Source organism: Rhodococcus sp. OK519 (assembly GCF_003051005.1).
Classification (GTDB): domain Bacteria; phylum Actinomycetota; class Actinomycetes; order Mycobacteriales; family Mycobacteriaceae; genus Prescottella.
Genome location: NZ_QAOW01000003.1, coordinates 168,719 through 399,404 on the forward strand (window position 1 = coordinate 168,719; position 230,686 = coordinate 399,404).

Sequence of the window (230,686 nt, forward strand, 5' to 3'; positions counted from 1 at the left end):
GCATCCATCAGTATCATTGCGACGTCGTCGAGCGACGGTATCTTTTTGGAGGCGGAGAGGTCAGGGCGAATAGGTGGGTGACGAGCACAATCCCGGTCACGCCGCGCCGGAAGGCCGTGCCCCCTGGGAACGCCCCATCGCCGACCGCGGCTACCGCGAATCGCACAGCCGACGCCGCAGGCTCCACGAATCCACTCCCGACGCCGACGGCGATGCAGGCCGCCGGGACCGCGAAGACGACCCCAGCGAGCAGCTGTCCGTCGCAGAACTGATGCAGAAGATGGGCCGGCCGGCCCCCGTGACATCGGGAGGCCGCCGCGCCCGCGCGGACGACGCCGGGGACACCGGGGACACCGGGGACGAATCGGGCCCGGACGAATACGCCGAACTCGACGTCGAGTCGACGGAAGTCATTCCCGTCGTACCCGCCTTCACGAACGAGCCCCCGCCCGAGCCCGAGCACGAACCGGCCGAAGCCAACTGGGTCGAGGACGCGGTCACCACCGCCTCTCCCCAGGCTGTCGGCGCACCGAACCGGACCCGCCTCGCCGCGAGCAAGAACCGCAAACGCCGCAAGCTGCTGGTGGTGGGACGGTCGTTGGTCGCCTTCATCGCGGTCATGGCAGTGCTGGCCACCGGAACCGTGTGGGGCTACCTACGCTCGGCCGAGGGGCGCTTCTCGCAGATCGCCGCGCTGGACACCAACTCGACGGACATCGTCGATCCCGGCGGGCAGACCGGTGACGAGAACTACCTGATCGTCGGCACCGACACGCGTGCCGGAGCGTCGGGATCGATCGGCGCAGGCACCGTCGACGACGCCGAGGGCGCCCGATCCGACACGGTGATGCTGGTCCACGTTCCCGCCGACCGCAGCCGCGTCGTCGCGGTCTCGTTCCCGCGCGACCTCGACGTCGAGCGGCCGGTGTGCCAGGGCTGGGACAATAACTCCGGCACCTACAGCACCGAGACGTACCCGGCCGCAGACGGCGACAAGCTCAACGCAACCTACGCCCTCGGCGGGCCGAAGTGCCTGGTCAAAGTCATCCAGAAGATGTCAGGACTGCAGATCAAGCACTTCGTCGGCATGGACTTCGCCGGATTCGAGAGCATGGTCGACAACGTGGGCGGCGTGAACGTGTGTGTCCCGCAGCCCCTCATCGACGGCGAACTCGGCACCATCCTGCCCGCCACCGGCAATCAGACCCTCGACGGCCGCAAGGCTCTCGACTACGTCCGCGCCCGCCACGTCGAGGCCGAGGGCAACGGCGACTACGGACGAATCAAGCGCCAGCAGCTGTTCCTGTCGGCGCTGCTGCGCGAGGCGATGTCGAGCAAGGTGCTGTTCGATCCGGGCAAGCTCAACGGCTTCATCAACGCGTTCACCCGCTCCACCTTCGTCGAGGGTGTCGACACCCGATCGCTGCTGACGCTGGGGCAGTCCCTGCGCAACGTCGATGCGGGCGCGGTCACGTTCATCACGGTCCCCACTGCGGGCACCAACGACTGGGGCAACGAGATCCCGCGCCTCGACGACATCAAGGCCATCTTCCAGGCGATCATCGACGACGAGCCACTTCCCGGCGAGGAACGCTCGGGCGAGAAGAAGGACACGACCCCGGCGCCGGCACCGGACGTGACCCAGCTCGCGACGACGCCCGAGGAACTGTCGGTGCAGGTCTCCAACGGCTCGGGCGTCTCCGGGCTGGCTGCGAGCACGGCAGACCGCCTCGCCACGTACGGGTTCGGCATCTACAGCGTCGGCAACTACAGCTCGACCAGCAACCAGACGATCGTGCGCTTCGCGCCCGGACGCGAAGCCGAGGCGGCCACCCTCGCATCGGCCATCCCCGGCGCCGTGCTCGAGTCCACATCTGGCCTCGGCAACATCGTCGAGGTGGTGCTCGGCACCGAGTTCGACGGCACCATCACCGCGCCCGCCGCGCCCGGCACACCCGTCGACTCCGGCCCCACGCGGATCTACACGGAGGACGGCGCGGAACTGCCCGCGGACCTGGCCGTCACGAACGCCACCGACAACCCCTGCGCCTGACCCCGGAACTGCCCCGGTCATTCACCCGCCGTTCACCCGACCGTGGTGACTTGGTTTCCGGCACGCCGTAGGCTGTGACCTCATGCGCGTGGCTTACAACGAACAGATGACCGAGCTCGCCGACACCCTCGGCGAGATGGCGGGCTTGGCCGGAGCGGCCATGGAGAAGGCAACCCAGGCACTCCTGCACGCAGACCTCGGCCTCGCCGAGCAGGTCATCGGCGAGCACGAGAAGATCACCGAACTGAGCGTCGTCGCCGAGGAACGGGCCTTCGCCCTCCTCGCCCTGCAGGCACCGGTGGCCGGCGATCTGCGGTCGGTGGTCAGCGGCATCCAGATCGTCTCCGACATCGACCGCATGGGCGCGCTCGCGCTGCACGTCGCCAAGATCACCCGCCGCCGGCACCCCAACCACGTCCTCCCCGAGGAGGTCAACGGGTACTTCGCCGAGATGGGGCGCATCGCCGTCGCCCTCGGCGCGGGTGCCGAGGAGGTCCTCGAGACTCGCGACCCCGAGCGGGCCGCGCGGATGAACGAGGAAGACGACGCGATGGACGACCTCCATCGCCACCTGTTCAGCGTGCTCATGGACCGCGAGTGGAGCCACGGCGTCGCCGCCGCCGTCGACGTGACGCTGCTGGGCCGCTTCTACGAGCGCTTCGCCGACCACACCGTCGAGGTCGCGCGCCGAGTGATCTTCCTCGTCACCGGCAAGATGCCGGTCGAGCCGCGCACCGAGGCCGACGACCTCAGCACCTATCCGGAGCTGTAGCGAGTCTTCTCCAGCAGGCGCCCGCCGGGATTCCCGGCGGGCGCTTCGTGTTTCCTCGATCGCGACGCGCGGTCCGCCCCGTCCGTGCGGTCCACCGCCAGGGCATGATCGAAGCGTGCGCCTCCCTCGACACGTCGAACGATCGACCGGCATCGTCGGGCTGCTCTGCGCCCTCTACGGGGCGGTGGGCCTGTTCGCATCGACCGTGCCGGTGGAGAATCGGTTCGTCGTCCTCCTCGCGGGCCGGACGCCTTCGTTGCTTCTGCTGACGCTGTTCGGTGCCGTCGTCGCCACGCTCGGCCGCCGCTGGATCGCGGCCGGCGCGTGCCTCGCGGTCTGCGCTCTGGGTACGGCGTTGCTCGCACCGCTCTACCTGCCGGGCGCGGACGGCGTCTCCCCCAGCGCCGCCACCGGACCCACGATCCGCGTCATGCAGGCCAATACGAAGATCGGACAGGCGGATCCGGCGGAACTCGTCCGCACCGTCCGCAACCGGGACATCGACATCCTGACCGTCCAGGAACTGACCGACGAATCGATCGAGGCGATGCACCTGGCCGGCCTCGACGAGGCACTCCCCCACCGATTCGTGGTCTCACGCGGCCCCGGCGGCGAGGGCGGCGGCATCTACAGCCGCTTCCCACTGTCGAACACCCGTGATCTCGACGGCTACCTGTCCGCCAACCTCACCGCCGACGTCGACGTGGGGCTGAGAGAACCGCTGGCGCTGTTGGCAGTCCACCCCGCGCCCGCCTACCTGTTCCCGGCCCAGCTGTGGGCGGCGGAGCTCCGGGGAATCCACGACGAGATGCGCGCGGATGCCCTGCGCGACAACGTGATCGTCAGCGGAGACTTCAACGCCAGCTACACCCAGCCGCAGTACCGGGCACTACTCACCGACGGTTACGCCGACGCGGCGGATCAGGCTGGTGCCGGGTTGGTTCCGACGATGCCGGCGGCCCGGTGGTACCCCGCGATCACCGGTATCGATCGCATCATCACGAAGGGCGCGGCGGTGACGAGTCTCGAACGCATCGACATCGCCGGATCCGACCATCACGGCGTGGTGGCCGACATCAGGCTGCGCACCGACGGCGCGTGACGGGCGCCGCGCTACGCGCCACCGTCGACGGAGATGAGTGCGCCGGTCACATACGACGAGGCGGGGGTCGCCAGCCACACCGCGGTCCCGACGATCTCGTCGGGGTCGCCGATGCGGCGCAGCGGCATGCGCGCGGTGAGCATCGACTCGTCGGTGGTCGATCCGAGGGCGCGCTCGAAGCTGTCGGTACGGAAGGGGCCGCACACGATCGTGTTGACCCGAATTCCCCTCGGGCCCAGCTCCTGTGCCGCGGCCACGGTGAGGGTGTTGAGCCCCGCCTTGGCCGCGGCGTACACGCTCGTCCACGGCGACGGACGCGTCGATGCTCGGGAACTGATGTTGACGATCGAGCTTCCGTCCGGCATCACCTCCGACGCCAGCGCCATCAGCCGCAGCGGGCCCTTGAGGTCGACCGCGAACGTCTTGTCGAACAGTTCCTCGGTCACGTCGACCAGTCGCGGAACCGACGGCGCGATGCCTGCGTTGTTGACCAGCACGTCGATCCGCCCGAAACGCTGAACGACGTTGTCCGTCAACGCCGCGCAGTCGTTCCAGTCACCCACGTGACATCGGACGGCGACGGCCTGTCCGCCGCTCGCCCTGATCTCGTCGACGACGGTCTCACACGCCTGCTCCTTCCGGCTCGACACGACGACTGTGGCGCCGGCGGCCGCATAGCCGAGGGCGATGGCCCGGCCGAGGCCTTTACTGGCACCGGTCACCACCGCGATTCTGCCCGCCATCGACAACGGCTCCACCGACCCGCTCAAGGCCGCGCTCCCGCGCGGTCAGCCACCAGATCACGCCGACTCGGCAGATGCTCGCTGGGCCAGTCGGTCGGTGACGGCAGGTACCCTGCCAGCACGTCGCGGGCGAGCGTGGCCTCGTGCACCTCGGTGGGGCCGTCCGCCACGCCCAGTGCGACCGACGACAACAGCATCTTCGCGAGCGGCATCTCGTTGGAGATCCCCAACGCCCCGTGTAGGTGCATGGTGCGCAGGACCGCACGGTGGTACACATGCGGTGTCGCGATCTTGACACCCGCGATCTCCCTGCGGGCTGCGCGGGCGCCCTGCGTGTCGACCACCCAGGCGGCGTGCAACACCTGCAGGCGAAACTGGGTCAACTCCACCCAGGCCTCGGCGATCTTCTGCTGCGTCACAGGGTTTCTCGCCAGCGAGGCACCCCGAGTGGTGCGGCTGAGCGCGCGTTCGCAGACCATGTCGAGGCAGCGCTGAACGGCGCCAACCGTCCGCATCGCGTGGTGCAGGCGCCCTCCACCCAGTCGTGCCTGGGAGATCTCGAACGCGCCGCCCACCTCACCCATGAGGCCGTCCACCGGGGCCCGGACATCGCGATACCGCACGTACGGATGGTTGCCCGCACCGTCCGGCTCGAGCCCCAGCCCGGTGTGCCGAACGATCTCGATCCCGTCGGTGTCGGCCGGCACCAGGAACATCGAGGCACGACGGTGGGGCGCGGCGTCGGGGTCGGTCACGGCCATGACGATGAAGAAGGCCGCATACGCCGCGCTCGACGAGAACCACTTCTCCCCGTCGATCACCCATTCGTCGCCGTCCAGCACCGCCCTCGTGGTGAAGGCGGTAGGGTCGGCACCGCCGTGCGGTTCGGTCATCGAGAAGCACGACGAGATCTCACCTCGCAGCAATGGTTCCAGGTATCTCGCACGCTGCGCGTCGCTGCCGTAGTGCGCGAGGATCTCCGCGTTGCCCGAGTCTGGCGCCTGACAGCCGAACACCGAGGGCGCGAACGCCGACCTCCCCAGGATCTCGTTCATGTGGGCGAGCGCCACCTGGCCGTAGCCCTGGCCGCCGAGGTCGGGAGTCAGGTGACACGACCACAGACCACGCTCTCGAACGCGCTCCTGCAACGGTCGAATGCGGCGGTCGTGCACGGGGTGCGACTTGTCGTAGATCACGCTCTCGTGACCGTACTCGAGATCGAGCGGCTCGATCTCCTTGCGCACCAGCTCACGGATCCAGTCGAGCTGCTCGGACAGCTTCGGGTCGATGGCGAAGTCGGTCATGTCAGCTCTTCCGATCGTCGAGGCGGCGTCGCGTAGTGGGCGTCATTTGAGGAGGAGCGTGTTGGCGGTCGTGCCCACACCGCCCGGGATATCGAGTGGTGCACTCGCGAGGAACATCTCCCACACCCCGTCGCTGCGGCAGTCACGGGTGACCGGCCCGAGATTCCACAGCTCGCCCACCGCCATCCCGAACGATCCGATGAGCGTCGGATGCAACCACCGCATCATTCCGTTGCCGCGCTCGAACTCCGGCCGCCAGGCCTCGAGCCCCGGATTGTCGGCGGCGATGCCCACGACGCCGTGGTCCCACAGCCAGCGCGCGACGTCCTCGCTGTCCTCGAGGCCGGCCGATTCCACGCGCTGTGGATCCGCGGCCCAATCACGTTTGAGCTGATCGGATTGCGCTACATACCAATCCAGGAACCCCGTGTACAGCAGAACGATGTCGCCGGCCACCAACCGCACTCGCGTAGCGGCGAGTGCCCGATCGAGATCCGCGACGCCGATCGGGGTCCGCGAGCCCGCACAGTAGTTCGGGTCGATCGCGCGCATCGCCGACTCCGCGTCCAGCAGCACAGCCCGCCCGGCGATGCCCCGTCGCGCCCAGACCTCGATTCCGAGCGCCCCTCCCAGGACACCGTCCAGCGTGTGGCCGTTGTAGAACGCATCGGCGCCGAAGGCGACGTGAGACAACGAGTCCCATTGAGCGCCGGCCTGTGGATAGAACCTGTCGATCCGGTCGTCCAGCGTGGTTCCGTCAGTTCCGGCCGATACCTCGTGGATCAACGACTCTCGCATGAACAGAGGCGGATCGATGACGTCCGGCGCCGTGTTGACAGGGAAGACGGCGCCCTTACGGACCAGCCCGGCGGCGGCCACGATCCGGGCGGGCGTCTGCAGATTGACTCGTCCAACTTGGTCGTCGGCACCGAAGACGTGCCATCCACACGGTCGACCCGCACCGTCCGTGGGCAACTCGTCGTAGGCCGGCACCGCAGGGCCGGTGGTCGTCTCGAAATACATGCGCGCGTCCTCGTCCTCTCGACTCGATGTCCTGGGCATTGCCGGATCCACAGGGCGAAGCGTCACTCGACGAGCTTGGCTGCCTCCTCACGCAAGCGCTGTTGCTCGGCCGGACGGCTGTGAATCGGGTTGTTCGGATCGGACCGGGCCCACTGGATGAGTTCGGCGACGCTGTAGGGGTGCTCGCCTCGGCGTCCGAGGAGATCACTCATTGTGCCGACGGGCTCACGCAGATCCTTGCCTGCCATCACCTGGTCCCAGTGCTCGAGGATGTTCTCGGGTGTCGGTTCGTCGTCGGGCGCCTGCCATCCCTCGGTGGTGGCGAGGATGAACCGAGACTGCCGACCCGCTCCGGCCTGGATGGCTTCGCCGGAGACGGGGCACTGTTCGTGGGCCAGCAGCGCGACCAGCGGCGACACTTTGGCCGGCGCGAAAGCATTGTCCAACATCGCCTGGAAGCGCTCGTCGGGTACACGCGGCATGTTCGGTGTCTGCGCCGCCGGCATCACCAGATTCACCTTGATGTCGAGGTCCGGACTCGTGACACGCTCGGCGGCGAGTTCGTTGGAGAGCACTCGGGTGTGCGCGAGCACACCGCCCTTACCCGCGGCGTACACGCCGGTCATCGGAATGCCCAGCACCGAACCCGATCCTGTGTTGACGATGCGACCGTACCGCTGACGTCGGAATATCGGCATCACGGAACGAATGATGTTGATCGTGCCGATGAGATGCACGGCGAGGGTGCCCTGCACCATCGCGTGATCCGGCAGCGTACCTCCGCCCCACGCCGCATTGTTGATCACCACGTCCAGTCGCCCCCACGCATCCAACGCGTCCTGGACGATTCGATCGGTGCCGGACGGATCGGTGATGTCGCTGTTGTTCTCCACCGCGATGCCGCCTGCCGCGCGCACCCGTTCGACCGTCTCCGAGGCTCCCGCGATGTCGTTGACGACGACCTTCGCCCCACGCTGAGCCAACAGCAGGGCATGCTCCTGCCCCATGCCGTGCTTCGCGCCGGTGATGGCGACGACCCTGCCGTCGAACCTCAGTCCACTCATCCGAACCAGACCCTCTCTGCACCAGAACAATCCAATTGGCAGCCCAGCAGACAACGGCAAATATTGTCTATACCGTGACTAGATATTTTGTCTAGACTTATTTATCTCCCGAGTGTCGCGGAATCCGTTGACACGCCGCCCGCAGCAGTGCCATTGTGTGAGCGTTCCCGGAAAAGGGAAGATGCGCGAGAGGTTCCCACCGTCAGCCGTTCACGCACTTGAACATTCGAAGACGAGGTACGCCGCATGCGTTCACTGATGCTCGTCGACGGCGACCTGAAGATCGCGCACTTTCATCGAAGTTCGTCATCGCTGTCTCGTCTCGTGAAAGGGAATCCGCAACATGAAGACCAAGGGCGCAATTCTGTGGGGAGTGAACGAGCCGTGGTCGGTCGAGGAGATCGATCTCGGTGATCCGCGCGAGGGTGAGGTCCAGGTAGAGCTTGCCGCGTCGGGACTGTGCCACTCGGACCATCATCTCGTCACCGGCGACATCGCACTGCCGGGATTCCCCGCGCTCGGCGGACACGAGGGCGCCGGTGTGATCACCAAGGTCGGGCCCGGTGTGAAGGGGTTGGCGGAGGGCGATCACGTGGTGCTGTCGTTCATTCCCGCCTGTGGCCACTGCGCCCAGTGCTCCACCGGTCACCAGAATCTCTGCGACCTCGGCATGTATCTACTTACCGGTCAAGCGATCTCCGACGGCACGCACCGCGTCCAGGCACGTGGCCAGGACGTCATCCCGATGTGTCTACTGGGCACGTTCTCGCCGTACGTGACCGTGCACCAGTACTCGGTGGTCAAGATCGAGCCGTACATCTCGCTCGAGGCGGCTGCGCTCGTCGGGTGCGGTGTCACCACCGGATGGGGGTCGGCGGTCAACATCGCCGAGGTGCGTCCGGGCGAGAGCGTGGTCGTCGTCGGTGTCGGCGGCATCGGCATCAACGCGGTCCAGGCGGCGGCAGCGGCCGGCGCCGAACGCATCATCGCGATCGACCCGGTCGAGTTCCACCGGGACCAGGCCAAGCGCTTCGGCGCCACGCACACCTTCGCCTCCATGGCGGAGGCGATCGAGCCGGTCATGGAGATCACGTGGGGTCGGATGGCCGACAAGGTGATGCTGGCGATGGGCGTGGTGCACGGCGAGGACATCGAACCGGCCATGATTCTGACCGCCAAGGGCGGTAAGTGCGTCGTCATCGGCCTCGCGTCCGTGACGGACATGGACACCCGACTCAGTCTGTTCCAGCTGTCGATGCTGCAGAAGCAGCTGTGCGGCACGATCTTCGGTGGTGCCAACCCCCGCAAGGACATCCCCTCCCTGCTGTCGATGTACCACGCCGGAAAGCTCAACCTCGACGATCTCATCACGAACACCTACCGCCTCGAGGAGATCAACGACGGCTACCAGGACATGCTGGACGGCAGGAACATCCGCGGCCTGATCCGGTACACCGCCGACGACCGGAACTGAGGCTGCGCGCATGGGCCTCTCGGCCGAGCAGCGCCGATCGCTCGACCGATGGCTCGACGAGAACGAACTGCATTGCGGTGCAACCACCGATGTCACACCGGTGCGAGGCGGACGGTCACACGTCATGTTTCGTCTGCGCCGGGCGGACGCGACGTGGATACTCCGTAGTCCCGCTGCCGTCGCGATCGATGCGGCGGCAGCGGGGTTGCGGCGCGAGTTCCGGGTTCTCGGGGCGCTCGGTGGCACCCGAGTACCGCACCCCGCACCGGTGGCGCTGTGCGACGATCCGGCCGTGCTGGGCACCGAGTTCTATCTGATGGAGGACGTCGACGGCATCAGCCCGATGCCGCGACACCTCGCGCAGCTGCACGCCGCCCCCGAGCCCACCGCTGTCGTGGACGCGCTGATCGATGCCCTCGCCCACCTGCACGACGTCGACTGGCGCAGGGTGGGCCTCGACGACTTCGGGCGGCCCGACGGCTTTCATGAACGCCAGACCGCGCGCTGGACAGGACAACTGCGGTCCTACGGCGAGAACGGGCTCGACGGCCTCGAGGACGTGATCGCGTGGCTCGACGGCCACCTGCCCACGTCTTGGCAGCCGACCCTGATGCACGGCGATTACCACATGATGAACGTCCTGATCGCGGTCGACGATCCGGTGCGGGTCAGCGCCGTCCTCGATTGGGAGACCACGACGATCGGCGACCCCCTGCTCGATCTCGCCGGTTTCCTGGAGGTGTGCCGAGAGGTCTATCGCCCCGAGGACGGCTGGCCGACACAGCAGTACATGGCGGCCCGCTACGCGAGCAGGCGGGGCATCGGCGACGCCGTCGACCTGACGTACTACAGGGTGCTGTACAACTATCGTCTGGCCGTTCTGCTCGAGGGCATCCACCAGCGATCGCGTCTCGACCCCACCCGGCCCACCGACGACGCCATGGGGCAGCGAGCGCGCAGCACGGCGCGACGCGCGAAGGAATTGATCGAATGACTGTGCGGCAGACGCGCTACCAGGCACTTGCCGAGGCACTGGAGAGGGACATCGCGGGCGGCGTCTACCCGGTCGGTTCCAAGCTGCCCAAAGAGACCGAACTGTGCGAGCAACACGGCATGAGTCGAGGCACCGTCCGACAGGCGCTGCAGCATCTCGAGAACCTCGGCATGATCGAGCGCCGCGCCCGCGCCGGCACCACCGTGCTGTCCCGCGAGCCAGAGAACCCGTACGTGCAATTCGTCTCCAGCAAGGACGAGATCATCACGCTCGTGGAGAAGACCAAGATTCGACGACCGTCCACCGGCGAGGTGGTGGCCGACTTCGCACTCGCAGCCCGACTGGACGTCGAGCCCGGCTCACGCTGGTTCCTCGTGGCCGGACCGCGCTACCTGCGCACGGGCTCCAAACAGCCGTTGTGCTGGAGCGACCAGTACATCCGCGCCGAGGCGCCCGGGCGAGAGCGTTTGCTGCGCGGCGACTTCGACCGGGAGTCGCTGCGCGGACACACGATCGAACAGGAAGTGCGCGCCGCCATGCTCACCGACGACGTCGCGGCCGCGCTCGACGCCGAACCACGTGCGCCCGCGCTGGTCATCACCCGTCGGCACTACGCGACCGACGGGGCGATGCTGTCGGTCAGCTTCCACATCCATCCCGCCGACCGATACAGCATCCGGACCACCCTCACCGACTCGTAGGGGCACGGGCTGCAGGACTCAGCCGAAGCGGCCCGAGATGTAGTCCTCCGTGGCCTTCTGGGTGGGGTTGGAGAAGATCTTCTCGGTGTCGTCGATCTCGATGAGCTTGCCCGGCTTGCCGGTGGCCTCGAGGTTGAAGAACGCCGTCTGGTCGCTCACGCGCGCAGCCTGCTGCATGTTGTGCGTGACGATGACGATCGTGAAGTCCTTCTTCAGCTCGGTGATGAGGTCCTCGATCGCGAGCGTCGAGATCGGATCGAGCGCCGAACACGGCTCGTCCATCAGCAGGACGTCGGGCGAGACCGCGATGGCGCGGGCGATGCACAGACGCTGCTGCTGACCACCGGACAGGCCGCCGCCGGGCTTGTCGAGGCGGTCCTTGACCTCGGTCCACAGGTTCGCGCCGCGCAGCGACTGCTCGGCGATCTCGTCGAGCTTCTTCTTGTCGCGCATGCCCTGCAGTTTGAGGCCGGCCACAACGTTGTCGCGGATCGACATCGTCGGGAACGGGTTGGGCCGCTGGAACACCATGCCAATCGTCTTGCGGACGCCGACCGGGTCCACGCTGGAGCCGTAGATGTCCTCGCCGTCGAGCAGCACGGAACCCTCGACGCGAGCACCCGGCGTCACCTCGTGCATGCGGTTGAGCGAGCGCAGCACCGTCGACTTGCCGCAGCCCGACGGGCCGATGAACGCGGTGACGCTGCGCGGGGGCACCGACAGCCCGACATCGGCGACGGCGTGGAACTTGCCGTAGTAGATGTTGACGTCCTTGAGATCCAGACGCTTGGCCATTATCGGCTCCCTACTGATGCGAGCGTCAGCTCGAGTATGTGCTTACGAGGTTCGGGGGTTGCGGTGGCTGTGTCGATCGCCGCGTGTTCGCTGCTCACTTGTTGCGCACCGACGCGAAGTGTCCGATGGTCTTGGCGACGATGTTGAGGACCGCGATGAGGAGGATGAGGGTCAGGGCCGCACCCCAGATCCGGTTGGAGCCTGCGTCGGTGGGGTTGTTCATCTCCGCGACCATCACGCCGGGCAGCGTGCCCATCTCGCCGCCGAACAAGTTGAAGTTGATGAACGGCGCGTAGCCCACCAGGATCAGCAGCGGCGCGGTCTCGCCGAGCACGCGGGCCAGGGCGAGCATGACGCCGGTGATGATGCCGGGCAGCGCGGTCGGAACGACGATGCGGGCGATGGTCTTCCACTTGGGAACACCCAGGGCGTACGACGCCTCGCGCAGATCGTTCGGCACGATGCGCAGCATCTCCTCCGTGCTGCGGACCACGACGGGGACCATCAGCAGCACCAGTGCCAGCGACACCGCGAACGCCGACTTGGGGAAGCCGAACGTCGCGATCCACAGCGCGTAGATGAACAACGCCGCGACGATCGAGGGCACACCCGAGAGGATGTCGACCATGAACGTCGTGAGCTTGCCGAGTCGCGAATTGCCCGCGTACTCCACGAGATAGACGGCGACGAATAGGCCGAGCGGAACCGACAACGCGGCGCACACGAGTCCCTGCATGAGGGTGCCGATGAGGGCGTGGTAGATGCCGCCGCCCTCGGCCGACCCGGAGAGCCCGCTCAGCGAGTGCGTGAACCACGTCTGTGTCGTGATCGCGCCGATGCCCTTGACGACCACGGTCCACAGCACCCACACGAGCGGCACGAGCGCGACGAGGACGGACAGGGTCACCAGCACGGTAGCGGTGAGATTGGTGGCTCGGCGGCGGAGTCCGACGCCCTGGAACGCGGGTGCCTTGATCGGCTTGTCGAGGACGCTGGTCATCGGTCAGTCCCGCTTTCCGGCGATCGCAGCACGCGCCGCCGCGTTGACCACGAAGGTGAGCACGAAGAGGACCAGGCCGGCGGCGATGTACGCGCCCGCCTGGATGTTGTTGTTGAACTCGGCGTAGCCGAGGGCGATCTTGGATGCGATCGTCGAACCGCTGTCGAACAGGGATCCACCGAACGACTGCGACGTCGTGCGCAGGATCATGTACAACGCCATCGTCTCGCCGAGCGCGCGGCCGAGGCCGAGCATGGAGCCGCTGATGTAGCCGGACTTGCCGAACGGGATGACAGTGGTGCGCACCACTTCCCAGCGGGTGGCGCCGAGCGCCAGCGCGGCCTCGACGTGCGCCTTGGGGGTCTGCGCGAACACCTCGCGGGTCACTGCGGTGATCACCGGCAGGATCATCACCGCGAGCACGATGCCGGCGGTGAAAATGGTGCCGCCGCCGCGAATCGAACCGGTCCCGTCCGCGAAGATCGGGATCCACCCGAGATTCTCGTTGAGCCACACCGCAACCGGTGCAATCGCGGGAGCGAAGATCAGCAGACCCCACAGGCCGTACACGATCGACGGCACCGCCGCGAGCAGGTCGATGACGTATGCGAGCGGGCGCGCCAACTTCTTCGGCGCGTACTCGGTGAGGAAGATCGCGATGCCGAGGGCAACCGGCATCGCCAGTACGAGGGCGAAGACCGAGACCATCACGGTCACCTGCAGCAGATCCAGGACACCGAACGCCATCGCGTTGATGTTCTCGGTGTCCCACGCCCGGCTGGTGAGGAAGTTGACCTCGTTGCGCTGCAGTGCGGGGACCGCACGCCAGATCAGGAAGATGCCGACCGCGGCGACGAGCAGCGTGATGAAGACCGCCGATCCCGACGCCAGCGATCCGAAGATCCGGTCGCCGGGTCGAGTGACCGTCTTGTTCTTCGTGGCCTGTGGGGTACTGATCGGGGCCTCCGGGTTACCGTGCGGACCGCCCACCCCGGCCCCGCCGTCCGCGGGGTCGGAGGCGCGTGGTGTCGACCTTGTGCTCGCGTCAGTCATCTGCGCTCACATTCTCCGTCTGAATATAGATGGGCGGTCCGTCGAACGATCGTTCCGATCAGGCGGAGATCGCGGAGATCGACTCGTTGATCTTGGCGCGGAAGGATTCCGGCAGCGGCACGTAGCCCTGCTCGGCCAGCGTCTGCTGTCCCTCGTTCGCGGCGCTGGCCAGGAACGACTTCACGGCATTGGCGGTGGCGGCGTCGTAGCCCTTGGAGCACACGATCTCGTAGGTCGCGAGGACCAGCGGGTAGGCGCCGGCTTCCTTGGTGCCGTAGATCGACTTCAGGTCGAGTGTGAGGTCACCGACACCCGAGCCCTTGAAAGCTGCATTCGCGATGGCCTTGGACGCCGTCTCCTGCGTGAGCTTCACCGCGCCGGCGCCCGTGTCGATCTGCGCGGAGGGCAGCTTCTGCTGATCCGCGAAGGACTTCTCGACGTACGTGATCGAACCGGGGGCAGTCGCAACGGCCTGCGCGACACCGGCCGAGCCCTTCGCGCCCTCGCCGACGCCGCCCTTGAAGTCGGAGCCGGCACCCTGGGTCCACGCACCGCCCGACGCCGTCTCGAGGTACTGCTGGAAGTTGTCGCTCGTGCCGGACGAGTCCGAACGCACGATCGGGCTGATCTTCTCGTCGGGCAGTGTGACGCCGGAGTTCAGCGCCGCGATCGCCGGGTCGTTCCAGTTGGTGATGCCACCGTTGAAGATCTTTGCGATGGTCTCGCCGTTGAGCACCAGATCGTCGACACCATCGATGTTGTAGGCGATCGAGACGGGACCGAACACGAGCGGCAGGTTCCACGCGTCGTTGCCGGCGCAGCGGGCCTTGGCCTGATCGGCCTGCTCGCCCTTGATCGCCGAGTCGGACCCGGCGAAGTCGATGTTCTTCGCGATGAACTGCGTGCGGCCGTCGCCGGAGCCGCTGGGGTTGTACGCGACGTTGACGCTCTTGCCCTTCTGCTGGCAGGCCGCGATGTAGGTCGAGGTGAACTCGTCCATCGCGTTCTTCTGCGCAGACGATCCGGCGCCGGAGAGCTTCTCCTTGCCGTCACACAGGGCGGTGGACGCCGACGTGTCGACGGTGGACGACGCCGCGTTGTTGTCGCTGCCGCACGCGGTCAGAGACATCGCCGTCACGGCACCGACAGCTACCACTCCGAGCAGTGCGCCCTTACGGTCGAGATTCACCCTGGTCCTCCGCTGGTCTAGCGTCCCGCCCAGTGTCGGGCGGCATGGGAAGCGCGGGACGTTGGCGACCCGCGCCGGGCGACGTTTCGCCACCCTGGCCAGAAAGGTAGGGGGGCACGGTAGCCAGCGGGACCCGGTTCGGTGAACGGAAGATGAACACCCACGGTAAACCTGCCGAGATGTGAATCACACCGACCGAAAGAGCTGATCAGGACTGCGCGGCGTACGCGACATCCACGTGAAATCGCTCGAATCCGAGACGCTCGTACGTGCGCAGCGCGGCGGTGTTGTCGCCCTCGACGTACAGCAGCACGGTGTCCAGTCCACGGTCGCGCAGATAGCGCAGCCCCGCGAGGGTGAGCACCCGGCCCAGGCCCCGGCCCTGCGCGTCGGGGTCGATCCCCACCACGTACACCTCGCCGAGCGCGGGGGTGCCGTTCTCCGGCGCGTGCACCTTCGTCCAGTGGAAGCCGAGCAGGCGATGGGGGTCGCCGCCGGAGCCCTCCGACGGGTACGCCAGGAACAACCCCTCCGGGTCGAACCACGCCTCGGAGCGGCGCTCGTCGATCTCGCGCTGCGTCCACGTCCCCTGCTCCGGATGCCACGCGAACGCGGCCGCGTTGACCCGCAGCAGTTCGGCGTCGTCCTCCGGTCCGCGATACGTCCGCAGCGTGACACCGTCCGGCACCACGACGTCGGGCAGTTCCGGGGTGGTGAGCGAGCGGCGCAACTGCAGCAACTCGCGCGCACCCGACAGGCCCAGCCGGCGCGCGACGGCGACCGCGGCGGGCAGATTGCCGTGTGCCCACACCCGCGTTCCCGGACCACCGGCCTCGAGCACCCCGGACACCAGACGTCCGCCGACTCCGGCGCCGCGCTCGGACGGGTCCACCACCACCTCCGCCATCGCGGGATGGTCGGCGTGCCCGGGTTCGAGCTGCGCGTAGCCCACGACCCGGCCGTCGACCGTGCAGACCAGGTGGCGCGCAGGCCCGTCCGTGGTGAGCGCGTGCACGGCCTGTTCCGAGATGGGCGCCGTGCCGTCGACCGTCGTGGCCTGCGCGATCATCGCGCGAACCGCGTCGACCGGCGGTGAATCGATCCAGTCGAGCTGTTGCACGGTCATCAATACGCCGATCCGTTGGTGGGTGTCAGGTCGGTCTCCCCGGAGTCGTCCGACATATCCGGGTCGTCCACGGCGGGCCCGGGCCTGGCTGCGGCACGCGCGGGACGCACAGCCTTGTAGCCGACGTTGCGGACGGTGCCGATCAGCGACTCGTACTCGGTGCCGAGCTTGGCGCGCAGCCGTCGCACGTGGACGTCAACGGTGCGGGTGCCACCGAAGAAGTCGTAACCCCAGACCTCCTGCAGCAACTGGGCGCGGGTGAAGACCCTGCCGGCGTGCTGCGCGAGGTACTTGAGGAGTTCGAACTCCTTGTAAGTCAGATCGAGGGGCCGTCCCCGCAGTCGTGCGGTGTACGTCCCCTCGTCGATGACCAGCTCGCCGAGCGTGATCTTGCCCGCAGCCTCGGGGCTCGCCACCCCGCCGTTGCGGCCGACCAACAATCGCAGTCGCGCGTCCAGTTCGGCGGGGCCGGTCGACGGCAACAGGATGTCGTCGAGCCCCCAGTCGGAATTCACCGCGACCAAGCCGCCTTCGGTGAGTACGGCTACGACCGGAATCGCAGATCCGGTGCTGCCGAGCAGCCTGCACAGGCCGCGCGCGGCGGCCAGGTCAGTGCGGGCATCGACGAGTGCCACATCCGCCGCGCCCGCCTCCAGCAACGACGAAACTTCCGTCGGAGCGGGGCGCACGGAGTGCGACAGCAATGCCAACGAGGGCAGCACCGTATCGGGATTGGGGTCGGAGGTCAGAAGCAACAGCTCCACTCAACCTCCCTCTCTGCGTCGCGAGTGCCGACGCAGGGGCCGACACCGAGTGGACCGACGTTCATGTTTCGGGGACAGATTAGCGCGAGTTCGACCAGGACCATCGCACCGGTGCCCGACGGACTCGGTAACAATGATGTGGTGCGCAAACTCATCATCGGCCTGGTATGCCTCGTCGGACTTGTCGTCGTCGTCGATTTCGGCGCCGCCGCCTACTCCGAGTTCCGGGTCTCACGCGCGCTACGGGAGGGCGGATCGCTCAACGCGGACCCCGAGGTGACCATCCACGGATTCCCGTTCGTCACGCAGGCGTGGAACGGCAAGTACGAGAACATCGAGATCCGTGCGCAACAGGTCGAGGCCGACATGATCGGCGAGGTCACGATCGAGGCGACCCTCAACGGGGTCTCCGTCCCGCCGTCCGCACTGATCGACGGCTCGGTCCACACAGTTCCGGTCGATCATCTCGAGGGCCGCATGAAGATCGACGCCACCGACCTCGGCAAGTTCCTCGGCATCCCCGACCTGCAGGTTTCCGCACCACCGGCAAGTAAGTCCGACGGCACCGGCGGGTCCGGCGGATCCGGTTCCACCACCGACGACGGCGGCATCGTGCTCACCGGCACGGTTCCGGTCGGACCGCTGCAGACTTCGGTGAGCGTGCAGGCGGACCTGGTGCTGCGCGGCGAGCAGTTGATGATCGTCGCCACCGATTTCAACTTCGACCCCACCGGCGAGTCCGAGTTCACGGTGCCGGCCCCGTTGCGCCAGCAGGTGCTCGACCGCTTCACCAAGACGATCGACCCGCAGTCGCTGCCGTTCGGCATCATGCCCACCGATGTGTACGCGCAGGGGTCGCAGATCGTCATCGAGGGAAGCGGCGACGACCTGACGATCAACCTCGACGAGTTGCAGGCCCAGCTGTGACCGCTCTCATCATTCTCGTCGCGGCGGTCGCGGCGACGGTGGCCGTGGGGTTGGTCCTGCAGTCCCGCGCCGGCAAGGTTCGCGCCTCCACACCGTCGACCACCGGAGTGGTGGACGACGAACGGGCAGCCCAGTTCGCGGCCGCCGGTGTCACCGCGACCGGACGACCGATCGTGCTGCATTTCTCGGCCGACTGGTGCGGCCCGTGCGCCGCCGTCCGACGCGTCGTCGAACAGGTCGTCTCTCGCCTCGGCACCGACGCCGACGGCCTCCCCGCCGCCACCGAGGTGGAACTCGACATCGACCGGCATCCCGCTCTGGCAAAGACTCTGGGCGTCCTGTCGCTGCCGACGACCTTCATCCTCGACGGCGCGCTCACCGAGCGATTCCGGATTTCCGGGGTACCGTCCGCCGCCGATCTCGAGACTGCGCTCGCGCCCCTACTCCAAACAGGGCACCCCGATTCCTGAAAAACCGGGTACGCTGCACCACGTGTACGCCAACCACGAGCTGATGCTCACCCGTCGCCGCGCAGTCGATCTGTGCCGCCTCGGTGGTTGTTGCTGTCCCTGCTGCTGATCACGCAGACGGTCTGTTTTCTGCCCAGCGCTTCTCGCTGAGATCCCCGTCCGTGATCGGTGAATCCCCGAGTCCGGTCCCTGCCGCGATTTCCCGGCGGCATGTCAACAATCGGTAGCCCGCAGGAGCACTCCACAATGGCATCTCCCACGTCCACACTCACGGCCCAGCAGGTCGACATCCGGGGTCCGCGCTTCGCCGCATGGGTCACCACCGCCGTCCTGGTCGTGGTGCTGGCGCTGTCGACGGGCTCCACACTCGCCGCAGGCCTGCTGCTGGCCGCGCAGGCCGTGGTCTTCGCGATCGGCGCCGTCGCCGGTCCCCGCCGCAGCCCGTACGGCCGGTTGTTCGCGGCCTTCGTCGCACCACGACTGAGCCCGACGGTCGAGCGCGAACCCGTCGCCCCGCTGCGTTTCGCGCAGGGAGTCGGCCTCGCTTTCGCCGCCGTCGGCACGGTCGCCTTCCTGCTCGGCGCGGGAGTCGTCGGCGGCATCGCGACCGGCTTCGCGCTGTTTGCCGCGCTGCTCAACGCCGCCTTCGGCATCTGCCTCGGCTGCCAGATCTACCCGCTGGCCGCCCGCCTGCGCGGCGGCACCACGCCCAGCGCAGCCTGACCCGACGTTCCGGATTCCGCCCACGGTACGAGCCTGTGCCCGTACGGATTCCGCACGCTCCACCGCTCTCCAACCCGTTCTCACCCGCCGTTCCACCATCGAAAGGACACTTCATGGCTCGCTCCGACGTCCTGGTCTCCGCAGACTGGGCAGAGCAGAACCTCAACGCTCCCAAGACCGTCTTCATCGAGGTCGACGAGGACACCGCCGCCTACGAGAGCAGCCACATCGAGGGCGCGATCCGGCTCGACTGGCGCAAGGATCTGCAGGACGGCGTCCGCCGCGACTTCCTGAACCAGGAGCAGTTCTCGGCCCTGCTGTCCGCCAAGGGCGTCGCCAACGACGACACCGTGGTCCTGTACGGCGGCAACAACAATTGGTTCGCCGCCTATGCGTACTGGTACTTCAAGCTGTACGGCCACCAGGACATCAAGCTGATCGACGGCGGCCGCAAGAAGTGGGAACTCGACGGCCGTCCGCTGTCGAGCGAGACCGTCACTCGTCCGGCCACCGAGTACAAGGCTGCCGCAGCCGACACCTCGATCCGCGCGTTCCGTGACGACGTGATCGCCGCGATCGGTTCGGCCAACCTGGTCGACGTCCGCTCCCCCGACGAGTTCTCGGGCAAGATCCTGGCCCCGGCCCACCTTCCGCAGGAGCAGGCGCAGCAGCGCGGACACGTCCCGGGCGCCATCAACATCCCGTGGAGCACCACCGCCAACGAGGACGGCACCTTCAAGTCCGACGAGGCCCTCGCGAAGCTGTACGCGGACAAGGGCTTCGACGAGACCAAGGACACCATCGCCTACTGCCGCATCGGCGAGCGCTCGAGCCACACCTGGTTCGTGCTGCAGGAGATCCTCGGCAAGCAGAACGTGAAGAACTACGACGGCAGCTGGGTCGAGTACGGCTCACTGGTCGGCGCACCGATCGAGTTGGGAGCATAAGAGATATGTGCGGAGCACCTGTTCAGACCCAGACCCTGCCCGCGGGCGTCAACGTCGAGAAGGAAACCGTCATCACCGGCCGCGTCGTGGCCGCTGACGGTCAGCCGGTGGGCGGCGCATTCGTCCGCCTGCTCGACGGCACCGACGAGTTCACCGCCGAGGTCGTCGCATCCGCGACCGGCGACTTCCGCTTCTTCGCCGCGCCCGGCACCTGGAAGGTGCGCGCGCTGTCGAGCACCGGCAACGGTGACGTGACGATCAATCCGGACAGTGCCGGCGTCTACGCCGTCGACGTGACCGTCGCCAAGTAGGTCGATACCGAACTGAGAAGGGGGCACCACTCCGCTCGGAGTGGTGCCCCTTTTTCCGTCGTCTAGCCCCCGGCCGCCGGGAGGGTGTCGATCCAGTCGGTGACCCTCCCGCTGTCGCCGAGAAGCGGGGCGGGACCGGGAAGCCAGTACAGGATGTGCTGGAGCGGACCCAGCACGATGTACGGCTTCACGATCAGGTCGACGATGCCGCGATTGTCCTCGAGGAACCCGGCGCCCTCCGCTGCCAGCTTGGCCCGGACCACCTCGGCACCCGGGCCACGAGCCCAGGCATCCAGTGCGGCAACGCGTTCCGGAGTGGCCTCAGCAGTCGCCGCATCGTCGCGGTACGTCTGGTCCGCAACCGTGCGCAGAACGTCGAGCAGCGACTCGCCGGACGTGAACCAGTCCTCGCGGGAGACGATGTGGGCGATCGCGCGCGCAGACATGTCGGAGGCGACACGGCCGAAGTCCGCGAACGTCTGCACGGGGTTGAGGATCGTGAACCGCATCTGCCCCAGAACCCCGAGCGCGAGTTCGAGCAGCGCGACGTCCGGCGGGGCGTCGCACGCGATGTCCATCGGACGGCAGTCGTAGAGGATCTTGCCGTCGAGCGCGCCGTAGTCGGCCGGCTCCGACGCCATGAAGCCGCCACCGGCCGGGCCCGGTTCGCCGAGTGACGGTGTCCCGGCGGGCCGGTACGGGTCACCGACCAGCGCGACACCGGCGATGTCGGCGGCGGTGACCGCCGCTGACGCTCCCCGGTGACCGATGTCGCGCGAGACGCGCTCGGTGACTTCGGCACCCACGCTGTAGCCGAGCAACGCAAACCTCGTCGCAGTGCCGCACTGGGTCTTCTTCTCGTCCAGGATCCGGTTCAGCGACGTCACACCGGCCGCCACCGAATCCTGGTACGTCGGCACATCCGACAGCAGGCCCAGGCCGTACGTCGACGGGTACGGCACGTACACCCACCCGACCCTGCCGGGTTGCTCACGGTTGGCCTCCCCGAGCGGCACCGTGACCTGGTTGAGCCAGTTGGACCCCGGCACCCGGTCCTTGTCGTCGAACGGATCGCGATCGGCGGTCGAATCCCCGGCACCCGACGTCGCGACCACCAGAATGTCGGGACAGTCGGCCCCGTAGTTGTTCGGATTCACGGTCGGCGTGCGCGTCGAACCCGATCCGGAGTCCGCCGATCCCTCCGCCGCTGCAGCGACACCGGTCCCGAGCAGCATCACCGCGGTGAGCAGCCCACCCAGAGTGCACGCGACCGCCCGACACCTCGTCCGACTCATCGACACCTCCGACCGTTCGCACCACTGCAGACGTGGCTGATCTTGTTCCGTTGGCGATTCGGGAGCACCGTACTCCCGCATTTCGGGCGTCGAGGCGGATTCCGCCGGATCGATTCACCCGACCGCACAGTCCCGTCCGATTTCTGACGCCGCGGGGACGCGGTCTAAGATGGGCCCGTGGTCATCTTCTTCGAGGTTCTCCTGGTTCTTGCTGCCATCCTGATCACCTGGTTCTCGCTGTACGTCGTGTACCGACTGGTCACCGACAAGCCGTGAATCAGGATCCGGACGCGGGCTCAGAAAAGCAGCCTGACGACACCGAGTCGCACGTTGTCCGTGGCAGCGGCGACCGTGCAGTCGCGGCTGCCGAAGAGCGCGCGAAGGACACGGCGGGACGCAACATCCCGACGCTGCCCGATCTCCCCCTGCCCGAGGACACCGCGAATCTGCGACTCGGGCCGGACCTGAACCCCGGCATGCTCGCGCTCCTGCCGCTCGTCGGCGTGTGGCGCGGCGAGGGCGAGGGTCACGACCCGGAGACCGGCGACTACCCGTTCGGCCAGCAGATCATCATCTCGCACGACGGCGAGAACTACCTGGCGTGGGATTCCCGCAGCTGGCGTCTGGATGCCGACGGCGGTTACGTCGGCCCCGATCAGCGCGAGAGCGGCTTCTGGCGGGTCGCCGGCGACGGCATCCCCGGCAGCACCAACGAGGAAGTCGTCGAGCTCCTCCTCACGCACGCGTCCGGCGTCGTCGAACTGTTCTACGGTCAGGCGCTCACGCAGTCGTCGTGGGAACTCGCGACCGACGTCGTGATCCGCAGCGAGTCCGGTGAGCTCATCGGTGGGGCCAAGCGCCTCTACGGCATCGTCGAAGGCGGCGATCTGGCATACGTCGAGGAGCGCGTCGTCGCCGACGGCCCCCTCGCGCCGCGGTACTCCGCACGCCTCCAGCGCTACATCGGCTGACCACCCCAGAACAGCAGCGACCCCCGGGCCCGTCCACGAGACGAAGCCCGGGGGTTTCGCATTTCGTGGAGTTCCGATCTGGACGTGACCGGAGGGCTCGGGGGTCGGGTAGCTGCCTGGGATTCGCCAGCCGTCGTGCGGTCAGTGATCCCGAGAGCATCGTGGCTAGCGGACAGCCACCTCACGTGTCCGTTTGTCATTCAACTTCAGACCACCTCCTTCCTCGCGTAAGCCCGAAGTTACGCCCGCGGCGCGGACTCGGCAACGGGTTTTTCGGTCGAGGTGGCCTTCGCAACGAGACGAGCCCCGCCCCGGACAGTGCCGGGACGGGGCTCATTCGGTGCGCCAACGGGCGTTCACGGCACGCTTTTACGCTCCGGGCGTGCCGTGACTTCCCGTTCGGGGCGGACTAGCTCATGTTGCCGAGCACGTTGCCCAGGATTCCGCCGACCACGTTGGAGATCGAACCCTGGGGGTCGGTCAGAGAACCGAAGACCTGACCACCGACGCCGATGCCCTCGAGGCTGCCCGTGCCGGCCTCGACGGGATTCGGCTGACGGATCGTGACGCACACGCCCATCGGGTTGATGTTCCAGTCGCCGGCCGCGAGCACGATGTTGGTGCCCGCGCCGCTGTCCAGCTTGCTGCCGACCACGGCGTTGTCCGGGACCTTGTACGTGGTTTCCAGGGCGATGACTCCGCCGCCCGCCGTGGTCCACCCGGTGCCCTTGGCGATGACGGCATTGTTGCCGACGACGGCGGTGCCCGTGACGTCCTCCCACTGCTGGCCCCCGAGGACCCACTTGACGTTCACGCGCGCCTTCACCAACTGGAAGCCGGCCGGGTGGAAGTCGCGGATCTGGTTCACGAGCGCCCCCGAACCGGACACCTTCGTGAGGTAGGTGACGGTGTGGCCCGGTGCGGCAGTGCCGTCGCCGACGATCTCCTTGCTCACGGTGTACGGCGTCCCGAAGGAGCCGGGCCAACTGTCAGTGACCGACTGGTTGAGCGCGCATGCGGGCGTGGCCTGTGCCACCGACGTTCCCAGGCCAACGGTGACGCCGGCGGCGAGGATCGCCATCGAGGCGGTTGCGGCGACGGCGTGGCGTAACGAGCGACGTGACATATAAAGCTCCGTTCAGTGGGGTGTGAAGTCCAGCCTGAGGGGGAAGGTAGAACGTGTTTCAGTATCGAGAGTGCAACTCGGCCAAGTTGCCCAATCCGCAGTGAAGTCGCTCACATACTAGCTACGAATTCGGACGTACGTCCAGAAATCTAGCACCGAGGTGGCAGGCACTTTTCATCGTCTCGCTGCAGGTAACGCGCTCACCCTCGCAAACGATCACTGGAAAACTGGAACGTGTTACACCCACGGAGGCAGGGCGTGGAGGGGAAGGACCCCGAGGTCAGGTGTGGCGTCCGACACCGAGCGGTTCGCCCGGACTGACACCGTCTCCCATTCCGGCCGGTCCGCCACCCACGGTGACAACTCGATCCGGGCGTGCATCCGCGGGCAACTGGTGCGTGACCAGCACGACGGTGCGGGCGGGATCGACCAGCGCGCCGCGCCGGTCGAGCAACTCCCGCAGGATCTGCGCGCCGTCCGTCGCGTCGAGATGCTCGGTGGGCTCGTCGAGCAGCAACACCCGGGCGGGCGATACGAGCGCCCGGGCGAGCAGCAGACGTCGGCGCTGGCCGCCCGAGATCGCGCGGGCCCCGCCACCGAGCATCGTGTGGACCCCGCGCGGCAGCCCTGCCACCCACTCCCCCAGACCCACGGTCCGCAGCGCCTCGACGGCGCCGGCCTCGTCGAGATCGCCACGTGCCACCCGCAGGTTCTCGAGCACGGAAGTGTCGAACAGGTGGGCGTCCTCCGCGAAGAATCCGATCTCGCGGCGCAGCTCGTCCGGCCGGAAGTCGGCGAGCGGGTCGCCGTCGACGGTCACCGTTCCGGACAACGGCGGCAGCAGTCCCGCCACCGTCATCAGCAGCGTGGTCTTGCCTGCACCACTACCGCCGACGACCGCGACGCGCGCGCCCGGGGGCAGGTCGAGGTCCAGTGGCGCGGTCACCCTGTCGCCGCCGGGCCACCCGCACCGCACGTCCTGGATGCGAACATGCGCCGGATCGGGTGGCGTCCGCGTGCCGCCGGGATGCGACTCGCCTGCACGATCGAGGAGCGCGAGAATCCGCGACGACGCGATCCGTGCACGGGTCAGCGCGACGGCCGCCGCAGGCAGCGCACCCGTCGCCTCGAATGCGGCGAGCGGCACCAGGACGAGGATCGCCAGCGACATCGGTGTCATGGCGCCCGGCGAGCCGCCGTCCGGCCCGTACAGCGTGATGCCGATGAGTAGCGAGCCGAGCACGCTCGCACCGATGGCAAGCGGGGTAGCGGCAGCCGCGAAGGCGGCAGGCATCGCGGCGCGATCGGCGGCGCGGACGGCGGCGTCGTCGGCGGCCTCGGCGCGAGCGACGACGTCGTCGAGACGCCCGGCCACCCGTAGTTCGGCGGCGTGGTCCAACGCGGTGACGGCGGTTTCACTGAACAGTGCCGTCGCCGCGGCACTCTCGGACTCCGCAATACGCGCCGCGCGTGCCGACAGCCACGGCGCCAGGATCCCGGACACCGCCAGCGCGACGGCGAGCACGAGAGCGGCGGCCGGCGAGATCAGCCCCAGCACGAGCACCGCGGACAGCGCCATGACAACGGCGACCGCGATCGGCACCAGCGCCCGAATCACGACATCGCCGAGCGCATCGACGTCCGCGCCCGTGCGCGCGAGCAGATCGCCGCGACGCAACCCGGCGGCAGCCGCGGGGTCGCCGTCGGCCAGGCGCCGGTAGATCATGGTCCGCGCCGACGTCGTACCGCGCAGTGCGGCGTCGTGCGTCGCGAGACGTTCCAGGTAGCGGAAGACACCACGGGAGATACCCAGCGCGCGCACGGCCACCACCGCAACGGTGAGGTCGAGCACGGGCGGCATCTGCCACGCCTTGGTGATCAGCCAGGCCGACAGCGCGGCCAGGGCGAGTGCGCTGCCGAGCGTCGCGACGCCGGCCGCGATCGCCGCGAGGACTCGCTTCGATTGGAGGTCGAGCAGGCGGATCGCCCGCACCAGATCACGATTCATGTTGCTGCGCCCCGACTTCCTGCTGGGCCTCGACGTACACGACGCGATCGCCCACCGCGAGCACGGTCGGCCGGTGCCCGACCACCACGACGGTCCGTCCGTCCCGCGCCAGGTCGCGCAGCGAGTTCAACACGGTCCGCTCGGTGTCGTCGTCGAGGTGCGCGGTGGGCTCGTCGAGCAACAGCACCGGCCGCGGCGACACCAGCAGACGGGTCAGCGCGAGACGCTGGCGCTGACCGAGAGACAGGCCCAGTCCACCGGCCCCGACGACGCTCTCCCAGCCGCGCGGCAGTTCCGCGAGAACCACGTCGAATCCGGTTGCCCGACAAGCCTGGCGGAGTTCCTCGGAACCGAGATCCACAGTCCCCACGAGGGCGAGGTTCTCGGCCAAGGTGCCCGGCACGATCACCGGGTGTTGCGGCAGCCACGCGATCTGGTCCCACCACCGCGCCCGATCGAGATCGGCGACATCGACGTCGCCGACCCGCACCTCGCCCTCGACCGGTTCGGCGAGGCCCAGGATCACCTGCAGCGCCGTGGATTTCCCGGATCCGTTGGCGCCGGTCAGCACTGTCACCTCACCGGGCCGACACATCGCGTCCAGACGGTGCGGCGCGAGACCCGACCGCGAGTTCATACTGACTCCGACCAACTCGATGGAGTTGTCGTCGGGCACCGCGGAACCGGTTCCGGACGAGCGGCGCTCGGGCGCCTCGCCGATCACCGCGAATGCCTTGTTCGCCGCGGCGAGGCCGTCCTCGGCCGCATGGAACTGCGCCCCCACCATCCGCAGCGGCAGATAGACCTCGGGGGCGAGGATGAGCGCCACGATGCCGGGTTCGAGTTCCATGTTGCCGAACACCAGGCGCAGGCCGATGCTCACCGCGATGAGCGCCACCGACAGCGTCGCCAGCAACTCGAGCACCATCGAAGACAGGAACGCCACCCGCAGCGACGACATCGTCGTCTTGCGGTGCGCGTCGCCGAGTTCCCGCACCCGCGCGGCCGGGCCGTGTTCGCGGCCGAGGGCCCGCAGCGTCGGCAGGCCGGCGAGCAGATCCATCAGCTGACCCGAAAGGCGGGTCATCGCACCGAGATTCTCCTCGGACTTCCCCTTGGTCAGCAATCCGATGAGGATCATGAATACCGGGATCAGCGGCAGGGTGATCACGACGATCATCGCAGCCGTCAGGTCCTGCAGGATGATCACGAGCAGGGTCGCGGGGGTCAGCGTCGCCGCCAGGATCAGCGCCGGAAGGTAGCCGGTGAGGTACGGCGCGAGCCCCCGGATGCCTCGGGTGAGGACCGTGGCGATCTCGTCGCGGCGCGGATCGAGGTCCCGCGGCGACATCCGGGTCGCGGCCTCGAGCACCTCCACCTCGAGTTCCGCGACCACGCGGTTCGCGGAGCGGTGCGCGTAGCGCGCGTGCAGCCACGACGCCAGCGCCCGTACCGCGACGGCCACCGCCAGCCACGTGAGGTCGGTGCGCCAGTCCGCGAGGCTGCGCCGATCCGACGTGATGACCCCGGCGAGGATCGTGCCGATCAGCACCGCCGAGACGATCACCATCGCGACGTTCACCGCCGACAGCACCACCGTGAGGATCAGGTAGCCGCGCGCCGACGCCGAGTACTTCCACAGGCGCGGGTCGACGGGACCTCCACGCCGCTCTTTGCGGCGCCCCGCCCGTCGTGATCGGGCGGGGCGTTCGATCTGCGTACTCATCAGACCTTCGTGGATCCGGCCTTGCGCGGCAGCCCGATGGACGGCGGAATGTGCTTGGTGGAGATCCGCTTACGGAACACCCAGTACGTCCAGCCCTGGTAGATCATCACGATGGGCGTGAGGATCACGGCCGCCCACGTCATCACCTTCAATGTGTACGGACTCGACGACGCGTTCTCGATCGTGAGGTTGTATGCCTCGTTCGTCGTCGACGGCATCACGTTCGGGTACAGCGACGCGAACAGCAGCACCACCGTGGCGATCACCGCGAGCGTCGTGAACGCGAACGCCCAGCCCTCGCTCTCGGCGCGGGTGAGGAACACGACCGCGATCACCGCGACGGCCGCGAGCGCCACCAGGATCCACGTCCAGCCCTTGCCGTGGGCCAGCTGGGTCCACAGCACGAACCCGCCGGCGATCGGCACGGCCGGGATGGCGAGTTTCTTCGCGAGTTCCGCAGCATCGATGCGCACGTCGTCCGCCGTCTTGAGCGCGATGAACACCGCGCCGTGCAGCGCGAACACCAGCGCGGTGGTGATGCCGCCCAGCAGCGCATACGGATTGAGCAGATCGAAGAAGCTCGACGTCACCTTCTTGTCGGCGTTGATCTCGACGCCCCGGACGATGTTCGCGAAGGCCACACCCCACAGCACCGCCGGGACCCACGAGCCGATCATGATGCCCAGGTCGGCACGGGCCCGCCACTTGTCGTCGTCGATCTTTCCGCGCCATTCGATGGCCACGATTCGCAGGATCAGCGCCACCAGGATGATCAGCAGCGGTAGATAGAACCCTGAGAAGAGTGTTGCGTACCAGTCCGGGAACGCCGCGAACAGCGCACCACCGCCGACGATCAACCACACCTCGTTGCCGTCCCACACCGGTCCGATGGTGTTGAGCAGCACGCGGCGACGCTTCTCGGTCTTGCCCAGTACCGGCATCAGCATGCCGACACCGAAATCGAATCCCTCGAGCACGAAGTACCCGACGAAGAGCACCGCGATGAGAATGAACCAGAACTCCTGCAGTCCCATGACGGTCTCCTAGTAGGCGAACGAAAGTAGTTCGTCGGCTTCCGATTCGCCCGGTTCCCCGGGGCCACCGGCCTTCGGTTTCGGGCCCTCACCCGGCGGGTGCAGATCGTGTGGCGACGGCCCCTCGATCGCGTATCGGCGGATCAGATAGAACCACACGACACCCAGCGCGCCGTACAGCAGCGTGAACACCACGAGCGAGGTGACGACCAGCCCGACCGGGTGATCGGAGACGCCCTGGTCCACGGTCAATCGGATCAGGTCCACCCCGGTGGGATTGGGGTGCACCACCCAGGGTTGACGACCCATCTCGGTGAAGATCCAGCCCGCGCTGTTCGCGAGGAACGGCATCGGAATCGCAATGAGGCACAACCACTTGAACCAGTTCTGGTCCGGGACTCGGCCTCGCCGCGTGACCCAGAGTCCGGCCAGCGCCAGCGCGAGCGAACCGGCAGCCAAGCCGATCATCGCGCGGAACGACCAGTAGGTGACGAACAGGTTCGGGCGGTAGTTGCCGGGGCCGAACTGGTCCTCGTACTGCGCCTGCAGGTCCTCGACGCCTTGCAGCGTGACGCCACTGAACTTGCCCTCGGCCAGCCACGGCAGGACGTACGGCACCTTGATCACGTGGCTGACGCTGTCGCAGTTGTTGTGCGTCCCGACCGTGAGGATCGAGAAGTCGGGATCGGTCTCGGTGTGACACAACGACTCCGCAGAGGCCATCTTCATGGGCTGCTGCTGAAACATCAGCTTGCCCTGGACGTCGCCGGAGTAGATCACCCCGATGCCCGCGATGATCATCACGAGCATGCCCAGGCGGGCCGCCGGCCGGAACATTCCCCGCGCGTCCCGGGCCAGCGTCTCGGCCTCCTCCGGCGCCGCGGTCTTGGCCTTGCGCATGTTGCGCACCATCCACCAACCGGCGATACCGACCACGAAGGTCGCGGCAGTGAGGAAGCCGCCGGCGACGGCATGGAAGTACGCCGCGATCGCCGTGTTGTTGCTCAGCAACGCCCAGATGCTCTCGAGCTCGGCGCGTCCGGTCTCGGGATTGAAACGCGCGCCGACGGGGTGCTGCATGAACGAGTTGGCGACGATGATGAAGTACGCCGAAGCGTTCACACCGATCGCGGCCAGCCAGATGGTCGCGAGGTGCACGCCCTTCGGCAGTCTGGTCCAGCCGAAGATCCACAGGCCCAGGAAGGTCGATTCGAGGAAGAACGCGACGAGTCCCTCCAACGCCAGTGGCGCGCCGAAGACGTCGCCGACGAAGCGGGAGTACTCGCTCCAATTCATGCCGAACTGGAATTCCTGGACGATGCCTGTCGCGACACCGATCGCGAAGTTGATGAGGAAGAACTTGCCGAAGAACTTGGTGAGGCGATACCAATGGTCCTTCTTCGTCACCACCCACATGGTCTGCATGATCGCGACCAGTGGAGCCAGTCCGATCGTGAGCGGAACGAAGATGAAGTGGTAGACGGTGGTGATTCCGAACTGCCACCGCGAGACATCCAAGACATCCATGGCTACTCCGAAAACTCGGCCCGTAGGACAGGCTTCGGGGTCGAGGCGTGGGCGTCCGCTCGATCCCTGTTCACAAAGCTACTGCGGTGAGAAGCTCACCGCAGCTATTTGTTACTACGGAATGTAGTAGACCGAGTGGTTCCCGCCTAGCCCAGGTCAGTCCGAACCGACCGTCTCGACCGCCAACGCGACGAGGGAGGCAACATCCTCGGCCGCCGGAGCGGCTGGCAACACGAGCCCGTCGAGGGTGTGGACACGGGCCGCGAGCGTGACACTCGAGACCAGCCAGACACCTTCTGCCGCAATGAGATCAGCAGGAAAGAGGGGTGCGTACTCACACGCGTAACCCTTGTCCGGAGCCACCTCGAAGAGCGCCTTCTGCGTGGTGCCCGGCAGGATGCCCTGCGCCGGTGGCGGAGTGATCAAAGTCTTACCCCGAGCGACGATGACAGTGGAGCGTGGACCCTCGAGAACTCGGCCCTCGCTGCTCGTGAAGACGACATCGTCGGCGCCCTGGGACTGCGCGTGCCGCAGGGCCGCCATGTTGGTCGCGTACGACAACGTCTTCGCGCTCAACAGTTGCCACGGCGCCGACGCGGAGAGATCGACCGAATATCCTCGCGGCAGCGTCAGAACCGACACCCCGTCCTGTCTGGCCCGCAACACGCGCTCCGCGACCGCGCCGACGGTCACGAAAGCCGTCGGTCCGCCGCCGCCCTCGCGCCCCCGGCTGAGTACCAGTCGCATCCAGCCCTCGCGGTCGCGTCCCCACTCACGGGCCGCCGCCTCGACTGCACGGGTCCACAGACCGCGCCCGGGCCACGGTAGACCGAGGGCGCGCGCGGACTCCTCCAACCGATCGAGATGCAGGGCCTGCTTGCAGGCACGCCCGTCGCGCACCAGCAGTGTCTCGAACACGCCGTCGCCGCGGACCACCGCGAGGTCGTCCACGTGCAGCAGGGGCGTGCCGGCGTCCCGGACCTGCCCGTCGAGGGTCACCAGAACCAGCTCAGCCATGCGCCCACCATAGCCATCGACGCGTTGAGACCGGCCGGTCCGACGTCGCTCCGCCCGACCCGCCCGTCCGGCGCTCATAGAATGGGGCCGTGGCCGACACTCCGCTCGTTGCATCCAGTCCGCTTCTCTCCATCCCCGGCGCCGTGCCGCCGCTCGACGGGTCACCCGACCCCGGTGTCGCATGGCACCACGGGGACCCGTTCGCCGAGCAGCGCGCCGCGATCCGATCGGCGGCGGTTGTCGATCGCTCCCACCGGTTCGTCATCGCGATCTCCGGCGAGGAACGGCTCACGTGGCTGCACACCATCTCGAGCCAGCACGTGGCCGCCCTGCCCGACCGGACGAGCGCCGAGAATCTCAGCCTGGATCTCAACGGCCGCGTCGAACACCACTTCGTGATGACCGACCTCGACGGCGTGACGTGGATCGACACCGAGGCCGACCGCGGCCCCGACCTGCTCGGCTTCCTGCAAAAGATGGTGTTCTGGTCCAAGGCCGAGCCTCGTGACGGCAACGAACTGGCCGTTCTGAGCCTGATCGGCCCGGACGTCGAGACGTCTCCCGCGTTCACCGCGGCACTGGGTGTGGCTTCGCTGCCCGGCGTGTACGAGGCCGTGCCGCTCGACGGCGGCGGATTCGTCCGGCGCATGCCGTGGCCCACTGCCGACTCGTTCGATCTCCTCGTCCCCCGCGCCGACCTGCCCCGGTGGTGGTCGCGGCTCACCGAAGCCGGCGCCCGCCCGGCCGGCACGTGGGCCTTCGAGGCGCTGCGGGTGGCCGCGCACCGGCCCCGCATCGGCCTCGACACCGACGACCGCACCATCCCCCACGAGGTGGCGTGGATCGGCGGTCCCGCCGAGCACGGCGCCGTGCACCTCGAGAAGGGCTGCTACCGCGGCCAGGAGACCGTCGCGCGGGTCCACAATCTCGGCAAGCCGCCACGCCACCTGGTCATGCTGCACCTCGACGGGTCCGCCGAGGGACTGCCCGAGGTGGGCGAGGCGCTGACCGCAGACGGCCGGGCGGTGGGCCGCGTGGGCACCGTCGTCGACCACTTCGAAGAGGGCCCGATCGCGCTGGCCCTCGTCAAGCGGTCCGTGCCGGCCGACACCGCACTCGTCGCCGGTCCCTGCGCCGCCGCCATCGACATCGACTCGGTGCCGCGACACGACGAGCTGCAGGCGGGCCGGGCCGCCGTGGACCGCTTGCGCGGCCGCGGGTGACCGGCCGGGTCGACGCGGTATGCGTCGTGTTCACCGAACTCGACGTACCCAGCCGGCGCTCCCCGCGAACCGCCATCGACAAGCGCCCCGTGGCGGGCCCCGTGTGTGTCGAGACGGGCGGGCTGGCCGGCGACCACGTATGCGATACGAAGTTCCACGGTGGACGCGACAAGGCCGTCTATGCGTACTCCGCGGAGGAGGCCGCGCGCTGGCGCGTCGAACTCGGACGTGAGCTGCCGCCCGGGTGGTTCGGCGAGAACCTGCGCGTCACGGGGGTCCCGACGACCGACGCGGTGATCGGAACCCGCTGGCGCGTCGGCACCACCGAACTCGAGGTCACGGAACCGCGCGTGCCGTGTGGGACGTTCGCACACTGGGCGGACGAACCACAGTGGGTCAGACGCTTCACCGACCGCGCCGACGTCGGCGCGTATCTGAGGGTGCTGGTGCCCGGCCACCTGCAGTCCGGCGATCCGATCGACGTCGTGTCGGTCCCCGCACACGGGGTGACGATCCGCGACCTCTTCGTCGGCGACGAGCCCGCCAAGCTCGAAGCACTCCTGGCCGATCAACCCGATCTCGCGGACGGGGCCGAGACCCGCGCCCGCAAGTTCCTCGACCGTGTGGAAGCGCAGGTGCAGTAGTGAGCGTCGAACTGGTGGAAGTGGTCCGGTCCGGGTTCCGCGAGTGCGTGCACCGCGGGTCGCTGGTCGTGCTGTCCCCGGACGGCTCCCCCAGCGTCGAGGTGGGCGAAGTACACACCCCCATCTACCCGCGCTCGACGAACAAGCCGATGCAGGCCGTCGCGCTGCTCCGCGCCGGCTTCGTGCCGACGTCGACGGAGGAACTGGCCATCGCGTCGGCCTCGCACGAGGGCGAGGCCGCGCACGTCGAACTGGTCGAACAACTCCTGGGTCGCACCGGACTCGACGAGAGCCGGCTGCTGTGCCCGCCCGACCTGCCCGCCAACGAGCAGGCCCGCGCCGAGGTCATCGCGGCAGGCGCCCCGCGCCGCCCCGTCTACATGAACTGTTCGGGCAAGCACGCGGCCATGCTCGCGGCGTGCGTCGCGAACGAGTGGCCCACCGACTCCTACCTGGATCCGGCGCATCCGCTGCAGAGGATCGTGATCGAGACGATCGCGGAGCTGTCCGGCGAGCCGGAGACCGAACTCGGCATCGACGGCTGCGGACTGCCGATCATCCCGGTCTCGCTCACCAACCTCGCACGCGCGTTCGGTCGTCTCGTCACCGCGGACCCGGGCTCACCGGAACGCTCCGTCGCCGACGCGATCCGCGCCCACCCCCGACTCGTGTCGGGCACCGGACGCGACGACGCCCGGCTGATGCCCGCGGTCCCCGGACTGCTGTGCAAGGCGGGCGCGGACGGCGTCCACGCCGGCGCGCTGCCCGATGGCACCGCCTTCGCGTTCAAAATCGACGACGGGCACGAACGGGCACGGCTGCCGCTGACCGCTGCGCTCCTCCACCGACTCGGCGTGAACTGGTCCGAGGACCACGCCGCTCTGGCGTCCCAGCCGGTACTCGGCGGAAACGTCCGAGTCGGCACGATACGCGCAATTCCCGGCGTGTTCTAGCCTGCACAAATCGGGCATCCGAGCAGCTCACGGGCCCGCTGAGACCAATCAGACACCGCTGACGACGGCACGTGGAGGCGGAAGCGAGTTTTGCACGCTAGAGTGTGGGTCAGGAAAACATCAACACTCACGCGGGGCCGCCAAATTCCCCAGGCCGCCCCGCGAAAGCGCGAGGGGGTCAGCCATGGGCCGCGGCCGGGCTAAGGCAAAGCAGACCAAGGTTGCACGGGAGCTCAAATACAGCTCGCCGTCCACGGATTTCGACAGCTTGCAACGAGAGCTCTCGACCGGCGGAGCACCGAGCTCACCCCGCAACGGCGGAGTGATCGCGGACAAGCGCGCCGACGAGGAGCCTCGCTCGCGCTGGGACGAGGACGACTACGACGATTGGCGTCGTTGACTGTCCTAACAGAAGCACCTCACTTGCCTCGAAATGAGGGGGAGCCCGACGGCTCCCCCTCATTTCGTGGTATCCGGCGATCGCCGTAGCCCTCAACGGGCACAGTCCCGTTCGCAGCCGCCGCCGAAAACACGACGTCCCCGGAACCTCTGGTCGAGGCCCGGGGACGTACGTGATGGAAGTGAGCGTCAGAAGCGCGGGTGATCACCCAGGAGCAGCGCACGCGCGGCGTCGGCGTCCGATGCCTTCTTGACGGTGCCGAGCGTCCAGCAGTCGATGTGACGTGCCGTCAGCACCGCCAGGGCGCGATCCACGTCCTCGGGCGCGACGATCGCGACCATGCCGACGCCCATGTTGAACGTCTGCTCCATCTCGGCGCGCTCGACACGACCGCGCTGCGCGATCATCGTGAACACCGGCGCAGGGCTCCAGGTGCCGCGGTCCATCTCGGCGACCAGGCCCTTGGGCATGACGCGCGCGAGGTTGTTCGCAAGGCCACCACCGGTGACGTGGCAGAAGGTGCGCACGTCGGTCTCGGCCGCGAGTGCCAGGCAGTCCTTGGCGTAGATCTTGGTGGGCTCGAGCAGTTCCTCACCGAGGGTGCGGCCGAATTCCTCGACATGACCGGTGAGCGACATGTGGCTGATCTCGAGCAGCACCTTGCGGGCCAGCGAGTAACCGTTGGAGTGCAGACCCGACGCACCCATGCCGATGACGACGTCGCCCGGGCGGACCCGGTCCGGGCCCAGCACCTGGTCGGCCTCGACGACACCGACGCCGGTGGCGGACAGGTCGTAGTCACCGTCGGCCATGACGCCGGGATGCTCGGCCGTCTCGCCACCGAGCAGCGCGCAGCCGGCCTGGATGCAGCCCTCGGCGATGCCGCCGACGATCTCCGCGACCCGCTCCGGCACGACGCGGCCGACGGCGATGTAGTCCTGCAGGAACAGCGGCTCGGCGCCGCACACGACCAGGTCGTCGACGACCATCGCTACGAGGTCGAGGCCCACCGTGTCGTGCTTGTCCATCGCCTGCGCGACCGCGAGCTTGGTACCGACACCGTCGGTGGACGCCGCCAGCAGCGGCTCCTTGTAGCCGCCCTTGAGGGAGAACAGTCCGGCGAATCCGCCGAGGCCACCCATGACCTCGGGACGGCTGGCCTTCTTCGCCAGCGGCGCGAACAGCTCGACTGCCCGGTCGCCCGCTTCGATGTCGACTCCGGCGGCGGCGTAAGAAGCGCCCTGCGTGCGGGTACTGTCCTCGGTCATTGGGTTCTGGCTCCAGCCTTGATACTCGGTGAATGTCTCAACTGCCGCAATCAGCAGCAGTTGCGGATGCATGTGCGCATGCGCAATCACCTCGATTGCGCCCTTACGCTACCGGAGTGCCCAGGGCACACCGGTAGCGTCCTGCGAACTAGGGACGGGACAGCGCGTCCGCGTTGTCGTTGTCGTGGCTCATCGCCGCACCGGCCGCCGACTCCAACATCCCCTCGAGGACGTTCTTGCCGATGCCCCCGGCCGGCAGCGCGATCGGGTAGGTGCCGTCGAAGCACGCCGCGCACAGGCGCGTACTGGGCTGCTCGGTGGCCGCGACCATTCCGTCGATCGAGATGTAGCCGAGCGAGTCTGCGCCGATCGACCGGCGCACGCCGTCGAGCATCTCGTCGAACGTGGCGTTCACGCCGCTGCCCTCCGCGCCGTTCGCGATGAGCTCGGCGGGCGAGGCGAAGTCGATGCCGTAGAAGCACGGCCACTTGACCGGCGGCGACGCGATGCGGACGTGGATCTCGAGGGCGCCGGCCTCACGCAGCATGCGGATCAGGGCGCGCTGGGTGTTGCCGCGCACGATCGAATCGTCGACCACGACGAGGCGCTTGCCGCGGATGACTTCCTTGAGCGGGTTCAGCTTGAGGCGGATACCCAGCTGGCGGATGGTCTGCGACGGCTGGATGAAGGTGCGGCCCACGTAGGCGTTCTTCATCAGACCCTGGCCGTACGGAATACCCGAGCCCTGCGCGTAGCCGACCGCGGCGGGGGTACCCGACTCCGGCACCGGGATCACCAGATCGCCCTCTGCGGGATGCTCCTTGGCGAGGCGGCGGCCGATCTCGACGCGAGTGGAATGCACCGAACGGCCGGAGATCACGCTGTCCGGACGGGCCAGGTAGACGTACTCGAACACGCAGCCCTTGGGCTCCGGGTTCGCGAAGCGGGAGGACCGGACGCCGTCGGCGTCGATCGCGAGCAGCTCACCGGGCTCGATCTCGCGCACGAACGACGCGCCCACGATGTCGAGGGCTGCAGTCTCGCTGGCGACCACCCAGCCGCGGTCGAGACGACCGAGACACAGCGGGCGGATGCCGTGCGGATCGCGCGCCGCGTACAGCGTGTGCTCGTCCATGAACGTCAGACAGAACGCGCCGCGCAGCGTCGGCAACAGCTTCATCGCGGCCTGCTCGATTGTGCTGTCGGCGGCGGCGTGTGCCAGCAGCGCGCCGACGATGTCCGAGTCGGAGGTGGCCGCGCCGGGACGCTTGTCGTTGATCAGGCCGGCCTCGCGGGCCCGCTGCGCCAGCTCGGCGGTGTTGACCAGATTGCCGTTGTGACCGAGCGCGACACCGGTGCCGGCGGCGGTGGTGCGGAAGATCGGCTGCGCGTTCTCCCACGTGGTGGACCCGGTGGTGGAGTAGCGGCAGTGGCCCACGGCGACGTGCCCCGGCATGGCGCCGAGAGTCTGCTCGTCGAACACCTGGCTGACCAGGCCGAGATCCTTGAAGACCAGCACCTGCGAGCCGTCGGCGACGGCGATGCCGGCCGCTTCCTGGCCACGGTGCTGGAGGGCGTAGAGCCCGTAATACGTCAGCTTGGCGACATCCTCGCCCGGCGCCCAGACACCGAAGACGCCACACTCTTCGCGAGGTTCGTTCTCGTCCTCGTCTGGTGCGGTGGTAGCGAGAAGATTCCGACTGTTGACCGACAGTTCGGCACGAGTCACGGCAAGCGCTCCCTTAGGGGATTCGGTGCGGGGGGCGTGCCCCATTCTAACTACCGCTCGGCGCGAGTACGACGGTCGGTGCACAGGATCACGCCGATGAGACTCGAGTCACAGACAAGTTACAGGCGCAGCAGCGGCAACCAGTGCCCGATCTCCCCCGCCCGACTGCCCGATGCGGTGAGCGAACCACTCGCAGCGGCGGCGTCGAAACCGAGCAGCCCGGTCGCCAGCAGCAGCCAGGTGCGTGGGTCCGTCTCGACGACGTTCGGCGGGGTGCCGCGGGTGTGCCGGGGACCCTCGATGCACTGCACCGCCACGAACGGCGGCACGCGAACCTCGACGCTCGAGCCGGGCGCGATCTGCTCGAGGGTGCGGGCGCTGAGCCGCACCGCGGCCGCGAGCACGGGGCGCGCGGGCTTGTCCTCGACCTCGCCGCGCAGCCACGGCCCGACGGCGAGCAGCGCACTGCGGAGTTCGGCGGGATCGACGGCGCGGCGAGCGGGCATGCGCGCCAATCTATCGAGCCGATTGCCCGCGACCGGAACAAGCCCGCGCACATCGCGGTTGCACGGGTCATGAGCACCGACGATGCGCAGCGCCAGCTCCTCGATCTGGTCGCGTCGCAGAACCGGGCGGTCCTGGCGACGCTGAAGCGGGACGGTCGGCCGCAACTGTCGAACGTCCTGTACGCGTGGGATCCGGACACCGGCACGGCCGGCATCTCGGTCACCGCGGACCGCGCGAAGACCCGCAACGCCGCGCGTGAACCGCGGGTCTCGCTGCACGTGAGCGCGCCCGACTTCTGGAGTTACGCCGTGGTGGAGGGCAACGCCGATCTGAGCGCTGTCGCGGCCGACCCGCACGACGCGACGACCGACGAACTGGTCGACATGTACCGGGCCGCGACGGGACGCGAACACGAAAACTGGGAGGAGTTCCGGCAAGCGATGGTCGACGAGCGACGCCTCGTCCTCCGAGTGCGGGCCGATCGCGTATACGGAATGGCGCAGCTGCCCTGACGTCCACTCACACCAGCGTCGGCGGCACCTCACCTGCCCGGGCGGTCATCTGGAGGCGTCGCAGCAGCAGCGCGCCACCGACGTTGACGGCCAGGTGCAGCAGCGCGGGCGCGAGGACGCTGCCACTGCGGGCACGCAGCCAGTCGAACACGAGCGACGCGGCGGCCGTGAACGCGACGGTGCCGGGCACCGAATCCCGCGCGACATGCGCCGGATGCACATGCCACAAACCGAACGTGGCCGCGCGGAATCCCGTTGCCGCCACCGGCGGGAACGCCCGATCGGTGAGTGCCGTGAGCAGCCCACGGAACAGCAACTCCTCCGTGAAGACGGTGCCGAACGGAATGTGCGCCGACACCCATTCGGTGAAGTCCTGCCGCACGTCGTCGGGCACGGCGAAACGACTGTGCAGCGACGGCGTCGCGAGCGCCACCGCGTAACCGGCGACCGGGATCGCGGCAGCGGCACTCCCCCACCGCAGCCCGGACCGAATGTCGGCCAGCCCCAACTCGTCCCGGCGCAGACCGCTCGCCAGCCCGGCCGCGGTCGCACCCGCTGCCACCACCGTCCCGGCGGTCGCCCGCCCCCGCGGCGACAACCGCAGCGCGGGCAGCACCCCGTTGCTCCACGCGACCAGCGCCGTGCCGAAGCCCAGCGCCGCCGCGCGCCTCACTTCTCGGGCCCGTCGTGCCCGCGCAACCCTTCGAGCACGCCGCGCACGCGCTCGGTGTCGGAGGGCGTCCAGCCGTCGGGCGCGGCGACGGCGACCCAACCGTCGAGGATGACGGTGCCGTAGTTGTGCCCGTGCCCGTCGGGCACGCCTGCCGCGTTCGCGAGGTCGGCACTCACCTGCCAGAAGGTGACGAACGGGAACCACTTCATCGACGGGAGACGGTCGAAGCCGGGCGGCTCCGACAGCCAGGCCGGCCGGGAGAAGGCCAGATCCGGCGACCACCACACGACCGGATCGGACGGATGCTGGATGTACAGCACCCGGGGCTCGAGCCACGGTCCGGGCCCGCCAGGGATCGCGTCCGCGTCGTCCGCGAACCTGACGACGAGGCCGTCCGCATAGACCGGTTGCACCTCGGGCGTACCCGGGTCGCGCCGCTCGGTGAGCGCACTCCACAACGGGTTGGAGTTCGGCGGGCCCACCCACAGCACCCCGTCGACGGTTTCCCGGATGTCGGCGAGGCCGTCGAACGCGCCTTCCCCGGCCTGCGTACCGAGGCTCTCGCCGTACACGTAGAGCTTGGGCCGGGTGGCCTCGGGCTTGGTGAGCCACCGGTCGTGCACGGCGTGGATCAGCGCGTTGCCGGCGACGGCGGCCTTGCCGCGGTCGGCGATGAACGAGATCCAGCTGGGCAGGTACGAATACTGCGCCGCGACCAGGGCGCTGTCGCCGTTCTCGACGAGTTCGATCGCTTGGGCGGCGGTGGGATTGACCCAACCGGTGCCCGTGGTGGGGACGATGACGAGCGCCTTGCGGTCGAAGGCGCCGGTCCGCTCGAGCTCGTCGAGTACGACATCCATTCGCTTCGCCGTCGTGTCCGCGGTCTCGAGCCCCGCGTACACGCGGATCGGCTCCTTGGCGGGCGTGCCGTTCGCGGCGGAGAGTTCATCGGCGGGGATTCCGCCGGAGACGAAGTTGCGTCCCTCGAAGCCGAGGGAATCCCACTGCGCCAGCGAGTCCGGACTACCCGACTTCTCGGGCAGGATCGGCTGCACCGCACCCGGCCTGGTCTCGTTGTTCTGCAAGCTGAACGCCGAGTTCACGAGGGAATAGCCGACCCGCAGCAGGATGCCGTCGACGAGCATGAACACCAAGACCAGGACGACGGCGAAGCCACCCGCCGACGCGGCGGGGCGGGGGATCTTCAGCCACTTGTTGAGCTGCCGGGCGATCCAGCGGACGAGGTCACGCAGCACCCGCCACAGCGCGATGAGCAGCGCCGCCACCAGCAGGCTCAGCCCGCCGGTGCGGATGTAGCCGGTGGTGGTGGTGCCCTCGGCGTTCATCAACGCCGAGAGTTCCCGCTGCCATCCGGCGGCGTAGATCAGCATGGTCACCGCCGCCAGCGCCGAGGCCACCGGCACCACGACCTTGATGGCGCGCATGTACCGGTCGGGCAGCGGCCACCACGGCCGGCGCGCAAGCCCGAACTCGTAGACCACCCAGCCGACGGCGGTGCCCACGGCGTAACCGATTGCGGCGTTGATGCCGCCGATCAGTCCCTGGAAGAGCCAGTCACGCGGTAGCAGCGACGGCGTCAGCGACCAGCAGAAGAACAGTGATGCGAAGGCGATACCGGTGAAGTCGAGCTTCAGCAGTCCCCACGCCCAGAGGGCGAACGGGTGCCGCTGACAGAACCCGGGGACGGCAGGGGTCGGTGGCTGCGAGTCCTCCCGCAGCTCAGCGACCGCCTCCCGTTCGATCCCCGAGTCCGTCACGCATCACCCAAACAGGGCCGGGAGGGTCGCCTCGTGCGTCTTCCGCAGCTCGGCCATCGTGACCGAGAACTGACCCTGGATCTCGACGGAGTCGGAACCCTCGTCGACCACACCGATACGCACCCACGGAAGGTTACGTGCCGTGCACATAGCGGTAAAGCGAGTTTCCTCGGTACGCGGCACCGCGACCAGCACGCGGCCGGCCGACTCCGAGAACAACGTCACGAAGGGGTCCTGATCCTCCGGCAGCAGGATCCGGCAGCCGGTCTCGCCGGCCAGCGCCGCCTCGACGACGGCCTGCGCGAGGCCACCCTCGGACAGGTCGTGCGCGGCGGAGATCAGGCCGTCGCGCGAGCCGGCGAGCAGGATGTCGGCGAGCAGTCGCTCACGCTCGAGATCGACCTTCGGCGGGACACCGCCGAGGTGGCCGTGCTCGACCTGCGCCCAGATCGAGCCATCGAGTTCATCTCGAGTCTCCCCCAACAGGATCAGCGTCTCGCCCGGCTCGAGGCCCAGACCGGTGGGGATACGACGGTGCACGTCGTCGATCACACCGAGGACGGCGACGACGGGCGTCGGCAGGATCGCGGTGGATCCGGTCTGGTTGTAGAAGCTGACGTTGCCGCCGGTGACCGGGATGCCGAGCTGCGCACAGCCGTCCGCCAGACCGCGCACGGCCTGCTGGAACTGCCACATGACGCCCGGATCCTCCGGCGAACCGAAGTTGAGGCAGTTGGAGACGGCCTTCGGGGTGGCGCCGGTGACGGCGACGTTGCGGTACGCCTCGGCCAGCGCGAGCTGCGCGCCGGCGTACGGGTCGAGCATCGTGTAGCGGCCCGACGCGTCGGTGGCCAGCGCGATGCCGCGTCCGGTCTCCTCGTCGATGCGCACGACCCCGCCGTCCGCGTTCTCCGCGAGCACGGTGTTGCCGCGCACGTAACGGTCGTACTGCTCGGTGATCCACTTGCGGCTGCACAGCGCCGGCGACGCGATCATCTTCAGCAGCGTGGCCTTCAGCTCGTCCGCGGTCTCGGGACGCTTCAGGTTCGCGGTGGTGTCGGCGATCAGCGCGTCCTGGGTGTCGGGACGCGCGAGCGGGCGCTCGTACACCGGGCCCTCGTGGGCGATGGTGTTGGCCGGTGCGTCGACAACGGTCTCGCCGTGCCAGTCGATGACGAGGTGCTCGCCGTCGGTGACCTCACCGATGACGGTGGCCAGGACGTCCCACTTCTTGCAGACCTCCATGAACGCATCGACGTTCTCGGGGGTGACGACCGCACACATGCGCTCCTGCGACTCGCTGGAGAGCACCTCCGCAGCGGTCATGCCGGTGGCGCGCATCGGAACCAGGTCGAGGTCGATGTGCATGCCGCCGTCACCGGCTGCGGCCAGCTCCGAGGTGGCGCAGGACAGGCCGGCACCGCCGAGGTCCTGGATGCCGACGACGAGCTTGGCGCGGTACAGGTCGAGGCAGCACTCGATGAGCACCTTCTCGGTGAACGGGTCGCCCACCTGGACGGCGGGAAGCTTCTTGGGACGCCCGCCGGCGCTGTCGTCGAAGGTCTCCGACGCGAGTACCGAGACGCCGCCGATGCCGTCGAGTCCGGTGCGTGCACCGAACAGGATGATCTTGTTGCCGGCGCCGGACGCGAACGCCAGGTGCAGGTCCTCGACGCGCATCGCGCCCGCGCACAGCGCGTTCACGAGCGGGTTGCCCTGGTAGGAGGCGTCGAAGACGGTCTCGCCGCCGACGTTGGGCAGGCCGAGGGAGTTGCCGTAGCCGCCGACACCGCGGACGACACCGTCGACGACGCGACGGGTGTCGGCGTGGTCCGCCGCACCGAAGCGCAGCTGGTCCATGACCGCGATCGGGCGCGCACCCATCGCCATGATGTCGCGGACGATGCCGCCGACGCCGGTGGCCGCACCCTGATAGGGCTCGATGTACGACGGGTGGTTGTGGGACTCGACCTTGAAGGTGACCGCCCAGCCGTCACCGATGTCGACGACGCCCGCGTTCTCGCCGATACCGGCGAGCATCGAGGCCTTCATCTCGTCGGTGGTGGTCTCACCGAAGTACTTGAGGTGGACCTTCGAGGACTTGTAGGAGCAGTGCTCGCTCCACATCACCGAGTACATCGCGAGCTCGGCGTCGGTGGGACGGCGGCCGAGAATCTCCTTGATGCGGGCGTACTCGTCGTCCTTGAGGCCCAGCTCCTTGAACGGCTGAGCGACGTCGGGAGTCGCGGAAGCGTTGGTGACGGTATCTACCTGCGGAGACACGGGGCGTGTGGTCCCTTCCCTCTGGGAGCGAATCGGCAGTCCGGGCGGCGGGCTGCCACGCCAAAGTCTAGCCGGGGGCGCCGACGCGCTGCGCACCCGCTGCGCACACCTCCGTAACCGGACCGGCCGTGCTAGCGCACCGGCGTCAGGAAAGCCGCGAGCGCGTCGGCGTACATCCCGACGTCGCGTGCACCCATCAGCTCACGAGCCGAGTGCATCGCCAACTGCGGCGCGCCGACGTCGACGGTCGACAGCCCGGTCCGCGACGCGGTGATGGGACCGATCGTGCTGCCGCACGGCAGGTCGGCCCGGTGCACGTATCGCTGCATCGGCACACCGGCCCGGTCGCAGGCCAGCGCGAACTCGGCGGCCCCGGCGGCGTCGGAGGCGTAGCGCAGGTTCTGGTTGACCTTGAGCACCGGCCCGCCGTTGATGTCGATGCGGTGCGCGGGCTCGTGCCGGTCCGGGTAGTTGGGGTGCGTCGCGTGCGCCATGTCGCCGGATGCGCACACCGAGCCGGACATCGCCCGCAGGAAGTCCTCGCGACCACCGCCGCGCAGCAGCACGATCCGTTCCAGTACCGAGTTGAGCAGGTCCGAGAAGGCGCCACGGTCGGACATACTGCCGACCTCCTCGTGGTCGAACAGCGCCAACACCGGGGTGCTCTCGCCGGGCTCGGCGACCGCGGCGAGCAGCGCCTGCAGCCCCGCGTAGCAGGTGCCCTGGTTGTCGAGGCGCGGCGCGCTCACCAGTGACGAGTCCTCCCCGACCACCGCGGACGGTGCGAGGTCGTGGGTCATCAACTCCCAGCCGAGCACCGCGTCCGCGGCGACGCCGGCCTCGTCGGCGAGGAAGCCGATGAACGAGCGCGGCTGCGTGCCGGTCCCCCACACGGCGTTGACGTGCCGCTGCGGGTCGAGCTGGACGCCCTTGCGTTCCTCGGACAGGTGAATCGCCAACTGCGGGACGCGCAGGATCGGCCGGTCGACGCGGACGAGGACCTCCTCGACGGCGTCGCCCGCACGCACACTGAGCCGACCCGAGATACCGAGGTCGCGGTCGAGCCACGAGTTGAGCCACGCACCGCCGTACGGTTCGAGGCCCACCATCTGCCAGCCCGCCGACACGAGGTCGGGATGCTGCTTGACCCGCAGGTTGGGGCTGTCGGTGTGACCGCCGACGATCCGGAACGGCGACGATGGGCCGCCGCCCGGGACGCCCTCGGTGCTCCACGCGATGAGCGAGCCGCCGCGGATCAGGTAGTACCGGCCGGGCGCCGACGGCCACGCGTCGGTCTCACGCAGTTCGGTGAATCCGTTCTCGGACAACTCGGCCGCGACCGTTGCACACACGTGGAACGGAGACGGCGAGGCGTCCACGAACGAGCACAATCCCTGGGCGTCTGCCTGCGTCATCGATGGCATACCGACAATCATGCAGTACCGGGCTCAGTGGGCTCCGGACACGCAGAACTGGTTACCCTGCGGATCGGCGAACGTGACCCAGCGGAAGCCGTCCATGTTCTCGCGGTGCACCTCGCTGGCACCGGCGGCCAGGACACGCTCGACCTCCGCGTCCAGATCCGACGACCCCAGGTCCAGATGCTGGCGGTTCTTGCCGGGCGTCGGATCCTCCACCTTCTGGAAGCCCAACTTCTGTCCCCAGCCGGGGATCCCGACCATGTAGAACCAGCCGTCGTTCTCCTGCTCGATGGTGCCGCCCGTGAGGTCTGCCCACCACTTCGCGAGCGGGCCGGGGTCGGTCGAGTCGATCGTGATCATGCCGAGTGTGAGTGCCATGACCGGACGCTAGCGCGTGGGTCCGACAACCGTCAGAGTTCCGGCAGCGCGCACACCGCGTCGAGTCCGAGGACGTGGTTGAGCCGGCCCGAGACGATCCACGAGCCGATGCTCATGCTCAGTTCGACGAGCTCGCGCTGACTGTAGTGCTCGCCGAAACGCGCGAAGAACTCGTCGTCCAGGTTGTGGTGGTCGAGTGCGTACCGCTCCGCGTACTCGGCAGCCAGGCGGGTTCGGGCGTCGAAAGCGTCTGTGGTGCGCCAGTTCTCGACGTCCTCGAAGAACCCGTCCTCGACCTTCTCGCCGTCGCGTTCGGTGCGCCAGTCCATGCAGACGATGCAGCCGTTGATCTGTGCGATCCGCAGACGCGCGGCCTCGAACTCGCGCAGCGCGAGCGTGGACTGCGAGTAGACCGCCAGCGACAGTTTGGATGCGGCGATACCGATGCCGGGCACCATCTCGCCCCACACGTAGCCGACGGGGTCCTTGCCCTCGGGGATGTCGATTCTCATTGCTGAATCCTTCCGGTTTCCCCCAGTGTGCCCGCCGAGACCGGCCCTGTCGCCGAAAATCCCAGTGCCGGAGAGGGCCGCAGCGGCACGTCCAGGGCGTCGTACAGCCCCGGTTCGGCCTCGACGAGCCAGTCGATGGCATTGACGAGTCGCCCGACGGCGGTCGCATTGCCACCCGCGGCGCGGCTGCCGCCCTCGTCGGTGGCTTCCACCGAGACCTCGATGCGCGGACGCCCCTCCACGATCACGCGGTGCGCCCCGGCACCGCCGTCGGGCGGCATCGGCCAGTCCGTCGCGCACGACGGGTGGATGCGGGTGACGTGCTCGACGACGATCCGCGGCACTCCCCCGACGATGCCCTGCACCTCGAACCGCAGCGCGCCTTGCGTCCCGGCGGCGAAATCACCCATCGTCGCCGTCGTCACGTCCGATTCGAGGGGACGGCGCTGCACGGTCTCGCGGATCTCGTCGAGGTCGACGCCGAGCGCCCGCGCCATCAGCCGGATCTGTCCGCCCCACACCATCGTCGGCACGGAGGGCGCGATCATCGGCGGCTCGTACTCCATCGGCTGCCCCATGCCGACGAGATAGCGCACCGAGTCGGGCTGGTCGTAGGTGGAGTAGTCGAAAATCTCCTGGCACCGGACCGCGTCCACGACGGACCCGAGGCCGCTCACCAGCAGCGGCAGGATGTCGTTGCCCCACCCGGGGTCGACGCCCGACACGAACAGCGAGCCGCCCGCAGCCGTGATCGCGTCGAGCACCGGTTCCCGGATCTCGCGCGGCGCGCTGCGGTGGTCGTAGAGCGCGTACACCGACGGCGTCACCACCACGGCCCCGGTGCGCAGGATTCGCACGATGTCGGCGAGCGCGTCGTCAGGGCGAATGTCGCCCGACGCCGCGTAAACCACGGCGTCGGGACGGGTCGCGAGGACCGCGTCGATGTCGTCGGTCGCCGTGACTCCGACATCCGCGCCCACGTCGCCGAGGTCGCCGGCGTCGCGCCCGACCTTGGCGGGGTCGTGCACGACGACCGCGGACAATTGCAGACGGGGATTCGCGTGCACCGCGCGAATCGCGGCGCGTCCGACGTTGCCGGTACCCCAGACGACGGTGGTGATCATGGGCGGGACGCTAGCGAAGGTCGCGGCCGCGCGTGTCCACTTCGGCACAGACGAAGGGACCCTTCGGTCGCTGGTAGCGGCCGAAGGGTCCCTTCAGGTGTCTCGGTGGTGCCGACGAATCAGGCCGTCAGGACGCTCTCGAGCGCGGAGTAGAACATGCCCAGGCCGTCGTCACTCGGCCCGGTCAGGGCCTCGGTGGCGTGCTCGGGGTGCGGCATCAGGCCGACGACGCGGCCGTTGGCCGACGCGATGCCGGCGATGCCGCGCTGCGAACCGTTCGGGTTGTCGCCGACGTAGCGGAACACCACGCGGCCCTCGCCCTCGAGTTCGTCGAGCGCCTGCTCGGACGCCTGGTAGCGGCCCTCACCCGACTTGAGCGGGACGAGGATCTCTGCGCCCACCTCGTAGCGCGACGACCATGCCGTCGAGTTGGACTCGACCTTGAGCCACTGGTCGCGGCACACGAAGTGCAGACCGGCGTTGCGGGTCAGTGCGCCCGGCAGCAGACCTGCCTCGCACAGCACCTGGAAGCCGTTGCAGATGCCCAGGACCGGCATGCCGCCCTGGGCGGCCTTGACGACCTCGCCCATCACCGGCGCGAAGCGCGCAATGGCGCCGCAGCGCAGGTAGTCGCCGTACGAGAAGCCACCGGGAACGATGACGCCGTCGACACCCTTGAGGTCTGCGTCGCCGTGCCACAGGTTGACGGCCTCGCCGCCGGCCAGGCGGACGGCGCGGGCGGCGTCGACGTCGTCGAGCGTGCCCGGGAAGGTGATGACTCCGATGCGCGCGCTCACTGGACTCGCGTGACCTTCCAGTCCTCGATCACCGTGTTCGCCAGCAGCGACTCGGCGATGGTCGCGAGCTCGTCGTCGCTGACGGTGTCGTCGACCTCGATCTCGAATCGCTTACCCTGACGCACATCCGACACGCCGGCATGGCCGAGTCGGGACAGCGCCCCGACAATGGCCTGTCCCTGCGGGTCGAGAATCTCGGCCTTGGGCATGACATCGACAACGACACGGGCCACGTGCTGCTCCTCGCTATGGCTGGGTTCCGCCCGGGATCGCACCGGGCATCCTGGAGTTTACCGTTCAGGCAAACGGCGCTCGGCATCGAGTGATGGTCCGACGCCGCCCCGCCCGCGAGTGTGATCCCGCATACTCGTTTCATGCGACTGACGCACTTCGGCCATTCCTGTGTCCTGGTTGAGCTCGACGGCGCGAAGATCCTGTTCGATCCCGGCAATTTCTCGCACGGATTCGAGGGGATCACGGGGCTCGACGCCATCCTGATCACACACCAGCATCCCGACCACGCCGACCCGGCACGACTGCCGGCGCTTGTCGACGCGAACCCCGGCGCCGGGCTGTACGCCGATCCGCAGACGACGGCGATGCTGGGCGAGACCTGGACGGCGGTGTACCCGGGCGACGTCTTCAACGTCGGCGAGGTGCAGGTGACCGGGACCGGCGGCACGCACGCGGTGATCCATCCGGAGATCCCGCTGATCGACAACACCGCGTACCTGCTCGGTGACGCCGAGAACCCGGCCAAGTTGATGCACCCGGGCGACTCGCTGTTCGTCCCGGAGCAGAAGGTCGACGTCCTCGCGGTCCCCGCGGCGGCGCCGTGGCTCAAGATCTCCGAGTCCGTCGACTATCTGCGCGCAGTGCACCCGCGGGTCGCCGTCCCGATCCACCAGGGTGTGGTCGCGAAGGAAGCCCGCGGCATCTACTACGGACGGCTCACCGAAATGGGCCCGGGCGGAACAGAATTCCGGGTGCTTCCCGAGGAATCGAGCGTCGAGGTGTCGTAGCCGACGCCCGCGGATCCGGCGCCGGCACGCGCCGGATCCAAGCACCGGGACGATCCCGGCAATCCACCCGGAGCAGTGGCATCGCGACCGTGGATCGCCGCATACTGAGGTATGCGGCTCACGCACTTCGACCATTCCTGTTTGCTGGTCGAGCGGGATGGCGCACGCATTCTGTTCGATCCCGGCGACTTCTCCCATGGGTTCGATGGAATCACCGGACTCGACGCCATCTTGATCACCCACCAGCACCCCGATCACGCGGATCCCGACCGTCTGCCCGCCCTCGTCGAGGGCAACCCGGATGCGGCTCTCTACACGGACCCACAGACGGCTGCACTGCTCGGCGACCCGTGGACCGCGGTTTTCCCCGGCGACGAGTTCCGGATCGGGAAGGTGCGGGCGACCGGCGCGGGCGGAGTGCATGCGGTCATCCATCCGGACATGCCGCTGATCGACAACACTGCGTTCTTCCTCGGCACGGCGGACAATCCGTACGAGTTCCTGCATCCGGGCGATTCGCTGTTCGTCCCCGCGAAGGCGGTCCCGGAACAGTCGGTGGACGTCCTCGCGTTTCCGGCAGCAGCACCGTTCCTTCGTATCGGCGACGCGATCGATTACCTGCGGGCCATGAAACCCCGGGTGGCGGTGCCCATCCATCAGGGAATGCTCAATGACCACGGGCGCAAGCTCCATTACAGCCGCTACACCGCGCTCGGTCCAAGCGATACGGAGTTTCGCGTTCTTCCGTTGGAATCGAGCACCGAGGTGTCCTGACCGGACCTCTCACGCCACCTCGCGCACGGCAGCCTGCATCGGCCAGCGGTAGACGGTGGCCGCTGCACCGTGGTGCAGCGCGAGGTCGACGGCGTCGAGCACCGTTTGGCGCGGGCCGGTCTTGCCGAGTTGCTTCGCCGAGACGGCCAGGCGCACGAGCCTTCCGCGCCGGGCGCCGCGGGAGGCGCTCAGCACCATCGCCCGGCACCGCCACGGCTCGGCGCGGAAGCCGTCGCCCAGTCCGATGACGTGGCTGCGCACGGCGGTGTCGTGCGCGAGGTCGCGGACGGCGGTCATGCCCGCCAGCAACCGGAATCCGGCGTTCGGCAGCACGGCGACGGCTCCCGGGGACGCGACCCAGCGCGGCGGCGCGAACAGTCGGGTCCGCAGACCGACCTCCTCGAGCACCCGATCGGCGGCGATCAGTCGCAACCGCGCCTCGTGTTCGGGCAGCACCGCGAACTCCGCGCGGCGGTACTTGGTGGCGGCCTGGTCGTAGCCGTGCAGAACGATCGCGTCACCGCGGTCGCGCCGATCGCGCAGCCAATCCTGCGTGACGGCGTCGGAGACCAACCGGTACTTGTCCTCGAGCCGCGGGGCGACCAGCAGCGACAGCGGGACCGATCTGCGGTCCATCTCGGCCGCGAAATCCGCGACCACCTGGGCCGTCTCTTCCCTGATTCCCGACACCGACACGATCACCTGTCCGGTCATGTCGTCGAGGGTGGCACCCGCAGGTGAACGGCAGACGGCGCCCACCTACACATCCGGTGGACGAATGCGAGTGGGCGCCGTCGACGGAATCGATCCTTCTAGCGGGGCAGGACGGCCTCGATGGCCGCGATCACCTCGGGGGCGTCGGGCTCGGTGCGCGGACGGAATCGGTTCGCGACGGTGCCGTCGGGCGCGATCAGGAACTTCTCGAAGTTCCACTGGATGTCGCCGGCCTCGCCGTCGGCGTCCGCCGTCTTCGTCAACTCGGCGTAGATCGGGTGCCGGTTCTCGCCGTTGACGTCGACCTTCTCCATCAGCGGGAACGTGACGCCGTAGGTGGTGGAGCAGAAGGTCTGGATCTCCTCGGGCGTGCCCGGCTCCTGGCCCATGAACTGGTTGCACGGAACACCGATGACGGTGAGACCGCGCTCGGCGTACTCCGACGCCAACTTCTCGAGCGTCGCGTACTGCGGGGTGAGACCGCACTTGGAGGCCACGTTCACCAGGAGAACGGCACGCCCACCGTATTCGCCCAGGCTGGTCGGCACACCGCCGATGGTGTTGATTTCGAGGTTCTGCAACGGAGTCGTCATGGGCCCAACCTAGCGAAATCCCGTCGACGGAGCCGAAACCCTACTCGAGTGCGCCGATTGACGGAAATGCCCGTTCCGCCAGGTGGCAATGGGGACCGTGCCGTCCTACGGAACGCGTGATTGATGTGACACACGCCGCAATCAACGCTTCTGCCGTCGACCGATGTGGTCGCCGGCTGAAGGAGCGCAATGCAACCCCAAGACACGACGGATACGGAGCCCTCTCCGAAGGACTCTCGCCGTGCCCTGATCTCCAGCTTCCTGGGATCGACAGTCGAGTACTACGACTTCCTTCTCTACGGAGCAGCAGCGGGCCTGGTATTCCCGAAGCTCTTCTTCCCGGACTCGATGGATCCGGTCCTCGGATCCACCCTGTCGTTCGTCATCCTGCTGGCCGGCTACATCTCGCGGCCGATCGGTGGCGTCCTGTTCGGGCATTTCGGTGACAAGTTCGGCCGCAAGAACATCCTGGTCATCACCCTGCTGATGATGGGCATGGTGTCTGTCGCGATCGGCCTGATGCCGACCTACGCGACGATCGGCATCGCGGCTCCGCTGATCCTGGTGGCGCTGCGCGTCGTCCAGGGCCTCGCGGTCGGTGGCGAATGGGCCGGGGCGACGCTGATGGCCGCCGAACACGTCGGCGAAGGCAAGCGAGGCTTCGCCGCGTCCATCGCGGTCGCCGGTGGGCCCACCGGATCCGTCCTCGCGACGCTGGTGCTCGCCCTCTTCTCGGGACTGCCGGACGACGCCTTCTACAGCTGGGGCTGGCGAGTTCCGTTCCTGATGTCGGCGGTCCTCGTGATCGTGGGCCTGTTCATGCGCTACCGCGTCACCGAGTCCCCCGACTTCGCCCGGGCCCAGGCCGCCGGCGAGGTGGAAACCGGAACTCCGATCCTGCGCGTTCTCCGGAAGTACCCCGCGTCCACCGTGTACGGCATCCTGGCCGCCGCCGGACCACTCTTCATGCAGGCGATGCTCGCGGTCTGGATGGTGCCGCACATCGCCGCGCAGGGAACGATGCCGCGCCAGGACGCGCTGTACATGCTGACCTTCTCGAGCGTCCTGCACATCTTTGCAATTCCGTTCTTCGCGTGGCTCTCCGACAGGCACGGACGCCGCAAGGTCATGCTGGCCGGCGCGGCGGTGTCGATCGCTCTGGTGTTCCCGATGTTCCTGCTCTTCAACTCCGGCAGCTACTGGCTGGTGGCACTCGGCTTCATCGTGGGTAACCCGATCATCCAGGCGTCGATGTACGGCCCGATCGGCGCCTTCCTCGCCGAGAAGTTCGACACCGCGGACCGCTACACCGGTGTCTCGCTGACCTTCCAGGTCGGCTCCGTCCTCGGTGCGGGAACTGCGCCACTGGTCTGCAACTGGCTCTTCGGTCTCGGCAACGACGGCGGCACGAGCAACATCGCGTGGTACTTCATCGCCCTCACCGTCGCGTCCGGTGCGGCCGTGTTCCTGTCGAAGGAGACGCTGGCCAAGAAGCGTGCAGCGAAGGTCGACGCCGCCGGTGACGGCGAGAAGGATCTCGTCACGAACCGCTGACACGAGCGCGCCACAGTGAATGTGCGGTGCCACCTGTTTCGGGTGGCACCGCACTTCGCGTTCACGTGAATCGCCGACGCGATTGTGCCGTCAGCTCGTTCCGGCGAACTCCACGAGCGTGGAACCCCACCCGAGTGAACCGAATCGTGTTGTACCGCAGCCCGCCTCCGCAATCAGGGCGGACAGCTCTGCCTCGGTGCGTCGGCCCGATCCGTACAGGCACAGCTTGAGCAGGTCGTCCTCGGTCGCGTGATCGTCGGTGGTCTGCGGGTCGAGCAGGTCGGTGACGAGCACGACCCGACGAGCGGATGCACCGAGCGCACCGATCAGCAGACGTGCGTCGGGATCGGGATGTCCGTCGACCAGGTCGACCGCGACGACGAGATCGACCGAGTGCGCGAGAGGCGTGAATTCGCTGCGGTCGACCCGCTCGATTCGACCGCGTCGCGACTCCGCCACGTCGCCCGCGTTGCGCTCGTTCAACGCGGGCAGGCCCACGAGGGAGATCGCGAGATCGGGCCGCACCCGTGCGAGGGTGTCGGCATACACCCCGGCGCCCTCACCGTAGATCGCGACGGTGCGAACCCCGTCGAGATCCACCGAATCCGGTAGCGCCGGCGCGCGATAGACCGCACCCGCTGCTGCTTCCTCGTGAAAATCGTCCGCGAACCCAGGTTCGCGCTGTTTGTCGGCAAAGCTGTGACCGACGCCGGGCGCTCCGGTGCGAATCGTCTCGAGCAACCCCAGAAACGCCATGTCGAGCCGGGTGTGGACCTTCCCGAAGTGCAGAGCCTGGCTGGCGAACGTGTCCGGGTCGGCCAGGATCGACCCCATCTCGGTGAGCCCGACGCGCTCGCCGTCCACCGTCAGGAGATCCATCAGCGCGAGGTGGCGCACCAACTTCGCCGTGGCGGCCGGGTGCGTGCCGCACTCGGCCGCGATGTCCGCCGCCGTCGCGGCACCACCCTCGACCGCGGCGAACACCCCGACCGTGACCGCCGCCCGGATCACCAGGGGCGGCAACAGTTCCGACATCTCGTGCAGCCGTTCGTAGGCGTCGGGCACAGCCTCCGCCTCGATCCCCTGCGGCCTCCCGTCGGGGTGCACCACCTCGCGGTGCCGCCAGTACCCGGCGATCTCGACGAACTGCTTCGGTATCGCCCTGTCCTGCTTCGCCCACCGGCGTAGCGGCTTGATCGTCAGTGCCTCACCCGCGACCCACAGGTAGGGCTGCCCCGGCCGCCACTCGACCGCCTGAGTGGTCTCGACCAGACGCGACTCGCCGCCGTTCTCGGACCGGAACAGCCAGGTGATGTCCACCGGTGCCGCACACTTCAGTTCCTGACGATGCGACGGTTCCGCGACCTCGATGATCACCGTCGCGGGCAGATCCGCAGGCAGCATCTCGAGACAGCGGGCGATGGCGGGCAGGGCCGTCTGGTCGCCCGCGACGAGCATCCACTCGGCTTCCAGCGGCAGACTGGAGGAATGTTTGGGCCCGGCCATCAGGATCGTCTCCCCCGGACGCACTCGATACGCCCAGTCGGAAGCCAGTCCCCCCTCGTGCTCCGCGAAGTCGATCGCCATCTCGCGTGTTTCTGCGTCGTAGCTGCGGACGGTGTAGGTCCGGCTGTACTGGAACGATCCGGCCGGCCAGTCGACCGCACCGGTGTCGGTGTTCCGCGGCACGTCGAACGGCAATACGCCGGTCGTCGGATCCACCGGCAGGAGCTTGATGTCGTCGTCGAAGCCGTTGGTGCACACCGCGGGCAGCCGGACACCGTCACGAATGTGGCTGTCCATTGCCGGACCACCCACCGTCACGCGGCGCATGCCCGGGGTGACGTCCTCGACCCGGAGGACCTCCACCTCCCGGATGCAGATCGGAAACACCTCGACCTCACGGACGGTCGCTGCCATCGAAAAGCCCTCTCTCTAGTGACATTCGTCATTACACCCGGCTGGGCTCGTCGACGACGTGTGCGTGTTCGTCGAAGCGCCGCAGCCGCTTGAAGGTGACAGCCAGCACGACGGTCGCCACCAGGCCGGTGGCGCCGTAGACCGCGAGTGCCGCCTCGATCGGTACCAGTGCCGCGACGACACCGGCGGCGACAGCCCCCACCGATGCGCCTGCCGTGACCTGGGCCGACCACACACCCGCGATACGCGCGCCGTACTCCTCGGCGGTGTGCTTCTGGACGATCGAGTAGCGCAGGATGTCGGCGATCGCCTCGCCGAATCCGTGGGCCGCCAGACCGATCACGGTGACGGCGAGGGCTGCGGTCGCTCCGGCGCCGATGAGACCGGCCGCCGAGAGCAGCATGCCCACGAACACCGCTCGACCCGACCAGCGCACGGTGCCGGTCCATCCGCTGGTGAGGGAACCGAGCACGGCGCCCACCGCCGGCGCGGCGTAGAGCAGACCCGTCACCGATGCGCCGACACCCAGCACCTCGGCCGCGTACTCCGGGATCAGGACAGCCCACCCGGCGAGCAGCATCGTCACGAAGCCGCATACGAGCACGCCACCGATGACGCGCTGCGACGCCGCATAGCGGAATCCACTGGCGACCGCGCGCAGCGGTGACTCGCCGGCGGACCGCGGCGGCGGCAGCGACGGCAACCGGGTGATGCAGAACGTCGTGACCGCTGTGGTGATCGCGGCCAGGGCGAACGCGGATCCCACTCCACCCGAGGCGATCACGACGCCACCGAGCGCCGGCCCGATCATCGCGCCCAGATCGCCGGTGAGCGCCATGAGCGCGCCCGCCGCAGCCATCTTGCTGCGCGGCAACAAGGTCGGGGTGACAGACATCAGCACGGTAGCCGAGATGCCCCCGCAGACACCGTCGATGATCGCGGCGAGGTAGACCACCCACAGCTTCGGGTCGGGCAGGAAGGCGTTGGCCGCGAGAACCGCGAACGCGAGGCCCGCGCATCCCCGAGCGAGAGCGATCACCCGGCGCCGGTCGTACCGGTCGGCGAGGATTCCGCCCGCGAAGGTCGCACCGAACGTCGTGATCCCCAGCACCGTCGACACCGCCGCGACGTGCGCGGTGGACCCGGTGATCTCGTAGACCTGCAGCGGGACCGCGACGATGAGGAAGCCGAGTCCGAACAGCGACACCACACGCGCAGTGAAGATGTACCGGAATTCGCGACTGGTCCGCAGCGGGTCGAGGTCGAGGCTCAGCCTCTCCAGAAGTGCCACAGGCGGGTCACCGCGGGTCGAGCAGCGCGAACCACTGCTCGAGGTCGGGTTCTGCTGCGAGCGACACGAAGTCGACATCCGCTCCGGAATCGCGCCAGCGTTCCACGAGTGCCATCAGCCGCACCGAGTCCAGGCCCTGGTCCACCAGGCTCACCGAGAGGTCGATCTCGGCGACGTCCACATCCAGGATCTGTGCCGTGTCGGCGAGGATCGTGTCGCGGTCGAGTGACATGTTCTATCTCCCTTGTTTACTGAGGTCTGGGGTCGGTCTCTCCGGGTCACGGAAGCGCGGGTGCCGGCACGCCCAGCAGTGCCACCATCGCCCGCTGCCACGCGGACGCGATCGCGTCGAGGGTGGCGTCGTCCAGCACGCCGGACGCCGCGAACTCACAGTCCAGGATCGGCCCGTCCGCCGTGTCCTCGACGACGGCATCCACCTGCAGGACGTGGTCGAGCGGCGTCGTCGGATCCACCGATCCGCCCAGCGCCACACCCTCGGGTGCGCCGCTCCACGGTCCACCGGCGTTCTCTCCCAGCGTCATCCGGCCCAGGTAGTTGAACACGATCTGCGGACGCACGTATCCGGCGAACGGGTCCTCGTTCGCGAGACGTCGCAATACGCCGAAACCGATCCCGTTGTCCGGCACCGATCGGAGCGACCGCGCGGCGCGCTCACCCGCCTCGTTCGCGGGCGCGAGGCCGTCGAGCACCTCGGCGACGTCGATGCCGCCGAGATCGAACGCGACGGGATACATCGACGTGAACCAGCCGACCGTGCGGGCGACGTCCGCGCCGGGCACCACCTGTTCCTCGCGGCCGTGGCCCTCGAGTTCCACGCGAACCGTGGCGCCGCCGCGCACCGACGACACCGCGAGTGCCAGCGCCGCGAGCAGGGTTTCGTCGACGGCACCGCGGAGGGCTCGTTCCGTGATCGCCACCGGCAGCACACGCTTCACCGACCGGATCGCGGACACCGTGTCGAGCGCCGGGTCGAGCGTTCGGACGCCGAGCACCGGTTCCCCGATCTCGGTGGCGCGCCGCCAGTATTCCGCGGTGGCGCCGATCTGTTCCGAGGCCGCCGCGTCGACGAGGCCGCGCGTCCAGGCCCGGAAGGGCGTGCCGGCGTCGGGCAGTGCGACGGGTTCGCCGCGAAGCGCCTGCCCGACAGCGGTCGCGAGGTCGGGTACCACGATCCGCCACGAGACGCCGTCGACCACCAGGTGGTTGATCGCCACGAACACCCGGTCCTGACGTCCGGGGCCGAAGTCGAACCACACCACCTGCATCATCAGCCCGTCCTGTGGACGCAGTGTCGCGTAGGTGTTCTCCCGCTCGGCCGCGAACACCGCGCCCCACTCCTCGTCTGGGCACGAGGAGACGTCGACCCTGCGGACCACCGTCGAGACGTCCGGTACCTGTTCGGGCACCGACCATTTCACAGTGCCGTCCACTGCCGCGAACCGGGACCGCAGCATGGGATGCACTTCCAGGAGCCCCACGACCGCGGCCTCGAGCACCGCCACCGTGAGCCCGTCGGGCGCCACCAGCAGGCGCGCCTGCGAGAACCGGCCCAGGTCGGTACCCCAGTTCACTGCTTCCCAGACGATCGGTGTCGGCAGCACCTCGCCGGTCCCCGGTGTAGCGGCCAGGGCCGCCGCCGCCGCGTCGAACTCCGGCTGTGGCGCCTGCCCGCACACGGCGGCAATAGCCGCGACGGTGCGCAGTTCGAACACCTGCCGTGCGGTCAGGCGCAGGCCCGCCGCGCGGCATCGGGACACCAGTTGGATCGAGACGATCGAGTCGCCGCCGAGCGCGAAGAAGTCGTCGTCGATGCCGACCCGCTCGAGTCCGAGCACGTCGGCGACCACCGCAGCGAGCATCGCTTCGGTATCTGTCCGGGGCTCACCGGATCCCACCAGCGCGGCGAAGTCCGGTTCCGGCAACGACTTCCGATCGATCTTTCCGTTCACAGTGAGGGAGAACTCCGCGAGCACCAGCACGGCCGCGGGAACCATGTAGTCGGGCAGGCATTCCGCGACGGCGGTGCGCGCCGTCGCCGGATCGAGGTGTCCGTCGGGGGTGACGTAGCCGACCAGGCGCGTCACTCCGCGGGTGTCGGTGTGTGCGACGACGATCGCGTCCCGCACCCCGCGGACTCCGGCCAGCGCGGCCTCCACCTCGCCGAGTTCCACGCGGAATCCACGGATCTTCACCTGGTCGTCGCCGCGCCCCAGGAACTCGAGTGCCCCGGTGATGCCGCGCCGCACGGTGTCGCCCGTGCGGTACATCCGCTCTCCCGTGACGCCGAACGGATCGGCCACGAATCGTGCGCCGGTCAGATCCGGTCTGCCCAGGTAGCCGCGCGCCACTCCGGCCCCCGCGATGTACAACTCGCCGGTGCTGCCGGCCGGGACGGGTCGCAGCATCCGGTCCAGCACGTACGCGCGGCCACCGTGGACCGCCCGACCCAGGCACGGCTCGTCGGCCTCGGTGACCTGTCCGACGAGCGCGTCGACGGTGCACTCGGTGGGCCCGTACAGGTTGAACGCTCGCCCTTCGGTGAGCTCTCGCAGCCGACGCCACGATGCCGGGTTGACGGCCTCGCCGCCGAATCCGACGGTGGCGGGACGGTGTTCGCGATCGAAAAGACCGGCCGCCAGCATGCGGTCGAGAAACGACGGCGTCACCTCGAGGAAGTCGAGTCGGTGGTCGACGATGTAGTCGGTCATCGCGTCCGGGTCGCGCATGGTGTCCTCGTCGAACACGTGGACGGTGTGCCCGTCGAGCAGCCACAGCGTGGGCTGCCACGACGCGTCGAAGCTGAACGACCACGCGTGGCCGACGCCGATCGACTCCCGCCCGGTCGCCGTGACCGTGGGGCGGTACAGGTCGGCGCGGTGACTCTCGAAGAGGTTGAGCAGGTTCGAGTGGGTGACGGCGACGCCCTTCGGCAGGCCCGTCGAGCCGGACGTGTAGATGACGTACACGGTATGGCCGGGTCGCAGGACGGCGAGACGGTCCACGTCGGTGACGGGAGTGCCGGCCAGAGTCCTCAGCACCGCTTCGACACTCGGGTCGTCGAGCACGACGACGGCGGTGCCCCGCAGGACGGGTTCGAGTACCGCATGCGCCGTGCTGTCGGTGACGACGACGGCCGGTGTCGAGTCGGCGACCATGTGCGCCAGCCGGTCCGCTGGATACGACGGGTCAATCGGGACGTACGTGCCACCCGCGGCGATCACCGCGGCGATCGCCACCACCATCTGCTCCGAACGCGGCAGCGCCAGGCCGACAACGGTGTCGGGGCCCACGCCGGACCCGATCAGCAGGCGTGCCAGGCGCGACGAGGCGGCACCGAGTTCTGCGAATGTCAGGCGGTCGTCACCGAACACGACCGCATCGGCGTCCGGTGACGTCGCGACCCGCACGGCGAGCAGGTCCGCCATCGTGGCGCACCCCGTTGCGGGCGCCGGCGCGGTGGCGGCCCAGTCGCCCACCAGCAGCGCCCGTTCCTCGCCCGAGAGCAGGTCCACGGCCGCAACGGTCGTGGCGTCCGGCGCGGACAGTTGCTCGAGGACCCGGACCAGACGCTGCCCGAGGGCGTCGACGTCGATCTCGCTGAACAGCGCCCGCTGGAATTCGAGCGTGAGAGCCAGTTCGTCGTCGAGTGCCGCGACGAGGACGAGCGGGAAGTTCGTGGCGTCGTGGCCGCGGACGTCGCTCACCTCGAGCCCTCCGGATTGCTGCGCGCGAGCCAGGGCGTCGGTGTCGATCGGGTAGCTCTCGAACACCAACAGGGTGTCGAACAGTTCGCCGATCCCGACGCGGCGCTGGATGTCGGCGAGGCCCACGTACTGGTCGTCGAGGACGCTGTTCTGCAGAGCCTGTGCGCGACGGAGGAATTCGTCGATGGGCTCACCGGGTTGCAGGCTCACTCGCACCGGGACGGTGTTGATGAACAGGCCGATCATCGTCTCGATGCCGGCCACCTGGGGGACGCGCCCGGACACGACGGCGCCGAAGACGACATCGTCGCGGTCCAGCCGGTGACCGAGCAGCAGCCCCCACGCCGCCTGGACGACGGTGTTGACGGTGACGCCGAGTTCCCGGCTGCGGCGCTGCAGCTTCGCGGCCAATCCAGCCGGCACCGTGATCGCATGCTCCCCGGGCAGGTCCGCCCGCAGCGACGACCCGGCGGGCGCGAGCAGGGTCGGTTCGACGACCCCGCTCAACAGGTGGCTCCATCGCTGCAGGGCCGCGTCGGTGTTCTGCTCGGACAGCCACGCCAGGTAATCGGTGAACGGGCGAGCAGGGGCCAGCGCGGCGAGGTCCGCGTCGGCGCCGTAGAGCGTGAACAACTCCCGCATCACGAGCGGTGACGACCAGCCGTCGAGCAGGAGATGATGCGCCGCGAACACGAGTCGGTGCCGGTTCGGTGCGAGGCGGATCAGGGTGAATCGCAGCAGCGGCGCCGCACCGATGTCGAAACGGGTGATCCGGTCCTGCGCAACGATCTCGGCGCTGCGTTCGCGCTCCACGTCATCCGTGACGCCGGTGAGATCGACCTCAGTCCAGAGCAGTTCCGGGTCGGTGAGCACGACACCCATCGGGTCCCCGGCCGCGGTGGCGCGGAATCCGGTGCGCAGCGTCGCGTGCCGAGCCAGCAGGGCACGGGCGCTGCGCCGCATGACGTCGACGTCGAGATCGCCGCCCAGGTCCAGGACGGTCTGCATCGCGTAGACGTCGCTGTCCGAGTCGAGTTCGGCGAGGAAGAACAGGCCCCGCTGCAGCGGGGTCAGTGGTACGACGTCCTCGATCGGGCCCACTTCAGCTGCGAGGGAGAGCAGTTCCGGATAGTCGAAGCCTCGGTAGGTCAGGTCCGACGCGGTCCTGCCTCCCGTCGCCGCTGACGGCGTGTGCCGGGCGAGGGCCCCGAGGGCGTCGACCCAGCGGTCCGCGATCCGTGCCACCGTGTCGTGGTCCAGAATCTCGGCGGCAGCGGTGAACTCGCAGACCAGTTCGGGACCGTCGATGCCGTCCTCGGTCACCGCGTTCACATCGAGGATGTGCTCGAGCGGGGTCGCCGGATCGACGGCGCCACCGAGTGCACCCTCCTCCGGGGCTGCAGACCACGCGCCACCCGACTCCTCACCCAGGGTCAGCCTGCCGAGGTAGTTGAACATGACGTCGGGGGCCCGGTATCGATCGAGCCGGCCGGTCGCGTCACCGAGTCGTCGCAGTATTCCGAAACCGATGCCGCTGTCCGGGATTCGCCGCAGGCCGTCCTTGACCCGGGCGAGAGCAGTACCGGCGGCGGCGTCCCCGGACAGCGCGCCGGCCACGTCGATACCGCTGAGGTCGAGGACCGCCGGGTACAGCGACGTGAACCATCCGACGGTGCGCGACAGATCGGCGCCCGGCACCACGTGTTCCTCGCGTCCGTGGCCCTCGAGGTGCACGCGCACGTGTTCGCCGCCGCGCTCCGCGGCGATCGCGAGGCCCAGTGCGGTCAGCAGCACGTCGGCGACGCCCGCACGGTAGGCGGCGGGCGCCGTCGTGAGCAGACGCTCGGTGACGCGAGCCGGAACCCGGACTTCGACGGAGCGGGCGGATGCGACGGTGTCGCGCGCCGGATCGAGATCGCGCGCGCCGAGGGCAGGCTCCTCCTCGCCGGACAATTCCCGCCACATCGGCAGCGAATCGAGTATTCGCTTCGATCCGGCTGCCGACTCGAGTCCGACGGCCCAGTCCCGGAACGATGTTCCGGTCTCGTCGAGGGCGACGGTTGCGCCGCGCACTGCCTGTTCGACGGCCGACGCCAGGTCCGGCACCAGGATTCGCCACGACACGCCGTCGACCACCAGGTGGTGTACGGCGATGAAGACACGCCCCGGACGTGCGGGGCCGAAGTCGAACCACACCGCCTGCAGCATCACGCCCGCATCGGGACACAGCGCCGCGTAGGCCTTCTCGCGTTCCGCTGCGAAAGTCTCGGACCATGATTCTTCGGTGACCGGCACTCGGCGCACCAGATTGTCGGCGCTCGGGACCTGCTCCGGGACAGTCCACTCCGGGACCGCGCCGGTGACGATGAACAGGGATCGCAGCATGTGATGGGTGGTGAGCAGAGCGGTCACCGCCGCCCGCAACGCGTCCTCGGTGATCGAGTCGGGAGCGACCAGCAACCTGGACTGGGCGAACCGGTCGAGCGGCGCGCCGTGGGAGACGGTGTCCCACACGATCGGTGTCGGCGGCACCTGACCGGTCGCCGCAACGACGGTCCGCGACTCGCTCACCGGAATGTCCGGGGTGTCGTGTGCGGCGGCGAGGGCCGCGACGGTCCGCAGTTCGAACACCTGACGCGCAGTGATCCGGAGGTCGACCGCGCGAGCCCTGCTGACGAGTTGGATCGAGACGATCGAATCGCCGCCGAGGGTGAAGAAGTCGTCGTCGATGCCCACCCGTTCGAGATCGAGCACCTCGGCGACCACGGCGGCCAGGGCGGTCTCCGTCTCGGTGCGGGGCTCACCGGAGCCCACCAGCGCAGCGAAGTCCGGTTCCGGCAGCGCCCTCCGATCGACCTTGCCGTTCGCGGTCAGCGGGAACCGGGGCAGCGGCACGATCACCGCGGGGACCATGTAGTCGGGCAGGCGCTCGCCCACCTCCGCGCGCACCGAGAGCGGGTCGGCCCCGCCTGCGACATACCCCACCAATCGGGTCACGCCGCGCCCATCGGTGTGTGCGACGACGACGGCCTCTCGCACACCGGACACCTCCGTGAGTACCGACTCGATCTCCCCGAGTTCGACGCGGTAGCCGCGGATCTTCACCTGGTCATCGGCTCGGCCCGCGAACTCGAGTGCGCCATCGGAGGTCCACCGCACGACGTCGCCGGTGCGATACATGCGCTCCCCCGCGGCGCCGAACGGGTCTGCGACGAAACGTGATCCGGTGATCTCGGGCCGGTCGTGGTAGCCGCGCACCACGCCTGCGCCGGCCACGTACAGCTCACCGGCGACACCCGGTGGAGCATGCCGCAGCCAGCGATCGAGGACGTACACGCGGGTGCCGGGAATAGGCCTGCCGATCACGACGGCCGCGCCGCCGATCCGAGCGAACGTCGCATCGACGGTGCATTCGGTGGGGCCGTAGCAGTTGAAGGCCGCGACACCACGGGCGCCTGCGGCATCGAGCCTGTCCCACAGTGCCTGCGACACAGCCTCCCCGCCCACCGTGAGTTGGGCCGGGACGTGTTCGGTGGACTCGAGCAATCCGGCGTCGAGTAGTTGGTTCATCAGCACCGGCACGCAGTCGACGTAGTCGATCCGATGGGCGCGGACGTAGTCGACGATGTAGCCGACGTCGGCGCGCCGGTCCTCGGCGAGCACGTGCAGGGTGTGGCCGTCGAACAGCCAGGTAAGTGCGGCGACCGCGGAATCGAACGCGAAGGGATACGTCAGCAGTACCCGGCGCGGGCGACCGGACACCACCGGCATCATCGTCTCCCGCTGCGCGGCATGCAGATCAGAGAGGTTGGCGTGGGTGACGACGACACCCTTGGGCAGACCGGTGGACCCGGACGTGTAGATGACATAGGCGGCGTTGTCCGGTCGCAGCGGCGCGAGTCGGTCCGTGTCCGTGACCGGCGCCGGATCGAGTCCCGCCAGTTCCGCGCGCACGCCGGGGTCGTCGAGCACCAGAACCTCGGTCGGCGCGAGCACATCGTCCAACGACTCTGCGACCGCCGCCGTCGTCACGACGACGGTCGGGCGGGCATCGGCGACCATGTGCGTCAACCGATCCGTCGGGTACGACGGATCGAGCGGTAGGTACGCGCCCCCCGCGGCGAGCACCGCGGCGACCGCCTCCACCGTCGACGCCGAGCGCGGTAGGGCCAGCCCCACCCGAACATCGGGTCCGACGCCGCGGCCGATCAGCAACCGTGCCAGTCGTGCCGAGCTTGCGGCCAGTTCACCGAACGTGCGCTGCTCGTCGTCGCAGATCACCGCGGGCAGCGCGGGATCGTGCCCGGAGAGCAGATCGACAACCGGCACGGCCGAGGTCGCGGCCGGCGTCGTCGACCACGCGTCCAGCGCCCGCATTTCGGTTTCCGGTAGCAGGGAGAGTGCGGCGATCCGCCCGGCGGGATTGCCCGCGAGCGCACCGAGCGTCGCGACCAGCCGCCGGCCCAGCGCCTCGACGTCGCTCGCGCGGAACAGTGAAGGGCGGTAGTCGAGTTTGACGACCAAGCGATCCGCGACGCCCGCGGTGAGCACGAGCGGATAGTTCGTGGCATCCACCGCGTCGACACCTGCGATCCCGACACCGCCTGCGCGCTGCGCGCGTTCGAGCGCGTCGCGGTCCACGGGGTACGACTCGAAGATCGTCAGGGTGTCGAACAGTTCGCCCAGTCCGGTCTCGCGCTGCACCTCGGCCAGACCCAGGTACTGATGGTCGAGGGTGCGTGACTGATCCGTCTGCACGCGGCGCAGCATGTCGGCCACGGTCGCGGCTGGGTCGAGACGAACCCGGACCGGCACGGTGTTGATGAACAGGCCCACCATCGATTCCACGCCCGGCAGATCCGCAGGACGGCCCGACACCGTTGCGCCGAACACGATGTCGTCACGGCCGACCAGACCCGCCAGAAGCAGGGCCCATCCGGTCTGCAGCACGGTGTTGAGCGTGACACCGCAGTCTCGCGCCAGCCCCGTCAACTGTTCGGTGAGGTCGGCGGAGACGTCGACGTCGATCGCGGTGGTGCCCTGCGTGTCACGCGTCGTTCCGGGCGGGGCGACGAGCGTCGGCTCGGACAGCCCTGCGAGCGATTCACGCCAGAGGGCTCGCGCCGTGTCGTGATCCTGGCGTCCCAGCCACGACAGGTAGTCACGGTAGGGCCGGACGCTCGGCAGCGCCGCGGCACTGCCACCGGCCGCGTAGATCTCGAGCAGTTCGCGCACCAGGATCGGTGTGGACCAGCCGTCGACGACGGTATGGTGCGCGGTCAGCAGCAGGCGCACGTCGTGGTCGGCGACTCGGATCAGCGCCCAGCGGACCAGCGGTGGTGCAGTGAGGTCGAACCACGTGTGCAGGTCCGCGTCGAGCAGGTCCGCAAGATCGCGTTCCGCATCGGTCGATCCTCGTAGATCCACACTGCGCCAGAGCACCTCGATGTCCTTGACGACCAGGCCGGCGACGCGCCCGTCCTTGCGGGGACGAAAGCACGTACGCAGCGCCGCGTGCCGGTCCAGCAACGCCTGCGCCGAACGGTGCAGACGCTGCTCGTCGACGTCGCCGGTCAGTCGCAGCACCGACTGCACGGTGTACGCATCCGGCTCCTCCTGCGGCGCACCACGCTCCTCGACGATGGGAGCCGCGACTGTACTCAGGTAGTGCAGACCCTGCTGCAGGGGCGACAGCGGGACGACGTCTTCGAGCTTGGACATGCAGTCGGTCTACTTCCGGTCGAGAGGGGTACCGGTACGAGCACGGCCCCCGCGCAGGGGCGTCGGGGGCCGTGCTCGAGCCGGGGTGTTACTGCTTGGCCGCGGGCAGCGCTCCGAGACCCTCGTCGATCGAATCGAGGGCGAGTAGCGCAGTCTGATGCGTTGCGGCCTGGGCGTGCTTGACCTGAACGATGTTCCCGGCCTTCACAGCGGGCAAGTTCTGCCACAGCGGCGACGCGATCAGTTCCTGCATCTCCGGCGTGACGGATCCGTCGAGCTCGACCCCGTAGACGATGACGTCGGCGCCACTGAGCTTGTCGGAAATCCTCTCGAACGCAACGTACTCGGAGTGTCCGTCCTCCGGGTTGTCGGTCTGGCCGGGGAACTGCAGACCGAGATCGTCGAACAGGTTCGTGACGTACGAGGACTTGTACTCGCGGACGAACTCACCCGGGTCGGGGAAACACACGCTGCACACACCAGCGAACGTCAGTCCGCCGAGCTTGTCCTGGTACTTCTTCGAAATCTCTTGGGTCCGTGCGTCGTACTGGTCGATGAACGCACCGTACGAATCGGAAACGTTCGCGGCATCCGCGAACTGCTCACCGAGTGTGCGCCAGTCCGCCGGTGTCGTGGGGCCGAGGAACACGACCGGTGCCAGTGCCTGCAGCTTGCCCATGTCGACCTGCGACTGGGCGCGAGACGGTACACCGAGGATGATCAGGTCCGGCTTGGCCGCCGTGACCGCCTCGTAGTTCAGTTCGCTGATCGAGCCGTCGGGACCGACCTTCGGAAGGGCGTCGTACGCCTTCTTGGTGTCGGCGTCCATGTTGTCGTCCTCGCGGCCCCACTCACAGATGCCGGAGAGATTGGCGCCGGACTGGATCAGCGGCAGCACTGCGTAACCGCAGGCAACGATGCTCTGGGGATCGCTCGGGATTTCGATCGTGCCGTTCTGCGCCTCGAACGTGCGGGTCGTGGCAGCAGCGGTGGCCTCGTCCGATCCCTTGTCGTCGTCGCTGCCACACGCCACCAGTCCAGCGCTCAGCAGCGCGGCGGCGCCGACCACGGCTGCCCGGCGGGCCCAGCCCATGTTCACCTGCATGCGAGTGTCTCCCCTAGATTTCATCGTTCGATGCCGAGCGGTCGCTCGAGTCGATTGGTTAGGCTAACCGAACTTTGCCCTGGTTCCAAGAGCGCGCCCGATCATCGGACTCACAGGAATTCCATTTCGAACTCGTCGATTTCGGACTGATCGAGGTCGGCGAGGGTCAGATCGGACGGCGTCAACCCGCCTGCGGCGTCTCCCGCGCAATGCCCGCTCAGCGCACACAGCGCGTCGACCCATGCTCCGGCCAGGCTCGTGACGACTTCGGCATCGACCACCGCGGGACTGAAGCCCCAGGTGGCACGGAGCACCGGGCCGTGCTCGGTGTCCTCGGTGACGGCGCCGATCTCGACGGCGTGGCTGACGGGCATGTCCCCGTCGGCCGCTCCACCGAGCGTGCTCGATTCCGGTGCACTCGTCCACGACCCACTCGCCGACTCCCCCAGCGTGAACCGGCCGAGGTAGTTGAAGCCGATCTCGGACCCGCGCCCGGTCGCCAACACGGCCTGCGAAGCAGGATCGAGGTGACGGAGGATGCCGAAACCGATTCCGCTGTCGGGAATGCGACGCATCTGCTCCTTGACGGATTTGAGTGCATCGCTCACTGATTCGCCGCCGGCGAACGCGTCCGGCAGATCCACCCCGTCCACGTCGAGCAGCACCGGGTACAGCGTCGTGAACCACCCGACGGTGCGCGACAGGTCGGCGCCCGGCACCGCCTGCTCCTCGCGTCCGTGGCCTTCGAGGTCGATCGGCAGGGCGCCCGGCCCCTGAATCTTCGCGACGGCCAGGGCCAGGGCGGTGACCAGAACGTCGTCGACGCGCGCGTTGAACCGCTCCGGCACGATCGTCAGCAGTGCGTCGGTCACGTCCCCGGGTACGGCGACCTCGATGGTTGAGGTCCCGGACATCGTGTCCCGCAGCGGATCGACGGCCCGGGTGCCGATCGCCGCTCGGTTCGGCGCATTCGCCGCGGCCAGCCACATCGGGAGTTCGCTCCGCCGTTCGGAGGCCGTCTCGACCACGCCGCGAGACCATGTGCGCAGCGGCGTTCCGGTCACCGAGAGCGCGGTACCCGCGCATGCGTCCGCGAGGTCCGGCACGAGGATGCGCCACGACACACCGTCGACCACGAGGTGGTGGATCACCAGCAGCACGAGCGACTCGGACTCACCCGCGTCGAACAGCACCACGCGCACCATCGCACCGCCGGCCGGATCGAGGCGCCCGTACGCGTCGTCGGTAGCGGACCGAACAGCCTCGCTACGCGCGTGGCCGTGAAGTCCGCGGATATCGATGTGAGACACGATATCCGCGGCGGGCACCGCACCGGGCGAGGGGATCTCGAACAAGCGGTCGGTCTCATCGAAGGACGCGCGCAACGCGTCGTGCGTGTCGAGCAACGCCTGCACCGCGTCGGTGAGCGTCGCGAGCGTCAACCCGTCCGGCGCGCGCAGAAGTCGCGACTGCGCGAACCTCGAGTACGGACCGCCGCGGTCGAGAAGATCGTGAACGATCGGGGTAGCAGGCGCGAATCCGAGCCCGGCCTCGGGATCCACGGGGGCGGCGTCTTCCTCCGCCTCTGCGACTGCCGCCACTCCCGCGGCCGTCCGGTGTTCGAAGACGTCGCGCGCAGTGAATCGAATCCCGGCGGCGCGGGCGCGAGAGACCAACTGAATCGAGACGATCGAATCCCCTCCGAGGGAGAAGAAGTCGTCACCGGGCCCCACGTCGTCGAGACCCAGAACGTCCGCGACCACGGCGCACAGGCGGCGCTCGAGATCGGTCCCGGCATCGTGTGCCGTGCCCGACGATGTGAAGTCCGGCGCCGGCAGCGCCTTGCGATCGACCTTGCCGTTGGGCGTGACCGGCAGTGCATCGAGCACGACGACGGCGGCGGGCACCATGTGCGCGGGCAGACGCGAGGCCAGATGCTCCCGCAGGCCGTCACCGTCGACAGAATTCGCCACGGCCACGTACCCGACGAGGCGGCGTCGGCCCGGTTCGTCCTCGCGCACGACCACCGTCGCCGCCGCCACCGCGGGATGAGACGCGAGCGCCGACTCGACCTCGCCGAGTTCGATACGGAAGCCGCGGATCTTCACCTGGTCGTCGGTGCGGCCCAGGTATTCCAGCGAGTACTCGAGTCCACCCGATCGCTTCCATCGCACCAGATCCCCGGTGCGGTAGAGCCGTTCGCCGGGCTCACCGAACGGATCCGCCACGAAGCGTTCCGCGGTGAGCCCGGGCCGGTTCAGATAGCCGCGGGTGACGCCTGGCCCTCCCACGTACAACTCGCCCGGAACCCCACTGGGCACCAGACGCATCCGTGCATCGAGCACGTGAGCACGTGCTCCGTCGACCGGAAGGCCGATGTGGGGCCGAGTACCCGTGATGTCACCGATCGTGGCATCGACGGTGCATTCGGTGGGACCGTACATGTTGGTGGCGCGGACGTCGTCTGCGTCGGCGAGTGCGGCCCACAGATCCTCGGAGACCGCCTCACCACCGACGGCGAGCAGGCCCGGACGGTGCGCTGCAGCAGGATCGAGCAGGCCCGCGCGCAGCAGTTCGGTCATCAACAGCGGTACACAGTCGACGGCGTCGATCCGTGCGCGGCGCACGCAGTCGACGATGCCCGCCGCGTCCGCAGCGAGGTCGGCGTCGAGCACGTGCAGCGTGTGCCCGGCCAGCATCGACAGCAACGGGTCGATCGCCGAGTCGAAGGCCAGCGCGTACGTGAGCAGCACCCGCAACTGCCGGTCGTCGGCGGAACCGAACGTCCGGCGGCGTTGCGTCGCCATCAGATTCACGACACCGCGGTGCGGGACGACGACGCCCTTCGGAACGCCCGTCGACCCGGACGTGTAGATCACGTACGCGGCGTTGTCGGCGGTGGATGTGCCGAGTCGCTCGCCGGTCGCGAGCGGCCCCGACGCCAGCGCCGGGTCCACCGCGGCGAGGGCGGCCTCGTCGAGCACCAGCACGGGCGCAGCATCGGTGAGCATGTGTGCAATCCGGTCGGCAGGATAGGCCGGGTCGATCGGCAGGTAGGCGCCGCCGGCCTGCCACACCGCGAGCGCCGCGATCACGATGTCGGAGCCGCGGGGAAGCTGCAGGGCCACCACAGTTTCCGGACCGACACCGCGGGCGAACAAATGCCGTGCGAGGCGATTGACGCGCCCACCCAGATCCGCGAATGTGAACTCGGTCCGTCCCTCTACGAGGGCGATCGCATCGGGCGTGCGCGCAACCCGATCGTCGAACGCCGCTGCCGCGGTCTGGAAGCCGACATGGGCGGCGGGGATCAGCGAGCCGCAGGTGAGGCGTTCACGCTCCTCGGCCGACAGCAGGTCGACGTCCGACAACCGGGCCTCGGGTGTGTGGACCAGGGCACTGAGCGCCCGCACCACCCGGTCCACCAGGCCCTCGGCCGTGGCCGCGTCGAACAGGTCGTGGGCGTACTCGATCCGGACGCGTAGCCCGTCGCCGGGCAACTCGACGACGTCGACGGTGAGATCGAACATCGCGGCGCCGGTGTCGATCGTGACCACACTCGGTTCGAACTCCGCGAAGTCCCCGACGACGGGCGGCATCCGGTGCTGCACCAACACCTGGAACAGCGGGTGCCGGGACGCCGAACGCTCGGGATTGAGCGCCTCCACCAAGCGATCGAACGGAAGATCCTGGTGGGCATAGGCTTCGAGATCCTCCGCGCGGACGCGAGTGACCAGCTCACGCAGGGTGGGATCCCCCGACAGATCGGAACGCAGCACCACGAGGTTGACGAAGAAGCCGACGAGCTGGTCGAGTTCGGCGGCCGGCCGACCCGCGGTGGGCGTGCCGACCACGACGTCGGCGCCGGCACCGCTGCCGCTCAACGCGAGCGCGACCGCGGTGTGCGAGAGCATGAACATCGACGCGCCTGCCGAACGCGCGAGACTGCGCAGGCCGTCGGCGACGTCGGCGGAGACGGCACGCTCGACGAGGCCGCCCGTGGACGTCGCTGCCGCCGGACGGTGCCGATCCGTCGGCAGCGCGATCTCCTCCGGCATTCCGGCCAGGCGCGTACGCCAGAACTCGTGCTGCGTGGATGCGAGGCCGTCCAGGTCGTCGTCGGATCCGAGCAGATCCCGCTGCCACAGTGCGTAGTCCGCGTACTGCACAGGTAGTGCCGCGACCGAGAACTCATCGCCCGCGACAGCGCCGCGGTACGCGGTACCGAGGTCGCGCAGCAGCACGGGCGTCGACAACTCGTCACTCGCGATGTGGTGGGTCAGCACGAGGAGCACCGACTCGTCGCCGGTCACGAACAAGCGCAACCGGATCGGGAACTCATTGTCGAGATCGAACGGGTATCGGGCCGCATCCACGAGGATCGAGTCCAGCTCACCGGCATCGACGTGTTCCACGGCGAACGGCACTGCCTCGGGGACAGGGCGCACGTGCTGCATGCCGACGCCGTCGACGTCCGCGAGCACGGTGCGCAGCACCTCGTGGCGGCCCAGTACCGCTGTGGTCGCCACACGCAGGGCCCCGGCGTCGGGCACGCCGCGCAGACGCAGAGCCACGGGAATGTTGTAGGTGGAACTCGGGCCCTCGAGCCGGAACTGGAACCACAGCCGCTGCTGGGCCGCCGACAGCGGCGAGACCGGGCCCCGGTCGACGGGCCGCACCGCCGGGCGGTTCCCCGCTCCCGCGGCGACAGCGCACTGTTCGGCCAGACCGAGGACGGTGGGATGGTCGAACACGGCCCGGATGGCCAGTTCGACACTCACCGCATCGCGCACTCGGGCGATCAGCTTCGCGGCCGCCAGCGAATGGCCGCCGAGTAGGAAGAAGTCGTCGTCCACCCCCACGGTATCGAGGCCGAGGACGTCGGACACGAGCGCGCACAGCACCCGTTCGAGCTCGGTGGACGGCTCTCGCGCCGGGATCGCCGTGGTGAAGTCGGGGTCCGGCAGCAGTTTCCGGTCGATCTTGCCGTTCGACGTCAGGGGCAGCGCGTCGAGGAACACGAACGCCGCAGGAACCATGTAGGCGGGCAGCCACTTCGCGACCCGGTCCCGGGCACCCGTGTGGTCGCCGTCGCCCCCGACGAGGTACGCGACCAGGCGCGCCGATCCGGTGGAGTCGGGGCGGGCGACCGCGACGGCGCGGGCGACGCCGGGCAGACGCAGCATGGCGGCCTCGACCTCGCCGAGTTCCACCCGGAAGCCGCGGATCTTGACCTGATGATCGGTCCGGCCGCGGTAGACGATCTGCCCGTCTGCCGTGCGCTGCACGACGTCTCCGGTCCGATACATCCGCGAGGAATCGCCCGTCGGATCGACACAGAACGGGTTCGCGACGAAACGTGATGCCGTCAGCGCCGACGCGCCCAGGTAGCCGCGCACCACGCCCGGTCCGGCAACGTACAGCTCGCCCGGTGCTCCGTCGGGGACCGGGTTCAGTCCCGAATCGAGCACGTACGCGCACAGGTTCGCGACCGGACTTCCGATGACGGGCTCGGAGGCATCGGTGATCTCGGCGACCACGACGTCGACGGTGCCCTCGGTGGGGCCGTAGAAGTTGAACGCTGTGCCCCCTCGCTCGCGCAGTCGACGCCACAGGTTCTCGCTCACAGCGTCACCGCCGAAGCCCAGCGTGGGGACGATGTCGGCGGGCAGCAGGTCGGCGTCGACGATGTGCTCGAGTTGCGACGGCGACAGTTCCACGAAGTGCCAACCCTCGGCCCGCGCCTGCGCCGCGAGCAGCGCCGGATCGCGTTGTGTGTCCTCGTCGACCACCCGCAGTTCGTGCCCCGCGAGCATCCACAGGTGTGGGCCCCACGACGCATCGAAGGCGAACGACCACGCGTGTCCCACCCGAAGTCGATCCCGCCCCGCGACCGCGCATGCCCGGGAGAACACCCGGTCCCGGTGGCTGTGGAAGAGACTCACGGCGCCACGGTGCGGCACCTCGACACCCTTGGGCAGCCCCGTGGAACCGGACGTATGGATGATGTAGGCGATGTCGAGATCGTGCAGACGATGGCCGCGTTCGGCGGCGGTCAGCGGTTCGTCGGTTCCGACGCTCAGGTCCAGCGCTGCGAAGTCGACGATGCGAAGCTCGCCCGTCACATCGCGGAGTCGTTCCCCCACATCACCGCTGGTGACGATGCATCCCGGTTCGGTCTCGGCCAGCACGTGAGCGATGCGGTCGGCGGGATGGCCGCGGTCGATCGGCACGCACGTGCCACCGGCCTCGAGGACCGCGAAGAGCGCGACGAGGGTGTCGACCCCGCGTGGGAGGGCGACCGCGATCCTTCGGTGCGGGCCGAGGCCGCTCGCGAGCAGCATGCGGGCAAGTCGCCGAGCCCGGGACGCCAACTCGCCGAACGTCAGCGACGTCGACGCGTCACCCGCCGCGGGCGCATCCGGATCACGGAGTACCTGCGACTGCAGGAGGTCGGGCAGCGTGAGCCCCGACGGAACCGGCACGGTCTTGCCGGCGGAGCCGTCGAGCAGTGCCCGACGCTCGATGGGGGTGAGTACGGGCAGTCGGGCGAGCGCAACGGATCCGGGATCAGCGAGGGCCGCCACCGAATCCATCAGATGTGCGAGCCGATTCGCGTGTACGGCGAGGTCGTCGTCGGTGTAGCGCTCGGCGTCGACATCGATCCACACCTCGAGACCGCCGACGTGGTCGAGGGGGCGCGCGGTGACCATGAGGTCCTGCAGCGGCCCCCGAGCCACCGAGTGCACCGCGGCGTGTAGGTCGTCGAAGCGCAGGCGGTCGCCGAAGGGCTTCACGTTCACGGACGGGCCCACGACCCCGCGGGATCCGGCGGGCAGACGCAGATCGTTCTGAATGTCCTCGCCGCGGTAGCGGTAGTGACCGCGGCACCCGGCGACGGCGTCGCGGACCTGCTCGACGAGCGCACCGACGGTCATCGACGGCGCCGGATCCAGGCGCAGCGGAACAACGTTGACGGCGGACATCGGAACGGCAAGCGCCGCACTCCCCAGACGGTTCATCACCGGGAACCCGACGACGATGTCACCGCGCCCACTGGCACCGCGCAGGTAGACCGCGACCGCCGCCGTGAGGACATCGCCCCAACTGGCCCGTGCCGTCTTACCGACGGCGGCCAGCCCGCGCTGCTGCTCGGCGGTGAGGGTGAGCCGCATTCCACGTGACGCGCGTGCGATTCCGGCCGCGCCCGCCGACAGCGTCACGGCCTCCGCGGCGTCGTCGAGGTAGTCCGCCCAGAACACGCGGTCGACCTCGAAATCGGGCGATTCGCGGTAAGCCGCCTCCTCCGCCACGACGGGAGCGAGGGACGTGAACTTGCAGGCCGGACGGTCCTGTCCGCGCGCGTCGGCGGTGTAGATCTCGGCGATCCTCCGCATCAGCAGCCCGAAGCCGTAGGCATCGATGACCAGATGGTGAATGCACAAGTACAGCAGAGCTATACGGTCGTCCAGTTGGAAAACCGTGGCACGCACACAGGATTCCGATCGCGGGTCGATCACCCGCCGGTGATCAGCCTCCATCAGGCCTTGGGCAGCGGACCACGAGTCTCGCCGATGACGCAGATCTCGAACCGACACGTCGCCGAGACGATGGGCAGCGGGCCGCAGATGCGCGGTGCCGTCGGACGCGATCTCGACTGCGGCAGTGAGCACTTCGGCCTCGCCGACCGCCACCCTGACAGCACCGACAAGCATCTCGATGTTCACGTCGCCGCGAAGTTCGATACATTCGGCGGTGTTGAAGATCGGATTGTCGGGGTCCAGCTGCTGAGCGAACCACACGCCGGCCTGGGCTCGGGTCAGTGGAAATGCCGAGGTCGACGGGCCGGTCGGGGACACTGACCATCTCCTGTTCTGTAGACGAATCCGACTGCGCCGTAACGCTTCACACGAAGGCTGCAGAAGCCGAAACAAGATCGAAGAGTACCAAAGGTTAGGCTAACCGTATATGTTCTAACCGGTCGGCGCATCCCCACCGATCCATTCCCACGTCACCGCCATCGAAAGGTGAGCGCTCATGCCTGCACCGGTCGTCGCAGCGAACACCCCGCACCTCACCGGAACGACGGTCACGAACCCGTTCGTCCTGTCCCGGCCACAGGGAAGCATTCGCGCAGAGGGTGTTCTGCGTCACTTCGACCACGCCGGTGAGGCGGCGGACGCGCTGCGCGCCGGCGATGTCACCGCCCTGACCGGCGCGCTGCCCTTCGATCCCGACACTCCCGCGGCCCTCGTCGAACCCGGACTACTGTGGCGCAGCGACAAACCCTGGCGCAGCATCCCCACCTCGGACCTCCCGGAATGCGGCGTCGAGCAGCGCCTGCCCGGCGAGGACGAGCACGTGGCCCGCGTCCGAACGGCCCTCCACCGCCTTCGCGACGACGCCGATCCCCTGCGCAAAGTGGTACTCGCCCGGATGTTGCGGCTGCGCTCGCATGGACGGCTGGATCCGGAGTCGTTGCTGCAGAGCCTCATCGCCAACGATCCTGCGGGCAACGGCTACTGCGTCGATCTGTCCGCGGCCGGTCCGGGGAGTGCCGGTCAGTGGCTGGTCGGATCCAGCCCCGAGGTCCTGATCCGCAAGCAGGGCCGGGCGATCAGCTGTCATCCGCTGGCCGGGTCGGCACGACGCCTGGACGATCCGCTCGCCGACTGGGAATCGGGACGCGCGCTGGGAGAATCCGCGAAGAACCTGGACGAGCATCGGTTCGTCGTGGACGCGATCCGGGACAGCCTCGCGCCGCTGTGCACCGAACTCGAGATTCCGGAGCGACCGACGCTCACCCACACCCCACAACTGTGGCATCTGGGTACCCCGATCCGGGGCGTGCTCGCCGACACTTCGGTGACAGCGCTCGACCTGGCGATGACGGTGCACCCCACGCCGGCGATCTGCGGCACCCCCACCCGCGCGGCGTTCGAGACGATCAGCGCGCTGGAAGGCGACCGCGGCTTCTACGCCGGCGCGGTCGGCTGGTGCGACGAGCGCGGCGACGGCGAGTGGATGGTCACCATCCGCTGCGCCCGGATCGACGCCGACGGCACCGGTCTCACCGCATACGCCGGTGGCGGCATCGTCGCCGATTCCGTCCCCGAGGACGAGTTGGCCGAGACCGCAACCAAGTTCACCACCATCCTCGACGCACTGGGAGTGACCGCATGACCGCACCGCTGTGCCTGGTGACCGGTGCCGGACGGGGCATCGGTCGCACCACGGCTGTCACCCTGGCACAGCGCGGGTGGCGCGTCGCCGTGCTCGACCGTGACACCGACGCGCTCGAGCGAACCGGGGAACTCGTCGGCGCCGCGTGCGTCGCCGCCCATGCCGTCGACATCCGCGACCGCGCGTCCGTGGCCGACGCCGTGGCCACGATCGAATCGCTGCACGGTCCGCTGGACGGTCTCGCGCACGTCGCCGGTGTCCTCGAGACCGGGTCGGTGCTCGACAGCGAACCCGACTCGTGGAAACGCGTATTCGACGTGAACGTCACGGGTCTACTGAACGTGCTGCGCGCCGTCGGAGTGTCGATGCGCGAGCGCGGATGTGGTGCGATCGTCGTCGTGGGCTCCAACGCCGCGGGGGTTCCGCGCACTGGAATGGGGGCCTACGGCGCCTCGAAGTCTGCGGCGACCATGATCGCACGGGTCACGGGACTCGAACTGGCGCAGCACGGTATCCGTGTGAACGTCGTGGCGCCCGGTTCCACCGACACCGACATGCAACGATCCCTCTGGCCCGATCCGGGCGACGACACCGGTGCGCGCGGTGCCATCGAGGGCAGCCTCGCCGACTTCAAGGTGGGAATCCCGCTGGGCCGCATCGCCGCCGCCGAGGACATCGCCGATTCGGTCGAGTTCCTGCTGTCCGACCGCGCCCGGCACATCACGATGCAGGCGCTCTATGTCGACGGCGGCGCGACGCTGCAGGCCTGACCGCCGTCGCACTTCCGTGCAACTCGCCACCCACCCGAAAGGAGAACGTCGTGACCACCGCTCTGCGGCGCAGTCCCCTGGTCCCCGCAACGCCCTATCCCGCGGAGTTCGCGCAGCGCTACCGGGATGCCGGGTATTGGACCGACGAGACGTTCGCCCAGTTCCTGCCCGCGCGTGCCGAACGGTTCGGGGATCGGATCGCTGTCTCGGGCACAGGCGAGGGCGGCGTCCGCCGCACCCTCACCTACCGCCGGCTGAACGAGCGCGCCGATGTCCTCGCGGCCGGATTGCTCCGCCTGGGTGTGCGCCCCGGCGACCGCGTCGTACTGCAGGTACCGAACATGCCCGAGTACGTCGAGATGCTGTTCGCGGTGTTCGCGATCGGCGCGCTGCCTGTGTTCGCGCTCCCGGCACATCGCCGCGCGGAGGTCGGCTACTTCTGCGAGTTCACCGACGCGGCCGCATATGTGATCGCGGACCGGCACGGCGGATTCGACTACCGCACCCTGGCTCGCGAGATCGTCTCCGGGTCCGAGCGTCCACCCATCGTGATCGTCGTCGGCGATGCCGGAGAGGACACCGGGTTCGTCCCGCTCTCCGAACTACGCACCGCCGAGGGCACTCCGGACGATCGCGCCGAACCGACCCCGGATTCGGTTGCCTTCCTGCAGCTCTCGGGCGGCACCACCGGCCGCTCCAAGCTGATCCCTCGCACCCACACCGACTACCTGTACTCGGTGCGCGCGTCGGCCGAGATCTGCGGCCTGTCCCCCGACACCCGGATGCTCGTGAGCCTGCCTGCGGCGCACAACTTCCCGATGAGCTCGCCGGGAATCCTGGGGGTACTCCACGCGGGCGGACGCGTCGTGCTGGCACCCGATCCGACGCCGTCGACGTCGTTCGAGTTGATCGAGCGCGAGCGGATCACCATCGCGTCGCTGGTCCCGCCGCTGGCACTCACCTGGATGTCCGCGCCCGCCCGCGCCAAGCACGATCTGTCGAGCCTCGAGATGCTGCAGGTCGGCGGTGCGAAATTCAGCGCCGAGGCCGCGCGGCGGGTTCGCGGCGAACTCGGATGCACGCTGCAGCAGGTGTTCGGCATGGCCGAGGGCCTGGTCAACTACACGCGCGCCGGCGATCCCGACGACATCGTGACCACGACGCAGGGCCGGCCCATCTGCCCGGACGACGAAATCCTGGTGGTCGACGAGTCGGACGCCCCCGTCCCTGTCGGCACGGTCGGAAACCTGCTCACCCGCGGCCCGTACACGATCCGTGGCTACTACGCTGCGTCAGAACACAATCGCTCGTCCTTCACGGCGGACGGCTTCTACCGGACCGGAGATCGGGTCCGACTGACCGAGACGGGTCATCTCGTGGTGGAGGGGCGGGCCAAGGACCAGATCAACCGCGGCGGCGAGAAGGTCGCGGCCGAGGAGGTCGAGAACCATCTGCTCGCGCACCCGTGTGTACGCGACGTCGCCGTCGTCGCCAAGCCCGATGCGTACCTGGGCGAGCGGACGTTCGCGTTCGTGATCGGCGAGGGCACCCCACCGCGCGCCGTCGAGTTGCGCGTCTTCCTCCGCGAGCGAGGACTTGCCGCCTACAAGATCCCGGACGGCTTCCAGTTCGTCGACGAGTTCCCCGTCACCGGCGTCGGGAAGGTCAGTCGTACCGAACTGCGTCGCGCCCTCGAATCCACGTTCACCGTCGACAACGCCACCGACAGATAGGTCACCGATGTCCCTGCCTCGCTCCGTCTCCTACCCGATGCCCACCGAGTTGCCCGTGAATCGGGCGCCCTGGCGGGTCGACCCGGACCGCGCGGTGCTGCTGGTCCACGACGCGCAGGAATACTTCATCCGTGCGTTCGACCGCACCGCCGACCCGGCCCGCACCATGATCTCGAACATCGACGCGATCCGCACCGCGTGCCGGGCCGCCGGGGTGCCGATCATGTACACCGCGCAACCGGGCGACCAGAACCCCGAGCACCGCGCGCTGCTCACCGACTTCTGGGGCCCGGGTCTGTCGGCCGACCCCGCCGAGACCGCGATCATCGCAGACCTCGCACCGGAACCCGAAGACGTCCTGCTCACCAAGTGGCGCTACAGCGCGTTCGCGAAAACCGATCTGCGGCAGCGACTGTCGGACCTCGGCCGCGACCAGTTGATCGTGACGGGCGTGTACGCCCACATCGGGTGCCTCACCACCGCACTCGACGGCTTCATGCAGGACGTCGAGATGTTTCTCGTCTCGGACGCTCTGGCCGACTTCTCGTCGGCCGAGCACCGGCAGGCTCTCGACTACGCCGCCGCGCGCTGCGCCGTGGTGACGCCGACCGCGCACGTGCTGCCGGGCCTGGCGATGCCCGTCCCGGTGTGAAGCGACGGTGGGGCGGGCGCCCGAAGGTGCCCGCCCCACCGTCACATCGAGTCGGTTACGCGGCGCCCGCCGTGTCGAGCACCCACGCGTACTCGAACGCGACTTCCTTCCACTTCTCGTACCGGCCGCTGACGCCGCCGTGGCCTGCGCTCATCTCGGTCTTGAGCAGCAGCGGCGCGTCGCCCGTCTTCGTCGAACGCAGTGCCGCAACCCACTTGGCGGGCTCGACATAGAGAACCCGGGTGTCGTTGATGCTCGTGATCGCGAGGATCGCCGGGTAGTCGTGGGCCGCGACGTTCTCGTACGGGCTGTAGGAGCGCATGTACTCGTACACGTGCGGGTCCTCGAGCGGGTTGCCCCACTCGTCCCACTCGATCACCGTGAGCGGCAGATCCGGGTCGAGAATGGACGTGAGCGGATCCACGAACGGCACGTTCGCGAGGATCCCCGCGAACAGTTCGGGGGCCAGGTTCGCGACCGCACCCATCAACAGACCGCCGGCGCTACCGCCGTCGGCGACCAACTGCTCTGGCGTCGTACGCCCCTCGGCGATGAGATGCCTTGCGCACGAGACGAAGTCGGTGAAGGTGTTCTTCTTCGTGAGCATCTTGCCGTTCTCGTACCAGTGCCGGCCCATCTCGCCGCCGCCGCGCACGTGGGCGACGGCGAACACCATGCCGCGGTCGAGCAGCGACAACCGCGCCACCGAGAATGCGGGATCCATGCTGGCCTCGTACGAGCCGTAGCCGTACAGCAGCGTCGGTGCCGGATCGCCGCCGATTCCCTTGCGCCGCACGATCGAGAGCGGGATGCGGGTGCCGTCCTCCGCCGTGGCCCACTCGCGGTGCTGCTCGTAGTCGGCAGGATCGAACCCACCCAGGACGGGCTGCGCCTTGCGCAGCAACAGCTCACCGGTCGCGAGGCGGTAGTCGTAGACGCGCGAGGGCGTCACGAACGACGTGTAGCCCAGGCGCAGCGTCGGCTGGTCCCACTCCGGATTGGAGCCCAGACCGACCGAGAACAGCTCCTCGTCGAACTCCATCTCCGTCAGCTCGCCGTAGCCCTCGGGCGTGAGCGGCCAGATGGCCAGCCGCGTGAGCACGTCCCGGCGGTAGCTGAGCACGAGGTGATCGGCGAACGTGTCGATGTCCTCGAGCCGCACGTCGTGGCGGTGCGGGATCAGGATCTCCATCGCTCCCGGATCCGACACGGGGGCCTGCGCCAGCACGAAGTTCTCGGCCTTCTCGCCGTCCACCACGTCGTTGTGCAGGATCAGGAAACGGTCCTCGCCGCCGACCACGGCGTGCTCGGCCGAGTATTCGACACCCTCACGGCGCGGGAGGATGACGCGGAACTCGCCCTCGGGGTTCGTCGACTCGAGGATCCAGCCCTCGGTGGTCACCTTCGACCCGAGCCAGATCATCAGGTACTTCTCGCTGCGCGTCGAGCCGACCGCCACCCAGTAGCGCTCGTCCGGCTCGTGGAAGACCTTGACGTCGTCGGCCTGCCCGGTGCCGAGCTTGTGCCGCCAGACCGTGTCCGGCCGCCACGACTCGTCGACCGTCAGGTAGAAAATGTGCTGGTGATCGACGGCCCACGTCGCACCGGGCGCGGTGTTCGGGATCTCGTCGGCGAGCAGCTCACCGGTCTCGAGGTTCTTGAACCGCAGCGTGTAGCGCTCGTCGCCGACGACGTCCACCGAATACGCCAGCAGTGTGCCGTCGTGGCTCAGCGAGAACGCGCCGACTGAGAAGAACTCGTGGCCCTCGGCCAGTGCGTTGCCGTCGAGCAGGATCTGCTCGCCCTCGACCGCGGTGTCGGCCGACAGTTCGGGCGGCGTCCAGTCGTCCGGGCCCGAGATGGGGCAGCGGCAGTTGACGCCGTACTGCTTGCCCTCGATGGTGCGGGCGTAGTACCACCAGTCACCCAGCCGCGTCGGCACCGACATGTCGGTCTCCTGCGTGCGCGACTTGATCTCCTGGAAAACCTTCTCCCGCAACGGCTCCAAATGCTCGAGCTGCTGCGCGGTATACGCATTCTCCGCCTCGAGGTACTCGATGACCTCCGGGTCTTCCTTGGCCCGCAGCCACTCGTAGTGATCGACGAACGTATCCCCGTGATGCGTCCGCTCGAGCGGAACACGCTTGGCGACCGGCGGCGGAGTTGGCGTCGAGGGCGCAGTCATCTCAGCCCACCCAGTCCGCGAAGGACAGACCCGAGATGCGCTCGTACGCCTCGATGTAGCGGGCGCGGGTGGCGTCGACGATGTCCTGCGGCAGCGGCGGCGGCGGTGTGTCCGACGCGCGGTCCCAGCCCGAAGCCGGGCTGGTGAGCCAGTTGCGCACGAACTGCTTGTCGAAGCTGGGCTGCACCTTGCCGGGCTCGTAGCCGTCGACCGGCCAGTACCGCGACGAGTCGGGCGTCAGCACCTCGTCGGCGAGGACGAGGTTTCCGTCGGAGTCGAGACCGAACTCGAACTTGGTGTCGGCGAGGATGATCCCGCGATCGCGCGCGAAGCTGGCAGCGCGGAAGTAGATGTCGAGGGTGTCCTCGCGCAGCTTGACGGCGAGGTCCTGGCCCACCTTGTCGATGACGGCGGCGAAGTCGATGTTCTCGTCGTGGTCGCCCAGATCAGCCTTGCTGGCGGGCGTGAAGATCGGGTCGGGCAACTGGCTCGCCTCGACCAGGCCCTCGGGCAGTTCGACGCCGCACACCGCGCCGGTGCTGTTGTAGTCCGCCAGGCCCGAGCCGGTGAGGTAGCCGCGGGCGACGCACTCGACCGGGAGCATGTTCAGCTTGCGCACGACCAGCGCGCGGCCGAGAACCTCCTCGGGGATGCGCTCGTCGAGCGGATCGCCCGCGAGGTGGTTGGTGCCGCCGAGTTTCTCGAAGAAGAACACGCTCATCGCGGTGAGCACGCGCCCCTTGTCCGGGATGGGCGTGCTGAGCACGTGGTCGTAAGCCGAGATCCGGTCACTGGCGACCAGCAGCAGGTGCTCGTCGTCGATCGTGTACAGATCGCGGACCTTGCCGCCGGCCAGGTGGGTGTAGGACTCGAGTGTAGGACGCACGTCCTCAACCCTATCGGTCAGCCGAATCGGCGCACCCCACAGCACGTGGGGTGCGCGATTAGTGTCTGCAGAACATGGCTTCTTACGATCAACTTCCCGCCACGATCACGGTCGCGTCCGTTCGCGACATCACGCCGAACATGCGTCGTGTCACCTTCGCCGGAGCGGGCGTCACGGCGTACGCATCGGACGAGACCCGCGTCCCGAACATCAAGTTGATCTTCCCGAACCCCTCCACCGGAGTCCTGTCCCTGCCGGTGGTGAACGACGACGGCTCACGACTGCAGTGGCCCGACCCGGCAGTCCGTGGACGGGTTCGCACCTACACGGTCCGCCGCCTCGACCCGGTCGCCGCCGAGATGGACGTCGACTTCGTCCGGCACGGCGACGAGGGGCTGGCGAGCGCGTGGGCGGAACGCGCTCAGCCCGGCGACACGATCGGCGCCGCGGCCGGAGGCGGCATCACCGCCCCCGTCGCCGACCGCTACCTGATCGTCGGCGACGAGACCGCGCTGCCCGCGATCGGCCGCATGCTCGAGCGCCTGCCCGCCGCGGCCGTCGGCACCGTGTACGTCGAGGTCGACGCGCCGGCCGAGGAACAGGATCTGACCGCCCCGGCCGGACTCGACATCGTCTGGCTGCACCGCCACGGCTCCCCGGCCGGCACCACCACTCTGCTCACCGACGCCGTCAAGAACCACACCTTCCCCGACGTGCCCGGCGAGAAGGTGTTCGCGTGGGTGTCGGCGGAATCGGCCGTCGTCCTCGACCTGCGTCGTCATCTCCGTAACAACGTCGGGATGGACCGTAAGTCGACCCTCGTCATCGGGTACTGGAAGCGCGGCGTCAGCGAGACCGGCTACGGCAAGGCCGCCGACCACGACCGCGACTTCACCGAGCACGACGCCTGACCCCCCTCCCGCCTCCCCTCCCCTCCCCCCTCCCCTCCCCCCGCGTTTTGCGCACTTGTCGCGCTTTCCGAGCCCGAATTTCCGCGATAAGTGCGCAAAACGCGGGAGGCGAGTGGCGCGGGGAATACGTCCCGACCGGAGATCGTTAGCCTTGTTTCGGACTTGACGATCGATCTTCGGGAGAGTGATGGCGACCGACACCGCGACGAGGTCATCGGTGGGACTGCGCTCCGAACGCGGCCCCATCCTGCTGTCGCTGATGCTCAGCACGTCGCTCGTCGCGCTCGACAGCACGATCATCGCGACGGCGGTCCTCACGATCGTCGACGACCTCGGCGGCTTCTCCCAGTTCCCGTGGCTGTTCTCGGTGTACCTACTCGCGCAGGCCGTGTCGGTGCCGATTTACGGCAAGCTGGCCGACATGTTCGGCCGCAAGCCGATCATGATGCTGGGCATCGCGGTGTTCGCGATCGGCTCACTGCTGTGCGGCGTCGCATGGAGCATGCCGACGCTGATCGTGTTCCGCGCGATCCAGGGCCTGGGTGCGGGTGCGGTGCAGCCGATGAGCCTGACAATCGCCGGTGACATCTATTCGGTCGCCGAACGCGCCAAGGTGCAGGGTTACATCGCGAGCGTGTGGGGCGTGTCGGCGGTGCTCGGCCCGACGCTCGGCGGCCTGTTCTCCGAATACCTGTCGTGGCGGTGGATTTTCCTCGTCAACCTGCCGTTGTGCGCGATCGCAGCATGGATGCTGCATCGCAAGTTCCTCGAGAAGACGGTGGTTCAGAAGCGGCGCATCGACTACCCGGGCGCCGTCCTACTCACGGGCGGCGCGGCGCTGATGATCCTCGGACTACTCGAGGGCGGGCAGGCCTGGGCGTGGGTGTCGCCGGCGGGCATCGGCGTGTTCGTGGCGGGTGCGCTGCTGCTCGTCGCGTTCGTCCTCGTCGAGGGCCGGGTTGCCGATCCGATCCTGCCGCTGCACATGCTCACCCGTCGGGTACTGGTGGCGAGCAGTCTGGTGTCGCTGTCGGTCGGCGCGATCCTGATGGGCCTGACGTCGTACGTACCGACGTTCGTGCAGGGCGTCCTCGGCACCGGCGCACTGGTCGCAGGCTTCGCGCTGGCGGTCCTCACGATCGGCTGGCCCATCGCGGCGTCGCAGGCCGGGCGGCTGTACCTGCGCGTCGGGTTCCGCACGACAGCCCTGATCGGCAGCGCCCTCGTGCTCGTCGGGTCCGCACTGTTGTTGTTGATCGCGGAGGGCTCACCGGTGTGGCAAGTCGGTGCGACGTGCTTCGTCATCGGTTCGGGCATGGGCCTGATCGCGACGCCCACGCTGATCGCGGCCCAGTCCAGCGTCGACTGGTCCGAGCGCGGCGTCGTGACGTCGACCAACATGTTCGCCCGCTCGATCGGCAGCGCCGTCGGCGTCGCTGTGTTCGGGGCGCTCGTCAACTCCCGTGTCGGCGATTCCGCGGACCCGGATCCGACGGACCTCTCCGGCGCCATCCACCTCGTGTTCCTCGGCATCCTGGGGATCGCGGTGCTGCTGACGGTGTCGTCGGCGCTGATGCCGCGAGCGGAGAAGACGGACAAGGCGGACAGCGGCGTGTAGCCCGTCGTCTATCCTTGGCCCGTTGTCACGGTGAACGGGAAGTCCGGTAGATGCCGGCGCGGTACTCGCCACTGTGGGCAGGTACGTCGATTACTTGGGGTTCGACCCCAGCCACTGGGTGCACATGCATCCGGGAAGGCGTAGTCGGCGGTTATCCCTGCCGAGCCAGGAGACCGGCCGTGACGCATAACTGCACGTTTTCCACGAGTCATGGAAGGCGGGTCGCTTTGCGTACCCATATTTCTCGCCGAGTCATCTCCACGGCAACGGTGTCGATCGCCGCTGCCCTCACCCTCTCCGCCTGCGGCGGGACGTCGGATTCCGACGGCGACGCCGCGGCAATCTCCCTGCAGAACTGCGGCCGTACCGTCACCCTCGACGGGCCGGCCGAACGGGCCGTCACCCTCAACCAGGGCGCCACGGAGTCGGCGCTGTCGATCGGCGCCGAGTCGCAGATGGCCGGCACCGCGTACCTCGACGACACCATCGCCCCGCAGTGGCAGGCCGCCTACGCGCAGGTCCCGGCGCTGGACGAAAAGGACTACCCGAGCCGCGAGGCCCTGCTCGAGACGAAGCCGGACCTGGTGTTCGCGTCGTACTCGACGGCCTTCGAAGACAAGGCTGTCGGTACGCACGAGTCGTTCGACGCTCTCGGCATCGCCACCTATGTCTCGCCGTTCGCCTGCAAGGACAAATGGACCCGCCCCGCCGTCTCGTGGGATTCGATCGGCACCGAGATCACCGACTACGGCACGCTGTTCGGGCGCGCGCCCGAGGCCGACGCCGTCGTGGGGCAGATGCGCGAGTCGCTCGCCGGCATCGAGGCCGCAGCCCCCGCGAAGGGCAAGAACATCTTCTGGTACGACAGCGGAACCGACACCCCGTACGTCGGAGGCAACGCGGGCGGGCCGCAACTGATCATCGATGCGGTCGGCGGCACCAACGTCTTCGCGGGCTCCGCAGGCGCGTGGCTGGACGGCAGCTGGGAGACCGTGTTGGCAGCGAACCCCGACGTGATCGTCCTGGCCGACGCGTCGTGGGATACCGCCGAGGCGAAGATGACCTACCTCCGAAACGATCCGGCTCTGAAGGACCTGACGGCCGTGCGCGAGAACGCATTCGTCGTGGTGCCGTTCTCGGCGAGCACCCCCGGCCCGCGCCTGATCGAGGGTGCGTCCCTGGTCAGCGAGCAGCTGGGCGGCGGCCGGGCATGAGCGTGACGACCCGGGTCCCCGCCCGGGTTGCCGCGACGACCGCCACCGGGTGGTCTCTGGCGCTGGCCGTGCTGCTCGTGGTGAGCTGCGCGGCCGGCGTCGCGATCGGTGCGGCCGACCTGTCGATCGGCACGGTCGTCGAGTCGATCGCCGGACGCCTCGGCATCGGTCCGGGCACCGATCTGCTGACGACGCACATCGTCGTCGATCTGCGGCTTCCGCGGGTCCTCGCCGCGGCGCTCTGCGGCGCCGGCCTGGCGCTCTGCGGCGCCGTGCTGCAGTCCCTCACCGGCAATGCGCTGGCCGATCCGTACCTGCTGGGAATGTCGGGCGGCGCGTCCCTCGGCGCGGTGCTCGCGCTGACGGCCGGCGTCGGGACTGCCGGGTTCCTCGGCATGGGCGCGGTGTCGATCGCCGCGTTCGTTGCCGCACTGGTGAGCCTGCTGGTGGTGTTCCTCATCTCCACCTCCCCGTCGGGCGCACTCATGCCCGGACGGCTGGTCCTCGCGGGCATCGCGATCGGCCAGTTCGCGGCAGCGCTGACATCGGCGCTGGTGTTCTTCGGCGATCGCGACGCCGCGCACCGGGTCCTGCAGTGGACCCTCGGATCGTTCGCCGGGGCTCGATGGTCCGGGCTCGTCACCATCGCCGTGGTCGTGGCGGTCACTTCCGTCGTACTGCTGGCACACGCCCGGGTCCTGGACTCGTTCGCCTTCGGCGAGCGCGCCGCCGCGAGTCTGGGCACCAACGTCGAGCGGTCCAGGTGGGTGCTCTACGGGGTGGCGTCGCTATGCACGGCCGCCCTCGTCGCGCAGGCAGGCGTGATCGGATTCGTCGGGCTCGTCGTCCCGCACGCCGCCCGAATGCTCGTCGGGCCGTTGCACGCTCGACTGCTGCCGGTCGTTGCGCTCGCAGGAGCGTCGCTGCTGGTCTGGGCCGACATCGCCGCCCGCAGCGTCATGCCGGGACGCGAACTGCCGATCAGCATCGTCACCGCGGTCGTCGGAGTGCCGGTGTTCGTGGTGCTGCTACGACGTCGGGGCGCCCGGTCATGAGCCACCACTCCCCCGAGATCCGGGTCGACGACGTGACGTGGTCGGTGGGCGGCGCCACGATCCTCGACGGCATCACCTGCCGTGCGCCGTCCCGGGGGTTCACCGGTCTGATCGGGCCCAACGGCTCGGGCAAGACATCGCTGCTCTCCGCCATGGCCCGCCTCACTCGCCCCGACAGCGGACGGGTGGAGATCGACGGGGACTCGGCGACCGCGATGAACCGCCGGGAGTTCGCGCGGACCGTCGCACTGGTGGAACAGCATTCGGCCACCGAACTGGAACTGACGGTGGAGCAGATCGTCGAGCTGGGCGTGATCCCGCACCGGGGCGGCTGGGCGCGGCCCGCCGCCGTCGGCACCGCCGACGTGGTCACCGAGAGCCTCGCGATGGCGGGGATCACGGCACTGCGACACCGCCTGTGGCAGAGCCTGTCCGGCGGCGAGAAGCAGAAGACCCAGCTGGCACGAGCCTTCGCGCAACGCCCCTGCGTACTGCTGCTCGACGAGCCCACCAACCACCTCGACGTCTCGGCATCACTCGAACTGCTCGACCTGATCCGCGGCCGCGGCCTCACCACCGTCGCCGCTATGCACGACCTCAACCTGGCCGCGATGTACTGCGACCACCTCGTGGTGCTCAGTGGAGGCCGCGTCGTCACCGAGGGCAGCCCCGAGACCGTCCTGACCGAGGACCTGCTCGCCGACGTCTACGGGCTCGACGCGATCGTCCAGCCGCATCCCAGAACCGGGCGTCCGATGGTGGTGCTGTGCAGCAACGCCGTCGTCGATGCCGAAAGGCCCGTCTCGTGAACGTGATTCGACCCCACCGATGGGTGGTCGTCACCGCCCCCACCGACCGCGGCGACGACCCCCGCGGACAACTCGGCAGCGCACTCGATGCGCTTCGAGAACGCCACCCGGACACCGTCTTCCGAACCGCGGTTCTCGGCGGATCCGGGCCGTCGATCACCGTCGCACTCGACGAGGCCGCTACTTCCGGCGCCACCGAGATCGTGGTGATCAGCGGTCAGACGATGCTGGATCGCAAGATCGACGCGTGGTTCCGCCGGGTGATCGGACACTGGCTGCGTGAGCGCGGCACCGACGCCCCGGACATTCGTCTGGCACCCCCGTTGTCCGACACCACCGACTACGCCGACCTACTCGACGCCGCGATCGCAGGCCCGACGACACCGGCCCGCACCACCACCGCGCCGCTCACCTCGCCCGCGTGGGACGAGATCCCGGGCTTCACCCGGCATGTGCTGGTGTGCCGCGGACCGCGCTGCTCGGCGCGCGGCGGTCCCGAGACCGCCGAAGCACTCGACGCGGCGCTGGAGGCCCGCGATCTGGGCGACGACGATGTCCTCGTCACCCAGACCGGCTGCATGTTCCCGTGCACGCAGGCCCCCGTCGTCGCTGTCTACCCGGACAACTCGTGGTACGCCGGGCTGACCGCCGACCGCGTCGACCGGTTCGTCGACCAGCACCTCGTCGAGGGTCGGCCGATCACCGAGTGGCGCGGGGCCAGGCGGGAATCTGCGATCCTGGAGTCATGACCTCCCCCGCCCGCATCACCATCACGTACTGCACACAATGCAACTGGCTGCTCCGCGCCGGATGGATGGCGCAGGAGTTGCTCAGCACGTTCGGCACGGAACTGGGAGAGGTGGCGCTGATTCCCGGAACCGGTGGGATCTTCCGGGTCGACGCCGGCGGCATCCTGGTGTGGGATCGTAAGCGCGACGGCGGTTTTCCCGACATCGTGACCCTCAAGAAGCTCGTGCGCGACGCGGTCGTCCCGGACCGGGATCTCGGGCACGCAGACCGAACACACAACCCCTGAGTGCGGGGTCTCGACGACTCCCCGCTGAGCGACCAGTCTTGAACACAGGCATGTTCGGGTGAAAACCACCCCGTGAACCGGCCGGCCCCCGTATCGCGTCGGCCGCAGTGAAACAGCTGTGCAACCGCAAGACCGAGCGAGGTCACGATGACGACTGATCAGGTAGTGGACCGTGCGATCGATTCGAGGACGACGGATGAGGTAGCGGACGCCGTCGCCAGACTGCGGACTACTCACGCGAGCCGGCGAACCAGAAGCGCTCAGTGGCGCATCGAACAACTGCGTGGCATCGAACGCATGCTGGACGAGCGCGAGGACGAGATAGCCCAGGCCCTAGCCGAGGATCTCGGCCGCGACGCCTTCGAGTCCTGGATGTCCGACATCCTCGCCACCAAGCTCGAGGCCGCGTACGCACGCAAAAGAGTGCGCCGGTGGATGCGCAGCAGGCCGCGGCCGCTGTCGCTGAACCAAATGCCCGCGCTGGGCTGGGTACAGTACGAGCCGCTCGGAGTGGTCCTGGTCATCGGGGCGTGGAACGTACCGCTGTTCGTCACCCTGGGACCGCTGATCGCCGCAGTCTCGGCAGGGAACTGCGCCGTGGTCAAGCCGTCGGAACTTACACCCACGACGTCGCGCCTGCTGGCCCGGCTGTTACCCGAGTATCTCGACTCCGAGGCCGTAGCCGTGATCGAGGGCGACGGCCGCACCACCCAGGCCTTGCTCGCGCAGGGCCTCGATCACGTCGTCTTCACCGGTGGCACCGACATCGGCCGAAAAATCCTGGCTGGGGCTGCACCGCACCTGACGCCGGTCACCCTCGAACTCGGAGGCAAGAGCCCGGCGATCGTCATGCGGGACGCCGACCTCGCCGTCACCGCCCGTCGCATCACCTGGTCGAAAGTCTTCAATGCAGGCCAGTCCTGCATCGCGGCGGACTACGTATTGGTCGAGCGTTCCGCCCGGGATGAGCTGGTCGATCGAATAGTCGACAGCATCAACGAGTTTCAGTCGGACAACCCCACACGCGGACTGCGCATCATCAACGACCGCCAGTTCGCCAGGTTGGCCGGCTACCTCACGTCCACCGAGGGCACCGTGGCAGCTGGTGGCGGCTGCGATCCCGCGACACTGGCCGTCGAGCCGACCGTCCTGGTGGACCCGAGCCCCGACGAACCAGCCATGCAGGAAGAGATCTTCGGTCCGATCCTCCCAGTGCTCACCGTCGACTCGCTGGACGAGGCGATCGCCTTCGTAAACGCCCGACCGAAGCCCCTCGCTGCATACGTTTTCACGAGATCAGCGCAGCCGCGCCGACGCGCACTATCCGAGGTGAGTTCCGGAGGCGCCGTCGTCAATCACCTCATCTACCAAGTCGCGGCCCCCCAACTACCATTCGGGGGCGTGGGATCCAGTGGCATGGGGCAGTATCACGGAAAATGGGGCTTCGAAGCACTCAGCCACCGGAAGGCAGTGTTGTTCAAGCCGTTCAAGCCCGATCCGCGCTTCGCCTACCCTCCCTACACCGAGAGAGCGCGCAAGCTGATCCGACGGCTGTATCGGGCTTGACCGTCGAACGCCCTGCGAGCCGCCCTGCTCCCGAGTTGACCTCCCGCGGATGCGATTGCGTCCGCGGGCGGTCAACTTGGGCGCGGGGACCGGATCGGCCTGGACGCCATGACCAGCACCCGCCACGTCGACGTCGCGGTAATTGACATGCGGACGAGGCGTTGCGGGGCCTACCTTCGACACATGAGCGAGTTGGTTACCGTCCGTCGATACCACCCAGCCGACGAGGATACGGTGGTCGACCTGTGGGCACGCGCCGCGAAGGGCGCGCATCCGTTCGTCGAAGGGGAGGGCGAAGGCAGCCGCGAGGCGAAGATGCGCGCGGTGTATCTCGTCGAGGCTGACAACTGGGTCGCAGAGTCGTCGCTGGGTGTGGTCGGTCTCCTCGGACTCCTCGGCTCCGAGATCGGCGGACTCTTCGTCGCGCCGGAGGCACAGGGTCGGGGCGTCGGACGCATCCTCGTCGAGCACGCGACAGACCTGCTCGGACCGGTGACACTCGACGTGTACGAACGAAACACCTCCGCACGCCGGTTCTACGAGCGCATGGGATTCGTGGAATTGCGACGGCGCATCGACGAGGACGGCCACCAGTTGATCACTCTGGAGCGCGCACCCTGACCGGGCCGATCAGACGACGCCCGGCACCAGAGCCTTGCGGTCGACCGGGTATTCGACGAACTTGTCCCGATACCACTTGTGCGTGGCGATCGCGCGTGGGATGAGGTTGCCGGCGGTGATGAGGAAGATGACGACCCCGGCGAGTGACCACGTCAGCAATGCGAAGCCCGCCCACGCGATCAACTCACCGAGATATGCGGGGCTGGAGACGAATCGGAAGCCACCGCCCATCGGGATGCGGTACTCGGTGGCACCCGGGTTCTTCTTGTCGCGCAGGTTGCGCACGATCGACTCGGAGTTCACGAGCAGGGCGAAGCCGCACAGGTAGACCACCAGACCGATCAGGAACCGGGGGTCGGTGAGCCACGCCGTGTCGTACTGGTGCATGTAGTCGTGGCTGAAGAACGCGCCGTTGAGGTAGCCGTGCATCGAGGTGACGATGACGCCCATCGCGATCACCGAGATGTTGAACGTGCTGCGCTTGCCCGGCACCTGACGGATCGACAGTGGGAAGTACCAACCGCGATTCGCGTAGTGCAGCAACCACACCGCGGCCAGCACCATCGAGGTGGGCTCGAACCGGTTGGGCCCGGCCAGATAGAACACCGCGAAGACTATCGTCGCGGGGATCTCCATGAGCCACCAGCCGAGCTTGGGGTTCAGGTTGAGGCCCAGGTTGGTGGACGAGAAGCGGCCGTACGAACTCTGCGCGAAGAACCCGCCGACGATCACGAACGCCGCGAACGCGAACGCGCAGGTCAGAACGGTGTCGTAGACGGTGTTTCCGGTGTACCAGTGCATCGGGATCCTTCGGTGAGCGCGGTCGCCGCAGCGCGGATCACTCGGCTGCACCCACCACGAACCAGCATCGAACTGGAACGTGTTCTACCACGAATCCTCGGCCGTGGTCGACACCTTTCTGGACATGAGTCCATGAAGGCGCATCTTGACCGAGTCAGAGACGACTACGCGGCAGAGGCCGCCCCGAGCTCGATGACGAGTACGCCGGCCGCGATGAGCGCGATGCCGACGCCCATCCGAGGCGTGAGCGGGTCCTTGAAGATCACCCGTCCGAGAATCGCGGTCAGCGCGACACCGGACGCCGCCCAGATGCCGTACACGACACCGACAGCCATGCCCCGATCGAGGACGACCGCGAGCAGACCGAACGCCACGAGGTAGCCCACCACTGTGGGCGCCAGCCACCATCTCCGGGCCAGGCCGTCGGATGCCTTGAGGCACAACGTCCCGGCGACCTCCGCGACGATCGCACCCACGAGCAGCGCCCACGTCACGGTGTCGTCTCCACATCGCGTTGCTCCCGGGAACGCTCCCTCTCGGCCGCCTGCGAACCGAGCTCGACGGTCAACACCCCGGCGATGACCAGAGCGATTCCGGCACCCATCAGCGCGGTGAGCGCGTCCCCGAACAGGACGGAGGCGAGCAGAGCGGTCAGCGTTATGCCGCAGGCACCCCAGATCCCGTACGCGACACCGACTGCCATGTGCCGAAGCACCACAGCCAGAAACGCGAAGGACGCGAGGTACCCGGCCACCACGAGGACGTACCAGACGGGATGATCCGTCGCCGCGCGCAACGACAGCGTCGCCGCGACCTCGCAACCGATCGCACCGGACAGGAGCCACCATCTCATGCCCCCACCGTATCGGTCAGTCCGGACGCGGCCCGAAGGTGTCGAGCATGACGATCGGGCCGTCCTCCGCCCGGCTGTGTGCGTCGATCTCGAGTAGCCCCGCGAAGGCCTTCGCTGTGTACACCGGATCCAGCGCAACCCGGAACTCGGCACCGACCCGCTGCGCCGCGCGCCCCTCTGCAGTGGCGTATCCGTAACCCGGGCCGAGGTATTCACGCGTCACCGTCAGATCGGCCGATCGGAGGTCGACGTCGCCGAGGTTCGCACCGCGTTCGCGCAGCAGCGATTCCGCCCGCCCCGCCAGATCACGAATCTCACGCTCCCCCAGCGGCAGGGTGTCGTTGACCACGACGGCGACGACGCCCGTGCGCAGCCCCGCCAGCTGCAGGCCGAGCAGCAGCCCGGCGACGGTTCCGCCGGAGCCGACAGGGGCGACGATATGGCCGGGCTCGGGAATCTCGCCCGCTTCGACCTGTGCCGCCAATTCCAGTGCGGCTTCGACGTAGCCGAGCGCACCGATCGGCGAGGACCCGCCCGGTGGCAGGTAGTAGGGCAGTCGCCCACCACGCATGTGCCGCAGCATGAGCCACGGCGCACACGCGAATGTACGGACCTTGGTGCGGGTGAAATGCAGGGTGGCGCCCGAACGCTGCAACCGGGCGAGTTGCGCGCGGACATGGTCGTCGACCGGCTGATCGATGAGCGCGATCGCGGTCTCGATCCCGAACTGCTCGGCGTACAACGCGGTCGCGAGTCCCCAGTTGGTGCCGAGACCGCCGACGGTGATGATGCGCTTCGACTTGCGGGCCAGGACGTCCGGGATGATCCACTCGAGCTTACGGACCTTGTTGCCGCCCCATCCGCCCGAACCGAAGCGGCTGTCGTCCTTGAGCCAGATCCGATCTCGTGTACCGAGCCCCTCCAGTTTGCGTACGGGCGTCGGCGATTCACCCAGCCGAATGTGGGGAAGCGAATCCACCAGTTCGGGGAAACGCTGGTGCAGATAGGGCGGAGCCGTCGTCACGTCAGGCATCGATCACGCCCAGACGACCGCGGATGGAACCGGCGAGATAGTCGAGGTCCGGTCGCGGCGGCGTCGTCGGTCGGCCGCGTAGACCGAATCCGTCACCCGCGGTCCGAGGAACGACGTGAAGATGCACGTGGAACACCTCCTGACCAGCCACCACTCCGTCAGCGAGGAAGAAGTTCGCTCCCTCGGCCCCCACCGTACTTCCCCGCAGTGCGGCCGCGATCCGTTGGCCCACACGGAACAGTCGCGCCCCGTCCTCGGGGTCCAATTCGGCGAGATCCGCGGCGTGCGCCTTCGGGACCACCAGCAGGTGGCCGGGTGTGAAGGGACGGATGTCCATGAACGCGATCGTGTGCTCGTCCTCGTGCACAAGACTCGATTCCGCCCGGCCGGCGACGATGGCGCAGAAGACGCAGTGGCTCATGCTCGTCGATGTTATGTGTCGAATGCCGGAGCGACGAAGCGCCGCACCAGTTGCCGTTCCGTGTCGTCGTCGACGCCGGGCCATGCCAACAACGTGAGGACCACGCGGACGATCCACTCCCCGGACGCGCCGTCGGGCGCGACACCGGTGAGAGTGGTGGCGAAGCGCGTCACATCCGGGGACGCCGCGAGATAGCCGTCGGCTCCGCCCGTCCTCGTGTGCGCGAACCAGTACGACAGCGTCGCATCGGACCGGACCGCGGCCAACGAGGTGAGGATCGCCTCGACGATGCGCTCCGCGCCGCTCAGGTGTGCCACCGCGCGGGCCACCTCGTCCGCGACTGACGCGGCTGCCGCGGACACCACCGCGGACACGATCGCGGGCTTCCCTCCCACGTAGCGGTAGAGCGTCGCCCGCGAACACCCCGCACGCTCGGCGACGTCGAGGGCACCCACGTGATCGAACCCACGCTCGAGAAAAAGTTCCGCCGCGGCCGCGGTGATCCGCGCGACCGCGAGGTCGCGGCGGCGCCCACCCGTGAGCCAGTCGTCCGTTCCCGCCACCACAACCCTCCGGTCACCCGAACTCATCCTGTCTCATTGTGAGACAGAGTGACCATTTCGTCTACAACCCGACCGTGTTGTCACCTGCGGGAACAGTGCCCCGCGACGTGCGGCTCGAGACGCACCGTTCCTGCACGTGACAGGCGGTTTCTCAGTTTCTCGGCAGCCTTGACAGCCGGCACGTACGCCGTGAACCGTGAGATAACTGCAACAGGTTTCACCGAAGGGACGGCATCCGTGACCACGACGCCACTGGACGGCCTCGACATCTTCGCCGCCGAGCATCTCGACGATCCGTATGCGCTCTACGACGCCCTGCGGACCCACTCCCCCGTATACCGCGTTCCGGGCACCGACTTCCACCTCGTGTCCTCATGGGAACTGGTGACCGAGGCGCTGGCCCGGCCCGCGGACTTCTCCTCGAACCTGACCGGGCTGATGGTGCAGCGCCCCGACGGCCCACCCTCGACGTTCGACATGGACGGCGGCGGCATGGCGGTGCACGTCCTCGCGACGGCCGACGATCCCTCGCATGCGGTGCACCGCAAACTCGTTCTCGCCCAACTCGCGAAACGTATCCGCACGCTCGGCCCCACCGTCCGCACGCTCGTGGACGACCTGTGGGATGAGGGACTTCGCGCCGACGGTTCCTTCGAGTGGGCGGTCGATCTGGCCGACAAGTTGCCACTCGCACTGGTCGCGAGCCTGATCGGACTGCCGCACAGCGATGTTCCCCAACTACTGTCGTGGTCGTACGACAGCACGGAGATGCTGGGCGGCATCATCACCGAAGAACACCTCCCGTCGCTCGTCGCCTCGGCCGCCTCACTGACCGGCTACCTGTACACCGAATTCACTGCGGCCAAGCTGGATCCACAGACCGATCTGCTGGGCGTGCTCGCGCACGCGTGCAACGAGGGCCACCTCACCGACGACGCGGCCGTCCTGATCCTGGTCCAGTTGGTCGGTGCGGGCGGCGAGTCGACGGCGGGCCTGATCGCGAATGCCACCCGGATTCTCGCACTGAATCCGGCACTGCAGGAACGGCTTCGCCGAGAACCGGGCCTGATCGACCCGTTCCTCGACGAGGCGCTCCGCCTCGAGTCGCCGTTCCGTGGACACCACCGGCACGTCGTCGCCGACACCACCCTCGGCGGCGTCCGTCTGCCCGCCGGCGACCACGTACTGCTGCTGTGGGGCGCGGCCAACCGCGACCCGTCGATGTTCCAGGATCCGGACACCGTGACCCTGGACCGCCCGAACCTCAAAGGCCACCTCGCGTTCGGCAAGGGCATCCACTTCTGTGTCGGATCGGCGCTGGCCCGGATGGAGGCACTCGCCGCGCTGACGACGCTGCTCGAGCGCACCACGTCGTTCACGATCGCCGACGACGGCGCCGAATGGGTACCGAGTCTGCTGGTGCGCCGCCATCGGTACCTGCCGCTGCAGCTGAACCTCCGCTAGCCCAGAAGTATTGGAGATCCGTCTCGCCGCCTTCCCGCTCACTGGACAACCACCTTCTCGCCTCCACATCCCGGACCTATGGTGACCCACACCACACTGACGTCCAGTGTCACGACAGGAGAACCGGATGAGCGCACGCGTACCCGTCACCCCGATCGACGCTGCCGAGATCGCTTCCTACGACCACGAGACCGATGTCCTGGTCATCGGCTACGGCTGCGCCGGAGCGTCGGCCGCACTCGAGGCGGCCGCCGCAGGCGCCGAGGTGATCCTGCTGGAACGGCAGAGCGGGGGCGGCGGATCGTCGGCGCTGTCGGGCGGCGAGATGTATCTCGGCGGCGGCACCCCCATCCAGGAGGCGTGCGGTTTCGACGACACCCCCGAGGCGATGGAGAAGTTCCTCCTGGCCGCGCTCGGCCCCGACGCCGACGCGGAGAAGGTAGGCCTGTACAGCCGCGAGAGCGTCGCCCACTACCAGTGGCTCGTCGACCACGGCGTGCCGTTCAAGCCGTCGCTGTGGGATTCGCCCACCTGGGTGCCGCCCACCGACGACGGCCTGATGTGGATGGGCGAGAACTCCTACCCGTTCTGCGAACTCGCCGAGCCCGCGCCGCGCGGGCACCGCGTCACCTCCGACGGTTTCGGCGGCAAGGTACTCATGGCGGAGTTGAGCGAGGCCGTCGCACGGACGTCCGTGGCGGTCCATACCGACACCACCGCGCTGCGCCTGATCGCCGAGGGCGGCCGTGTCGTCGGCATCGTCGCCCGTCATTTCAACGATGTCGTCGCCTACCGCGCTCGGCGCGGCGTGATCATCACGACCGGCGGGTTCGCGGACAACAAGGAGATGGTCGCGCAACACGCTCCACAGTTGGTGGGTCTCGGGGTCAACAGCGACGGCGGTGACGACGGCCGCGGCATCGTGATGGCCCAGGCCGCCGGCGCGGCGGTCAAACACATGTCCGCCGGCCAGATCGGCATCTCGCTGGTGCCCGGAATGATGGTGCGCGGCATGATCGTCAACAGCGTCGGCCAGCGGTTCATCAACGAGGACGTCTACCCGGGACTGGTCGGCCAGGCCGCACTGTTCAAGCACAACCTGCAGGTGTGGGTGATCCTCGACGAACAGGCGTACGAGGAGGTCCCGGTCGACGAACGGTGGGGCGTACAACCGCATTTCGTCGCCGAGACGCTCGAGGAACTCGAACGCGAGATCGGCATGCCCGAGGGTGCGCTGCAGAACACGGTCGGCGAGTACAACCGGTTCGCCGAGCACGGCGAGGACCCGTACTTCCGCAAGTCGGCCCGCTGGCTCCGGCCCCTGCAGTCACCGTTCGCGGCGATCGACGTCCGCCGCGGGATGTCAGCCCCGAGCGAGGGCGGCACCGACAGCGGCGGAGGCGCCGCGGTGTTCACCATCGGCGGCCTGCGCACCACCGTCGACGGCCACGTCCTGGGCCTCGACGGCAACGCGATCCCCGGACTCTTCGCGGCCGGCCGCGCCACGTCCGGCCTGCACTCGTGGGGCTACATCAGCGGCACCTCGCTCGGTGACGGCACGTTCTTCGGCCGTCGTGCGGGTGTCGCCGCCAGCGCTGTCACCGCGGGCGAGTAGCGCCGCATAGCGTCCGCCGAGCGCGCGCAACTCGTCATGGGTGCCGCGCTCGGCGACCCGGCCGTGGTCCAGGACCGCGATCTGGTCGGCGTCCCGGATCGTGGAGAGCCGGTGCGCGATCGTGATCGTGGTCCGGCCGCGGCTGACGACGTCGAGCGCGGCCTGCACAGCCCGCTCCGTCTCGTTGTCGAGGGCGCTGGTGGCCTCGTCCAGTACGAGGATCCGCGGATCGCGCAACAGCGTTCGGGCGATCGCGATGCGCTGCTTCTCGCCGCCCGAGAACCGGTGGCCGCGGGCGCCGACGACGGTGTCGTAGCCGTCGGGCAGCGACTCGATCAGATCGTGCACCTGCGCGGCCCTTGCCGCCGCCTCGATCTCGGCATCCGACGCCTCCGGCCGGGCGTGCCGCAGGTTCTCCCGAATCGTCGCGTGCAGCAGATACGTCTCCTGCGAGACGACACCTACCAGTTCGGACAGCTCCGCGAGCCGGATGTCACGCAGGTCGACGCCGTCGATCGTCACCTTCCCCGACGTCGGATCATGCAGGCGCGCGACCAACGACGCCAGAGTGGTCTTACCCGAGCCGGTTTCGCCGACCAGCGCGAGTGACGACCCGGCGGGCACGTCGATGGTGACGTCGGCCAGCGCGTCCCGGTCGGCATTCTCGTAGCGGAAGCGGACGTCCTCGAACCGCACCGCGCCGTCGGCCTTCTCCCGCGGCATCGGAACGGGGGTCTTGGGGTCGTCGATCTCCACCGGCAGATCCAGGTACTGGAAGATGCGGCTGAACAGGGCCAGTGAACTCGTCACGGACACACCGACGTCGAGCAGGCCCATCAGCGGACGGAACAGCGTGGTCTGCAGCCCGGTGAACGCGACCAGCGTGCCGATCGTCATGCCGCCGGATGTCGCGGGCAGTCCCGCCGCGAGGTACAGCAGCGCGGGGATGGCCGAGAAGATGATGCTCATCGTCGCCATCCGCCAGCGGCCGGACAGCTGCGAGCGGACCTCGAGATCCACCAACCGGTGCGAGGTGTCGGTGAAGCGGTCGGACATCGCCGGGCCGGCGCCGAGGGTCTTGCCGAGCTGCACACCGCTGATCGACAAGCTCTCGTCGATCTGGGTCTGCATGTCCGCCAGCGCCTTCTGACGCTGGGCGGTGATCTCACGGCGCATCAGCGCGACCTTGCGGGTGAGCCAGATGGCCGGCGGCAGCACGATCAGCGACAACAGCGACAACCGCCAGCTGAGGACGGCCATCGCGATCGCGGTGCCGACGACGGTGGTGACGTTGGAGGCGATCGATGTCGCGGTGGACGTGACGACGGTCTGCATGCCGCCGATGTCGTTGGTGAGCCGGGACTGGATCTCACCGCCGCGGGTGCGGGTGAAGAAGCCGAGCGACTGCCGTTGCAGGTGCGAGAACACCCGGGTCCGCAGGTTGTGCATGATGCGCTGCCCGACCGTCGTCGAGATCCAGGTCTGAACCACGCCCAGCACCGAGCCGGCGACCGTGATCGCGAGCATGCCGACCACCGCCCACACCAGCAGGCTCACGTTCTGGTCGGGGATCGCGTGGTCGATCACCTCGCGGACCAGGAACGGGTTGGCCAGGGAGATCGTGGACGACACCACGATCAGCGCCATCACCACGGAGATCTGCCAGCGGTACGGCGCGAACAGGGAACCGATCCGGCGCAGGCTCACGGGTGAATCCTCGAGCTGAGCGCGGTCGGCGGGATCGATCTTGCGGGAACGCATGGGACCCCCGCCGGGTCCACCGAATGGTGGGCTTGTCATGTAACCACCCCTCTCAGAAGTCGGGGCAAGCCTTTACTGAGGTTGCCTCAACATGAGGTAGGTGTCAAGTGAGGTAAGCTCCGGCACATGACGGAGGTACCGGCCGACCAGCTCCGCGATCTCGTGATGTCCACGTCTCGCGCGCTGCGTCGACGCTGGTTCACCGCGCTCGAACCCTGGGAGCTCTCTCCTCACGAATTCCGCGCGCTGCGCGTCATCGACCGCGAGTCCGACGGCCGGCCGCGACTCGGGGACGTGGCCAAGGCCCTGCGCATCGCGCCGCGTTCGGCCACCGAGGTCGTCGACCGTCTCCAGAAGCGCGACCTCGTCGAACGCGTCGCCGACGGCGTCGACCGCCGCGCGGTGTGCGTCCGGCTCACCGACACCGGCCGCAAGCTGATCACCGAGATGTCGGCGGCCCGCGATGCCCAGGCCGCGGACTTCTTCGCCCCGCTCGACGGCCACGACCGTGCCGAGTTGAGCCGCATTCTCGACAAGCTCACCGCCGACGACGCCTGCTGACCTCTGACCTCACCCCCGATCCGCGAACTCCGCCGGGGAGAACGTGAAGACGAAGTAGTCCCGGCCGTCGAAGACGAACGTCGACGAACGGGAATCCCCGGCACGCTCGGAGTCCGAAACCGTGCCGGGAATTCCCGTTCGAGGCCGACTGCTAGGCCAGCGTCGCCTTCGCGAAGGCGAGGGCCTGCGGCCAGGAGATGTCCCACGCCGCCTTGTTCACCGGATCATCGTGGCGCGCACGGGCGCTGAAGCCGTGCGCGGCACCCGGGTAGACGTGCACGATGGTCGCGCCCGACTCGCGGGACTGCAGCGCAGCCTGCAGGGCCTGGAACGACCCGGTCGACAGGATCGTGTCGGCGCCGGCGTGCAGCACCATGACCGGCGCCGCGATGGACGGGGCCAGCGCGATCGCGTCCAGTGCATGATTCGCCGCCGCCGGATCCCAGATCGACGGGTGGTACGCAACCACATTCGCGAGATCCGAGTCCCGCGCACCGAGCAGCAGCGCGAACCTTCCGCCCAGGCACCAGCCGATGACGCCGACCCGGCGCGCACCCAGTTCGCCGCGCGCGTAGTCGAGCAGCGCGCCCATCTCGGCGAGGCACTTCTCGTCGTCGAGCTCGCCCATGAGCTCGAACAGACGCTCCTTCGGAGTGTCGTCCAGGCTCGGGCCGTGCCACGGATCCCACACCAGCGCGGTGACCCCGGACGCCGCGACGTCTGCGGCATACTCCCGCACCTGCGCGTCGATGCCGTTGATCATCGGCAACAGCAACATGACGGTGTCGCTGCCGCCCTCCGGCCGAGCCAGGTGTGCGGTCAGATCACCGACCGCAACGGAACTCGTTGTCACAGAATGGCGCCCGGCGTGTAGCGAGCGGCATCGGGGTTGGCGTCGACGAGCTTGCGCACCTCGGCGACCACGGAGTCGACCTGCGCACCGGCGGCACCGACGAACGCGGCGCGGTCGGCCAGGGCCTCGTCGAGGGCGGCACGGTCGAGCGGCAGGCGCTCGTCGGCGGCCAGACGATCCAGCAGGTCGGGCTCCTTGCCCTGCTCACGCATCGCGAGCGCGACGGCGACGGCGTGTTCCTTGATGACCTCGTGCGCGGTCTCGCGGCCGACGCCCGCGCGGACCGCGGCCATGAGGACCTTGGTGGTCGCGAGGAACGGCAGGTAGCGGGTGAGCTCGTTCTCGACGACGGCCGGGTACGCACCGAACTCGGCGAGCACCGTCAGGAACGTCTCCATCTGGCCGTCGATCGCGAAGAACGCGTCCGGCAGCGCGACGCGGCGGACGACGGAGCAGAACACGTCGCCCTCGTTCCACTGCGCACCGGCCAGTTCGGCGGCCATCGACGCGTAGCCGCGAAGCACCACCTGCAGGCCGTTGACGCGCTCGCACGAGCGGGTGTTCATCTTGTGCGGCATCGCCGACGAGCCCACCTGGCCGGGCTGGAAGCCCTCGGTGACCAGTTCGTGGCCCGCCATCAGGCGGATGGTGTGCGCCATCGACGACGACGCGGCACCCACCTGGACCAGCGCGGACAGCACGTCGTGGTCGAGCGAGCGCGGGTACACCTGGCCGACGCTGGTGAAAACGTGGGCGAAGCCGAGGTGCGCAGCAACCTTGGCCTCGAGCTGTTCGAGCTTGGCGGCGTCACCGTCGAGCAGGTCGAGCATGTCCTGCGCGGTGCCCATGGGGCCCTTGATGCCGCGCAGCGGGTAGCGGGCGATGAGCTCGCGGACGCGGGTGAGCCCGACCAGCAGTTCGTCGGCAGCCGACGCGAAGCGCTTGCCCAGCGTGGTGGCCTGCGCGGCGACGTTGTGGGAGCGTCCGGCCATGACGATGCCGGTGTACTCGGCGGCCCGCTCGCCCAGGCGTGCGGCGACCGCGATGCCGTGGTTGTAGACGTGCTCGAGCGAGCGCAGCACCTGCAGCTGCTCGACGTTCTCGGTGAGGTCGCGGCTCGTCATGCCCTTGTGGACGTGCTCATGACCGGCGAGAGCGTTGAACTCCTCGATGCGGGCCTTCACGTCGTGGCGCGTGACGCGCTCACGATCGGCGATGGAGTCCAGGTCGACGCTCTCGAGCGCCCGCTCGTAGTCGGCGACGGCCTCGGCGGGGACGTCGATGCCGAGCTCCGCCTGAGCCTTCAGCACCGCCACCCACAGCTGGCGCTCGAGCACGATCTTGTACTCCGGCGACCACAGCGCCTTCAGCTCGGGGCTGGCGTAACGGTTGGCAAGGACATTCGGGATGCGGCTCACGAGATCCCAGTTTACGGCGAGACCCGAAGCCCCTCGTCAGCGCGTGCTCGGAGGTGCGAACTCGTCGATCAGGTCGAGCAGCATCGCCCGCGCCATCGCCCGCGGATCGGGATCGACCTCGCTGAGCGCGCCCACCACCACGCCGTCGACGACGGCCACCAACCGACGTAGCTGCGGTTCGCGTACCTCGCGGCCGGACCGGCGCAGCACCTCGGTGAGCAGGTCGTCGAGCTGTGCTCGCAGCCGCAACTGGACGTCGCGCAGTTCGGGATGGCGGGCCGACGCGACGAACCGCTCGTACCGCGCGATGAGCCGCTCCCGGGAACCGTCGCCCGCGTCAGTGCCGTCTTCGGGGCCCACCAGCAGGTCGACGATGAGGTCGACCGTCGCCTCGACGCCGCGTCGGCGCTGTGTGACGTCGTCGATGCGCTCGCGCATCGCATCCAGTTCGCGGTTGCCGTTGTGTTCGACGGCCAGCGCTACCAGCTCGTCGAGCGAACCGAAATAGTAGGTGGTGGACGCGAGCGGAAGCCCGGCTCGCGTCGCGACCGCCCGATGCCGGACGGCGTCGAATCCGCCTTCGAGCAGGAGGTCCGCCGCCGCGGTCACGAGTGCCTGCCGACGCCTCTCACCTTTGGGGGTGGCGGCAGAAGTCATCCCTTCATCGTGCCAGCCGGCTACCCCGGGCCAAAGCGGATTGACGGAACACCGTGCCTACCGCGGTGCCGGCAGCCACCGCTCGAGGCGGACCAGCGCGTCCCGGATCTCCGCCGTCGAACCGGCGAACGACAGCCGCACCGTCTGGTCACCGTGAGCGGTGTCGAAGTCGATGCCCGGCGCCAGCGCGAGGCCGGTGTCGGCGAGCAACCGCGCGCACCACGACGTCGAGTCGTCGGTGAGGTGCGCGATGTCGGCGTACACGTAGAAGGCGCCGTCGGCGGGCGCGAGTTCGGTGAGCCCCAGCTTCGGCAGGCCGATGAGCAGTAGTTCACGGTTGGCGGCGTACCGCCGGACGTGACCGTCGAGCTCGGCACGGGACTCGTCGGTGAACGCCGCGACGGCCGCGTACTGCGAGATCGCCGGCGGGCACACCGTCATGTTCGACGCGAGCCGCTGCAACGCCCGGCGCAGGTGCTCGGGCACCAGCATCCAGCCCAACCGCCAGCCGGTCATCGAGAAGTACTTCGACACCGACCCGATCACGACGGCCTCACGCGACGTCTCCCACGCGGACGCCGTCGGCTGTCCCCCTGCGGCCCCACCCGAGAACTCGATGCCGTGATAGATCTCGTCCGAGATGAGCAGCGTGTCGTGCTCCTCGCACCAGCGGGCCAGTGCCGCCAGTTCGGCCGGGTCGATGACCGTGCCGGTGGGGTTGGCGGGGCTCGCGACGATCAGCCCGGCGGGTGGGGTGTCCATCTCCTCGAGCATCGCGACGGTCGGCTGGAACCGGGTCTCGGGACCGCAGTCGATCTCGATCACGTTGCAGCCCAGCGCCGTCAGCGTGTTCCGGTACGCGGGGTAGCCGGGGCGGGCTACGACAACGGTGTCACCGGCGTCGAAGGCGGCGAGGAACAGCAGCGTGAACGCGCCCGAGGAACCGGTCGTGACGACCACCTCGTCGGGGTGGACGGCGTAGCCCGAGCGATCGCGGTGGTAGTCGGCGATGGCCTGGCGCAGCGGCTCGATTCCGAACGTCTCGGTGTATCCGAGGAGGTGATTGTCCAGAGATTCCCGCGCCGCACGCAGCACCGGCTGGGGCGCGGGCGTCGACGGCTGCCCGGCCGCGAGCGACAGCACGTCACCGTGGGTGCGCTGCCGCTCGTTGGCGGCCTTCCACACATCCATGACGTGGAAGGCGGGGATGGAGGATCGCTGGGAATCGGTACGCACGACTTCGACGTTAGCGCGCTGAACACCGCCACCCGAAACGGGTGCCGCACCATTGCCGCTCCGGAAACGGCGACGCCGCGCTCCCGATCGGGAGCGCGGCGTCGCGAAGAACGGAGCGGCAGGTCAGATGGAGATCCGGCCCTCGACCGCGGCCAGGCCGATGTCGCTGCGGAAGTGCCCGCCCGGCAGCTTCACCTCGGCCAGGCGCGCGTACGCGTCCTCGCGGGCCTCGGTGAGGTCGGCACCGACACCGACGACACTCAGGACACGGCCACCGGCGGAGACGACGGCGCCGTCCTCACGGACAGCGGTGCCGGCGTGCAGGACGCGCTCGGCCTCGGAGCCGGTGATGACGTCACCGGAACGCGGGGTGGCCGGGTAGTTCTCGGCGGCCAGCACGACGGTGACCGCGGAGCCGTCGCGCCACTGCAGCGGCGGGATCGACGCGAGCGTGCCGGTCGAGGCGGCATTCAGGACCTCGCCGAGCGGGGACTCGAGCAGGGCTAGGACGGCCTGCGTCTCGGGGTCGCCGAAACGGCAGTTGAACTCGACGACGGCCGGGCCGTTCTTTCCCATCGCCAGGCCCGCGTACAGCAGACCGGTGAACGGGCAGCCACGCTTGGCCATCTCCACCGCGACCGGCTTGACGACGTCGTCGACGATCTGGGTGACGGCATCGGCCGGCAGCCACGGCAGCGGCGTGTAGGCGCCCATGCCACCGGTGTTGGGGCCGGTGTCGCCGTCGCCGACGCGCTTGTGGTCCTGCGCCGGCAGCAGCGGGACGACGGTCTCGCCGTCGACGAGGCAGAACAGCGACACCTCGGGGCCGTCGAGGAACGACTCGAGCAGTACGGGGTGGCCGATTTCGAGGCACTCGGCGGCGTGGTCACGTGCGGCGCTGCGGTCGGTGGTGACGACGACGCCCTTGCCGGCGGCCAGTCCGTCGTCCTTGACGACCCAGTTGGGGCCGAAACGATCGAGAGCGGCATCCAGGTCGGCCGGGTTGTCGACGACCTCGCTGTGCGCGGTACGGACACCGGCGGCGGCCATGACGTCCTTGGCGAACGCCTTGGAACCCTCGATGCGGGCGGCCTCGGCGGACGGGCCGAAGCACGCGATCCCGGCTGCCCGGACTGCGTCGGCGACACCGAGCACCAGCGGCACCTCGGGGCCGATGACGACGAGGTCGGCGGCCTGCGACTTCGCGAGCTCGACGACGGCGTCACCGGACGCGACGTCGACCGCATGAGTCTCGGCGATGCGTGCGATGCCGGCATTGCCGGGGGCACACATCAGCTTGTCGACGCCCGGGTCACGGGCGAGGGCCAACAGAAGGGCATGTTCACGGGCTCCAGAGCCGATCACGAGTACGCGCACGGGTGTCAGCCTACGGCGCGGCCCGAGCCGGGCCGACCACTACCTCGGCCGTCGACTGCCGGTAGGACTCGACTTCGTCCTACTGCCGGTAGGACTCGACTTCGTCCTACTGCCGGTAGGACTCGACTTCGTCGACGGGCCGCGGGGTCGCCGTGTCCGCGTTCTCGCCGAACTCCTCCCGCGCCCGCCGTTGCCGCAGCAGATCCCAGCACTGGTCGAGGCGTTCCTCGACGAGCGTCAGTCGGGCCTTGTCCTCGTCGCCGAGACCGTCGCCCGCCGCGCGGGCCCGGAGTTCCTTCTCTTCTCGAACCAGTTCGTCGATGTGTTCGATGACGTCGTGATCGGTCATGATGCCTCCCTTTCTGCAGGGTAGGCCCGTGCACGCGGGTCCGTCACCGTTCCGCGGTCGAGTCGTAGATCGTGACGCCGTCGACAGTGCTGGGGGTAAAGCTGTCCTCGACCCACTGCGAGATCTGCGACGCGGTGCCCTCACCGCCACCGCGGCCACCGCCCACGCCACCCGCGCCGATCGTGTCGGCCGCGCACGCCATCGGACCGGCCAATCCGGTGAACAGCGCGGCCCCCGATCACGACGACGGCGACGATCCGGACTTCTCGGTGCGGGTGTTCGGGCTGAACTCGGGGACGATGTCGACCCGGCTGTCGCGAGCACTGGGCAACGGCGGCGATGCCGGATGTGTCACGAATACCGTTGCCGACCTAGCACTTTCGAGCCTCAGAACGGTGCGACCACACCGGCGATCGGGATGCGCCCCGCGACGGCGACACGGAAGTCGACCATTGCCCGCTGCAGATGATCGGGGCTGGTCACGACCACGGCGCCACTCGCACCCCGATCGGCAAGAATCCGATTGGTGTTCACAGCGTTCTCGACGGTCGAGCGTGACCTGTTCTCCTCGGTGATCCGGAACGCCGGAACTCCGTTCGCGACGAGCCACTGCCGCATCGCCTGCGCCTCGGTGACGCCGGACTTCGGCACACCCCCCGCGACGATGATCGGTGCCAACGGAAAGCGTTGCGCCAGTTGCAGAGCGCCCTGCAGTCGGGACACCAGGAGTTGGCGCATGGTGCCGTCGTCATAGAGGCCGGCACCGAGCACCACGATATTGGTGGTGAGCGGATTGAAGGCCAGCATCACCGGGACCTGGGTGGTCAGCGTCTCCATCCGGGTACAGGCGACGATGCTGTCCCGACTCGGACTCTGGCACCCTCCCGCTACGGACAGAGCCCCGTTGACCAGGGTCGTCACCGACAGCGCATCGACGACGTCGAGCGAGGATTCCGCGGCGGCCTGGCCGGGCAACGCAATTGCGGCGGCCGCGGCGGCGATCACGGCCGGGACGACCAGACGACGGAGACGTAACGAACGTGGGCACAACAAACGTGGGGACATGACACTCCTCGGTAACGGTCCCCCGACCGAAAGTAAAAGTCGCGTATCAGTGTGACCCGCATCACGAAATCGTGTGAGCTGTTCCGTGATAGTCCACGGTCACGACGCGTGTCGCCCAATCGACTCCGCGTATCCCGGTCCGAGTACCGACGGCCGCGTTGGCCACCTATCCTCGCCGTATGCCTTCTGTGTTCAGCGCCATCATCGCCGGAGACCTGCCCGGCCGCTTCGTGTGGGAAGACGAGGACGTCGTCGCGTTCCTCACGATTGCCCCAGTTACGCAGGGCCACACCCTGATCGTCCCGCGTAAGGAGGTGGACCAGTGGCAGGACGTCGATGACGAACTGTTCGCCAAGTGCACCGAGGTCTCCCGCAAGGTCGCCCGCGCCGTCCGCCAGGCCTTCGACGCGCCCCGCGCCGGTTTCCTGATCGCGGGCCTGGAAGTGCCGCACCTGCACATGCATGTGTTCCCCGCCTACAGCATGGGTAACTTCGACATCAGTGGCGCCGATCCGAACCCGTCCCCGGAGTCGATGGACGAGGCCGCCGCCAAGATCAAGGCGGCCCTGCGCGAACTGGGTCACGGCGAGAACGTGCCCGCCTGACCCGTCACCCTCTCGGCAGCCGCACCCGGAAGGTGGCACCCCGCCCGGGCGCGCTGTCGACGCCGACGGTCCCGCCGTGCGCGGCCACGATCGCCGCAACGATAGACAGCCCCAGTCCGCTGCCGCCGCTGGCCCGGGTCCGGGACGCGTCGGCGCGGTAGAACCGCTCGAACACCCGGGCCGCGTCCTCATCCGCGAGACCCGGTCCCGCGTCGGCCACCTCGACGACGGCGTCAGCGCCGTCGGTACCCACGCGCACCGTGACGTCGGCGCCCTCGGGCGTGTGGTCGAGGGCGTTTCCGATCAGGTTGCCGACGACCTGACGCAATCGGGCGTCGTCACCCATCACTTCCGGCGGATCCGAATTCGGCAGCATTTCCAACACGATTCGACGCTGCGGGGCGCGCGCCCGCGCGTCGTGCACGGCGCCGGCGGCCACCGCCAACAAGTCGACGAAGTGCCGTTCGAACGGTCGCTGAGCATCCATCCGTGCCAGCAGCAGCAGATCCTCGACGAGCAGTCCCATCCGCTGCGCCTGGCTCTCGATCCGGCTCATCACCATCTCGGTGTCCGTCGACGCGCCCTGCCGATACAACTCCGCGAATCCACGGATGGTCGCGAGCGGTGTCCGCAGTTCGTGACTGGCGTCCGCGACGAAGCGCCGCATGCGTTCCTCGGACTGCCGCGCCGCATCCTCCGACGCCGCCGTCGCCGCGAACGCGGTCTGGATCTGTGTGAGCATCCCGTTGAGTGCCGACGACAGTCGCCCCACCTCGGTGCGCTCGTCCCACTCGGGTACCCGGCGGTGCAGATCGCCGGCGGCGATGTCGGCGGCGATCTCCTCCACCTCCCGCAGCGGGCGCAGGCTGCGCCGCACCACGAGAGAGGTCGCGAAGCCCAGGATGACGAGCACCACGGCACCGATCCCGATTTGCAGCACCACCAGGCGTTCCACCGTCGCATCTATATCGGTGAGCTTCACCGCGACGGTCGTCGTTCCCGACGGCGTCGCCACCGTCATCTCCCGCCACCGGATGTCCTCGCCACCGACGGAGCCGACCGTCACCGGACCCGAATCGTCGCTGATTTCCGGTGTGGCGCTGGTACTCTCGTCGTTGATCTCCATCCGCACGGTGCCGTCGGGCTCGGTGGTCCGCACATAGAACGGGCTCGGAGGCTGGTTCGGCCCGGGCGCAGACACCGGTGGCAGCCCCCGAGGGTCGCGCGGCTTCGCCCAGCCGTGCGCGGCGTCGAACAGTTGCCGGTCGGTGCGGTCGATCAGTGACGACTCCATCGCGGACGTGACCGCGACTCCCGACGCGAGCAGTCCGGCCGCCGCCAAGAGCAGTAGCGCCACCACCAGGGTGATCCGCAACGGCAACGCGCGCAGGCGCCTCATCCCCGACTCCTACCGCGGTTCGCGCATCACGTAACCGACACCACGCAGCGTGTGGATCAGCCGCGGTTCGGTGGTGTCGATCTTGCGACGCAGGTACGAGACGTACGACTCGACGACGCCCACCTCACCACCGAAGTCGTAGTTCCACACGTGATCGAGGATCCGCGGCTTACTCAGTACGGTGCCGGCATTGACCATGAAGTACCGGAGCAGCGTGAACTCGGTGGGCGACAACGAGACCGGCGCCCCGGCCTTCCGCACTTCCCGGCTGTCGTCGTCGAGTTCGAGGTCGGCGAACGTGATCCGGGCCGACTGCTTGTCGTCGGAGTGGCCGGCGCGGCGCAGGATCACCCGCAACCGTGTCACCACCTCCTCGAGGCTGAACGGCTTGGTCACGTAGTCGTCGGCCCCGATCGTGAGACCGGTGACCTTGTCCTCCACAGCATCCCGAGCAGTGAGGAACAGCACCGGCGCATCGACGCCGTCCGCACGCAGTCGGCGCAGCATCCCGAACCCGTCCATGCCCGGCATCATCACGTCGAGGATCAGCGCGTCGGGCCGGAAGGCGCGCGCCCTGTCGAGCCCCTCCGCCCCGTTGGTCGCGGACTCCACCTCGAACCCCTGGAAGCGGAGACTCACGGACAGCAGTTCGACGAGCGACGGCTCGTCGTCGACGATCAGCACCCGGACCTGCGGCGTTTCACTCACCCCACAAGAATCCCCGATTCACCTGGTTGCCGCCTGGACGTTCCCTGGGAGGTTCCTGTGAATGCGGCGCGGCAGCGGTGACACCAGCCACCACAAGGGGAATCAGCGTACTAATTCGGTACCGTGGTACCAGTCAGCACGACATCCGGACGAGCGCACCGTACCCGGCCAGCGACAAGACGGTGTTTGGGAGAGTTGGAACACCATGGCCTGGATCGTGCTCGTAATTTCCGGCGTCCTCGAAGCCGTGTGGGCGACCGCCCTCGGCAAGTCGGAGGGCTTCAGCCGTCTCACGCCGTCGATCGTGTTCGGCGTCGGCCTGCTGCTCAGCATGGCCGGGCTCGCGTACGCGATGCGCACCCTGCCCACCGGCACCGCCTACGCGGTATGGGTGGGCATCGGCGCCTCACTCACCGTCGCGTACGCGATGGTCACGGGCGCCGAGAGCACCTCGATCATGAAGATCCTGCTGATCCTCGGCATCGTCGGGTGCGTGATCGGGCTGAAAGTACTGCACTGACACGCGCCGCTGGGGCGTACCGAACACCCCGTTTGAGTGTGTGGCGCGGGTTACAGTAATCGGATGAACCTGGTGTCAGCGCTCACGTTCCCGGTCCGGGCGAGCCTCGCGCTCACGGGCGCGGCGCTCGAGGTGGCCGAGACTGCGCTGGCAACCACGCGGCTTGCCCTGGCGAGCACCACCGTGACCAGCGTCAGCGCGGCCACCCTCGCCAATCCACGCGGTCCGCTGCAACTGGTCCAGCAACTGGCGTCGCTCGCGTCCGACGACCGTCCACTGGGGCAGGCGCTGCGCCCCGGTGGGCCGTTGGATCGACTGCTGGCTCCGGGTGGCGTCGTCGATCGGCTCACCTCCGACGGCGGCACCCTCGAGCGACTGTTCGAGCCCGGCGGGGCGATCGAGCGGGTGCTCGCCCCCGGCGGTCCGCTGGAGCGGGTGCTGGCGGAGGAGGGTCCGGTGGACCGGATCCTGTCGCCTGACGGACCGCTCGAACGACTGCTCGCGCCGGGCGGCCTGCTCGACCGCCTCACCGCCGAGGACGGCCCGCTCGAACGCCTCACCGCGGAGGACGGTGCCGTCGAGCGTCTGACGAAGAAGGACGGCATCGTCGACAAGGCGCTCGCCGAGAACGGCATCCTCGACACGCTCCTCGCAGAGGACGGCGCGTTCGAGCGCCTCATCGCGGAGGGCGGGCCGCTCGACCAGATCGTCGCGCTGTCCGAGACCCTCACCGCGCTGGCCCCGAACCTGCAGCGGATGAGCGCGAGCATCGACCTGCTGCAGGAGACCGTCGGTGTGCTCAGCGCGGCCGTCGGCCCGCTCGGCGATCTCGCCGGACGACTGCCCGGACGCTGGCTCAAGGGTGGGCGCGGACCCGATCTATCGCTCGGCCCCGCCTGACAGGTGCACGTCGAAGAACGCGAACACCCGACGCCACGCATCCTCCGACGTCGCGTGGTCGTAGCCCATTCCGGTCACGCGCAACAGCTTTCCCGCCGCCTGCCCCGACACGAGGCGGTTGGCGAAGCTGTGGCCGACACCGGGATAGGTCTCGACGTCGTGCTCGATGTCCAGTCCGGTGAGCGCGGCATCGAGCTTACGGCCGGCGCCCCACAGCATGGGATCCCGCGCCCCGTAGCTCCCGACGATCGGGCACGACCCGCCGAGCGCGTCCTCGATGTGTCGCGGCAGCGGGCCGTAGAACGGCGCGGACGCGTCGAACCCCCGCGGCGCCGACACGAGCGCGAATCCGCCGCCCATGCAGAAGCCGATCACCCCGACCTTGCCGGTGCAGTCCGGACGCGTGGCCAGCAGATCGCGGGCGGCGAGCAGATCGTCGACGGCCCGGCCCTGGCGTCGGATCAGTTCCCGGAACACGCGCGTCACGCACCGGGTGCGCCCGCCGCGCGTGTAGAGGTCGGGGGTCAGGGTCAGATACCCGCGGGCCGCGACACGAGCGGTGATGCCGCGGATGTCCCGTCCGACGCCGAGCGCGTCGTGCACCACCACCACACCGGGCCACGGTCCGGCGCCGGGGGGCGTCTCCAGAACCGCGTCGATCGAGCCCTCGGGCGTCGGAACTTTCACCGTCGACATGCTCGAAGACTAGGAGCCTTCGTCCTGCGCTCGGCCCCGATTCGTAACGATTCGGCCGTCTTTCGGGCCCGTTCATTCCGGTTGGATAACCACTTCTCCGGTGCCCGCCCGGGTGGGGGTTTCGTCGCTAGCCTGGCCTTGGCGCTGTTGCTCCGCGACGGACCCGGCGCCGCCGGTTACTCCAGCGCCGCAGGCGCGGGACGGCCCGAAGTACCTGGAAAGGCACGGAAGCAGTCGATGAACCACATCTCCAACACTCGTCAGACCACCGCGAGCGGTATCCGCACCGGATCGATCAGCACCGAAGAGATCAAGTCGCGCATCGCGGCCATGTTCGGAGACTCCCCAGCCCCCCACCAGGACAAGTGAGGCCGACCCCCCTTCAGCTCACTCGCCCGTCTCGTCCCGTGCCGGACGTGCCCGGATGTGCGCGCGTTCGCCCTGGCGGCCGAAGAGCCCCAGGAACTCGACGGGATCTTCGTCGGCCGCCCCGAACCAGTGTGGAACCCGCGTGTCGAACTCGGCGGCCTCCCCCGGAAGCAGCACGAGATCCCGGTCGCCGAGCACCAGGCGTAGGCGTCCGTTGAGGACGTAGAGCCACTCGTAGCCCTCGTGCACCCGCGGGTCCGGAACCTGCGGACCCGCGACACCCGGAATCACGTGCTTGTACGCCTGAATTCCTCCCGGTCGGCGCGTGAGCGGCACGATCGTCTTGCCGCCTCGGCTGATGGGCCGCATGTGGATTCGCGGATCTCCCGTCGGTGGCGCGCCCACCAACTCGTCCAGCGGCACACCGTGCGCCCGGGCCAGCGGAAGCAGCAGTTCGAGGTTCGGTTTCCGCTGCCCGGATTCCAGCCGCGACAACGTGCTCACCGAGATTCCCGTGTCGGACGACAGATCGGCCAGCGTCGTGCCCCGCTGCTGTCGCAGAGCGCGCAGCCGCGGCCCCACCGCGTCGAGGATCCGGTCCATGTCGTCGGAGTCGTCCATGACCCCCAGGATGCCCACCCGTTGCCATTTCGGCAACAAAGCTTGCCCGATTTCACCGACGGTCGGCATGGTGGTGACTCAAGGGAGGAATCGATGAGCGCTCAGACATTGAAAGACAGATACGACGTCGTGGTGATCGGCGGCGGCGCCGCGGGACTCGAGGGCGCGCTGATGCTCGCGCGGTCGCGACGCTCCGTGCTGGTGATCGACGCCGGCCAGCCACGCAATGCACCGGCCGAGGGGGTGCACGGGTTCCTGTCGCGGGACGGTATCGCGCCGGCCGACCTGACGCGTCTCGGCGCCGACGAGGTGCGCCACTACGGCGGCGAGATCGTCGAGGGGACGGTGTCCGACGTCCGACGCGACGACGGGTTCACCGTCCTCCTCGCGGACGGGCGCAGTGTGCGGGCGCGACGCGTGCTCGTGACGACCGGCCTGGTCGACGAGTTGCCGGACGTCCCGGGCGTGCGGGAACGGTGGGGACGCGACGTCCTGCACTGCCCGTACTGCCACGGCTGGGAGATCAACGACCAACCGGTCGGCGTCCTCGGCACCGGCCCGATGAGCGTGCACCAGGCGCTCATGTTCCGGCAATGGTCCGACGACGTGACGCTGTTTCTGCACACCGCGCCGGAACCGAGTGACGACGAACGCGAACAACTCGCAGCCCGCGGCGTCCGTGTCGTCCCCGGCCGGGTGGCGTCGCTGGTGATCGACGACGACCGTCTCACCGGTGTGCGCCTCGACGACGGCACCGTCGTGGACCGTCGGGCGGTGGTGGTGGCTCCGCGCTTCGTCGCCCGCGTCGACGCGCTCACCTCGCTGGGCATCGAGACCGAAGTCGAACCGATGAGCGGCGGAAGCTTCGTGCCGGCCGACTGGTCGGGCCTGACGAAGGTCCCGGGCGTGTGGGTGGCAGGCAACGTCGGCGACATCAGGGCCCAGGTCCTCGCGGCCGCCGCGGGCGCCGCCACCGCCGCCGTCGCCATCAACAACGATTTGATCGCAGAGGACACGAATCGCGCTGTGGCCCAACGCCGAGCGCAGGATCAGAAGGGATCTCCAGAATGACCGATCTGCCCGACGTGCTGGACAAAGAGTTCTGGAACGAGCGCTACCGCTCGAGCCACCGTCTGTGGAGCGGCAACCCGAACGTGAACCTGGTGAACGAGGTGTCGGAGTTGACGCCCGGCACCGCGCTCGACGTCGGCTGCGGCGAGGGCGCCGACGCCATCTGGCTGGCCCGACGCGGCTGGACCGTGCACGGGATCGACCTGTCGAGCGTCGCGATCGAGCGGGCCGCCGAGCACGCGGCCGACTCCGGCGACGGCATCGCCGACCGGGTGACGTGGGAGGCTGCCGACCTCGTCGAGTGGGATCCGGGCACCACCCGTTACGACCTGGTCAGCTCGCAGTACGTGCACCTGCCGTCGGGCGAGCGGGAGGTTCTCTACGCCCGTCTCGCCGAACTGGTCGCGCCCGGTGGCACGCTGCTGATCGTCGGCCACCACCCGTCGGATCTGGAGTCCGGCGTTCCCCGTCCGCCCCGGCCGGAGCTGTTCTTCACCCCGGACGAGGTTGTGGCGCTGCTCGATTCGCAGAAGTGGACGGTGGACACGGCCACCGCCGTGTCGCGCATCGTCACGCACGACGACCACGAGATGACCATCAACGACAGCGTCGTTCGCGCGCGCCGGGCCGTCTGACCGCACCGGTCACCCGTCGTGGCGCCGGCCGGCCTGGCCGGCGCCACGGCCCTCGACGTCACACCGCGCCGCGCGCAACCGCGCGTCCCGCGCGCGCAATCGGCCGCGCAGCGCGCTGACCTGCGCGCGGGAGCCGTGGGGCAGGTAGCTGACCGGGGCGAATACAGGTAGTCGAACAGGTAGTTCTGACGTGGCCCGCGCACCCCTCGGAGAGAGAACCTGGAGTAGTCACACCGGCACTACCCGAGGAGAACGATCATGATGCGTCGCGGACGCAAGACGCTCATTTCGCTCGACAGCGGAAGTTGGTGCTTCGGCCGGATCGTCGGCCGGCGCCGATGCGAGTCCGGCGTGCGTGTCCAACTCCTCGAACGAGACGGTGCCGGGAAGTACCCGACTTTCACCGTCGCCGAGCAGACGGTGGGTGACGGTTTCGCCCTCTGAGCGAATACCGGCACCTACACGGCGCGCTCGTCTCTGCTGCGATCCGCGTCGACTTATTTGATCGCCACGGCCGCTGCTGCCGCACACAGGGCCACGAACCCTCCCACAACGAGGCCGTCGGCAAACAAGCCGGATTCCCACCATGTCAACAGCCCGGGGACCAGGCCCGCTACCAGGATCACCATCCCGACGAATAGGTGGAAGTCCCTTCGCACCTCATTCGAGTCGGGCTCCGGTTCCGCGGCCTCGGTCGCCGGATGTGTCGGCGGGCTTGTCGGCGGGCTTGTCGGCGGGCTTGTCGGCGGGCTTGTCGGCGGGCTTGTCGGCGGGCTTGTCGGCGAGATAGACGATGTCAGGAAATCCGGGCCTTGGACGTCTCCGGGAACTTCATTTCGAGGAGTAATCCGATATGGCATCCACGCTCACCATCCGAGAATCTCAGTCGGTCGGGCGGGGGGCTTCGCGTCACACCCCTCGCCAGGGGGCACTTCCAGGATAGAAACCTCGCAGAACGCCATCCAGGGGTCGAGGCGAGCGCCACATATGGCACAGCTCGCAACCAGCAGGGGAACAAATAGAATCACCACTGCTTACAACGTTCCTCTTGGAGCCTCCTGTCGGGATTGAACCGACGACCTTTCGCTTACAAGGCGAGTGCTCTACCACTGAGCTAAGGAGGCAGTGGAGCGCGCCCATCATATCCATAGCGACAGTGGTGCGCGTAACTGTGCCGCGACCGCCCGTTTTCGTTAGCGTTGTCCCATGCGCATCTCGGAGATCGCCACCATTCTCGCGTGGCACGACGCTCTCAACTCGTCCGACATCGACACGCTGCTGGCGGTCTCCAGCGACGACATCGAACTGGCAGGCTCGGAGGGGGCAGCGCAGGGGCTCGCCGCTCTCCGCGAGTGGGCATCGTCCGCCGCCCCTACACTGGTGCCCGGCCGGATGTTCATGCACGACGGCGTAATCGTCGTCGAGGAACAGGCCACCTGGCCGTCGAAGACCGATGAGCCTGGCGAGACTGGCAATACCAAGACAGTCGCCACCGCCTTCCGTGTCGTACACGACCAGGTAACCGCCGTGTTCCGGCACGACACTCTCGAAGAGGCACTGGAGGCCACCGATCTCAGCGAGAAGGATCTCGTCACCGACGTCTGATGTGCGCAGGTTCGCAGCATCGTTCGGCAGTCTGGTCGCGGACCGCCGGGCAACGGTCGACGCAGTCACTGCCGCGCCGACACCGCTGCAGCCGATCGACCTCACCGACGATGCACGCGTCGCCGAGGTGTTGGACCTCGCGGTCCGCGTCGGGGAGGTGCTGTTGGCGTCGGGCACGTCCGCGATCGACACCGCGACGCAGGTGAAGTTCATCGCCGCGACGTACGGGCTGGCGCAGTGCGACGTCGACGTCACGTACAACTCGATCGTCGTGTCGGCGCACCGCGGGCCGCTGATTCCGCCGGCCGGCACGATGCGCATCGTGCACTACCGGTCGATGGACTTCACGCGTCTGGCGGCCGCCGACCGACTCACCCGTCGGATCCGGCTCGAGGCGATCACACCCGCGCAGGCGCACGCCGCGCTCGACGCGATCGTCTCCGCGCCGCACCCCTACAACCGCTGGGTCGCGACGCTCGGCTGGGCCGGATTGGCCGCGGCCGTCGCGGTGCTGCTCGGCGGTGGACCGCTGATCGTCGCGGTCTCGTTCCTGACGACGGTGGTGATCGACCGCGTCAACCGGGCACTCAACCGCTTCGGGCTTCCGTACTTCTTCCAGCAGATGATGGGTGGCCTGATCGCGGCCGCCCCGGCGACGGCGCTCTATATGGTCCAGGACCACCTGGGCGTGGTGATCAGGCCGTCGCAGATCATCGCGGCCGGTGTCGTGGTGCTGTTGTCCGGGCTGTCACTGGTGGGTTCCGTGCAGGACGCCATCACCGGCGCGCCCATCACCGCCGCCGCCAGATTCTTCGAAGTCGTCATGATGACCGGCGGCATCATCGCCGGCGTCGCGCTGTCGCTGAGGGTCGCCTCGGCGCTCGGGGCCGATCTCCCGGTGCTGAGCAACGCCGCTCAACCCGACCTCACGCAGCTTCCGGTGAAGGTGATCGCGGGCGCACTCGCGTCCATGTTCTATGCCCTCGCGTGTTACGCCGAGCGGCGGGCACTGACCGCGGCCGGTCTGGGCGGTGCGGCGGGTCTGCTGTTCTTCGTGCTCGCACAGAGTGCGGGCATCGGCCCGGTGATCTCGTCGGCGATCGCCGCGACCGTGATCGGTTTCGCAGGTGGTCTGATGGCCCGCCGCGCATTGACGCCACCGCTCGTCGTCGCCGTCGCAGGCATCACGCCGCTGCTGCCGGGCCTGTCGCTGTACCGCGGCCTGTACGCGATGTTGAACGACGAGGTGATCATCGGGCTCACGGCACTGCTGGGGGCGTTCGGTATCGGTTGCGCCCTGGCCGCGGGCGTCACCCTGGGCGAATGGGGAGCGCGGACACTACGCCGACCGCCGCGCATGCGTCGAAACACGACGCTGCGCCGCCCGAGGTTCGGGCGACGCAGCGTAGTGATGAGCGATTCTGTGGCCGACTCCGTCACTCCGAAAGTGAGTTAGTCGCCCGAAAAGCCTTATTCGGCGGCGTTCTTCTGATCCTGCTCCATGGCCTCACGCAGGCTCTTGGGCCGCATATCGGTCCAATTCTTCTCGACGTATTCGACGCACGCCTGGCGCGAATCCTCACCGAAAACGATTCTCCATCCCTGCGGGACCTCGGAGAACGTGGGCCACAGGGAGTGCTGGTCTTCATCGTTGACCAGCACGTAGAAGCGGCCGTCTTCGTCGTCGAACGGATTGGTGCTCATCTAACCTCGCTTGTCGCGTACGGGTTGTCTGCAGTCAGCCTAGCAAGGCTGCCGCTGATATCTCGGTGAGCGAGAATCGAATCGAGGATCTCTCCCGCGCGCACCGCGACATTGGACAGCAGGGACGCCGTCAGTCCGTGGGTCTTCTCCGTACCACCCTGCAGGTAGACGCCCCCGCGGATGCCCGGACCGGCCTCGAGCCGGTAGTCGCGGCCCACACCACGATCGATATGCATCTCGGGCAGCGAGTCGCCGAAGAGCGATTCCAGTGGAGTCGGGACAAATCCGGTAGCCAGGACCAATGCGTCGCACATCAGGGTGTCCGTCAACCCGTCGAGCGCGCTGTACACCGACACCTCGATGCCGTTCTCGCTGTCGCGCAACGTGCTGACCTCGGATGCACGTCGCATGAACAGCCGTCGCTCGCCGCGAACCCGTTCCTGGTACTCGGTGGCGTACAGCTCGTTGATGAGTTCGATGTCGACGCACGAATAGTTGGTGCTGCGATGCAGTTCGAGCAACCGGGCGCGCTCGTCCGCGGGTGCGGCGTGCAGTTCGTCCACGGTGCCCGGATCGAAGATGCGGTTGGCGTACGGGCTGTCGTCGGCCGGGCTGAACCCGAAACGCGAGAACACGCTGTGCACCTCGGCCTGCGGGTACTTGTCGTGCAGGTACTGCACCACTTCCGCGGCACTCTGACCTGCTCCGACGACCGCGAACCGCTGATGCACCGGCTCCGGCATCTCGGCGATACGGAACAGGAACTGATGGTTGTGGAAGCATCGCGGCGACGGGGTCGCCCACTCGGGCAGGCGTTCCCGCAGGCCGGCACCGACCACGACATTGCGGGCACGCACCGTACTGCCGTCGGAGAGCACCACCTCGAAGCGCTCGACCACACCTTCGTCGTCGATTCCCTCGACCGCCGCGACGGTGGTGCCGTACTCGACGTCGGCGTCCACCTTGGCGGCCGCCCACTGCAGGTAGTCCTGGAACTCCACCCGGGTCGGGAAGAAGGTCTGGTGGTTGACGAAGTCGACGAGCCGGCCGCGCTCGTGCAGGTAGGAGAAGAAGGTGTAGCCGCTGCGCGGATTGCGGAACGTGACCAGGTCCTTCGGGAACGCGATCTGCATGGTCGCGCCGTCGAGCACCATGCCCTGATGCCAGCCGAACTCCGCCTGCTTCTCGAAGAAGCGGGCCCGGATCCGGTCGGCCGGCGTGCACTCCGCGTTGTGCTCCTCGATCGCGATCGCGAGCGCAAGGTTCGACGGCCCGAACCCGATCCCGATCAGGTCGAGCGTCTCATCCGACCCGAGCGAATTCGCGCTCGTCGTACGCTGACTTTCAGTCATCGCTCATGTCCGTCCTCGTGGCACCGACCCGGAACGGGTCCCGCAGTGTTTCGTTGCCGAAGATAGCAAAGCCTAACCTTCTTCGGGATGCTACCAACCCGGGCGGGCGCGTGTGCCTGGTCACAACGACGACTTCAACAGCGCGGACACCTCGCGAGCCCAGCCCTCGACGGCGTCCTGATCGAGCATTCCGGTCGAGAAGTCGAAATAGGCATGTACCGGACCGCCGCCGACGGGCTCGTAGAAGCTCAGCGTCAACTCCGCCGACGGCATGCCCACCGGAACCGGCAGGAAGCCACCGAGAACGCCCTCGAGCGCATCCAACCGCGCCTGCTCGTGGTGCACGAGCATCACCTGCGGTAGGCGACCGGCACGCAGGCCGATTTCTTCTGCGACATAGGAGAATCCCACGTCCTGGTTGTCCAGGGCCTCGAGATTCGAGACGCGGACACGCGCCAGCAGTTCGTCGAAGCCCGGGTCGCCACTCGTGTCGGTCCGCATCACGACGACGTTGAAGAAGCATCCGATCATCGGCGCGAGCACGTCCTCCGTCCGGCCCGCCACGAACGAACCGATCGGGATGTCTTTGCCCGCACCGCTTCTGGTCAGCACGGTCGCCAGCGCCGCCTGCAACACCATGAACATGCTGGTGCCGGTTCGCGCGGCGATCCGGTCGATCCCCTCGTGCAGGTCCGCGTCGATCTCGATCGGGACCAGCTCGCGGCGCGCCTCGCGGACCCCCGCCGACGCCGGCAGGTGAAGACGGGTCGGCATGTCCACCAGCCGGTTTCGCCAGTAGTCGAGCTGACGCGCGTGCAGGCTGTCCGGATCGCCGGGGGACCCGAGCAGACCGGTCTGCCAACGCACATAGTCCGGGTACTCCACCGTGAGCGGAGTCCAGTCCGGTTCGGCCCCACCGGCACGCGCCGCGTAGGCGGTCAGCAGGTCACCGAGCAGCGCCACCACCGACCACTCGTCGACCGCGAGATAGTGCATCGTCAGCAGCAGCGTCTGACGATCCGCGTCGTCGGTCACGAGATGCACCCGCAGCGGCGCCTCCTCCGTGAGGTCGATCCGCAGTTGTGCCAGCTCGAAGACTCGACGATGCAGGTCGTCGTCGCCGACGTCGATCACGTCGATGCCCGGACGCGGACCGTCCGACGTGAACACCTCTGCACCGTCCGGGGCGAACACCGTCCGCAGCGGCACGTGCCGATCCACGACGTCGTCGAGGGCTCGCGCGAGATGTTCGGGGTCGATCGGCTCGAGCAACTCCAGCGCCAGCGCGTGGTCGGCCTGCGCCCGGGCCCGCGAGGATCGGTGCCGCAGCCAGTGCATGCGCTGCGACGGCGCGAGCGGCACGGGTCCGGTCTCGCCCGTCACCGCGAGGCCCGAGTGCGCGACCCGGTCGCCGTGCCGGACGACGTCGGCCAACTCGGCCACCGTCGGGGCGTCGAACACGTCGCGGATCGTGATCGCGACCTCGAAGGCACTCCGGATCCGTCCGACGAGCTTCATCGCCGCCATCGAGTGGCCACCGAGGTCGAAGAAGCCGTCGTGGATGCCGACCGCCGGCAGGTGCAGGATGTCCGAGAAGACCTCGCACAGTTCGGTTTCCAGCTCGTCACGCGGCGTCCCGTCACCGGCGAGCATCGACCAGTCCGGCGCGGGCAGCGCCTTGCGGTCGAGCTTGCCGTTCGGGGTGAGCGGCAACGCGCCGGGCAGCGCGACGACCAGCGTCGGCACCATGTAGTCGGGCAGTGTCGCCGCCACGTGCGCACGGACGTCCGACGGATCCACCACCGCCGCGGTCACGCCGTCGTCCTCGAACTCCGGAGTGACGTAACCGATCAGGCGGGTGATCTCACCGTCCCGATCGGCGACCACTGCGGCCTGACTCACCGCCGGATGACTCGCGAGTGCGGCGATGATCTCGCCGAGTTCGATCCGGAATCCCCGGATCTTCACCTGGTCGTCGACGCGGCCGAGGAAGTCGATGTTCCCGTCGGTCCGCCACCGCGCCCGGTCACCGGTGCGGTACATACGGCCCGGTCCGAACGGATTCGCCACGAATCGGCCCGACGTGAGATCGGGCCGCCCCAGGTAGCCACGGGCCAGACCACGGCCGGCGATGTACAGCTCACCTGCGATACCCGGTGGCACCGGACGCAGGCGGCCGTCGAGCACGAAAGCCTGCTCGTTGGGATCGGGGATGCCGATCGGCACCGCTTGCGTCCACCCCGGCAGCGCCTGCCACAGCGTGTTGTTGACCGTGGCCTCGGTGAGACCGTAGGCGGCGAGCAGGTTCAGGCGCTCGGCCCAGCGCGCGATGAGATCCGGCGGCACCGTCTCGGTGCCCACCAGTACCGTGCAGCCGTCCGGCACAGCGCATCCCGGAGGCAGCGCGGCCATCAGCGACGGCGGCAGGATCGCGTGCGTCACCTTGCGCTCGTGCATGAAGTCGGTGAGTTCCGGACCGGCCACGCGGGCCTCTTCCGGGATGATCACCAGTGTGGAACCGGTGCACAGCGCCATCGACAACTCGAACACCGCCACGTCGAAGCCGACGGAGGCGAACTGCATGACGACCGATCCGGTGGTCAGCTTCATCCGGTCCTCGGCCGTCGCGACCAGGCTCATGATGCCCTCGTGCGGCAGCACCGCGCCCTTGGGACGGCCCGTCGACCCGGACGTGTAGATCACGTATGCGGCGTGGTCGAGCCCGGGCGGCGGTGTCGGCAGTCCATCAGTTGCGCGGCCGTAGGTTTCGGCGATCACACGGGGGTCGTCGAGCAGGACCCGGTCCAGGTCCCCCACGATCCGGGCCGATTCGGGCGACGTGGTCAGCAGGACCGTGGCGCCCGAGTCCTCGAGCATGAACGAGATGCGGTCCTGGGGGTGGTTCAGGTCGAGCGGCAGGTAGGCCGCACCGAGACGCAGCACGCCGAGCACCGACGCCACCATGTCGATCGAACGCGGAACGGCCAGGCCCACCACACTTTCCGTCCGGACACCGCGCGCCGCGAGCACGGCCGCAATGCTCTTGGACCGCTTGTCGAGTTCGGCGAAGGTCGCCTCGCCGTCCCGGTCCGCGACGGCGATCGCCGTGGGCGTCTCCCGCACCCATCGGTCGAACGCCTCCGGCAACGTCAATTCCTCGACAGCTCGGGCGGTGTCGTTGAAGGAGCGCAGCACCGAGTCGCGTTCGCCGTCCAGGAACACGTCGACGGCGGACACCCGCGTCGCGGGATCCGCGGCGACGGCACCGAGCACGGCGACCTGACGGCGTGCCATGCGCTCGACGGTGTCGCGATCGAAGAGGTCGGCGCTGTACTCGAGTCGCAGCTGCACCCGGTCCGCGTCGAGGAACTCGGTCCAGTTGAACACCAGGTCGAACTTGGCGGTCCGCTCCTCGATGGATACCGGCGCGAGCGCCAGGCCCTCGGACGGTGCCGGGTCGGCGGTGCGGCTGTGGTACCCGACCATCACCTGGAACAACGGGTTCCGGGCCAGCGTGCGAGCCGGATTGAGCCGCTCGACGACGGACTCGAACGGCACGTCGGCGTGCGAGAACGCGGCGAGGTCGAGGTCCTTGACGCGCGCCAGCAGGTCCGCGAAAGTCGGGTCACCCGAGACGTCGGTGCGGAGCACGACGGTGTTGACGAAGAAGCCGACCAGATCGTCGAGTCCCGGCTCGGAGCGTCCCGCGACCGGCGCACCCAACGGCAGGTCGTCTCCGGCGCCGAGGCGCTGCAGCAGCGCCGCCGACGCCGCGTGCAGCACCATGAACATGCTGGCACCGTGCGCGCGGGCGATGACCCGCAACGCGCGGGTGGTCGCAGCATCAAGATCGAGTTCGATTGCGCCACCGGCGAAGCTGGGCCGTGCAGGCCTGCTGCGGTCGGCGGGAAGCTCCAGTTCTTCGGGTGCGCCGTCGAGAACGCCGGCCCAGTGGTCCAGCTGACGGCTCATCAGTGAGTCGGCGTCGGACGGCTCGCCGAGCAGCGCCCGCTGCCACAGTGTGAAGTCCGCGTACTGCACCGGCAACGACGTCCACTCGGGGGCCGCGCCGTGGGTGCGCGCCGAGTAGGCGACCATGAGGTCGCGCAGGAACGGCCGATCCGACCACTCGTCGGTCGCGATGTGGTGCAGCACCAGCGCGAGTACGTGCTCGTCGTCTCCGACACGGATCACCGTGGCGCGCAAAGGTATCTCGGCGGCCAGATCGAACGGTCGCCCTACGGCGGCGGCCACCAGCGCGGGAGCCTCGTCCGGTTCCGCGTCGACCACGGTGACATCGGGCCGGACGCTGTCCAGGACCAGCTGGACGGGTTCGCCGTCGTGCTCACCGAACACCGTCCGCAGCACCTCGTGCCGCACGACGACATCGGCCAGGGCCTCGGTCAGGGCGGCCGGATCGAGGTCGCCGCGCAAGCGCAGCACGATCGGGAAGTTGTACGCATTGGACGAGCCCGCGCTGTCCCCTTCCATCTGCTGGATCACCCACAGCCGCTGCTGCGCCGGCGAGAGCGGCAGATGCTCGGGCCGCTCCCCCGCGACGAGTACCGGCCGTGTCGACTCGGTGCGCCCCGAGATCCGCCGTGCGAGTGCGGCGACGGTGGGCGCCTCGAACAGGTCCCGCATCGTCACCTCGGCAGACAGATCCGCGCGCGCACGACTGATGAGCCGGGTCGCGAGCAGCGAATGCCCGCCGAGATCGAAGAAGTCGTCGTCGATACCGAGTTCGACCTCGAGTTCGAGAACCTCGCCGAAGAGCCGGCACAGTGTCTCCTCGACGGCATCACGCGGCTCGCGGGATTCGCCCGACCCCTGGCCCAGCACCGTGTCGGCGGACGGCAGCGCCCGCACGTCGAGCTTGCCGTTGACGGTCATCGGCAGCTCGTCGACCGCGATGATCGCGGCCGGAACCATGTAGTCGGGCAATACCGTCCGTGCGTAGGTCGCGAGGTCCCGGTTACCGGCAGTGACGACGTACCCGACCAGGCGTCTGATCCCGCCCGGCCCGGCGTCGGCGATCACCGCGGCCTGCCGCACCGACTCGTGCGCCGCCAGTACCGATTCCACCTCGCCCAACTCGACGCGGTGACCACGGATCTTCACCTGGTCGTCCGTGCGGCCGAGGAAGTCGATGTTGCCGTCCGGCCCACGCCGCACGAGGTCGCCGGTGCGGTACATGCGGGCACCGGCGCCGACGATCGGGTCGGCGACGAACCGCTCGGCAGTGAGCGCGAAGCGGTCGAGGTAGCCGCGCGCGAGTCCGACGCCGGAGATGTACAGCTCACCCGGCACGCCGTCGGCGACAGGTCGCAGCCAGCCGTCGAGGACGTGAGCGACGGTGTTCCAGATGGGTCGGCCCACCGTCGGGGTGGCGCTGTCGGCCGTGCCGCCGCCGAGCGTGTTGATCGTGTACTCGGTGGGGCCGTACAGGTTGTAGCCGCACGTACCCTCGGTGTCGCGCAACACGTCCCACACCTGATCCGAGACTGCCTCGCCGCCGAGCAGGACCAGCGGCGGGCGGTGCCGTCGCGGACCGTCATCGAGCAGGCCCTCCTCGATGAGGTGCCGCGCGTACGTGGGGGTCACATTGACGACGTCGATCTGGTGCGCGTCGCCGTACGCCACCAGGGCCTGCGCGTCACGGCGCAGTTCCTCGTCGCAGATGTGCACCTCGTGGCCCTCCACGAGCCACAGCAGTTCCTCCCACGACATGTCGAACGCGAACGACACGGTGTGCGCGATGCGCAGCGTGCGTCCGCCCTCCCCGCGCACGACCGGTTCGAAGATCGCCTCGCGGTGGTTGAACTGCATGTTCGTCAGGCCGCGGTACGGCGTCACGACGCCCTTGGGTCGGCCCGTCGACCCGGACGTGTAGATCACGTACGCGGGATGGTCCAGGCGCCCCGGGACGCCCGGCGCGAAGCCGCCGAGTTCGGCGGCAGTGAGCGCCGATTCGTCGCAGCCGGCCAGAACCGCGGAATCGTCGACGAGGATCGTGTCGACCGTTGCCGCCGAGAGGATTTCGGCAGCACGCGTGGTAGCCAGCATCGTGACCGGCCGGGCATCATCGAGCATCCCGACGAGACGCTCGGCCGGATGGTCCAGTTCGAGCGGCAGATACGCGGCACCGGTACGCAGGACCGCGAACAGTGCGACGACGGTCTCCACCGACCGCGGCAGCGCGAGGGCCACGATCTTCTCCGGTCCGGCGCCGTGCGCGAGCAGGACCCGGGCCAGTCGGTTGATCCGCGCATCGAGGGCCGCGTAGGTGACGGTGTCGTCGCCGAACACCAGCGCCGTCGCCTCCGGGATCCGCTGCGCCGTCTCGGCGAACAGGTCGGCGACGGTCTGCTCAGGTACCGCGTGCACGGATTCGGTGAGCCGGGCGTCGAGGGCCGCACGGTCCTGCGGGGCAAGGATGTCCGTCCGCCCGACCGGGAGATCGACGTCGTCCGCGAACTGCTCGAGCAGTCGGACGAACGTATCGAGCATGTGCTCGGCATCGGCCGCGGAGACCTTGTCCGGGTGGAACTCGAACTTCAGCTTGGTCTCGGCACCGGGGGTCACGACCACCGTGAGCGGGTAATGCGTGTGGTCGATGCTGTCGCCGCCGCTGATGTCGTGCGCGGCGTGCAGCGCCGACACCTGGTTCTCGTCGACGAAGTTCTGCAGCACGTACAGCACGTCGAACAGTTCGCGGTGTTCGCTTGCACGCTGGATCGCGGCGAGACCGAGGTAGTCGTACGGCATCAGTTCCAGCCGCGCGGTCTGCGTGCGACGCATCAGATCCGACGCAGACTCGTTCGGTCGCAGCACCATCCGCACCGGCACGGTGTTGAGAAACATGCCGACGACGGAGTCGATGCCGGGTACCTCCGGCGGCCGGCCGGCGACCGTGGTGCCGAACACGACGTCGGTGCGGCCGGTCGCGCCCGCGAGCACCAGACCGAGGGCCGCGTTCAGGACCGCGTTGAACGTCACCCCAGCCTGCGTCGCCTGCGCGCGCAGTCGCTCACCCAGATCCTGCGACAGCACCGCATCGCGGCGGCCGGGCAGGCCCGCGGACGCACCGGTGCGCCGCGCGATCAACGTGGGCTCCGCGAGTCCGGACAGCGTCCGCGTCCACGCGTCCCGGGCGGCGTCGCCGTCGCGGCCGGCGAGCCAGGACAGGTAGTCGTCGAATCCGCCGTCGGGCATGACGAATCCGGTGTCGTCTCCGCCGGTCTCGTAGAGGGCGAGCAGTTGGCTCACGACGAGCCCGTTGGACCAGCCGTCCCACAGCAGGAACTGGCGGTTGATCACCAGTCGGTCGCGGTCCTCGCCGAGGCGCAGTACCAGCGCGCGCCACAGCGGCGGCGTCTCGAGGTCGAACGGCGTGAGCCGGTCCTCGACCATCAACTGCGCGGCCCGCTCGTCGCGGGCGGCGTCGTCGAGGTGTCGTAGGTCCACCTCGGTGATCGGGACGTCGAGTCCGGCGCTGACGAACTGCACCGGCGCGGCGAGACCGGCACTGACGAATCCTGCTCGCAGCGTGGGGTTGCGGCGCTGCAGTGTGCAGATCGCGGCGGACAGTCGCTCGAGATCCAGGTGCCGGTCGAAGTCCAGCGAGAACTGCGCGGTGTAGATGTCGGCGCCGTCGGCGATCCCGGCCTGGAAGTACAGGCCTTCCTGCAGGGGGGACAGCGGCCAGATCATCTCGACGCTGCTCGGTGTGGCCGCGACGACCGAATCGATCTCGGCCTGCGTCAGACCCGCCAGCGGAACGTCGGACGGAGTGAGCGCGACCGACCCGTCGTGCGTGTCGGCGAGCGCGACGAGTTCCCGCAACGCCGAGGCCCAGCCGTCGCTGAGCGCGCGGGCATCCGTCTCCGAGAGATCCGGCTCGGACCAGCCGAACACGGCGCTCAGCACCGGCCCGTCGCCGGTGTCCTCGCACAGCGCATTGACGAGCAGGCGGTACGGCCCACCCAGATCGGCGTCGGGATCGGCTGCCAGCGAACCGGATTCGACCGCCGACGCCCATGGCGCAGCGAGGGCCGCGGGCATCCTGCCGAGATAGTTGAACAGCACCTGGGCGGGGGCGCCCGCCGCGAGCAGTCCTGCGGTACGGGCGTTGGCGTAGCGCAGCATGCCGTAGCCGATGCCGCCGTCGGGCGCGGCGCGCAGCGCCTCCTTGACCGACTTGAGGACGTCGAGCGCTTCGCCGGAACCGGGCAGACGCACCGGAGTGATGTTGGTGAACCAGCCGACCGTGCGGGACAGGTCGACGCCCGGAGCGAGCTCCTCGCGGCCGTGCCGCTCGAGGTCGAGCAGCAGATCCGACTCCCGGCCCTGCGTGGCGAACCAGTGGGTGACCGCGATACGCAGTGCCGTCACCAGGACATCGGTGACGTCGGCGCGCACGAGAGCCGGCACCGCCGTGAGTACCGCCTCGGTCTCGGCGACCGAGAGGCGCACGGTCCGGCTGACGCCGCTGCCGATAGTGACGTCGCCGCGGGCCGCCGGTACCAGTTCGGCACCGGGCGCGGTGGTCTCTGTCCAGTGCTCGAGCTCGCGCAGCCGGGAGGGCTGCTGCGCCTGTGCGGTGACGAGCTCGGCGTACTCCTTCAGTGACGTGCGGACCGAGTCGAGCGCGGCGGGCTGACCGGATTGCGCCGCCACCCACGACATCGGCAGATCCTCGAGCAGCACGCGCCACGAGACGCCGTCGACCACGAGGTGATGGGCAACCACCAGCAGGCGTCCGAGATGAGCCGGGCCGGCGTCGAACCAGACGGCCTCGACCATCGCGCCCCGTGCCGGGTCCAGACGGCCGGCGGCGGCGGCGGATTCGGCGGCGAGGACATCCCGTAGCCGGTCGTCGGCGCAACCACTGACGTCGACGCGCCGCAGCGACGGCGCGACGGTGCCACGCTCGGCGATGTGCACCGACCACACACCCGGCGCGTGCCGGGCGAGCTGCTGCCGCAGCCCGTCGTGGTGATCGAGAACGGACTGCAATGCAGCCGTGAGGGTCTCGACGGTCGCCTCGGCAGGCGTGTTGATCAGGACGGCCTGGTTGAAGCGATCGGTGCCGCCGCTCCACTCCGACAGCCGGTGCACCACCGGCATCGGCAGGGCATCGCCCGTGGTGTCGACGGGCACGGCCGCGACCACGGCGGTCGAGGCCGCCGGGTCGTCCCCGAGCACCCGGGCCAGCGCCCGAGCGCTGCGCTGCTCGAAAATCTGCCGCGGGGTCATCGTGATCCCCTCGCGCCGCGCGAGGTTCACCAGCCGGATCGCGAGGATGCTGTCGCCGCCGAGGGCGAAGAAGTCGTCGTCCTCGCCCACCGACTCGCGTCCGAGCACCTCGGCGACCAGGCCGGCGACCACCGAAGCGCGGCCTGTCGGTGCGGTGTCCTTCGACGCCGTGACAGCCGGGACGGCAGGCACCGGCAGCGCGCGACGGTCGAGCTTGCCGCTGGGGCTCAGCGGCAGCTCGTCGACCACGACGAACGCTGTCGGGACCATGAACTCCGGCAGGGTCTCCCCCGCGAATCGGCGGACCGCATCGACATCGATATCGGCGTCCGCGACCACATACCCGACGAGCTGCTGGTGTCCGGGCGCGTCCTCCCGCACGACCACGGCCGCCCGGGCGACGTCGGGATGCTCCGCGAGACGGGACTCGATCTCGCCCAGCTCGATCCGGAAACCGCGCACCTTCACCTGGTCGTCGGCGCGCCCCAGGTACTCGACGGTGCCGTCCGCGGCGCGGCGCGCCACGTCCCCGGTGCGGTACATGCGGTCGCCGGGTGCGCCGAAGGGGTCGGCGACGAAACGGTCGGCGCTCGATCCCGGGCGTCCGAGATACCCACGCGCCAACTGCGGACCCGAGAGGTACAGCTCGCCCGCGGCGCCGTCGGCGACGGCCTGCAGGTATGGATCCAGCACGTAGAGAGAAGTATTGGCCACCGGCAGGCCGATCGGCACGGCCGTCGCGTCCGCCGGCAGGCCCTGCACCGCAGCCGCGCAACTGACCTCCACCGACGCCTCGGTGGGGCCGTACAGGTTGTCGAGGACCGCGCCCGGCAGCACGTCCGCGAAGCGGCGCACCACCGGCAGCGGCAGCGCCTCGCCGCTCGCCGCGACCACCCGCAGGCCCGTGCACGCGCGTGCCTTCGGTTCGTCGAGGAACAGCTCGAGCATCGACGGGACGAAGTGCGCGCGGGTGATCGACTGATCGACGATCAACTGCGCCAGGTACTCCGGGTCACGGTGCCCGTCGGGACGCGCGAGCACCAGCATGGCGCCGGCCACCAGCGGGCCGAAGAACTCCGGCACCGAGACGTCGAAGCTCGACGGCGTCTTCTGCAGCACACGGTCCGTGGGCAGGATCGCCCGGAACGTCTGCATCCACAGCAGGCGATTCACCACACCCGCGTGCGGGACGACGACGCCCTTGGGCCGACCCGTCGACCCGGACGTGTAGATCACGTACGCCGGGTGATGCGGCAGCACGTCGACCGTGACCGGGTGGGCGGGGTAGCCGTCCAGGTCGAGGTCGTCGACGAGGATCCGGTCGACGCCGGTGTCCGGCAGCGCAGCCGCAGCCTCGACGGACGTCAGCACGCACACCGGTGCCGAATCCTCGAGCATGTACGCCAGCCGATCGGCCGGGTAGCCGGTGTCGAGTGGGACGTACGCACCGCCTGCCTTGCCGATCGCGAGGAGGGCCACCATCAGTTCGATCGATCGGGGCAACGCAACGGCCACCCTGGACTCGGGACGGACGCCGCGCTCGACGAGGATGTGCGCCAACCGGTTCGCGAGATCGTGAAGCTGTGCGTAAGACAGACTCCGCCCCTCGAACACCACCGCGGTTGCGTCAGGAGTGCGGTCGGCCTGTTCGTCCAGCAGCGCGGTGACGGTTGTCGCCGGGAAGTCGACGACCTGGACATCTCTGTCGCGAGCGGGCTTGCGGCCGAGAGCAATCGCCGCCACCGGGCCGTCCAGCGTCGCGGGCAGGCCGGACAGAATCGCGACCATGCCGTCCGCCATCTGTGCGGCCGACGCGTCCGATACCCGCGCGGCGTCGTACTTCACCTCGAGACGCAACTCGTCCCCCGGCACCGCGATCAGCGTCAGCGGGTACGGCGGATGCTCGTCGAAGCGAATGCCGGTGAGGGCCAGGCTGCCCGACGGATCCGCGATCGCGGTGTCGCCGATCGGATAGTTCTCCACCACGACGAGCGTCTGGAAGAGTTCCTGCAGTCCGGTGACGCGGCGCAACTCGCCCAGCCCCACGTACTGGTGCTCGAGCAGCGCCGACTGCTCCGACTGCCAGCGCGTGAGCACGTCGGCGGTCGTCTCATCCGGGTTCAGCCGCAGACGCGCCGGCACCGTGTTGATGAACAGGCCCACCATCGATTCGATGCCGGGCAGGTCCCCGCCGCGCCCCGAGACTGTCGAACCGAACGTCACATCACGCCGACCGGTGAGGCGAGCGAGCAGCAGTCCCCACGCGCCGTGGACCAGGGTGCTGGTGGTCAGCCCGCGCTCACGGCCGAGTCGGTTCAGCTCGCTCGTCTCGGCGGGCGGAAGCGACACCTCGACACTGCGGACGCCGCGGGCCCCCGCCGCGGGGACCCCGGGCAGCGTCGGCGGCTCGCCGGCGCCCGCGAGCGCCCGCTGCCACACATCGATCGACGTTTCGCGGTCACGGGATGCCAACCAGCCCAGATAGTTCCGGTATGCAGCGGGCGCGGGCAGGGCGAGCGGGGTTCCGGCCGGGCTGTACAGGGCCAGGAGTTCGCGCAGCATCACGGGCACCGACCAGCCATCGGCGACGACGTGGTGGATGGACTGCAGCAGCAGGAACTTTGCCTGTTCGAGGCGAACGAGGGCGTAGCGCAGCAGCGGCGGCCGTTCGAAGTCGAAGCCGCGAAGCCGGTCCTCCGCCAGCATCCGGTCGACGGCGGACATCGGGTCCGGGTCCGTCGAGAGGTCCAGCACCGTCATCGGCACGTCGGCGCGGGCCGAGATCACCTGCACCACGCGGCCGTCGGAGAGCGGACGCAGCGCAGCGCGCAAGACGTCGTGACGGTCCACGACGCCCTGTAGTGCGCGGTGCAGCGCGACGGCGTCCACCTCGCCGGTCAGTTCCACCACCTGCTGCACCACGTACGGGTCGGGCTCGCTGGGAGACGCGCCGTCGCGCTCGTAGACGCTGTGGAAGTAGATCCCGTCCTGCAGCGGAGTGGTCGGCAGGATGTCCGACAGCGTCGGCGCGGTTTCGGCGAGCCGGTCGATGTCGTTCTGCGCCAGCGGGACCAACGGGAAGTCGGACGGCGTATGTCCGCCTCCCGCTGCGGACCCGGCGATCTCGCGCAGTGCAGCGCTCCAGTGGTCGGCGAATGCGCCGACCTCCGCCTCGGACAGGAGCCGCCCGGCCCATGTGAGCGTGGTGCGCAGCGTCGGTCCGCCCGGACCGTCGGTGGCGATCACGTCGACAGTCAGGGCGTGCGCCAGCGGCATCGCCGGGTCGCTCGCACCGCCTGTCGCGGTGGGCAGCCAGTCGACGCCCTCGCCGGACGCGACCCGGCCGAGGTAGTTGAACAGCACCTGTGGAGCGGCGCCGGATGCGAGATCGCGGCCCGCCGCGGTCAGGTAACGCAATGCGCCGTAGCCGAATCCATTGTTCGGGACCCGTCGCAACTGTTCCTTGACGGACATGAGTGCCGACGGAAGGGCGGCGCCCTGGACGTCGAGACGTACCGGGTACATGGTGGTGAACCAGCCGACGGTGCGGGAGACATCGAGGGCGGTGCCGGGCGTGCGGACGAGATGTTCCTCGCGGCCGTGGCCCTCGAGATCCACCAGGACGTCCGCATCACCGCCACGCCAGCGGCGCAGAGCCAGGGCCAGCGCCGCCGCGAGGACGTCCCCGGCACCCGCGTGGTACGCGGCCGGGATGTCGGTGAGCAGCGGTGTGGCGACCTCGCTCGCAGTGTCGATCGTCGTGCTGTGCGCCGACGCCCACGTGTCGACGGCGGGATCGACTTCTGTGGAAGCGATCTCGAGCGCACCGGGTGCGGTTGCGGCCTTCCAGTGCCCCAGTTCGTCGTCGAACGCGCCCTCGGCCGCACGCACGCCCTGCAACTCGGTCCAGCGGCGCAGCGACGTGCCGACCGGCGGCAGTTCGGGCTGGCCACCGGCAAGGAGCGCTGCGGCGGCGCGGGCGAAGTCCTCGACGACGATCCGCCACGACACCCCGTCCACCACGAGGTGGTGCCCAACCAGAAGGAGACGGCCGGCCGTATCGGGACGACGGAACAACATGGCCTGCAGCATGATTCCAGACTCGGGGTCCAGGAATTCGACGAGCGCGTCGCGGTCTGCGGCCACGGCGGTCTCGACGTCGGCGTCCGGCAGATCCGAGACGTGCACGGTCGGCAAGACACCGGCGGCGGGAATCGTGAGCGCTCCGCTCTCCCGATCCCAGCGCGCCCGCAGCGCGTCGTGCCGATCGACGACGGCCTGCAGAGCCGCGGTCGCGGTGTCCTCGTCGAGACCCGCCGGAGTCTGCAGCAGCACCCACTGATGGAACGTGCGCACGTCGGTGCCGACGCCGCAGACGCGGGCGACGACCGGCGTCGCGGGCACCTCGCCCACCGCGATGTCATCGGCGTCTGCGGCGTCCGCGACCCGGCCGTCGAGGACCGCGGCCAGTGATGCTGCGGTACGGAGCTGGAAAATCTCCCGAGCGCTGATCGAGAAGCCCTCGCGCCGAGCCTGGTTGACGAGCTGGATCGCGACGATGCTGTCGCCGCCGAGCGCGAAGAAGTCGTCGGTGACGCCCACCTGGTCGAGCCCCAGCACGCCGGCGATCAGCGCGCACAGGGCTGCCTCGAGTTCCGTGCGGGGAGCGACGTGCTCGCTCGCCGCGGCCAGATCGGGCTCGGGCAGCGCCCGCCGGTCCAGCTTGCCGTTCGGGGTGAGCGGGAACGCGTCGAGGACGACGAACGCCGACGGCACCATGTACTCGGGCAGCTTGTCCGACGCCCATGCCCGCAGCGTATCGATGTCGAGGACCCGATCGCCGTCCGGAACGACATACGCGGCAAGGTAGTTCGCACCCGTCGGCGTCTTGCAGACGAGGACCGCGCTGTGTCGCACTTCGGGGTTGGACGCCAGCGCCGCCTCGACGTCCTCCAGTTCGAGACGCATGCCGCGAATCTTCACCTGGTTGTCGGCGCGGCCGAGGAAGTCGAGGCTACCGTCGGCGCTCCACCGCGCCAGATCGCCCGTGCGGTAGAGGCGGGAACCGTCGTCCGCGAACGGGTTCGCGACGAACCGTGACGCCGTCAGGGCGGGTGCGCCGACGTAGCCGCGCCCCAGCAGGTAGCCACCCGCATACAGCTCGCCGCCGATGCCCTCGGGCACCGCGCGCAGTTGCGAATCGAGCACGTACAGCTGGGTGTTGGGGTTGGGGCGGCCGATGGACGTCGCGATGCGGGTGGCCTCGTCGCGGTAGATCACGTGCGAGACACCGATCGTCGCCTCGGCCGGTCCGTACCCGTGGTACAGCGTCGTCGACAACTGCCGACGGAAGCGGTCGAACAGGTCGGGGGTGAGCACCTCGCCGCCGCACCACACGTGCCGCAGCCCCGACAACAGGTCGGTGTCGCGCGCCAGGTCCAGCAGCACGTCGAGCATCGACGACACCAGGTAGACGAACGTGACCTGTTCGCGGGCAATGAGATCGAGCAGGTATTGAGGATCGCGTTCGCCGCCTGACTCGGTGACGATCAGACGACCGCCCGAGACCAGCGGCAGCAGGATCTCGTTGACGGAGATGTCGAACGACAGCGGCGCCTTGAACAGCGACGCGTCGTCCGCCCCGAAACCGAGCACGCGCTCACGCTGCCAGAGCAGGCGCGCGCAGATCGCCTCGTGGCGGATCATCGCGCCCTTGGGTCGGCCTGTGGACCCGGAGGTGAAGATCACGTATGCGAGGCGGCGGCCGTCCAGCTCGCCGTCGGGCAGCACGTTCGAGTACTCGTCGTGCGCCCAGGCCGAGAGATCGACGGGCACCGAGTCGGTTCCGGCGTCAACGCCACCCGGACCGGTGAGCACCAGGCGGGCGCCTGCGTCGGTGAGGACGGAGTCGCGGCGCTCCTGCGGCCACGCCGGATCCAGCGGCACGAAGGCCCCACCCGCGCACAGCACCGCCAGGAGTCCGACGACCATCTCCGCCGACCGCGGAAGACCCACGGCCACAACTTCTTCCGGGGACAGGCCCCGCTCGAGCAGATGGCGGGCCAGCTGCGCCACTCGCTCCGACAGTTCGCGATACGTCAGGCGCACCTCGCCCGCCACCAGCGCCTCGGCGTCGGGGCCGCGTCGGACGGCGTCGGCGAACAGTTCCGGAACGGAGCGCGACGGCTGCCTTTCGGCGGTGTCGTTCCACTCGACCAGGACCCGGTGGCGCTCCTCGTCGGACATCGGCTCGAGCGCGCCCACCGCCGCCATCGGATCCCGCAGGAACTGGGACACGAAGTGCGCCAGGCGTTCCTCGTGCCGCAACAGCTCGTCGCGCTGCCCGGCCGGGGCGCGCAGGTCGATGCGGATCGGTTCGCCGTCCTCGCCGCCCTGGATCGAGAAGTCGAGGTCGCTGACCGGCCCGGTGACCGAGCCGCGAATGTGCGCGGGATTGCCGTCGAACTCGAGGACGTGCTCGAACATCATCGAATTGATGCCGGGACCGAAGACGCGCCGGTCGGGGTCGATCGCCCGCACCTCGCGGGCGAGGTCCTCGCCGCGGAAGCGGCCGTGACGCAGCGTCGCGACCAGCTGGGCGTCGATCGCCCGCGCGAGGTCGCCCACCGTCGCGGCCGGGTCCACCCGGAACGTCACCGGCAGGATCGTCGACGCCATGCCCGGGGTGCGACGCATCGCGCGGCCGACTCGGGCCGCCATCGGCACCGAAACGGTGAGCTCGCGCAGGCCCGTGACGCGATGCAGGTAGGCGACGATCAGCGCCATCGGCAGCCGGGTGCGCCGGATGCCCGCGGCGGTGGCGAACGCGTACATCGCGTCGGCGATGGCGCCGTCGATCGTGACGGTCGTGGACTCCGGTGTCGCGGAGCCATCGGCGCCGGCCGCGCAGATCTGCGGGGGTTCGGGTGCATCGAGAATCTCGCCGAGCCAGTAGGCCCGATCGGTCTCGAAGCGGGCCGATCCGCGGTACTCGAGGTCGGCGTCGACGAGGTCGCGCAGCGCCCACTCCCCGGCCTTCGACTCGAGGTTCGGGTCGTCGTAGCGCGCGACCATGTCGGCGACGATCAGCGAGATACCGAAGCCGTCGATGATGCTGTGGTGATAGCGCTGGTACCAGACGGTGTGATCGTCGGCGAGACGGAACAGCGCGTGCGCGAACAGCGCGTCGTCGCCGGTGACGTCGGCGACCGTCGCCATGTCCCGGTCCATCCACTCCTGCGCCGCGGCCTCCGGGTCGGCGGCGTCGCGGACGTCGACCACGTCGAGCGGCCACGCGTCGGACGGCGCCGGCACCTGCCGCAGCGTCCGGTCCTCGCCCACTCGGAACCGGACGTGCAGCGCCTCGGCGTGCGTGACGGTCCGGCGGATCGCCGCGGCGGCGCGGTCGATGTCGATCGGTCCGGTGGCCTCGACGACGAGGGACAGGTTGTAGACGGTGCTCTGCGGATCGAGCTGCTGCGCGACGAGGATCTCGGACTGCGCGGCGGTGACGGGCAGCCCGGTGACGGCGTCGTCGAGCAAGGGGGCAGCCGGCAGGTGGTCCGCAGACATACAAATCCGATCGTCCGTCGTGACGCGCCGCGCGAGACGGACGCAAAGGTATCCAAATTAGGATAGGCTAACCCGCTCGCCTGCGCCCATCCGGCCGCGCCGTCCGGCCACCCACCCCTCGCGTTTTGCGCACTTGTCGCGACCTGCGAGGGGCCCGCAGCGCGCCAAGTGCGCGAAACGCGGGAGGGAAGGGACCGGGGTCGACTGGGGTGTCAGCCCGCGAGGAAGTCGAGAACCACCTTGTTCACGGCCTCGGGGCGCTCGAGGTAGCCGTAGTGACCGGCGTCGGGAATCTCCTGGTAGACCGCACCCGGGATCGCGTCGGACACCTCCTTGGACAGGTAGGCCGGGATCATCCGGTCGTCGGCGAAACCGACGGACAGGCACGGACGCGTGATCGCCCGGTAGGCCTGTGCGCGGTCGAACTCACGATTCATCGCCAACTGGGCGCGGACGCCCGCCGACGCCTTTCCGCCCGAGAACTCGAAGACGTCGAGCCAGTCGCGGGCGGCGTGCTGGTCGGCGAGCGTCGCGGGAGACAGGTTCATGACCGCGGTGACCGCGGCGCGGTACTTGGCCGGGAGCGTGACGCCTGCGGCCTCGAGTTCCCGCTCGCCCTCGTTGAGGGTGCGTTGGAACTGGTCCATCCGGGCGTGCCCGGCGAGGAAGACAGCCTTGCGGACCAGGTCGGGCCGGGCGAGCGCGAGTTCCTGCGCGACGCGTGCGCCCAACGACGTGCCGACGACGTGCGCCGGTCCACCGATCAGTTCGATCAGGCCCGCCGTGTCGGCCACCATCGCCTCGATCGTGATGCCGTCGACACTCTCCCCCGACGGCGCGATGCCGCGGTTGTCGAACGTGCACACGCGGTAGCCCGCGCCCACCAGCGCCGGAACCTGATGCAGGTCCCACACCCGCCCGGGGCTTCCCGTGCCCATGATCAGGACGACGAGATCACCGTCGCCCTTCACCTGGTAGTTCAGAGGAATCCCGTTGATGGTGGCGATGGGCATGTCGGCCTTCCTCATGGCGGTTGAACTGCAGCAAATAGGGTTGGGTAACCTAAATCTCGAGGGTCGTCGCGACCGGCGGCTGAAACTGACCAACTCGTCCCGGAGGATCGCGTTGAGAGTCGCCACGCTGGGCTACCAAACCTGGGGCCACCGTACCCTGCAGGCTGTTCTCGACTCGGATCACGAGGTGGTGCTCGCCGTCACCCACCCCAAGAGCGACCACGCCTACGAGAAGATGTGGGCCGACTCCGTCGCGGACCTCGCGACCGAGCACGGTGTGCCGGTACACATCGCCGACAAGCCCGACGAGGACTTCAAGGCCGCACTGAAGGCGGCCCGGCCCGACATCATCGTTGCCAACAACTGGCGCACCTGGCTGCCGCGCGACGTGTTCGACGCCCCGCGCTACGGCACCCTCAACATCCACGACTCGTTGCTGCCCAAGTACACCGGCTTCTCGCCGCTGATCTGGGCGCTCATCAACGGCGAGGAGGAGGTGGGCCTCACCGCGCACCTCATGGACTCCGAACTCGACGCCGGCGAGATCGTCTTGCAGCGCTCGACGCCGGTCGGCCCCAAGGACACCGTCACCGACCTGTTCCACCGCACCGTCGACATGATCGGCCCCATCACGCTCGACGCCCTCGCGCTCATCGAGTCGGGCCGCACCGACTGGATGCCGCAGGACCGCACGCAGGCCACGTTCTTCCACAAGCGCTCCGACGAAGACAGTCGCATCGACTGGACCTGGCCGGCCGACGCCATCGAGCGCCTCGTGCGCGCCCAATCGGACCCGTACCCCAACGCGTTCACCACGTTCAAGGGGCAACGGATCCGCATCCTGGCGTCGTCGGTGTCGACGGGCAACTACGGCGGCACCCCCGGCCGCGTGTTCATCCACGAGGGTGACGGCATGGTCATCGTCGCCGGCCCCGACGCCCGCACCGGGCAGAACAAGGGCCTGGTCGTCGAGCGCGTGCGTCTCGACGACGGCACCGAGATGTCGGGCAAGGAGTTCTTCCCGCACGGCGGCGGATACCTGGGGCGCTGAACTCCGGGGGCTAAACCCGGTTCGCGACCACGCCGGCTGCGCGGCGAAGGAGGGTGATCGTCGAACCGACTCCGCCACCACGACTTCCTTGCCATACTGGGCGCGCTTCGCCGACAGGCGAGAGCAGCCGTTCTCGAGCGGGCCGGCCCCGCGAAGGGAGGCCCGCCATGCCCTACGCCGCGCCCCGTCCCGGACGTCGCACCGTGCTCCGGGCGCTCGCCGCCGGTCCACTGCTACTCGTTCTGCCGATGCATCCCACCCTGGCGACTGCCACATCGAGCGTCAGCAGTGCGGATGTGGCGGCCGGCAGCTTCGGCCGCGGCGATCTCGACACCTCTTCGGCCCCCGACTGGATGCGACTCCTTCCGGACAGTGCGAATCTGGCTGAACTGTCGCTGCCGGGAAGCCACGACACCATGGCGCACAACTCATCGATCCCGACCCTCACCCAGGACTTCGTTCTGCCCGTTCAGCTTCAGGCCGGGTTGCGTGCGTTCGACATCCGCACCCGCCACTTCCGGGACGTCTTCCCGATCCATCACGACCTCGAATACCTGCATGCCAACTTCACCGACGTCGTACGGACCGTGACCGCCTTCCTCCAGGCGAACCCGAGCGAGACCGTGCTGATGCGCTTGAAGAAGGAGTACACGGAGGAGGAGAACACCCGGACGTACCAGGCGACACTGGACTGGTACATCCACGAGAACCCTGACACCCGCGATCTGCTGGCCGCGCACCTGTGGACGCCTCCCGCCGGGTACGACGGACGAATCCCGACGCTCGGCGAGACACGCGGCAAGATTGTCGTGCTGCAGGACTTCACCGCCACCGCCGTGTACGGCCCCCGATGGGCGGGCCCGAGCATGGATATCCAGGACGACTTCACATTGCCCAATCTTGCTGCGGTAAAGACGAAGTGGGACACGGCCCGCACCCAGTTCGAGCGGGCGGCCCTCGAAGACTTCGGAACCCTGTTCGTCAACCACCTCAGTGCGACCGGAGCATCGCCGGCCGTGATGGCGACCGGAACCGTGCCGATCACCGTCGCCAAGGGAGTCCCCGGAACACCGGGGATGCTCACCTGCGCAGAGAACTACCTCCGGACCACCGGCACCGGCCGAACCGGCGTCGTGATGGCCGACTTCCCGACCGCTGCGCTGGTGGAAACGATCATCGCCCGCAACTTCAGCTGACCGCCGACCTGTTCATTCTGCGGACACAACGGACATCGAACGGCTACTCTCCGTGCGAACCCGCAGCGGCACTCGGCCGTCCGCATCCGTCGTCAGTCGCGAGGGCCCATGCGATCTATACGTACCGCGTTCAACCGATTACTGCTGTTGATCGTGGCCGTGCTGGCCCTCGTCGCCCGCGCAGCCTCCGCCCCGCTCGTAAGTCCCGAGACCGACGTCGATGCCGACACCGACACCGACACCGGCGGATCCCCCGCGATCCGCCTTCTGGGCGCGAGAAACTTCCGCGACATCGGCGGCTATCGGACGCACGACGGCAGGATGGTCCGTACCGGCCTGGTGTACCGGTCGAACAAGCTCAGTTCGCTCACCGATGCCGACCTCGCAATTCTCACTGCCGCACAGGTCACGCTCGACGTCGACCTGCGAAACAGGTGGGAACGCAGGAAGGATCGTGACCGGATCCCGGAGGGCGTCCGCTATCAGGTGGCCGACGTCGTCTCGTCCGAGCACGGCATCGCGTTCCACGAATTCGTGCCGCTCACGTTGGGCCGCGCGCTGATCGACGCGGCGACGAACGGCTCGTCGGACATTCGCCATTCGATCGGCTACCCGTTGATGGTCACCTACCGCGGCGCCGACGTCGCCTTCCGTGACCTACTGACCGCGATCGCCCACAACACCGACGGCGCCACCGTCTATCACTGCAGCGCCGGCAAGGACCGAGCCGGTTGGGGCACGGCCGTCCTGCTCAGCCTCCTCGGGGTCCCGAAAGGGGCTGTGTACCAAGACTTCCTGGCCAGCACCACGCACCTCGGCCGCGACGACGCCGTCGAGAAGTCCTGGCTCGACAGCGCGTTCGCCCGAGTCGACCGTCTGTACGGTGGCATCGACAACTATGCGAGGAAGGGCCTGGGCATCGACCAGCAGACCATCGACACCCTGCGGGCCCGGCTACTCGTCTGACCCCGACAGCGGGATCCGCGTTCGGCCGAGCGAGGCGCTGAGCGGCGGCGGTGAATGCAGCTCTCTCGATGACCTCCTGGACCACCTCTCCGAGGACCGCTAGGTGGGAGAGACTACCCGCTCGGCCGCGCCTTCCCATGCCGCCCAGAGCTGCGCGTAACGTCCACCCGCCGAGACCAACTCGGCCGGCGTGCCCTGTTCGACGATTCGGCCGTGCTCGAGCACCACGACACGGTCCGCGGCGGCCGCCTGCGTGAGCCGGTGCGCCACGACGAGCGTCGTGCGGCCCCGGGTAGCGGCATCGGCGGCACGCTCGAGTTCGCGGGCGCCGGCACTGCCGGCCTCAGCCGTCGCCTCGTCGAGGATCGCCACGGCAGGATCGGCCAAGACCAGTCGCGCGAGCGCCAATTCCTGTGCCTGCGCCGCAGTCAGGCCGTGCCCACCCTCGCCGACGACGGTGTCGAGGCCGTGTTCGAGGGCGTTCACCCACGACAACGCGCCGACGGTGTCGAGGGCGGCGGTCACGTCGTCCACCGTCGCGTCCGGCCGGGCCAGACGCAGGTCCTCGATTAGCGGGCCCGCGAACACGTGCACCTCCTGGCTGACGATCGCGACGTGCCGCCGCAACCGGTCGGCGCCGAGATCCGCGAGCGGCACACCGCCGATCCGGACCGTCCCCGACGTCGGCGGCAGCGATCCCGCCGCGAGCACCGCGAGGGTCGACTTACCGGCACCTGTCGAGCCGACCAACGCGACCCGCTCCCCCGGCGCGATGCGCAGGTCGATCCCGTGCAGCACCTCGTGGCCGCCGTCGTAGCTGTGCCGCACGTCGACCACATCGAGGGACGCGTCGGACGGCTCGACACCGGTGCCCACGTCGGCCGTTTCCGGGATCTTCACGACCCCGACGAGACGGGCCAGGCTCGCGCCCGCGGACTGCACCTCGTCGAACGTGTACAGCAGCGTGCCGATCGGATTGAACAAGCGGTGGAACAGCAACGCCGCGGCGGTGGTCTGGCCGACGGTGACGACGTCCTGCTTCACGAGCGCGAAGCCGACCGCGAGAATCACCGCGAGGCCCACGAACTCGGCGCGGTTGCCGCGACCGGCGAACCGGGTGAACAAGCCGAACACGCCGACGGCCAGATTGCGGGCGTCGGCCGACGCCCGGTCGATGTCGCCGAGGTGGCTCTCCTCGAGTCCGTACGCGCGGACCGTGCGCACACCCTGCATGCTGCTGATGAGTGCCTGTGAGCGACGGCCCATCGCGACGCGTTCCTGCGCGTACAGCGGACCGGACCGCGGCAGGTACCAGCGCAGCGCCAGCGCGTACATCGGCAGCGCGACCATGCCCGCCAGTCCCAGACGCCAGTCGATGCCGACCATCGCCGCCATGCTCAGCACCACCAGCAACAGTGCCGACACCAGGCTCGGCACGACGTCGGCGACGGCCTTGCCGATCACCGCGACGTCGTCGCCGACGCGAGAGAGCAGGTCGCCCTTGCCGACTCGCTCGATCGTGGGGATCGGCAACCGCAGTGCGCGCCCCACCACCTGCTCGCGAAGTCCGGCGAGAGCACCCTCCCCGAGCTTCGCTATGAGATAGGACCCGAGACCGGTGAGCACGCCCGCGACGATCGCGGCGACCGTGATGACCGCGACGACCCCGACGATCGTCGACGCCGGGGCACCCTCGCGCACGCGGTCGACCAGGACACCGAACACATAGACCGGAACCACCGCGGCCGCAGCCGCGATCAGCCCGACGAGCAGCGTCAGCGCGGCCAGTCCCTTGCGGCGACCGATCGCGTCGCGCAGCCAGCGCCAGCTCTCCGACGCCGATGCGATGGGCAGCAACTGCTGCTCCGGCGCGCTCATCGCAGCACCGCCTTCCGGTAGTTCTCGTCGGTTGCCGACAGGCCGGCGTGGGTGCCCTCGGTGACGGTGCGGCCGTCGTCGACGATCACGACGCGGTCGGTCACCGAGAGCAGCGCAGGGCTGCTCGTGACGAGGATCGTCGAGTGCGCGCGGGTGCCGTCGTGCCGGCTGGTCGCGATGCCGTCGGCGATCGCGTGTTCGGTGACGGCGTCGACTGCCGTGGTCGGGTCGTGCAGCACCATCACCGGCGCCCGCGCCGCCAGCGCGCGGGCCAGCGCGACACGCTGTCGCTGACCACCCGACAGGCTCGCGCCCCGGTCGGTCACCTCGTGGTCAAGGCCCGCGGCGTGTGCCTCGACCACATCGACCGCGGCCGACGCCCGCAGCGCGTGCTGCACCGCGTCGTGGTCGGCGCCCGGCGATCCGGCGGTGACGTTGGAGTGCACGGTCCCGGCGAACAGATCGGTGTGGTGCGGCTCGACCAGCACGGTCCGACGGGCGTGTGTGAGCCCCAGATCGGCCAGCGGGACGCCACCGACGCGGATCTCCCCCTCGTACCGATCCGGGGGCACCTGTCCGGACAGGACGTCGGCGAGCGCCTCCGCATCCTCCGGCCGGTACGCCACCACACCCACCAGTTCGCCCGAGGCGACGGCGAGGTCGACGCCCGTCAGGGACCGGTACGCGACGGCACGCAGTTCGACGTCGCTCGCCCCGGACGGTTGCGTGCTGCCGGCGGGCAGCAGAGGTTCGGCGTCGAGCACCAGCGCCAGCCGGTCCGCCGATGCCCGCGCGTTCGCGTAGAAGCCCGGGACCCGCGCCAGCATGCCGAGTGGTTCCACGATGAACTGAGACAGCCCGACGACGGTGATCAGCTCACCGACGGAGATGCGCCCCTCCAGCGCGAACCAGCCCGCGAACCCGGCGACCGACACCGCGAGCAGCGCGCTCACCGTCATCGACACCCCGACGAACACACCGGTCGCCTTCGCCGCCCGCATCGTGGCGGCCAACGCGCCCTGACTGACGTCGCGATAGCGCTGCGTGGCGGCCGACTCCGCTCCGATGCCCCGTAGCGGCCGCAGACCGCTCACCAGGTCGGTGGCCATTCCGGCCGCGCGTGCGGTGGTGGCCTGCTGGGCGGAGGCCCGACGGGTGATCAGCGGCGCCGCCGCCTGCAGCAGACCCAGCATCACCGGCGTGCCGATCAGCACCGCGAGCCCCAGCGGGACGTCGATCACCAGCAACGCGATCGCCGACGCGACCATTGCAGTCAGCGCGGCGGCCACCCGTGGGACGACGTCGAGAATCCACGCCTCCTTGTCGGCGTCGGACGTCGACACGGTGAGCAACTCACCCGCGCGGAGGTCCGTGCGGACGCCCCGGGAGTCCAGGATCCGGCCCGCGACCTCGACGCGCAGACGATGCGCCTCCTGCTGGACAGCCAGCACGATGAAACGCGCACCGAACCTCCAGGCCGAGGTCAGCACCACGAACAGCAGGGCCAGCGCGGCCAGCCACACGACCAGCGCCGTCACGTCACCGGTCTCGACCGCGCGGTCGACGATCACCCCGATCGCGATCGGCACCGCCGTCTCGGCCACCTGGTGCACGCTGACCAGCGCCGTCCCGGCAATCAGACGTGCACGATTCCGTGTCAGCGTGCGGCGCAGAACCGCGGTACCACCTGCCATCAACCCTCCAGCCCTCGACCACAGCGTAGGTAAGTAGACCCTAACCGGGTGGTGAGTGGCGCTGACCGGGGCGGTTCTCATAGAGTCGCAGTCAGGAACTACCTGCTCATGAAGTAGCAGCAAGCCGGAAGGAACAAGATGGCCGCGAAGACGACCGCCGAGAACGAGATCGCGGACGAGGAACTCGAGCCCGTAGCCGACGAGACCGCTCGACAGGCGCAGCGTGTCGTTGCCGCCTACGCCACGGATGCCGACGAGTGCCGCATGCTGCTCTCGATGCTCGGCATCGGACCGGCTGTCAAGCTCGACTGACGAAACACACAACTGAGGAAAGAGCAGGGAATCCGTGGCTGAGCTCTCGGGATTATCGACCAGTTCCGAGGGCGCCGCGGCCGCCCAGCACGCCGGCACCGATCGCGGAGGCTCCGACTTCGTCGTCGTCGCCAATCGCCTTCCGGTCGACCTCGAGCGACTCCCTGACGGCACGACCCGCTGGAAGCGCAGCCCCGGCGGGCTCGTCACCGCTCTCGAACCGATCCTGCGCAACAACAAGGGCGCATGGGTCGGCTGGCCCGGTGTACCCGACATAGATCTCGATCCGATCGTCGAGGACGGTCTCGACCTGTACCCCGTGCCGCTGAGCGCGCAAGAGGTCGCCGACTACTACGAGGGCTTCTCCAACGCCACACTGTGGCCGCTGTACCACGACGTCATCGTCAAGCCGGAGTACCGGCGCGAATGGTGGAACGCGTACGTCGAGGTGAACCGACGCTTCGCCGAGGCCACGTCGAACGCGGCTGCCGAGGGCGCCACCGTCTGGATCCAGGACTACCAGCTGCAGCTGGTGCCGAAGATGCTGCGGATGCTGCGCCCCGATCTCACCATCGGCTTCTTCCTGCACATCCCGTTCCCGCCGGTCGAGCTGTTCATGCAGATGCCGTGGCGACGGGAGATAGTCGAGGGCCTGCTCGGCGCCGACCTCATCGGGTTCCACCTGCCCGGCGGCGCCGAGAACTTCATGTTCCTGGCTCGGCGGCTCGCCGGTCAGCAGACGTCCCGAGGGTCGGTCGGCGTGCGTTCCAAGCTCGGTGTGGTGCAGGTCGGATTCCGCAACGTCCGCGTCGGCGCCTTCCCGATCTCCATCGACTCCGGCAAGCTCGACGAGATCTCGCGCCGCAAGTCGATCCGAGACCGCGCCAAGCAGATTCGCAAAGAACTGGGCAACCCCAAGCACATCATGCTCGGCGTCGACCGCCTCGACTACACCAAGGGCATCGACGTCCGCCTCGACGCGCTGTACGAACTGCTCAACGAGGGTCGGGTCGACCCGGCCGACACCGTCATGGTGCAACTGGCCACCCCGAGCCGCGAACGCGTCGAGAGCTACGTGCAGATGCGCGGTGCGATCGAGCAGACCGTGAGCCGCATCAACGGCGAATACGCCGAGGTAGGCCGTCCGGTGGTGCACTACATCCATCGCCCCATCGGCCGCGACGAACTGATCGCGTTCTTCGTCGCCTCCGACGTCATGCTCGTGACACCACTGCGCGACGGCATGAACCTGGTCGCCAAGGAATACGTCGCGTGCCGCAGCGACCTCGGCGGCGCCCTGCTGCTGAGTGAATTCACCGGTGCCGCAGCCGAACTCCGCCAGGCTTTTCTGTGCAACCCCCACGACCTCGACGACGTCAAGGACAAGATGGAGGATGCACTCAACCTGGACCCGGAGAGCGGCCGCCGCCAGATGCGCGCCCTGCGCCGCCAGGTTCTCGCGCACGACGTCGACCGGTGGGCGCGGTCCTTCCTGGACGCACTGAGCCAGGGCGGCGTCGCCGGATCCGCTCTGTTGCCCGCCGACGGCGAGTACACGGAGTAGGCACCCCGACCGAACGACAATGGGCTCCCGCATTGCGCGGGAGCCCATTTCGGTTCGAGCGGCCGACGGCCGACTACACCGGGCTAAGGCGTCCGGTGAGCCAACGATCGCCGTCCTTGTGCATCTCCATGCGCACCCGACTGCCCGTTGTCGCGGCGTCCGGCATCTCTTCGCTGGTCGTGATCTGGTTGACGTACAGCAGTACCACCGCGTCGTTCGGGCTCGCCGATTCGATAGCCCCCGCCTGCACGGTGGCCTCGACGGTGATCTTCTTCTCCTTGGCGCCCGGAGCGATCGTCTCCTTCACCAACTTGTCGTAGTCGGCCTTGAAATCACCCGTGAGACCGTCACCGGCGGCAGCCAACTGCTGATCGACCTCGTTGAAGTTGTAGGACAGCATCGCGGCTGCCTGGACAGTCGCGGCCTGGACCGCGTCCGTGCGGGCCTGTTCAGCCGCACGGTCCTGCAAGTAGCCCCAGCCCAGAAACCCGACGCCCACCAGGAGCGCGGCAACCACCACTCCGGCGACAGCGATGAGCGCAGTCGGCAGCGATGACTTCGTAGGAACAGACCCTGGCGTGGCCTGGGTCCGCGGCGCATCCGGCTCGGTGCTCACGCCACCACCCTCATTCTCGGCACGATTCTCGGTCACGGCACGAACTCCACCTTCGATGCCGTCAACGTCCCGTTGTCGTCGGTCACGGTGACCCGCATCCGGAAGTCACGGGGGCCGTTCTGGTCCCCGTTCGCCGAACTCACATCAGCGCGGGCCGAAACGAGAACCTTTGCAGTGTTTCCATTCTCGCCCTCGAAACCTGTCCCGACGATACGGCCGACGGTGGTCACGCCGGCCTCCTTCACGATGCTGACGAAGGGATCCTCACGACCGTCGAACTCCGACTTGAACTCGCCACTCGCCCCCGCCAGGATCTTCTCGACGTCTTCCTTGGCCGTATCCGGCTTGATGGTCGTCAGGTTCAGCACTGTCTGCTGAGCGGTGTCAACGAACGCCTGCCGTTGAGCGTCACGATCGTTTGCGGCCGATCGCTCGAACAGTAGCCATCCGCCGACACCGAGAAGTGCGACGATCACCAAGCCCAATGCGATCGCAGCGGCCAGCGGGCCGCGACTCTTCTTGGGCGCGACCGGGTGCCATTCCTCCGACGCGGTCTCACCTGCCGACAGCGGGGGCACAACCGTCTCGGTCTTCGTGACTGCTTCGTCGACCTCGACAGCCTCAACTGTCGGGGTTCGATTCTTCTCCAACGTGATCGTGCCCGCGGGGGCCCCACCCGAGTCGACAACCCGAGGGCCCTCCATCGACCGCGGGCCATTGTCGCTCGCCGGTCCCGCACTCCGACTGGCGCGCCGACGCATCGGCCGCTTGTGCTCGTCGGACGTCAGCCCTGCTGACGTGTCATCATCGTCTGCCACGTCGTGTCCTCCCTCGGTGTTCCTCCCGCGAGCCCCGGCTGCGAGTACAGCAGGCCGTCGGGCCCGACGTACTTGCCCGTCGTCGGGTCGTAGGGGCGCGCTGTGGCAGGCACATTCGCACTCCCAGCACTCGCCGGAGCCGTCGTGTACGAGGGTACAGACGGATCCTGCGGTGGCCCACTGGGCGGGTTGTTGCCCAGCGGAACGTAACCTGCTGGGCTGCGGCACTCCTCGGGCGATGCTGCCCGCTTGTCCGCGACCTCCATGCACGGGTAGTTGCGCGCACCGCGGACGGTCGTCGGGTCGTCCTGAGCCACCCTGCAGAACAGGTCCGAAGGCGTGGGAGGAGTCGTCCTCTCGTTCGGCGCACGCCACTGGTCGGCGGGGAGGAATCCCGTGGTGCACGGCGGCGGATCGTTCACCTGCAGTGCGAAGTTCACGATCGCACCGTCGTCGATCGGACCCTTCATCGCGATGGTGAGCAGCGACGACACCAGCGGCGGATAGATCACGAGCACCTGCTCGATGCTCTTGTGATAGATCGTGGAGACCTCGCCGACGCTCACCAGATTGGCGAGCAGCAAAGGCAACGTCGGCTTCAGCTCCTGGAACAGAGCGTTGGCCTCGCTCGCTGCGTTCGGCGTTTGCGCGAGCACACTGCGGATCTGTGGATCGCTGGTGCGCAACTGGTTCGAGAAGGTCACCAGGTTCTGTGTCCACGCCCGGATCGCGTCGCTCGTCACCACCTGCGTGTCGAGCAGGCCCTCGGCCTGTTCGATCAGCGTCGTGGTGGCGTCCGAGTTGGCGTTGGCCTCCTGCACGAACAGGCGTGCCGAGTCGATCAGCCGCTGCAGATCCGGACCGGCGCCGTTGAATGCCTTGAACGACTCGTCGACGACGGTGCGCAACTGGGTGTTCGAGATGCTCTGAACAAGCGTATTCGCCTGATCGAGCATGACGCCGACGTCCTGTGGAATGCTCGTGCGATCCACGGGAATCACGTCGCCGTCCTCGAGATACGGCTCCGAGTCGGTGCGCGGAATCAGGTCCACGTACTGCTCGCCGACTGCGGACACGCTCTTTACGGCCGCGTCGAGATCCGCCGGGATGTCGTAGCTGCTGCTGATCGACAGCTTCGCGTCCACACCGTTCTCGGTGAGCACGACGTCCTCGACCTTGCCGATGTTGGTACCACGGAAAGCGACGTTGGCGTTCGTATACAGCCCCCCGGTCGCAGGGAGCTGCACGGTTATCCGGTTCTGCCCGATGCCGAACAAGGCGGGCAGTTGTACGTACTGAGTGGCCATCACGACCAGCCCGATGACAGTGAGGATCGAGAAGATCACCAACTGGATTCGGACGAACCTCGAGAGCATCATGGCGTCGGCACTCCTAGTCGCGGAAGGCCAGGAATCTGCAGCGGCTGAACGTCGTCGGCCGTCGCAGGCTTGGGCTCGGGCTGGATCAGGTCGGGCTTCTTGGGATCGGGGATCCGCAGCGGGTCATTGGCCTGGCCGGCCGTGCCCGCCAACGTCCCGAGCGCGCCCTCGACACCGGCAAGTGTCGGTCCGAGCCCCGTCTGGTCGATGAAGTTGGTGGTCAGCCGCTCGTTCGTCAGATCGATCATCATGTTGAGGTTTGCGTAGTCACCCTGGAACACCTGATCCATGTACTTCATCGTGAACGGGAAGGTCAGCATCAGCGACAGCACCTCGGTGAGGTTGTTTCCGGTGCCGGCGAGCTGCGCCAACAGCGGGGACAACGAGGCCAGATTTGCCTTCAGGTCGTCGCCGCTCTCGTTGATCACCCGCGTCGCGGTGTCGCTGAAGCTACCAAGTGCCACCAGGGCATTCGTCAGATTCTGACGCTGCGCCACCAACACCTCGAGCGCGGGCGGAATGCCGTCGAGGGCACGGTTCAGCGTGTCGGTCTGCTGGTTGACGGTTCCGGTGAGTCGATCGATTCCCTCCATCGCGGAGATGATCTGGGTGCGCTGGTCGTCAAGACTGCCGACGAGTTGGTCGAGCTGCGGCAGCAGATCCCGGATCGAGTCCTCCCGGCCGTCGAATGCCTCATTGAGTTCTCGGGTGATGTCATTGATCTGCGCAAGGCCACCGCCGTTGAGCACGACCGAGAGCGACGACAGCGTCTGCTCGGTGGTGGGATAGGCTCCCGCCCGCTCGAGCGGAATGACATCCCCGTCCTTCAGGCTGCCCTGCGGAGCGATTCCCACAGGCGGAGCAAGCTCGAGGTGCTGAGAGCCGAGCAGGCTGGTCTGTCCGATCTTTGCCGTCGCGTTGGCAGGAAGCTGCACGTCCTTGTTGAGCGACACCGTGACCAGGGCGTGCCAGTCCTGGACCTCGATGCCGGTGACCGCGCCGACCGTGACGTCGTTGACGCGAACAGGCGAGTTCTGCGACATGGTCGTCACGTTCGGCATCTGGATCTGAACGGTATATGCGCCCTCACCACCACCTTCGGTGCCGGGCAACGGAACCGAGTTGAGTCCGTTCCACTCGCAGCCCGTCACGGCCATGCTCAGTGTCAGGGCGATGGCCGAAGCGGCCACCACCCGGGCACGTTTGCGATTCCCGGTCATCGCCCACCTCCCGGATTCAGCAGGGACCCGAGATCCTTGGGGACCTGGACCGACGGCATTGATCCGAGTGGCCCCAGCTCGGCGGACGACGGTCCCTGCGCCGACCGCTCTGGCACCTGGCCGGCGAGACTCGACGGAGAGTAGGCGAGCTGGTCGGGCCGAGCGCCTTGTGCATCCGCAACACGCGTCAGGATGGCCGGGTAGTTCGTGGTGATCGAGTTGAGCACAGGTCCGAGGAACTGCGCGCACAGGTCTGCCGAACGATCCGAATCGTTGGTTTCGAGCCCTGCGATCAGGCCACAGACCATCGTGATCGGGTTCCTCGCATTGCTCGCGGCCAGCACGCCGTTCACGGATCCCTGCTTGGGGGTGTAGATGTCCTTGAAGTTCGCCAGCGCGTTCGGCGCGACATGCAACACCTGCTCGAGCTGGGGACGCTTCTCGACGAGCACCGACGTCGCGTCCGCCAGTCGGCCGACCTGCTCGGTGAGTGACGCACGGTTGTCGGTGACGAAGCGGTTGACATCACTGATCGCGACATCGAGATCCTGCAACGCCGTTCCGAGTTCGTCGCTGGTGTCCGCGAGCAGGGAGGACACCGACTGCAAGCGCCCGCCGAACTGCACGATCTGTTGGTTGCTCGACGACAGTGCCGACACGAACACCTGAAGGTTCCGAATGGTCGCGAACAAGTCGGTCCGTCCGTCGGACAGAGTCTTCATCGTGTCCGACAGCTCGCGCAGCGTGTCGCGCAGTGCATCGCCGTTGCCGTCGAGGTTGTCGCCGACCGTGTTGATGAAGTTGCCGAGCGACCCCTGATCCGCGCCGCCCTGCGGGCCCAGTGCATCTGACAGCTTGGTCAGCTCGGTTTTGATCTCGTCCCACTCCACCGGAACCGCAGTGCGGTCGAGCGGGATTTCGGCGCCGTCCGCCATGGACTCTCCCCCGGCGTAGACCGGGGTGAGCTGCACGAACCGCGCGGCCACGAGACTCGGCGCGATGATGACCGCCTTGGCATCGGCCGGGATGTCCACGGAACGATCGACATTCATCACGACGGTCGCGCCGGTTCCGTTCGGGTCGATGCTCTCGATGGAGCCGACCTTGACCCCGAGTACGCGGACGTCGTCGCCGGCGTACAAGCCCGTCGTGGACGGGAACTGCGCCGTGATGGTGGTTTTTCCGAACCCGGGGAACAGGTAGATCACCCCTGCCACGAGAACAGCAACCACGACGATGGCGGTGCCGCCGATCGTCAGCCACTTCTTCCTGGTACTTGTCTGCTGCTGTTCGTCGCTCATCGGTTCGGATCCTTGAGCTCGGTCTTCAATGGCGGGAACTGGGATAGGTCCTGCGGAACATGCTCCGGCCACAACAGTTGGTCGACCACCGTCTGAACCATCGGACTGACGCTGAAGTTCGCGACGTAGGCCATGAAGAACGGGCCGCTGCCGACGGCCTCACCCAGCGAGCGCGCGTACGGCGCGAGCCCCTCCAGCGCCTGGCCGATGTTGTCCTTGTTGTTCTGCAGATTCGCGACGACGGCGTTCAGTTTGTCGAGCGTCGGCTTCATCTGCTGCTCGTTGTCCTGCACCAGACCAGTGAGCTGCTGTGAGACCGCCGAAACGTTCGTGATCAGCTCACTGATCGCGTTCCGGCGGCGATCCAGCTCACCGAGCAACTGGTTGCCGTCGAGGATCAGCGAGTTGATCTGGTCACTGCGGTCCGCCAGGATCTTCGTCACGTCCTCTGCCTTGCCCAGCAGGTCCTTCAGTGACTCGTCCCGCGAGTTGATGCTCTGCGACAGCCTGGTGACGCCGTCGAGCGCCGCCCGCAATTCCGGCGGGGTGTCCGACAAGGTCTCGGACACCGCGTTGAGCGAATCGTTGAGCTGGTTCGTGTCGAGATCCGCGACGGTGGAGGTGAGATCACCGAGCGCGTCGTTGAGCGAGTACGGAGAGTTGGTGCGCTCCAACGGAATGGTGCTGCCGACCCGCATGACGTCGGATCCCTCGGACGTCACCTGCATCGACTTACGCCCGAGAACGGTATTGGTCTTGATGTCGGCACCGGTGCTGTCGCCGAGGCGGATGCCCTCGTTCATCGAGAATCGAACCCGGACCTCGGTGCCGTCGAGTTCGATGTTCTCCACCTTGCCGACGTTCACGCCGGCGACAGTCACGAAGTCGCCGGGCATCAGCCCGCCGGCATCCTCGAACAGCGCCTCGTAGCTCACGTTGCCGAAGAGGAACGGCAGTCGGTCGTACTGCAATCCGGCCAGCACCAGGCACGCCGAGACAGCGACACCGATGATGCCGATTCGCGTGAGATTCCGCTCACCCTTCGCCATTGAATGCACACCTCCCCGTCGTCTGAAGCGGTGTGGTCGGCAGTTCCACCCGCAACTCCTTCCCGTCGGGTCCGGAGAACTTGAATGCCACCTCGCACGTATAGAACTGGAAGAACGCACCGTACGAACCAGCTCGGATCAGCTTCCGGTAAGACTCGGGCAGCCGCTCGAGCACCCAGTTGATGTCGTCCTGGCCGTTCTGCAGGTTCGTCGCGAGTTCGCCCGCGTGAGCGATGGTCGACTGCAGATCGGGACGCGCTCCCTGAAGCAACTGCGCGAGGTCGTCGGTGGCCGTGGCGAGCTTCGGGATTGCGGCGCCGATCGGATCACGGTCCTGGGCGAGACCACTCACCAATTGCTGAAGCTGGTCGATGGTGCTCGAGAACTGATCGCCCTTGTCGTTGATCGTCGTCAGCGTGGTGTTCAGGTTCGTGATGACGTCACCGATCAGCTTGTCCCGGTCCGCGAGGGTCGACGTGAACGAGCTGGTGTTACCGAGCAGCGACACCAGCGTGCCGCCCTGCCCCTGCAGAACCTGCAGCAGCGCTCCGCTCAGGTCGTTGACCTGTTCGGCGCTGAGGCCACGGAGCAGAGGCTTGAAGCCACCGAGCAGCATGTCCAGATCGAGAGCCGGCGCCGTCTGCGACTCCGGGATCGTCTGTCCCTTGGAGAGCGTCTCAGGCGAGCCTTCCCCGTCGAGCAGCTCGAGGTATCGGTCTCCGACGAGGTTCTCATAGCGGACCGTTGCCCGGGTGCTCTGCAGCAGTGGGTACTTCGTGTCGACGTCGAAGCTGACGTACGCGAGGTTGTCCGACCCCACCTCGACACCCTTGACGGTGCCGACCGGGACGCCGGCAATCCGGACCTTCTCCCCCGACTTGAGTCCGGAAGCGTTGGTGAACTGGGCACGGTAGCCGTCGGTGCTGCTGAATCGGGCCTGGCTGAACACGACTGCCAGACCGGCGAAGATCAGCACCATCACGACGGTGAACGCGAGGAACTTGACTGTGGTCGCGCGCATCAGTTCTGACCTTCCGCAACCGGGGTTCCGCCGTAGAGCATCTGGAACAGCGTGGGCATGCTGATGGTCGTCTTCGTCGCCGGCATGTAGGGGGTGTTCGCACTGTCGGTCACCACGAACGGCGCGTTACCGTCACGCCTCGGATCGAAGTCGGGCAGCCCCCAGCAATTCGGGCCACCCGTGGCATTGACCTTGGGCAGATCGCGCGGGTACGTGTACGGCTCGAGGCCGCCCAGGAAGCTCGAGCTCATCGCGAAGCCTGCCTGGCTACCGCCCTCGATCTGTTCGGCCATCGGTCGGGCCTTGTTGAGGCCGATGATGAGGCACGAGATCGCCGGCGAGTAGCCCGACAGCAGCGCCGTGGTCGGCTCCAGCAGCGCAAGTGCGCGCGTCAGGTTTGCCTCGTTGTCGGTGAGCAACTGGTTTCCGTTGTTCGCAAGGGCGACGGCGTTCTCCAGAGTCATCCGCAGGTTCTCCCGCTCCTCGACGATGCTGCCGCTGGTGGCGGTGAGGTTGCCGAGCAGCGTCATCAGATCCGGCGTGACGTCGGCGTACGTGTTGGTCACGGTGGCCGCAGCGGCGAGGTCCCGCTTCAGCTGCGGCAGGGTCGGATTCATCTTCTTCAGGTACGCGTCGGTCTCACCGAGCAGCTCGCCGAGTTCGTTGCCACGACCGTTGAGCGCCGACGAGATGGCGCCGAGGGTCGCGTTGAGCTTCTCAGGCTCGATCTGCTGCAGCAGCGTCGACAGGTTCTGGAACAGCGTGTTGAACTCGACGGTGACGCTCTCTGCGCCGATCACCGAGCCCGGCTGCAGAGATTTGGGCGACGGATCGCTCGGCGTGACGAAGTTGACGTACTTGGAGCCGAACACGGTGGTCGACTTGATCTCGACGGGAGAATTCGACGGAATGAGGTGCATCTGCGACGGATTCATCGCGAGCTTGATCCGCGCCTGGCCGTCGACCTCGTCGATCGACGCGACCCGGCCCACCTCGACCCCACGGAGCTTGACCTTCGCGTCAGGCTCCATCACGAGACCTGAGCGCGAGGCTGTGATCGTCACCGACTCGGTCTTCGTGAAGCCACCGACGAACATCGTCAGTGCCACGACGACGATCGCCACGATGCTGAACACCATCACGGCCGCGGCGAGCTTCTTCTTCCACCTTGATTCGGGCATCGCTCCTCCGCCTATCCCGAGAGGTTGAAGTTGCCGGACTGGCCGTAGATCGCCAGCGAGATCAGCAGGGTCACCGTCACGACGGCGATGAGCGAGGCGCGGACGGCATTACCCACCGCGACACCGACACCGACCGGGCCGCCACTGGCGTTGTAGCCGTAGTAGGTGTGGATGAGCATCACGGCCACGCCCATCACGATCGCCTGCACGAACGACCACAGAATGTCCGTCGGTATCAGGAAGGTCGTGAAGTAGTGGTCGTAGACGCCGCCCGACTGCCCATTGAGTACGACTGTCGCGAAACGACTGGCCACGAAGGACGCGATGACCGCCAGCGAGTACAGCGGGACGATCGCGATGATGCCGGCCATGACGCGCGTCGAGACGAGGTACGGAATCGACGGGATGGCCATCGATTCGAGGGCATCGATCTCCTCGGAGACCCGCATGGCGCCGAGCTGAGCGGTGGAGCCGGCGCCGATGGTGGCAGCCAGACCGATACCCGCGATGACGGGCGCTGCGATACGCACGTTGATGAAGGCGGCGAAGAAGCCCGTGAGCGCCTCGACACCGATGTTGCCGAGCGAGCTGAAGCCCTGCACCGCGATGGTGCCGCCGGTGAACAGCGTGAGGAATCCGACGATGACCACCGTGCCGCCGATGACGGCCAGCGCGCCTGTGCCCATGCTGATCTCGGCGATGAGACGCAGGACTTCCCGGCGGTAATGCAGCAGCGCGCGTGGGGACCATGCGAGCGCGCGCCAGAAGAACAGCGCCTGCTCACCGACCCGGTCGGTCGAGCGCGATGCGCGCGACAGACGCCGTCGTGTGCGGACGAAACGTCCCGATGCCACCAGAGCCATCTAATTCACCACCCTGTCACTCACCCGGACGTCAACTTGATGCCGATGGCGGTGATGAGCACGTTGACCACGAACAGCGCCATGAACGAGAAAACGACGGTCTGGTTGACCGCGTCACCGACACTCTTCGCGCCACCGCGGACGTTCATGCCGAGGTATGCAGCCATCAGGCCCGCGATCATGCCGAACAGACCGGCCTTGAGCATCGAGATCATCAGTTCCCCGAAGCCGGTCAGCAAGGTGATGCCGTTGACGAACGCACCAGGGTTGACGTCTTGGACGTACACCGAGAAGAGGAAGCCACCGAGGATGCCGATGGTGCAGACGAGACCGTTGAGGAGCAGCGCGACCACGGTGGACGCGAGCACGCGCGGCACCACGAGGCGGTGGATCGGGTTGATACCCAGCACCCTCATCGCGTCGATCTCCTCGCGGATAGTTCGGGCCGCGAGGTCCGCACAGATCGCGGTCGCGCCGGCGCCGGCGACGATGAGCACCGTGACGATGGGGCCGACCTGCGTGACCGCCCCGAGGGCCGCGCCCGCGCCGCTGAGGTCGGCCGCGCCGATCTCGCGCAGGAGAATGTTGATCGTGAAGCTCACCAACACGGTGAACGGGATGGCGACGAGCACCGTCGGGACCATCGAAACGCGCGCGACGAACCACGCCTGATCGATGAACTCCCGGCGCTGGAACGGGCGCGAAAAGACTGCCCGGAGCGTGTCTGCCGACATCGCGAAGAATCCGCCGGCGGCTCGTAGAGGTACCTCGAGGAGGTCGACCACGTTTCCCTCCTCACCAATCCTCGTCATGAACGTTCGATGCGTGCGGCCGCAGCATGTGCGGCACAACACACCCCCCAGGGCGTCCGAACAGGACAAACGCTCTGTGACCCAGGTCATATTAACTAGAACGTGTTCACCTGTCAAAGATCTGGGCGAATACACCGCCGAAACCGGATCACGCGTCGCCACTCCCGAGTCCACCCGAAGGCGAGAACCGGCCCATCGACGATATGGAGCGGACCGGAATGACCTCGCCGCGGACATCTCCATAGAGTCCATACGGCGTCATCTACCTGCGTATATACCCAGGTTTGCGCCATCCGCCGAGACTACGGAACACAGCAGCCCGAAGAGTTCCGCGATATCCTGGGCGCCACACCCGAGCGGTCGCCTGCCGCAGGATCGGCTATACCTTCGGCGCGGCGGAGCAGGTCAGAAAATGGAACGCGTTCTAGACACCAGTACAGCGTTCGGCGGCGGGCCCACTCGAAAGCGGCCGCCCATCGAAGACGACGCCCGGACGCATCCACGTCCGACTCATTTTGTCGCCTTTCTTCCTACATGTATCGGAAATCCCGCAATCCCCCGTTACGTGGGGAATTGCGGGATCGTCTGGATCGAAACCGGGCGCGATCAGCCCAGCGACTTGAGCGCCTCCGAGGCGGAGAACATCCGCTCGGGATCACGGTTCTCGAAGTAGCCACCCATCTCGTCAGCGAGGCCGGCTGGGGTCCACTGCGCATCCGCATCGAAACGCTGCTCGACGACCGGCGCGGCCATGAGCGCGACCATGGGGCCGTAGACGACGAAGACCTGACCATTGACCTTGTCCGCGGCAGGCGACGCCAGGTACGACACGAGCGCAGCGACGTGCTCGGGTGACAGCGGATCGATCTGCCCCTCGGGAGCATCACCGAAGACGGACTCCGTCATCGTCGTCCGTGCGCGCGGGCAGATGGCGTTGGCGCGGACGCCGTAGCGGGACAGTCCACGCGCCGCCGACAGTGTCAGCGCCGTGATACCGGCCTTCGCGGCGCCGTAGTTCGGCTGGCCGGCAGGACCGAGTAAGCCCGCCTCCGACGACGTGTTGATCAGTCGTCCGTAGACGGGGGCACCGTCGGCCTTCGACTTGTCGCGCCAGAAGGTGGCCGCATTGCGGGACAGAAGGAAGTGACCACGCAGGTGCACCTTGAGGACGAGATCCCACTCCTCGTCAGACATGCCGAAAAGCATGCGGTCGCGGACGATTCCCGCGTTGTTGACGACGATGTCGACGCCGCCGAGCCCCTGCGCCGCCGCCATGAGGGCGTCCGCCGTCGACCGTTCGGCGACGTCACCCGCGATGAACTCGACCTTGCCACCGAGGGCACGGATCTCGTCGAGCGTCGACTCGACGGTGTCGTTGACCGCAAGATCGTTGACGACGACGGAAGCGCCCGACTGGGCCAAACCGATCGCCTCGGCCCGACCGAGGCCGGACCCCGATCCGGTCACGATCGCGACCTTGCCCTCCAAGCTGACCTCGCGACTACTGCCTGCACTCATCTACGCACTCCCGTACCGGTGACGTCGACCGGCCTCGCGCCGGTCGGTGCCTCGTCGCCGCGGCTGTCGACGACGCGGCCAATGTAGAACGTGTTCTACATTGGCCGCAAGGGTGGCGCTAGTGCTCGGTGAGCGCCGCGCGCGGGCACTGCGCGATTGCCGAACGCACGTCGGCTTCCCTATCGGCCGGAGGAACGGCGGCGGAGATGAGCAGCTCCTCGTTGTCGTCCAGATCGAAGATGTCGGGAGCGATTCCGACGCAGACACCGTTGGCCTCGCAGCGATCCCTGTCGACCCTTACCTCCATGACGGTTCCTCATTTCACGTTCGTTCGAAAGACTGGACGGAAGCGCTGCGCACCGGGCTGTGGCGCACCGACACTTCGCCATAAGACTAGAACCCGTTTCACTGCTGTGCAATGATTCGGACAACCCTCCTCTAGGCGCCGACCGCGCGGTCGGCACCGGTGACGGAAAGGCCGCTGTCACAGCCTCGTACACGATCAGCCGTGCTCGCGATCATTCCAGAACTCAGTGCCGAATCGGGCGAATCAGCGCCGACGATTGCTCTGGAATGGAGAACAACCGCGTGGATATCACCTACACCCCGCAGCAGCAGCAGCTGCGGGAAGAATTGCGAAGCTACTTTGCGAAATTGATGACCCCCGAACGCCGTGAGGCGCTCGCCGCGACCACCGGCGAGTACGGCGAAGGCAATGTCTACCGTGAGGTCGTCCAGCAGATGGGCCAGGACGGCTGGCTCACGCTGGGCTGGCCCAAGGAGTACGGCGGGCAGGAACGCTCCGCGATGGAGCAGCTCATCTTCACCGACGAGGCCGCCATCGCCGGCGCACCGGTGCCGTTCCTGACGATCAACTCGGTCGCACCGACGATCATGCACTTCGGCACCCCCGAGCAGAAGGCGTTCTTCCTCCCCAAGATCTCGGCGGGTGAGCTGCACTTCTCGATCGGCTATTCCGAGCCGGGAGCCGGCACCGACCTCGCGTCGCTTCGCACGTCCGCGGTCAAGGACGGCGACGACTACGTCATCAACGGCCAGAAGATGTGGACAAGCCTCATCCAGTACGCCGACTACATCTGGCTGGCGTGCCGCACGGATCCGAGCGCCCGGAAGCACCGCGGCATCAGCATGCTGATCGTGCCGACCACCGCCGAGGGCTTCTCGCACACGCCGGTCCACACGATGGCAGGCCCGGACACCAGTGCCACCTACTACCAGGACGTCCGCGTCCCGCAGACCTCGCTCGTCGGCGAGGAGCACGGCGGCTGGCGACTGATCACCAACCAGCTCAACCATGAGCGCGTCGCGCTGACATCGGCCGGCCCGATCATGACGGCGCTGCAGGAAGTGCGCGAGTGGGCGCAGAACACCAAGCTCGCCGACGGCCGGCGCGTGATCGACCAGGAGTGGGTGCAGATCAATCTCGCACGGGTGCACGCCAAGACCGAGTACCTCAAGCTCATGAACTGGGAGATCGCCTCTGCGGAGGATCACGCCCCAGGTCCCGAGGCCGCGTCCGCCAACAAGGTCTTCGGCACCGAGTTCGCGACCGAGGCATACCGCCTGCTCATGGAGATCATGGGCCCGGCCGCCACCGTCCGGCAGAACTCTCCCGGCGTCCTCCTCCGCGGACGCCTCGAGCGGATGCACCGCTCCGCACTGATCCTCACCTTCGGCGGCGGCACCAACGAGGTGCAGCGGGACATCATCGCGATGACCGCCCTCGGTCAGCCCGCATCGAAGCGATAAGAAAGGACTCAGGGACAAAGTCATGGACTTCACCCTCACCGAAGCCCAGCAGGACCTCGCGGGTCTCACGGGCGGCATCGTCACCGACATCGTCACCAACGAGCGTCTACGCGAACTCGACTCCGCCGAGGACCGCTTCGATCGCAAGCTCTGGGACGCCCTCGCAACCTCCGGGGTGCTCAGCGCCGCACTGCCCGAGTCCGTCGGCGGCGACGGATTCGGCGTTCTCGAGCAGGCCAGCATCCTGATCGAACTGGGCCGCGGCGTCGCCCCCGTCCCCTACCTGTCGTCGATCGTCATGGCGGCCGGCGCGATCGCCGAGTTCGGCTCGGACGCACAGTGTTCGGAGTGGGCCGCCCCGGCCGGCGCCGGCTCCAAGATCCTTGCCGTCGCGCTCGCGGAAGAACTCAACGACAACCCGGCAGCGCCCGTGACCCGCGCCGAGAAGACGGCCGACGGCTGGACGCTGCGCGGCACCAAGATCGTCGTCGACGGTGCGCCGATCGCCGACCTGTTCCTTGTTCCGGCCGCCACCGACAACGGCACCGTGGTGTTCCTGGTCGAGGCCGGTGACGCCGGCGTCGCCGTGGCCCGCCAGCAGACGACGGACTTCGGGAGCACCGGCATCGTCGAGTTCGCCGACGTCCGCCTGGACGACGACCGCGTACTCGGCAGCGTCGAGCACGGCGCGGCGATCGTCGACTGGATCGTCGACCGCGGCTCCGTCGGCTCGAGCGCCTTCCAGTTCGGCGTGCTCGACCAGGCACTGAAGATGACCGCCGACTACGCCCGCGAGCGCGTGCAGTTCGACCGACCGATCGGCAGCTTCCAGGCCGTCGCGCAGCGCCTCGCCGACGCGTACATCGACGTCAAGGGGGTGCGCCTGACGCTGTGGCAGGCGGCGTTCCGTCTGGCCGAGGGCCTGCCGATCGAGGGCGAGATCGAGACTGCGAAGTTCTGGGCGGCAGACGCGGGGCACCGCGTCGCGCACACCGTCGTGCACGTGCACGGCGGCGTCGGACTCGACGAGGATCACCCGACGCACCGGTACTTCCTCGCGGCCAAGCGTCAGGAGTTTCTACTCGGTTCGGCCACCGACCAGCTTCGCCGCCTGGGCGCGGAACTGGCCGCGACGCCCGCGTAACCGGCACGCGCGCAGGCAGTCCCACACAGTGAAATGAGAGAGCATGACGGGCGTCACACGGGCCATGATGTGGGCATGACAGTGACTCCCACCGTCGCGGATCTGCTCACGCGGCTTCGCGACGTCGATACGCACGGAATCCGATTCGAGGATACGTACATTCCGTGGACTGACCACGTCCACGGAATGTACGACCGTGCTGCCGCTCTCGATGCACTGCTCGATCCCGCTCGGCCCCGCCACTTCGGCGTGCTGATGGACAACATCCCCGAATTCTCGTCGCTTCTGGGCGCCGCTGCCTTCTCCGGCGCAGTGATCGCCGGGCTCAACACGACGCGCCGCGGCGAGGCGCTCGCCCGCGACATCGCCCTGTCCGACTGCCAGGTGGTCTTCACCGAGAACACCCAGGCTCACTTGCTCGACGGGTTGGATCTCGCCGGTGTACGGGTGATCAACGTGGACTCCCCCGAGTGGCCCGAATTGTTGGCGCCGTTCTCCGGCAGCCCGGCGATCCCGCCCACCGCGAAGCTCGACGATCTCCTCATGCTCATCTTCACCTCCGGCACCAGTGGCGATCCGAAGGCCGTGCGCTGCACGCACTTCAAGATCGCCGACCCGGGCGTGATGCTCGCGGATCGCTTCGGCCTCGGGGCCGACGACGTCGTCTACATGTCGATGCCGATGTTCCACTCCAACGCCATGATGGCCGCGTGGTCGGTCGCGTTGCATGCCCGCGCCGGGATCGCGATGCGACGCAAGTTCTCCGCGTCGGGGTTCCTGCCCGACGTGCGCCGCTACGGCGTCACGTACGCCAACTACGTCGGCAAGCCGCTGTCCTTCATCCTGGCCACGCCGGAACTCACGAACGACGCCGACAACACCCTGAAGATCATGTACGGCAACGAGGGTTCCGCACCGGTGGTGCGGGAGTTCGCCCGCCGGTTCGATACCCGGGTGATCGACGGTTTCGGCTCCACGGAGGGCGGCGTGTCCATCTCCGCGCATCCCGACTCCCCCGCCGGCGCACTCGGAATGCTGCCTGCCACCGTCGAGATCCGGAATCCCGACACCGGAACCGTCTGCCCTCCTGCAGAGTTCGACACGAACGGCCGACTCGTCAACGCCGAGGAGGCGACCGGCGAGATGGTCAACGTGACGGGGGCCGGAGCGTTCGCGGGCTACTACAAGAACGCCGAAGCCGACGCCGAGCGCCTGCGCGACGGCATGTACTGGAGCGGCGACCAGGCCTACCGGGACGCCGACGGCTTCGTGTACTTCGCTGGACGCAGCTCGGGCTGGCTGCGGGTCGACGGCGAGAACCTCGGCGCCGCACCGATCGAACGCATCCTGCTTCGATACCCGGGCTTCGCACAGGTATCGGTGTACGGCGTGCCGGACCGCGAGGTCGGCGATCGAGTGATGGCGGCGATCATCCCGACCGGCGACGTCGACGACTTCGACCCGTCGGCGTTCGCCCGCTTCCTCGACGAGCAGCCCGACCTCGGCCCGAAGCAGCGGCCCACACTTGTGCGCGTGTGTGAGGAGTTCCCGCGGACCGCGACGTTCAAGGTCGTGACCCGCACACTCAGCGCGGAACGCTGGCACTGCACCGACCCGGTGTGGGTGCGCGATCGCGGACAGGACGAGTTCGAGCTGCTGACAACGGAACTCGCACTCACTCTGGAGCGCCAGACCGCAGACGCCTGACGAACGAGAACAGCGCCCTGGAACCATGTTCCGGGGCGCTGTTCGTTCTACAGGGTCAGCCCTTGAAACCGTCGAGACGGGATACCGTCGACTCGTATCCCTCGACGAGCTCGGCCATGATCTCGGCGACCGGGCGGATCTCGTTCATCCGGCCGACGATCTGACCGACCGGCATCGCGACGACCTCGGGATCGTCTCCCGCCGAGATGCGCTGATGCGCCTCGCTGACGAGAATGTTCTGCAGTGGCATCGGAAGCGGCTCGGGCGCATCCGGCTTGGCCCAGGCGTCGGTCCACTTGGTCTTGAGCAGACGCGCCGGCTTGCCGGAGTAGATCCGTGAGCGGACCGTGTCGGCGGACGTCGCCGCGAGCAGGGCGCGCTGGATCGACGACGGGCCGTCGGCCGCGCTGCCGAGCTTGTACTCGCTCGTGGTGAGCCAGTACGAACCCATCCAGACGCCGGAGGCGCCGAGAGCGAGGGCCGCCGCGACCTGACGGCCGCTGCCGATACCGCCCGCGGCGAGCACGCCCGCCGAATCACCGATCGCGTCGACGATCTCGGGGACGAGCACCATCGAGGCGATCTCACCGGTGTGCCCACCGGCCTCGTAGCCCTGCGCGATCACGATGTCGACACCGTTCTCCACGTGGCTGCGCGCGTGGTCCACGGCGCCCGCGAGGGCGGCCACCGGGACACCCTTCTCGTGCGCGAGATCGATGACGTCCTTCGGCGGCGAGCCGAGAGCATTGGCGATCAGCGCGATTCGATGGTTCAGCGCGACATCGACGTGCGACCGGGCCACCGAATGCAGCCAGCCGAGGACGCCGGCGGCGTGCTCGACGTCATCGGACAGCGGCGGCACGCCCAGCTCGTCGAGCGTGCGGTTGACGAACGCGCGGTGCTCGGCCGGGATGAGCTTGTCGAGGTCCACGGCGGCGCCCTCGGTGGGGATCTTCGCGGGCATCACGATGTCGACGCCGTACGGCTTGCCGTCGGTGTTCTCGTCCATCCACGTGAGCGTGGCCTCGAGCTCGTCCGGGTCGTTGAACCGCACGCACCCGAGCACGCCCAGACCGCCGGCGCGGCTGATCGCCGCCGCGACGTGCTCCGACGGGGTGAACCCGAAGATCGGGTACTGGATGCCGAACTTCTCGGCGAGATCGGTATGCATCAAGCGTCCTTGCCGTTGGTGAGGTGATCGTCGGCCTCGCGCGACTGGGTCTGCGCGGTGGCCCACTTGTAATCGGGTTTGCCTGCCGGAGAGCGCTTGATCTCGTCGACGAGCCACAGGCTGCGCGGCACCTTGTAGCCGGCGATCTCCTTGCGGGCGGCGTCGACGATGTCGTTCAGGCTCGGACGGGTGCCGGGACGCGGCGCGACGACCGCGGCGACGCGGTTACCCCAGCGCTCGTCCGGGACACCGACGACGAGGACGTCGAACACGTCGGGGTGCGTCTTGACTGCGCCCTCGACCTCTTCGGGGTAGATCTTCTCGCCACCGCTGTTGATCGAGACGGATCCGCGGCCGAGCATCGTGACGGTGCCGTCCTCCTCGACCGTGGCGTAGTCGCCCGGGATCGAGTAGCGAATCCCGTTGAGGGTCTTGAACGTCGCCTTCGTCTTCTCCTCGTCCTTGTAGTAGCCGACCGGGATGTGTCCGCTGCGGGCGATGAGGCCGACCTGCCCGGAGCCCGGGGTGACCGGGATGCCGTCGTCGTCGATGACAACGGTGGCGGCGTCGATCTTCACGCGCGGTCCACCGGTGTGCTCGAAGCCCTTGGTGATGGTCGCCAGGCCGCCGAAGCCGGTTTCGGACGATCCGATCGAGTCGGTGAGCAGACGGTTCGGCAGCAGGTCGAGGAACTGCTCCTTGAGCGCCGGCGAGAACAGGGCAGCACTGCTGGCGATCACGTACAGCGACGAAAGGTCGTACGGCTCACCGGTCTCCGGGTTGCCCGCGATCAGTGCGTCGATCATGGGTCGCGCCATCGCGTCACCGGTGATGAAGATGAGATTGATCTTGTGGCGGTCGATGACCTGCCACACTTCATGGCCGTCGAACTCGGGATGCATGACGAGCGTGCCACCGCCGAACAGGCTGTGGAACACCGCCGACTGCGAACCGCCGTGGATCATCGGAGGAATCGGGAAGCGAACCATCGGGGGATGCGCGGCGCCGAGTTTCGCCAGCTCCCACTCGTCCTCCAGGTATTCGCCGGTGACGAAATTGACGCCGCCGCCGAGTACGCGCCACCAGTCCTCGTGCCGCCACATGACGCCCTTGGGCATTCCCGTGGTGCCGCCGGTGTAGAGGATGAAGATGTCGTCGGGGCTGCGCTCACCGAAGTTGCGTTCGGGCGAGCCCTGCGACAGCGCGTTCTCGAATTCGACACCGCCGTACGCCGAGTAGTCGAGATCCGTTCCGTCCTCGACGACGATCGCGGTCTTGACCTGAGGGGTGTTGGGGAGGACGCCTGCAACCTTGTCGCTGTATCGGCGCTCGTGGACGAGCGCGACCATGTCCGAGTTCTCGAAAATGTACTGTAACTCGTTCTCGACATACCGGTAGTTGACGTTGACCATGATGGCGCGGGCCTTGAAGATGGCTACCATCGACACGATCGCCTCGATGGTGTTCCGGCTGTAGATGCCCACCTTGTCGCCCGGTGCGACGCCCTGATCCCGCAGGTAGTTGGCCAGACGGTTGGCCTTCTCCTCGAGTTGCGCGAACGTGATCTCGCGGTCGGCGTCCACCAGTGCGAGGCGATCCGGGTTGAGGTCGATCGAGTGCTCTACAAGGTCTGCAATATTAATGGCCACGTCAACAAAGTAGAACGTGTTACTGTCGCTGACAAGACCCAATTAGAGACTCAGCTCACACGTATATCAGGAGTAATCAGTGTCCACCGAAACCACGGAAAATACAGATGTTTCGGCAAAAACGCCCCACTGCCTCGTCGAGAAGCGTGGCCACGTCCTCATCGTGACCATGAATCGCCCCGAGGCCCGCAATGCACTCTCGGGCGAGATGATGGCGATCATGGTGGACGCCTGGGACCAGATCGACTCCGATCCCGACATTCGGGTCGCGATCCTCACGGGCGCCGGTGGCACGTTCTGCGCCGGAATGGATCTCAAGGAGATGAACCGCAACGCACCCGGCGACAAGTTCACGGGAGGCATGGACGTGACCCGTCTGCCGGCACTGCTCAAGGGCCGCCGCCTCACCAAGCCGCTCATCGCCGCGGTCGAGGGTCCCGCCATCGCGGGCGGCACCGAGATCCTGCAGGGCACCGACATTCGCGTCGCGGGCCAGAGCGCCCGCTTCGGCGTGTCCGAAGCGCGACTCGGCCTGTTCCCTCTCGGCGGTTCCGCGGTCCGCCTGGTCCGCCAGATGCCCTACACGCTGGCCGCGGAGATCCTGCTCACCGGCCGGACGGTCCCCGCACCCGAGGCCAAGGAATTGGGCCTGATCGGCCACGTGGTCCCCGACGGCCAGGCGCTGGACAAGGCGCTCGAAATCGCCGAGCAGATCGCCGCCAACGGCCCCATCGCGGTACAGGCGATCCTCAAGACCATCCGCGTCACCGAGGGCATGCACGAAGAGGACGCCTTCAAGCTCGAGGCCGAGATCGGCGCCGCGGTGTTCAAGAGCAACGACGCCAAGGAGGGCCCGCGCTCGTTCGCCGAGAAGCGCGCCCCCAAGTTCACCGGCAGTTAGCGCGACGCTTCCAGCCGAAGGGTCCCTTCACCCGCTCCGAGCGAGTGAAGGGACCCTTCGGCTTTCGGGGAACGCCACCGACGCCGCGTATCCTCGACGAACATTTACCGACGAACGACAGGTGAGAGCGCCGATGGGCACTAGTGCGAACGAGGCATCCACGCCGGACTGGCTGCGCCTCGAGCCCCTCGAACTGACGCCGATCCTGTCTGCGGCACTCGATGCGTTCTACGAAAAGGGCTTCCACGGGTCGTCGGTGCGCGATATCGCCCGCCGCGTCGGCGTCACGGTGCCCGCCCTCTACTACCACCACGAGAACAAGGAAGGACTTCTTGTCGCGCTGATCGAACTCGGCACCGGGGACGTCCTCGCGCGCGCCCGTTCCGCCGACGACGCGGGAGACGGCGACGCCTTCCGTCGCCTGACCAACGTCGTCTCCGCGATCGTCCTGCGAATGACGGATCGAGCCAGACTCTCGGCGATCGAGGGCGAGGCCCGCTACCTCACCTCCGAAAACTTCGAGCGATACCGCACGGTCCGCAAGGGTATCGAGACCATCATGCTCGACATCGTGCGGGACGGAGCCGAGACGGGCGCGTTCGAGGTCGACGACCCCGCAGAGACCACACGGGCCATTCTGGGCATGTGTCAGGCCATTCCTCGCTGGTACCACGCCGAGGGCGAGCTCGGCCCGCAGGCCGTCGCGGCCAAGTACGCGGCGATCGCCGCGAAGATGGTCGCGGTCCTCCCCTCCTGAGCCCGAACCATTGACCCCGACCGACCCAGCATGGTACCCACTTAGCGATCGATAAGTAAGCAACGTGAGGAGTGGGAGCATGACCGAGGCAGTCATCGTCGACGCCGTTCGACTCGCGTCCGGAAAGGGCAAGCCCGGTGGCGCCCTGTCCGGAACCCACCCGGTGGAACTGCTCGCGCACGTGCTGCGCGCGATCGTCGAACGCAACGGCCTCGATCCCGTACGGGTCGACGACGTCATCGGCGGCTGCGTCCAGCAGGTCGGCGAGCAGGCGCTCAACATCTCGCGCAGCGCGCTGCTGTCGGCGGGCTTCCCCGAATCGGTCCCGGCGACGACGATCGACCGGCAGTGCGGATCGAGCCAGCAGGCCGCGCACTTCGCCGCGCAGGGCGTCATCGCCGGCGCCTACGACATCGTCATCGCATGCGGCGTCGAGTCGATGAGCCGCATCCCGATGGGCACCTCCCCCATCGGCCAGGATGCGTCCGGCCCGGGTATCGCCGCACGCTATCCGGAAGGGCTGGTCCACCAGGGCATCTCGGCGGAGCTGATCTCCGCGAAGTGGAAGCTCGACCGTGAGACACTCGACGCGTATGCCGCGCAGTCGCATCAGCGCGCAACGGCCGCCGCGGCGAGCGGTGCCTTCGACAACGAGATCGTGCCCATCGCGGTCACCGATGCCGACGGACGCCGGAACGAGCATCGCGTCGACGAAACGGTGCGTGGCACCACCAGAGCCGAAGGCCTGGCAGGCCTGCGGCCGTCGTTCCGGACCGACGAGTTCGCCGCCCGCTTCCCCGAGGCCCCGTGGCAGATCACGCCCGGCAACTCGTCGCCGCTCACGGACGGCGCGTCCGCCGTGCTCATCATGAGCAAGAAGGCCGCTGCCGAAACGAAGCTCACTCCGCGCGCTCGCTTCCACTCGTTCGCGGTGCTGGGCGACGACCCGCTGATGATGCTCACGGCGCCGATTCCCGCGACCCGCAGGGTGCTTGCCCGTGCCGGACTGTCCATCGACGACCTCGACGCGTACGAGGTGAACGAGGCCTTCGCGCCGGTGCCCCTGGCGTGGGCGCACGAACTGGGCGCCGACCCCGCCAAGCTCAACCCGCTCGGCGGCGCCATCGCCCTCGGCCACGCACTCGGCTCGTCCGGGACACGCCTGCTGACGACGCTCGTCAATCACCTCGAGGCGACCGGCGGCCGTTACGGTCTGCAGACCATGTGTGAAGGCGCGGGCATGGCCAACGCGACCATCATCGAACGACTCTGAACGCAAGCACAATCGGAAGGAACCACATGATCGTCAATGACAGCGTCGCCCTCGTCACGGGCGGCGCGTCCGGTCTCGGACTCGCCACCGTCAAGGCACTCCACGACCAGGGCGCCAGCGTCGTCATCCTCGACCTGCCGTCGTCCAACGGCGAGGTCATCGCGAAGGAACTCGGCGACCGCGTGCGCTTCGCCGCCGGTGACGTCACCGACGAGGCATCCGTCGTCGCCGCTCTGGATCTCGCGGAATCCCTCGGGCCGCTGCGGGTCACGGTCAACTGCGCCGGTATCGGCAACGCCATCAAGACCGTCGGCAAGCAGGGTGCGTTCCCGCTCGCCGAGTTCAACCGCGTCATCAACATCAACCTCGTCGGCACTTTCAACGTGCTCCGCCTCGCGGCCGAGCGCATCGCGAAGACCGACCCGATCGACGGCGAGCGCGGCGTCATCATCAACACCGCATCCGTCGCCGCGTTCGACGGCCAGGTCGGCCAGGCGGCGTACTCCGCGTCCAAGGGCGGCGTCGTCGGCATGACGCTGCCGATCGCGCGCGACCTCGCGTCGCTGCTGATCCGCGTCGTCACGATCGCGCCGGGACTGTTCAAGACCCCGTTGCTCGCAGGGCTGCCGGAGGCCGCACAGGCCTCGCTGGGCCAGCAGGTTCCGCATCCATCCCGCCTGGGTGATCCCGCCGAGTACGGTTCGCTCGCCGCACATATCGTCTCGAACCCGATGCTCAACGGCGAGGTGATCCGCCTCGACGGCGCAATCCGCATGGCGCCGCGCTGATCGGCTGCGCAACAGAAGCGGCGCGGGCCGCGGTGGATTCCACCGCGGCCCGCGCCGTTTGCGTTTCGTGAATGTCAGACCGTGCCGACCGCCGCCGCCAGCTCACGCATGTGCGAGGTGCTGCGGCACGTCACGAGCAGCATCGTCACGCCGGCATCCTCCCATTCCTTGACCTGGGTCCGTACCTCGTCGCGGTTGCCGATGATCATCGTGTCCGTGACCATCTGGTCCGGCACGACCGCCGCGGCCTCCGCCTTGCGGCCCGACAGGAACAGCTTCTGAATCTCCTTGACCTCGTCGCCGTATCCCATGCGGGTGTAGACCTGGGCGTGGAAGTTCATCTCCGCCGCGCCCATCCCGCCGACGTAGAGCGCCGTCATCGGCCGGAGCTTGTCGATCTCGGCCTGCCGGTCGTCGGTGACGATCACCTGGCACGTCGCGGCGATCTCGAAATCCTCACGGCTGCGCCGGGCCCCGGCACGCGCGAAGCCCTCGTCGAGCCACTCGTTGTACATCGGCGCCAGGCGCGGGGTGTAGTAGATCGCGAGCCAACCGTCCGCGATCTCCGCCGTCAGCGCGACGTTCTTCGGTCCCTCGGCGCCGAGCCAGATCGGCAGGTCTGCACGCAGCGGGTGTGTGATCGGCTTGAGCGGCTTGCCGAGTCCCATCGATCCCGAACCGGTGTAGGGCAACGGATAGTGCGGTCCGTCGTTGCGGACCGCGGCCTCGCGCGCGAGCACCTGCCGCACGATCGAGACGTACTCGCGAGTACGAGCGAGGGGCTTCCGGAACGGCTCCCCGTACCAGCCTTCGACGACCTGCGGGCCGGACACACCGAGGCCGAGGATCGCCCGTCCGCCCGACAGGTGATCGAGTGTCAGTGCGTGCATCGCGCAGTTGGTGGGCGTGCGCGCCGACATCTGGGCCACCGACGTTCCGAGCCCGATGCGTTCGGTGCTCGACCCCCACCACGCGAGCGGAGTGAAAGCGTCGTTGCCCCACGACTCGGCTGAGAAGACCGCGTCGAATCCGGAGGTGTCGGCCTCGTTCACCAACTCCTGCGCGTTGGCCGGCGGTTGCGCACCCCAGTACCCGAGTTGTAACCCCAGCTTCATTGCGTGCCTCCGTGTTTTCCCAGACCTGCAGTGACTCTTGCCACAGTAATAAGAACCTGTTCTACTCGATTCCGTGACTCAAGGAAAGACAGCGAGCAAGAGCCAAGTGGCCGAGCAGCCACTGAGAGCACCACTTAATCTGAAATTCGACTACACCCGCTCACTGGGGCCGACCATCGGCGCGTTCGTGACGGCTCTGCGTGACCGAAAGGTCATCGGTGCCCGGGGTTCCGACGGCCGAGTTCACGTGCCGCCACCGGAGTTCGACCCCGCGACCCACGAACCGATGACGGACTTCGTCGACGTGTCCGACACCGGGACGGTGGCCAGTTGGTCGTGGATGCCCGAGCCCATCGAGGGCCAGCCGCTGACCCACCCGTTCGCGTGGGCGCTGGTGAAGCTCGACGGCGCCGACACCTCGATCCTGCATGCCGTCGACGCGGGCTCCCCCGACGCGATGAGCACGGGGATGCGAGTTCGCGTCCGCTGGGCCGACGAGCGCACCGGGCGGATCCAGGACATCGCATGCTTCGAGCCCGGCGAGAGTGACTCTGATTCCACCGCAACCGTTTCCGGAGGCGATCCGGTGACCGGCATCGTCACTCCGATCGATCTGCACTACACGCACACCGCGTCGTTCGAGGAAACCTACTATCTGCTCGGCCTCATGGAGGGCAAGATCATCGGCGGGCGCACCGATGCGAACGGCAAGGTCTACGTGCCGCCGCGCGGCGCCAACCCCACCGACGGTGTGCCCACCAAGGAGCAGGTCGAGGTGTCCGACAAGGGCACCATCACCACCTTCTGCATCGTCAACGTCCCGTTCATGGGTCAGCAGATCAAGCCCCCGTACGTTGCGGCCTACGTGCTGCTCGACGGCGCCGACATCCCGTTCCTGCACCTGATCCTCGACGTCGATGCGTCCGAGGTCCGGATGGGCATGCGCGTCGAGGCCGTGTGGCGCCCGAAGGACGAGTGGGAGTACTCGCTCCGCAACATCTCCCATTTCCGCCCGAGCGGTGAGCCGGACGCGGACTACGACACCTTCAAGCACCACCAATAGGAGCCTCGAGACCATGACAGACATTGCAGTCGTCGGCTTCGCACAGGCCCCCCATGTGCGCGAGACCAGTGGCACCACCAACGGTGTCGAGATGCTGGTCCCCTGTTTCCAGGAGCTGTACTCCGATCTCGGAATCACCAAGTCCGATATCGGATTCTGGTGTTCCGGATCGTCCGACTACCTGGCCGGACGCTCGTTCTCGTTCATTTCCGCCATCGACTCGATCGGCGCGGTGCCGCCGATCAACGAGTCGCACGTCGAGATGGACGCCGCGTGGGCGCTGTACGAGGCCTGGGTCAAACTCATGACCGGCGAGGTCGACACCGCCCTCGTGTACGGCTTCGGTAAGTCGTCCGCCGGTAACCTCCGCCAGATTCTCGCCATGCAGATGGACCCGTATCTCGTGTCTCCGTTGTGGCCGGACTCGGTCTCGGTCGCGGGCCTGCAGGCCCGACTCGGTCTGGACGCCGGCAAGTGGACGGCCGAGGACATGGCGGCGATCGCTCAGCGCAGCCGTGCCGCCGCGAAGTCCAACCCCGACGCCCAGATCTCCGGGGACGTCGACATCGAGACGCTGCTGGCGTCCGAGTACGTTGCGAATCCGCTGCGCGCCCACGACTGCGCACCCATCACCGACGGCGCGGCCGCAATCATCCTGGCTCGCGGCGATCGTGCCCGCGAACTGTGTGAGCGCCCGGCATGGATCACCGGAATCGATCACCGGATCGACTCCCCCAACATCGGTTCGCGTGACCTGACCACGTCCCCGTCGACGACGTCGGCCGCACGCGCCGCGACGGGTGGCGATGTGTCGAACATCGATGTCGCCGAACTCCACGCACCGTTCACTCACCAGGAGATCATCCTGCGCGAGGCGATCGGTCTGACCGACGCCACCACGATCAACCCGTCGGGTGGCCCCCTCACCGGCAACCCGATGTTCTCCGGCGGTCTCGAGCGTATCGGCTACGCTGCCCGCTCGATCATGAGCGGCGACGCGCAGCGTGTCCTCGCCCACGCCACCAGTGGCCCTGTGCTGCAGCAGAACCTGGTCGCCGTCATGGAAGGACGCAACTGATATGGGCAAGCAACTCGCCGCCGTCCTCGGCACCGGCCAGACGTACTACGTCGCCAAGCGTCACGACGTCACGATGGCCGGCATGGTCCGCGAGGCGATCGACCGCGCGATGGCGGACGCCCACGTGGGCTGGGATGACATCGACGCCATCGTCATCGGCAAGGCACCCGACCTGTTCGAGGGCTCGATGATGCCGGAACTCGCGATGTCGGATGCGCTGGGCGCCAACGGAAAACCTCTGTTGCGCGTGCACACCGCCGGTTCGGTCGGCGCCTCGACAGGCAACGTCGCCACCAGCCTGGTGCAGTCCGGCGTTCACAAGCGAGTGCTCGCAGTGTCGTGGGAGAAGCAGTCCGAGTCCAACGCGATGTGGGCTCTGTCCTCCCCGGTGCCGTTCACGATGCCGGTCGGCGCCGGCGCCGGCGGCTACTTCGCACCGCACGTGCGCTCGTACATCCGCCGATCGGGCGCGCCCGATCACATCGGCGCGATGGTGGCCGTCAAGGACCGTCTCAACGGCGTGAAGAACCCCTACGCACACCTCAAGCAGCCCGACATCACCGTCGAATCGGTGCAGGCGTCCCAGATGCTGTGGGACCCCATCCGTTACGACGAGACATGCCCCTCCTCGGACGGCGCGTGCGCGCTCGTCATCGGCGATGAAAGTGCTGCAGAAGCTGTCCTTTCGGAGGGCCGCAAGGTCGCGTGGATCCACGCCACCGCGATGCGCACCGAACCGCTCTCGTACGCCGGTCGTGACCAGGTGAGCCCGCAGGCCGGCCGCGACGCCTCCGCCGCGCTGTGGAAGGCCGCGGGGATCACCGATCCGCTGAAGGAGATCGACGCGGCCGAGATCTACGTGCCGTTCTCGTGGTTCGAGCCGATGTGGCTCGAGAACCTCGGCTTCATGCCGGAGGGTCAGGGCTGGAAGCTCACCGAGGCCGGCGAGACGGCGATCGGCGGGCAGTTGCCGGTCAATGCGTCGGGCGGCGTGCTCTCGTCCAACCCGATCGGAGCGTCCGGCATGATCCGCTACGCCGAGTCGGCCATGCAGGTCATGGAACGCGCCGGGGACCACCAGATCGACGGCGCCCGCAAGGCCTTCGGCCACGCGTACGGTGGCGGCTCGCAGTACTTCGCGATGTGGGTGGTCGGTACCGACCGTCCGACCAACTAGGAGGCTCTCCCATGAAGTTCACAGTCGGCATCGCGATGAGCCCGCTGGACCAACTGACCGCCCTGGCACAGACCGCAGAGGAGGTTGGTTTCGCGAACATCGCGTTGCCCGACTCCCTGTTCTTCATGGAGACGGCCGCCGCGGACTACCCGTACACCCCCGACGGCTCCCGCATGTGGAATGCCGAGACGCCGTGGGTGGACCCGTTGATCGCGGCGGCCGCGATGGGCGCCGTCACGAGCACCATCGGCTTCTACACCAACGTCCTCAAGCTCGGCTCCCGCAATCCCCTGCTGCTGGCGCGGCAGGTGGGTTCGGTGGCGAACCTGACCGGCAACCGCTTCGGTTTCGGCGTCGGAATCGGCTGGGCGCCGGAGGAGTTCGAGTGGTGCGGCGCCCCCTACAAGAAGCGCGGCGCCCGCGTCGACGAGATGATCGAGATCATCAAACTGGTCCTCGACGGGGGCATGGTCGAGTACCACGGCGAGTTCTTCGACTTCGACCGACTGCAGATCAGCCCGGCCCCCAGCAAGCCGGTGCCGTTCTACGTGGGCGGCCACACCGAGGTCGCGCTCAAGCGCGCGGCCCGCATCGGTGACGGCTGGACGTCGGCCATGATGAAGTTCGACGACCTGGTCGCCACGATGGCTCGCCTCGACGAGTTGCGAGCCGAATACGGCCGCGCCGAGCGGCCTTTCGAGATCCAGGCGGTCTGCATCGACCGGTTCGGCAAGGACGGCTACGCCGAGATGGCCGAGGCCGGTATCACCGACAGCATCGTCGTCCCGTGGATCTTCGACGGCCTCGGCTTCGACGCCCCGCTCGAGGCCAAGCAGGACTCGCTGCGCAAGTTCGCCGATCAGTACATTCACTAGGGAGCGAAGCATGACGACGACAACCGGAACCGAGCACCCCGCCCGCGTCGCGGCGAAGGCATCGCAGTCCGCGGCGAGCGGAAAGCGCAAGGAGGAGTGGCTCGATCTGTTCGCGGAGGACGGCTGGGTCGAGGACCCGGTCGGCCCGTCGGGCTTCGACCCCGAGGGCAAGGGCCACCACGGCCGCGACGCCATCTCGAAGTTCTACGACATGACCATCGCCAACACCGACTCCCTCGAGTTCTTCGTGAACGACTCGCTGGTGTGCGGCGACGAGAACGTCAACATCGGCTTCATTCGCACGGTGATCGCAGGCAACCAGGTCGACGCCGAGGGCGTGTTCGTCTATCGCGTCAACGCGGAGGGCAAGCTGCAGTCGCTGCGGGCCTTCTGGGAGGTCGAGCGAGCGATGAAGACCCTGAAGAAGATCTGAGTTCACCGACCACGACAGTGGGGCGGTCACCGATGAGGTGACCGCCCCACTGTCGTTGCGCCCGTGTATCTCTCACCTGAATCCGAAGATCCCGGAAATGACCCCGGAACGACCCTGGAAACAGAGCAGTAGCGCCGGCGAGGGATGAGGGATCTCGCCGACGCTACTGCGTCTGTGGTGGAGGTCGAAGCTAGTGCTTGACCGGGCAACCGCCGGTCTTGTAGTCGACCTGGTACTCCTTGATGCCGTTGAGCCAGCCGGAGCGCAGGCGGCGAGTGTCGCCGGCCTCGGTGATGTCCGGGAGGAAGTCCGCGATCGCGTTGAAGATCAGCTCGATCTCCATGCGGGCCAGGTTGGCGCCCAGGCAGTAGTGCGCGCCGGTGCCACCGAACGACAGATGCGGGTTCGGGTCGCGGGTGATGTCGAACTTGTGCGGCTCGTCGAAGACGTCCTCGTCGAAGTTGGCCGAGACGTAGCTCATCACCACGCGCTGACCCTTCTTGATCGCGACTCCGCCGATCTCGGTGTCCTGGAGGGCGGTGCGCTGGAACGAGGCGACCGGAGTGGCCCAGCGAATGACCTCGTCGGCCATCGTCTTCGGACGCTCCTTCTTGAACAGCTCCCACTGCTCCGGGTTGTCCATGAAGGCCTTCATGCCGTGCGTCGTCGCGTTGCGGGTGGTCTCGTTGCCGGCCACCGCGAGCACGATCACGAAGAAGCCGAACTCCTCCGGGCTGAGCACGTCGCCGTCGACGTCCGCCTCGATGAGCGTCGTGACGAGGTCGTCCGCAGGGTTCTCCTTGCGGGCCTCCGCCATCTGGTACGCGTAGCCGAGGATCTCCATCGACGCCGCAGCCGGATCGATGTCGGCGAACTCGGGATCGTCGTACGAGGTCATCTGATTGGACCACTCGAAGACCTTGTTGCGGTCCTCCTGCGGCACACCGATGAGCTCGGCGATGGCCTGCAGCGGAAGCTCGGCCGCGACCTGCGTGACGAAGTCGCCGCTACCCTCGGCCGCGGCAGCCTGGACGATCGCCTCGGCCCGGTCCTTCAGCTCGGCCTTGAGTCCGTTGATCGCGCGGGGCGTGAAGCCGCGGGCAACGAGCTTGCGCAGCTTGGTGTGCTCCGGCGCATCCTTGTTCAGCAGCACGAAACGCTGCAGCTCGATCTGCGCGCGCTCCATGTCGTCGTTGAAGCGCGGGATCGCGGTGTTCTCCCAAGTGGAGAACACGTCGCTGCGCTGCGAGACGTCCCGAATGTCTTCGTGCCGGGTGACAAGCCAGTATCCGCCGTCGTTGAAGCCACCGACGCCGTCCGGCTGCTCGACCCAGAACACCGGCTCGGTCTTCCGAACTTCTGCGAGTTCTGCGACCGGGATCCGGTGTGCGTAGATGTCAGGGTCCGTAAAGTCGAAACCTGCGGGAATATTGGGCTGCGCCACTGCTGTCTCCTGCCCTCGCGGTCAGGCCGCGAAGTGATGTGGAACACGTTCTATATGCATTGAATCACAGAGCGTCGATCAGGGAAAGACTAGGCAAAAATCAACCCACCGGGTCCTTGCCCGATGGGGAGAACTTGTTCTACTTTTCGAAGTAGAGAGCGAAAGGAGCCCGCCGTGGGCACACCAGTAATCGTCGAGGCAGTTCGTACCCCCATCGGAAAGCGCGGTGGCTGGCTGTCCGGACTGCACGCGACCGAGATCCTCGGTGCCGTACAGAAGGGCATCGTAGACCGCGCGGGCATCGATCCCGTGCTGGTCGAGCAGGTGATCGGCGGGTGTGTCACGCAGGCCGGCGCGCAGTCCAACAACGTCACCCGCACCGCGTGGCTCGCCGCCGGTCTTCCGTGGCAGGTGGGCGCCACCACCATCGACTGCCAGTGCGGTTCGGCGCAGCAGGCCAACCACCTCATCGCCGGTCTCATCGCAACCGGTGCGATCGACATCGGCATCGCGTGCGGCGTCGAGGCCATGAGCCAGGTTCCGCTCGGCGCCAACGTCGGCACCGAGGCGGGCCCGCGTCGTCCGGCGTCGTGGGACATCGACATGCCCGACCAGTTCAACGCGGCCGAGCGGATCGCCAAGCGCCGTGGGCTCACTCGTGAGGACCTCGAGGCCCTCGGCGTGCAGTCGCAGGCGCGCGCGAAGCAGGCCTGGGAGGAGGGCCGCTTCGATCGCGAGATCGTCCCGGTCACCGCACCGGTCATCGGCGCGGACAAGCAGCCCACCTCGGAGATGAACGTCGTCAGCCGCGACCAGGGTCTGCGCGACACCACCGCGGAGTCCCTCGCCAAGCTCAAGCCCGTTCTCGAGGGCGGCACCCACACTGCGGGCACGTCGTCGCAGATCTCCGACGGCGCCGCCGCCGTCATGCTCATGGACGAGGACCGCGCCCGCGCGCTGGGCCTGAAGCCGCGCGCCCGCATCGTCAGCCAGGCCCTCGTCGGCGCCGAGCCCGAGTACCACCTCGACGGCCCGGTCCAGGCGACGGCGCGGGTGCTCGAGAAGGCCGGCATGAAGATCGGCGACCTGGACCTGTTCGAGGTCAACGAGGCCTTCGCGTCCGTCGCGCTGTCGTGGGCACAGGTCCACGGCCCCGACATGGCCAAGGTCAACGTCAACGGCGGCGCCCTCGCGCTCGGACATCCGGTGGGCAGCACCGGGTCCCGCCTCATCACCACCGCGCTGCACGAACTCGAGCGCCGTGACGGCTCGACCGCGCTCATCACGATGTGCGCGGGCGGCGCACTGGCCACCGGCACCATCATCGAGCGGATCTGATCGGAGCACCTGGAAGATGACCACCACGCGCCCGTCGGGGCTCGATTCGAAATACACGGTCGGCATCATCAAATGGATGTCGAAGTTCAACGTGAAGCTGTATCGGGCCACCGGCGGGCGTCTCGGTGGCAAGTGGCGAGTCGGCAGCGCCTTCCCGTGGGGAATCCCCGTCTGCCTGCTCACCACGATCGGCCGCAAGAGCGGGCAACCGCGGATCAGCCCGCTACTCTTCCTCGAGGACGGCGATCGGGTGATCCTGGTGGCGTCGCAGGGCGGGCTTCCCAAGAATCCGATGTGGTATCTGAACATTCGCGCGAACCCCGAGGTGACGGTCCAGATCAAATCCTCTGTCCGGACGATGCAGGCACGGGTCGCGTCCGACGAGGAGCGCGCCGAACTGTGGCCCCGCCTGGTGGCCATGTACGCCGACTTCGACAACTATCAGTCGTGGACCGACCGACAGATTCCCGTGGTGATCTGCGAATAACTTTCGGCCCTCCCCCGCGCGGCCTCGGGCGGGAATAATGGTGGGCGACGCCCGGCACATCGGCGCCGGGCACCCGGTTCTCGAGGAGGAATGTCGCAACATGACCGTGAAGAACCACGACCAGGTGATCGATCGGCGCGAGATCGCTTCGGCCCTGTTGAAGGCCCTCGACCGTCGCCACGAGGTCCTGGACGCCATCGTCGAGAGCGCGGATCGTGAGGCCGCCGTCGCGGCGGTACGCGACCTGCTCGACACCTCGGATTTCTGCGCCGAGGCCGTGCTGGGTCTGCGTTTCGACCGGCTCACGATCAAGGAACGCGATCGCATCCGCACCGAACTCGAGGATCTCGACGCCACCCTGCAGTGGCTGCCCGAGCAGCGTCCGTACAGCACCGGCGCGGGAGTTCGCGTGCGCCCGTTCACCGATTCGGACGCGGACACCGCACTGTTCCGGGCGCGGTCCACGGAGCGCTTCGACGAGTCCGGCTCGCCGTGGAGCGCGGACCGCGTCGAGCAGGAACGCCAGGACGGCCTGAAGCGCATCGACGACGAGTCGGCGGCATGGCTGGTTGCCGAGTGCACCACCGGTGACGAGCCCAGCAGCGTCGGTCTGGTGTTCGGTGAGCTCAACGGCAACGAGGTCGACGTCGCGGTCTGGGTGGCGCCCGACGCGCGGAAGCAGGGATACGGCACGGCCTCGCTCAAGCAGGCGCGCAGCGAACTGGCCGCCTACTTCCCCGGCACCGTGCTCATCATCCGCACCCCGGCATAACACCCATCGAGACGAAGAACGCCCGTGCGCATCGTGCGCACGGGCGTTCTCTCTGTCCGACTTATGCGCCGTAGACCGGAGTGGGGGTCTCGGCCTTGTCGAGCAGATCGGCGACAACCGGTCCGAGTTCCTTCGGATCCCAGCGGTCACCCTTGTCCTGGGTGGGTCCGTGGCGCCAGCCCTCGGCGACGGTGATCTTGCCACCCTCGACCTCGAACACGCGTCCGGTGACGTTCTTCGACTCGGCGGAGCCCAGCCACACGACCAGCGGGGAGATGTTCTCCGGTGCCATGGCGTCGAAGCCCTCCTCCGGAGCGGCCATCGCCTCGGCCATCGCGCCACCGGCACCGACGGTCATGCGGGTGCGGGCCGCGGGGGCGATCGCGTTGACGGAGACGCCGTAGTTCTTGAGCTCGGCGGCAGCCTGGATGGTCATCTCGGCGATGCCGGCCTTGGCCGCGGCGTAGTTGCCCTGGCCGATGGAGCCCTGCAGGCCCGCGCCCGAGCTGGTGTTGATGATGCGTGCGTCCACGGGACGTCCGGCCTTGGACTCGGCGCGCCAGTATGCAGCGGCGTGGCGCAGCGGGGCGAAGTGGCCCTTGAGGTGAACGCGGATGACCGAGTCCCACTCCTGCTCGCTCATGCCGACAAGCATGCGGTCACGCAGGAAGCCCGCGTTGTTGACCAAAACGTCGAGGCGGCCGAAATTGTCCAACGCGGTCTGGATGAGGTTCTGAGCGCCCTCCCACGACGCGACGTCGTCACCGTTGGTGACGGCCTCGCCACCGGCAGCCTTGATCTCGGCGACAACCTGCTCGGCAGGGGTCTCGCCGGTGTTGGAGCCGTCGCCGCCGACACCGATGTCGTTGACGACGACCTTGGCGCCCTCGGCCGCGAAGGCCAGCGCGTGGGCGCGACCGATTCCACGGCCGGCGCCGGTGATGATGACGACTCGGCCGTCAAGCAAACCGCTCACTTGTTCTCCTTAAGTAGTAGCCGCGGCCAGGAAGGCCGGGCGCTCGCCGCCGCCGTGGACGGTAAGTGTCGAACCGCTGACGTAGGCCGCCAACGGGGATGCCAGGAATGTCGCACAGTTGCCGATGTCCTCGGGACGGGCCATCCGACCCAGCGGGACGGTACTGCCGACGGCCTCGATGCCGGCGTCGTCTCCGTAGTGCAGGTGGCTCAGCTCGGTCTGCACCAGTCCGACGACGATCGAGTTGACCCGCACCTTGGGGGCCCACTCGACGGACAGGCTCGCCGCAAGGGAGTCGATGCCGGCCTTGGCCGCGCCGTAGGCCGCGGTGCCCGGCGACGGACGGCTGCCACTGACGCTGGAGATCATCACGATCGAGCCGCCGTCCTCCTGCTTCTGCATGACCGCGTTGGCGATCTGCGAGATCAGCAGTGGCGCGAGCAGGTTCAGCTCGACGATCTTGGAGTGGAACTTGGGGCTCGCGTCCGCCGCCATCGCGAACGGTGCGCCGCCGGCGTTGTTGACGACCGAGTCGAGCCGGCCGTACTTCGCGACGATCTGGTCGATCATCGACTGCACCTGTTCGGGGTCGCGGACGTCGCACGCGATGAAGTCGACACCGCGGCCGTCGACCTCGATGGGCTCGGCGGTGTCCTCCCTCGGACGACGCGCGCACGTGACGACCGTTGCGCCCGCACGCAGGAAGGACCGGCTGATTCCGGCTCCGATTCCGCGCACTCCGCCGGTCACCAGTACGACCTTGCCTTCGAGACCGAGATCCACCTTGTTCCTCCCTGAAGCGGCACGGGTCATCCGCACCCGTCTGTGATAACTTACCAAGCAATCGCTTGGTTCGGTCAACAGACGTAAGGAACATGCCATGGGCATCACTTCGACCTCGGACGGTGCCGGGATCACCACGGTCACCGTCGACTACCCGCCCGTGAACGCCATCCCGTCCAAGGGCTGGTTCGAGTTGGCCGACGCCATCCTCGCGGCGGGCAAGGATCCCGAGACCCACGTGGTGATCCTCCGAGCCGAGGGACGCGGCTTCAACGCCGGCGTCGACATCAAGGAAATGCAGGCCACCGAGGGCCACGGCGCGCTGATCGACGCCAACCGCGGCTGCGCTGCGGCCTTCTCCGCGGTCTACGACTGCGAGGTGCCCGTCGTGGTCGCCGTCAACGGCTTCTGTGTCGGCGGCGGCGTCGGCCTGGTCGGCAACGCGGACGTCATCGTCGCGTCCGACGACGCCATCTTCGGCCTGCCCGAGGTCGACCGCGGCGCGCTCGGTGCGGCCACGCACCTCGCCCGCCTGGTCCCGCAGCACATGATGCGCACGCTGTACTACACGGCCAAGAACGTCGACGCCCAGACGCTCAAGCACTTCGGTTCCGTCTACGACGTGGTCCCGCGCGCCGAGCTCGACGCCTGCGCACTGAAGATCGCCGGCGAGATCGCGGCCAAGGACACCCGGGTCATCCGCCGTGCCAAGGAAGCCATCAACCGCATCGACGTGATGGACGTCCACACCAGCTACCGGATCGAGCAGGGCTTCACGTTCGAGCTCAACCTCGCCGGCGTCGCCGACGAGCACCGCGACGAGTTCGTCGCAACCGGCAAGCCGAAGTCGAACACCACCGCACCCAAGGGAGACAGCAAGTAATGGCTGAGAAGCGCGAAAAGCGCCGCTCACTGGATGAGGCAGTCGCCGGTATCCAGAGCGGGATGACCATCGGCATCGGCGGCTGGGGCTCGCGGCGCAAGCCGATGGCCCTCGTGCGCGCGCTGCTGCGTAGCGACGTCACGGACCTGACCGTCGTCGGATACCTCGGCCCGGACCTCGGCCTGCTGATCTCCGCCGGCAAGGTCAAGCGCGCCTACTACGGCTTCGTGTCCCTGGACTCGGCTCCGTTCTACGACCCCTGGTTCGCCCAGGCCCGCGTCGCCGGGACCATCGAGTCCCGCGAGATGGACGAGGGCATGGTCAAGGCCGGCCTGCAGGCCGCCGCAGCGCGCCTGCCGTTCATGCCGATCCGTGCCGGCCTCGGCTCGGATGCGCAGACCGTCTGGGGCGACGAGCTCAAGACCGTCGCGTCCCCGTACCCGGACGCCGATGGCCGCACCGAGTCCGTCATCGCGATGCCCGCGCTGAAGCTCGACGCTGCTCTGGTCCACCTGGACCTGGCCGACGAGCGCGGCAACGCCGCATACACCGGTGTCGACCCGTACTTCGACGACCTGTTCTGCCTCGCAGCCGAGCAGCGCATCCTCAGCGTCGACAAGATCGTCTCCACCGAGGAGCTCGTCAAGTCCGTCCCGAATCAGGCCCTGATCCTGAATCGCTCGATGGTCGACACCGTCACCGAGGCTCCGAACGGCGCTCACTTCACCTTCGCCGGCGGCTACAAGCGCGACGAGAAGTTCCAGCGCCACTACGCCGAGTCCGCCAAGACCCCCGAGGCGTGGCAGACCTTCGCCGACACCTACCTGTCCGGCAGCGAGGACGACTACCAGGCCGCCGTGCGCAAGTTCGCAGAGGAGCAGAAGTCATGACCGAGGTAACCCGCGCGGAGTACTGCGCCATCGCGTGCGCCGAGTTGTTCGCCGATGCCGGCGAGATCTTCGCCTCCCCCATGGCGACGCTGCCGCTGATCGGTGCCCGCCTGGCCAAGCTCACCACCGAGCCGGACCTGATCATCACCGACGGCGAGGCCATGATCCTGGCCGAGGCCCCGGCCATCGGCGCCAGCGCGCCGATCGAGGGCTACATCCCGTTCTCGAAGGTGTTCGACGTGGTTGCATCGGGTCGTCGCCACGTGGTGATGGGTGCGAACCAGATCGACAAGTTCGGCAACCAGAACCTCTCGGCGTTCGGCCCGCTGGACAAGCCGACCCGCCAGATGTTCGGCCTGCGCGGCGCCCCCGGCAACACCATCAACCACGCCACCAGCTACTGGGTGGGCAAGCACTCCTCGCGCGTGTTCGCCGACAAGGTCGATGTGGTGTGCGGTGTCGGCTACGACAAGGTCGACCCGGAGAACCCGGCGTTCCGCTTCCTGAAGAACCACCAGGTCGTCACGAACCTCGGTGTGTTCGACTTCCAGGGCCCCGGCCAGACGATGCGCGCAGTGAGCCTGCACCCCGGCGTCACCGCCGAGGACGTCAAGGCCAACACCTCCTTCGAGATCGCCGGTCTGGACTCGGCGGGCATCACCCGTGAGCCCACCGCCGAGGAGCTGCGCCTGATCCGCGAGGTCATCGACCCGAAGAGCCTGCGTGACCGCGAGGTCTCGCTGTGAACCAGGTGCTGAAGACGCCGTTCACCGAACTGGTGGGCGTCGAGCATCCGATCGTGCAGACGGGCATGGGCTGGGTTTCCGGCCCGCGCCTGACCGCGGCCACCGCCAACGCGGGCGGCCTCGGCATCCTCGCCTCGGCGACGATGACGTACGAGGAGCTCGAGGCTGCGGTCATCAAGACCAAGCAGCTGACCGACAAGCCGTTCGGCGTCAACATGCGTGCCGACGCGTCGGATGCCTCGAAGCGCTGCGATCTGCTGATCCGCGAGGGCGTCAAGGTCGCGTCGTTCGCCTTGGCACCCAAGAAGGAACTGATCGCCAAGCTCAAGGACAACGGGATCGTCGTGATCCCGTCGATCGGTGCGGCCAAGCACGCCGTCAAGGTGGCCTCGTGGGGCGCCGACGCGGTGATCGTGCAGGGCGGTGAGGGCGGTGGCCACACCGGCGGTGTCGCTACGACGCTGCTGCTGCCGTCCGTGCTCGACGCGGTCGACATCCCGGTCGTCGCCGGCGGCGGATTCTTCGACGGTCGCGGCCTGGCCGCGGCGCTGTCGTACGGTGCCGCTGGCGTCGCGATGGGCACCCGCTTCCTCCTCACGAGCGACTCGGCGGTGCCGGACTCGGTCAAGCAGGAGTACCTCAAGCGCAGCCTCACGGACACCACGGTGTCGAAGAAGGTCGACGGCATGCCGCACCGCGTGCTCAACACCGAGCTCGTGGATGCGCTGGAGAAGTCCAGCTACGCAAAGGGACTCGTCGCGGCTACCAAGAACGCGATGAAGTTCAAGGCGATGACGGGCATGAAGTGGACGACGCTGGCGAAGGACGGCCTCGCCATGAAGAAGTCCGGCGACCGCACGTGGCAGCAGATCATCATGGCCGCCAACACCCCGATGCTGCTCAAGGCCGGTCTGGTCGAGGGCAACACCGAAGCCGGCGTGCTCGCGTCCGGTCAGGTCGTCGGCATGATCAACGACCTGCCCAGCTGCAAGGAACTGATCGAGCGCATCATGGCCGACGCCGCGGCGCGCATCGATGCACTTGGAGACCTCAAGGCCTGACCGGCTTCCCGGCTCTCCGCTGAAGGGACCCTTCATACGCCACCAGCGCGTGAGGGGTCCCTTCTTCCGTTTCAGGCCAATTCGCCGTCCGACTCCGCAGGCCGCGCGGGACGGGTCAGCAGCCCGCCGAGGACGTCGAGGGCATCGGTCCAGGCATCGAGGGTGCCGGGTGCCAGACGGCGGTGGTCGAGCACGCCCGGCTGCGCGAGTGTCGCGTCGAACGGCACCTCGACGAACCCCGCGATGCGCGGTGCCAACGCCGCCCTGATCGCAGCCAGGTCCACTGGGGTGTCCGGCATCTGGTGCGAGACAACGACGATGGTCCGTCCGAACACGTCCTCGCCGTACGCCGACATCACCCAGGTGAGGGCGTCACGCATACGGCTGAGAGGCTCGGACCGGGCCGGCGTGACGATCACGAGCGCGGCGTTCGAACGCAGCAGAGGCGCCAGTCGCGGCGAGCGCAGGGCGGTCCCGACGTCGTGGATCCTGGCGCTGTGCCTGGCCGCGAGCAATTCGTCGACAATCGCCGGATCGCCGAGCCGGCCGCCACCGTTGCCGACCACGACGACGCCGGCCGACGTCAGGGCCATGTGCGCCTCGAACTGGCGAATCGAACGGGCCGCATCGACCATCCCACACCCGGTGCGGGAGAGCAGGTTACCGCTGTCGCTGGTGGCATCGACGGCCGAGACCTCCTTGCCCGTGCCTAATCTGAGGGCCGTGGCAAGGCCGAACGCGGTGGTAGTGGTTGCGGCCCCGCCCGATCCCGCGACCACCACCGCCGACACCCGTTCGGGCTCGGCGACTTTCGGAACCCTGCGCAGCGCCACCACGTTGTTCATCGCAGATCCTCCACCTTCGCGATCCTGAATCCGCCGGGTGAAGCAGCGACGGTGATGCGCTGACGGATGGCGCCGTCGGTGCCGTCGGGCATCCGCAGTCCGAGGTCGACCTCGTAGGTGTTCGGATTCTCGGTGGACGCGATGGTGACACAGTGTTCGGTGCCGGCGGGAACGTCGTCGATCCACTTCTGGATCTCCGGAACCGGATTGGGCGTGACCATCAGCGACGCCACCCGGCCGCCGTCCCGTTCGACGTAGTACGCGTGGTCGAACGCACGGATCGCGCCGGGCCCGTTGTCGACGCTCCCCGGGCCTCGACCGACGCTCCTGCCCGCGCTCACCGCGTCGGCGCACCAGGCTGTCGAGACCGCCGGGGTCCCCGAATCGGCAGAGGTCTCCCCCGGCACCGGCACGGCCGATCCGACGGTCTCCCGGTCACCGCCCAGGAGCACCGCCGCGGCCGCGGCGCCGGCGACGCACAGGAGCGAAACCGCGGCGCCCGCCAGGTAGAGCGGCTTCCTCGGCCGGCGCGGGGCGGGTGCGCCGGAATGCTTCGCCGGTGCCGCCGCAAGCCAGGTGGGGCGGTACTCGAAGTCGGACACCGATTCCTCGTCGACCGTCTGCACGTCGGCAGCGACCACTTCCGCCGCGACCTGGTCCACCGGCTCACGGACGATCGCAACCGGTTGCACAACAGCACTTTCTGGCACCTCTGCCGATCCGAACTGCTCAGTCACGTCCGGGAACAGTGCGGGTCCGTTCCGATTGTCGGTCGCCATTTCTCCTCCGAGGTAGGCGGGTGGGGCGGAATACAACCCGCCCCACCCGGGTCTCAAGCCTGGACGCCGGCGCCGACGGCCTCGCCGATCATGTTCGCGGCGACGCCCAGGGAGGATTCCTGGACGAATCCGGTAAGCCTGGCGTCGATCTGTCCGAGCAACTGCCCGCCGCCGGGCTGTGCCGCCACGAAATCACGTGCCTGACGGTCGATTCCGGGCGCAGCATTCACGATGTCCCGCACTGCCGACGTGGCCGCGCCACCGACCGGGTTGGTCTCCCACTGTGCGAGGGCGTCCTTCGTCTGGGTGGTGACCGCGGGCTTGTCGACGTCGTTGAAGTAGCTACGCACCTCGGCGGGGAGTTCCTGCGGCTCGCCGAGGTCGCCGGCGCCGACAGTGGTGCCGGCAACAACTCCCGTGACTGCTCCGGGCACGGCACCGATCACTCCGCCGACGACAGCACCGATCGCTGTTCCGATAGTGCCGTTGGTGACGAAGACAACCTGTCCACCGGGAATCGCGAGGTCCCGTCCACCCCACATTCCCGCACCGATACTGCCGCCGATCGTCCCGCCGATGAGCGCGCCGGCGACGCCCGTCCCGATCGCACCCGCGGCGCCACCACCGATCTGCGCCGCTGCGAGTCGATTCGCGCGAGTCGTCTCGACACCCAGCGACCGCCAGAACGTCGACACCTCGGCCTCGATGACGGCGGAGGTGTTGTTGGTGCGCGCGAGGTCGCCATCGGTGATCCAGTTGGGCTGCGCCACATGGTAGGTGCCGAGGCGGAGGGTCTCGCGCGGCGCGATGATGGGCGCCGTGGGCTCGACGTACGTGGGCAGGTGCAGTTCCTCGACCCGGAAGGGTGCCACGTAGTAGTCGTCGGGCGCGTCATACGTGTTGGTGCCGTAGTCGTAGTTCTCGAGCGGCTGGTACTCGACGTCCTCGTACTGCGCAGGCGGCGCCACCCAGTACACCGGCTCGGGCTGCGCCGGTGCCGCTGTCACGCCACCCTGAGTGGTGGGCGTGGAGGTGACCCCGCCCTGGGTCCGGGGCGTCGCGGTGACGCCACCCTGTGTGGGAGGCGCCGTCGTCACACCGCCCTGGGAGGGGAGTTCGTTCGGCACGGCGGACGCCGCCCCCGACGCTGCCACGACCACCGCGGCTGCGGCGGACGGAACCAACGCCATCTTGGCGAGCGTGCTGACCCTGCTCTTACGGTGCTTACCCATCGAAAGATCCCCCCATTGGTGATTCGAGACTGAGCCGTCGCTCTGTTCAGCACCGGAGGAGCCGCGTGTCAGCGGAGACGATGAACGCCGATGCCCGGTCAGGAATGCCCGGAATGCCGGCGTGTGCGGGCGAGCACGGCCCGGCACAGCTCGAACGCGGGCATACGAATGCCCGCTCATCCCCCTCGGCATCCCTGCCGCCCCCATCACGAAAACGTCCCCCGCCGACTCGATTCCCCCGGTCGGTGTAGTGCAGAGCGCAGATTAGCAGCAGAGCCCGCCTACGTCCGCGCGCCCCTCACGTCACGAACCGGAGGCCGCGCCCTTCGCCGCAGCCATTCGCGCCCGCACCTCGGGGCGGCGCAGCGGCGGGACCGTCCTGGGCGGCTGCCGACGCGGCGGCAGGGCAGCGAGCAGTTCCATCGTGGTGGCCGTGACCTGCTCGACGGCCTTCTCGAACGCGTCGTGGTTGGTGTCGGACACCTTGTGGACGCCGCTGACCTTCCGGATGTATTGCCGCGCAGCGGCCTCGATCTCCTCGGCGGTGGCTGCCGGTTCCAACCCACGCAACTCGGTGATGTTTCGGCACATGCCCGAACGGTAGCCCCGCATCGGCTCGGGCGAAAGGCTGTTCCGCATCCTGATTACCGCGTACTTTCGGTATCAGACACCGGACAGCGACCGCGGGGGCACGATGCACGTCGTAGAGAACCTGACCGAGACAGCTGCCATCCCGCATCCGCCACGACGTCTGCCCCTGCTCGGCGACGTCCTGGGCGTCTCGCTGCACACCCCGGTGCAGGACTCGATGCGGCTCGGCCGGCAACTGGGGCCGATCTTCGAGCGCAACGCGCTGGGCCATCGGTTCGTCTTCGTGTCCGGCGCCGACATGGTCGCCGAGCTGTCCGACGAGTCGCGTTTCGCCAAGAACGTGGCCCCGGGGATCGCGGAATTGCGCGGTATCGGCGGCGACGGACTGTTCACCGCCTACAACGAGGAACCGAATTGGGCGCGCGCACACAATCTGCTGCGGCCCGCGTTCACACAGTCGGCGATGCGCTCGTACCACGACATCATGGTCCGGGTTGCCGGTGAGCTCACCGACCACTGGGACGGCCACGTCGGCAGCGCACCGGTGGATGTGTCGTCGGACATGACGAAGCTGACGCTCGAGACGATCGGACGCGCCGGCTTCAGCTACTCCTTCGACTCGTTCCGCCGGGGTCAGCCACATCCGTTCGTGGAGGCGATGGTCCGCGCCCTGACGCACGCGCAGCGACGCACCTTCCGCAACGTGCCGGGTCTCGGGAGGCTTCTCTACCGGAAGTCGGACATACAGAACGTCGCCGATACCGCCTATCTGGCGGAGGTGGTGGACGAGGTGATCCGGCAGCGCCGCGACAGCCTCGGGTCCGGCCCCGAGGACCTTCTCGATATCATGCTCCGCGCCGCCCGCGAGAACGATCCGAACCGCCTCGACGAGGTCAACGTCCGCAACCAGGTGGTGACGTTCCTCGTCGCCGGACACGAAACCACCTCCGGTGCATTGTCTTTCGCGCTGCATTACCTGTCCCGCAATCCGGATGTGCTCGCCCAGGCGCGCGCCGAGGTCGACGCGGTGTGGGGCGATGAGGCTCCGACGTTCGAGAAGGTCGCCAAGCTGCGTTACGTCCGACGGGTCCTCGACGAGACGCTGCGCCTGTGGCCCACGGCTCCCGCCTACGCGCGCGAGGCCCGCACGGACACCGTTCTCGCGGGTCGGTATCCGATGAAGGCCGGCGAGTGGGTGCTCGTCCTCATCCCCTCCCTGCACCGCGACCCGGCGTGGGGCGACGATCCCGAGCGGTTCGACCCGGACCGCTTCGCCCCCGAGCACGTCCGCGGCCGGGCTCCGCATATCTACAAACCGTTCGGCACCGGCGAACGAGCCTGCATCGGAAGACAGTTCGCGATCCACGAGGCCGTCCTCGTGCTGGGCACGGTCCTGCGCCGCTACGACTTCTCGGCCGATCCCGATTATCAGCTGTGCGTCCATGAGCGGCTGACGCTGATGCCGGTCGACTTCCGGTTGTCGCTCCGCCCGCGTCGCCTCGAATGAACCACGTCACCGCACGCCGTACCGCCATATCTTCGGGCATGATGGTGTCGGCGTAGACATCAATGGCTGGAGGCCCACATGGGCCAACCGTCGTCGCGGGAGGCACTCGAGCCGCACCGCCCGGTCCGTTTCTGCACGACGCCGACCGGCGCGCGGGTCGCCTACGCCTGCACGGGACAGGGAAAAGCGCTGTTGGTACCCGCGGCGTGGATCAGCCATCTGGAACTGCTGTGGCAGGACCCGGCCTACCGCGCCTTCTTCGCTCCGCTGTCGGCGATTCGGATGGTTGTGCAATACGACCGCCCCGGCTGCGGGCTCTCCGACCCCTGGCCGGGTGCGCAAGGGCTGGACACCGATCTGGTGATCCTCGAGGCCCTTGCCGATCACCTGGACCTGGAGAGTGTCGACCTGCTGGGCATCTCCCTCGGCGCGCCGGTGTCGGCCGCTTTCGCAGCGCGGTTTCCACAGCGCGTGGGCCGGCTGATCCTGTACGGCGGTTACGCCGACGGCTCGCAGATCGCCACGCCGGAGGTCCGCACCGCGATGCTGGGCCTGGTCCGGGCTCACTGGGGCTTGGGGTCCGAACTGCTGTCCGACGTCTTCCTTCCGGACGGCAACGCAACGACCAAGGCGCTCTTCGCCCGCCTGCAGCAGGAGGCTGCGTCACCCGATCTCGCCGTCGGCCTGCTCGCCCAGTGCTACGAGACCGACGTGACCGATCTACTTGCACGCGTCACCGCCCCGACGCTGGTGGTGCACCGTCGCGAAGACCGGGCGATGCCCTACCGCGCGGGCCGGGAGCTGGCCGCACACATCCCCGGAGCGCGGCTGGTTTCGCTGCCCGGCAGCAGCCATTTCCCGCATGTGGGCGACGCGTCCGCCGTCGTCCGAGCGATCCTCGAATTCCTGGGCGAGGGCCACGCCACGCCGTCTTCGGAACCGTCGACCTCGCCCTCGGGCGAGTTGACCGCCCGGCAACTGGAGGTGGCGGCGCTCGTCGCCGAGGGCATGACCAACCGGCAGATCGCCCAGCGGTTGGGCATCGAGGAGCGCTCCGCCGAGGGACACGTCGAGCGCATCCGTCTGAGGCTCGGGTTCACGTCCCGCGCCCAGGTCGCCGCCTGGTGGGCCCGCCACGTCTCCTCGGCGACCGACTCGGTGGTACCGGATGAGGTACCGGATTGAGGTACCGGCAGGGGTGATTCCCGCCTATCCCTCGCTGCGCTGCTCCGCCAGGCTCGTAGTCAGTTCGACCGACCGCGAATCCCGAAAGGAATGTCAGCGATGAATGCCCGACACGACGTTTTGTCCCTCGAGCCGAGGGAGTCTGCACCGACACTGCCCGACCAGTTCCGACCTCATCCGCTGCGCGGGCCGTTCAACGCACTGTTCTTCACTGCGCTCGACCGGTACCTTGATCGCCTGCTGCGTCCGCACAAGCAATCCCTCTTCGGCAGCCTTCCAGCCACCGTCGTCGAGTTGGGGCCCGGCGTGGGCGCCAACCTGCGCTACCTCCGCGCCGGCACCCGGCTGATCGCCGTCGAACCGAACCCGGCGATGCATGATCGCCTGCGCGCACGAGCCGCACGCGCCCATATCGATCTCGAACTGCACACCACCAGTGCAGAGCGGATCGATCTGCCCGACGAGTCGGTGGACGCGGTGATATCCAGCCTCCTGCTCTGCACCGTGACCGATCCCGTCGCCGTCCTGTCCGAAGTCCACCGCATTCTGCGCCCCGGCGGGCAATACGCCTTCCTGGAACACGTTGCCGCTCCTGACGGCACGGCGCTCCGCCGCCTGCAGCGGGCTGTGCGACGGCCATGGAGTTGGACCTTCGAAGGCTGCTCGTGCGAACGAGACCTGCAGGCGGTCATCGAGGCCGTCGGATTTGCCGAGACGACCGTCGAGACCTACCGGCTGCGTTCACCCTTCGTGCCGGTGAACTCTCAGATCGCCGGCGTGGCTCGCAACCGCAACTGACGGACACTCGGCGCCGACTCCATCGTGGTGCCGGCGCCGAGACCGATTCCGCCAGCATCTATTCGGGCATTCCGCCCACTCGTGCACCAGACTGTCGTTACCGTTCGCGTCACATCCGCACACGAGAACGGCGAACGACATGGACTCTCCCCTGGCCACAGTGGCCCTGCCGGCCGCGCTCGCGATCATCATGTTCGGACTCGGCCTGTCGCTGACGACCGCTGACTTCGCCCGCGTCGCAAAACATCCCCGCGTCGTGACGATCGCGCTGGCGTGCCAGCTGCTGATCCTGCCCGCCATCGCCTTCGGTCTGGTGCTGCTGTTCGACCTGCCCGCGTTGCTCGCAGTCGGCATGATGGTTCTCGCCGCCTCCCCCGGCGGCACGACCGCGAATCTGTTCAGCCACCTCTACCGCGGCGACGTCGCCCTCAACATCACTCTCACCGCAGTCAATTCGGTGATCGCCGTGATCACACTGCCGATCGTCACAAACTTCGCGATCGGCTACTTCGATCCCGCCGAGACGGGCACCTCGATGGGCCTGCAGTTCGGCAAGATCCTGCAGGTGTTCGCGATCGTGCTGATCCCCGTCGCGATCGGCATGCTGGTTCGGGCGAATCGCGCCGACTTCGCGCGCCGCATGGACAAGCCCGTCCGCATCGCGTCTGCGGTCGTGCTGGTTCTCGTCATCGTCGGCACCATCGTCGCCGAACGCGAGAACGTGGGCAGCTACCTCGCCGACGTCGGCGCCATCACTGCACTCTTCTGCGTCGCGAGTCTCGCTGTGGGCTACTGGATTCCGAAGGCCCTCGGCGCCGGACAGCGTCAGTCCATCGCATGTTCGATGGAGATCGGCGTCCACAACAGCACGCTGGCGATCGCGATCTCCATCAGCGTTCTCGACAGCGTCGACATTGCGATCCCCGCCGCCGTCTACGGCGTCGTGATGTTCCCGCTCGCGGCGGCCGTCGGCTGGCTGATCAGCCGAGGCCCGCAAACCGAGGCGACGGACGCCCCGGCCCCGGACCGATCGGAACGGACAGCCGAAAGCAGCTGACACCCGTTCCCCTTCCTCTCCAAATCCGCGTTTTGCGCACTTGGCGCGCCCTGCCGGGCGCCTGACGCGCGAAAAGTGCGCAAAACGCGGGGGCGGGAAGAGCCAGACGACGAACCCGAGCCGGAACTAGGGCACGAGCACGATCGTTCCGCGGGTCGCACGTTCGTCGACGCGGCGGTGCGCTGCGGCGACCGCGCCGAGCGACATCGTCGAGTCGATCACCGGACTGATCGTGCCGTCCACGATCCGGTCGAGGGCCGTCGCACGAAGCTCGGCGACACGCTCGAGCCAGGCCGGCCCGGCGCAGGCCGTGACGGTGTACCCGCCGGCGTAGAGGTCCGCCGCGGCGATGTCGGGGGCCTGTCCGGAGAGCATGCCGTACGACAACAGCCGTCCGTGCAGGGGCGTCAGCGAGCCGAGCACGTGCCGCGCCGCCGACCCCCCGATCGAGTCGAACGCCACGTCGATCGTGTGGCCTCCCGCCGCGGCCTCGAGCGCGCCCGGCCGATCGAGATCGGCATGATCGAGCACGATATCCGCACCGAATAATTCGGCACGGGTGCGGCTTTCGTCGCTGCCCGCGGTCGCCACGACACGACCCACCCGCCCGCGCAGCAGTTGCGTCAGGTACGCGCCGATCCCGCTGCCCGCCGCCTCGACCAGGACGGTTGCATCGCGTAGATCGCCGGCCCGTTCCAGTAGCGCGAGCGCGACCGGGGCGCCGGTGAGCACCGCCGCGGCCTCCACCGCGCCGATCGCGTCCGGCACCGCCACGCACTGCTGGGCGGCGGCGCATACGAACTCGGCGTGCGCACCGATCGCGACGCCACTCACCGCAACGCGGGTACCGATCAGGCGCGGATCGACGCCGTCGCCCACCTCGTCGACCACCCCCACCGCCTGGGAGCCGAAGACCATCGGCGACGAACCGGGCGAGGGCGCTGCCCCCGATCGCATCCGCGTCTCGATCCACAGCACCGGGCTTGCCTCCGCACGCACCCGCACCTGCCCCGCGGCGGCGTGCACGTCCGCAATCTCACGCGCCGCCAGCACCTCCGGCGCACCTGGCTGTGTCCACACGATTCCACGCATCACATCTCCCCTTAACTGGACCGTCGGTTCAGTTAGAGCATGCAGGGATCTGGACCGGCGGTCAAGATATATTCGGTCACCGATACGCAACACCCCCAGGAGATTCGATGCCCGAGGCACGACCGGAACGCGCCGACGCCGCCCGAAACCGGCGCGCGATCCTCGCCGCTGCGGAGCGCCTGTTCACCGAGCACGGGCCGGACCACGTGTCCATCGAACAGATCGCGGCGGAGGCCGGCGTCGGAAAGGCGACGGTGTTCCACCGCTTCGGCAACCGCAACGAATTGGTGCGGGCAGTCGTGTTCGAGCATGCGAACGCGCTGCGCGAGGCGGTCCTCGACGCGCCACCGCCGCTCGGCCCCGGCGCGCCCGCGGGCGAGCGACTCGTCGCCTTCCTGCTCGCCTTCGCACACCTGATCGTCGATCGCCCCGCACTCATCGCCGCGTACGACGCGGGGGCGCCGGACGAGCGCGCCGACGAGCTGCACCGCTTCTGGTACGACCACCTGAGCGCGTTGATCACCGAAGTCCGGCCCGACATGGACCCGGACGGGGCCGCCGTGCTGCTGCTCGGAATGGTCGCCGGCGCGGCGCGGCCGCTGGCTGCGGGCGGAGAGCGCGCCGAACGGATCGTCGACTCGATCGAGACCGTGACTCGGGCGATCGTCGGAGATGTGACTCGGTCACTGTAACGAGAGACGAAAAATGCCCTCCCGGTTCGGAATCGAACCGGGAGGGCATTCGCGAGCGGTGAGGACTAGTCCTGGATGCGCTCGATGATCGTGACGTTCGCGGTGCCGCCACCCTCGCAGATGGTGAGCAGACCGTAGCGGCCGCCGGTGCGCTCGAGCTCGTTGAGCAGCGTCGCCATCAGCTTGGTGCCGGTCGCGCCCAACGGGTGGCCGAGGGCGATGGCGCCACCGTTGACGTTGACCTTGGCCGGGTCGGCGCCCAGCTCCTTGATCCACGCGAGGACGACGGGCGCGAAGGCCTCGTTGATCTCGATCAGGTCGATGTCGTCGAGGGTCAGACCGGTCTTCTCCAGCGCGTGCTGGGTGGCCGGGATCGGCGCGCTCAGCATGAAGATCGGGTCGTCGCCGCGGGCGCTCATGTGGTGGATGCGCGCGCGGGGCTTGAGTCCGTGCTTCTCGACGGCCTCTTCCGACGCGAGCAGCAGCGCGCTGGCGCCGTCGGAGATCTGGCTGGCGACGGCGGCGGTCAGGCGGCCACCCTCGACCAGCACGTTGAGGCTCGCCATCTTCTCGAGGCTGGTCTCACGCGGGCCCTCGTCGGTCTTGAACTCGTCGAACGCGACGATCTCGTTCTCGAAGCGGCCCTCGGCGATCGCAGCCTTGGCGCGCTCGTGGCTCTGCAGAGCCCACTTCTCGAGGTCCTCGCGGCTGATGTCCCACTTGTCGGCGATCATCTCGGCGCCGCGGAACTGCGACACCTCCTCGTTGCCGTAGCGCTCGGTCCAGCCCTTGGACTCGGCGGTGGGGGTGCTGAAGCCGTACTGGTCGCCGACGATCATGGCGGCCGAGATCGGGATCTGGCTCATGTTCTGCACGCCGCCGGCGACGATCATGTCGGCGGTGCCCGCGAGGATCGCCTGCGCGCCGAACTGGATGGCCTGCTGGCTCGAGCCGCACTGGCGGTCGACGGTCACGCCGGGCACGTGCTGCGGCAGGCCTGCGGCCAGCCACGACAGGCGCGCGATGTTGCCGGCCTGGCCACCGATCGCGTCGACGCAACCGAAGATGACGTCGTCGACGTCGGCCGGGTCGATGCCGGTGCGCTCCACGACTGCCTTGATAACGTGCGCGCCCAGGTCGATCGGGTGAACGGGCGCCAGGCTGCCGTTCTTCTTACCGATCGCGGTGCGGATCGCGTCGACGATGTAAACCTCGGGCATAACAGCTCCTGGATTCGGATTACTTGTGGGAGTCGGGGCTGGCAAGCCCGTCGAGAACGATGGAGAGGTACTGCTTGGCGACAGCCTCGGCGGTCATCGGGCCACCCGGCCGGTACCAGCGCACGGCCACCCAGACCGTGTCGCGCATGAAGCGGAAGACGATCTCGATGTCGAGATCCTTGCGGAAGCTGCCGTCGGCGACGCCGGCCTCGAGCACCCCGACCCACAGGTCGCGGAACTCCTGGCTACGCTCGGCCAGGTACGCGAACCGCTCGTTGGTGGCGAGGTGCTTGACCTCGTCCTGGTAGATCGCGACGGCGCTGTGCGAGGCGTCGATGGCCTCGAACGACGCGACCACGAGGCCCTCGAAGGTCTCGCGAGAGCCCATGCCCGCGCCCACGATCTCGCGATAGCGTCCGAACAGGTCGTCCTGGAAGCCGCGCAGGATCTCGTCGACCATCGACTCCTTGGAGTCGAAGTGGTGGTAGAGACTGCCGGACAGGATGCCCGCCGCGTCGGCGATGTCGCGCACGGTGGTGGCCCGCAGACCACGTTCGGCGAACAGGCCGGCGGCGAGTTCGAGGAGCTCGGCGCGACGCCCGGACTTGTTCGAAGACTCGTCGGCGCCTCGGGGTGGAGTCATGCGAGACATCCTACCAACCAAGCGATTGCTAGGGTATCGCCGCATTTCGCCCAGTGGGCACTTTTCCGCAGCGGCCGAATGTCACATCGGTTCAGTTCAACTGCACCGATGTGACATTCGGCCACCACGACGTTCACGAACGAGTGCCTACGCGCGCTGGCTCGAGATCGAGACGATCTCGCCGGTGAGGTAGGTGGTGTAGTCGCTCGCCAGCATCGCGATGGTCGCGGCGATCTCCCATACCTCGGCGGCGCGGCCGAAGGCCTCGGACGACGCCAGCTGGTCCAGCAGTTCCTCACTGGTGACCTTCGCCAGGAACGCGTGGCGCGCGATGGACGGCGCGACGGCGTTGATGCGGACGCCGTACTCGGCGGCCTCGATCGCCGAGCAGCGGGTGAGCGCCATGACGCCGGCCTTGGCGGCGGCGTAGTGCGCCTGCGAGTGCTGCGCACGCCAGCCGAGGACCGACGCGTTGTTCACCAACACGCCGTTGTGGTCGACGGACTTGAAGTAGCGCAGCGCCGCGCGGGTGGCACGGAACGTGCTCGTCAGCGTGATGTCGAGGACGCGATCCCACTGGTCGTCGGTCATGTCGACGACGGGGGTCTCGCCACCCAGCCCGGCGTTGTTGACGAGAACGTCGATGCGGCCCAGCTTCTCGGCGGCGCCGACGATGAGGGCGTCGACCTGCTCGGTGCTCGAGACGTCGCACACGAACGACTCGATCTGCTGGCTGCCGAACTCGGCCGCCAGCTTCTCGACCGTCTCACCGAGACGACGCTCGTGGAAGTCCGAGACCAGGACGTCGGCACCCTCGAGTAGCGCGCGGCGCGCGGTGGCGAATCCGATGCCGGTGCCGGCTGCGGCCGTCACGACGACCTTCTTGCCCTTCAACAGGTTGTGGCCCTCGATCTCGACGGGGGCGACAGCGAGGGGGGACTTGATGGTGGCGGTCACGGGCGTGCCTCTCGGGGAAGGCCGAGCACGCGCTCGGCGATGATGTTGCGCTGGATCTCGTTCGATCCGCCGTAGATGGTGTCGGCGCGCGTGAACAGCCACAGACGCTGGAGGTCGTTGAGCTCTTCGCCCGGCTCGGTGTTCTCGACACCGACGAGCGAGGCCGCACCCTGGACCTCCATGGCGAGTTCGCCGAGGCCGCGATGCCAGTTGGCCCACAGCAGCTTCGCGACGGACGCCTCGCCACCGTTGGCGCTCGCGTCGACGCTCGCGAGTGTGCGCAGCGCGTGAGCGCGGATGACCTGCAGGCTCATCCAGGCGCGGGAGATCTTGTTGCGGATCGCCGGATCCTTCGCGGCGCCGTTGCGCTCGGCCAGTTCGACGATCGACTCGAGCTCACGGGCGAAGCCGATCTGCTGCCCGAGCGTGGAGACACCCCGCTCGAACGTGAGCGTGCCCATGGCGACGCCCCAGCCGTTGCCCTCGCCGCCGACGACGAGGTCCGCATCGGTGCGCGCATCGTCGAAGAACACTTCGTTGAATTCGGAGGTGCCGGTGAGCTGGATGATCGGGCGAACCTCGACACCCTCCTGGTTCATGGGAACCAGCAGGTACGACAGGCCCTTGTGGCGCGACGATCCCGGCTCGGTGCGGGCGACGACGAAGCACCAGTCGGACAGGTGCGCGAGCGACGTCCACACCTTCTGACCGTTGACCGTCCACTGGTCGCCGTCGAGGCGCGCGGTGGTCGACACGTTCGCGAGGTCGGAACCGGCGCCGGGCTCGGAGTAGCCCTGGCACCACAGCTCGGTGACCGTCTTGATCCCCGGCAGGAAGCGCTGCTTCTGCTCCTCGGTGCCGAACGCGATGAGCGTCGGGCCGAGCAGCTCCTCACCGATATGGCTCACGCGGGCGGGTGCATCGGCGCGCGCGTATTCCTGATGGAAGATGATCTGCTGGCTCAGCGTCGCCTCGCGTCCGCCGTACTCCTTCGGCCACCCGAGGCAGGTCCAGCCGGCGGCGGCCAAGTGACGATCCCACTCGAGGCGTTCCTCGAACGCCTCGTGTTCACGTCCCGGCCCGCCCAGGCCCTTCAGCGAGGCAAACTTCCCGGAGAGGTTCTCTTCGAGCCAATCACGAATTTCCCGCGCAAAGGCCTCGTCAGCGGCTGTCTTCTCGCTGGTCTCAATACCCTGGCTAACGTCCACAGCGATACGGTACCCTACCAAGCACTTGCTTTGTATAGAGGTTCTGCCTCGTTGAGGAGAGATTGTGAGCACGAATGTGACCACCGAGCCCCGGACGACCCCGGCTGCGCTGTGGCGCGCCGCTGAGCAATTCGGATCGAACGAGGCTGTAGCGGACGGATCCGACCGGACCACTTACACCGAACTGCTGGAGCGCGTGCGCCTCGCAGCCCGGGCGTTGATGGCCAAGGGTGTCGAAGCAGGCGACCGCGTTGCGGTCTGGGCGCCCAACACCCACCACTGGATCGAGGCGTTCCTCGCCGCGCAGTACGCCGGCGCGACGCTCGTGCCGATCAGCACCCGCTACACCGGTCACGAGGCCCTCGATCTGCTCGAGCGCACCCAGGCCAAGGTCCTGGTCGTCCCGGATCGCTTCCTCAAGAACGATCGCCTCGCGGACGTCCTGAAGGCGGCCGGGCCCGAGGGCATCCCGACGCTGCAGCTCGTGCTGCGCACGCCGTCGGACGACCCCGCGGCCGGCGCCCCGACCACCGAGTTCCCGGGCGGCGAGATCCTCGAGTGGGATCAGCTCGCTGCGGCCGCCGAGCCGATCTCCGCCGAGGAGGCCGACGCCCGTGCCCGCGCCGTCTCCCCCGACGACGTCGCCGACATCCTGTTCACGTCCGGCACCACCGGCAAGAGCAAGGGCGTCATGACGGCGCACCGTCAGACCGTCGGCATCGCCGACGCGTGGGCGGACTGCGCCGAGGTCGACAGCAATGACCGCTACCTGGTCATCAACCCGTTCTTCCACACCTTCGGCTACAAGGCCGGTCTCATGGTGTGCATCCTGCGTGGCGCCACGATGGTTCCGGCCGCGGTCTTCGACGTCCCCACGATCATGGCGACCATCGCGAACGAGAAGATCAGCGTGCTGCCGGGCGCCCCGACGATCCATCAGACGATCCTCGACTTCCCGACCCGCGACGACTACGACCTGTCGAGCCTGCGCGTCGCCATCACCGGCGCGGCCGCGGTGCCGGTCGTCCTCGTCGAGCGCATGCAGGCCGAACTCGGCTACGACGCCGTCATCACCGCCTACGGACAGACCGAGGCGGTCGTGGTGACCATGTGCCGCACCGACGACGACCCGGTCACGGTGTCGACGTCGTCGGGCCGCGCGATCCCCGGCATGGAGGTCAGGATCGGCGAGCACGGCGAGATCCTGGTGCGCGGCGAGAACGTCATGCTGGGCTACCTCGACGACCCGGAGTCGACGAAGAAGACGATCGACGCGGACGGTTGGCTGCACACCGGCGACGTGGGCGTGCTCGACGAGCGCGGCTACCTCGACATCACCGACCGCCTCAAGGACATGTACATCTCCGGCGGCTTCAACGTGTACCCGGCCGAGATCGAGAACGCTCTCGCCCGCATGGATTCCCTCGCGGAGGCCGCTGTCATCGGCATCCCGGACGAGCGAATGGGCGAGGTGGGCCGTGCCTACGTCGTGCCGAAGGCGGGCGTCACCGTGACCGCCGAGGATGTCGTCGCGTTCTGCAAGGAGCGCCTGGCGAACTTCAAGATCCCGCGTGAGGTGACGGTCGTCGGCGCGCTGCCGCGGAACCCCTCCGGCAAGGTGCTCAAGAACGATCTGCGGGAGGGCAAGGCATGAGTGTCCCCCACGGTGGTTCCGATCGGGACGGTGTTCCCGACGAGGGGGAGGTCGTCACCTACGAGGTGCGCGACCACGTTGCGTTCGTGACGCTCAACCGTCCCGACTACCGCAACGCGCAGAACTCCGTCATGACGTACGCCCTCGATGCCGCGTTCGAGCGCGCCGTCGAGGACGACGACGTGAAGGTGATCGTGCTGGCCGGCAACGGCGAGCATTTCAGCGCCGGCCACGACATCGGTACGCCGGGCCGCGACCATCACGTGCACTACGAGAACAAGGCCGCCCTGTGGTGGGACCATCTCGGCAAGTCCGGCGGTGATCAGCGTTTCGCCCGCGAGACCGAGGTCTACCTGGGCATGTGCCGCCGGTGGCGCGAGATCCCGAAGCCGATGATCGCCCAGATCCACGGCGCCTGCATCGCCGGTGGCCTGATGCTCGCGTGGTGCTGCGACCTCATCGTCGCCTCGGACGACGCATTCTTCGCGGATCCCGTTGTACGAATGGGCGTTCCGGGTGTCGAGTACTTCGCGCATCCGTGGGTGCTGGGATCGCGGTTCGCGAAGGAGATCCTCTTCACGGGCGATCGCTTCTCCGCGCAGCGCGCGTACGAGGTGGGCATGGTCAATCGGGTGGTGCCGCGCGCCGACCTCGAGACCGAGACGCTCGCGCTGGCCGCGCGGGTCGCGGAGATGCCGCGGTTCGGTCTGGCGCTCACCAAGAAGGCAGTCAACCAGTGCGAGGACCTGATGGGTCAGCGCGCCGGTATGGATTCGGTGTTCGGCCTGCACCACTTTGCCCACGCACACAATGCCGAAGTGGGCAGGGACTCGCTGGGTGGAATGGACGTCAACAGTATGAAAGCGAAGGCGAAATAGTGGATCTCGAACTGGATGAGAAGGCCCGCGCCTTCCAGCTGGAAGTGCGCGAATGGCTCGCTGCCAACGTCCCGGCGGAACCGCTGCCGTCGATGGACACCGCGGAGGGCTTCGAGGCCCACCGCGAGTGGGAGCACAAGCTCGCCGACGCCCGCCTGTCGACCGTCTCGTGGCCCGTGGAATTCGGCGGCCGCGACGCGTCGATGATCGAGTGGGTCCTCTTCGAGGAGGAGTACTACAAGGCCGGCGCCCCCGGCCGTGTCAGCCAGAACGGCATCTTCCTCTTCGCGCCGACGCTCTTCGAGCACGGCACCGAGGAGCAGCTCGCGCGCATCATGCCGAGCATGTCCCGCGCGGACGTCATCTGGGCGCAGGCGTGGTCCGAGCCGGAGGCCGGCAGCGACCTCGCCGGCATCCGCTCGACGGCGCGACGCACCGACGGTGGCTGGATCCTCAACGGGCAGAAGACGTGGAGCTCGCGCGCGGTGTACGCGGACTGGGGCTTCGGCATGTTCCGCACCGACCCGGAGGCCCAGCGCCACAAGGGCCTGACGTACTTCATGTTCCCGCTGAACCAGGACGGCGTCACCGTACGCGCGATCCCGCAGCTCGACGGCGAACCCGGCTTCGCGGAGATCTTCTTCGAGGACGTGTTCGTGCCCGACACCGACGTGGTCGGTGAGGTCAACAACGGCTGGCGCGTCGCGATGAGCACCGCGTCCAACGAGCGCGGCCTGTCGCTGCGCAGCCCCGGCCGCTTCATCTCGGCGGTCAACCGCCTGATCGAGGTGTGGAAGGAGAACGCCGACGACACCGACACCGCGGCACGCGATCGCGTCGTCGACGCGTGGATCGGCGCCGAGGCGTACCGCCTGCACACGTGGGGCACCGTCACCCGCATGCTCGAGGGTGTCCCCCTCGGCGTCGAGGGCTCGATCAACAAGATCTTCTGGTCCGAGCTCGACGTCCGCATCCACGAGACGGCCCTCGACCTGCTGGGCGCCGACGGTGAACTGGCCGGCAAGTGGCAGGACGGCTACCTGTTCTCGCTGTCCGGCCCGATCTACGCCGGCACCAACGAAATTCAGCGCAACATCGTTGCCGAGCGGATGCTCGGACTCCCGAAGGCGGATCGATGAAATTCTCCCTGTCCACCGAGCAGCGTGATTTCGCGGGCAGCCTGCGCGGCCTGCTCGCCAACGCCAACACCCCGGCCGTCGTCCGGTCGTGGGGCGAGAACGACACCGCCTCGGGTCTGGCTCTGCTGCAGCAGCTCGCCGAGACCGGCGTGACCGCGCTCGCCGTGCCCGAGGAGTTCGACGGCATCGGCGCGCATCCGGCCGATCTGGCCGTCGCGTTCATCGAACTGGGCCGCGCCGCGGTGCCGGGCCCGATCTTGGAAACGGCAGCGGCGGTACCCGCTCTGCTGTCCGCGCTCAACGATCAGCAGCTGGCCAAGCGCTTCCTGCCCGCGATCGCCGAGGGCACCCTCGCGTCGTTGGTGCTCGAGCCGTCCACACCGCGTGCCCTCGACGCCGATGTCGCCGAGCCGGTCCTGCGGGTCTCGGGCGACACCCTCGAGCTGGTCCGCCCGACCACGCAGCTCGAGTCGGTCGACCCGGCCCGCCGCCTCTTCGAGGTCGAGTCGGTCGAGACGCTGGCACAGGGCGCGGACGTCGCCGCGGCCGCCGAGAAGGCCTACGACCTCGCGGCCCTGGCCGCGTCGGCGCAGCTGATCGGTGCCGGCCACGCGATGATCGAGACGGCCACCGAGTACGCCAAGAACCGTTCGCAGTTCGGTCGCGTCATCGGTAGCTTCCAGGCCGTCAAGCACCACATGTCCGACGCCCTCGTGGCCGTCGAGATGGCGACCCCGCTGGTGTACGGCGCGGCGATCTCCATCGCCGAAGGATCCGACACCGTCGCCCGCGACGTCTCGGCCGCCAAGGTCGCCGCCGCGAACGCCGCGTACGTGGCGTCACGCAAGGCGCTACAGGTCCACGGCGCGATCGGTTACACCCTCGAGTGCGACCTGTCGCTGTGGCTGACCAAGACGCGGGCCCTGCAGTCCGCGTGGGGCACCGCCTCCGCACACCGCGCACGGATTGCGAGCGCGCTGTGAGTGGGGTCGGAGTGTTCTCGGAGGAGCAGCTCGAGCTCCGCAAGATCGTTGCCCAGCTGCTGAGCAAGCGGGCCGACGCGGCCGCGCTGCGCAAGACGCTCGAGTCGGGCGAGGCGTTCGACCGCGGCCTGTGGGATCTGCTGTGCCAGCAGGTCGGTGTCGCGGCACTCGCGATCCCGGAGGAGTTCGGCGGCTTCGGTGCCACCGTCGTCGAGCAGCACCTGGTGCTCGAGGAGCTCGGCGCGTCGCTCACGCCGTCGCCGATGTTCGGTTCCGCGGTCCTGGCCGCGCAGGCGATCCTGGCGACCGGCAACGACGAGGCGTGCGAGCGCCTGCTGCCCGGCATCGCCGAGGGTGCGTCCATCGCAGCCCTGTGCTGGGTGGGCCCCGAGGGCCACTGGCGCAGTGACGATGTCGCGTGCACGGCGGCCGGCAACGACGCCGACGGCTACACCGTCTCCGGTACCGCGCACTACGTGCTCGACGGCGCACACGCCGACGTGCTCATCGTGGCCGCAGTCCTGGAAGGCACAGACGACGTCCTCGGTTTGTTCGAGGTCGATCCGACGGCCGACGGCGTCGCTCGCCGCCAGCTGCCGACAATGGACCTGACGCGGCCGATGTCGTTGGTGGAGTTCACTTCCGCCCCGGCCGTCCGGCTCACCGCCGACGACGCGACCGCGGCACTCGAGCGGGTGCGTCAGATCGCGATCGTCGCGCTGTCGGCCGAGCAGGTCGGTGCCGCGGCACGCTGCCTGCAGATGACGGTGGACTACAGCAAGGATCGCGTCCAGTTCGGTCGTGCGATCGGCAGCTTCCAGGCGCTCAAGCACCGGATGGCCGAGCTGTACTTCCTGGTGGAGACGGCCCGCTCGGCGTCCTACGCGGCGGTCTACTCGCTGAGCGAGGGTCTGCCGTCGGCGGCAGCCGACGCGGCGGTCGCAAAGGCGTACTGCTCGGAGGCGCTGCTCGCGGTCACCGGCGATTCGATCCAGCTGCACGGCGGCATCGCGATCACGTGGGAGCACGACGCGCACCTGTTCTTCAAGCGCGCCCACGGCAGTGCACAGCTGCTCGGCCAGCCGGAAGAGTTCATCACGGAGATGGAGTCGCTCGCGGGTCTGCCCGCCTGACCCCGTCCCCAGCGCGAGGGCCGGCCCGGAATCTCCGGGCCGGCCCTCGGCGTCTCTACGGTGTTTCAGACCTCGGCCTGCGACGTCCAGCGAGCCTCGCGAATCCGTTCGATCTTGTACCGGCGGCGCGGCGCCATGATCCCCGGTAAGAGGAACGACAGCATCTGGTCGATGCGCTCGTACAGGTCCTCGCGGCCTGTCAGCACGTTGGAGACCAACTGGACCCCGGTAAAGGCGCCGACGATGAAGCGGCCCAGTTCCGACGGCTCGACCGTCTCGACGACGTCGCCCTCCTCGATGCCGGCACGAGACACCTCCTCACACGCGTCGATCCAGTCCGCGTACGGCCTCCGGGGGCCGCCGTCGGCGCTCATCTCCAACGTGAGCCGGATGCCGGCGCGCACGATCGGGTCCTCGACCATCTGCCGGCCCATCTCGTAGCAGAGCATCACCAGCCGATCGAGCGCCGGAGCGCCCGACGACATGATGGACTCGACTGCCTTCATCGATATCGCGTGCTGCTCGTCGATGACCACGGTCGCCAACTCGTCCTTCGACTTGAAGTGGAAGTAGAGCGCGCCCTTGGTAATTCCGGACAATTCGACTATTTCCGCGAGGCTGGCCCGCTCGTATCCGACGCGGTCGAACATCTCCGCGGCACCGTTGACGATCTGCTGTCGCGTGATCACCGCCCGTTCCTGCTTGAGCATCCAGCAGCACCCTTCGTCTCACATATACCGACAATGCATCATTGCCGACGACGAGGGATCGGGCCAGAGTAATTCCCGAACCAATCCTGGTCAGGCGAGGAGTTCTTCGAGGTATCGGGCGACGCCGTCGTCGTCGTTCGACGGCAGCACCCGGTCCGCGAGCGCACGGACCTCGGGTAGCGCGTTCTCCGGGCACAGCGCGGTTCCACCCCAGAGAAGCATCGGGATGTCGTTCACCGCATCCCCGATCACCGCAACTTCCTCGGCCGTGAGGCCTCTCGTCGCGCACAACCGGGCGAGGGCACTGGCCTTGGACACCCCCGTCGCCGCCATCTCGATGTACGGCGCACCCGAGTGGGTCAGCTCGACGCCGTCCACCCCCGCCGCGACCGCGAGCCGGTACAACTCGCGGCTGGGCATCTCGGGATGCCGCGCGACGATCTTGACCATCGGCTCGCCCATTCGCGGCAGTCGCTCCTCGAGGATCATCTCGTCGAGCGTGCGATGGTGGTCGGCGTAGTCGCACAGCGCCGCGTACTCGGGTTCGGCCACGAACGTCGTCGGCCCGACGTTGGCGAACACCGCCCCCGGCACGAGCGTGCGGACACGTTCCATCGCCGCGAGCGCCTCGGTGACCTCGATCGAGACGGTGCCGGTGATCTCGGGTGTGCCGTCGGCAAGGTCCAGGGTGACGGCGCCGTTGGCGCAGATCGCCTCCCCACGGAAGCCGCACGACCGCGCCAGGGCGTCCACCGAGTGCCGGGCACGCGCGGTCGCCCACACCACCTCGATTCCGGCGTCACGCGCGGCCGCCATCGCCCGCGCCGTCCGCGGCGACACCGTTCGGTCGGACCGCAGCAGGGTCCCGTCGAGGTCGGAGGCCACCAGTCTGATTCGCGTCACGTGTGAATGATCCCAGCACCGTGCCGTGGCGCCCACTCAGCCGGCGCGGGGCGACAGATCATGCCGAGTTCACCTCCTGCCAGGACCGGTAGACGTCGACGGCGTCCTCACGCGGCTGGTAGCGCATGGGCAGCCGGCGGTCCTGCCAGGACTTGGCGAACTCGTCGTAGAACGTGGCGAGTTCGAAGTACTTGCGGTCGTCCACGTAGTAGGGCGCGTAATCCTCGCGAGTGGTGAGGAAGACGACCTCGTCCGGGGAGCAGTAGTACAGCGATCCCAGGCACATCGGACAGGGGTGGGCAAGAACGTAGATGGTGGTACCGGTCAGGTGCTCGGTGCCCGCCCTGGTGCATGCCTCGCGGATGGCGAGGATCTCCGCATGGGCGGTGGGGTCGCCGGTCTGGACTACCTTGTTGGGGCTCTCGGCGAGGATCTTGCCGTCCTTGACGATGACGGTTGCGAACGGTCGCCCGCCCTCCGCGACGTTCTGGCGGGCTATGTCGATGGTGCGCTGGACGAAGTCCATGGAATTCTCCGGAAGTGGAAGGGGGGCACGGGCGGGGTGGGCCGGAAGGCTGGTTCCGGCCCACCCCGTTGCCGCCTGTCTGTGACGCCGACTCGCCGTCGGATCAGAACGGCTTGGTCGGCAGGTACTTGCCGTCCAATGTGATGACGGCCCGCTCGCCGCCTTCAGGATCGGCGACCTTCTGCACGTCGAGTTTGAAGTTGATCGCGGAGATGATGCCGTCGCCGAACTGCTCGTGGACCAGGGCCTTGAGCGTGGTGCCGTAGACCTGCAGCATCTCGTAGAAGCGGTAGATCGTCGGGTCGGTGGGGATGCCGCCGGGGATCGAGCCGCGAGTCGGGACGGCCTGGAGCAGCAGTGTCGCTTCGTCGTCCAAGCCCAGCAGCTGGACGACCGCCTCGGCGGACTTCTCCGGCAACGGGTGCTGGCCGAGGACGGCAGCGGTGGTGAAGGCCACCGACAGTCCGGAAGCGTCGGCGATCTGCTGCCAGGAGAGGTTCTTTCGGATCTTGGCGTCGACCGCGGCGGTGGCGATGGCCTGACGGGCGGTGGGGTCGAACTGGGCGTGCATCATGATCGGAACTTCCTTCTCTTCGATGGACCACTTCACGACGTGAGGTGGCAAGTGGGTGGCGGTCAAGCCGCCAGCGCGGAGCCGGTGGTCGCCAGTTCCTCGACTCGGCCGGTGGCGATGTCGAAGACCCAGCCGTGAAGGGTGAGCTGCTGCTCTGCCAGGGCGCGGGCGACCGAGGGATGGGTGGTCAGATTCGCCAGCTGCGCGAGCACGTTCTGGCGTACCAAATCGGGAACGTCGCCTGCGGCGGTGGTGCGGGCCCGAGAGGCGTCCGCGTGCCGCAGCCAGGCAGCGACCGCCGGAGCGCCGCTCAGGTCGTGACTCCGTGCGAGTGCGGTCATCGCGCCGCAGGCGGAGTGACCGCAGAGGACGATGTCCCTCACCCCGAGCGTCGCGACTGCGTATTCGATGCTCGCCGCCACCCCGTCGGCGTCGGGGGTGTAGGCGGGTACCAGGTTGCCGGCGGTGCGGATGACGAACAGGTCACCAGGCTCGGCGCCGGTGATCAGCTCGGGAACGACACGGGCATCGGAGCAGCCGATGAACAGCGTGTGCGGCGTGTGATGGGTGGCCAGGTGAGCGAAGAGCTCCGTCTTCGCCGGGAAAACGTCCTTCTGAAAACGGGCGATGCCCTCGGTGAGATCCTGCATGGGTCACTCCCTTCGGTGGTGGTCCGCCCCGACGGGCTGACGAAATCCACTCTGCATGACCTGCGCCTATAGTGTCCAAGACTCAATATTTATTGAGGCAATAGTTTCCATCTATAGTGAGTTCCATGGCCGCCCTCGAACTGCGTCACCTGCGCTACCTGCTCGCCGTCGCCGAACACGGCAACTTCACACGCGCCGCCGAAGACCTGCACATCTCCCAGCCCACGCTCTCCCAGCAGATCAAGCAACTGGAGAAGACGGTGGGTGTGCAGCTACTCGACCGCACCGGCCGCACGGTACGACTCACCGATGCCGGTGTCGTCTACATCGACCACGCCCGTCGCGCACTACGCGACCTGGACACCGCCGAACGCGCCGTCCACGACGTCCAGAACCTGTCCCGCGGTCACCTACGCCTGGGCGTCACCCCCACGTTCACCGCGTACCTCGTCGGCCCGCTCACCGCCGAACTCCACACCCACCACCCCGGCATCAGCCTGACGCTCACCGAAACGACGCAGGACCATATCGAAGCCGCCCTACTCGCCGACGAACTGGACCTCGGAATCGCATTTGCCGGCCGTCACCTACCCGGCATCAGCGCCACCCCGTTGTTCACCGAAACCCTGAGCCTCGTCACCAAAACGTCACCGACCCCGGCGATCGCGAAACCCTTACCGGCGCAGGCCCTGACGGATACAGAACTGGCGCTGCTCAGCGGCGACTTCGCCACCCGGAGCTACATCGACGCCTATCTCGCCGACCACAGCATCACCCCCCGCATCACGGTTGAGGCCAACTCCATCCAGGCCCTCACCGAAATCGTCCAACGCACCCCCCTGGCCACCGTCCTACCCGACGCCGTCACCCACGATCACTCCCACCTCACCCCCGTCCCACTCGACCCGCCGCTGCCCACCCGCACCGTCTCTCTCCTGGACCGGCACGGCGCCTATCGCAGCGCGGCCGCCCGCGCCTTCACGCAGCTCACCCTCGACCTCGTTCACGCCCGCCGCTACACCCCGCCTCGAGCCGATCCGCCATCCGGAAACGGTTCGCCCGAGTCACTTTCGCGGTGATGTCGAACGAACGACGATTCAATACATTCATTTCTGAATACAGAATTGGATGTACTATTAGTTCGTGGAGACGCTGGTTCATCGCGACGCCCTTGCCCGCTTCGGCTATGCGCTGTCCGACCCGACGCGCGCGCAGATCCTGCTGAGCCTGCGTTCGGCCCCGGGCTACCCGTCCGATCTCGCCGACACCATCGGGGTGTCGCGGCAGACCGTCTCCAATCACCTTGCCTGCCTGCGTGGCTGCGGCCTGGTGGTCGCAGTGCCGGAGGGCCGCCGCAGCCGCTACGAAATCGCCGACCCACGGATCGGCCACGCGCTGGGCGACCTGCTGGGGCTCGTGCTGGCGGTCGATCCGGCGTGCTGCCCGGATGCCGCCACCGACGGTTGCTGCTGATGTCATCCGGTGTGGCGGTGTCACCGGATCGCCGGGCGACCCTCGCCCGCCGGATCCGCTGGCTGGTCGCCGCGACCATTGCCTACAACGTCGTCGAGGCCGCGGTCGCGTTGACGGAGGGCGCCCGGGTGTCGTCGACGGCGCTCATCGGCTTCGGCCTGGACTCGGTGATCGAGGTGTCGTCGGCGGCGGCCGTCGCTTGGCAGTTCTCCGGACGCGATCCCGAGTCCCGTGAGCGGGTGGCGCTGCGCATCATCGCCTTCTCGTTCTTCGCTCTCGCCGCATACGTCGCCGTCGACTCCGTGCGGGCACTGTTCGGCGTCGGCGAGGCGAGCCACTCGACGGTCGGCATCGCGCTGGCCGCGGCCAGCCTCGTCATCATGCCGGTGCTGTCGTGGACCCAGCGCCGCACCGGACGGGAGCTGGGATCTCTTTCCGCGGTGGCGGATTCGAAGCAGACCCTGCTGTGCACGTACCTGTCCGGCGTCCTGTTGGCCGGCTTGCTGCTCAACAGCCTGCTCGGGTGGTCCTGGGCCGACCCGGTCGCGGCGCTCGTCATCGCTGCCGTGGCGGTGCGCGAGGGCCGCGAGGCGTGGAAAGGCGACGCGTGCTGCGCGCCCGTCAGCGACCGAACACAGTGCCACCGTTGAGGTGGATCACCTGAGCATTCACCAGTCCGCCGGCCTCGCTGCACAGCCACAGGATCGCCGCGCCGACGTCGGCGCCCGTACCGAGCCGACCGATCGGGACCTGTCGAATCATTTTCTGCACCTGGGGATCGTCGGCGCGACCCAGTCCCTCCATCAGTCCCAGCGCCAGCGCGTTGGCGGTGACTCCGTTCGGTCCGCACTCGACACCGAGATGCCGGATCAGCGCCTCCGATCCTGCCTTTGCGGCGCCGTACGCGGCGACCCCGATCGGCAGCCCCCGGGACGACGCCCCCGACGAGATCTGGACGATCCGGCCCCAACCGTTCTCGAGTTGACGAGGCAGCACGGCCTGGACGATGCGCATCATCGCCGCCAGATTCAGGTCGATTTGCAGTTGCCAGTCCGCGGGCGGCATGTCGACGAACTTGTTCGGCCGGCCGCCGCCGTCGGGGACGCCGGCGTTGTGGACGAGGATGTCGACATCGCCCACGTCATCCGCAAGACTCGCCAGCGCGGCCGCGGTGGCACCGGTGTCGGTGACGTCGAACGGGCACGCCACCGCTGCTCCCCCGGCCCCGGTGATCGCGTCGACCACCGACCCGGCACGGTCGGCATGGAGATCGTTGACGGCCACCGTCGCTCCCGCCGCCGCGAGGACGTGCGCGATGCCCGCGCCCACCCCCCGGCCCGCGCCCGTCACCAGGGCCGTCCGCCCAGACAACCCGAACTGCTCCACACCGAGGTCCATCGCATCCTCCACTCCGACAGTCCGCATATGGTGACAGTCCGGCAAGATCACTCGAGTTCCGGTTCTCACCGACCGGGATTATCGGCGCCCGAACGAATTCCGTGGAATCGCTCCTGGCGTACGACCCCCTGTGTGATGCTCCGCGGATGACCGCCCGCTCACCAGAAGAACTCGACGCCCTCGAGGACATCCGGCAGCTCAAGTACCGGTACTTCCGCATGCTGGACCTCAAGCGCTGGGACGATTTCGCCGACACGCTCGCGCACGATGTCGTCGCCGAGTACGGGACGCACGCCCTGAGCAGGCCGCTGGTGTTCGAGAGCCGCGACGCCCTTGTCGGCTTCATGCGGAAGGCGTTGACTCCGGCGATCACCTCGGTGCACTTCGCCCACCACCCGGAGATCACGGTTACGGGGTCCGCGGCCGAGGGCACGTGGGCTTTCGAGGACACCGTCATCGTTTCCGCGGCGCGGTGCCTCATCCGCGGCGCGGGCTACTACCGGGACAGCTACCGCCGCGACGACGACGGCCGCTGGCGGATCGCTCGCACGTCGTACGAGCGGATCTACGAGTCGATGATCTCGCTCGACGACGTCCCGAGCTTCGAGTTCCTGTCGCACATGTGGTCGGAACCACCCGCGAAGGGCGCCTGACTAATCGGCACCCGAACGGAAACGCTCCTAGCCTGGAACCCATGACCACTCCAGAGATCACCCTGAATTCGGGAACCGTCATCCCCCAGCTCGGCCTGGGCGTCTGGCAGGCCACCAACGACGAGACCGAGCACGCCGTCCGCTTCGCGCTCGACGACGCCGGCTATCGGCACATCGACACCGCCTCCGCGTACGGGAACGAGGAAGGCGTCGGACGCGGCGTCACCGGATCCGCGGTGCCGCGCGAGGACATCTTCGTCACCACCAAGCTGTGGAACTCCGATCAGGGCTACGAACCGGCACTGGCGGCGTTCGACGCCAGCCTGTCCCGCCTCGGCCTCGACTACGTCGACCTGTACCTGATCCACTGGCCGCTGCAGGACCAGGACACCCGACTGCGCACGTGGGACGCGATGGAGAAGATCGCCGAATCAGGCCGCGCCAAGGCCGTCGGGGTATGCAACTTCGAACCACACCACCTGCAGGAACTCGTCGACCGCGGCGGCCTGCTCCCCGCCGTCGACCAGGTGGAGTTACACCCGCATCTCCCCCAGCATGCGATCCGCGACTTCGCGGCCCTGCACGGCATCGCCGTCGAGTCGTGGAGTCCGCTCGGCGGCACCAGCAACTCCGGATGGGGAGACTCGTCCAAGCCCAACACGCTGCTCGACGACCCCGTCGTCGCCCGTGTCGGCGAGCGGCACAGCAAGTCCCCCGCCCAGGTGCTCATCCGCTGGCACCTGCAGAACGGACTCATCGTCATTCCGAAGTCCGTGCACGACAATCGCATCGCACAGAACATCGACGTGTTCGACTTCGAACTCACCGATCAGGACATCGCCGATATCGCGACGCTCGACGACGGTGTGCGGGTCGGATTCCATCCGGACGAGATGAATCTCGGGGCGCCGAAGTAGGGCAAAAGCCCATACCTTCGCGAAAACTCCACCACGGCGGCCGGTGTCCGCGCACTATGTTCTCGCACCTTGTCAGGTTCGGGAAAGGACCACCATGCGCCGCCAGTATCGGATTGCTCTCGCCGCGACCGCCGCCGCCCTCACCTTGGGCCTGATGCCGGCGACCGCCGCGGCGACCCCGAGCGAGGGCGTCACGGGCGAGATCATCGCCCAGGCGACGGTCGGCGACAAGGACTACATCCTGCGCAAGATCACGATCGCACCGAACGGCACGACGGGCTGGCACTTTCACGACGGCATGCTGTACGGCATCGTCACGGAAGGCACACTGACGCACTACAAGTCGGATTGCACCACCGACGGCATCTACAACGCCGGCGGCACCATCGTCGAGCCCAGCGGCAACGACTACGTCCACATGGGCCGCAATATCGGGCCGACGCCGATGGTCCTGCACGTGCTCTACGTGCTCCCGTCCGGCAAGCCGATGTCGGAGGACGCCACGGCGCCGGCCTGCGCGTAGTCGCCGGCAATGCTGGTGAGGAAGAACTCTCGGATGTCGTCGGCGAGCAGGCCTGGCACCTCCATCGCGGCAAAGTGACCACCGCGTTCGAACTCCGACCAGTGCCTGATGTCGTACAGACGCTCAGCCAGTGGTCGGACCGATTGCGTGATGTCGTGTGCGAACACCGCGACGCCGAGCGGAACCGGGCACGGCTCGATCCGCCGGGGAGCGTCTCGGTGCAGGCGCGCCGAGGACGCCGCGGTGGCGGTCAGCCAGTACAGCGAGACGTCGGTGAGGATCCGGTCGTCGCTGACGGGTGAACGCGGGTCCGTCCATTGCGCGAACCGCTCGGCTATCCACGCCAACTGACCGACCGGCGAATCGGTGAGTGCATAACCGATCGTCTGCGGGGCGCTGGCCTGGAGCGCCTGGTAGGGAGGGCGATTCGTCATCAGGTGCCTGATCTTGTCCAGTCGAGCTTCGTCGGTTGCGGACAATTCGACGCCAGCGCCCGGGTCCGGCCGGGTCGGCAAGTAGTTGACGTGTACTCCGACGACCTGCTCGGTCGCCACCGCACCGAGCGCCGTCGAGATGCCCGCGCCGAAGTCGCCACCCTGCGCGCCGTAGCGCTCGTATCCGAGACGACGCATCAGCTCGGCCCACGCCCGCGCGACCCGGACGATGTCCCAACCACGCTCGTGGGTCGGCCCGGAGAATCCGTATCCGGGGATGGACGGAATCACCAGATGGAAGTCCCGCGACAACGGCTCGATCACCTCGAGGAACTCCAGGAACGAGCCGGGCCAGCCGTGGGTGAGGATCAGTGCAAGCGCGTCGGGCTTCGAGGACCGGACATGCACGAAATGGATGTTCTGGCCGTCGATCTCGGTGGTGAAATGCGGAAGCTCGTTCAGTTCGGCCTCGCGTGCGCGCCAGTCGTAGCGGCTGCGCCAGTGCTCGGCCAGTTCCCGGAGCCGCGCCAGCGGGAAGCCGTAGTCCGATCCGGCGTCGGCGACCTCGTTGGGCCATCGGGTGCGGGCGAGCCGGTCTGCCAGGTCGTCGAGATCGGCCTGAGGGATCTCGATGCGGAACGGTTCGATCATGGTGCCTCCTCCGGAGAACCTCGTTCGCGTACAAACGTTCATCACATAAACGTTTATTGCACGAACGATAACACCACAATCGTTCAGGCATCTAACGATTCGACTAGACTTCGCCGCATGGAGCGCCCATCCGAAGAGACACCCGCCAAGTGGCAGGCCCTGCCCAGTTGGCAGATCACCCAAACCGCACACCATGCACATCGTGTGGTGGCCGAGGGGTTTTCGTCCGTGGACGCCCGCGGCTTCCATTACCGACTGCTGGCGACGCTCGAGGAGTCCGGCCCGGCCAGCCAGGCCGAGCTGGGCCGGCGCAGCGGTATCCACGCCAGCGATGTGGTCGCCGCGATCAACGAGCTGGCCGATCGCGATCTGGTCGAGCGCACTCCGGATGCCACCGATCGGCGGCGCAATGTCATCTCCCTGACCACCGCGGGCAAGCGCCAGCTGCGACGGCTGGAGAAGCGGCTGGCCGAATCCCAGGACGAACTGCTGGCGCCGCTGTCGCCCGAGGAGCGAGGGCAGCTGACCGGGCTACTGTCCAAGCTGCTGGCACATCACGCGGCGCTGTCCGACGTTCGCGAGACGAAGCGCTGAGCGCCTGACGCTCACCGCGGTTCGCTCGTTTGTCCTCGTTCGCGACACCCGATCCGTAGGGTGCCCGATATGGGGGCTTCGAGAATCATCGTGGGATTGTTGGCCATCGGATTGACCGCGGGCTGCGGTTCGTCGGGCGATACCGACGACACAGCCGAGCCGGCCCCACCTCCCACCATCCCGGGGTTGGTGGAACCGACGTGCCTGGCCGGCAATCTGCTTGCGAGCGCTGGATTGGTGGGCAGTGCGCCCCCCGCACCCGAGCCAACCTCCATCCCAGACGATTTCGAACCGGTTCGCGTCGTCACGTGCGAGGGCTCTGACGGCACCGATGAGAACGCGACGTGGATCGAGGAACATCGGCAGGGCGACCTGAGCGCGGTTCTCGCCGGGTACGAACTGCCTACCGATCCATTGAAGACAACGCGAATCAACGGCGTCGACCAACGAACCTGCTACATCGATCAGATGACTCCCCCGATCGTCTGGCTCGTCGACACACAGGGTCTCGCAATGCGCCCAGAACTCCCCACCGGCGAGTGCGGTGAGTACAAGTGGGTCGCGATCAACGCGATCCGCGCCCTACCGGTCACCGAGACGATCAGCCACATGATTCCGGTTGCGGCGCCGCCGCCGTGAACTTCACCGGCATCTCCTCGATCCCGGACACGAAGTTCGCCGCCCGGCGCGGCACCGGGCCGCTTGTTGCGAGAGCCATGTCGGGCAGGCGGGCGAGCAGTCGCTCGAACATCATCACGCCCTCGAGCCGAGCAAGCTGGTTGCCGAGACAGAAGTGGGTGCCGAAACCGAAGGCCACGTGCGGGTTCGGTGATCGGCCGATGTCGAAGCGCTCGGGATCGTCGAACACGGTCTCGTCGAAGTTCGCCGACTCGAACAGCAGTAGCATCTTCTCGCCCTGAACCAGATCGGTCCCGAAGAATGTGGTGTCGCGGGTGACGATGCGGGCCATGTTCTTGATGGGCGAGGACCACCGCAGCATCTCCTCGACCGCGATCGGAATGCCCGACGGCTCGGCCACCAGCCGATCACGCTGATCGTCGTGCCGCAGCAACTGCTCCATCCCGCCGCTCAGGACGTGACGGGTGGTCTCGTCACCGCCGATGAGGATCAGCAGCGACTCGTTGACGATCTCCTGGTCGTCGAGGCGCTGACCGTCGATCTCGGCGTGCACGAGAATGCTGATGAGGTCGTCGGCCGGCTCCTTGCGCCGCTCGGCGATGGTGCGGAAGGTGTACTCGTTGAACGCGACGTATGCATCCATCATCGCCTTCAGCTGCTCGTCGGTAGCGTTGCTGCCCAACGCCTTCACCAGATCGTCCGACCAGCGCAGGAAGGTCTCCCGCTCCTCGGGCCGGACTCCGAGCATGTCGCCGATCACCGCCATCGGTAGCGGCGCCGCCAGGTCGGCGACGAAGTCGCACTCCCCCTTCTCGCATACCGCGTCGATCAACTGGTCGCAGATCTCGCGGATCCGGCCGATCTTCGCCTCCACCTTCTTGCGAGTGAAGCCGGTGTTCACCAGGCGGCGCCGCTGCAGATGTGCGGGGTCGTCCATGTCGATCATCTGCGGCAGTGGCCCGGTCTCCGGACGGATCCCCCCGGCATTGGAGAACAGTCCCGGGTCGCGCTCGGCGGCGATCAGCGCGGCGTACGACGCCGCGGCCGCCATGCCGTTCCGGTCACGGAACACCGGTTGATTGCTTCGCATCCACGCGTATGCCGCGCGGGGATCGCCCGACCCGCCCGCATAGAAGCGGCCGTCGAGCAGATCTGTGTCGTTCACGATCGTCATCGCATGCTCCTTCATCCGAACGGACGAACCGGAAAGCCTCGACAATCACCCAAACCTGCCCCGATAGTAGAACTTGTTCCTACGATCGGCGGGGTATCGAACACACGAGGGGAGACGTGATGGGTTCGGAGGCGGACGCCGGCGCATTCACCGGCAGATCGGTCCTGGTCACCGGAGGCGGCAGCGGTATCGGCCTGGGGATCGCGCAGGCCCTCGTCACGGCCGGCGCGCACGTCACGATCTGTGGCCGCAGCGCCGACAAGCTGACGACAGCGGCGGAGAAGATCGCCGCGACCGGAGCGTTCGCGGCGGGCGGGTCCGTTTCCACCGTCGCCGCCGACGTCACGGACGAGGGCGACGTCGAAGGCGCCGTCGCGCGGGCGATCGAGACGACCGGACGGCTCGACGGCGTCGTCGCGTGTGCGGGCGGCAACGAGACGATCGCGCCCATCACCCAGCTCGACACCGAGGCGTGGCGCAGGACCGTCGACCTCAACGTCACCGGCACGATGCTCACCATCAAGCACGGCGCGCGGGCACTCGTCGCGGCCGGCGGCGGGTCCATCGTCGCAATCTCCTCGATCGCGGCCAGCAACACGCACCGCTGGTTCGGCGCCTACGGGGTATCCAAGTCGGGTGTCGATCACCTGGTGCAGCTTGCCGCCGACGAGTTGGGCGCCAGCAACGTTCGCGTCAACGGCATCCGCCCCGGCCTCACCCGCACCGACCTGGTCGCGATGATCACCGACGGCGGGCCGATCCTCGACGACTACCTGGCGTGCACTCCCCTGGGCCGGGTCGGCGAGGTCGACGACATCGCCGGACTCGCACTGTTCCTGCTGGGCCCACAGTCCACCTGGATCACCGGGCAGCTCGTCAACGTCGACGGCGGACAGATGCTGCGGCGCGGACCGGACTTCACGTCGATGCTCGAACAGGTCTACGGCGCAGACGGACTACGAGGAGTGGTATCGCAGTGAGTTTCCATCAGGTGCTCGGCAAGCAGGTCGACATGCCGGTGCAGATCCGGACCGCGACCGCGTTCATGGCGATGTACTCGGTTCCGACGGAGGCAGCGCAGAAGCTGATCGACCACACGGGTCTCGAGATCCTGCAGTGGCGCCGCGGACGCGGGCTGTGTGGTCTGGTGTTCGTCGACTACATCGACGGCGATCTGGGGCCGTACAACGAATTCGGTGTCACGTTCATGGTGCGCAATCACCGCCGGACCGGGCGGACATCCGTCCCGGCAGATCTGCGTTCACTGGCGACGGGCAATGCCGGAGCACTGATCCACCAGTTGCCCGTCGACGGCGAGTTCACGCTCGCCGCCGGACGCGGCATCTGGGGGTTCCCCAAGATCATGGCCGAGTTCGAGACCGACCACGTCAGCGACCTCCGCCGCGGCAGGGTCAGCCAGGACGGGCACCTCATCGCGGAACTGACCGTCAAGCAGGGCATCCCGACGCCGGGTCGCGGTGCCAACACGTCACTCGAGGCGTACTCCCACCTCGACGGCGTCACCCGGCACACGTCGTGGGACATGAGCCCGACCGGAGTCCGGACACGACTCGGCGGCGCCGATCTACGACTCGGCGACCACCCGATCGCCGACGAACTGCGCTCGCTCGGACTACCGCGCCGGGCGTTGGCGACCACCACCATCCCGGACCTGCAGATGACCTTCGGGGACGCGGCCACAGTCTGATACTCCGTGACACTCGGGGCCCGGCTCTTGCGAATCCAGACCGTCTGGTGTGTGCTGAAGACTTGGACGCTTGATCAAGTTCGATTCTCTACCTCGCGCAAAGGATTACGTCGTGACGATCAGTCGACGCAGCGTGCTGGCCGGAGCCGCGGCCGCACCGGCGCTCGCAGCCCTAGCCAGCTCGACCGCTTCAGCTCAGCCCCGCTCCGCCCCCGCGCCGGCCCGCAGATCCGCGCCCGACCAGGGATTCCGGGTCGGCGTCGGCCTGTCCGACATGACGGGCCCGGTCGCCGAGAACGGGATGATGGGCTATTCGCAGTTCGACCAGCGCGCCGAGGGCCTGCATCAGCGGACCCGCGTGCGGGCCTACGTCTTCGCCGACGCCGACGACAACCGCGTCGTCTACACCTGCGCCGACACCTGCATGGTCTTCCAGGCCGTGCACGACGCCGTGCTCGCGCGCCTCGCCGCGAAGTACGGCAACCTCTACACCGAGAAGAACGTGATGCTCACGGCCGTGCACTCGCACGCCGCATGCGGCGGTGCCTCGCAGGACTACGCATACAGCCTCGCGACGCTGGGCTTCCAGCCTCAGGTGTTCGACGCCGAGGTCGACGGCGTGGTCGAGGCGATCGTCGCGGCGCACGACAACCTTGCCGCGGGCACCGTCGCATACGGGCGCAGCGAACTGAAGGACGCGAGCGTGAATCGTTCGCGCGTCGCATTCGATCGGAACCCGCAGCACGACAGGGACTACTACCCGCTGGGCATCGACACCGCGATGCGGGTGCTCCGGATCAGCCAGGGCGGCGACAACGTCGGCGGCATCGGCTGGTTCCCCACGCACGGTGCGTCGCTCACCAACAAGAACCATCTGATCTCGGGTGACAACAAGGGTGCCGCCGCCTACTTCTGGGAGCACGACGTCGCCGGGGTCCGCTACCTCGACGGCAAGCCCGGATTCGTCGCCTGCTTCCCGCAGACCAACACCGGCGACATGTCCCCCAACCTGGATCTCGAGCCCGGCCACGGCCCCACCGCTGACGACGTCGAGAACACCCGCATCATCGGCGAGCGCCAGGTGGCCGCCGCCCGCGAGGCCTTCAAGAAGGCCGCCCCCCTGTCGTCGACCACGATCGACAGTCGAATCCTCTACCTGGACATGGCGAACCAGGTGGTGGACGGCAAGTACACGTCCGACGGCCAGGTCCGCCGCACCGCGCCGGCCTGCGTGGGCGCGGCAATGGCCGCGGGCAGCACCGAGGACGGCCCGGCCATCGACATCTTCACCGAGGGCACCCGTAATCCGATGATCGATGCACTCGGCGGTATCGACACTCCGACGCCGCAGTGGCTCGCCGACGCACAGGCGCCCAAACTGGTGCTGGTGCCCGTCGGCCTGCTGCCTCCGGACGGCTGGGTGCCGCACGTGCTCAAGATCCAGATCATCCGGATCGGCGACGTCTATGTCGTCGGCGGCCCCGCCGAGTTCACCATCGTCTCCGGCCTGCGCATCCGGCGCACCGTCGCCGCGGAACTCGGTGTCCCGCTCGAGAACGTCATCTTCAACGGCTACGCCAACGCCTACTCGAGCTACTGCACCACGCCCGAGGAGTACGACGCGCAGCAGTACGAGGGCGGCTCGACCCTGTTCGGGCGCAACACCCTTCCCGCGTACCAGCAGGGTTTCGCGGAACTGGCCGCGGCGATGAAGACCGGGGCCGACGTCCCGCGCGGACCTGCGCCGCGCGACCTGTCCGGCTTCCAGCCCGGCTTCGGGCGCGAGTTCCCCTTCGACGCACCGCTGCCCGGCCGCAACTTCGGCGACGTCCTGGTGCAGCCCGCCGGCAGCATCGGCGCCGGGGAGCAAGTGGCTGTCGAGTTCGTCACCGGCCATCCCAAGAACGATCTACACCGTCGCGGAACGTATTTCGAGGTGCAGCGACGGGAGGCCGACCGCTGGGTGCGCAGCGCCGACGACGGAGACTGGTCCACCAAGTACCACTGGCGGCGCGACGGCCTCAACGCGTCTATCGCCCGCATCACGTGGGATGTGCCAGCAGGCACCCCGTCGGGCACGTACCGGATCCAGCACTTCGGCAACTGGAAGAACCCGGAGGGTGCGGTGTTCGCGCTTACCGGAACCTCCGCCGAGTTCGCCGTCCGCTAATCCCCCCTCACCCACTGAAGGGTCCCGTCGTGCGCCCGCAGCGTCCGACGGGGCCCTTCAGCTGCTGGACTCCAGAATCTCCTTGGCATTCTCCAGGTTTCCGCGCACGTCTCGGGCATACAACTTCTGCGCGATGGCATCGGCGAACTTGAAGAGGCCGGAACCCTCCTCGCCGTCCTGCCGGAACGTCACCTTGGTGGCGCCGTCACCGTCGCTGTCGAAGTCCAGTTCACGCGTGTATCCGATCTTCGATTCCCTGGATTCGAGTCCGATCCGCTTGTTCGCCTCGTAGTCGACGATCGCCTCCGTTGCATGAATGTGTGCGCCGGCAACCCGCGCCGTCAACGCGAAGACCGCGCCGACCTCGTCACGCGAGCCTGAAACCGTCTTGTATTCGACTATGTTGCTTGCCCATTCGGTGCCGTTCTCGGGGTTCGTCAGGTACTCGAACACCTCGGCGACAGGCCGGTTGATGACGATCGTCTCTTCCGTCCTGAGCGTCTTGGCCATGAAACTCACATCCTCGACTCGCGACAATGGTCGACGCGTCACGCATGAGGTTGGCGCACCCGCGCCGATGAAACACTCGCACAGTCGCATTCGCGAGACTCTCCGCGGCGACCGCACGTGCATCACCCTCGATTCTATCCCTGTACCCCGCGCTTTTGAAGGCCCCCTCATAAGGGTGAAGGGTCCCTCCGTGCGCGGTCAGCGCACGAAGGGACCCTTCAGCCCTTCCCCATCCCCCCGGGTCTTGCTACAGCCAGGTGTCCTCGCTGGCGGTCGTGAGGAACGCCTCGAGGTCGTCCCGCCACTTCGCCGGCACGGTCTTGTCCGGTTCGATGCCGGTGTACTGGCCGCGATAGAACAGCAGTGGCCGCTCGGTCTTGATCTCGCTCATCGAATGCACCCGACCGAACACCACGAAGTGGTCACCGCCGTCGTGCACCGTCTCGACCGTGCAGTCGATATGCGCGAGCGATCCGGTGAGGATCGGTGACCCCAACGGAGATGGCGTCCAGTCGATTCCAGCGAACTTGTCGGGCTCACGCGAGCCGAAACGCGCACAGGTGGACTGCTGCTCCTCGGCCAGGACGTTGACGGCGAAGCGGCCGGACCGCTCGATGGCCGTCCACGAACGAGACGCCTTGGTGGGGCAGAACAGCACGAGCGGCGGATCGAGGGACAGCGCCGCGAACGACTGGCACGCGAAGCCGACGGGAGCACCGTCATCGACTCCGCCGGCGGTGCCGGCACCCATCGTGGTGATGATCGTGACGCCGGTACAGAACTGTCCGAGCACGGACCGGAACTGGCGCGGATCGATCTCCGCACCGGTTCCGGCCGTCGGCGTCTCGTGGGGCGACACTACTTGAACCCCACCGTGAAGTCGTGTCCCCACAGACTCACCGCGGTGCTCTCCTTCGCGATCCACTTGTCGTCCTCGACTTCGAGTCCCTCACAACCGAATTCGACGTCGAAGCCACCCGGGGTCTTCATGTAGAACGAGAGCATCAGATCGTTGACGTGGCGACCGAGCGTCGCCGACATCTTCACATTCTTGCGGAGCGCGCGGTCGAGGCACAGTCCGACGTCGTCGGAGTTCTCGACCTCGACCATGAGGTGCACGATCCCCGAGGGGTTCGGCAGCGGCGCGAACGCGAGGCTGTGGTGCCGCGGGTTGCAGCCGAGGAAGCGCAGCCAGGCCGGCTCACCGTCCGCCGGACGCCCGACGACCTGCGGAGGCAGACGCATCGAGTCGCGCAGCTTGAAGCCGAGCACGTCGCGGTAGAACTCGAGGTCCGCCTCGTCGTCCTTGGTCGCGAGCACCACGTGCCCCAGGCCCTGCTCGCCGGTGACGAACTTGTGCCCGTACGGGCTCACGATGCGTCGATGCTGCAGCGCGACGGTGTGGAACACCTCCAGGCGGGAACCCGAGGCATCACGGCACTTGATGAACTCGACGACGTTGCGCTCGGCCGCCTCGTCCTTGGTGCCCTCCTCGAACTCCCAGTCGGCCTTGGCCAGCCGCTCACGAATCTCCTGCAGCCCTTCGGCGTTGGCGCACTCCCAGCCGGTGGCGTAGAGCCCGTCACGCTCGCCGGGCACGATGACGAGGCGTGCCGGGTAGTCGTCCATGCGCAGGTACAGGTTGTCGGGGTTGGCGCCCTTGCCCTCGATCATGCCGAGGACCTTGAGTCCGTACTCGCGCCAGGCGGCCATGTCGGTCGCCTCGATGCGCAGGTAAGCGAGTGAACGGATACTCATCAGTTGCCTCCTTCGAGCAGGAAGTCGCCTGCGAGTCGGTTGAACTCGTCGAACTTCTCGAGTTGCGCCCAGTGGCCGCAGCCGCCGAACACGTGCAGCTGCACACGCGGAATCATCTTCAGTGCCACCAGCGCACCGTCGATCGGGTTGACGCGGTCCTCGCGGCCCCAGATCAGCAGGACCCGCTGGCGCAGCTTGTACGCGTCGCGCCACAGCATGCCGAGTTCGAAGTCCGAACTCGCGAACGACTTGCCCATCGCCTTGGCCGCGGCGAGTGACTCCGGAGAGCTTGCCGCAGCAAACCGCTCGTCGATCAGTTGGTCGGTAATCAGATTCTGGTCGAACACCATGATGCGCAGGAACGCCTCGAGGTTCTCGCGCGTGGGCTGGTACGCGAACTTGCCGAGATTGCGAACGCCCTCGGTGGGGTCCGGCGCGAACAGGTTGACGCTCAGCCCCCCGGGGCCCATGAGGACCAGGCGTCCGGCACGGTCCGGATAGTCGAGCGCGAACCGGACCGCGGCACCGCCGCCGAGTGAATTACCCAGCAGATGAACGCGGTCGGTGATGCCGAGCGTGTCGAGCAGATCCTTCAGGGCTGACGCGCTGTGGACGAAGTACTGCGGGTGCTCGTTCGGCTTGTCGGACTTGCCGTAGCCGGGCTGGTCGACCGCGAGCACATGGAACTGCTGCGCCAGAACGGGAATGTTCTTGGCGAAGTTGGACCACGACGACGCGCCGGGCCCACCGCCGTGCAGCAGCACGATCGTGGGGCCGTTGCCGACGCCCGCCTCGTGGTAGTGCAGCTTCAGGTCGTCGCGGACCTGCGCGAAACGAGAGGTCGATTCGTACGTGAGTTCTTCGGTTGCCGTCATGTGCCGCCCCCTAGACCATCGTGTCGGTGAGCGGCAGGCCGAACTCGGCACCACCGAACATCACGTACGCACGCTCGGCGTCGTTGGCGGCATGCACGCGACCGGCGTGCGCGTCGCGCCAGAAGCGCTGGATCGGAGTGCCGTTCGCGAGCGCCGTGGCCCCGGAGTTCTCGAACAGCAGATCGATCGAGGCGATGGCCCGCCCGGTGGCGCGGACCTGGTCGCGGCGGGCGCGCAGACGCAGTTCCATCGGCACCTGCTCGCCGGCGAGCAGGCATGCGTACTCGTCGGCGACATTGCCCGACAGCTGACGCCACGCGGCGTCGATGTCACTGGACGCCTCCGCGATCCGGATCTTGGCGAACGGGTCGTCCTTCGCCTTCTCACCGGCGTAAGCGGCGCGCACGCGCTTGCCCTGGTGCTCGACGTGGGCCTCGTAGGCGCCGTAAGCCATGCCGACGATCGGGCTGGAGATGGTGGTGGGATGAATGGTGCCCCACGGCATCTTGTAGACGGGAGCCGTGTTCTGCTGCAGACCCGGTGCGGTCAGGTCGCTCATCGCCTTGAAGCTCAGGAAGCGGTGACGCGGCACGAACACGTCCTTGACGACGACGGTGTTGCTGCCGGTGCCGCGCAGGCCCACGACGTTCCACACGTCGTCGATCTCGTAGTCCTCGCGCGGGATCAGGAAGCTGCCGAAGTCGACAGGGCGGCCGTCCTTGATGACCGGACCACCGACGACGACCCACGAGGCGTGATCGGAGCCCGACGACCAGGCCCACGCACCGTTGACCTTGTAGCCCCCCTCGATCGCTTCGCCCGCACCCATCGGCGCGTACGACGACGAGATCCGGACGTCGGTGTCCTTGCCCCACACGTCTTCCTGGGCCTGCTGATCGAACAACGCGAGGTGCCAGTTGTGGATGCCGAGGATGCCGGCGACCCATCCGGTGGACCCACACGCGCTCGCGATGTTGCGGACCGCGGTGTAGAAGGTGACGGGATCCGTCTCGAGACCGCCCCACTGCTTCGGCTGGACCAACCGGAAGAATCCGGTCTCCTGGAGTGCCTTGATGGACTCGTCGGGGATTCGGCGCAGGTCCTCGGTCTCCTGCGCGCGTTCACGCAGCACCGGCAGTAGCGCGTCGATCCGCTGCATCACCTCGTGGCTGTCATGGTCACCCACTGGACGCTCCCGTCTGTAATCGATGTTCACTTTCCCTGAGACTAGAACACGTTCTCTTCCGTGTCGAGGAATCGGCAATTCCACTGGTTATGCGAAGTCGTTGCCGATACAGAGCTCAGGAAATCTAGCGGAATCCGTCGAAGTTCTATAACGTGTTCTAGCAACAGCTAGAAGGGATGTGAGGTACTCATGGCGCAGATTCGTGAGATCGATGTGGGAGCTCCGCAGACGCGTTTCGCACGCGGTTGGCACTGCATCGGACTGGAGAGCGAGTTCCTCGACGGCAAGCCGCACGCCGTGGAGGCATTCGGCACCAAGCTGGTGGTCTTCGCGGACAGCCAGGACAAGCTCCACGTTCTCGACGCGTACTGCCGGCACATGGGTGGGGACCTCAGCCAGGGCGAGATCAAGGGCGACTCGGTCGCGTGCCCGTTCCACGACTGGCGCTGGGGCGGCAACGGCAAGTGCACCGACATCCCCTATGCCCGGCGCGTGCCGCCGATCGCGCGCACCCGCACGTGGGTCACGCTGCAGGAGAACAAGCAGCTGTTCATCTGGAACGACCCGGAGGGCAACCCCCCGCCGGACGACGTCACGATTCCGCGCCTGCCGGAGGTGTTCACCGACGAGTGGACCGACTGGAAGTGGAACCGCATCCTCGTCGAGGGTTCCAACTGCCGCGAGATCGTCGACAACGTGGTCGACATGGCGCACTTCTTCTACGTTCACTTCGGCTTTCCGAAGTACTTCAAGAACGTCTTCGAGGGCCACATCGCGTCGCAGTTCCTGCAGAACCACGGCCGTCCCGACGTCGGGAGCATGGGCACCCAGTACGGCGATTCGGTGCTGGACTCGGAGGCGTCGTACTTCGGGCCGTCCTACATGGTCAACTGGCTGCACAACAACTACAGCGGCTACAAGGTCGAGAGCATCCTGATCAACTGCCACTACCCGGTCAGCCAGGACTCCTTCGTGCTGATGTACGGCGTGGCCGTGCAGAAGCCGAAGGGCCTCGACGACGCCACCAGCGACAAGCTGGCGACGAAGTTCACCGAGGGCGTCGCCATGGGCTTCGAGCAGGACGTCGCGATCTGGAAGAACAAGACCAAGATCGAGAATCCGCTGCTCTGCGAGGAGGACGGCCCGGTCTACCAGCTGCGTCGCTGGTACGACCAGTTCTACGTGGACGTCGCCGACATCGACGAGAAGGCGACGCAGCGCTTCGAGTTCGAGATCGACACCACCAAGGCCGTCGAGGCCTGGCAGCGCGAGGTCGACGCGAACCTGGCACGCCAGGCGGAAGAGAAGGCGGCCGCCGAGGCGGCCGAGCACAAGACGGGAGTGTGACGATGACCTCGACCTGGGCCAAGGCCCCGAACTACGCCGACAGCCCGGCTCGGGTCGAGGCCGTCCGCGCACAGACCGTCGTCGACCAGCACACCTATCTCGAGCAGGGGCTGCAAGAGGTGGAGTGCCGCGCATGCGGCACGTGTGTGCTCGTCCGGAAGAACAGCTTCAAGCACACCAGCATCCAGTGGCAGGGCGACCCCGCTCAGGTCTGTCCCGAGTTCGCGGGCGCCGGCGGGCGCACCGGGTCACGCCAGACCTGCCCGCGCATGCTCAGCAGCATCCAGCACGCAGTGATGGAGGGCATTCTCGAGGTCGAGGAAGATCTGCCGACCAAATCCGCCAGCTGATCGTGAAACGGCGAGGCCCCGGACGAATCGTCGTCCGGGGCCTCGCCGTGTTCCGGAGCACCCCGCTCGCCTCCACGCACGTGCCGACGGCTGCAACAGGTGTTCGTTTACCCCTGAAGCTACGGCAAAGCTTCGTCAATACTTCCTGGCAGAAAGCATGGACTGGCACGCACCTCGTTCTATAACGTGTTCTACATGAGCAAGCAGGAATACGACATCGTCGTCGTCGGCAGCGGCGCTGCCGGCATGACCGCAGCCCTGACCGCAGCACACAAGGGGCTCAGTGCAGTCGTGATCGAGAAGGCCGCCCACTACGGCGGCTCGTCCGCGCGGTCGGGCGGAGGCGTCTGGATCCCCAACAACGAGGTGCTGAAGCGGGACGGCGTCACCGACACCGTCGACGCCGCGCGGACCTACCTCCACGGCATCATCGGGGACGTCGTCGATCCCGCGAAGATCGACACCTACATCGACCGTGGCCCGGAGATGCTGTCGTTCGTCCTGAAGAACAGCGCACTCGAACTGCAGTGGGTGCAGGACTACTCGGACTACTACCCCGAGGCCCCCGGTGGGCGTCTCGGCGGCCGGTCGGTCGAACCGGTTCCGTTCGACGGCAACCGCCTCGGCGACGACCGCGACAACCTCGAGCCCGACTACGTGAAGGCGCCGCGAAACTTCGTCATCACGCAGGCCGACTACCGCTGGCTCAACCTGCTGATGCGCAACCGCCGCGGCCCAGTGCGCGCGATGAAGGTCGGCATGCGATTCCTGGCGGCCAAGGCCCGTGGCAAGGACCTGCTCGTCCGCGGTCAGGCGCTCATGGCCGGCATGCGAATCGGCCTGCGCGACGCCGGTGTCCCGATCCTGCTGAACACCCCACTCACCGAGCTGTACACCGAGGACGGCGCGGTTCGCGGCGTGAAGGTGCTCATCGACGGCCCCGACGGACCCACCGAGCAGATCATCCGCGCGCGTCACGGCGTCGTGCTGGGCTCCGGAGGGTTCGAGCACAACGACGAGATGCGCAAGAAGTACCAGCGCGCCCCGATCGGCACCGAATGGACCGTCGGCGCCAAGGCCAATACCGGTGACGGCATCGCCGCCGGCCAGAAACTGGGTGCGGCAGTCGAGTTCATGGAGGACTCGTGGTGGGGTCCGTCGATTCCACTCACGGGCGGCCCGTGGTTCGCGCTGTCCGAGCGCACCCTGCCGGGCTGCATGATGGTCAACACCCGCGGCAAGCGCTTCGGCAACGAGGCCGCACCGTACGTCGAGGCGACGCACATGATGTACGGCGGCAAGTACGGCCACGGCGAGGGCCCGGGCGAGAACATCCCCACCTGGATGATCCTCGACCAGCGTTACCGCAACCGGTACACGTTCGCGGGCATCACGCCCCGCTCGCCGTTCCCGGGACGCTGGCTCAAGGCCGGCGTGGTCGTCAAGGCGAACACGATCGCCGAGCTCGCCGAGAAGACCGGGCTGCCGGCCGACACCCTCGCCTCGACCGTCGAGCGGTTCAACGGCTTCGCCCGCAACGGCAAGGACGAGGACTTCGGTCGCGGAGACAGCGGCTACGACCACTACTACGGTGATCCCCGCCTGAAGAACCCCAGCCTCGGGGAGATCAGCAAGGCGCCGTTCTACGCGATCAAAATGGTGCCCGGCGACCTCGGGACCAAGGGCGGCATCCGCACCGACGTCGACGGCCGCGCGCTGCGCGAGGACGGCTCGGTGATCGAGGGCCTGTACGCGGCCGGCAACTGCAGCTCACCGGTCATGGGGCACACGTACGCCGGACCGGGCGCGACCATCGGACCGGCGATGACCTTCGCCTACCTCGCGGTTCTCGACATCGCGGACCGCGCCCGTGCCACAGCGCCGTCCGTGACGAACTGACAGGAGACGCCAGTGCCCATCGATCCGTCGATCGCGATCGGAGCCGAGCTACCGGCCCAGGAATTCTCCTGGACGCCCTCGGACGTGCAGCTGTACCACCTCGGAATCGGTGTGGGCGCAAGCCCACTCGACCCGCGCGAGTTGCACTACCTCGATGACGCCAAGCCGCAGGTACTGCCGACGTTCGCGACTGTCGTCGCGAACATCCACGCGACCGAGGCGCCGCGGGTCTCGTTCCCCGGCGTCGAGATCGACCTGGGCAAGGTCGTCCACGGAAGCCAGGAAGTAACCGTCCACCAGCCGATTCCGGCGAGTGGGTCGGCGCGGACCACGACGCGGATCGTCGAGGTGTGGGACAAGGGCAAAGCGGCGGTGATCGTGCAGGAGTCGGCCACGGTCGCGCTCGACGGTTCGCCGCTGTGGACGGCCCGCTCGTCCATCTTCGCGCGCGGCGAGGGTGGTTTCGGGGGTGAACGAGGCCCGTCCGAATCCGTCGCGTTGCCCGACAGGACACCGGATTTCGAGTCGATCTCGCAGGTACTGCCGCAGCAGGCGCTCCTGTACCGGATGTGCGGCGACAGGAACCCATTGCACTCAGATCCGGCATTTGCGACCGCGGCGGGCTTCCCTGCGCCTATTCTGCATGGACTGTGCACCTACGGGATCGTCTGCAAGGCGGCTACCGACACCGTGCTCGACGGTGATGCCAGCCGCGTCAAGGGATTTCGCGCGCGTTTCGCCGGGGTAGTCTTCCCCGGCGAATCGCTTCGGACGCGAATGTGGCGCGACGGTGACCAACTGCTGATCTCTGCAACCGTTCCCGAGCGCGACGACTCGCCGGCTCTGGCCGACGTCGTGCTCACTGTCGCCTAGCGACGTCCGCACACAGCTGTACCGGTCGGGTCGGCAATCGCGTCGGCCCGACCGGGAGTATCCGCACCGTACTTCTTTCCCCTCACACAACTTGGAGTACACGAATGACGCTCAACGACGAGCAGTTGCGGCTGTCCCGGCGAGGATTCCTTGCCGCGGGCGCCGCGGGCGCCGGCGTGCTGGCGGCCGGCGCACTCGGTGGCTGGACCCCGGCCTTCGCGGTTCCGGCCGGTTCCACCGCTTCCCTCGGATCGCTCGGATCGTCCGGCCCGGTCGCGCCGCTCCCGACGCCGCCGAACTTCCCGAACGGGATCGCACTTTTCCAGCAGGCGTACCAGAACTGGTCCAAGGAGATCATGCTGGACGCCACGTGGGTCTGCTCCCCCAAGACGGCGCAGGACGTGGTCGTCCTTGTCAATTGGGCGCACGACAACGGGTACAAGATCCGTCCGCGCGGCGCGATGCACGGCTGGACCCCGCTCACCGTCGTGCACGGCTCGAACGTCGACAAGGTGATCCTCGCCGACACCATGACGCACCTCAACAGTGTCGCGGTGAACGCGGGCGGTAGCCCGGCCACGGTCACCGCCGACGCCGGCGCCAGCATCGAGGCCATCGTCACCGAACTGCAGACGCACAACCTCGGCTGGGCCAACCTGCCGGCGCCGGGCGTGCTGTCGATCGGCGGTGCCCTCGCGGTCAACGCCCACGGCGCGGCACTGCCCGCCGACGGCGAGGCGCCCGTCGCGGGCCACACGTTCGGCTCGCTGAGCAACCTCGTCACCTCGCTCACCGCGGTGGTGTGGGACGCGAACGCGAATGCGTACGCCCTGAAGACGTACCAGCGCAACGACCCCGATATCACCCCGATGCTCACCAACCTCGGGCGCTGTTTCCTCACCTCGGTGACGATGCAGGCCGGCCCGAACGTTCGCCAGCGGTGCCAGAGCTACACCGACATCCCTTGGCGGGAGTTGTTCGCAGCAAAGGGCACCCCGGGTCGCACCTTCGAGAAGTTCATCGCCGAAAGCGGTCGCGCCGAGGCCATTTGGTACCCGTTCACCGAGAACCCCTGGATGAAGGTCTGGTCGAACTCGCCGACCAGGCCGGAAGAGTCGCACGTGGTCGGCAGCGCCACCGGAAGCGCCTCCCTCGTCGGAAAGCCGCCGCAGTCTCGTGAGGTCACGGGGCCCTACAACTACATCTTCTCCGACAACCTGCCGGAGCCGATCACCGACATGATCGGTGCGATGAACGCCGGTAATCCCGGAATCGCGCCGCTCTTCGGGCCCGTGATGTACGGCACCACCGTCGCCGGGTTGTCCGCGACCAACGCCTACGACATCTGGGGCTGGTCGAAGGATGTGCAGTTCTACATCAAGGCCACGACGCTGCGGCTCACCGAGGGCGGCGGCGCCGTCGTCACGAGCCGTGCCAATATCGCGACGGTGATCCACGACTTCACCGTGTGGTTCAACGAGCGCATCGAGTTCTACCGCGCCAAGGGCGAGTTCCCGCTCAACGGCCCGGTCGAGATCCGCTGCTGCGGCCTGGACCAGCCCGCGGACGTCCAGGTGCCGTCGGCCGGCCCGCCGACCATTTCGGCTACCCGCCCGCGTCCCGACCACCCCGAGTGGGACGTCGCCATCTGGCTGAACGTTCTCGGCGTTCCAGGCACCCCCGGCATGTTCGAGTTCTATCGGGAGATGGAGCAGTGGATGCGGACGCACTACAACAACAACGACGCCACGTTCCGTCCCGAGTGGTCGAAGGGCTGGGCGTTCGGCCCCGACCCGTACACCGACGCCGACATCGTCACGAACAAGATGCGGGCCACCTACCTCGAGGGCGTGCCGGCCACCGAGAACTGGGACACCGCCCGGGCGCGGTTCAACGAGATAGACCCGCACCGCATCTTCAGCAACGGCTTCATGGATCAGCTGCTGCCGTAGGGTAGCCCGATCCTGCTCCACCGACGCCGGTGGTGCCTGCGTAACCACGCGGCACCGCCGGCGTCGTCGTGCGCCGGGTGTTCTGCGTCGGCGTACCGTCGAAAGTGATCGGTGGCAGTCGCGAACGAGGGAGTGCCGTCATGACATCGACGAATCCGGAACCCGCTCCTCCCCCGGCTGCGTCCGGTTCGCCGCAGCCGCCCCAACAGCCACCGCCACCACCGCCGAGCAACGCCGGCTGGGCGGTCGCCTCCCTGGTCGCCTTCTGGCCCCTCGCGTTCGCGGCGTTCAGCAACGCGTTCGAGGTGTACCCCAGGTGGGCGCGCGGCGACTACGCGGGAGCGCAGTTCGCGTCCGACCGGGTACGCAAACTCGGTCAGTTGTCGCTCTGGATCCTCGGTGGGATCCTCGTGCTGCTCGCGATCGCGTACATCGTCATGGCCGCGGTGTGGATCTCGCACGGCGGCTACGACGACAACTGGCACCGCGGTCGGATGGGCTGGTAGCGGTCAGCTCACGCGGGCCGGGTCGTGCCCGGCAGACGTCGTATCCGCGGGCGATGCCGTCGGCCGGTGCCGTATCGGCACGCACACGACGACGATGAGCGCCACCGCCGACACCGCCGCCCCGAGCCAGAACAGCCGGTCCAGCCCGATCGGTGACGGCACCGCTGCTGCGCCGACCATGACCGCGGATGCGGCGATGACAGCGGCGCCGACGGCGCTCGCCGCCGAGGTTCCGACGGCCCGAACCAGGCTGTTGACACTGTTGGCCGACGCCGTCTGATCGAGCGGGACAGCCGTCGTGATCAGCACCGGCATCGCGGCGAGTGCAAACGCGACACCGATCGAGACGATGAACGCGCTGATTCCCACTGTGAGGACACTGCTGCCGAGCACACCGCGCTCGGCGAATCCGAGACTGATCGCACCGGCCCCCACGGCCAGTGTCACGCCGGCACCCCAGACGCGAATCATCGCGGCCGACACCGGAGCGAGGAAGATCATCACGACCCCGCCGGGCAGCATCACGAGACCGGCCGCCGCGGCGCTGAGTCCGAGTCCATGTCCGGTCGTTGTCGGCACCTGGAGTTCCTGCGTGGACGCGTACGAGCTGAGGAACATCGCGAAACCGAGGAGCAACGCGCACAGATTGGACACCAGGACGGGACGCCGGACCGAGGTCCTGAGGTCGACAAGAGGATGGGATACCTTCAGCTCCAGCGGGATCCACACCGCGAGCCCGATTGCACCGGCGACCGCAAGTCCCACGGTCGGCAGGCTTCCCCACCCCCAGGTACCGCCCTTGGAGATCGCGAGCAGCATTGCGCTCAGCGCCGACGTCAACAGCGTCGCACCCAGGTAGTCGAATCGTCCCGCGGCCCGAGTGGTCGACTCCGGAACCACGAACGGCAGCAGCGCCGCCATCACGACCGCGAAAGCCGCGGGAACCCAGAAGAGGGACTGCCAGCCGAGGTGCTCGTGGAGGACACCGGCGAGCGGCATCCCGAGCACACTGCCGATACCGATCGTCGCACTCATCAACGCCACACCGCTGCCGAGCCGTGCCGGCGGCAGGACTTCGCGCATCATGCTGATGCCGATCGGCATGAGCGCCATCGCGAAGCCCTGCAACCCGCGGCCGACGACCGCCGTCGCGAAGCCCGATCCGACGGCGGCGACGACCGAGCCCGTCACCATGAGCCCGAGACACACCAGCATCATCGCGCGTTTGCCGAACATGTCGGCGAGTTTGCCGATGAGCGGCGTACC

General features: G+C 68.1%; 200 protein-coding genes, 1 tRNA gene, 1 pseudogene and 2 riboswitches (1 of these 204 only partly in view). Of the genes and pseudogenes, 96 read left to right on the forward strand and 106 right to left on the reverse strand.

All coding sequences use genetic code 11. From position 1 onward, the window contains the following. Window positions 1–73: 73 nt before the first annotated feature. The 3 genes from C8K36_RS10855 to C8K36_RS10865 all read left to right on the forward strand — a co-directional run bounded on the left by C8K36_RS10855 (window position 74) and on the right by C8K36_RS10865 (window position 3,927). Window positions 74–2,053: an LCP family protein gene (locus C8K36_RS10855; protein ID WP_107984491.1), complete on the forward strand. Its 1,980-nt coding sequence runs from the start codon at window positions 74–76 to the stop codon at window positions 2,051–2,053. A gap of 82 nt (window positions 2,054–2,135) precedes the next feature. Further along, complete coding sequence (phoU, locus tag C8K36_RS10860; RefSeq protein ID WP_107984492.1) at window positions 2,136–2,825, forward strand: phosphate signaling complex protein PhoU; 690 nt, start codon at window positions 2,136–2,138, stop codon at window positions 2,823–2,825. A gap of 115 nt (window positions 2,826–2,940) precedes the next feature. Then, entirely contained in the window at window positions 2,941–3,927 is a 987-nt protein-coding gene (locus C8K36_RS10865) for an endonuclease/exonuclease/phosphatase family protein (RefSeq protein ID WP_107984493.1), read from the forward strand. A gap of 11 nt (window positions 3,928–3,938) precedes the next feature. Here C8K36_RS10865 and C8K36_RS10870 read toward each other — a convergent pair whose 3' ends face one another. The 4 genes from C8K36_RS10870 to C8K36_RS10885 are packed head-to-tail and all read right to left on the reverse strand — an operon-like array spanning window position 3,939 to window position 8,061. Then, entirely contained in the window at window positions 3,939–4,670 is a 732-nt protein-coding gene (locus C8K36_RS10870; RefSeq protein WP_107984494.1) for an SDR family NAD(P)-dependent oxidoreductase, read from the reverse strand. A 23-nt stretch (window positions 4,671–4,693) separates the two neighbouring features. Further along, entirely contained in the window at window positions 4,694–5,974 is a 1,281-nt protein-coding gene (locus C8K36_RS10875; RefSeq protein ID WP_107984495.1) for an acyl-CoA dehydrogenase family protein, read from the reverse strand. A 42-nt stretch (window positions 5,975–6,016) separates the two neighbouring features. Beyond that, entirely contained in the window at window positions 6,017–7,036 is a 1,020-nt protein-coding gene (locus tag C8K36_RS10880) for a cyclase family protein (protein WP_146176488.1), read from the reverse strand. A gap of 23 nt (window positions 7,037–7,059) precedes the next feature. After that, complete coding sequence (locus C8K36_RS10885) at window positions 7,060–8,061, reverse strand: SDR family NAD(P)-dependent oxidoreductase (RefSeq protein WP_107984497.1); 1,002 nt, start codon at window positions 8,059–8,061, stop codon at window positions 7,060–7,062. Between the two features lie 343 nt (window positions 8,062–8,404). Here C8K36_RS10885 and C8K36_RS10890 point away from each other — a divergent pair, with 343 nt between their 5' ends. From C8K36_RS10890 to C8K36_RS10900, 3 genes are read left to right on the forward strand one after another with little or no spacing between them, the layout of a single operon-like run. Continuing rightward, the gene (locus C8K36_RS10890) at window positions 8,405–9,535 is read left to right on the forward strand and encodes an NDMA-dependent alcohol dehydrogenase (protein ID WP_107984498.1); all 1,131 of its coding nucleotides are present in this window, start codon (window positions 8,405–8,407) and stop codon (window positions 9,533–9,535) included. Window positions 9,536–9,545: 10 nt separating this feature from the next. Continuing rightward, window positions 9,546–10,529 (forward strand): phosphotransferase family protein, encoded by a 984-nt coding sequence (locus C8K36_RS10895; protein ID WP_107984499.1) that lies wholly within the window; start codon window positions 9,546–9,548, stop codon window positions 10,527–10,529. Continuing rightward, window positions 10,526–11,230, forward strand: coding sequence for a GntR family transcriptional regulator (locus tag C8K36_RS10900; RefSeq protein ID WP_107984500.1), 705 nt, complete (start codon window positions 10,526–10,528; stop codon window positions 11,228–11,230). The genes C8K36_RS10895 and C8K36_RS10900 overlap by 4 nt, the downstream gene beginning before the upstream one ends. Before the next feature lie 18 nt (window positions 11,231–11,248). On the opposite strand, the gene pstB is transcribed toward C8K36_RS10900, so the two are convergent. The 6 genes from pstB to C8K36_RS10930 form a co-directional block, all read right to left on the reverse strand. Further along, complete coding sequence (pstB, locus tag C8K36_RS10905; protein WP_107984501.1) at window positions 11,249–12,025, reverse strand: phosphate ABC transporter ATP-binding protein PstB; 777 nt, start codon at window positions 12,023–12,025, stop codon at window positions 11,249–11,251. 94 nt (window positions 12,026–12,119) lie between these two features. Continuing rightward, the gene (gene pstA / locus C8K36_RS10910; protein WP_107984502.1) at window positions 12,120–13,025 is read right to left on the reverse strand and encodes a phosphate ABC transporter permease PstA; all 906 of its coding nucleotides are present in this window, start codon (window positions 13,023–13,025) and stop codon (window positions 12,120–12,122) included. A 3-nt stretch (window positions 13,026–13,028) separates the two neighbouring features. Next, window positions 13,029–14,078 (reverse strand): phosphate ABC transporter permease subunit PstC, encoded by a 1,050-nt coding sequence (pstC, locus tag C8K36_RS10915; RefSeq protein WP_107984503.1) that lies wholly within the window; start codon window positions 14,076–14,078, stop codon window positions 13,029–13,031. A gap of 58 nt (window positions 14,079–14,136) precedes the next feature. Further along, complete coding sequence (gene pstS / locus C8K36_RS10920; protein ID WP_107984504.1) at window positions 14,137–15,267, reverse strand: phosphate ABC transporter substrate-binding protein PstS; 1,131 nt, start codon at window positions 15,265–15,267, stop codon at window positions 14,137–14,139. A gap of 208 nt (window positions 15,268–15,475) precedes the next feature. After that, the gene (gene mshD / locus C8K36_RS10925) at window positions 15,476–16,393 is read right to left on the reverse strand and encodes a mycothiol synthase (RefSeq protein WP_107984505.1); all 918 of its coding nucleotides are present in this window, start codon (window positions 16,391–16,393) and stop codon (window positions 15,476–15,478) included. After that, a complete protein-coding gene (locus tag C8K36_RS10930) occupies window positions 16,393–17,157 on the reverse strand; it encodes a winged helix-turn-helix transcriptional regulator (RefSeq protein WP_107984506.1) in 765 nt (254 codons plus the stop codon). The genes mshD and C8K36_RS10930 overlap by 1 nt, the downstream gene beginning before the upstream one ends. 141 nt (window positions 17,158–17,298) lie before the next feature. Here C8K36_RS10930 and C8K36_RS10935 point away from each other — a divergent pair, with 141 nt between their 5' ends. The 5 genes from C8K36_RS10935 (at window position 17,299) to C8K36_RS10955 (ending at window position 20,535) form a co-directional block, all read left to right on the forward strand. Then, the gene (locus C8K36_RS10935; RefSeq protein ID WP_181319522.1) at window positions 17,299–18,084 is read left to right on the forward strand and encodes an LmeA family phospholipid-binding protein; all 786 of its coding nucleotides are present in this window, start codon (window positions 17,299–17,301) and stop codon (window positions 18,082–18,084) included. Next, window positions 18,081–18,554, forward strand: a complete 474-nt coding sequence (locus tag C8K36_RS10940) for a thioredoxin family protein (protein WP_107984508.1) — start codon at window positions 18,081–18,083, stop codon at window positions 18,552–18,554. Before C8K36_RS10935 ends, C8K36_RS10940 begins: the two co-directional genes overlap by 4 nt. Before the next feature lie 246 nt (window positions 18,555–18,800). Further along, window positions 18,801–19,277, forward strand: coding sequence for a DUF4395 domain-containing protein (locus C8K36_RS10945; protein WP_107984509.1), 477 nt, complete (start codon window positions 18,801–18,803; stop codon window positions 19,275–19,277). 113 nt (window positions 19,278–19,390) lie between these two features. Next, window positions 19,391–20,224: a sulfurtransferase gene (locus C8K36_RS10950; protein WP_107984510.1), complete on the forward strand. Its 834-nt coding sequence runs from the start codon at window positions 19,391–19,393 to the stop codon at window positions 20,222–20,224. Window positions 20,225–20,229: 5 nt separating this feature from the next. Beyond that, complete coding sequence (locus C8K36_RS10955; RefSeq protein ID WP_107984511.1) at window positions 20,230–20,535, forward strand: DUF1416 domain-containing protein; 306 nt, start codon at window positions 20,230–20,232, stop codon at window positions 20,533–20,535. Window positions 20,536–20,597: 62 nt separating this feature from the next. On the opposite strand, the gene C8K36_RS10960 is transcribed toward C8K36_RS10955, so the two are convergent. After that, a complete protein-coding gene (locus C8K36_RS10960) occupies window positions 20,598–21,830 on the reverse strand; it encodes a cutinase family protein (RefSeq protein ID WP_107984794.1) in 1,233 nt (410 codons plus the stop codon). Window positions 21,831–22,102: 272 nt separating this feature from the next. Between C8K36_RS10960 and C8K36_RS10965 the strand changes: the two genes are divergently transcribed. Further along, the gene (locus tag C8K36_RS10965; protein ID WP_107984512.1) at window positions 22,103–22,801 is read left to right on the forward strand and encodes an FABP family protein; all 699 of its coding nucleotides are present in this window, start codon (window positions 22,103–22,105) and stop codon (window positions 22,799–22,801) included. 409 nt (window positions 22,802–23,210) lie between these two features. Here the strand turns inward: C8K36_RS10965 and C8K36_RS10970 are convergent, their stop codons facing one another. From C8K36_RS10970 to C8K36_RS10995, 6 genes are all read right to left on the reverse strand, one after another. Next, complete coding sequence (locus C8K36_RS10970; protein ID WP_107984513.1) at window positions 23,211–23,927, reverse strand: hypothetical protein; 717 nt, start codon at window positions 23,925–23,927, stop codon at window positions 23,211–23,213. A 280-nt stretch (window positions 23,928–24,207) separates the two neighbouring features. Then, window positions 24,208–25,935: a thiol reductant ABC exporter subunit CydC gene (gene cydC / locus C8K36_RS10975; RefSeq protein ID WP_107984514.1), complete on the reverse strand. Its 1,728-nt coding sequence runs from the start codon at window positions 25,933–25,935 to the stop codon at window positions 24,208–24,210. Continuing rightward, window positions 25,925–27,661, reverse strand: a complete 1,737-nt coding sequence (gene cydD, locus C8K36_RS10980; protein ID WP_107984515.1) for a thiol reductant ABC exporter subunit CydD — start codon at window positions 27,659–27,661, stop codon at window positions 25,925–25,927. Before cydD ends, cydC begins: the two co-directional genes overlap by 11 nt. Next, the gene (gene cydB / locus C8K36_RS10985; protein WP_107984516.1) at window positions 27,661–28,695 is read right to left on the reverse strand and encodes a cytochrome d ubiquinol oxidase subunit II; all 1,035 of its coding nucleotides are present in this window, start codon (window positions 28,693–28,695) and stop codon (window positions 27,661–27,663) included. Before cydB ends, cydD begins: the two co-directional genes overlap by 1 nt. 9 nt (window positions 28,696–28,704) lie before the next feature. After that, the gene (locus C8K36_RS10990; protein ID WP_107984517.1) at window positions 28,705–30,222 is read right to left on the reverse strand and encodes a cytochrome ubiquinol oxidase subunit I; all 1,518 of its coding nucleotides are present in this window, start codon (window positions 30,220–30,222) and stop codon (window positions 28,705–28,707) included. 156 nt (window positions 30,223–30,378) lie between these two features. Beyond that, entirely contained in the window at window positions 30,379–31,239 is an 861-nt protein-coding gene (locus C8K36_RS10995) for an aminodeoxychorismate lyase (protein ID WP_107984518.1), read from the reverse strand. An 89-nt stretch (window positions 31,240–31,328) separates the two neighbouring features. Between C8K36_RS10995 and C8K36_RS11000 the strand changes: the two genes are divergently transcribed. From C8K36_RS11000 to C8K36_RS11015, 4 genes are all read left to right on the forward strand, one after another. Continuing rightward, the gene (locus tag C8K36_RS11000) at window positions 31,329–32,462 is read left to right on the forward strand and encodes a YgfZ/GcvT domain-containing protein (protein WP_107984519.1); all 1,134 of its coding nucleotides are present in this window, start codon (window positions 31,329–31,331) and stop codon (window positions 32,460–32,462) included. Next, window positions 32,459–33,106, forward strand: a complete 648-nt coding sequence (locus tag C8K36_RS11005; RefSeq protein ID WP_107984520.1) for an MOSC domain-containing protein — start codon at window positions 32,459–32,461, stop codon at window positions 33,104–33,106. Before C8K36_RS11000 ends, C8K36_RS11005 begins: the two co-directional genes overlap by 4 nt. Then, window positions 33,106–34,059: an asparaginase gene (locus tag C8K36_RS11010; protein ID WP_107984521.1), complete on the forward strand. Its 954-nt coding sequence runs from the start codon at window positions 33,106–33,108 to the stop codon at window positions 34,057–34,059. Before C8K36_RS11005 ends, C8K36_RS11010 begins: the two co-directional genes overlap by 1 nt. 184 nt (window positions 34,060–34,243) lie before the next feature. Then, the gene (locus tag C8K36_RS11015; RefSeq protein WP_107984522.1) at window positions 34,244–34,459 is read left to right on the forward strand and encodes a DUF3073 domain-containing protein; all 216 of its coding nucleotides are present in this window, start codon (window positions 34,244–34,246) and stop codon (window positions 34,457–34,459) included. Between the two features lie 188 nt (window positions 34,460–34,647). Here the strand turns inward: C8K36_RS11015 and purM are convergent, their stop codons facing one another. The 3 genes from purM to C8K36_RS11030 form a co-directional block, all read right to left on the reverse strand. Continuing rightward, window positions 34,648–35,727, reverse strand: a complete 1,080-nt coding sequence (gene purM / locus C8K36_RS11020) for a phosphoribosylformylglycinamidine cyclo-ligase (RefSeq protein WP_107984795.1) — start codon at window positions 35,725–35,727, stop codon at window positions 34,648–34,650. Between the two features lie 148 nt (window positions 35,728–35,875). Next, window positions 35,876–37,456 (reverse strand): amidophosphoribosyltransferase, encoded by a 1,581-nt coding sequence (gene purF, locus C8K36_RS11025; RefSeq protein WP_107984523.1) that lies wholly within the window; start codon window positions 37,454–37,456, stop codon window positions 35,876–35,878. A 119-nt stretch (window positions 37,457–37,575) separates the two neighbouring features. Further along, window positions 37,576–37,962 (reverse strand): sterol carrier family protein, encoded by a 387-nt coding sequence (locus C8K36_RS11030; protein WP_107984524.1) that lies wholly within the window; start codon window positions 37,960–37,962, stop codon window positions 37,576–37,578. Between the two features lie 69 nt (window positions 37,963–38,031). Here C8K36_RS11030 and C8K36_RS11035 point away from each other — a divergent pair, with 69 nt between their 5' ends. Then, window positions 38,032–38,475 carry a PPOX class F420-dependent oxidoreductase gene (locus tag C8K36_RS11035; protein WP_107984525.1) on the forward strand — a complete coding sequence of 148 codons (444 nt, stop codon included), beginning with the start codon at window positions 38,032–38,034 and terminating at the stop codon, window positions 38,473–38,475. Between the two features lie 7 nt (window positions 38,476–38,482). Here the strand turns inward: C8K36_RS11035 and C8K36_RS11040 are convergent, their stop codons facing one another. The 9 genes from C8K36_RS11040 to purS all read right to left on the reverse strand — a co-directional run bounded on the left by C8K36_RS11040 (window position 38,483) and on the right by purS (window position 47,674). After that, window positions 38,483–39,148 (reverse strand): CPBP family intramembrane glutamic endopeptidase, encoded by a 666-nt coding sequence (locus tag C8K36_RS11040; protein WP_107984526.1) that lies wholly within the window; start codon window positions 39,146–39,148, stop codon window positions 38,483–38,485. Beyond that, entirely contained in the window at window positions 39,145–40,926 is a 1,782-nt protein-coding gene (locus C8K36_RS11045; RefSeq protein WP_107984527.1) for an alpha/beta hydrolase, read from the reverse strand. The genes C8K36_RS11040 and C8K36_RS11045 overlap by 4 nt, the downstream gene beginning before the upstream one ends. A 3-nt stretch (window positions 40,927–40,929) precedes the next feature. Further along, on the reverse strand, window positions 40,930–43,209 hold the full coding sequence (gene purL, locus C8K36_RS11050) for a phosphoribosylformylglycinamidine synthase subunit PurL (RefSeq protein ID WP_107984528.1): 2,280 nt from the start codon (window positions 43,207–43,209) through the stop codon (window positions 40,930–40,932). Between the two features lie 131 nt (window positions 43,210–43,340). Then, window positions 43,341–44,633: a M18 family aminopeptidase gene (locus C8K36_RS11055; protein ID WP_181319506.1), complete on the reverse strand. Its 1,293-nt coding sequence runs from the start codon at window positions 44,631–44,633 to the stop codon at window positions 43,341–43,343. A 24-nt stretch (window positions 44,634–44,657) separates the two neighbouring features. Next, a complete protein-coding gene (locus C8K36_RS11060) occupies window positions 44,658–45,008 on the reverse strand; it encodes a VOC family protein (protein ID WP_107984530.1) in 351 nt (116 codons plus the stop codon). Window positions 45,009–45,040: 32 nt separating this feature from the next. Beyond that, the gene (locus C8K36_RS11065; protein ID WP_107984531.1) at window positions 45,041–45,520 is read right to left on the reverse strand and encodes a carboxymuconolactone decarboxylase family protein; all 480 of its coding nucleotides are present in this window, start codon (window positions 45,518–45,520) and stop codon (window positions 45,041–45,043) included. Further along, entirely contained in the window at window positions 45,517–46,644 is a 1,128-nt protein-coding gene (locus tag C8K36_RS11070) for a dihydrodipicolinate reductase (RefSeq protein ID WP_107984796.1), read from the reverse strand. Before C8K36_RS11070 ends, C8K36_RS11065 begins: the two co-directional genes overlap by 4 nt. Window positions 46,645–46,763: 119 nt before the next feature. Further along, window positions 46,764–47,441 (reverse strand): phosphoribosylformylglycinamidine synthase subunit PurQ, encoded by a 678-nt coding sequence (gene purQ / locus C8K36_RS11075; RefSeq protein WP_107984532.1) that lies wholly within the window; start codon window positions 47,439–47,441, stop codon window positions 46,764–46,766. Continuing rightward, the gene (gene purS, locus C8K36_RS11080; protein WP_031936471.1) at window positions 47,438–47,674 is read right to left on the reverse strand and encodes a phosphoribosylformylglycinamidine synthase subunit PurS; all 237 of its coding nucleotides are present in this window, start codon (window positions 47,672–47,674) and stop codon (window positions 47,438–47,440) included. The genes purQ and purS overlap by 4 nt, the downstream gene beginning before the upstream one ends. Before the next feature lie 141 nt (window positions 47,675–47,815). On the opposite strand from purS, the gene C8K36_RS11085 reads away from it, so the two are divergent. Together C8K36_RS11085 and C8K36_RS11090 are read left to right on the forward strand one after the other, a co-directional pair. Beyond that, the gene (locus C8K36_RS11085) at window positions 47,816–48,463 is read left to right on the forward strand and encodes an MBL fold metallo-hydrolase (protein ID WP_107984533.1); all 648 of its coding nucleotides are present in this window, start codon (window positions 47,816–47,818) and stop codon (window positions 48,461–48,463) included. Window positions 48,464–48,574: 111 nt separating this feature from the next. Further along, window positions 48,575–49,237, forward strand: a complete 663-nt coding sequence (locus C8K36_RS11090) for an MBL fold metallo-hydrolase (RefSeq protein ID WP_107984534.1) — start codon at window positions 48,575–48,577, stop codon at window positions 49,235–49,237. Between the two features lie 9 nt (window positions 49,238–49,246). Here C8K36_RS11090 and C8K36_RS11095 read toward each other — a convergent pair whose 3' ends face one another. Beyond that, on the reverse strand, window positions 49,247–49,951 hold the full coding sequence (locus C8K36_RS11095; protein ID WP_107984797.1) for a DUF2334 domain-containing protein: 705 nt from the start codon (window positions 49,949–49,951) through the stop codon (window positions 49,247–49,249). A 98-nt stretch (window positions 49,952–50,049) separates the two neighbouring features. Next, window positions 50,050–50,544 (reverse strand): glutathione peroxidase, encoded by a 495-nt coding sequence (locus tag C8K36_RS11100; protein WP_107984535.1) that lies wholly within the window; start codon window positions 50,542–50,544, stop codon window positions 50,050–50,052. Between the two features lie 189 nt (window positions 50,545–50,733). On the opposite strand from C8K36_RS11100, the gene C8K36_RS11105 reads away from it, so the two are divergent. Beyond that, window positions 50,734–52,098: an MFS transporter gene (locus C8K36_RS11105; protein WP_107984536.1), complete on the forward strand. Its 1,365-nt coding sequence runs from the start codon at window positions 50,734–50,736 to the stop codon at window positions 52,096–52,098. A 90-nt stretch (window positions 52,099–52,188) separates the two neighbouring features. Here C8K36_RS11105 and C8K36_RS11110 read toward each other — a convergent pair whose 3' ends face one another. The 6 genes from C8K36_RS11110 to C8K36_RS11135 form a co-directional block, all read right to left on the reverse strand. Next, entirely contained in the window at window positions 52,189–54,018 is a 1,830-nt protein-coding gene (locus C8K36_RS11110) for a siderophore-interacting protein (protein ID WP_107984537.1), read from the reverse strand. A 31-nt stretch (window positions 54,019–54,049) separates the two neighbouring features. Beyond that, window positions 54,050–55,309: an enterobactin transporter EntS gene (gene entS, locus C8K36_RS11115; RefSeq protein WP_107984538.1), complete on the reverse strand. Its 1,260-nt coding sequence runs from the start codon at window positions 55,307–55,309 to the stop codon at window positions 54,050–54,052. Window positions 55,310–55,316: 7 nt separating this feature from the next. Continuing rightward, window positions 55,317–55,541, reverse strand: a complete 225-nt coding sequence (locus C8K36_RS11120; RefSeq protein ID WP_107984539.1) for a phosphopantetheine-binding protein — start codon at window positions 55,539–55,541, stop codon at window positions 55,317–55,319. 46 nt (window positions 55,542–55,587) lie between these two features. Further along, window positions 55,588–64,755, reverse strand: a complete 9,168-nt coding sequence (locus C8K36_RS11125; protein ID WP_107984540.1) for a non-ribosomal peptide synthetase — start codon at window positions 64,753–64,755, stop codon at window positions 55,588–55,590. Window positions 64,756–64,843: 88 nt separating this feature from the next. Continuing rightward, window positions 64,844–65,860 (reverse strand): ABC transporter substrate-binding protein, encoded by a 1,017-nt coding sequence (locus C8K36_RS11130; RefSeq protein ID WP_107984541.1) that lies wholly within the window; start codon window positions 65,858–65,860, stop codon window positions 64,844–64,846. Between the two features lie 110 nt (window positions 65,861–65,970). Next, entirely contained in the window at window positions 65,971–73,719 is a 7,749-nt protein-coding gene (locus tag C8K36_RS11135; RefSeq protein ID WP_107984542.1) for a non-ribosomal peptide synthetase, read from the reverse strand. A 178-nt stretch (window positions 73,720–73,897) separates the two neighbouring features. Between C8K36_RS11135 and C8K36_RS11140 the strand changes: the two genes are divergently transcribed. From C8K36_RS11140 to C8K36_RS11155, 4 genes are read left to right on the forward strand one after another with little or no spacing between them, the layout of a single operon-like run. Beyond that, entirely contained in the window at window positions 73,898–75,043 is a 1,146-nt protein-coding gene (locus tag C8K36_RS11140; protein ID WP_107984543.1) for an isochorismate synthase, read from the forward strand. After that, entirely contained in the window at window positions 75,040–75,813 is a 774-nt protein-coding gene (locus C8K36_RS11145) for an SDR family oxidoreductase (protein WP_107984544.1), read from the forward strand. The genes C8K36_RS11140 and C8K36_RS11145 overlap by 4 nt, the downstream gene beginning before the upstream one ends. Before the next feature lie 50 nt (window positions 75,814–75,863). Further along, window positions 75,864–77,546 (forward strand): (2,3-dihydroxybenzoyl)adenylate synthase, encoded by a 1,683-nt coding sequence (locus C8K36_RS11150; protein ID WP_107984545.1) that lies wholly within the window; start codon window positions 75,864–75,866, stop codon window positions 77,544–77,546. Window positions 77,547–77,553: 7 nt separating this feature from the next. Further along, window positions 77,554–78,198, forward strand: coding sequence for an isochorismatase family protein (locus tag C8K36_RS11155; protein ID WP_107984546.1), 645 nt, complete (start codon window positions 77,554–77,556; stop codon window positions 78,196–78,198). A 55-nt stretch (window positions 78,199–78,253) separates the two neighbouring features. On the opposite strand, the gene C8K36_RS11160 is transcribed toward C8K36_RS11155, so the two are convergent. Continuing rightward, complete coding sequence (locus C8K36_RS11160; RefSeq protein ID WP_107984547.1) at window positions 78,254–80,383, reverse strand: S9 family peptidase; 2,130 nt, start codon at window positions 80,381–80,383, stop codon at window positions 78,254–78,256. 1 nt (window position 80,384) lies between these two features. Further along, the gene (locus C8K36_RS11165; RefSeq protein ID WP_107984548.1) at window positions 80,385–81,269 is read right to left on the reverse strand and encodes a phosphoribosylaminoimidazolesuccinocarboxamide synthase; all 885 of its coding nucleotides are present in this window, start codon (window positions 81,267–81,269) and stop codon (window positions 80,385–80,387) included. A 74-nt stretch (window positions 81,270–81,343) separates the two neighbouring features. Here C8K36_RS11165 and C8K36_RS11170 point away from each other — a divergent pair, with 74 nt between their 5' ends. From C8K36_RS11170 to C8K36_RS11210, 9 genes are all read left to right on the forward strand, one after another. Then, window positions 81,344–82,180 carry a siderophore-interacting protein gene (locus C8K36_RS11170; protein WP_107984549.1) on the forward strand — a complete coding sequence of 279 codons (837 nt, stop codon included), beginning with the start codon at window positions 81,344–81,346 and terminating at the stop codon, window positions 82,178–82,180. A 187-nt stretch (window positions 82,181–82,367) separates the two neighbouring features. Further along, entirely contained in the window at window positions 82,368–83,798 is a 1,431-nt protein-coding gene (locus tag C8K36_RS11175; RefSeq protein ID WP_107984550.1) for an MDR family MFS transporter, read from the forward strand. An 11-nt stretch (window positions 83,799–83,809) separates the two neighbouring features. Next, window positions 83,810–83,994: riboswitch (cobalamin riboswitch) on the forward strand. 73 nt (window positions 83,995–84,067) lie between these two features. Then, entirely contained in the window at window positions 84,068–85,012 is a 945-nt protein-coding gene (locus C8K36_RS11180) for an ABC transporter substrate-binding protein (protein ID WP_107984551.1), read from the forward strand. Then, window positions 85,009–86,067: a FecCD family ABC transporter permease gene (locus C8K36_RS11185; protein ID WP_107984552.1), complete on the forward strand. Its 1,059-nt coding sequence runs from the start codon at window positions 85,009–85,011 to the stop codon at window positions 86,065–86,067. Before C8K36_RS11180 ends, C8K36_RS11185 begins: the two co-directional genes overlap by 4 nt. Further along, complete coding sequence (locus tag C8K36_RS11190) at window positions 86,064–86,876, forward strand: ABC transporter ATP-binding protein (RefSeq protein ID WP_107984553.1); 813 nt, start codon at window positions 86,064–86,066, stop codon at window positions 86,874–86,876. Before C8K36_RS11185 ends, C8K36_RS11190 begins: the two co-directional genes overlap by 4 nt. After that, the gene (locus tag C8K36_RS11195) at window positions 86,873–87,625 is read left to right on the forward strand and encodes a (2Fe-2S) ferredoxin domain-containing protein (protein ID WP_107984554.1); all 753 of its coding nucleotides are present in this window, start codon (window positions 86,873–86,875) and stop codon (window positions 87,623–87,625) included. Before C8K36_RS11190 ends, C8K36_RS11195 begins: the two co-directional genes overlap by 4 nt. Further along, window positions 87,622–87,912, forward strand: coding sequence for a SelT/SelW/SelH family protein (locus C8K36_RS11200; protein ID WP_107984555.1), 291 nt, complete (start codon window positions 87,622–87,624; stop codon window positions 87,910–87,912). The genes C8K36_RS11195 and C8K36_RS11200 overlap by 4 nt, the downstream gene beginning before the upstream one ends. A 147-nt stretch (window positions 87,913–88,059) precedes the next feature. Beyond that, the gene (locus tag C8K36_RS11205) at window positions 88,060–89,478 is read left to right on the forward strand and encodes an aldehyde dehydrogenase family protein (protein ID WP_107984556.1); all 1,419 of its coding nucleotides are present in this window, start codon (window positions 88,060–88,062) and stop codon (window positions 89,476–89,478) included. Between the two features lie 183 nt (window positions 89,479–89,661). Next, window positions 89,662–90,099, forward strand: coding sequence for a GNAT family N-acetyltransferase (locus C8K36_RS11210; protein ID WP_107984557.1), 438 nt, complete (start codon window positions 89,662–89,664; stop codon window positions 90,097–90,099). A gap of 9 nt (window positions 90,100–90,108) precedes the next feature. Here the strand turns inward: C8K36_RS11210 and C8K36_RS11215 are convergent, their stop codons facing one another. From C8K36_RS11215 to C8K36_RS11240, 6 genes are all read right to left on the reverse strand, one after another. After that, window positions 90,109–90,900, reverse strand: a complete 792-nt coding sequence (locus C8K36_RS11215) for a methyltransferase (RefSeq protein WP_107984558.1) — start codon at window positions 90,898–90,900, stop codon at window positions 90,109–90,111. 164 nt (window positions 90,901–91,064) lie between these two features. Beyond that, the gene (locus tag C8K36_RS11220) at window positions 91,065–91,394 is read right to left on the reverse strand and encodes a DMT family transporter (RefSeq protein ID WP_107984559.1); all 330 of its coding nucleotides are present in this window, start codon (window positions 91,392–91,394) and stop codon (window positions 91,065–91,067) included. Continuing rightward, window positions 91,391–91,753, reverse strand: coding sequence for a DMT family transporter (locus C8K36_RS11225; RefSeq protein WP_107984560.1), 363 nt, complete (start codon window positions 91,751–91,753; stop codon window positions 91,391–91,393). The genes C8K36_RS11220 and C8K36_RS11225 overlap by 4 nt, the downstream gene beginning before the upstream one ends. A gap of 16 nt (window positions 91,754–91,769) precedes the next feature. Next, window positions 91,770–92,786 carry a 1-aminocyclopropane-1-carboxylate deaminase/D-cysteine desulfhydrase gene (locus C8K36_RS11230; RefSeq protein ID WP_107984561.1) on the reverse strand — a complete coding sequence of 339 codons (1,017 nt, stop codon included), beginning with the start codon at window positions 92,784–92,786 and terminating at the stop codon, window positions 91,770–91,772. Continuing rightward, window positions 92,779–93,207, reverse strand: a complete 429-nt coding sequence (locus C8K36_RS11235; protein WP_107984562.1) for an HIT family protein — start codon at window positions 93,205–93,207, stop codon at window positions 92,779–92,781. Before C8K36_RS11235 ends, C8K36_RS11230 begins: the two co-directional genes overlap by 8 nt. A gap of 11 nt (window positions 93,208–93,218) precedes the next feature. After that, the gene (locus C8K36_RS11240; RefSeq protein WP_107984563.1) at window positions 93,219–93,797 is read right to left on the reverse strand and encodes a helix-turn-helix domain-containing protein; all 579 of its coding nucleotides are present in this window, start codon (window positions 93,795–93,797) and stop codon (window positions 93,219–93,221) included. A 210-nt stretch (window positions 93,798–94,007) separates the two neighbouring features. On the opposite strand from C8K36_RS11240, the gene C8K36_RS11245 reads away from it, so the two are divergent. Continuing rightward, window positions 94,008–95,234, forward strand: a complete 1,227-nt coding sequence (locus C8K36_RS11245; RefSeq protein ID WP_107984564.1) for a cytochrome P450 — start codon at window positions 94,008–94,010, stop codon at window positions 95,232–95,234. A gap of 127 nt (window positions 95,235–95,361) precedes the next feature. Next, on the forward strand, window positions 95,362–96,849 hold the full coding sequence (locus C8K36_RS11250; RefSeq protein WP_181319507.1) for an FAD-dependent oxidoreductase: 1,488 nt from the start codon (window positions 95,362–95,364) through the stop codon (window positions 96,847–96,849). Here the strand turns inward: C8K36_RS11250 and C8K36_RS11255 are convergent. Next, window positions 96,838–98,610: pseudogene (locus tag C8K36_RS11255) on the reverse strand (ABC transporter ATP-binding protein); the annotation flags it as partial. The gene C8K36_RS11250 and the pseudogene C8K36_RS11255 overlap by 12 nt on opposite strands. Before the next feature lie 126 nt (window positions 98,611–98,736). Here C8K36_RS11255 and C8K36_RS11260 point away from each other — a divergent pair. Beyond that, window positions 98,737–99,171, forward strand: a complete 435-nt coding sequence (locus tag C8K36_RS11260; protein ID WP_107984565.1) for a MarR family winged helix-turn-helix transcriptional regulator — start codon at window positions 98,737–98,739, stop codon at window positions 99,169–99,171. Between the two features lie 151 nt (window positions 99,172–99,322). On the opposite strand, the gene C8K36_RS11265 is transcribed toward C8K36_RS11260, so the two are convergent. From C8K36_RS11265 to C8K36_RS11300, 8 genes are all read right to left on the reverse strand, one after another. Beyond that, window positions 99,323–100,024 carry a dienelactone hydrolase family protein gene (locus C8K36_RS11265; protein ID WP_107984566.1) on the reverse strand — a complete coding sequence of 234 codons (702 nt, stop codon included), beginning with the start codon at window positions 100,022–100,024 and terminating at the stop codon, window positions 99,323–99,325. Beyond that, entirely contained in the window at window positions 100,021–101,442 is a 1,422-nt protein-coding gene (gene purB, locus C8K36_RS11270; protein WP_107984567.1) for an adenylosuccinate lyase, read from the reverse strand. Before purB ends, C8K36_RS11265 begins: the two co-directional genes overlap by 4 nt. A gap of 36 nt (window positions 101,443–101,478) precedes the next feature. After that, the gene (locus C8K36_RS11275; RefSeq protein ID WP_107984568.1) at window positions 101,479–102,099 is read right to left on the reverse strand and encodes a TetR/AcrR family transcriptional regulator; all 621 of its coding nucleotides are present in this window, start codon (window positions 102,097–102,099) and stop codon (window positions 101,479–101,481) included. A gap of 57 nt (window positions 102,100–102,156) precedes the next feature. After that, window positions 102,157–103,335, reverse strand: a complete 1,179-nt coding sequence (locus C8K36_RS11280; RefSeq protein ID WP_107984569.1) for a pyridoxal phosphate-dependent aminotransferase — start codon at window positions 103,333–103,335, stop codon at window positions 102,157–102,159. Window positions 103,336–103,458: 123 nt separating this feature from the next. Beyond that, window positions 103,459–104,712, reverse strand: a complete 1,254-nt coding sequence (gene purD / locus C8K36_RS11285) for a phosphoribosylamine--glycine ligase (protein WP_107984570.1) — start codon at window positions 104,710–104,712, stop codon at window positions 103,459–103,461. Window positions 104,713–104,818: 106 nt separating this feature from the next. Then, the gene (locus tag C8K36_RS11290; RefSeq protein WP_107984571.1) at window positions 104,819–105,061 is read right to left on the reverse strand and encodes a DUF2630 family protein; all 243 of its coding nucleotides are present in this window, start codon (window positions 105,059–105,061) and stop codon (window positions 104,819–104,821) included. A 43-nt stretch (window positions 105,062–105,104) separates the two neighbouring features. Further along, the gene (locus tag C8K36_RS11295; RefSeq protein WP_181319508.1) at window positions 105,105–105,263 is read right to left on the reverse strand and encodes a hypothetical protein; all 159 of its coding nucleotides are present in this window, start codon (window positions 105,261–105,263) and stop codon (window positions 105,105–105,107) included. Window positions 105,264–105,448: 185 nt separating this feature from the next. Beyond that, window positions 105,449–106,126 (reverse strand): YdcF family protein, encoded by a 678-nt coding sequence (locus C8K36_RS11300; protein WP_258195376.1) that lies wholly within the window; start codon window positions 106,124–106,126, stop codon window positions 105,449–105,451. A 179-nt stretch (window positions 106,127–106,305) separates the two neighbouring features. Between C8K36_RS11300 and C8K36_RS11305 the strand changes: the two genes are divergently transcribed. Further along, window positions 106,306–106,731: an HIT family protein gene (locus tag C8K36_RS11305; protein ID WP_107984572.1), complete on the forward strand. Its 426-nt coding sequence runs from the start codon at window positions 106,306–106,308 to the stop codon at window positions 106,729–106,731. Window positions 106,732–106,735: 4 nt separating this feature from the next. On the opposite strand, the gene C8K36_RS11310 is transcribed toward C8K36_RS11305, so the two are convergent. Both C8K36_RS11310 and C8K36_RS11315 read right to left on the reverse strand, forming a co-directional pair. Beyond that, entirely contained in the window at window positions 106,736–108,130 is a 1,395-nt protein-coding gene (locus tag C8K36_RS11310) for a sensor histidine kinase (RefSeq protein ID WP_107984573.1), read from the reverse strand. Between the two features lie 9 nt (window positions 108,131–108,139). Further along, the gene (locus C8K36_RS11315) at window positions 108,140–108,838 is read right to left on the reverse strand and encodes a response regulator transcription factor (RefSeq protein WP_107984574.1); all 699 of its coding nucleotides are present in this window, start codon (window positions 108,836–108,838) and stop codon (window positions 108,140–108,142) included. Window positions 108,839–108,965: 127 nt separating this feature from the next. Beyond that, a riboswitch (guanidine-III (ykkC-III) riboswitch) is annotated at window positions 108,966–109,027 on the forward strand. A 16-nt stretch (window positions 109,028–109,043) separates the two neighbouring features. Between C8K36_RS11315 and C8K36_RS11320 the strand changes: the two genes are divergently transcribed. Together C8K36_RS11320 and C8K36_RS11325 are read left to right on the forward strand one after the other, a co-directional pair. Then, the gene (locus tag C8K36_RS11320) at window positions 109,044–109,358 is read left to right on the forward strand and encodes an SMR family transporter (RefSeq protein WP_107984575.1); all 315 of its coding nucleotides are present in this window, start codon (window positions 109,044–109,046) and stop codon (window positions 109,356–109,358) included. A gap of 63 nt (window positions 109,359–109,421) precedes the next feature. Next, a complete protein-coding gene (locus C8K36_RS11325) occupies window positions 109,422–110,258 on the forward strand; it encodes an ABC transporter (protein ID WP_107984576.1) in 837 nt (278 codons plus the stop codon). On the opposite strand, the gene C8K36_RS11330 is transcribed toward C8K36_RS11325, so the two are convergent. After that, window positions 110,238–110,954, reverse strand: a complete 717-nt coding sequence (locus C8K36_RS11330; protein WP_107984577.1) for a dienelactone hydrolase family protein — start codon at window positions 110,952–110,954, stop codon at window positions 110,238–110,240. The two genes, C8K36_RS11325 and C8K36_RS11330, sit on opposite strands and share 21 nt — an antisense overlap. A gap of 237 nt (window positions 110,955–111,191) precedes the next feature. Between C8K36_RS11330 and C8K36_RS25170 the strand changes: the two genes are divergently transcribed. Further along, window positions 111,192–111,323 carry a hypothetical protein gene (locus C8K36_RS25170; protein WP_258195377.1) on the forward strand — a complete coding sequence of 44 codons (132 nt, stop codon included), beginning with the start codon at window positions 111,192–111,194 and terminating at the stop codon, window positions 111,321–111,323. 18 nt (window positions 111,324–111,341) lie between these two features. Here C8K36_RS25170 and C8K36_RS11340 read toward each other — a convergent pair whose 3' ends face one another. After that, window positions 111,342–111,944: an XRE family transcriptional regulator gene (locus tag C8K36_RS11340; protein WP_107984800.1), complete on the reverse strand. Its 603-nt coding sequence runs from the start codon at window positions 111,942–111,944 to the stop codon at window positions 111,342–111,344. A 93-nt stretch (window positions 111,945–112,037) separates the two neighbouring features. Here C8K36_RS11340 and C8K36_RS11345 point away from each other — a divergent pair, with 93 nt between their 5' ends. The 3 genes from C8K36_RS11345 (at window position 112,038) to C8K36_RS11355 (ending at window position 114,094) form a co-directional block, all read left to right on the forward strand. Continuing rightward, window positions 112,038–113,015: an NAD(P)/FAD-dependent oxidoreductase gene (locus C8K36_RS11345; RefSeq protein WP_107984579.1), complete on the forward strand. Its 978-nt coding sequence runs from the start codon at window positions 112,038–112,040 to the stop codon at window positions 113,013–113,015. Then, complete coding sequence (locus C8K36_RS11350; protein ID WP_107984580.1) at window positions 113,012–113,650, forward strand: class I SAM-dependent methyltransferase; 639 nt, start codon at window positions 113,012–113,014, stop codon at window positions 113,648–113,650. Before C8K36_RS11345 ends, C8K36_RS11350 begins: the two co-directional genes overlap by 4 nt. A gap of 258 nt (window positions 113,651–113,908) precedes the next feature. Beyond that, window positions 113,909–114,094, forward strand: coding sequence for an enoyl-CoA hydratase (locus tag C8K36_RS11355; protein ID WP_107984581.1), 186 nt, complete (start codon window positions 113,909–113,911; stop codon window positions 114,092–114,094). A gap of 605 nt (window positions 114,095–114,699) precedes the next feature. On the opposite strand, the gene C8K36_RS11360 is transcribed toward C8K36_RS11355, so the two are convergent. Next, window positions 114,700–114,774: transfer RNA gene (locus C8K36_RS11360), tRNA-Thr, on the reverse strand. 82 nt (window positions 114,775–114,856) lie between these two features. On the opposite strand from C8K36_RS11360, the gene C8K36_RS11365 reads away from it, so the two are divergent. Beyond that, window positions 114,857–115,255 (forward strand): nuclear transport factor 2 family protein, encoded by a 399-nt coding sequence (locus C8K36_RS11365; RefSeq protein WP_107984582.1) that lies wholly within the window; start codon window positions 114,857–114,859, stop codon window positions 115,253–115,255. 1 nt (window position 115,256) lies between these two features. After that, window positions 115,257–116,711 (forward strand): threonine/serine ThrE exporter family protein, encoded by a 1,455-nt coding sequence (locus C8K36_RS11370; protein ID WP_107984583.1) that lies wholly within the window; start codon window positions 115,257–115,259, stop codon window positions 116,709–116,711. A 14-nt stretch (window positions 116,712–116,725) separates the two neighbouring features. Here the strand turns inward: C8K36_RS11370 and C8K36_RS11375 are convergent, their stop codons facing one another. From C8K36_RS11375 to C8K36_RS11390, 4 genes are all read right to left on the reverse strand, one after another. Next, window positions 116,726–116,959 carry an MbtH family protein gene (locus C8K36_RS11375; RefSeq protein ID WP_005515491.1) on the reverse strand — a complete coding sequence of 78 codons (234 nt, stop codon included), beginning with the start codon at window positions 116,957–116,959 and terminating at the stop codon, window positions 116,726–116,728. Continuing rightward, complete coding sequence (locus tag C8K36_RS11380; protein WP_107984584.1) at window positions 116,956–118,311, reverse strand: lysine N(6)-hydroxylase/L-ornithine N(5)-oxygenase family protein; 1,356 nt, start codon at window positions 118,309–118,311, stop codon at window positions 116,956–116,958. The genes C8K36_RS11375 and C8K36_RS11380 overlap by 4 nt, the downstream gene beginning before the upstream one ends. 120 nt (window positions 118,312–118,431) lie before the next feature. Then, window positions 118,432–135,141: a non-ribosomal peptide synthetase gene (locus tag C8K36_RS11385; RefSeq protein ID WP_107984585.1), complete on the reverse strand. Its 16,710-nt coding sequence runs from the start codon at window positions 135,139–135,141 to the stop codon at window positions 118,432–118,434. Window positions 135,142–135,353: 212 nt separating this feature from the next. Further along, window positions 135,354–136,154: an alpha/beta fold hydrolase gene (locus tag C8K36_RS11390; RefSeq protein ID WP_107984586.1), complete on the reverse strand. Its 801-nt coding sequence runs from the start codon at window positions 136,152–136,154 to the stop codon at window positions 135,354–135,356. A gap of 112 nt (window positions 136,155–136,266) precedes the next feature. On the opposite strand from C8K36_RS11390, the gene C8K36_RS11395 reads away from it, so the two are divergent. The 3 genes from C8K36_RS11395 to C8K36_RS11405 all read left to right on the forward strand — a co-directional run bounded on the left by C8K36_RS11395 (window position 136,267) and on the right by C8K36_RS11405 (window position 139,367). Next, window positions 136,267–137,205: a methionyl-tRNA formyltransferase gene (locus tag C8K36_RS11395; RefSeq protein WP_107984587.1), complete on the forward strand. Its 939-nt coding sequence runs from the start codon at window positions 136,267–136,269 to the stop codon at window positions 137,203–137,205. A gap of 167 nt (window positions 137,206–137,372) precedes the next feature. Further along, window positions 137,373–138,401, forward strand: a complete 1,029-nt coding sequence (locus C8K36_RS11400) for a phosphatidylinositol-specific phospholipase C (protein WP_258195378.1) — start codon at window positions 137,373–137,375, stop codon at window positions 138,399–138,401. A gap of 108 nt (window positions 138,402–138,509) precedes the next feature. After that, the gene (locus C8K36_RS11405; protein ID WP_107984588.1) at window positions 138,510–139,367 is read left to right on the forward strand and encodes a tyrosine-protein phosphatase; all 858 of its coding nucleotides are present in this window, start codon (window positions 138,510–138,512) and stop codon (window positions 139,365–139,367) included. Window positions 139,368–139,466: 99 nt separating this feature from the next. Here the strand turns inward: C8K36_RS11405 and C8K36_RS11410 are convergent, their stop codons facing one another. Both C8K36_RS11410 and C8K36_RS11415 read right to left on the reverse strand, forming a co-directional pair. Then, window positions 139,467–141,245 carry an ABC transporter ATP-binding protein gene (locus C8K36_RS11410; RefSeq protein WP_107984589.1) on the reverse strand — a complete coding sequence of 593 codons (1,779 nt, stop codon included), beginning with the start codon at window positions 141,243–141,245 and terminating at the stop codon, window positions 139,467–139,469. Further along, window positions 141,242–142,939, reverse strand: a complete 1,698-nt coding sequence (locus tag C8K36_RS11415) for an ABC transporter ATP-binding protein (RefSeq protein WP_107984590.1) — start codon at window positions 142,937–142,939, stop codon at window positions 141,242–141,244. Before C8K36_RS11415 ends, C8K36_RS11410 begins: the two co-directional genes overlap by 4 nt. Window positions 142,940–143,077: 138 nt before the next feature. Between C8K36_RS11415 and C8K36_RS24805 the strand changes: the two genes are divergently transcribed. Both C8K36_RS24805 and C8K36_RS11420 read left to right on the forward strand, forming a co-directional pair. Continuing rightward, window positions 143,078–143,251, forward strand: a complete 174-nt coding sequence (locus C8K36_RS24805) for a hypothetical protein (RefSeq protein ID WP_181319510.1) — start codon at window positions 143,078–143,080, stop codon at window positions 143,249–143,251. 34 nt (window positions 143,252–143,285) lie between these two features. Then, window positions 143,286–144,815 carry an alpha,alpha-trehalose-phosphate synthase (UDP-forming) gene (locus tag C8K36_RS11420; RefSeq protein WP_107984591.1) on the forward strand — a complete coding sequence of 510 codons (1,530 nt, stop codon included), beginning with the start codon at window positions 143,286–143,288 and terminating at the stop codon, window positions 144,813–144,815. A 73-nt stretch (window positions 144,816–144,888) separates the two neighbouring features. On the opposite strand, the gene C8K36_RS11425 is transcribed toward C8K36_RS11420, so the two are convergent. The 12 genes from C8K36_RS11425 to C8K36_RS11480 form a co-directional block, all read right to left on the reverse strand. Beyond that, the gene (locus tag C8K36_RS11425; RefSeq protein ID WP_258195379.1) at window positions 144,889–145,467 is read right to left on the reverse strand and encodes a h domain protein; all 579 of its coding nucleotides are present in this window, start codon (window positions 145,465–145,467) and stop codon (window positions 144,889–144,891) included. After that, window positions 145,464–146,249, reverse strand: coding sequence for a hypothetical protein (locus C8K36_RS11430; protein ID WP_146176489.1), 786 nt, complete (start codon window positions 146,247–146,249; stop codon window positions 145,464–145,466). The genes C8K36_RS11425 and C8K36_RS11430 overlap by 4 nt, the downstream gene beginning before the upstream one ends. After that, window positions 146,216–147,628, reverse strand: coding sequence for an MCE family protein (locus C8K36_RS11435; protein WP_107984593.1), 1,413 nt, complete (start codon window positions 147,626–147,628; stop codon window positions 146,216–146,218). The genes C8K36_RS11430 and C8K36_RS11435 overlap by 34 nt, the downstream gene beginning before the upstream one ends. Continuing rightward, complete coding sequence (locus tag C8K36_RS11440) at window positions 147,625–148,848, reverse strand: MCE family protein (RefSeq protein WP_107984594.1); 1,224 nt, start codon at window positions 148,846–148,848, stop codon at window positions 147,625–147,627. Before C8K36_RS11440 ends, C8K36_RS11435 begins: the two co-directional genes overlap by 4 nt. Continuing rightward, window positions 148,845–150,149, reverse strand: coding sequence for an MCE family protein (locus tag C8K36_RS11445; protein WP_107984595.1), 1,305 nt, complete (start codon window positions 150,147–150,149; stop codon window positions 148,845–148,847). The genes C8K36_RS11440 and C8K36_RS11445 overlap by 4 nt, the downstream gene beginning before the upstream one ends. Continuing rightward, window positions 150,146–151,198 carry an MCE family protein gene (locus C8K36_RS11450; protein ID WP_107984596.1) on the reverse strand — a complete coding sequence of 351 codons (1,053 nt, stop codon included), beginning with the start codon at window positions 151,196–151,198 and terminating at the stop codon, window positions 150,146–150,148. Before C8K36_RS11450 ends, C8K36_RS11445 begins: the two co-directional genes overlap by 4 nt. Further along, window positions 151,185–152,219: an MCE family protein gene (locus tag C8K36_RS11455; RefSeq protein ID WP_107984597.1), complete on the reverse strand. Its 1,035-nt coding sequence runs from the start codon at window positions 152,217–152,219 to the stop codon at window positions 151,185–151,187. Before C8K36_RS11455 ends, C8K36_RS11450 begins: the two co-directional genes overlap by 14 nt. After that, window positions 152,219–153,400, reverse strand: coding sequence for an MCE family protein (locus C8K36_RS11460; protein WP_107984598.1), 1,182 nt, complete (start codon window positions 153,398–153,400; stop codon window positions 152,219–152,221). The genes C8K36_RS11455 and C8K36_RS11460 overlap by 1 nt, the downstream gene beginning before the upstream one ends. Window positions 153,401–153,411: 11 nt before the next feature. Next, window positions 153,412–154,263 (reverse strand): MlaE family ABC transporter permease, encoded by an 852-nt coding sequence (locus C8K36_RS11465; RefSeq protein WP_107984599.1) that lies wholly within the window; start codon window positions 154,261–154,263, stop codon window positions 153,412–153,414. Window positions 154,264–154,283: 20 nt separating this feature from the next. Next, window positions 154,284–155,048, reverse strand: a complete 765-nt coding sequence (locus C8K36_RS11470) for an MlaE family ABC transporter permease (protein ID WP_107984600.1) — start codon at window positions 155,046–155,048, stop codon at window positions 154,284–154,286. Window positions 155,049–155,681: 633 nt separating this feature from the next. Next, window positions 155,682–156,593, reverse strand: a complete 912-nt coding sequence (locus C8K36_RS11475; RefSeq protein ID WP_107984601.1) for a 3-oxoacyl-ACP reductase — start codon at window positions 156,591–156,593, stop codon at window positions 155,682–155,684. Between the two features lie 118 nt (window positions 156,594–156,711). Further along, window positions 156,712–156,900 carry a ferredoxin gene (locus tag C8K36_RS11480; protein WP_107984602.1) on the reverse strand — a complete coding sequence of 63 codons (189 nt, stop codon included), beginning with the start codon at window positions 156,898–156,900 and terminating at the stop codon, window positions 156,712–156,714. A gap of 281 nt (window positions 156,901–157,181) precedes the next feature. On the opposite strand from C8K36_RS11480, the gene C8K36_RS11485 reads away from it, so the two are divergent. The 3 genes from C8K36_RS11485 (at window position 157,182) to C8K36_RS11495 (ending at window position 161,214) form a co-directional block, all read left to right on the forward strand. Next, on the forward strand, window positions 157,182–158,363 hold the full coding sequence (locus tag C8K36_RS11485; RefSeq protein ID WP_107984803.1) for an acyl-CoA dehydrogenase family protein: 1,182 nt from the start codon (window positions 157,182–157,184) through the stop codon (window positions 158,361–158,363). Between the two features lie 22 nt (window positions 158,364–158,385). Continuing rightward, window positions 158,386–159,507, forward strand: coding sequence for an acyl-CoA dehydrogenase family protein (locus C8K36_RS11490; protein ID WP_107984603.1), 1,122 nt, complete (start codon window positions 158,386–158,388; stop codon window positions 159,505–159,507). A 75-nt stretch (window positions 159,508–159,582) separates the two neighbouring features. After that, entirely contained in the window at window positions 159,583–161,214 is a 1,632-nt protein-coding gene (locus tag C8K36_RS11495) for a long-chain-fatty-acid--CoA ligase (RefSeq protein WP_107984604.1), read from the forward strand. 55 nt (window positions 161,215–161,269) lie between these two features. Here C8K36_RS11495 and C8K36_RS11500 read toward each other — a convergent pair whose 3' ends face one another. Both C8K36_RS11500 and C8K36_RS11505 read right to left on the reverse strand, forming a co-directional pair. Then, the gene (locus C8K36_RS11500) at window positions 161,270–162,385 is read right to left on the reverse strand and encodes an NAD(P)H-dependent flavin oxidoreductase (RefSeq protein WP_107984605.1); all 1,116 of its coding nucleotides are present in this window, start codon (window positions 162,383–162,385) and stop codon (window positions 161,270–161,272) included. Next, window positions 162,385–164,034: an acyl-CoA synthetase gene (locus C8K36_RS11505; RefSeq protein WP_107984606.1), complete on the reverse strand. Its 1,650-nt coding sequence runs from the start codon at window positions 164,032–164,034 to the stop codon at window positions 162,385–162,387. Before C8K36_RS11505 ends, C8K36_RS11500 begins: the two co-directional genes overlap by 1 nt. Before the next feature lie 79 nt (window positions 164,035–164,113). On the opposite strand from C8K36_RS11505, the gene C8K36_RS11510 reads away from it, so the two are divergent. From C8K36_RS11510 to C8K36_RS11525, 4 genes are all read left to right on the forward strand, one after another. Beyond that, on the forward strand, window positions 164,114–164,935 hold the full coding sequence (locus tag C8K36_RS11510; RefSeq protein WP_107984607.1) for a crotonase/enoyl-CoA hydratase family protein: 822 nt from the start codon (window positions 164,114–164,116) through the stop codon (window positions 164,933–164,935). A gap of 133 nt (window positions 164,936–165,068) precedes the next feature. Then, entirely contained in the window at window positions 165,069–165,692 is a 624-nt protein-coding gene (locus C8K36_RS11515; protein WP_107984608.1) for a TetR/AcrR family transcriptional regulator, read from the forward strand. A gap of 79 nt (window positions 165,693–165,771) precedes the next feature. Then, entirely contained in the window at window positions 165,772–166,965 is a 1,194-nt protein-coding gene (locus C8K36_RS11520; RefSeq protein WP_107984609.1) for a thiolase family protein, read from the forward strand. A gap of 26 nt (window positions 166,966–166,991) precedes the next feature. Beyond that, entirely contained in the window at window positions 166,992–167,753 is a 762-nt protein-coding gene (locus C8K36_RS11525; RefSeq protein ID WP_107984610.1) for a 3-hydroxyacyl-CoA dehydrogenase, read from the forward strand. Between the two features lie 74 nt (window positions 167,754–167,827). On the opposite strand, the gene C8K36_RS11530 is transcribed toward C8K36_RS11525, so the two are convergent. Beyond that, window positions 167,828–168,868 carry an LLM class F420-dependent oxidoreductase gene (locus tag C8K36_RS11530; RefSeq protein ID WP_107984611.1) on the reverse strand — a complete coding sequence of 347 codons (1,041 nt, stop codon included), beginning with the start codon at window positions 168,866–168,868 and terminating at the stop codon, window positions 167,828–167,830. A gap of 73 nt (window positions 168,869–168,941) precedes the next feature. On the opposite strand from C8K36_RS11530, the gene C8K36_RS11535 reads away from it, so the two are divergent. From C8K36_RS11535 to C8K36_RS11555, 5 genes are read left to right on the forward strand one after another with little or no spacing between them, the layout of a single operon-like run. Then, window positions 168,942–169,931, forward strand: a complete 990-nt coding sequence (locus tag C8K36_RS11535; RefSeq protein ID WP_258195380.1) for an OB-fold nucleic acid binding domain-containing protein — start codon at window positions 168,942–168,944, stop codon at window positions 169,929–169,931. Window positions 169,932–169,944: 13 nt separating this feature from the next. After that, window positions 169,945–171,009: a thiolase domain-containing protein gene (locus C8K36_RS11540; RefSeq protein WP_107984613.1), complete on the forward strand. Its 1,065-nt coding sequence runs from the start codon at window positions 169,945–169,947 to the stop codon at window positions 171,007–171,009. 1 nt (window position 171,010) lies between these two features. Then, window positions 171,011–172,186 (forward strand): thiolase domain-containing protein, encoded by a 1,176-nt coding sequence (locus C8K36_RS11545; protein WP_107984614.1) that lies wholly within the window; start codon window positions 171,011–171,013, stop codon window positions 172,184–172,186. An 11-nt stretch (window positions 172,187–172,197) separates the two neighbouring features. Further along, window positions 172,198–173,061, forward strand: a complete 864-nt coding sequence (locus C8K36_RS11550; RefSeq protein ID WP_107984615.1) for a TIGR03619 family F420-dependent LLM class oxidoreductase — start codon at window positions 172,198–172,200, stop codon at window positions 173,059–173,061. 10 nt (window positions 173,062–173,071) lie between these two features. Further along, complete coding sequence (locus C8K36_RS11555; RefSeq protein ID WP_107984616.1) at window positions 173,072–173,494, forward strand: nuclear transport factor 2 family protein; 423 nt, start codon at window positions 173,072–173,074, stop codon at window positions 173,492–173,494. A 190-nt stretch (window positions 173,495–173,684) separates the two neighbouring features. Here C8K36_RS11555 and C8K36_RS11560 read toward each other — a convergent pair whose 3' ends face one another. Beyond that, the gene (locus tag C8K36_RS11560; protein ID WP_107984617.1) at window positions 173,685–174,938 is read right to left on the reverse strand and encodes a cytochrome P450; all 1,254 of its coding nucleotides are present in this window, start codon (window positions 174,936–174,938) and stop codon (window positions 173,685–173,687) included. A 174-nt stretch (window positions 174,939–175,112) separates the two neighbouring features. On the opposite strand from C8K36_RS11560, the gene C8K36_RS11565 reads away from it, so the two are divergent. The 3 genes from C8K36_RS11565 to C8K36_RS11575 all read left to right on the forward strand — a co-directional run bounded on the left by C8K36_RS11565 (window position 175,113) and on the right by C8K36_RS11575 (window position 177,535). Next, window positions 175,113–176,276, forward strand: a complete 1,164-nt coding sequence (locus C8K36_RS11565; protein WP_107984618.1) for a steroid 3-ketoacyl-CoA thiolase — start codon at window positions 175,113–175,115, stop codon at window positions 176,274–176,276. A gap of 16 nt (window positions 176,277–176,292) precedes the next feature. Beyond that, window positions 176,293–176,763 carry a nitroreductase family deazaflavin-dependent oxidoreductase gene (locus tag C8K36_RS11570; protein WP_107984619.1) on the forward strand — a complete coding sequence of 157 codons (471 nt, stop codon included), beginning with the start codon at window positions 176,293–176,295 and terminating at the stop codon, window positions 176,761–176,763. A gap of 100 nt (window positions 176,764–176,863) precedes the next feature. Continuing rightward, window positions 176,864–177,535, forward strand: coding sequence for a GNAT family N-acetyltransferase (locus C8K36_RS11575; protein ID WP_107984804.1), 672 nt, complete (start codon window positions 176,864–176,866; stop codon window positions 177,533–177,535). 61 nt (window positions 177,536–177,596) lie between these two features. Here the strand turns inward: C8K36_RS11575 and C8K36_RS11580 are convergent, their stop codons facing one another. Further along, entirely contained in the window at window positions 177,597–178,511 is a 915-nt protein-coding gene (locus tag C8K36_RS11580; protein WP_107984620.1) for an SDR family oxidoreductase, read from the reverse strand. 9 nt (window positions 178,512–178,520) lie between these two features. After that, on the reverse strand, window positions 178,521–179,294 hold the full coding sequence (locus C8K36_RS11585) for an SDR family oxidoreductase (protein ID WP_107984805.1): 774 nt from the start codon (window positions 179,292–179,294) through the stop codon (window positions 178,521–178,523). 97 nt (window positions 179,295–179,391) lie between these two features. On the opposite strand from C8K36_RS11585, the gene echA20 reads away from it, so the two are divergent. From echA20 to C8K36_RS11605, 4 genes are read left to right on the forward strand one after another with little or no spacing between them, the layout of a single operon-like run. Continuing rightward, the gene (gene echA20 / locus C8K36_RS11590) at window positions 179,392–180,177 is read left to right on the forward strand and encodes a (7aS)-7a-methyl-1,5-dioxo-2,3,5,6,7,7a-hexahydro-1H-indene-carboxyl-CoA hydrolase (protein WP_107984621.1); all 786 of its coding nucleotides are present in this window, start codon (window positions 179,392–179,394) and stop codon (window positions 180,175–180,177) included. Continuing rightward, window positions 180,177–181,067, forward strand: coding sequence for a CoA transferase subunit A (locus C8K36_RS11595; protein WP_107984622.1), 891 nt, complete (start codon window positions 180,177–180,179; stop codon window positions 181,065–181,067). The genes echA20 and C8K36_RS11595 overlap by 1 nt, the downstream gene beginning before the upstream one ends. Continuing rightward, entirely contained in the window at window positions 181,064–181,813 is a 750-nt protein-coding gene (locus tag C8K36_RS11600; protein WP_107984623.1) for a CoA-transferase subunit beta, read from the forward strand. The genes C8K36_RS11595 and C8K36_RS11600 overlap by 4 nt, the downstream gene beginning before the upstream one ends. Beyond that, window positions 181,810–182,874, forward strand: coding sequence for an NAD(P)H-dependent flavin oxidoreductase (locus tag C8K36_RS11605; RefSeq protein ID WP_107984624.1), 1,065 nt, complete (start codon window positions 181,810–181,812; stop codon window positions 182,872–182,874). The genes C8K36_RS11600 and C8K36_RS11605 overlap by 4 nt, the downstream gene beginning before the upstream one ends. Window positions 182,875–182,945: 71 nt before the next feature. Here the strand turns inward: C8K36_RS11605 and C8K36_RS11610 are convergent, their stop codons facing one another. The 4 genes from C8K36_RS11610 to C8K36_RS11625 form a co-directional block, all read right to left on the reverse strand. Then, window positions 182,946–183,719, reverse strand: a complete 774-nt coding sequence (locus tag C8K36_RS11610) for a hypothetical protein (RefSeq protein WP_107984625.1) — start codon at window positions 183,717–183,719, stop codon at window positions 182,946–182,948. Further along, window positions 183,716–184,498, reverse strand: a complete 783-nt coding sequence (locus C8K36_RS11615; protein ID WP_107984626.1) for a hypothetical protein — start codon at window positions 184,496–184,498, stop codon at window positions 183,716–183,718. Before C8K36_RS11615 ends, C8K36_RS11610 begins: the two co-directional genes overlap by 4 nt. 53 nt (window positions 184,499–184,551) lie before the next feature. Then, on the reverse strand, window positions 184,552–185,730 hold the full coding sequence (locus C8K36_RS11620) for a hypothetical protein (protein WP_107984627.1): 1,179 nt from the start codon (window positions 185,728–185,730) through the stop codon (window positions 184,552–184,554). Between the two features lie 303 nt (window positions 185,731–186,033). Further along, a complete protein-coding gene (locus tag C8K36_RS11625; RefSeq protein WP_107984806.1) occupies window positions 186,034–186,321 on the reverse strand; it encodes a DUF2277 family protein in 288 nt (95 codons plus the stop codon). A gap of 103 nt (window positions 186,322–186,424) precedes the next feature. On the opposite strand from C8K36_RS11625, the gene C8K36_RS11630 reads away from it, so the two are divergent. The 4 genes from C8K36_RS11630 to C8K36_RS11645 all read left to right on the forward strand — a co-directional run bounded on the left by C8K36_RS11630 (window position 186,425) and on the right by C8K36_RS11645 (window position 190,868). Then, window positions 186,425–187,828 carry a cytochrome P450 gene (locus C8K36_RS11630; protein WP_107984628.1) on the forward strand — a complete coding sequence of 468 codons (1,404 nt, stop codon included), beginning with the start codon at window positions 186,425–186,427 and terminating at the stop codon, window positions 187,826–187,828. Window positions 187,829–187,906: 78 nt separating this feature from the next. Continuing rightward, window positions 187,907–189,013 carry an alpha/beta fold hydrolase gene (locus C8K36_RS11635; RefSeq protein WP_107984629.1) on the forward strand — a complete coding sequence of 369 codons (1,107 nt, stop codon included), beginning with the start codon at window positions 187,907–187,909 and terminating at the stop codon, window positions 189,011–189,013. 99 nt (window positions 189,014–189,112) lie between these two features. Further along, on the forward strand, window positions 189,113–189,811 hold the full coding sequence (locus C8K36_RS11640; protein WP_107984630.1) for a class I SAM-dependent methyltransferase: 699 nt from the start codon (window positions 189,113–189,115) through the stop codon (window positions 189,809–189,811). Window positions 189,812–189,950: 139 nt separating this feature from the next. After that, a complete protein-coding gene (locus tag C8K36_RS11645) occupies window positions 189,951–190,868 on the forward strand; it encodes a bile acid:sodium symporter family protein (protein ID WP_107984631.1) in 918 nt (305 codons plus the stop codon). Between the two features lie 126 nt (window positions 190,869–190,994). On the opposite strand, the gene C8K36_RS11650 is transcribed toward C8K36_RS11645, so the two are convergent. After that, window positions 190,995–191,960 (reverse strand): quinone oxidoreductase family protein, encoded by a 966-nt coding sequence (locus C8K36_RS11650; protein WP_107984632.1) that lies wholly within the window; start codon window positions 191,958–191,960, stop codon window positions 190,995–190,997. Window positions 191,961–192,067: 107 nt separating this feature from the next. On the opposite strand from C8K36_RS11650, the gene C8K36_RS11655 reads away from it, so the two are divergent. After that, window positions 192,068–192,652: a TetR/AcrR family transcriptional regulator gene (locus tag C8K36_RS11655; protein WP_107984633.1), complete on the forward strand. Its 585-nt coding sequence runs from the start codon at window positions 192,068–192,070 to the stop codon at window positions 192,650–192,652. 65 nt (window positions 192,653–192,717) lie between these two features. Here the strand turns inward: C8K36_RS11655 and C8K36_RS11660 are convergent, their stop codons facing one another. The 4 genes from C8K36_RS11660 to C8K36_RS11675 all read right to left on the reverse strand — a co-directional run bounded on the left by C8K36_RS11660 (window position 192,718) and on the right by C8K36_RS11675 (window position 196,680). Then, the gene (locus C8K36_RS11660) at window positions 192,718–193,872 is read right to left on the reverse strand and encodes an acetyl-CoA C-acetyltransferase (protein WP_107984634.1); all 1,155 of its coding nucleotides are present in this window, start codon (window positions 193,870–193,872) and stop codon (window positions 192,718–192,720) included. 19 nt (window positions 193,873–193,891) lie between these two features. Next, entirely contained in the window at window positions 193,892–194,515 is a 624-nt protein-coding gene (locus C8K36_RS11665; RefSeq protein WP_107984635.1) for a TetR/AcrR family transcriptional regulator, read from the reverse strand. 147 nt (window positions 194,516–194,662) lie between these two features. Next, window positions 194,663–195,472 (reverse strand): SDR family oxidoreductase, encoded by an 810-nt coding sequence (locus C8K36_RS11670; RefSeq protein ID WP_107984636.1) that lies wholly within the window; start codon window positions 195,470–195,472, stop codon window positions 194,663–194,665. After that, a complete protein-coding gene (locus tag C8K36_RS11675; protein ID WP_107984637.1) occupies window positions 195,469–196,680 on the reverse strand; it encodes an acyl-CoA dehydrogenase family protein in 1,212 nt (403 codons plus the stop codon). Before C8K36_RS11675 ends, C8K36_RS11670 begins: the two co-directional genes overlap by 4 nt. 76 nt (window positions 196,681–196,756) lie before the next feature. On the opposite strand from C8K36_RS11675, the gene C8K36_RS11680 reads away from it, so the two are divergent. From C8K36_RS11680 to C8K36_RS11700, 5 genes are read left to right on the forward strand one after another with little or no spacing between them, the layout of a single operon-like run. Continuing rightward, window positions 196,757–198,334: a FadD3 family acyl-CoA ligase gene (locus tag C8K36_RS11680; protein ID WP_107984638.1), complete on the forward strand. Its 1,578-nt coding sequence runs from the start codon at window positions 196,757–196,759 to the stop codon at window positions 198,332–198,334. Beyond that, the gene (locus tag C8K36_RS11685) at window positions 198,331–199,212 is read left to right on the forward strand and encodes an enoyl-CoA hydratase (RefSeq protein ID WP_107984639.1); all 882 of its coding nucleotides are present in this window, start codon (window positions 198,331–198,333) and stop codon (window positions 199,210–199,212) included. The genes C8K36_RS11680 and C8K36_RS11685 overlap by 4 nt, the downstream gene beginning before the upstream one ends. Continuing rightward, the gene (locus tag C8K36_RS11690; RefSeq protein ID WP_107984640.1) at window positions 199,212–200,351 is read left to right on the forward strand and encodes an acyl-CoA dehydrogenase family protein; all 1,140 of its coding nucleotides are present in this window, start codon (window positions 199,212–199,214) and stop codon (window positions 200,349–200,351) included. Before C8K36_RS11685 ends, C8K36_RS11690 begins: the two co-directional genes overlap by 1 nt. Further along, on the forward strand, window positions 200,348–201,334 hold the full coding sequence (locus C8K36_RS11695) for an acyl-CoA dehydrogenase family protein (RefSeq protein WP_107984641.1): 987 nt from the start codon (window positions 200,348–200,350) through the stop codon (window positions 201,332–201,334). Before C8K36_RS11690 ends, C8K36_RS11695 begins: the two co-directional genes overlap by 4 nt. Beyond that, window positions 201,331–202,467, forward strand: a complete 1,137-nt coding sequence (locus C8K36_RS11700; protein WP_258195381.1) for an acyl-CoA dehydrogenase family protein — start codon at window positions 201,331–201,333, stop codon at window positions 202,465–202,467. Before C8K36_RS11695 ends, C8K36_RS11700 begins: the two co-directional genes overlap by 4 nt. 65 nt (window positions 202,468–202,532) lie before the next feature. On the opposite strand, the gene C8K36_RS11705 is transcribed toward C8K36_RS11700, so the two are convergent. From C8K36_RS11705 to C8K36_RS11725, 5 genes are all read right to left on the reverse strand, one after another. After that, the gene (locus C8K36_RS11705) at window positions 202,533–203,177 is read right to left on the reverse strand and encodes a ScbR family autoregulator-binding transcription factor (protein WP_107984643.1); all 645 of its coding nucleotides are present in this window, start codon (window positions 203,175–203,177) and stop codon (window positions 202,533–202,535) included. A 90-nt stretch (window positions 203,178–203,267) separates the two neighbouring features. After that, window positions 203,268–204,080: an HAD family hydrolase gene (locus tag C8K36_RS11710; protein WP_107984644.1), complete on the reverse strand. Its 813-nt coding sequence runs from the start codon at window positions 204,078–204,080 to the stop codon at window positions 203,268–203,270. 58 nt (window positions 204,081–204,138) lie between these two features. Further along, the gene (locus tag C8K36_RS11715) at window positions 204,139–204,606 is read right to left on the reverse strand and encodes a nucleoside deaminase (protein WP_107984645.1); all 468 of its coding nucleotides are present in this window, start codon (window positions 204,604–204,606) and stop codon (window positions 204,139–204,141) included. 103 nt (window positions 204,607–204,709) lie between these two features. Further along, window positions 204,710–205,180 (reverse strand): cyanase, encoded by a 471-nt coding sequence (gene cynS, locus C8K36_RS11720; protein WP_107984807.1) that lies wholly within the window; start codon window positions 205,178–205,180, stop codon window positions 204,710–204,712. Between the two features lie 62 nt (window positions 205,181–205,242). Further along, complete coding sequence (locus tag C8K36_RS11725) at window positions 205,243–205,830, reverse strand: carbonic anhydrase (RefSeq protein WP_107984646.1); 588 nt, start codon at window positions 205,828–205,830, stop codon at window positions 205,243–205,245. Between the two features lie 125 nt (window positions 205,831–205,955). On the opposite strand from C8K36_RS11725, the gene cynR reads away from it, so the two are divergent. From cynR to C8K36_RS11740, 3 genes are all read left to right on the forward strand, one after another. Next, on the forward strand, window positions 205,956–206,909 hold the full coding sequence (gene cynR / locus C8K36_RS11730) for a transcriptional regulator CynR (RefSeq protein WP_107984647.1): 954 nt from the start codon (window positions 205,956–205,958) through the stop codon (window positions 206,907–206,909). A gap of 64 nt (window positions 206,910–206,973) precedes the next feature. After that, window positions 206,974–207,303 carry an ArsR/SmtB family transcription factor gene (locus C8K36_RS11735; RefSeq protein WP_107984648.1) on the forward strand — a complete coding sequence of 110 codons (330 nt, stop codon included), beginning with the start codon at window positions 206,974–206,976 and terminating at the stop codon, window positions 207,301–207,303. Then, the gene (locus C8K36_RS11740) at window positions 207,303–207,953 is read left to right on the forward strand and encodes a cation transporter (RefSeq protein WP_107984809.1); all 651 of its coding nucleotides are present in this window, start codon (window positions 207,303–207,305) and stop codon (window positions 207,951–207,953) included. Before C8K36_RS11735 ends, C8K36_RS11740 begins: the two co-directional genes overlap by 1 nt. On the opposite strand, the gene C8K36_RS11745 is transcribed toward C8K36_RS11740, so the two are convergent. Beyond that, window positions 207,925–208,728, reverse strand: coding sequence for an SDR family oxidoreductase (locus C8K36_RS11745; RefSeq protein ID WP_258195382.1), 804 nt, complete (start codon window positions 208,726–208,728; stop codon window positions 207,925–207,927). The genes C8K36_RS11740 and C8K36_RS11745 overlap by 29 nt on opposite strands. A 119-nt stretch (window positions 208,729–208,847) precedes the next feature. On the opposite strand from C8K36_RS11745, the gene C8K36_RS11750 reads away from it, so the two are divergent. From C8K36_RS11750 to C8K36_RS11760, 3 genes are all read left to right on the forward strand, one after another. Further along, entirely contained in the window at window positions 208,848–209,354 is a 507-nt protein-coding gene (locus C8K36_RS11750; RefSeq protein WP_181319511.1) for a nuclear transport factor 2 family protein, read from the forward strand. 41 nt (window positions 209,355–209,395) lie between these two features. Further along, window positions 209,396–210,271 (forward strand): aldo/keto reductase, encoded by an 876-nt coding sequence (locus tag C8K36_RS11755; RefSeq protein WP_107984650.1) that lies wholly within the window; start codon window positions 209,396–209,398, stop codon window positions 210,269–210,271. Between the two features lie 94 nt (window positions 210,272–210,365). After that, a complete protein-coding gene (locus C8K36_RS11760) occupies window positions 210,366–210,794 on the forward strand; it encodes a cupin domain-containing protein (RefSeq protein ID WP_107984651.1) in 429 nt (142 codons plus the stop codon). On the opposite strand, the gene C8K36_RS11765 is transcribed toward C8K36_RS11760, so the two are convergent. Beyond that, entirely contained in the window at window positions 210,734–211,879 is a 1,146-nt protein-coding gene (locus C8K36_RS11765) for an epoxide hydrolase family protein (RefSeq protein ID WP_107984652.1), read from the reverse strand. The genes C8K36_RS11760 and C8K36_RS11765 overlap by 61 nt on opposite strands. 117 nt (window positions 211,880–211,996) lie before the next feature. Between C8K36_RS11765 and C8K36_RS11770 the strand changes: the two genes are divergently transcribed. Together C8K36_RS11770 and C8K36_RS11775 are read left to right on the forward strand one after the other, a co-directional pair. Further along, on the forward strand, window positions 211,997–212,473 hold the full coding sequence (locus C8K36_RS11770) for a MarR family winged helix-turn-helix transcriptional regulator (RefSeq protein ID WP_107984653.1): 477 nt from the start codon (window positions 211,997–211,999) through the stop codon (window positions 212,471–212,473). 69 nt (window positions 212,474–212,542) lie between these two features. Next, a complete protein-coding gene (locus C8K36_RS11775; RefSeq protein ID WP_107984654.1) occupies window positions 212,543–213,112 on the forward strand; it encodes a hypothetical protein in 570 nt (189 codons plus the stop codon). On the opposite strand, the gene C8K36_RS11780 is transcribed toward C8K36_RS11775, so the two are convergent. Continuing rightward, window positions 213,075–214,286 carry a cytochrome P450 gene (locus tag C8K36_RS11780; RefSeq protein ID WP_107984810.1) on the reverse strand — a complete coding sequence of 404 codons (1,212 nt, stop codon included), beginning with the start codon at window positions 214,284–214,286 and terminating at the stop codon, window positions 213,075–213,077. The genes C8K36_RS11775 and C8K36_RS11780 overlap by 38 nt on opposite strands. 119 nt (window positions 214,287–214,405) lie before the next feature. Here C8K36_RS11780 and C8K36_RS11785 point away from each other — a divergent pair, with 119 nt between their 5' ends. The 3 genes from C8K36_RS11785 (at window position 214,406) to C8K36_RS11795 (ending at window position 218,164) form a co-directional block, all read left to right on the forward strand. Then, a complete protein-coding gene (locus tag C8K36_RS11785; RefSeq protein ID WP_107984655.1) occupies window positions 214,406–215,266 on the forward strand; it encodes an SDR family oxidoreductase in 861 nt (286 codons plus the stop codon). Beyond that, window positions 215,263–215,994: an acetoacetate decarboxylase family protein gene (locus C8K36_RS11790; RefSeq protein WP_107984656.1), complete on the forward strand. Its 732-nt coding sequence runs from the start codon at window positions 215,263–215,265 to the stop codon at window positions 215,992–215,994. The genes C8K36_RS11785 and C8K36_RS11790 overlap by 4 nt, the downstream gene beginning before the upstream one ends. A gap of 112 nt (window positions 215,995–216,106) precedes the next feature. Beyond that, the gene (locus C8K36_RS11795) at window positions 216,107–218,164 is read left to right on the forward strand and encodes a neutral/alkaline ceramidase (protein WP_107984657.1); all 2,058 of its coding nucleotides are present in this window, start codon (window positions 216,107–216,109) and stop codon (window positions 218,162–218,164) included. A gap of 57 nt (window positions 218,165–218,221) precedes the next feature. Here the strand turns inward: C8K36_RS11795 and C8K36_RS11800 are convergent, their stop codons facing one another. The 5 genes from C8K36_RS11800 to hsaA form a co-directional block, all read right to left on the reverse strand. Continuing rightward, the gene (locus C8K36_RS11800; RefSeq protein ID WP_107984658.1) at window positions 218,222–218,674 is read right to left on the reverse strand and encodes an SRPBCC family protein; all 453 of its coding nucleotides are present in this window, start codon (window positions 218,672–218,674) and stop codon (window positions 218,222–218,224) included. 247 nt (window positions 218,675–218,921) lie between these two features. Further along, a complete protein-coding gene (gene hsaB, locus C8K36_RS11805) occupies window positions 218,922–219,533 on the reverse strand; it encodes a 3-hydroxy-9,10-secoandrosta-1,3,5(10)-triene-9,17-dione monooxygenase reductase subunit (RefSeq protein ID WP_107984659.1) in 612 nt (203 codons plus the stop codon). Continuing rightward, window positions 219,533–220,432 (reverse strand): iron-dependent extradiol dioxygenase HsaC, encoded by a 900-nt coding sequence (gene hsaC, locus C8K36_RS11810; RefSeq protein ID WP_107984660.1) that lies wholly within the window; start codon window positions 220,430–220,432, stop codon window positions 219,533–219,535. The genes hsaB and hsaC overlap by 1 nt, the downstream gene beginning before the upstream one ends. Next, window positions 220,432–221,307, reverse strand: a complete 876-nt coding sequence (hsaD, locus tag C8K36_RS11815) for a 4,5:9,10-diseco-3-hydroxy-5,9,17-trioxoandrosta-1(10),2-diene-4-oate hydrolase (protein WP_107984661.1) — start codon at window positions 221,305–221,307, stop codon at window positions 220,432–220,434. Before hsaD ends, hsaC begins: the two co-directional genes overlap by 1 nt. Before the next feature lie 10 nt (window positions 221,308–221,317). Then, entirely contained in the window at window positions 221,318–222,466 is a 1,149-nt protein-coding gene (gene hsaA, locus C8K36_RS11820) for a 3-hydroxy-9,10-secoandrosta-1,3,5(10)-triene-9,17-dione monooxygenase oxygenase subunit (RefSeq protein ID WP_181319525.1), read from the reverse strand. A 216-nt stretch (window positions 222,467–222,682) separates the two neighbouring features. Between hsaA and C8K36_RS11825 the strand changes: the two genes are divergently transcribed. From C8K36_RS11825 to C8K36_RS11850, 6 genes are all read left to right on the forward strand, one after another. Next, window positions 222,683–223,840 (forward strand): Rieske 2Fe-2S domain-containing protein, encoded by a 1,158-nt coding sequence (locus C8K36_RS11825; RefSeq protein WP_107984663.1) that lies wholly within the window; start codon window positions 222,683–222,685, stop codon window positions 223,838–223,840. Continuing rightward, complete coding sequence (locus tag C8K36_RS11830; protein ID WP_107984664.1) at window positions 223,837–224,190, forward strand: hypothetical protein; 354 nt, start codon at window positions 223,837–223,839, stop codon at window positions 224,188–224,190. Before C8K36_RS11825 ends, C8K36_RS11830 begins: the two co-directional genes overlap by 4 nt. Window positions 224,191–224,385: 195 nt before the next feature. Beyond that, a complete protein-coding gene (kstD, locus tag C8K36_RS11835) occupies window positions 224,386–226,089 on the forward strand; it encodes a 3-oxosteroid 1-dehydrogenase (RefSeq protein WP_181319512.1) in 1,704 nt (567 codons plus the stop codon). A gap of 12 nt (window positions 226,090–226,101) precedes the next feature. Further along, the gene (locus C8K36_RS11840) at window positions 226,102–226,962 is read left to right on the forward strand and encodes a MaoC/PaaZ C-terminal domain-containing protein (RefSeq protein ID WP_107984666.1); all 861 of its coding nucleotides are present in this window, start codon (window positions 226,102–226,104) and stop codon (window positions 226,960–226,962) included. A gap of 104 nt (window positions 226,963–227,066) precedes the next feature. Beyond that, entirely contained in the window at window positions 227,067–228,914 is a 1,848-nt protein-coding gene (locus tag C8K36_RS11845) for a cholesterol oxidase substrate-binding domain-containing protein (protein ID WP_107984667.1), read from the forward strand. A 140-nt stretch (window positions 228,915–229,054) separates the two neighbouring features. Continuing rightward, complete coding sequence (locus C8K36_RS11850; RefSeq protein WP_107984668.1) at window positions 229,055–229,420, forward strand: CD225/dispanin family protein; 366 nt, start codon at window positions 229,055–229,057, stop codon at window positions 229,418–229,420. A gap of 3 nt (window positions 229,421–229,423) precedes the next feature. Here the strand turns inward: C8K36_RS11850 and C8K36_RS11855 are convergent, their stop codons facing one another. Then, window positions 229,424–230,686, reverse strand: partial view of an MFS transporter gene (locus C8K36_RS11855; RefSeq protein ID WP_107984669.1) — the 3' portion only. 198 nt of this gene lie beyond the right edge of the window; only the last 1,263 of its 1,461 coding nucleotides appear in the window; its start codon lies off the right edge, out of view; its stop codon occupies window positions 229,424–229,426.

What these genes read in the sequence shown, in the direction of transcription:
- phoU (WP_107984492.1), top strand. Translation starts at nt 2,136, where the DNA reads ATGCGCGTGGCTTACAACGAACAGATGACCGAGCTCGCCGACACCCTC.
- C8K36_RS10870 (WP_107984494.1), bottom strand. Translation starts at nt 4,670, where the DNA reads ATGGCGGGCAGAATCGCGGTGGTGACCGGTGCCAGTAAAGGCCTCGGC.
- C8K36_RS10875 (WP_107984495.1), bottom strand. Translation starts at nt 5,974, where the DNA reads ATGACCGACTTCGCCATCGACCCGAAGCTGTCCGAGCAGCTCGACTGG.
- C8K36_RS10880 (WP_146176488.1), bottom strand. Translation starts at nt 7,036, where the DNA reads ATGCCCAGGACATCGAGTCGAGAGGACGAGGACGCGCGCATGTATTTC.
- C8K36_RS10885 (WP_107984497.1), bottom strand. Translation starts at nt 8,061, where the DNA reads ATGAGTGGACTGAGGTTCGACGGCAGGGTCGTCGCCATCACCGGCGCG.
- C8K36_RS10890 (WP_107984498.1), top strand. Translation starts at nt 8,405, where the DNA reads ATGAAGACCAAGGGCGCAATTCTGTGGGGAGTGAACGAGCCGTGGTCG.
- C8K36_RS10895 (WP_107984499.1), top strand. Translation starts at nt 9,546, where the DNA reads ATGGGCCTCTCGGCCGAGCAGCGCCGATCGCTCGACCGATGGCTCGAC.
- C8K36_RS10900 (WP_107984500.1), top strand. Translation starts at nt 10,526, where the DNA reads ATGACTGTGCGGCAGACGCGCTACCAGGCACTTGCCGAGGCACTGGAG.
- pstB (WP_107984501.1), bottom strand. Translation starts at nt 12,025, where the DNA reads ATGGCCAAGCGTCTGGATCTCAAGGACGTCAACATCTACTACGGCAAG.
- pstA (WP_107984502.1), bottom strand. Translation starts at nt 13,025, where the DNA reads ATGACCAGCGTCCTCGACAAGCCGATCAAGGCACCCGCGTTCCAGGGC.
- pstC (WP_107984503.1), bottom strand. Translation starts at nt 14,078, where the DNA reads ATGACTGACGCGAGCACAAGGTCGACACCACGCGCCTCCGACCCCGCG.
- mshD (WP_107984505.1), bottom strand. Translation starts at nt 16,393, where the DNA reads ATGACCGTGCAACAGCTCGACTGGATCGATTCACCGCCGGTCGACGCG.
- C8K36_RS10945 (WP_107984509.1), top strand. Translation starts at nt 18,801, where the DNA reads ATGGCATCTCCCACGTCCACACTCACGGCCCAGCAGGTCGACATCCGG.
- C8K36_RS10950 (WP_107984510.1), top strand. Translation starts at nt 19,391, where the DNA reads ATGGCTCGCTCCGACGTCCTGGTCTCCGCAGACTGGGCAGAGCAGAAC.
- C8K36_RS10955 (WP_107984511.1), top strand. Translation starts at nt 20,230, where the DNA reads ATGTGCGGAGCACCTGTTCAGACCCAGACCCTGCCCGCGGGCGTCAAC.
- C8K36_RS10960 (WP_107984794.1), bottom strand. Translation starts at nt 21,830, where the DNA reads ATGAGTCGGACGAGGTGTCGGGCGGTCGCGTGCACTCTGGGTGGGCTG.
- C8K36_RS10970 (WP_107984513.1), bottom strand. Translation starts at nt 23,927, where the DNA reads ATGTCACGTCGCTCGTTACGCCACGCCGTCGCCGCAACCGCCTCGATG.
- cydC (WP_107984514.1), bottom strand. Translation starts at nt 25,935, where the DNA reads ATGAATCGTGATCTGGTGCGGGCGATCCGCCTGCTCGACCTCCAATCG.
- cydD (WP_107984515.1), bottom strand. Translation starts at nt 27,661, where the DNA reads ATGAGTACGCAGATCGAACGCCCCGCCCGATCACGACGGGCGGGGCGC.
- cydB (WP_107984516.1), bottom strand. Translation starts at nt 28,695, where the DNA reads ATGGGACTGCAGGAGTTCTGGTTCATTCTCATCGCGGTGCTCTTCGTC.
- C8K36_RS10990 (WP_107984517.1), bottom strand. Translation starts at nt 30,222, where the DNA reads ATGGATGTCTTGGATGTCTCGCGGTGGCAGTTCGGAATCACCACCGTC.
- C8K36_RS10995 (WP_107984518.1), bottom strand. Translation starts at nt 31,239, where the DNA reads ATGGCTGAGCTGGTTCTGGTGACCCTCGACGGGCAGGTCCGGGACGCC.
- C8K36_RS11015 (WP_107984522.1), top strand. Translation starts at nt 34,244, where the DNA reads ATGGGCCGCGGCCGGGCTAAGGCAAAGCAGACCAAGGTTGCACGGGAG.
- purM (WP_107984795.1), bottom strand. Translation starts at nt 35,727, where the DNA reads ATGACCGAGGACAGTACCCGCACGCAGGGCGCTTCTTACGCCGCCGCC.
- C8K36_RS11030 (WP_107984524.1), bottom strand. Translation starts at nt 37,962, where the DNA reads ATGCCCGCTCGCCGCGCCGTCGATCCCGCCGAACTCCGCAGTGCGCTG.
- C8K36_RS11035 (WP_107984525.1), top strand. Translation starts at nt 38,032, where the DNA reads ATGAGCACCGACGATGCGCAGCGCCAGCTCCTCGATCTGGTCGCGTCG.
- C8K36_RS11055 (WP_181319506.1), bottom strand. Translation starts at nt 44,633, where the DNA reads ATGCCATCGATGACGCAGGCAGACGCCCAGGGATTGTGCTCGTTCGTG.
- C8K36_RS11060 (WP_107984530.1), bottom strand. Translation starts at nt 45,008, where the DNA reads ATGGCACTCACACTCGGCATGATCACGATCGACTCGACCGACCCCGGC.
- C8K36_RS11065 (WP_107984531.1), bottom strand. Translation starts at nt 45,520, where the DNA reads ATGAGAATCGACATCCCCGAGGGCAAGGACCCCGTCGGCTACGTGTGG.
- C8K36_RS11070 (WP_107984796.1), bottom strand. Translation starts at nt 46,644, where the DNA reads ATGATCACCACCGTCGTCTGGGGTACCGGCAACGTCGGACGCGCCGCG.
- C8K36_RS11085 (WP_107984533.1), top strand. Translation starts at nt 47,816, where the DNA reads ATGCGACTGACGCACTTCGGCCATTCCTGTGTCCTGGTTGAGCTCGAC.
- C8K36_RS11090 (WP_107984534.1), top strand. Translation starts at nt 48,575, where the DNA reads ATGCGGCTCACGCACTTCGACCATTCCTGTTTGCTGGTCGAGCGGGAT.
- C8K36_RS11095 (WP_107984797.1), bottom strand. Translation starts at nt 49,951, where the DNA reads ATGACCGGACAGGTGATCGTGTCGGTGTCGGGAATCAGGGAAGAGACG.
- C8K36_RS11100 (WP_107984535.1), bottom strand. Translation starts at nt 50,544, where the DNA reads ATGACGACTCCGTTGCAGAACCTCGAAATCAACACCATCGGCGGTGTG.
- C8K36_RS11105 (WP_107984536.1), top strand. Translation starts at nt 50,734, where the DNA reads ATGCAACCCCAAGACACGACGGATACGGAGCCCTCTCCGAAGGACTCT.
- C8K36_RS11110 (WP_107984537.1), bottom strand. Translation starts at nt 54,018, where the DNA reads ATGGCAGCGACCGTCCGTGAGGTCGAGGTGTTTCCGATCTGCATCCGG.
- C8K36_RS11120 (WP_107984539.1), bottom strand. Translation starts at nt 55,541, where the DNA reads ATGTCACTCGACCGCGACACGATCCTCGCCGACACGGCACAGATCCTG.
- C8K36_RS11125 (WP_107984540.1), bottom strand. Translation starts at nt 64,755, where the DNA reads ATGTCCAAGCTCGAAGACGTCGTCCCGCTGTCGCCCCTGCAGCAGGGT.
- C8K36_RS11130 (WP_107984541.1), bottom strand. Translation starts at nt 65,860, where the DNA reads ATGCAGGTGAACATGGGCTGGGCCCGCCGGGCAGCCGTGGTCGGCGCC.
- C8K36_RS11140 (WP_107984543.1), top strand. Translation starts at nt 73,898, where the DNA reads ATGCCTGCACCGGTCGTCGCAGCGAACACCCCGCACCTCACCGGAACG.
- C8K36_RS11145 (WP_107984544.1), top strand. Translation starts at nt 75,040, where the DNA reads ATGACCGCACCGCTGTGCCTGGTGACCGGTGCCGGACGGGGCATCGGT.
- C8K36_RS11155 (WP_107984546.1), top strand. Translation starts at nt 77,554, where the DNA reads ATGTCCCTGCCTCGCTCCGTCTCCTACCCGATGCCCACCGAGTTGCCC.
- C8K36_RS11160 (WP_107984547.1), bottom strand. Translation starts at nt 80,383, where the DNA reads ATGACTGCGCCCTCGACGCCAACTCCGCCGCCGGTCGCCAAGCGTGTT.
- C8K36_RS11170 (WP_107984549.1), top strand. Translation starts at nt 81,344, where the DNA reads ATGGCTTCTTACGATCAACTTCCCGCCACGATCACGGTCGCGTCCGTT.
- C8K36_RS11175 (WP_107984550.1), top strand. Translation starts at nt 82,368, where the DNA reads ATGGCGACCGACACCGCGACGAGGTCATCGGTGGGACTGCGCTCCGAA.
- C8K36_RS11185 (WP_107984552.1), top strand. Translation starts at nt 85,009, where the DNA reads ATGAGCGTGACGACCCGGGTCCCCGCCCGGGTTGCCGCGACGACCGCC.
- C8K36_RS11190 (WP_107984553.1), top strand. Translation starts at nt 86,064, where the DNA reads ATGAGCCACCACTCCCCCGAGATCCGGGTCGACGACGTGACGTGGTCG.
- C8K36_RS11200 (WP_107984555.1), top strand. Translation starts at nt 87,622, where the DNA reads ATGACCTCCCCCGCCCGCATCACCATCACGTACTGCACACAATGCAAC.
- C8K36_RS11205 (WP_107984556.1), top strand. Translation starts at nt 88,060, where the DNA reads ATGACGACTGATCAGGTAGTGGACCGTGCGATCGATTCGAGGACGACG.
- C8K36_RS11210 (WP_107984557.1), top strand. Translation starts at nt 89,662, where the DNA reads ATGAGCGAGTTGGTTACCGTCCGTCGATACCACCCAGCCGACGAGGAT.
- C8K36_RS11215 (WP_107984558.1), bottom strand. Translation starts at nt 90,900, where the DNA reads ATGCACTGGTACACCGGAAACACCGTCTACGACACCGTTCTGACCTGC.
- C8K36_RS11225 (WP_107984560.1), bottom strand. Translation starts at nt 91,753, where the DNA reads ATGAGATGGTGGCTCCTGTCCGGTGCGATCGGTTGCGAGGTCGCGGCG.
- C8K36_RS11230 (WP_107984561.1), bottom strand. Translation starts at nt 92,786, where the DNA reads ATGCCTGACGTGACGACGGCTCCGCCCTATCTGCACCAGCGTTTCCCC.
- C8K36_RS11235 (WP_107984562.1), bottom strand. Translation starts at nt 93,207, where the DNA reads ATGAGCCACTGCGTCTTCTGCGCCATCGTCGCCGGCCGGGCGGAATCG.
- C8K36_RS11240 (WP_107984563.1), bottom strand. Translation starts at nt 93,797, where the DNA reads ATGAGTTCGGGTGACCGGAGGGTTGTGGTGGCGGGAACGGACGACTGG.
- C8K36_RS11250 (WP_181319507.1), top strand. Translation starts at nt 95,362, where the DNA reads ATGAGCGCACGCGTACCCGTCACCCCGATCGACGCTGCCGAGATCGCT.
- C8K36_RS11260 (WP_107984565.1), top strand. Translation starts at nt 98,737, where the DNA reads ATGACGGAGGTACCGGCCGACCAGCTCCGCGATCTCGTGATGTCCACG.
- C8K36_RS11275 (WP_107984568.1), bottom strand. Translation starts at nt 102,099, where the DNA reads ATGACTTCTGCCGCCACCCCCAAAGGTGAGAGGCGTCGGCAGGCACTC.
- C8K36_RS11290 (WP_107984571.1), bottom strand. Translation starts at nt 105,061, where the DNA reads ATGACCGATCACGACGTCATCGAACACATCGACGAACTGGTTCGAGAA.
- C8K36_RS11295 (WP_181319508.1), bottom strand. Translation starts at nt 105,263, where the DNA reads ATGGCGTGCGCGGCCGACACGATCGGCGCGGGTGGCGTGGGCGGTGGC.
- C8K36_RS11300 (WP_258195376.1), bottom strand. Translation starts at nt 106,126, where the DNA reads ATGTCCCCACGTTTGTTGTGCCCACGTTCGTTACGTCTCCGTCGTCTG.
- C8K36_RS11305 (WP_107984572.1), top strand. Translation starts at nt 106,306, where the DNA reads ATGCCTTCTGTGTTCAGCGCCATCATCGCCGGAGACCTGCCCGGCCGC.
- C8K36_RS11310 (WP_107984573.1), bottom strand. Translation starts at nt 108,130, where the DNA reads ATGAGGCGCCTGCGCGCGTTGCCGTTGCGGATCACCCTGGTGGTGGCG.
- C8K36_RS11320 (WP_107984575.1), top strand. Translation starts at nt 109,044, where the DNA reads ATGGCCTGGATCGTGCTCGTAATTTCCGGCGTCCTCGAAGCCGTGTGG.
- C8K36_RS11325 (WP_107984576.1), top strand. Translation starts at nt 109,422, where the DNA reads ATGAACCTGGTGTCAGCGCTCACGTTCCCGGTCCGGGCGAGCCTCGCG.
- C8K36_RS11330 (WP_107984577.1), bottom strand. Translation starts at nt 110,954, where the DNA reads ATGTCGACGGTGAAAGTTCCGACGCCCGAGGGCTCGATCGACGCGGTT.
- C8K36_RS25170 (WP_258195377.1), top strand. Translation starts at nt 111,192, where the DNA reads ATGAACCACATCTCCAACACTCGTCAGACCACCGCGAGCGGTATCCGC.
- C8K36_RS11340 (WP_107984800.1), bottom strand. Translation starts at nt 111,944, where the DNA reads ATGGACGACTCCGACGACATGGACCGGATCCTCGACGCGGTGGGGCCG.
- C8K36_RS11345 (WP_107984579.1), top strand. Translation starts at nt 112,038, where the DNA reads ATGAGCGCTCAGACATTGAAAGACAGATACGACGTCGTGGTGATCGGC.
- C8K36_RS11350 (WP_107984580.1), top strand. Translation starts at nt 113,012, where the DNA reads ATGACCGATCTGCCCGACGTGCTGGACAAAGAGTTCTGGAACGAGCGC.
- C8K36_RS11355 (WP_107984581.1), top strand. Translation starts at nt 113,909, where the DNA reads ATGATGCGTCGCGGACGCAAGACGCTCATTTCGCTCGACAGCGGAAGT.
- C8K36_RS11365 (WP_107984582.1), top strand. Translation starts at nt 114,857, where the DNA reads ATGCGCATCTCGGAGATCGCCACCATTCTCGCGTGGCACGACGCTCTC.
- C8K36_RS11375 (WP_005515491.1), bottom strand. Translation starts at nt 116,959, where the DNA reads ATGAGCACCAATCCGTTCGACGACGAAGACGGCCGCTTCTACGTGCTG.
- C8K36_RS11380 (WP_107984584.1), bottom strand. Translation starts at nt 118,311, where the DNA reads ATGACTGAAAGTCAGCGTACGACGAGCGCGAATTCGCTCGGGTCGGAT.
- C8K36_RS11385 (WP_107984585.1), bottom strand. Translation starts at nt 135,141, where the DNA reads ATGTCTGCGGACCACCTGCCGGCTGCCCCCTTGCTCGACGACGCCGTC.
- C8K36_RS11390 (WP_107984586.1), bottom strand. Translation starts at nt 136,154, where the DNA reads ATGCCCATCGCCACCATCAACGGGATTCCTCTGAACTACCAGGTGAAG.
- C8K36_RS11400 (WP_258195378.1), top strand. Translation starts at nt 137,373, where the DNA reads ATGCCCTACGCCGCGCCCCGTCCCGGACGTCGCACCGTGCTCCGGGCG.
- C8K36_RS11405 (WP_107984588.1), top strand. Translation starts at nt 138,510, where the DNA reads ATGCGATCTATACGTACCGCGTTCAACCGATTACTGCTGTTGATCGTG.
- C8K36_RS11410 (WP_107984589.1), bottom strand. Translation starts at nt 141,245, where the DNA reads ATGAGCGCGCCGGAGCAGCAGTTGCTGCCCATCGCATCGGCGTCGGAG.
- C8K36_RS11415 (WP_107984590.1), bottom strand. Translation starts at nt 142,939, where the DNA reads ATGGCAGGTGGTACCGCGGTTCTGCGCCGCACGCTGACACGGAATCGT.
- C8K36_RS24805 (WP_181319510.1), top strand. Translation starts at nt 143,078, where the DNA reads ATGGCCGCGAAGACGACCGCCGAGAACGAGATCGCGGACGAGGAACTC.
- C8K36_RS11435 (WP_107984593.1), bottom strand. Translation starts at nt 147,628, where the DNA reads ATGATGCTCTCGAGGTTCGTCCGAATCCAGTTGGTGATCTTCTCGATC.
- C8K36_RS11440 (WP_107984594.1), bottom strand. Translation starts at nt 148,848, where the DNA reads ATGACCGGGAATCGCAAACGTGCCCGGGTGGTGGCCGCTTCGGCCATC.
- C8K36_RS11445 (WP_107984595.1), bottom strand. Translation starts at nt 150,149, where the DNA reads ATGAGCGACGAACAGCAGCAGACAAGTACCAGGAAGAAGTGGCTGACG.
- C8K36_RS11450 (WP_107984596.1), bottom strand. Translation starts at nt 151,198, where the DNA reads ATGGCGAAGGGTGAGCGGAATCTCACGCGAATCGGCATCATCGGTGTC.
- C8K36_RS11455 (WP_107984597.1), bottom strand. Translation starts at nt 152,219, where the DNA reads ATGCGCGCGACCACAGTCAAGTTCCTCGCGTTCACCGTCGTGATGGTG.
- C8K36_RS11460 (WP_107984598.1), bottom strand. Translation starts at nt 153,400, where the DNA reads ATGCCCGAATCAAGGTGGAAGAAGAAGCTCGCCGCGGCCGTGATGGTG.
- C8K36_RS11465 (WP_107984599.1), bottom strand. Translation starts at nt 154,263, where the DNA reads ATGGCTCTGGTGGCATCGGGACGTTTCGTCCGCACACGACGGCGTCTG.
- C8K36_RS11475 (WP_107984601.1), bottom strand. Translation starts at nt 156,593, where the DNA reads ATGAGTGCAGGCAGTAGTCGCGAGGTCAGCTTGGAGGGCAAGGTCGCG.
- C8K36_RS11480 (WP_107984602.1), bottom strand. Translation starts at nt 156,900, where the DNA reads ATGGAGGTAAGGGTCGACAGGGATCGCTGCGAGGCCAACGGTGTCTGC.
- C8K36_RS11490 (WP_107984603.1), top strand. Translation starts at nt 158,386, where the DNA reads ATGGACTTCACCCTCACCGAAGCCCAGCAGGACCTCGCGGGTCTCACG.
- C8K36_RS11495 (WP_107984604.1), top strand. Translation starts at nt 159,583, where the DNA reads ATGACAGTGACTCCCACCGTCGCGGATCTGCTCACGCGGCTTCGCGAC.
- C8K36_RS11500 (WP_107984605.1), bottom strand. Translation starts at nt 162,385, where the DNA reads ATGCATACCGATCTCGCCGAGAAGTTCGGCATCCAGTACCCGATCTTC.
- C8K36_RS11515 (WP_107984608.1), top strand. Translation starts at nt 165,069, where the DNA reads ATGGGCACTAGTGCGAACGAGGCATCCACGCCGGACTGGCTGCGCCTC.
- C8K36_RS11520 (WP_107984609.1), top strand. Translation starts at nt 165,772, where the DNA reads ATGACCGAGGCAGTCATCGTCGACGCCGTTCGACTCGCGTCCGGAAAG.
- C8K36_RS11525 (WP_107984610.1), top strand. Translation starts at nt 166,992, where the DNA reads ATGATCGTCAATGACAGCGTCGCCCTCGTCACGGGCGGCGCGTCCGGT.
- C8K36_RS11530 (WP_107984611.1), bottom strand. Translation starts at nt 168,868, where the DNA reads ATGAAGCTGGGGTTACAACTCGGGTACTGGGGTGCGCAACCGCCGGCC.
- C8K36_RS11540 (WP_107984613.1), top strand. Translation starts at nt 169,945, where the DNA reads ATGACAGACATTGCAGTCGTCGGCTTCGCACAGGCCCCCCATGTGCGC.
- C8K36_RS11545 (WP_107984614.1), top strand. Translation starts at nt 171,011, where the DNA reads ATGGGCAAGCAACTCGCCGCCGTCCTCGGCACCGGCCAGACGTACTAC.
- C8K36_RS11550 (WP_107984615.1), top strand. Translation starts at nt 172,198, where the DNA reads ATGAAGTTCACAGTCGGCATCGCGATGAGCCCGCTGGACCAACTGACC.
- C8K36_RS11555 (WP_107984616.1), top strand. Translation starts at nt 173,072, where the DNA reads ATGACGACGACAACCGGAACCGAGCACCCCGCCCGCGTCGCGGCGAAG.
- C8K36_RS11570 (WP_107984619.1), top strand. Translation starts at nt 176,293, where the DNA reads ATGACCACCACGCGCCCGTCGGGGCTCGATTCGAAATACACGGTCGGC.
- C8K36_RS11575 (WP_107984804.1), top strand. Translation starts at nt 176,864, where the DNA reads ATGACCGTGAAGAACCACGACCAGGTGATCGATCGGCGCGAGATCGCT.
- echA20 (WP_107984621.1), top strand. Translation starts at nt 179,392, where the DNA reads ATGGGCATCACTTCGACCTCGGACGGTGCCGGGATCACCACGGTCACC.
- C8K36_RS11595 (WP_107984622.1), top strand. Translation starts at nt 180,177, where the DNA reads ATGGCTGAGAAGCGCGAAAAGCGCCGCTCACTGGATGAGGCAGTCGCC.
- C8K36_RS11600 (WP_107984623.1), top strand. Translation starts at nt 181,064, where the DNA reads ATGACCGAGGTAACCCGCGCGGAGTACTGCGCCATCGCGTGCGCCGAG.
- C8K36_RS11610 (WP_107984625.1), bottom strand. Translation starts at nt 183,719, where the DNA reads ATGAACAACGTGGTGGCGCTGCGCAGGGTTCCGAAAGTCGCCGAGCCC.
- C8K36_RS11615 (WP_107984626.1), bottom strand. Translation starts at nt 184,498, where the DNA reads ATGGCGACCGACAATCGGAACGGACCCGCACTGTTCCCGGACGTGACT.
- C8K36_RS11620 (WP_107984627.1), bottom strand. Translation starts at nt 185,730, where the DNA reads ATGGGTAAGCACCGTAAGAGCAGGGTCAGCACGCTCGCCAAGATGGCG.
- C8K36_RS11625 (WP_107984806.1), bottom strand. Translation starts at nt 186,321, where the DNA reads ATGTGCCGAAACATCACCGAGTTGCGTGGGTTGGAACCGGCAGCCACC.
- C8K36_RS11630 (WP_107984628.1), top strand. Translation starts at nt 186,425, where the DNA reads ATGCACGTCGTAGAGAACCTGACCGAGACAGCTGCCATCCCGCATCCG.
- C8K36_RS11635 (WP_107984629.1), top strand. Translation starts at nt 187,907, where the DNA reads ATGGGCCAACCGTCGTCGCGGGAGGCACTCGAGCCGCACCGCCCGGTC.
- C8K36_RS11640 (WP_107984630.1), top strand. Translation starts at nt 189,113, where the DNA reads ATGAATGCCCGACACGACGTTTTGTCCCTCGAGCCGAGGGAGTCTGCA.
- C8K36_RS11645 (WP_107984631.1), top strand. Translation starts at nt 189,951, where the DNA reads ATGGACTCTCCCCTGGCCACAGTGGCCCTGCCGGCCGCGCTCGCGATC.
- C8K36_RS11650 (WP_107984632.1), bottom strand. Translation starts at nt 191,960, where the DNA reads ATGCGTGGAATCGTGTGGACACAGCCAGGTGCGCCGGAGGTGCTGGCG.
- C8K36_RS11655 (WP_107984633.1), top strand. Translation starts at nt 192,068, where the DNA reads ATGCCCGAGGCACGACCGGAACGCGCCGACGCCGCCCGAAACCGGCGC.
- C8K36_RS11660 (WP_107984634.1), bottom strand. Translation starts at nt 193,872, where the DNA reads ATGCCCGAGGTTTACATCGTCGACGCGATCCGCACCGCGATCGGTAAG.
- C8K36_RS11665 (WP_107984635.1), bottom strand. Translation starts at nt 194,515, where the DNA reads ATGACTCCACCCCGAGGCGCCGACGAGTCTTCGAACAAGTCCGGGCGT.
- C8K36_RS11685 (WP_107984639.1), top strand. Translation starts at nt 198,331, where the DNA reads ATGAGTGTCCCCCACGGTGGTTCCGATCGGGACGGTGTTCCCGACGAG.
- C8K36_RS11695 (WP_107984641.1), top strand. Translation starts at nt 200,348, where the DNA reads ATGAAATTCTCCCTGTCCACCGAGCAGCGTGATTTCGCGGGCAGCCTG.
- C8K36_RS11705 (WP_107984643.1), bottom strand. Translation starts at nt 203,177, where the DNA reads ATGCTCAAGCAGGAACGGGCGGTGATCACGCGACAGCAGATCGTCAAC.
- C8K36_RS11715 (WP_107984645.1), bottom strand. Translation starts at nt 204,606, where the DNA reads ATGGACTTCGTCCAGCGCACCATCGACATAGCCCGCCAGAACGTCGCG.
- cynS (WP_107984807.1), bottom strand. Translation starts at nt 205,180, where the DNA reads ATGATGCACGCCCAGTTCGACCCCACCGCCCGTCAGGCCATCGCCACC.
- C8K36_RS11725 (WP_107984646.1), bottom strand. Translation starts at nt 205,830, where the DNA reads ATGCAGGATCTCACCGAGGGCATCGCCCGTTTTCAGAAGGACGTTTTC.
- cynR (WP_107984647.1), top strand. Translation starts at nt 205,956, where the DNA reads ATGGCCGCCCTCGAACTGCGTCACCTGCGCTACCTGCTCGCCGTCGCC.
- C8K36_RS11740 (WP_107984809.1), top strand. Translation starts at nt 207,303, where the DNA reads ATGTCATCCGGTGTGGCGGTGTCACCGGATCGCCGGGCGACCCTCGCC.
- C8K36_RS11745 (WP_258195382.1), bottom strand. Translation starts at nt 208,728, where the DNA reads ATGCGGACTGTCGGAGTGGAGGATGCGATGGACCTCGGTGTGGAGCAG.
- C8K36_RS11750 (WP_181319511.1), top strand. Translation starts at nt 208,848, where the DNA reads ATGACCGCCCGCTCACCAGAAGAACTCGACGCCCTCGAGGACATCCGG.
- C8K36_RS11755 (WP_107984650.1), top strand. Translation starts at nt 209,396, where the DNA reads ATGACCACTCCAGAGATCACCCTGAATTCGGGAACCGTCATCCCCCAG.
- C8K36_RS11760 (WP_107984651.1), top strand. Translation starts at nt 210,366, where the DNA reads ATGCGCCGCCAGTATCGGATTGCTCTCGCCGCGACCGCCGCCGCCCTC.
- C8K36_RS11765 (WP_107984652.1), bottom strand. Translation starts at nt 211,879, where the DNA reads ATGATCGAACCGTTCCGCATCGAGATCCCTCAGGCCGATCTCGACGAC.
- C8K36_RS11770 (WP_107984653.1), top strand. Translation starts at nt 211,997, where the DNA reads ATGGAGCGCCCATCCGAAGAGACACCCGCCAAGTGGCAGGCCCTGCCC.
- C8K36_RS11775 (WP_107984654.1), top strand. Translation starts at nt 212,543, where the DNA reads ATGGGGGCTTCGAGAATCATCGTGGGATTGTTGGCCATCGGATTGACC.
- C8K36_RS11780 (WP_107984810.1), bottom strand. Translation starts at nt 214,286, where the DNA reads ATGACGATCGTGAACGACACAGATCTGCTCGACGGCCGCTTCTATGCG.
- C8K36_RS11785 (WP_107984655.1), top strand. Translation starts at nt 214,406, where the DNA reads ATGGGTTCGGAGGCGGACGCCGGCGCATTCACCGGCAGATCGGTCCTG.
- C8K36_RS11800 (WP_107984658.1), bottom strand. Translation starts at nt 218,674, where the DNA reads ATGGCCAAGACGCTCAGGACGGAAGAGACGATCGTCATCAACCGGCCT.
- hsaC (WP_107984660.1), bottom strand. Translation starts at nt 220,432, where the DNA reads ATGAGTATCCGTTCACTCGCTTACCTGCGCATCGAGGCGACCGACATG.
- hsaD (WP_107984661.1), bottom strand. Translation starts at nt 221,307, where the DNA reads ATGACGGCAACCGAAGAACTCACGTACGAATCGACCTCTCGTTTCGCG.
- hsaA (WP_181319525.1), bottom strand. Translation starts at nt 222,466, where the DNA reads ATGCAGCGGATCGACGCGCTACTGCCGGTGCTGCGTGAACGCGCGCAG.
- C8K36_RS11825 (WP_107984663.1), top strand. Translation starts at nt 222,683, where the DNA reads ATGGCGCAGATTCGTGAGATCGATGTGGGAGCTCCGCAGACGCGTTTC.
- kstD (WP_181319512.1), top strand. Translation starts at nt 224,386, where the DNA reads ATGAGCAAGCAGGAATACGACATCGTCGTCGTCGGCAGCGGCGCTGCC.
- C8K36_RS11845 (WP_107984667.1), top strand. Translation starts at nt 227,067, where the DNA reads ATGACGCTCAACGACGAGCAGTTGCGGCTGTCCCGGCGAGGATTCCTT.
- C8K36_RS11850 (WP_107984668.1), top strand. Translation starts at nt 229,055, where the DNA reads ATGACATCGACGAATCCGGAACCCGCTCCTCCCCCGGCTGCGTCCGGT.